Here is a 176,124-nt window from a genome sequence, read left to right on the forward strand (position 1 = left end):
ATCCCGGGCGGGACGATCGTCCGCCGGTGATCGCGCTCCACGGCCTCACCCGCAACGCTCGCGACGCCGCCCCGCTGGCGGCACGGCTGGCAGGTGACTGGCGCGTGATCGTCCCGGAAATGCGCGGGCGCGGCCAGTCGGATTATGCCAGCGACAGCGCCACCTATAACCCCGTGCAGTACGTCGCCGACCTCAAGGCCCTGCTGGAACAGGAAGGAATCGCCCGCTTCGTCGCCATCGGCACCTCCCTCGGCGGACTGATGACGATGATGCTGGCCCACGAACGTCCGGAGATGATCGCCGGCGCGGTGCTGGTCGATATCGGGCCGGAAGTCGATCCCGAAGGCCTCGCCCATATCCGCGAATACGTGGGGCACGGCGGCAGCTTCCCCACCTGGACTCACGCGGCGCGCGCGCTTGCCGACGTGCACGGCGCGGCACATCCACAGTTCGCGCTCGACGACTGGCTGGCGATGGCCAAGCGGGTAATGGTGCTGGGGGCCGGCGGACGGATCGTGTTCGATTACGACATGGGCATCGCGGAGCCATTTGCCGCTCCGGAAGGCGCCGTGCCCGTGGATCTGTGGCCCGCGTTCGAAGCGCTGGCAGGGCGCCCCGTGGCCCTGATCCGCGGCGCGCTCTCGACGATACTCTCGGCCGACACGGCGGCGACAATGGCAGCGCGGCTGCCGGGGCTCGATCTGGTCACGGTGCCCGGCATCGGTCATGCGCCCTTGCTGACGGAGCCGGAGGCTGCGGCCGCGATCGACCGTCTGCTCGCCAGCGTCGCATGAGCGGCCGCTCCGACGCAGGCGGCGGCCGGCCGGCGCCGCTGCGGGTGCTGCATCTCCATTCCACCTTCGGGCCAGGCGGCAAGGAACGCCGCGCCGTGCGCCTGATGAACGCCTTCGGACCGAAGCTGCACCATTCCATCGTCACGTCGGAGCCGGACGAGGCGGGGGCGGCCCGGGAATTGTCGCGCGCGCTCAAGGTCGCCTGGCCGGAGGACTTTCCATCGCTCAAGGGGCGGCCGACGCCGGGACGGCTGCAACGGCTGGCCCGCGCGATGCGGGGGTTCGATCTCGTCCTCACCTATAACTGGGGCGCGATGGACGCGGTGATGGCGCACACCCTGTTCGGGCAGGCGTTGCAGCTTCCTCCGTTGATCCACCACGAAGACGGCTTTAACGAAGACGAACGCGACCGCCGGAAGCCGGCGCGAAACTGGTACCGGCGGATCGCGCTGGGCCGCGCCAGCGGGTTGGTGGTCCCTTCCGAAACGCTGGAGGAAATCGCGCTCACCGAATGGACGCAGCCGATCGGGCGCGTTCGCCGCATCCCCAACGGGATCGACGTCGATGCGTTTGCCAAGGCGCCGCGGACCGACGCGCTCCCCGGCCTCGTGAAGCGCCAGGGGGAGTTCTGGGTCGGGACGGTGGCGGGCCTTCGCCCGGTCAAGAACCTCGCCGCCCTGGTCCGCGCCTTCGCGCCGCTGCCAGCACAGTGGCACCTGGTGATCGTTGGCGATGGACCGGACCGCGCGGCGATCCAGGCGGAGGTGGAGCGCCTCGGCATCGAACACAGGGTCCACCTGCCCGGGTTTGCGAGCGACCCTGCGCGTTACGTCGGCCTGTTTGACGTGTTCGCGCTGTCCTCCCTCAGCGAGCAGTTCCCGATCGCGCTTGTGGAAGCGATGGCCGCCGGCCTTCCGGTCGCCGCGCCGGCGGTGGGCGATGTCGCCGCGATGGTGGCGGGCGAGAACGCGCCCTTCGTGGCGCCGCCGGGGGATGAAGCCGCGCTCTACGGCGCGCTGGCCGGGCTGGCGAGCGATGCGGATTTGCGCCAGCGGGTCGGCGCCGCAAACAAGGCGAAGGCGCGCGCTGAGTTTGGCGAGAAGCGGATGATCGACGCCTACCGCCGCCTCTATGCCAGCGCCGCCGGGCGGAGCTCGCTGCCATAGGACTTCACGGCAGGTTCACCCGAGCCCGGCCAATCCGGTTTCACGATTGAATTGGCGCGCCCATCGGGTAAAGACGCGCCGTCCGCCGGCCCGCCGGTGATTGCAGGCACCATAACGAGAAGCACCCACCGATTGGCTCTCCGTCCCGACAATTCGCCCGTACCCGACGACAAGCGCGCACGCGCGAAGGCCGCGCAGGAAGACGTGTTGCTGCGCGAAGTCGACGATGCCGTGCGGCAGGATCAATATGCCGACGCTGCCCAGCGTTACGGCAAGCCGCTGGCGATCGCCGCGGCGGTCGGCCTGGCGCTGTTCGGCGGCTACCTATTGTGGGAAAACCGGCAGGAGAGCGCGCGCGAGGCGGATTCCGAAGTGCTGGTATCCGCGCTCGACCGGATCGAATCGGGCGATCTTGCCGGCGGCAATGCCGCGCTCGCGCCGCTGGTGGACAAGGGCAACGCCTCTGCCCAGATGCTCCGGGCCGGGATCGCGATGGAGCAGGCGAAGCCTGAGGACGCGGCGAAGATCTACGACGCCGTGGCCGCCGATGGCGATGCCCCCCAGGCGCTGCGCGACGTGGCGACCATCCGCGCGGTGGCCGCGCGTTACGACCGGATGCCGCCCGCCGATGTCATCGCGCGGCTCAAGCCCCTGGCCGTGCCCGGCAACGCGTGGTTCGGCCCGGCGGGGGAACTGGTCGCCATGGCCTACCTCGACCAGGGCAACCGGGCTGAAGCCGGCGCCCTGTTCGCCGCGATCGCCAAGGACCAAGGCACGCCCGAAAGCCTGAAATCGCGCGCCCGCCAGATGGCCGGGCTGCTCGGCGTGGACGCGATCGACGATGTCGACACCGTGATCCAGCGCGCCGCCCCCGATGGCGCGGCCGCCACCGAATGATCTTTCACAGGAACCGACCGCAGATGACGACCGCAAGTCCCCTCACCTCGATCGGCCGCGCCGCGCTGGTCGCGTCGCTCGCGCTGGGGCTATCCGCCTGCCAGGGTGGCCTGTTCGGCGGCGGCGGCGAAAAGGACGTGACTCCCACTGTCGGCAACCGCGTGCCGATCCTTTCGCGCATCGAAGGGGCGAAGGTCGATCCGGCACTCGCCGGGGTGCCGGTCGTGGTGCCGGCCGCGACGGTGAACGCCGAATGGGCGCAGTCGGGCGCCACGCCCGGCAAGTCTTACGGACACCTGGCGCTGCCCGCCAATCTCGGCAACGCCTGGACGCAGAAGATCGCGGGCGCCACCCCGCGTCGGCGGCTCGCTGCATCGCCCGTTGTCGGCGGCGGCATGCTGTTCGTTTCCGACAGCGAAGGCGTGATCCACGCGTTCGACGCCGCGACGGGTGCGCGGCGCTGGAGCCGAGCGGCGGAAGTCGCGGGCAGCCTGCAGCCCGCGAACTTCGGTGGCGGCGTCAGCTATGACCAGGGCCGCGTGTACGCCACCAATGGCGCGGGCGAAGTGATGGCGCTCGACGCCAGCAACGGCGCGCCGATCTGGAAAGTGAAGCCTGCCGGCCCGCTGCGCGGCGCGCCGACGATCGCGTTCGGCGCGGTCTATGTGATGACGCAGGACAACCAGATCGTCGCGCTCAACGCGTCGGACGGCAAGCTGCAGTGGAACGAGAGCGCGTCTTCCTCGCAGACCGGGGTGTTCGGCGTCGCCACCCCCGCAGCCGCTCAGGGCACGGTCATCGCCGGTTATTCGAGCGGAGAGCTCGTTGCCTACCGTTACGAAAACGGCCGTTCGCTGTGGGCCGACGCGCTGGCCCGGACTTCGATCTCGACCGAAGTGGGCGCGCTCACCGATATCGATGCCGATCCGATCATCGATTCGGGCCGCGTCTATGCGCTGGGCCAGGGCGGCCGCATGGCTGCCTACGAGCTCGTCACCGGGCAGCGTATCTGGGAACTGAACCTCGCCGGCATCTCCACCCCCGCGGTGGCGGGCGAGTGGATCTTCACCCTGACCGACGACGCACGCCTGCTGGCGATCGCGCGCGGCAGCGGGCGCATCCGCTGGATCACCGACCTAGGCCGGTGGCGCAATGCGGAAAAGAAGCAGGACCCGATCTTCTGGACCGGTCCGGTGCTGGCCGGGGACAACCTGTGGGTCGGCAATTCCGAAGGCCAGATCTACCGCGTCAGCCTGGGCGAAGGCGCCGCCAGCCTGTTCCAGACGCTGAAATCGCCGATCAGCCTGCCGCCGATCGTGGCCAACAACATGCTTTACGTGCTGGCCGACGACGGCACTATTCACGCCTATCGCTGAACGGGGTGCGGCAGCGCTTGCCGGGCTGTTAACCCTTCGGCGCTAGTGGCGGGATGCGATGAACGACCGCGCCCGCCCTGCCGGACCCCTGCCGCCGAGCGATGTCTCGCCGTGGGTCGGGCTGGCGGGCCTCGCCGGCCTGTTCGGCTGGATTGCGCTCTGCCGCCACTGGCCCCAACTGGTGCTCGGTTACGGCCTGCCAGGCCCAGCCGAGCGACTTGACGGCCCGCACGCCGCGCTCGCTGGGCTGCTCGCGGCACTGCTGCCGATGATCCTAGTGACCCTGCTGGTGGACCGGGCACATCGGCGACCCTCCACCGGGATCGACTGGGCCGTGCGCCGGCCGCTGGCGGAAACCTGGCGCGTCTCGATGGTAAAGATCGCCGGCCTGTGGTTCACCTGGGTCATCATCGCAGGCCTGTACTGCATGGGCCGCTGGTACTGGGCCGATCCATACCTGTTCGCTATGTCGGTGCTGGCATGGGCCGCCGCCCCCCTCGTAATCCTGTCCGTGCCCTATGTGCTGTGGCTCGACCGGCGCATGGTGGAGCCGCGCGACCACGCCTGGCATTTCGGAGCCATGGTCCTGGGCCATGCGGCCTACGATCCCGAAGCGGTGAAGAAACACTGGCGGGCATGGATCATCAAGGGGTTCTTCGGCGCCTTCATGATCTCCATCCTGCCGGCTGGCTTTGCTACTGTGGTCCAGGCCGATTACGCTGCAATGGTGCGCGATCCGGCCGCTCTGGGCATGGCGCTCATCACCGTCCTGTTCCTGGTAGACGTCCAGATCGGGACGGTCGGGTACCTGGTCACCTTTCGCCCGCTCGACGCGCATATCCGCAGCGGCAACCCGCATCTCGCCGGGTGGATCGCCGCACTCATGTGCTATCCGCCCTTCGTCTATACCTTCATGGGAGCGGGCATACTGGGGTACGAGGCGGGAACGCCCGGACGTGGCGACGCCAACTGGACGGTCTGGCTGGCCGGCCACTCCATCCTGCTAGCGATCTGGGCCGCCGTGCTGGTCGCGCTTACCGCGGTCTATGCATGGGCGACGTTCGCGTTCGGGCTGCGCTTTTCGAACCTCACTTATCGCGGTGTGCTGACCAACGGTCCGTACAGGTTCACCCGCCATCCGGCTTACCTTGCGAAAAACACGTTCTGGTGGCTGTCGGCGCTGCCGTTTCTGGTTACCAACGGATCGCTGACCGATACCGTGCGCAACGTCGCCGGTCTCGCCGCGGTCAACGCCATCTATTACTGGCGGGCGCGGACGGAGGAGCAGCACCTCTGGGCCGAGGACCCGAAGTATCGCGTCTACCACACGTGGATGAGCGCGCATGGCCCGATCACCGCGCCGCTGGTTCGGCTGAAACGGGCGCTGCGCTGGCGCCTGCGCGATCCGGCGGTGCGCGAGCTGGCGGGCTGACGGCGCAGCTCTAGAAGCTGTGTTCGTAAACCCGGCTGATGTCGCCGTTCCAGTCGCCGTGATAAAGGTCCAGCAGGCGCTGCGCAGGCACTTTGCCGCTGGCGACGATCTCGTCCAGCGGTTCGAGAAACCCCGATTCGTTGTCGCCGCTGGAATTGAGCCGCCCGCGCGCGCCAAGCCCGCTTCGCGCGATGCGCAGAACTTCGGGCGCGATATCGCGCAGGGTGCGGCCCCGCCCAACCGGCGCGTCGAGTCCCAGCCTGGGCACCGCGCGGCGCAGTTCCTCGCGTTCCTCCATCGTCCAGTCCTTGACCAGGTCCCACGCGGCGTCGAGCGCGGACTGGTCGTACAGCAGCCCGACCCATAGCGCGGGCAGGGCGCAGATGCGGTTCCACGGGCCCCCGTCCGCCCCCCGCATTTCCAGGAAGGATTTCAGGCGCACTTCGGGAAAGGCGGTGGAGAGGTGATCGACCCAGTCGCTCGCGCGCGGCAGCTCGCCGGGCAGCACCTCCAGCTCACCGCGCAGGAAATCGCGGAAGCTGTGCCCGGCCGCATCGATGTATTTCCCATCGCGGAAGACGAAGTACATCGGCACGTCGAGCATGTAATCGACGTAGCGATCGTAGCCGAAACCGTCCTCGAACACGAAGGGCAGCATGCCGGTGCGGTGCGGGTCCGTATCGGACCATATGTGGCTGCGGTAGCTGAGGTAGCCGTTGGGCCGCCCTTCGGTAAACGGCGAATTGGCGAACAGCGCCGTGGCCAGCGGTTGCAGCGCCAGGCTGACGCGGAACTTTTGCACCATGTCCGCCTCGCTGCCGTAGTCGAGGTTGGTCTGGATGGTGCAGGTGCGCAGCATCATGTCGAGGCCCAGGGTGCCGACGCGCGGCATGTGACGCAGCATGATCCCGTAGCGGCCCTTGGGCATGATCGGCAATTCGTCGCGCGTCTTGTCGGGCCACATGCCGAGGCCGAGGAATCCTACGTCGAGCCGTTCGCCGATCGATTTCACCTGGTCGAGGTGTCGGCCGGTCTCCGCGCACGTATCGTGCAGCGATTCAAGCGGCGCGCCCGATAGCTCCAGCTGACCGGCCGGTTCCAGGCTGACGGCGCCGTCGGGCCCCGTCAGCGCGATGACCTTGCCGCCTTCTTCCACCGGTTTCCAGCCGAAGGCCTGCATCTCGTGCAGGATCTCGCGGATTCCCCCTGGCCCGTCATAGGGCGGGGCAGCGTGATCGGCGCGGCGATAGACCAGCTTTTCGTGCTCCGTGCCGATGCGCCACTGCGCGCGCGGCTTCTCCCCGGCGGCCATGGGCGCCGCGAGCTGATCGCGGCTTTCGATGATGGGATCGTCCGTGCCGGATGCCTGCCGCGTGCTCATGCGCGTTGCACTAGAAAACGCAATTCGCCCGCGCCAGCGAATTAATGCTGCCAGTCCCCGGCAACGCCCATCCACAGCGCGGTGGCAGCGATCGCGGCGGTTTCCGCGCGCAGGATGCGGGGGCCGAGCGAGATCGGGACCGCGCGGGGGAGTGCGCGGATCGCAGCCCGCTCGCTGTCGTCGAAGCCGCCTTCGGGACCCACCAGGATAGCCGCCACCTCGCCGCCGCCTGCGCCGAAAGCGTCCACTGCCGCCGCTCCGCCAGCTTCGTCGGCAAAGAACAGCGTGCGGCCTTCCGGCCAGTCGGCCAGCATGGCATCGAGGGAAACGGGCGCCGCCACGACGGGCAGGGCGGTCCGGGCGCACTGCTCCGCCGCCTCAATCACTGCGGAGCGGGCGCGATCGGGATTGAGCCGATCGGCCACCGAACGACGGGCGATAAAGGGGCGGATTTCGGCGACGCCGAGCTCGGTCGCCTTTTCCAACACGACGTCGAAGCGGTCTTTCTTTATGAGCGCCGGGCACAACCACAAGTCGGGCACGGCTTCCCGCGGGCGCAGTCGCTCCACGGGTTCCATGATGACGGAGCGCTTGGCCGTCTCCACCACGCGCGCGGCCCATTCACCGGTCTGGTCGTCGCACAGGATCACGGTGTCGCCGGCCGCCACTCGCATGACGCGGGAGAGGTAGTGGGCCTGGTTGCCTTCGACCTCCACGTGCGCGCCTTCAGCCAGCGGCGGGGGGACGAACAGGCGCGGAGCGCTGCGGGGCGGCCAGGCGGGTGTTGCGGGCATGATCGCGCGTTGTCCTACAGCGGCGGACTGTGCCAAGGAAGGGCCCATGCCGCGCCGCCGCTACCCAGAGATGCACACCCATTCGCTCCGTGTTTGCCTCGCCGTGCTGCTTGTTCACGACAGTTGGCCAGGCCAGCGGCCCTTGCCCCGCCAGGGTTTGCCAGCGTGAGCAGTGGGCCGTCCTTTTCCGATAACGCCGTGGTCCCGGACAGTGAACATGGCGGCCTGGTCGCGCGCCTTCCGCAGCGTTTGCGGGATTTCGCCATGCTCGCGCGGTTCGACCGGCCGATCGGATGGTGGCTGCTGTTCTGGCCTTGCGCGTGGGGCATCTGGCTGGCCGGCGCCGGGTGGCAGTGGTCGCTCATCGGCTGGATGCTGCTCGGCAGCATCGCGATGCGCGGGGCAGGGTGCGTCTACAACGATATCGTTGACGCCGCTCTCGACCGGCAGGTGGCGCGCACGGCGCAGCGCCCGGTGGCAAGCGGCCGCGTGTCGGCCAGGGCCGCGTGGGTCTGGTTGTTCGCTCTCTGCGCCGCCGGCCTCTTGGTCCTGCTGCAACTGCGCTGGCAGGCGCAGCTCGTCGCGCTCGGCAGCGTGGCGCTGGTGGCGGCCTATCCTTTCATGAAGCGGATTACCTGGTGGCCCCAGGCCTGGCTGGGGCTCGTGTTCACCTGGGGCGCGCCGGTCGGCTGGATCGCACTGCGCGGCGATCATCTGGGCGTGCTCGCGGCGCTTTACGCCGGCGCGGTGTTCTGGTGCGTGGGCTACGACACGATCTACGCGCTGCAGGACCGGGAGGACGACGCGCTGGTCGGCATCCGTTCCAGTGCGCTGCGCCTGGGCGCGGGCGTGCAGGCGGGGGTGCTGGCGTTCTACACCGCCGCGATCGCGCTGTGGGCGCTGGCGTTCTGGCTGCTGCGGGGCGACTGGGTCGCGCTGCTGGCGCTCTTGCCGGCGGCGGCGCATCTCCTGTGGCAGGCACTAACGCTGGACCCGGCCGACCCGGACAATCCGCTCGCGCGGTTCCGCTCCAACCGCACGGCGGGGGCGCTGATGGCTGCGGCGTGCCTGGTCGTCGGGAACGCTTAGGAGAACCCGACGCTACGGCGACCGTAAGTCAAACACGGTCAGGCCTTTTCGAGTGTGCACTGAAGCGGGTGCTGGTTCTCGCGCGCGAAATCCATCACCTGGTGCACTTTGGTTTCCGCCACTTCGTAGGGGTAAACGCCGCACACCCCCACGCCGCGCTGGTGGACGTGCAGCATCACCCGCGTCGCCTGTTCCAGGTCCATGCGAAAAAACCGTTTCAGCACCATCACCACGAATTCCATCGGGGTGTAATCGTCGTTGAGCAGCAGCACCTTGTACTGGCTGGGCTTCTTGGGCTTTGCACGGGTCTTGGTGGCAATGCCAACCTGGTCGTCGGCGTCGCGATCGTGGTCGCTTCCCGCGGCGCGGACCGGCATGACGGATAAATGGCGGGGGTCGGTCATTGGCTGGGCAATATCGTATCGTGACGCCAGGCTGCAAGGTGTGCGGCGCGCCTTATTGGCACGCCAACGGCAATGGGCCGGACGGTTCGCACCATCCGGCCCATTCGTAGCCGCTCGCCGATGGCCGGGTGGGTGCCGGCAGGCGATGGGACTTGATTGCTCAGGCTGCTTTGGAGATCGCTTCGGCAGCGACGCTCATGCGGCTCGAGATCGGCGCGAAAGCCTCGTTGGCAAGCTTCATCGAGACTTCGGCATTCTTCGCGTAATGTGCGACCATCGCGTCGAAGTTGCGGCGGGCAATCTCGCCCTGCAGCTTGAACAGGTCGGTCGGTGTGCGCACCGCGGCCATCGCCTTGAGGTCGGCGGTCACGGTTTCGAACGCGTCCTTGGCAGCTTCCACTTCGCCGCGGGCCATGCTCTGCATGCCGGTGCCAAGGATCTTGCCGGATTCGACCAGGGCTTCGACGTTGCCCTTGGTGAATTCGGTCATTTCGCCGGCGGCGGCCTGCATCTTATCGTAAGCGGCCTTGGCGCGGGTCTGCGCTTCGGCAGTCACATTTTGCACGGTAGCGGTGAAATCGGTCGTCTTGGCAGTGGCCATGATCTTGTCCTTGAGTTGGGAAACGGTGGGGGTGCGGGGTGCCGCAGTTGTAGCTTTCGGGGCGGGCGGAGCCGCAACGCGGCGCTTTGCCGCCGCAGCAGTCTTCGCCTTCCGGGATTTGCGCGCTTCTGCCTTCGCCTTGGGCTTGAACGCGGCCGTGGCAGTCGGTGCATCGTCCGGACCGGCAGTTTCCATCTTCGCAGCAGGCGTGACGTCCTTCGCCTCGACGGGCGCAGGCGTATCGGCCTTGGCAGCAATCGGGGTGTCAGTAGTCTTGGTGGCGGGGTCAGCAGCCATCGCACGCTCCTATGTTGCAGTGCACAAATAGGAGATCGTCGCGGTGAGTCAACAATTTTTGTGCACTGCACCATCGGCGCCGTGCGATCCGCGCTGTCACCGCGTCCGGACGTAGCGTCCTGGCGCGTCCTCCAGAACCGTGTCGCCTTTGCCGCCAGGCGCCCTCTTGCCTTTTGCGGGCACTTTCTTGGCGTCCTTTGCGGTTAGCCATTCGAACCAGTGCGGCCACCAGCTTCCCTTGTGCTCGGTCGCGCCCGCGACGAAGTCATCCAGGCTGTCCGCGTCGCTATCGCCCGTCCAGTACTGGTACTTACCCGCGGCAGGGGGATTGACGACGCCGGCGATGTGACCCGATCCGGCAAGCACGAATGTCGTGTCCTTCCGCGCATGGCGGGTGAGGCGCCACACGCTGGCCGCCGGGGCGATATGGTCCTCACGCCCCGCCTGGATGAAAATCCGCGTGTCGATCCGGCTCAGGTCGATGGGGGTTCCATCCGCCTCCAGCGCGTCGGGCACGACCAGTCGATTGTCGCGGTAGAGATCGCGCAGGTAGGCGCCGTGCCATTTTGCCGGCAGGTTGGTCACGTCGCCGTTCCAGTGGAGCAGGTCGAACGCGGGATAATCCGCACCGAGAAGGTAGTTGTTGACCACATAGTTCCAGATGAGATCCCGCCCGCGCAGCAGATTGAACGTCGCGGCAAGATATCGGCCATCCAAATAGCCGTCGGGCGACAGCGTACCGAGCATTTCGAGCTGGTTTTCGTCGATGAAATTCTTGAGCTCGCCTGCCTCCTCGAAGTCCACTTGCGCGGTGAAGAACGTCGCGCTCGCAACTTTGCCCGCGTGGCCGCGCCGAGCGAGAATGGCCAGCGTGGCCGCCAACGTGGTCCCGGCCACGCAATATCCGATAGTGTGGACGGAAGGCACCTTGAGCCGGCTGCGCACCAGATCGACCGCGTCTATCTGCGCGCGGATGTAGTCATCCCAGATCACGTCCTTCATGCTGGCATCCGCCGATTTCCAACTCACGACGAAAACCGTCAGGCCCTGGTCGACCGCCCATTTGATGAAGCTCTTCTTCGGCGTGAGGTCGAGGATGTAGAACCGGTTGATCCATGGCGGAAAGATCAGCAATGGTGTCTCCAGCACCGTTTCCGTCGCCGGACTGTACTGGATGAGCTGGTAGAGCGGCGTCTCGTGGATCACTTTCCCGGGCGTGGTGGCGATCGTTTCGCCAAGGCGGAACGCTTCGGTATCGGTATGCGTCAGCTGCCCGCGCCGGAGATCGTCGATCAGGTGACGCATTCCCTTCACCAGGTTCGCGCCGCGTGTCGCCATGGTCCGTTCCAGCACCACCGGGTTGGTGGCGATGAAATTGTCCGGGCTCATCGCCTCCAGCATCGACCGCGTGGCGAACGCCAGCTGGTCGCGCTTCGCCGGGTCGAGACCCGTCGCGTCCTGGGCCATCCGATTGAGATGGTCGGCGACCATCAGGTATGCTTGATGGAGGAGCGCGTAAGCGGGATGGTTCCGCCAGGCCGGGTCGGAGAAGCGCTTGTCGTTGCGGGGCATCTCCGTTCCAGCATCGTTCGTGCCGGCCGCCTGGCCCACCACCCCCGACCACAGGGCCAGCGTCTCTTCTGCCAGCGCTCCCTGCGTTGAGAGGCCGTCCGCCATGGTCTTCTGCCAGGCATCGCTCCACCCCTTCGACAGGAGGAGGAAGCGCGCGGGATCGATACCTGCTCCGCCGGCCGGCGCGGCGCTGCCCGTTCCGCCCAGATACTCGAGCCACATGGACTGCAGCGCGCGGCCTGTTTCGGCCCAGGCGGCCATGTCGTCCCACCCCATCGTGGGGGGCTGGGTCGCGTCCGAGGCGGCGCCGGGCATCATCGCCCCCCACATCTCGCGCATCGCCTCCCCCTGCATGTCGAAGAGCGCGGCGAAGGGATTGGGCGGGGGGGTCGCGCTGGCCATCGATCGAATCCTCTCATGCGTCTGGATACGCAACAACTTGGCGTGCCTGCCGGTTTCGCGGCAAGGAATATTCGCCTACACGGGCAGGCCAACCTAGCCGAAGAGACCGATGAACGACGAATTCTACCGCATGAAGCGCCTGCCGCCCTATGTCATCGCCGAAGTAAACGGCATGCGGGCCGCCGCGCGCGCCGCGGGTCAGGACATCATCGATCTCGGCATGGGCAACCCCGACCTGCCGCCGCCGCCGCACGTCATCGAGAAACTGTGCGAAGTGGCGTCGAAGGCAGGCGCACACGGCTATTCGCAATCAAAGGGGATACCCGGCCTCCGCCGCGCGCAGGCGAACTATTACGGCCGCCGGTTCGGGGTGGAGCTCGATCCGGAGACCGAGGTCGTCGTGACGATGGGCTCGAAGGAAGGGCTCGCCAGCCTCGCCACGGCCATTACCGCGCCGGGCGACGTGGTTCTGGCGCCCAACCCCAGTTATCCGATCCACACCTTCGGCTTCATCATCGCCGGGGCCACGATCCGCAGCGTGCCGACCACGCCGGACGAGGAATATTTTCGCAGCCTGGAACGGGCGATGGCCTTCACCGTCCCGCGGCCGAGCATCCTGGTGGTAAACTACCCATCCAATCCCACTGCCGAGACGGTGGACCTCGCATTCTACGAACGGCTGGTCGCCTGGGCGCGCGAAAACCGGGTCTGGATCATTTCCGACCTCGCCTATTCGGAACTTTATTACGACGGCAAGCCAACTGTCTCGATCCTCCAGGTTCCGGGGGCGAAGGACGTGGCGGTAGAATTCACGTCGCTCAGCAAAACCTATTCGATGGCTGGCTGGCGCATCGGCTTCGCCGTCGGCAACCGCGATCTCATCGCGGCCATGACACGCGTGAAGAGCTATCTCGACTACGGCGCGTTCACCCCGATCCAGGCGGCGGCCTGCGCGGCCTTGAACGGGCCGCAAGACATCGTCGAGAGGAACCGCCAGCTTTACCACAAGCGGCGCGATGTGCTGGTGGAAGTGTTTGGCCGCGCCGGGTGGGACATTCCGCCGCCGCCCGCCAGCATGTTCGCCTGGGCCCCTCTGCCCAAGGCACTGGCGCACATGGGCAGCCTGGAATTCTCGAAGCAGATGCTCCTCCACGCCCAAGTCGCCGTGGCGCCGGGCGTCGGATATGGCGAAGACGGTGAAGGTTACGTGCGCATCGCGCTGGTCGAAAACGAACAACGTCTGCGCCAGGCGGCTCGCAACGTGAAGCGCTGGTTCCAGTCCATGGGACATAACAGCAACGCCGCCTGACACGGCAGCCGGGGCGCTTGCGAACTGTACCGGCATGCCCACCTTGGCGGGGTGGCAGACCAGCTCGCCCTTTTTCCCGACAGCCCGCCGGCCAGCGTGCCGGAAGGGCTCGTCTTCATTCCCGACGCGATCTGCGCCGCGACGGAACGCGCGCTGGAAAGGCGGATCGACGCGGCACCGCTCACGCCCTTCCAGTTCGGCCAGTGGGAAGCCAAGCGTCTCACCGCAAATTACGGTTCGGCATACGATTACCAGCGGGCGCGGCCGATCTCCGCGCCGACCATGCCGGATTGGTTGGTCGATCTGCGCAACGCACTGGCCCCGGCTTTCGGCCTTTCGCCGGAAGCGTTCGTGCAGGGTCTCGCGATCCGGTACGATCCGGGTGCGGGTATCGGCTGGCACCGCGACCGGCCGCAGTACGGACAGGTCATCGGGCTGTCGCTATCGACCCCCGCGACCATCCGGTTCCGCCGGAGGCGCGCGGACGGCGCTTTCGACCGGCGTCCGGTGCTCCTTCCGCCACGCTCCGCCTATCTGCTTGACGGGCCCGCAAGGACGGATTGGCAGCACTCGATCGCCCCGATGACGGCGACCCGGCGCAGCGTCACCTTCCGCACGCTGCGGAACGGCGCGCCGTTCTAGCGAGGGTTAATGGACGGGCGCGCCAAAAAGGTCGTGCGCGTCGGCATCTTCGACCAGCACATTCGCGAAGTCGCCCGGGCGCAAGTCTGCGGACACGTTGCGAAGGAATACCTGACCGTCGATCTCGGGGGCATCTGCCTGGCTGCGGGCGGTGGCGCCGATGTCGCCGTCAGCGTCGGGTTCGCCAACTTCGTCCACGATCACCGGCAGCACGCGGCCGACCTTCGCAGCCAGTTTCGCCGCGCTGATCCGTTCGGTTACTTCCATCAGGCGGGCGTAGCGTTCTTCCTTCACAGTCTCGGGCACGGGATCGGGCAGGGCGTTGGCCGCCGCGCCATCCACTGGCTCGAACCGGAAACCGCCCACGCGGTCGAGCTGCGCTTCTTCCAGCCAGTCGAGCAGGTACCGGAAATCGTCCTCGGTCTCGCCAGGAAAGCCGACCACGAAGCTGGAACGGATCGTGAGATCGGGCGCGATCGCTCGCCACGCGCGGATGCGTTCCAGCACCCGGGCCTCATTCGCCGGCCGCTTCATCGCGCGCAGCACCTTGGGGCTGGCGTGCTGGAACGGAATGTCGAGGTATGGGGTCAGCAGCCCTTCGGCCATCAGCGGGATCACCGCGTCGACATGGGGGTAGGGATAGACATAGTGCAGCCGCACCCACGGCGAAGCGCCCTCCGGCGTGCGAAGCTGGCCGAGTTCGCGCGCCAGATCCGTCATGTGCGCGCGCACCGGGTGCCCGTGCCACATCCGTTCCTCGTGCCGGATGTCCACGCCATAGGCGCTGGTATCCTGGCTGATGACGAGTAGCTCCCGGGTGCCGGCCGCCACCAGCTTCTCCGCTTCTCGCAGGACGGCGTCGATGCGGCGGCTGGCGAGCCGCCCGCGAAGCTGCGGGATGATGCAGAACGCGCAGGAGTGGTTGCAGCCTTCGGAAATCTTGAGATAGCTGTAATGCCGCGGCGTCAGCTTGATGCCGCCGTCGTCGGCATAGACCTGGGGCACTAGGTCAACGAACGGACCCTGGCTGGGCGGGGCGGCCGCGCGCACCGCGTCCACCACGGCTTCGTACTGCTGCGCGCCGGTCACGGCCAGCACCTGGGGGAAGCGCGCGCGGATGGCCTCGGCTTCTTCGCCCATGCAGCCGGTCACGATCACGCGGCCGTTTTCCGCGATCGCCTCGCCGATCGCCTCGAGGCTTTCTTCCTTCGCGCTGTCGAGGAAGCCGCAAGTGTTCACCAACACGACGTCGGCGCCGGCGTAATCGGCGCTCATCGAGTAGCCGTCCGCTCGCAGGGCCGTGAGGATGCGTTCCGAATCGACCAGCGCCTTGGGGCAGCCGAGGCTGACCATGCCGACTTTCTTCTGGTCTGGAATCGAGGTGGGGGAGTGGGTGCTCATCGCGGGCGGCCCCCTACACCCCGCGCGCCAATTAGGCTACACTATCGTGATAAGGGGGAGAACGGGCGCAAATGGGGCCGGTTAACTGGGTTGCAGTTGTCGTGGCAGCGCTCGGGGCGGGGTTGCTTGCCCTCGCCTGGTTCAGGCCGGCATTCGGCGCGGAAAAGGCGCGCAAGGTTGCCGGCGGGCGCTTCGTCGCGCGGCGGCATCCGCTGCGCTTTGCTGCGCTCGCGGGGCTGATGCTGCTCATCACCTCTGCCATGCTGGGCCATTTCTTCGCCCGCGTCGGCAGCGCCACGCTGGCGGAAAAGCCCTGGCTCTATTTCATGATGAGCGGCGGCCTGGCGCTCGCCTTCGTCATCCCGGCGCTGTGGACCAGTTTCGCCCATATTCGCGTGCCGACGCGCGTCGCGCTGATCGATGCGGGATACTGGCTGGCGGCTTATCTGGCGATGGGACTCGTCTTCTACCTGATGGGATAGCTGGCAGGCATCATCCGCCGCCGGTGGGTCTGATCTCCACGACCACATCGCCGGCGCGCAGCTTTTCCGTCTCCCAGAATCCGAACGCGCTGTCGCCCCGATAGACCCTGAGGCCCAGGCCGCCGCTCGCCAATTCGTTCACGGTGTGTCCGATTTCGTCTTCCATCACCGGTCGTTCGACCAGTTGGACACGCCCACCGACCGACGCGAGATCGACCATGTAATCGGCGACATGGCTTCCCTGCGCGCTGCCGGCGAGCAGCAGACCGGTGAAGCGCACCGGGTTGATCACGTTGTCTGCCCCCGCCTGGCGCGCAAGCAGCTCGTTGTCCGCCGCGCGCACCACTACGCTGATCGGCACCCTGGGCGCGAGATGGCGGACGGTGAGGACGATGAGGATCGAGGAATCGTCCCTTCCGGCAGAGACCAGCACCGTCTGCGCCTGTTCGATGCGCACCGCCATCAGGTTCTCATCCCGCGTGGCGTCGGCTTCCATTACGTTGCAACCCAGGGCCCCGGCCTCGGCCAGCCGCTCCGCGCTGTTGTCCATCACCACGATGCAGGACGGGTCGGTCCCGCGTGCGATCAATTCGTGGACCGCTTCGGATCCCGATATGCCGAAGCCCAGCACGACGATGTGATTGGTCAGGCGCTCCTGAATCCGCTTCATGCGCCATTTCTCCCAGCTTCTGCGAATGACGAAATCGTAGGCCGCGCCCACGAAGATGAACAGCACGGCGATCCGGATGGGCGTGACGATCACTGCCTCCACCAGCCGCGCCTGGGGCGAGACGGGGGTGATGTCTCCGAACCCCGTGGTGGTGACGGAGATCATCGTGAAATAGACGATGTCGAGGAAGGAGACATCCCCGTCGTAGTGGTCGACCAGCCCGCTGCGATCGAACCAGTGGATCGACACCACCACGAGGACCAGAACGAGTGCCAACCCCAGCCGAATGCCGAGATCGGCCCAGACAGGGACTTTTACCGCGCGCCGCAGCGGCTGGAACTTGACGTCCGGCCGTGGGCGGCCGTTCCCCTGTTCCTCTGCCATGACTCTACGCGAACCGTTCGCCGAGCTCGCCGAGCGAGGCGTGGTGGGTCAGGTCGAGATGCAGCGGGGTGACCGCGACGTAGCCGTCGGCGATGGCTTCAAGGTCGGTGCCGTGGTCAAGCGTGTGCTCGATCGCCTCCAGCCCGAACCAGTAGTACGGATACCCGCGCGGATCGCGGCCTTCGACGACCGTGCCGCGCGAATAATCGTGAAATCCCTGGCGGACGACGCGGATGCCCTTCACCTCGCCGGCGTGCAGGGGCGGGAAGTTGACGTTGACGAGCGTGCGGCGCGGCAGCGGCACGTCAAGCAGCGGGGCCAGCACCCTGGCGCCCCAGGCCGCGGCCGCATCGAACGGGACCGCGTCGCCCATGCCTTCGCCAGCATAGACCTGCGAGAGTGCGATGGCGCGGATTCCGGCGAGAGCGCCCTCGATGGCCGCCGAAACGGTGCCGGAATAGGTGATGTCGTCCGCGAGGTTGGCACCGCGATTGACGCCCGACAGGATCACGTCCGGCGGCCCGTCCATCACCTTGCGCAAACCCAGCGTCACCGCGTCAGTCGGAGTGCCACTGACCGAGAAGCGCCGCGGACCATGCTGCCGCAGCCGCACGGGCCGGGCCAGCGTCAGCGAATGGCCGGCGCCCGACTGTTCCTCGGACGGGGCGCATATCCACACGTCGTCGGAGATCGACCGTGCGATTTCCTCCAGCACGGCGAGGCCGGGGGCGTGGATGCCATCGTCGTTGGTAAGAAGGATGCGCATCAGCGGACAGGCTCCAGCAGGTGCAGCCCGCCGGTCCACGGCAGCAGCGCTTCCGGCACGATCACCGATCCATCGGCCTGCTGATAGTTCTCCAGCACGGCAACCAGCGTGCGGCCCACTGCGAGGCCGGAACCGTTGAGAGTGTGGACGAAAGCGGGCTTGCCGTTCTCGTCACGGTAACGGGCGTTCATCCGCCTCGCCTGGAAGTCGCCGCACCAGCTGATCGAGCTGATCTCCCGATATGCCGCCTGGCCGGGCAGCCACACCTCGAGGTCGAAGGTCTTGCGCGCACCGAAGCCCATGTCGCCGGCACACAGCAGCATCGTGCGATAGGGCAGGCCCAGTCGCTCGAGGATATTCTGCGCGCTGCGGACCATGTGCGCATGCTCTGCCGATGCGTCCTCTGGCCGGCAGATGGAGACAAGCTCCACCTTGTCGAACTGGTGCTGGCGGATATAGCCGCGGGTGTCGCGCCCCGCCGAGCCCGCTTCGGATCGGAAGCATGGAGTGAGCGCGGTGAGGCGCAGCGGCGCGGGCAAGTCGATGATCTGTTCGCGCACCGAATTGGTCAGGCTGACTTCGCTGGTCGGGATCAGCCAGCGCCCGTCGGTGGTCGCGAAGCTGTCCTCCGCGAACTTCGGTAGCTGTCCGGTGCCGAACATCGCATCTTCGCGCACCAGGAGCGGCACGGCACACTCCTGATAGCCATGTTCGCCTGTCTGCACGTCGAGCATGAACTGCGTCAGCGCCCGCTGCAGCCGGGCCATCTGTCCACGCAGAAAGGTGAAGCGCGCGCCCGCCAGTCTTGCGCCGGTTTCGAAATCCAGGCCCAGCGCGGGGCCAAAGTCCGCGTGTTCGGCGGGCTGGAAGGCGAACGCGGGAAGCTCGCCCCAACGCGCGGTCTCGACGTTGGATGCCTCGTCCTGCCCAAGTGGAACATCGGCGGCGGGCAGGTTCGGAAGCTGCGCCAGGAGATTGTCCTGCGCGGCCCCGGCGGCCCTCTCCTCTTCCTCGAGCGCGGGCAGCTCGGCCTTGATCGCCGCAACTTCCGCCTTGAGCGCACCGGCGGCATCCTGGTCGCCGCGCCCCATCGCGGCGCCTATCGCCTTCGACGCTTCGTTGCGGCGGGCCAGGCGATCCTGCGCCTTGGTCGCCGCCACCCGGCGCCTTTCGTCGAGCGCCAGGACCTCGGCAGCTGCCGCGGCGAATCCCCGCCTTGCAAGCGCCGCGTCGAAGGCAGCGGGATCGTCGCGGATCAGGCGGATATCGTGCATGGCCGCCGCCTATGCCCTGTCGGCTTTCGGGGAACAAGGCCGCCTGACGCGGGTAGAAAGGCCTATCACGGACCAGGCGAAGCGTGTGGGACGCCGGCAAAGGGCAGATAATTGAATAACATGATGGCTTTGCCCCCGCGGCGCACACCGTTCATCACGGTCCTTGACCGGACCTTGCGTGCAGGGCGTGCGCTCGGGCTGGTGTCACCGGCCGAACTGCGGATGGACGCCATGCTGGCGAGCGCGGCGGAGGACACCGGGCTGGATGATTTCGGCGATCCCTGGTTCAAGCGCCCGCTCGCCGTCCTGCTGGAGGCAATTCAGGGGGAGGCCCGGCTGAACGCGGCCGGTGAATGGGCCGCCCGGCAGCAATTCCACCACGTCCTGCGCGACCGTCTGTGGACGCAGATGTGGTTCGAACGACATCCCGAGATCCTGGCCCGCCCGATCCCGCACCCGGTTGTGATCGTCGGGCCCATGCGTTCGGGCACCACGCGGCTGCACCGCCTGCTCGCATCCGACCGGCGCTTTGCTCACTTGCGGAGCTTCGAAACGATCAGTCCGGTCCCCCGCCCGGGGTTCGAGGAGGTGATGGCCGGAGGCTCGAAGGATTTCCGTCCGAAGCTGGCAGCCCGGATCATGAAAGTCGCCCGGCTCGCCAACCCGCGCACCCTGTCGATCCATCCCACTGGTCCCTACGAACCGGAAGAGGAACTCGGCCTGCTCGTCGCCAGCATGTGGGGCATGAAACACGAAGCGCAGTGGACGGTGCCGACCTATGGCCGCTGGTGCGAAGGCGAGGATGCCGAACCTGCCTACCGCCACATGGCGAACCTCCTGCGCTTGATCGGATGGTCGCAGCAGGAAAGCTCGCTCCGGCCCTGGATACTCAAGACACCGCAGCATATGCTCGACCTGCCGGCGTTGCTGAAAGTGTTTCCCGACGCGCGCCTTATCTTCACTCATCGCGATCCGCGGCAGGTGGTCGGCAGCGCCGCTTCGCTCGCGTGGAACCAGACGATCATCTATTCGGATCATGCCGATGCACGGTCAGTCGGGCGGGAATGGCTTCGCAAGACCACCTTGCAGGTCGACCGCATGATGGAGGCCAGGAACAACATTCCTGCCGAGCTCATGATTGACGTGCAGTATGACGACATGGACAGCGACTGGCGCGGCACGATGGCGCGTGTGTACCGTTTCCTCGGCCTCGACATGGAACCGGCTGTGCGGGGCATGGAGCGCTATGTCGATCGCAGCCGAGCCCTGAAGCGTCGTCCCCATCGCTACAGCCTGGATCAGTTCGGGCTCGACGAAGGGCAGGTTCTCGATCGGCTGGCCCACTACATCCAGCGCTTCGATGTTCCGATGGAAGGGCAGGTCGCGCCCGCCAGGTTGAGCGTAGTACACGGTTGACGGCAGCCGATCGTAAACTTCACGGCCCGGAAAAAACCTTTTATTTCTGAGTGCAGTAGAGCGTTATCCGAAAATGTGCGGTTCTTCGCCTCGGGGTTAACCGAAAGCATTTGACTCTGGTTAACAGAGGCCTAACGTCCATCGGTCAGCGACTCGGTCATCCAGCGAGTCGTCCAAAACAATCGCAGTTGAATCGGGTCAGTCGGATCACGTGAAGATCGCCGAAGGCGGTCTGGCGTGGCTCCAGACGTGATGCCCGCGTGTCCTGCATCCCGCCCGGCTCCATGCCTATCGTGCCCGATCCGTATTCGGAACTGCGCATGCGCTAGGGAGAACGGCGATGGCTATCCGCGTTGATACCGATGGTAACGGAACCTGGGACAAGGAGCTGCAAGACCCCTCAGTCGACCTGATCGAAATCGTGGACGAGACGGGCGACGGCATCAAGGACGTCAACTTGACCCAGGCCGAATCGGCTGCGGTCATCAACGGCGCCATCTTCCAGGACGCGGCCAACGTCGGATCGGGCACCGGTGGGTACAACACCTTCCTTGCGCTCGACGATCGTACGGGCGGCGAAGTCCCGCAAAATTATTCCGAAGCCGGTTTCAATTCGGATGAAGGGAATCCGCTCAACGCCACCAACGCGGAAATCGACGTGTCGAAAACGAAGACGCTGCTTCTCGGGGCGATCCCGGTGAAGGTTATCGACGGGGTGGCGTACTACGAATTCCGGGTCGACCTGAACGAGTCCGATTCTGTGCCGGACACGAACATTTCTCTCGACCAGTTCAAGCTCTACACGTCGACCAACGGCAATATCCAGACCACGACGCAACTGTTCGACGGCACGTCCGCGACACTGCGGTATGACATGGACGCGACCGGTAACGTGTCCGTTCTTCTCAGCGAGGCGAACTCGTCGGGCAGCGGCAACGACGATTACTCTGTCCTGGTCCCCGTCTCGTACTTTGAAGGGGTCGATGTATCGAATAACTACCTGTATCTGTACGTGGAAATGGGGGCGGCCAGCGGGCCCGGCGCCACCGCCAACAGCGATTGGGTCGCGAACGGCGGGTTCGAGGAATGGAACGTCCAGAACGCGTTCATCCTGCGCGGCACGAAGTTCAACGACATCGACAGCGATGGCGTGCGGGATGCGGGCGAAGGCGGCGTGGCCGGCGTGACCGTGTTCATCGATGCCGACGGCGACGGTGTCCTGGACGGCGATACCAATGGCAACGGAGTGCAGGACGCGGGCGAGACGATCACCGAACGCTACACGATCACGGATGCCAACGGGAGTTACGCTTTCGGCGGCCTCACTGCCGGGACATATCGCATCGACGAGGTGACCCCTGCGGGCCAGGTGCAGACGACCGGCGATTACGAGACCGTCACGGTAACGACATTCACCCCCGGTCAGGTCTTCAACGTCGACCCTATCGGCAACCATGTCCTTACGCCCCACGTCACGATCGAGAAGACGTTCATCGACGTGACAGACGGGCCCGACGCCGGCAGTTCCACCGCCGTGCTCGACGGAAACGGGGATGTTGCCAATTACGAGATCACCGTTCTCAATGACGGCGAAACCGCGCTCGCCAATGTGATCGTCACCGACGCACTGGCCGATGCAGGGGCGATCGCCGTCATGGTGGCTGGCGCGATCAAGGGTGACACCGACAAGGACGGCGTGCTCGATATCGGCGAGAAATGGTATTACACCGCGACGCAGACGGCGTCGCAATCCGATATCGACGACAACGGCGGCGGCGACGGCGAAAGCGACAACTCCGCCACCGTGGTCGCCACCCAGCAAGGCACCAGCAACACCGTTACCGACACGGATGATGCGTCTGCGCCGATCCTGCGGGCCCCAGCAATCGCGATCACCAAGGTCTTTGAAGGCTGGTCCGGCGGGGACGGCGACGCGATCGGCGACTTTGCCGGCGACGTGGCAAATTACACGATCGTGGTCACCAATACGGGCAACGTCACACTCACCGATGTCGAGGTGACGGACCCGCTCACGGGCAATGTGTACGAAATCGGCACGCTCGCACCGGGGGCCTCCAGTGCGCCGCTCGTGGAGACATACACGCTGACCCAAGCCGATCTTGATTCGAACGGCACCCTCGAATTGGATGACCAGTTCGCCGGGTCGATCGACAACACGGCCCGCGCGACGTCCAGCCAGACAGGGCCGGCCGCGGCGAGTGCGGTGGCGCCGATCGTCTATGCCCCGGCGCTCGCGATCGACAAGGTGGTGGTGGACGTTGACGGCCGCGGGCCGGATGCGACCGCCGACGATGCGGGTGACCTCATCACCTACCGGGTGACGGTGACCAACACCGGCAACATCACGCTCACCGGGGTGACCGCGGTCGATCCGCTGACCGGGCTCGACGTTGCGGTGGGCACGCTGCTGCCGGGTGCGACCTGGACCTCGGAGGACCTCACGTACGAGGTGACCCAGGCCGACCTCGACACGCGAGGCGGGGGCGACAACGACATCGACAACACCGCCACGGCCGACTCGAACGAGACCGGCTCCTCGAGCGACAGCGAGGAGGTGCCGCTGGACTACTCGCCGGCGCTCGCGATCGACAAGGTGGTGGTGGACGTTGACGGCCGCGGGCCGGATGCGACCGCCGACGATGCGGGTGACCTCATCACCTACCGGGTGACGGTGACCAACACCGGCAACATCACGCTCACCGGGGTGACCGCGGTCGATCCGCTGACCGGGCTCGACGTTGCGGTGGGCACGCTGCTGCCGGGTGCGACCTGGACCTCGGAGGACCTCACGTACGAGGTGACCCAGGCCGACCTCGACACGCGAGGCGGGGGCGACAACGACATCGACAACACCGCCACGGCCGACTCGAACGAGACCGGCTCCTCGAGCGACAGCGAGGAGGTGCCGCTGGACTACTCGCCGCGCGGCGATGTCGAGAAGAACGTCTCGCTCGACGGCGTGACCTACACGGACGAGGATGATCCGACCGGCCCGATGGCGACCACCGCCAACAATCCGATCTACTTCCAGGTGGTCATCAGCAACGTCGGCAACATCACGCTGACCGGCATCACGCTGGACGATCAGCTGATGGATTACGGCACCGGGCTCAGCTCGAACATCAACTACACGACCGTCAACGCGTACGTCGATCTCGACAATGACGGCATGCGTGATGCGGGCGAGGATTGGGCGACGCTGGATGCCGACAATAACGGTACGCTGGATGACCTTACCCTGGCACCGGGCGCGTCGGTGAAGGTCTATTACGAGCTGCCCTTCGCCGCCGGCCAGCATACCAACACCGTCGAACTGTCGAGCGCGCAAGCCGGCGTGAGCGACTTCGACGCCGCCAATTACTTCGGCGTCGTCAACGACGGGCCGGGCGTGCGGACCCCGGGCTTCTGGCAGAATCCGAAGAACGGCGGGCTGTTCTGGGATGGCAACACGACGAACGACCCACAGAAGGGAGAGAACTTCCCAGGATACGATCCGGAAACCGGCATCAACACCGATATCCGGTACGCAGTCGACAGCAACAACGACGGCGTCATCAACGCGGTGGCCGGCGACGGGATCAATGACGCGGCTCCGCTCGACAGGGCGGGCCTGCTGATCGGCGATTACGACATGGACGGAATCCGCGACCCGGGCGAGGATGTCCTGTTCGTATCCTACCAGGATGCCCTGCGGCTTGTCGGTAACGAGGACAAGGGCGGCAACAATGTCGTCCATACCCTGGGACGCGACGTGGTGGCCACGTGGCTCAACTACCTGGCCGGGAACAACATCGACCCGACCGACATGAGCGATCCCGGCAACATCGCCAACGCGCCGCGCCACTACATCGACGACGCCGTGGCCTGGCTGCAAAAGTTCTCAAGCAGTTCCAGCCCGTCGGACGCCGACTTTGCCACCTTCATGTTCGGCACCACGATCAAGTCGAGCTCGGCAGCGTGGAAGAGCCCGGCATCCTATGGCGGCGACCATTCCGGAGCGCAGATCCACGCGGCGCTGGATTCCTACAACAACGACGGCGTGATCTTCGGCGAAACCTACGCCGGGGATGGCGACAGCAGCGCGTTCGCCTTCGCGCTCAACCAGGCGGTCAGCCTCGAACTGTTCAGCGGGCTCGACCAGTCTCACGATCAATCGCTGATACCGGTCTGAGCGGGCCGGGGCGCACATGTATCAGCAAAGGGAAGTTGAGGAGCCGAAGGGCCGGATAGCCGAGTGGCTGTCCGGTCCCCTCCGCAAGAACCGGTCGCTCTATGTCCGCGTCGGCATCGCAGCGGCCATGATCAACCTGTTCGCCCTCATCGTCGCGCTGTTCACGATGACGGTTTACGACCGGGTCGTTCCCAACAACGCGACGGAATCGCTTGTCGGCCTGACGATCGGCCTGGCGTTCGTCCTGCTGTTCGACTTCGTGCTGAAAATGCTCCGGTCCTATTTCGTCGATGTCGCCGGCGCGCGGGTCGATCGCGATATAGGGCGCACGATCTTTGCGCGCATTCTTGCCATGCGGCTCGATCTCGGGCGGCGTTCGACAGGGGGGCTTGCGGGTCTGGTCCGTGAGATCGAGACGCTGCGTGATTTCTTCACTTCGGCCACGCTGACCACCCTCGTGGACCTGCCGTTCATAATCATCACCCTCACGGCGATCGCGCTTATCGGCGGGTGGCTGGTCCTGGTGCCCTTGGTTCTCATCCCCCTGGTCGTGCTTGCAGCGCTGGCCACGCAGCCGGTGATGCGATCGCTCGCCTCGCGCACGTTGGGCGAGGCGCTGGGCAAGCAGGCGGTGCTGGTGGAAACCATCGGCAGCCTGGAAACCGTGAAGAGCGCCAACGCCGGCAAGCTGCTCGAACGGCGCTGGGACGCGGCGATGAAGGGTCATTCGCAGGCGGCGCTGCGCCAGCGGCTGACGTCGAACATGTCGATCAATGTCGCCGGCAGCGCCCAGACGATGGCCTATACCGGCATCGTCATCTTCGGCGTGTTCGCGATCGCGGACCAGCGGCTGACCATGGGCGGCCTGATTGCCTGTTCGATCCTCGCTGGCCGCGCGGTGGCGCCGCTGGGTGCGATCGCCAACCTGCTGACCCGGATCAACGCCGCCCGAACTGCCTATCGCCAGATCAACGAACTGATGGAACAGCCGCAGGAAGGGCCGGACACCGGTACCGGCCTGACACCGTCCACCATCGAGGGAGCAATCGAATTCCGCGACGTCGATTTTCGCTACCCCGGGGCGGCCGAACTGGCGCTCAGCAGCGTATCGTTCCGGATCAAGGCGGGCGAGCACGTGGCGCTGATCGGACCGGTGGGATCGGGCAAGTCGACCATCGCCAAGCTCCTGATCGGCCTCTACCCGCCCGGCAGCGGCCTGATCATGGTGGATGGGACCGATGTGCGTCAGCTCTCGCCCCAGGCGCTGCGGTCCAAGGTGGGTGCGCTGCTGCAGGACAACGTGCTGCTGACAGGCACCATCCGCGAGAACATTCTCCTCGGGCGCGAAGATCTCCCCGATGATGAGATGATCCGCGCGGCGAAGGCATCGCTGGCGCACAACTTCATCGCGACCATGCCAAACGGCTACGACGTGCGCCTGGCCGATCGCGGCGAAGGCCTTTCCGGCGGCCAGCGCCAGGCGATTGCGATGGCGCGGGCGCTTGTTGGCAGTCCGCCGATCCTGGTTTTCGACGAGCCCACGAGCGCCGTCGATACCGATACCGAGGCGCGCCTCATGGCCAACCTGCGCAATGAATTCGAAGGGCGGACCCTGATCGTCATCACGCATCGCCCCTCGCTGCTCAACCTGGTCGACCGCGTGATCCTGATGTCGCGCGGGCGGGTGGCGATGGACGGCACCCCCGAAAGCATCACGCGCGATGTCGCGCGAATCGGCGCGAGGTAACTGTCATGCTGCATATGGGCCGATCGATTTTCGCCGGTGAGGACATCGAGCTCGAGGACGAGGAGTTCCGCGCTCGCAAGTCCGCCAGCGTGGTGCTGTGGGTGCTGGCGGCATTCGTCGTGATCTTCATCGCCTGGGCGGCGCTGACGAGCATCGACCGGACGGTGCGCGGGATGGGCCGGGTGGTGCCGAGTTCCAAGCTACAGGTCGTCTCGAACCTCGAAGGCGGGATCGTGGAGCAAATCCTGGTGAAGCCGGGCGACACCGTGCGGCGAGGCCAGGTCCTGGTGCGGCTGAGTCCGACCATATCGGGCGCGGCCTACGACAGTTCCGAGGCGAACGTGAAGGCGCTCGAAGCCAAGATCGCGCGGCTCCAGGCCGAAGTGCGCGGCGGAAGCCCGTCCTACAGCAACGTGGCCGGATCGCAGGCAGCGGTAGAACAATCGCTGCACAACGCGCGCATGGCCGAGCTCGGCAGCCTGCAGGAAGCCGGTGTTTCCCGCGTTCGGCAAGCGGAACGCTCCGTGGCGGAGGCGCGCTCGCTCCTCGATTCCCGCCAGTCGAACCTCGTGACGGCGCGGCGGGAACTCGACATGATCCGGCCGCTGGCGGAACAGCTGATCGTGCCCAAGATCGATCTGATCAAGGCAGAGAATGCCGCGAACGTCGCCCAGAACGAGGTCGCGGCGGCCCAGGCTGCCGTGGCCCGTTCTCAATCCTCGGTGGCCGAAGCAAGGGCGGCGGCGGCGCAGCAGTTCAGCGACTGGAAGTCGCGCGCCGGGATGGAACTTTCCCAGGCGCAGGCCGAACTTACCATCCAGCGGCAAAACCTGCCCGCGCTTTCGGACCGGGTTGATCGCACGGTGATCCGTGCGCCGATGTCCGGCAAGGTGAATCGCGTGCTCGTAACCACAGTCGGCGGTTCCGTTAGCGCGGGCATGCCCGTGGTGGAGATCGTCCCGGTGGACGATGCCTTGTTCGTTGAAGTCATGGTCCGCCCCGCCGATATTGGAAACGTGGGGCTGGGCCAGAAGGCGCGGGTGGAGATCACCGCGTATAATTCATCGGTCTTCGGCATGATGGACGGCGTTGTCACCTCGATTTCGCCCGATGCCATCCAGAACGAAGACGGCGAGAACTTCTACACGGTGGAAGTGCAGACCAGCGACACGCTGAAAGGCACTGATGGCAGGCCGCTGCGCATCGGGCCCGGCATGATGGCGAACGTCAGCCTGCGGGGAGAGCAGCGTTCGATCCTGTCCTACCTGTTCACACCGATCACCCGGCTGTCCGAAAACGCATTCCGGGAGTGATGCGCCCGAGGCATTGCGCGGACGGCCACCGCGCGGCAGCGGGACAGGGCATTCGCCACCTGTCATGCCATCCGGGCCAAGGCCGAAGATGGTGGGCGCGACAGGGATTGAACCTGTGACCCCACCCGTGTGAAGGGTGTGCTCTACCGCTGAGCTACGCGCCCGCCCCGATGGCCGTGAGGCCGGGACAGGGGCGGGCCTTTGCCACCGGGTGGGCAGCTTGGCAACCCGCTATGCGAACAGGGCGAGCAGGCGCGCGATCCAGCCTTGGAGCGGCCGGGCTGGCGCGGCCTGGACCATGCCGCCGCACTCCAGGCACAGGGCCTGGATGCCCTGCGACCGGGTGAGGCGTTCGGCATCGCTGACAATCCGGCCGAGCATGGCCTGCTGGCGGCCCGCCAGCGCCGCGAACAGATCGCTCGTTGCGGCCCGTTCGCCATCGTCGATCAGCATCTGGCGCAGCAGTGTGTCGGCCGTGCCGGTTTCCTGGCCGAGGTATTCGGCATGCCACTCGCCATCGCCCAGCTTGGCCCGGCCGGCGACCCAGGCCAGCGCGTCCTGCAGGCCGCCGTACTGATCGACGAGGCCGATCTGCCGCGCGGTGCCGCCGTCCCACACGCGTCCCTGGCCGATCTCGTCGACCCGGGCCGGCGTCAGCTTGCGGGCCTGAGCCACGCGGCCGATGAAGTCGCGGTATCCGTCCTCGACATAGCCCTGAAGCAGGGCGTCCACCTGCGGGGGGAAGCCGCCGATCAGGTCGGGCTGGCCGGACAGCGGGGTCGTCGAGACACCGCTCGAGTTGACGCCCCACTCGGATGCCAGGTTCTCGAACGTGGGCACCACGGCGAAAATGCCGATCGATCCGGTGATCGTGTCGGGCTCTGCGAAGATGCGCTGGGCCGGGGTCGACACCCAGTAACCACCGCTGGCGGCGAGGTTGGCCATCGAGACGGCAATCGGAATGCCCTTCGCCTTGTGACGCAGGATCGCCCGCCGGATCTCCTCGCTGGCGAGGACCGAGCCGCCGGGCGAATCCACCCGCACGACCAGCCCCTTCAGATCATCGTCGAGCGCTTTGTCGAGCAGCTTTGCGATCCGTTCGCCGCCCGCCTGGCCGGGCCCGGCATCGCCGTCCACGATCTCGCCCGCGATGGTGATGACGCCGATGGCATCTCCCGTGTCGGGCATGGGCTTGTCCGCCATCCACGCATCGAGGTCGGTGCGGGCATAGGCGCCGGGCAGCTCGCTCCAGGTATCGGCGCCAGCGACCGCCGCGACGCGCTTTCCGAATTCGACCTTGTCTCCCAGGCGGTCGACCAGGCCGGCGTTCTTCGCCGCGGTGGCGGCGTCGCCTTGCGCGGCGGCGAACCATGCCGCCGGGTCGCGCGTGGCCTCCGCCAGGCGCACCTTGGGCCGTGCCCGCTGCACGTTGGCCTGCCATTCGCTCCACAAGGCGCCGTAAAGCTGGGTGTAGTTCTCCCGTGCCGGCTCCGACATTTCATTCAGGGTGTAGGGTTCGACCGCGCTCTTGTAGGTGCCGATCTTGTAAACCCGCGCATTGACGTCGAGGTTGCGGAGCAGTTCGCCGTAATAGAGGTTGTTGCCGCCCGGCCCGGTGACGATCGCCCCGCCCAGCGGATCGACCCACACCTCGCTGGCGTGGCTGGCGAGCAGCACCCCGTCGTCGGTGTAGGCCACCGCCCAGGCGAGCACCGGCTTTTTCGCCGCGCGCACGCGGTCCAGCGCGGCGCCCACTTCGTTGAGGTGCACCTGGCCCCCGCCGACGAAGCGGGACAGGTCGAGCACCACGGCTTTCACCCGATCATCGCTCGCCGCCTCGTCGATGGCGTGCACCAGTTCCTGCACGTCGTATTCGCCAGCCGGCGCCTCGCCCGCCAGCAACGCGCTGAACAGGTCGATCTCGCGCTTTTCTTCGACGATGGTGCCGTCAAGCTCCAGCACCAGCGCGCCTTCGCGCACTGCGGCGGGGCTGGGCCGCATCGTCAGGACGGCGTAGATCGCGAAGAAGAACAGCAGCAGGAACACCAGGCTGAGGCCGTCCTTGACGGCGACGATAAGGTGCCAGACTTTGCGCGCGAAAGACATGCGAAGAGAATTCCTTTTGCTTTGCCAGAGGCGTTAGAGGAGCCGGACGCCGCGCGCCACCCGAATGCGCTTGACCGGCATACCCCGCTCGACCAAGGGCATGGCTTCAATGACATCGGCGGAATCATCGCGCGGGGCGACCGGTCCCGTCGTCTCCCAATCAGCGGGACGTTTTCCGTCCGGCGCCGACGCCTTTCCGCACCGCGACCTGCTCGGCATCGGACTGCTTGCACGGCATGAAATCCTCTATCTCCTGGAGGAGGCGGAGCAGTGGGTGGCGCTGAACCGCGGTGCCGCCAAGCACACGGACCGTCTTGCCGGATTGACGGTAATCAACGCTTTCTTCGAGAACAGCACCCGCACGTTGCTGAGTTTCGAGATCGCCGGGAAGCGCCTTGGCGCCGATGTCGTGAACATGCACGCTGCGCAATCGAGCGTGAAAAAGGGCGAGACCCTGATCGATACGGCGATCACGCTTAACGCCATGCGCGCCGATGCGATCGTGATCCGCCATGGATCGAGCGGAGCGGTGGCGCTGATCGCCGACCAGGTCGATTGTCCGGTCCTGAATGCAGGTGACGGCAGCCACGAACATCCGACACAGGCGTTGCTCGACGCGCTCGCGCTGCGCCATGCCCTGGGCGATCGCGGGCAGGCAGGTGATGACTTCACGGGCCGGACCATCACGATCTGCGGGGACGTCCTCCACAGCCGTGTCGCCCGCTCCAACATCCTCTGCATGCAGGCGCTGGGGGCAACCGTCCGCGTTTGTGCACCGCCATCGCTGATGCCCGTCGGGATCGAGGGCATGGGCGTGGAGCCATTCCACGATTTCGATCGGGCGCTGGCGGGGACGGACGTCGTCATGATGCTGCGCCTGCAGACGGAGCGGATGAACGGCCAGTTCGTGCCGAGCGCGCGCGAGTACCACCATCTTTACGGCCTTACCGCACGGCGCCTTGCGCAGGCGGCGCCGGACGCGCTGGTCATGCATCCCGGGCCAATGAACCGCGGGGTGGAGATCGACAGCGACGTCGCCGACATGATCGACCGGTCGATCATCACCCGGCAGGTGGAGATGGGCGTGGCCATGCGAATGGCGTGTCTCGATGTGCTGACCCGCCGGCGCCGCCGGGTCGAGGGCTGGGCATGATCGCTCGTCGGGCAGGATTGGGGACGTGAAGCAGCAGCGGGCCATCGCCATTGTCGCCGGCAGGCTGGTCACGCCTGGCGGCATCCGCGAAGGGAGCATCCGGTTGGTGGATGGCCGCATCGCTGACTTCGCCGATGCTCGGGACGGGGACGAAATCGTCGATGCGGGCGGCCGGCTTGTTGCTCCGGGTCTTGTCGACCTGGGGGTCTTCGCGGTCGACAAGCCGGCGTTCCGCTTCGGCGGGATTACCCGGGCGGCGCTGATGCCCGACCAGAACCCGCCGCTCGACTATGCAGCGCGGGTCAATTTCATCGCCAAGAGCGGGAAGCCGGACCTGTGGGTTCATCCGCTGGCGGCTGCGACGGTGGGGCTGGCAGGTCGGGAACTGGCGGAAATCGCGCTCATGCGTGACGCCGGAGCGCGGGCGATCGCGACAGGGCGGCACTGGATCGCGGATTCGGGCGTCATGCTCCGCCTGCTGCAATACGCGGCGATGCTCGATCTCGTGGTCATATCCCACGCGGAAGATGGTGGCCTGGGGGGAGGGGCCGCCGCGACAGCAGGGGAGATCGCCACGCGCCTGGGGCTTCCGTCGGCGCCGGCGGAAGCGGAGGCGCTGGCGGCCGCGCGCGACATCGCGCTCGCCGAATTGGCCGGGGCACGGCTGCACCTTCGCCAGGTGACGACGCGCGGCGCGCTCGATCTTGTTCGCTCGGCGAAAGCGCGCGGGGTCGCGGTCACGGCGGGGGTGACCCCGGCGCACTTCATGTTGTCCGACCTCGCGACGATGGACTTCCGCACTTTCGCCCGGCTCTCGCCGCCGCTCCGCTGCGAGGACGATCGGCAGGCCGTGCGCGAGGCGATTGCCGACGGGACGATCGATGTCATCGCGAGCGGTCACGATCCCCACGGCCCGGAAGACAAGCGACTGCCCTTCGCGGACGCCGCACCCGGCATGGCCGGCGCGGAGACCTTGCTGCCGATGACGCTGACGCTCGTGCGCGATGGCGTGGTCGATCTGCCGCGTGCCTTCGACCTGATGGCCGGCGCCCCCGCGCGAATGCTGGGCGTCGAAGCTGGCCGGCTGGAGCCGGGCACGGAGGCCGACATCGTCCTGATCGATCCGGATCGCCCGTGGGTAATCGACTGCCGCAAGATGGCCGCCACCGCCGGAAACACGCCGTTCGACCGCCAGCCTGCGCAAGGCCGCGCCACCGCCGTGTGGAAGGGCGGCGTGCGCCTCTCCTGAACCGGACCGAACGAGAGCCCCTTTCCGCTATTCACGGAAAGAGGCTCTCCCCTCGATGGCCCGTAATTTTTTGTGGTCTAGCGTGCCGCCATGCGGGTGGTACGTGCGACGGCGCCAGGCATCGGACGGCCTTGCGACCATGCGAAGCAGGCCTGCCCGCGCGACTTGACCGACGAACAGATCGAACCGGCCTGGGCGCGCTGAAGGCCGCCGGCCGACACCCTGTAGTATGTCTTGCCCCGCACTACCGCCTTGGTGATGACCATGTCGAAGCCCGACAGCTGCGGAATCCGCGCCACATATATCCCCCAGGCGCGCCGCGCAGCGGCTTCGCTGGAAAACGATCCGAGCTGGACCAGATGATTCCCTGACGTCGCGGCCGGCTCGACAGCGCGGGCCGGGGCGCGTCGCACAGACGGCCTGGCTGCTGCGACGCGGGCAGGCGCCGGCTGGACCACTGGCTTGGTGACGGTCCGCGGCTCCGCAACTGCCGTCACCGAAGCGGCAGCTTCTGCCGTGAAAGCGCTGTCGAAAGATTGCGGGGAAGGCGCCGGGGCAGCCGCCGCAAGACGGACGCCCACGTCAGCGTAAGCAGCGCCGTCCGCAGGCGGCAGCTCAGCTTGCGCCAACACCGGGCCTTCGGCGGCCTGGGTGGGGGCGAGCGGTTCGGCAAATGCTTCGGCCTCGGCGGCGAGCTGCGGAATGGTGGGATGATTGGCCAACGCCAGATGCACAGGCTGGCCCGGATCGGTGGCAATTCGGGTGCCGAGCACGCTGGCGACCCGCACTCCGAACGATTCGGGCCGCGCAAGTTGCGCCCATTCCTGCAGGCGCGCATCCAGCTGGTCGGCCGGCACGTCTTCGGCAGCCATGATGCGCGCACCGGCCCATTCGCCATTGAGGGCGAGGGCGTAGGCGAGGTTCTGGCGGCTCTTCGGCGTGTTGTCGCCGCTGCGCACGGCGGTGGTGAGCACGTGGACCGCCTCGCGCGTCTCGCCTGCCAATGCGAGCGCGAGGCCGAGGTCGGACGCCGGGATCTCGTTCTGCCGGGCGCCGAGCACTTGCAGCGCGGCCGCGCGCTCTCCGGCGGCGATGGAGGCAAGGACATAACCCAGAGCGGTGCGCGCGCTGGCGTCTCCCAGTGTCATCGCGTCGTCGAAGCTGGTGCGCGCGGCGAGGAAGCGTCCGGCCTCCATGTAGGCCGCGCCCAACATCGTGCGGTAGGCGGCATTGCGCGGGTCTGCCAGGACAGCGGCCTCCGCATTGGCGACCGCGCTGCCGACGTTGCCTTTCTTCAGCGCCGCTTCCGCCTTGCCGGCCGAAAGGTCGGCACGCGGTGCGGCCTGCGTGGCGCAGCCGGTGAGGCTGGCGGAGGCGAGCGCGGTGCCGGCGAACAGTGCCAGCATGCGGCACATCTTTGCGGTGCGGGTCATGTCGTGTCCCCCTCAGGATCCCGTTATCAGCGCCGCTTCACCTGCGCGGCAAGCGTGTCGAGCTCGGGCATGTCGCCCAGAAGAATGTCCAGCGCTTCGGTCACCAGCGACTGGGCGCTGACGCCCCTGATCGTGGTGGCGAGGCGGAGCTTGAGATGGCGTTCGGGATCAAGGCGCAGCGTGAACGCCGCGCGCGATCCAGGCCTGGCACGGGTTGCGGCCGGCTTGCGCGGCGCGGGCGCGGGCGCGGCGATCCGATCGGCGAGCGATTCCTGCTGGTGCACGATCGCGGGGCGGGCGCTCTCGACCGTGGCGGCCTCGGCTTCGGCATGGCGCGGCATGGGCGTGAGCTGCACGATCTCGGCGGTCGGGGCGTCGCCATCGCCCATGTCGTTCCAACCAAGATCCTCGAGCTGTTCGGACAGGTCGTCGGCGTCGGGCGCCTGGGTCGGCATCGACGCCAGCGCGGCGTGCTGCGGGCGCATGGCCGGCTTCGCGCCGCCCTTGCGGGCCAGCAGCGAAGGGCTGAGCGAGGCGAACGATGTTTCGGCCACTGCGACAGGCCCTTTCTATTCGCTTACTGGGCGACTCGGCGGCCGAAGCCGCCCTGGGGGCGATAGGCGGCGCCCGGCGCCTGCGAGATCGCACCGGGCGCGGCGAACACCGTGCGGCGGAAATTCTTTTCGAGCCGGTCGGACACGTAGTTCCACAGCGCGGCCATCTCGGCGGCGGAGCGGCCTTCCGGGTCGACCTCCATGACGGTGCGGCCGTCGATCATCGAGGCGGCGAAATCGGTGCGGTGATGCAGGGTGATCGGGGCCACGGTGCCGTGCTGGCTAAGCGCGACTGCGGCTTCGCTGGTAATCTTCGCCTTGGGCGTTGCGGCGTTGACGACGAAGATCAACGGCTTGCCGGCACGCTCGCACAGATCGACCGTCGCGCCGACGGCGCGCAGATCGTGCGGGCTGGGCCGCGTCGGCACGACGATCAGCTCCGCAACGGAGATGACCGACTGGATCGCCATGGTGATCGCCGGCGGCGTGTCGATGACGGCCAGCTTGAAGCCCTGCTGGCGCAGGACTTGCAGATCGGCGGCGAGGCGAGCCACCGTCGTCTGCGCGAAGGCGGGATATTCGGCTTCGCGTTCGTTCCACCAGTCGGCCAGCGACCCCTGCGGATCGATGTCGATCAACACCACCGGCCCCGCGCCGGCGCGCTGCGCCTGCACTGCCAAGTGGCCGGACAGGGTCGTTTTGCCCGATCCGCCCTTTTGCGAAGCCAATGCCAGTACCCGCAAGGCTGGTCCCCCTGAAAAACCCTGTTTGCAGGAGCGCACCCATGCACTCCGCGGGACCGGAGATCGCAGCATACCCCTAATTTTGCGTTAATGACGCCGGTCACGCCGGGGCCTGCGCGATCTAGTCCGCCATGTCCTCGAGCGCGTGCATATCGTCGTCGCTCAAGCCGAAATGGTGGCCGATTTCATGGATCACCACGTGGGCGACCAGGTGTTCGAGATCCTCTCCCTCCGCGATCCATTCGTCGAGTATCGGCTGGCGGAACAGGCGTACCCGGTTGGGCATCTGGCCGCTCATCTCGATCGAATGCTCGGTCATGGCCACGCCTTCGAACAAACCGCTGAGCATGAACGGATCTTCGATACCCATGTCCGCCAGCGTCGCCTCGTCGGCGAATTCCTCGACGCTCATCACCACGTCGCCGATATGCGCCGCGAATTGCTCGGGCAGCCGGGCCAGCGCGGTGCGGGCGATCGCCTCGAACTCGTCCGGAGAGGGCGGGGTGCCGAATGTGCGGGTCATCACGGGTCCTGGCTGGCGCGGCCGCGAGCTGCGGGTAACAGCGGTCTGTGTAGTGCGCGCCGCCGCGCTTGTCAGCGCCCCCCGGGCCCGCTAGGGCGCGGCCCCTGCCCAGTGCATGCGGAGCGGTGGCCGAGTGGTCGAAGGCGCTCGCCTGGAAAGTGAGTATACGTCACAAGCGTATCGAGGGTTCGAATCCCTCCCGCTCCGCCATTCTGTCTATCTAAGGCTATGAAATTGCGAGGAAAAAGCCTCAACTAGATCTTACGTTCCCACTCCTGTTCCCACCGTGTGCGCCGGTTGCCGGCAATCATTGGCGGACATAGAGAGCGCGGTTGCGGGCTTGGGTGCTTCGGATATGCCTGTGATTAGCCTCTCCTAGTTAATCGATTACCGGAGGCTAATGGTCGCCGAGCGAGGACGGGCGAAAGAAATTGGCAGTTTTCCGCCACTTTCGGCATTCCGGTGTGCCTGCGCTGGACCTAATCTACCCCAATTTTCCGCCTCTCTCGCTCGCCAATTTCTCAGCGCGCCTGTTTGGCGTCCAGGATAGGCCGGGCCGCACTGCCAAAGCTGACAGAACTTTAATCCCCTTTCAGAAGGGACGCATCAGGGAGATCGGACTGGAGCTACCCCAAACGCCCTTTGATCAGGCGCGCCATCAGTGCTTTGCGCCCTTCATCGTTAGGCCGTCGGGTCCTTGTGTGGGAACTGAAGTGGGAACAGCCCATCCTCGGCCTCGTAGAACCGCTGATTTCTCCAGTTTCTGCAACTTGAAAGGCGGATTTGATCTCCGCGGAACGCGCTGGGCGAAGCGTCGTCGAGACCGTGAGAGTGGATGTCTCTAGTTGATAAGTTCGCGGAACTCGGTCGCCGCCACAGGGGGTACACGTGGTGCAGGACAGAGGGCGTTCTCGCTGAACGGTTCCATCCAGGTAATCTTGCGCTTGAAAACAAGAATTTCCGCGCAGGGGACGTAGTCCAGTGTCGCGCTAAACGGCGTGTCCGCTTCGCGCCCCAATCTCGGCCATTCGAGCCTACGCGGCGAGGGCCCGAAAGCGGTCATCACGATGAGGACAGAGCAATCGCCGATATATCCTTCTTAGGATCCATGACGCGACCCGCCTCCTTGCGCTCCGAATAGCGATCGACCAGTTGTTGGGCATACGGGCGTAGCAGCACAGTAAAGCGCACCAGTTCCTCCATGACGTCCACGATGCGGTCGTAAAGCGGGGAAGGCTTCATACGGCCGGCGTCGTCGAACTCCTCATATGCCTTGGGCACGCTGGATTGGTTGGGGATCGTGAACATCCGCATCCAGCGGCCAAGCAGCCGCAGCGTGTTGACCGTGTTGAAGGACTGCGATCCGGCCGACACCTGCATGACCGCCAGCGTCCGCCCCTGAGTAGGACGCATGCCACCGATGCTGAGCGGCAGGTGATCAATCTGTGTTTTCATGATGCCGGTGATCTGGCCGTGCCGTTCGGGGCTGCACCACACCATACCCTCAGACCAGAACGCGTGTTCGCGCAATTCGTGGACGGCGGGATGGTCATCCCCGCCGACCTGATCGGGCAGCGGCAGATCGGACGGATCGAAGATGCGCGTCTCCGCCCCGAACAGCTGGAGCAATCGGGCGGCTTCCTCGATCGCGAGCCGCGAATACGAGCGCTCGCGCAGGGAGCCGTAGAGTAGCAGGATGCGCGGCGGCGGCTGATCATCGCCAAGACCGACAGCTGGTCGAACATTAACGAAGTCACGATCCAGCGCAGGGAAGCTGTCGGGATCGGGGAGCGTGCGCAAACGGTACATGAGCAATCTCCGTGGATCAGGTCAACGTGAGGCGAAGGGCCAGCGCGGCCAGGGTCACCAGCAGGATCGGCGTGGTCAGGGTGATGCCGACGCGGAAGTAATAGCCCCAGCCGATCGTCACGCCCTTCTGACCCAGCACATGCAGCCACAGCAGCGTCGCGAGCGAACCGATCGGGGTGATCTTGGGCCCGAGATCGCAGCCAATGACGTTGGCGTAGATCATCGCGTCCCGAACAGGTCCGGTGGCGCCGCTTGCGTCGATCGACAATGCGCCGACGAGGACGGTGGGCATGTTGTTCATGCCCGAAGAAAGCACTGCCGACAGGATGCCTGTTCCGAAGGTGGCGCCCCACACACCGCCCTCTGCCGAGCGTTCGAGCAGTTCCGCTATGACAGCGGCGAGCCCGGCGTTGCTCATGCCGTATACGACCAGATACATGCCGAGCGAGAAGATCACGACCTGCCAGGGGGCCTCGCGGATCACGTGGCCGGTCGGAATGGCCTGTCCGCGCGCAGCGATGGAAATGAGCGCCAGCGCGCCGGCCGCCGCGACCGCGCTGATCGGCACGCCGAGCGGATCGAGGACGAAGAAACCGACCAGCAGCAATGCCAGAACCACCCATCCGGCGCGAAAAGTCGCGCTGTCTTGGATCGCCTCTTCCGGAGCGCGCAGCTGGGTGAGGTCGTAGGTGGCTGGAATGTCCTTGCGGAAGAACACCATCAGCGCTGTCAGCGTGGCCGCGATGGCGGCAAGATCGACCGGCACCATAACCAGCGCATATTCGCCGAACCCGATGTCGAAGAAATCGGCCGACACGATATTGACGAGGTTCGAGACGACCAGCGGCAGGCTGGCGGTATCGGCGATGAAACCTGCCGCCATGACAAAGGCCAGCGTCGCCTTGGCGTTGTAGCCCAGCGCGCGGAGCATCGCGATTACGATCGGGGTCAGGATCAGCGCGGCACCATCATTGGCGAAGACCGCCGCAACGCCTGCGCCGAGCAGCACCACGAGCACGAACAGCATACGCCCGTTCCCGCGGCCCCATCGCGCGACATGGAGCGCGGCCCACTCGAAGAACCCCGCGCGGTCGAGAATCAGACTGATGAGAATGATCGCGACGAAAGCGCCGGTCGCATTCCAGATGATGTTCCACACCACCGGAATGTCGGCGAGCGAGATCACGCCGGCGGCAAGCGCCACCAAGGCTCCCCCGATAGCACTCCATCCGATGCCAAGTCCACGCGGCTGCCAGATCACCAAGGTGATGGTGGCGAAGAAAATTCCGATGGCAAGCAGCATCAAGCGATACGCTGGCCGGTCTCGCCCACGATTTGCTCACCGTCCTCCTTGGCGAAGGCGCCGCGCTGGGGATTTGGCAGGATGTCGAGCACCGCCTCGGACGGGCGGCACAGGCGGACACCGAGCGGCGAGACGACGAGCGGGCGATTGATCAGGATCGGGTGGTCCATTATCGCATCGACCAGCGCCGCATCGCTCAAGCTCTCGTCGCCAAGCCCGAGTTCGGCATAAGGTGTGCCCTTTTCACGAAGCACCTCTCGGGGACTCAGTCCGGCGCGGTCGATCAGGCTTTCGAGCATGCTGCGCGATGGCGGGGTCTTGAGGTATTCCACGACGTGCGGTTCGATCCCGGCATTGCGGATCATTGCCAGAGTATTGCGCGACGTGCCGCATTCGGGATTGTGATAGATGACGATGTCGGTGGGCACAGAGATTTCCTTCACAAGAGGAGCGCCGAGCGCGGGTCGCTCAGCAAAATTCGGCAAGCTCTGCGGCGAGCGGTTCGCAAAGGTCCGCACGTCCGCCGCAGCAGTCCTTCGCCAGGAACAGCATCAGATCGCGCAGGGTCTCGATGTTCGCGCGCTGGATTATCTGTCTCCCCCGCTTTTCCGGAACGACAAGGTCGGCGGCGACGAGGATGGCGAGGTGGCTGGAAAACGTGCTCTGACTGAGCCCCGATGCGTCTACGAGTTGCCCGGTGGAAAGGCCCTCTGGTTCGTTACGCACCAGACGCCGGAAGGCGTCGAGGCGGGTTGGATGAGAGAGAGCAGCAAGGGACTCAAGGGCGCTGGAGGTTTGCATCCATCGGCATTTACCGATGGGACAAATTGACGTCAAATTCTATCGGAAATTATCGATGAATGAATAGCTGGCTTCAACCAGACCTCCAAGCAAGTCGCTAGCGCGAACGTCCGGTTGCATCGGAATAGGTGCCACAAGCGGTCCGTCAAGCCCAGTCAAGCACAGCGCCGACCCTCTGTTTTACCCGCTGGGCTGTCTCCGGCTTTGAGAGCCAGATTTTCGCCAGCAGGTCGCGAATCGCGGGACCGTCGACATCTGCCACCGGTAAATCGCCGATGAAGGGGTAAGCATAAGCTTCGAGTGAAGAAAGCCACTGCGCCCGATGCTTTGTGTTCCTCCAGCCGGCTTTACGCTCCTCGTGGAAGGCTTCCGCGGCTTCGCGAAAAGTCAGAGGCTGGGACTCTGCTTTCTGCTCTTCCTTCTCTCTGAGAGGATCCTTTCCAGATCGAGCGATGGCCCTCAGCTCGTCTGCCTTGCTACGAGCGTCGGCAAGAGTGACATCTTCGAAACTGCCCAACCCTATGTCGCGACGCTTGCCGTTGACGGTGAGGCGAAGAACCCAACTCTTGGAACCGGACTCTTTCACGTAGAGCATCAGGCCTCGACTATCTGTGTACCTCCCAGGCTCCTTCAGCGCCTTCGCCTTGATCGCAGTCAGACCCGACATTCCCATTCCTGTTCCCACCTAATGAGGTGATTCGACGCGGACTCCAGTGAACGGTAGCGGATAGAATTGCGAGCAAGACTATGATATTGCTGGCTTCATATGGTCAAAGGCGGACAATGCCGACCAAAGGTTATACGGACTCCCGCTCCGCCATTGCCCCAACAAATGAAATCATGCGGAAGGTCGCACGGTCCGCCAGTGGATTCGCGGTCGGAGCCAATCCGGGTGAGCATCGTTGATGTCACGCGATGTACGATGGTGGAGCGGAGAGCCGGCCCCGGCGTTTCGGCGCCATGGCGACTGCGCTGGCGGTTAACGCTATCATGGGGGCGGCGCTTGTCTGGGGCCTGGCGCAAAGCGGAGACGGGCCTGCTCTCGCGCCCCCGAACATCGCCACTTTCACCGTGCGGCCGCCTGACCCTCCCGAGCCGGAGCCTTCGCCGCGTCCGTCCGATCGATCGGAGAGCGAGGCATCGGCCGGCGGCGGAAGCCCCGCCATCGTGGCAGCGGCGATACCCGTCGCGCCCTCCAGCCCAGCGGTCGCCTCGACCCAGTCGCCGGCCGCCGCGAGTGGCAGCGGAACCGGAACGGGAACGGGCGCGGGCAGCGGGAGCGGCGCTGGTCCGGGTAGCGGGGTGGGCGGAGACGGAACGGGCGGCATCGCAATCCCGGCGCGCCGCCTGTCAGGCGCGCTCCAGGATCGGGATTACCCGCGCTCCCTTGCGGACCGGGGTGCCAGCGGCACCGTGCGGATCGGGTTTCGCGTACGCACCGATGGGCGAGTGGATCGGTGCACGATCGCGCAGTCGAGCGGTCACGTGGAACTCGACAGCCTGACCTGCGCGCTGTTCACTCAGCGGTTCCGCTTTGCGCCGGCCACGAATGCCGATGGCCAGCCGGTCGAATCGACATTGCAGACCAGTTTTACTTGGGGAACTCGCCGGCGCTGAACAGTCAGTCGTTCTGCGCGAACCGCATGCGCGCATCCCGTCCATAGACATCATCCCGGAACGCGATTCCTTTCGCGGTGGGGAACGCGGTGAGGTAGGTAATGTACACGGGGACAACCGTCGGCAGGTCCACGCGCTGTTCCGGCTTGGCGGTGGTCTTGAAACGCGACTGGCCGAGCAGCCACTTGCCGAACCGATCCGCATCTTCCAGGCGGACGCACCCGTTGCTGAACTGGCGATCCTCCTTCTTGAGAAGCGCCCGCTCAGGCGTGTCATGAAGGTAGATGCCCTGGGCATTCGGGAATTCGTACTTCACCTTGCCCATGAAGTTGCTGCCGCCGGGCTTCTGGCGGACGTGCGGCGGCGGCGCGCCGGCTGCAACCGACTTCCAGTCCACGGCTGCCGGATCGAGGATTTCGGCATCCGCATCGTACCCCGAGAGCACTTCATATCCGCCCTGGCGAAGGTAACGCGTCCCGCCCTTGATCACGCGCTGGGCAATCTTTCCCTGCACCATGTCGGGGGGAACGTTCCAATAGGGGTTGAAGATGGCGTAGCGGATGAACCCGGCCATCGGGGGAGTCGGCGTCTCCGGCGTTCCCACCACGACCTTCATCGTATCGACCGGCTTGCCGTTTTCGTACATCCACAGCCGCGCGCTTGCCGCATCGACGAGCACGTACCGCTCTGCCGGCGTGGCAGGGAGAGCACGAATGCGGTCGAGATTCGTCCAGATGATCCGGCGCTCGTCAGCCGAGAAGGTGGCCGCTTCCATCGCATCGCGGAGCGGCGCATAGAACGGGTGCATCCACCCCATGTCCTTGATGTAGGTCGCCAGCGAAGGGGCCTTGTCGGCAGCCGAAAGGGCCGACACCGGCGTGGGCACGACGGGTGCGAGAACCCTGCTTTCCAGGATCATGTCGCTGCGCGGCGCCGCGCGAACGGCGCGCACGTAGTTCGCGAACAGTTCCGAAAGCCGCACGTCCGCTTTCGCGATAGCCGAGGCACGGCCATCGGCCGCGCGATCGAGATCGCGGCGTATCGACCGAGTCTGGAATCGTTTGACGGTGCGTTCGTCCAGCCCATCGAACTGGGCGGTTTCCAGCCGGTGGAGTAGGGCGCGGGCCGCTTCGCCCGCGGTCCCGTCGTTCATCAGCCATAGCGGTTGGTATTCGCGGGCCCGGTAGAACCGATCGAGATCGCCTGCCTCGTTCGCGATCGCTGCCTGAACAGGCGAGCGCAAACCCTGCCGCGTCTCTGCCGCATGGGCGGCGATGGGTGCGGTCGTCATCACGACGACCGCGCCCATGCCTGCGACGAGCATCGCGCCTGCGGACAGCGCCCGGAAGGCGCGTGAAGTGCTCGTCATTCCTGTCTTACCCTCGTTCGCCGGTGTAAGTGACCGGTGCGGTCTGTTGCACGGTGGGCGCACCGGGATAGTACTGTCCTTCGCGGACATACCCGTCGACGCAGCCGTCGTTGTTGTTGTCGGCCCAGATCGCGCCGCCGAGACCGCCGACCGCGGCACCGATCGCCGCGCCTTCCAGCACGCCGAGACCGCCGATCAGGGCGCCCGCGCCGGCACCCACAGCGGCGCCGGCGACGCCGGTCTGAACCGCCGTACCGGCAACGCTACGGCAGTTGCGCGCCGCCTGGTAATTCGTGGGCGAACCTTCGTAGTACTGGCCCTGATAAACGTAGCCATCGGCGCGGCCGTCACGGTCGCGGTCGGCCCAGACGGCACCGGCAAGCCCGCCGACAGCGGCACCGATCGCGGCACCGGTGAGGAGATCGCCACCGGCAACGGCAGCAACGCCCGCGCCGCCCGCGGCACCGATTGCCGCACCGGTTCCGGCACTGGCGAGCGTGTCGTCATTGTTCCCGTAGGAGGTGCACGCGCCGAGCGGCAAGGCAGCGGCTGCGGCCAAAGTGAGAAGAGGATGCTTCATGGCTTTTTCCTTCGTTTGATCGAATTGTCCCCACGTTCGCCGAAACGAAATCCCTCCGCCCGCCCTTCAAACGCCATCCCATGTCAACCGTTCCGCTGCCGCTGATCCCAGGCAATTTGCCGTGGACGCGCCCGATGGCCCCGTTCGGTCGCGCAGGGCTGCGCGAACCGCCGCCTTGCGCAGGCGACGGGTGCGTTATCTCCGTGAAACTGACCCGGCGATGACCGGGGCGATGCCTGGCGTTCCCGATCGCGCTTGCCAGGAGGGCAAGGTGCGGCCACCCTGCCGGAAACGCGAAGGAGAATCCGGCCCATGACCTTCAAGACGCGCATCACCGAAATGTTCGGGATCGAAACCCCGATCGTGATGGGCGGCATGACCGGTGTGGGTTATGGCGAACTGGTCGCCGCGGTTGCGGAGGCAGGGGCGCTGGGCTTCATCACCGCGCACATGTTTCCGAGCGGGGAGGCGCTGCGGGCGGAAATCGACAAGGTGCGCCGGATCACCGACAAGCCTTTCGGCGTCAATCTCACCCTGCTGCCATCGATCAATCCGATCCCGTATGAGGAATATCGCGAGGCCATCATCGCGAGCGGCGTGCGCATCGTGGAAACTGCCGGCCGCGCGCCGACTGAGCACCTCCCCGCGTTCAAGGAGGCCGGCGTGCAAGTGATCCACAAGTGTACCAGCGTCCGCCATTCCGTAAGCGCGGTCCGCAAGGGCGTCGATGTCATCAGCATCGACGGATTCGAGTGCGCCGGCCATCCGGGCGAGGACGACGTGGGGCTGGTCGTCCTGCTCCCGGCGACGGTCGACGCCCTGCCGGGCGTGCCGATTATCGCCAGCGGCGGCATGGCCGACGGGCGTGGCCTCGTGGCGGCACTGGCGCTGGGCGCCGATGCCGTGAACATGGGGACGCGCTTCTGCGCCACGCAGGAAGCCGCGATCCACCCGGCGGTGAAGCGCAAGATCGTGGAAAACACCGAACGCGACACGGTGCTCGTGGGGCGCCCCTTGCGAAACACGGCACGCGTGGCGCGCAATGCTGTCTCGGAAGAAGTCGCGGCGATCCAGCGCAATCCCGATTCGACGTTCGACGATGTGAAGCACCTGATGGCAGGGGCCCGCGGGCGCGACCGGGTTTACGGTCAGGGCGATCTCGACGGCGGCATCTGGTCCAGCGGGCAGAGCCAGGCGCTGATCCACGACATTCCCACTTGCAGGGAACTCGTCGCAAACATCATGGCGCAGGCCGAAGCAGCCCGCGCCCGAATCGACCGCATCGCGCGCTAGCGCCTCTTTCCTTCCGGATCGCCCACGCTATAGGGACGCGTCGCTGCTGGGGCGTCGCCAAGTGGTAAGGCACCGGTTTTTGGTACCGGCATTCGCAGGTTCGAATCCTGCCGCCCCAGCCAGTTTTCTGAATCAGTTCAAGCGCTTGAAGAAACAGCGGTTTCTCAGCGAGTCAAAACCGCGTGGCACCTTGCCGTGGCACCCTCTCGTGGTCTCGATTCGGGCACCATGAATCGGCCGCATTATCGAGGCAAGGTCATCTTGCAATTTTGCTGTTCACAGCCCCACCCCGGGTCTGGGAACCCGTGCTGCCGCATCACCTGTCTGGCCTGCGCCACGGTCTGCTGTTGCGCTGGGGAAAGGACAGTCCGCGCCTCTCCCAGCATCTTCTCCAGCGCAACAGCCGCGGACTGCGCCTTCTGGCGCTCCTGGTCCGTTGCGAAGCGCTCCGCCACCACCATTCTTGCCCAATCCGGCGCGGGCAATTTGCTAAATGCGGCCATCGGCGGCGTCAGCTTCGCGACCACCGAAGGATTCGCCACGATGCGATCGCCCATGATCCTCGTGCCGTCGGGGAATGGGCTGAGCGCGTTCACCACCATCACCCAACGCTGATGGTCCGCCAAGGCTGAGCGGGCGGCAATCTCGACCGCTGCCGCTTCATCTGCCTTCCCGCGAGCCGCAGCCAGCGCATCCTTCGCGCGCTTCTCCCTCTCGGTAACGTCGACCTGTTGCTGATCCAACAGACGGAGCGCGGCACGGTGCCCCTCGACATCCCTCGCGTGGCGTTCGCGTTCATCGCGCAGTCGCGCGTCCCGAGCATCCGCGTCCCGCTTTTGCTTTTCGAGTTCCGTTTCCCGGGCAGCCAGTCGATCCTTCAACGCGCGAATACGCTCCAGCGCAATCGCGAGGGTTCGGGCGATGATATTGAGCCCTGCCGACCAAGGGCTACGGAAGGCGGCGCTTTCCTCGGGGGTCATGCGGTTCGAGTTGAGGGTGAAGGTCGTTGCGTTTGTCCGCAGGTCGAGTCCTGATTGGTCATCGGATGCGCGGGCAAGCAGGGCGAGCTGCGCCACGTGCACCGATCGCTCCTCATCAAGCCTGCGTTTATCCGCCATCACCGAGGCAAGGAGTGCATCGGCGGCCTTGCGCGAATCCTCAGCGTTACGGCGTGCGCGACTAGCCGCGAATTGATCCTCGCTTGCCTTGGTCCGGGCGGCAACAGCTTCGAGATCCGCCTTGATGCGGTCGGCTCTTGCCTTCAATGCCTCTGCCTGGGCTCGTTCGGCCTCCGCGCGCGCCTCATCGGCGCGGCGTCGCAGATCGCCGAGCCGAGCGGCCTGCTCTTCCTCTCGCCGTCGGGCGGCCTCGAGGCGGGCGGTCGCTTCTTGCGACTTCGAATCGGCGTCGATTCTTGCGGCTTCGGCACTTTCGCGCGCGGCGGCGGCAGCCGCGGCATCGCCCGCGGCTTTGTCTCGCGGACGGGTTGTCTCGGCCCGTTCTTCGTCCGCTGCTTCCCTGGCGGCCCGAGCGGCTGCTTCCATATTTTGTCACGGCGGCCTCACGAGCGACCAGTTCGCGGCTGCGCTCCTGGGCGGCGTGCTCCTTCTCCGTGAGCTCGGCGTCGCGAAGCTGTTCCGCCGACCTCCAGTCAGGGCCGGCGATCAGCTTCGGGGCACCGCGCTTTACGCCTTGCAGGCCCATCTCATCCCGGAAATATTCGAAAAGTGCGTCCTGAAGCGCAAGCGCGGAACCGCGAGGGGTTGGATCCTGGCCGTATCTCACGGCCAGGTCCTTCAAGTGGCGGCTCATCGTTACCGCCAGCTTTGCCTGATGTTTGGTCGTCTTGATGTATTTCGGCGCCACGAACGCGTCGACTACGTGTCGCCCCTCTCATCACGATCGACACGATCGGCGAAGATGGCGTCCGTCCCGAACACCCGCTCGCAAAAGCGGCGGGCATGGTGCAGCATGTACTCAGCGTTCTCGCCATCGACCAATTGCTTGGGGAACTGGATGATGACGTGCATTGCTTTGGCTTTCGCCTTCGGAACAAAGGCCCCCTTGATGTGGGCCCGGAACAGCGTCCGCAATTCAAGCCCCGAGGTGGTGACGGGCGGAGCATCGTAGATCGCTCGCGCCTTGGAAGTCTCGTCGAGGCGCTTTCCGTGGTTCTCCGCTTTGCGCAGGTCATTGTTGGTGAGCTGGTAGATGGGGACTGCGCCTGCCACGCCGGCGACGGCGCTTTTTTTCATGGCAGCCTCGCGCGCCGCTCAGCGGTCCGTTGAGAAAAAGAAGAACACGCTCTTCTTTTTTCCTGACTGGAAAAAGGCGTGTTGGGGGGAGCACCCCCCAAGCCCCCAACGGTCCTCGCTCGCCGCTGCGGACCGTGGCTTTCCCGGGCAGGGGAAAGCCCGTCTGAAGGGGTCGGTTCTCCACACCGCTGTCATCGAGACAGAGGTGTGGAGACGAAAACACAGCCGTGTTCGCCAGCGTCGGATCACGCCTCATCGGCTTTCTCCTTGCTGACGAGTGGCAACTCGCGCGGACCTGCTGGAGGCAGGTCGCTCTCGCTTGCCAACGGCTGTGTCTTCACACCCCCTTCAACATGCTCGCAAGCAGAGCGCTCGCCCGGGACGACCGGGCTCTCGGGCTCGCTTTCGCGGTCAGGGAAAGCCCGCAGCCGGAAAGAAGCGCATGAACGCTTCCGGCGCGGCCGCGTGCGCGGCGGTATTCGAGCTGGGAGGACTGCCATCCTGCGGGGCCTCCAGATCGTGTTCCTCGTGGTCTGGTTTTGGCGGAAGCTCAGTTGAATGCCGGGTGCTTCGATGGCCTTCATCAGACACCGTCCGCGCTCATCAATCCCATGGCCTGCTGTGACGATGCGCGACGGCCATCCAGCGTCCTGACGCTGCCCTTATCCTGGAGCTGCCCCGGCGAGCCACGCCTTCACGTGAAATTGCCAGCGCCGTAGAAAAGTCGCGCCCTACCGAGCTACAGTCGCTCCAGAATGGCTTTCATTTCCGCGATCTCGCGCTCCTGAGAAGCGATGATGCCGTCGGGCTTGAAGCAGAGGTCCCGGAGCTCCGCGTCCTGGAGCTGTGATTCCTTGCACATCAGGATTGCGCCCGAATGGTGCGGGATCATCGAACGCGCGAACTGCTTGTCCCCGACCAGCGCCTGCGTCCGCACTGCAGCGAACGCGAGAACGAATACGACAGCGAGGGCAATATAGAGAATGAGGTTGAGCCGCTTGTTCGCGTACATCGACCCCATCATCCACAGCATGAGCACGCCCATCGGCATCGCCATCGTCAGGGCCATGTAGAAGAAGTTGATGTTATGGACGAACTCGCCCCAGCCGCGGATCATCTCGAACATCACAAGATACATGATGATCGTGCTCAGTACCATGTTGAGCCCGAACAACATGTAGTGCTTGCGCATCATCTGCTGGCTCATACCGCCCCGACCTTCGTGTCCCTGTTGCATGCGTCTCTCCTCAGAACATTAGATGATCGATGTCGCGCGCGATCGACGTGACGGCGGCGACATTCGCCCTCCAAAGCCGTCTGCCGTCCTTGGTGCGGGCAGCCGATCGGAGAAATTGAAGCGCGCTACGATGGTACCTTGTTCCGGATGCGGCAATTCCATGTAGCCGATGTGCCAGCCATCGTCCGCCACGGCGGCATGGTCAGCGTCCAGGTGCAGCACTTCCGCTACAGTCGGTGCCGATCACGCGCAGCTACATGGCAGAGGAGCCAGAGCTTTTGCGTCAAGTCCAATAGGCTGCGGCCTGGGAGCCACTACCAAGTGTGGCGCCGACGCAGGTAAGCAGCTTTCGGCGATCCGGCCTGGATATCCTCAACAGGAAGTCTGGAATCCTGCAAATCAGTTCTGTCTGTCAGGTTGCCTGAGTCTCGCCAGCAACCGCGCCTCAGGCCTCCAGCTGGTCTTGAACAGCAGATAGAAGCCGGTGATCGCAAGCCAGCCGATGCCGAAGCCGACGGTGATGATCAGCGGGTGATTGAAGCTAGTCCGGTTCACATAGTCCATGTTATGGAGCATCCAGACGAAGTCCCAGATGCGCCAGGTGTCGTTTCGGCGCTCGATGAGCCTCCCCGTCGCCTGCGAGATGTAGAAGCTGCTGTTGCTTTCGTCAGCGAAATCCACGCGCCACGCTGGACCCTCATGCTCCCGGATCGCCAAGGTCGGCTCGGACAGAAGTTCAACATTCCTGATGGCTGCGCTGCCTGTGTAGCTCGCTTCGGCAAGGCGACGGGCTAAAGCGGCGTCCACCTGCACGGAAGTGCCGGTCCTGACGTCGAATAAGCGGGTGCCGGCAGGCGTGACTATTTCAAAGACATGATCGTTCAGCAGGGGCCGCACTGTCAGCGACGTGATTGACGCTGTGCCGAGCGTGCGCTGCACGACCGGCCAGCCACCGCTGCTGGCAGGCAGGCCGATGGCCTCAGTTCTTGGCGGTGGCGGACCGCCGGCGACGGCGTTCATGTCGAGCACGGCCATCACCGCGCCGCTGATCGTCCAGATCACGAACTGCAGGCCGAGGATGAGGCCGATCCACTTATGGACGCGCCTGAAGAAGAGCGGCGATAACCTCATGACCGAGCCTTCCGCCGCCGGCGCTTCGGCAGGTGGTAGTAAAGCAGCCACGCACCGGACAGCGCCATTGCCACCGCCGCCCAGGTGAAGGTGCGCAGCACCCAGTTGTTGACGTTCTCGCGCTCCTCATAATCCATGATGTGGAGCATCCAGACGAAGTCGAAGAGGCGCCACAGTTCGTGCCTGCGCGTGACGAGCTCCCCCGTTCCGGGCGAGAAGTACAGGGTCGGCTTGTTCCAGCCGTCGAACTCCGCCCGCCAGAGTGGCCCTCTGGCGCCCCGGACCTCGAACGGCAGGTCGTGGATCAGTGTAATGCTCGCAAGCTGCTCATCGCCTGTGAACCAGTGGTTTGCCAGTCGCTGTATCTGATCTCGGTCCGGGGGCGGCAAGGGCGATCCCGATCGTGCATCCAGCAAGACTTTCCGGCTACCAGCTGTCACGATGTAAGTGGGCCTGTCCTCTAGCCAGTGGAGCTTGACGGCCTCGGCTTCGGGGATCGACCGGGCAGCAGCCACCGGATCGGCGAGCAACGAAGCACCGACTGGGCGAGGCTCGCTCCTCCGGATAAAATGATCGCCGTGGATGATGTCGATGTGGATGGCGGTCATGTAAAGCCCGCTCAGGGTCCAGATGACCACCTGAAACCCGACGAACAGCGCCAGCCATTTATGGATGCGTCGGGCAAGCAGCGGTAGACGAATAGCCAGTTTCAGTGTCCCTTATCCGGGAAAGAAGCCAGATCGGCAGGTCACTTGGGGACGAGCGCAGACAGACCGGAAGCCGAGATCGGCCTCCGGTCTGACGCGATGCGCCTAGTGCGACATGTTGCTCATGTTGTTCATATCATGGCCGGCGTGGGGGTCGGCTGCCGGCTCCGCCGGAGCTTTCGCCGCGGCCTTCGGCGCTTCCGCCTTCGCCTTAGCGGCGGGCTCAGTCCGCTGAGGGACCGACGCCTGAGCGGCAGTGGCAGGCGTCGCCTTGGGGGCAGCGGGGGCGGCGGCGGCGGCGCCGACTTGCTCGCCCTGCAGCATCCGCTCCAGCTCGTCCGCTTCCTTCGCCTGATCGGCTGCGGTCATCCGTGCCTTTTCGAGAATGCGGGGGTCACCGCCGAGCTCGAGCAGCACATTCGACATGTCGACCCCGCCTCGGTGATGCGCGACCATCTTGCGCATCCAGGTCTCGGAGGGATTCGCGCCATTGGCCGCCATCATGCGCTGGTGCATCTGTTCGACGGCTTGGGCGTAGGGATTCTCGCCTCCTGATGCCGCGGCGGCGCCCGTGCCCAGGAGCCGCTCCAGTTCGGTGATCTCCTTGCGCTGCTTGTCCGCCGACATGCGAGCCTTTTCGAGCACCTGCGGATCGCCGCCCTCCGCTTCCAGAACTTCAGTCATGGCGATCGCGCCGCGATGATGCTCGATCATCTTGCGGAGCCATGTCTCGGAAGGGTTGGCGCCAAGAGCCGCCGCCATCCGCTCCTTCATCTGCATCTCAGCTTCGGCATATGGGTTGGCTGGGTCTGCCATCATTGCATTCGCATCTGCACTTTCCTGCTGGTTGGCGGGTGCTTCGGCCTCCTGGGAGCAGGCGGACGCCAGAACCACTGCCGCGCTTGCGGTCAGCACTTTATGCCATATTCTCATTTCAGGCTCTCCTGTTGGCGTTGCTTTTGGACGTCGTGATGGTCGAGGAAGGGGTAGTTCGCAGGGGACGTGCAGCTCCAGCCATCACTGGCTGGGGTCCAGCGACCACGCGCGCCCCGAAGGTGGATGTCAGGGTCAGTCACTCAACTTCGCTCGGCTCCGTATTGCAAGATGCATACGCAGGATATGCGCGACTCCTCACCATCGTGGCATCGCTGCTGAGATCATAACGCACCTGTACCTGAGCACGGGAATAAGGCCGCCCCTTGCACCGGCGACACAAGCAAGGCCAGCTCCCATGCTAGCGAGGCAGCTCCCGATCGACGTCGCGCAGTGCTGAAAGCCTGCGCCGTGCGCGATAGAGGCGCGTTTCCACCGCCTTGCCGCTGATCCGCAGGAGTGCAGCGACTTCCGCCTGCGAAAGGCCGTCGATGGTTCGCAGGATAAGTGGCTCCTTCAGAGCGCGCGGCAGGTCGGCTATGGCCTGCCAGAGCCGTTCCAGTTCCTGCCTGTCGCCGACGGTATCGTCGATGCCGGGCGCAGGATCCGGTACCTCTGCCGCCTGGGCGGGCGGAGCCGCTGTGAGAAGCAGCCTTCGCACTGCACGGCGTCGCGCCCAATCCCGGCACTTGTTGATGGCTATCCGCGCCATCCAGGCGCGGAACGGCCGCGTCTGATCGTAACGATCGAGTGCCTTGAATGCCGAGATAAAGGAATCCTGGACGAGATCGACCGCCTCCTCCGGATCGCCAATATGGCCGCGGATGAGCCGGTAGAGAGGCTCCTTGTGACGGCGCATGAGCTCTGCAAATGCATCCTGCCTTCCGGCCCGGGTGAGCGCCACGAGGTCTCCGTCGGTGCACTCTTCCGGGGAGCATTTCATTTCGCATCGGCGGTCAGGGCTCTCACCACCGCACGATCGAATTTCTCGGCCTGGTCGGGGCGCAGCACTGCGCGCATCGCGAAGATGTGCCTCAGCGTCTCCTTCTGCAGCTCCCCCATCGCGCGGTGCGAACGGTCGATTTCCGCCGTCACGCGCGGCCCATAGCCATGCTCCGCTTCTATCGCCGCCGCGAGCCTCGCATTGTCGGCTCTCAGCTCAAGCTCGAGCTCGCGCCGGCGGATGGCGAAATCTGTCTCGATCTGCTCGATCTGGTCGAGTTGCCGGCCATCAAGGCCGATCTCCTCGTGAAGCAGCTCATGAAGCGCGCTCGATTGCTCCGGACGTGGATCGGAAATGCTGCGGCCGATGAGAACGCCCGCCAATGCTGCCAGGAACGCCGTTACGGCAAGCAACCAGAGACGTCTGGAGCCGAGGGTCACCGCAGCGGCGCCAGCAAGGCGGAAGGTGCAAACTGCGTCGCACCGAAAGGCGAGAGGGGCCCCACGGCCTCCGCCCGCTCCGTCGGCACCATTCCGCCAACGACGCCGAGGACCAGCGCTGCGGCTATGGCGGCGACGCGAAATCTCATGGGAAGCTCATGGGCAGCGAAGTTATAGCCCGCCACGCGCTCAAGGACGCTATCCTCCAGCCCGGCAAGCCGGCCTGAAACCGGGGCGGCCGTTAATCGCTTGAGATTTTCATCTATATCGTTTGTCATTCTTACCTCCGGCCCTGCATCAAGCAATACGCACGCCAGCAATTCATCCCTCAGATCTGAGCGTTAAGGGCGCGTGAACGCAAGGGCGCCCCTGCCGGCCCTCGAAGCCGCGGAAGGCGAGTCTTGATCGGGAGCCAGTGAGGAGAAGATGCCGCGGCAGGAGCGAGCTCCGCCTGGCACTTTGGTATCGCGGCAGAAGAAGGGGGGGGCGGTGTCGCGAGGCGCGGCTACCGGTGAGAGGAGGCTGTTCCGACCCGTCGAGCGAAGCACCGGCAGCTTGGGTGGGGGCTCTGGTCGACGGCATGGCTTGTGAGGGATTTACCAGTCAGCCGCGTATGACTGAGCAGAAGGGATGATCCAGGTGAGATAAGCGGTGTCGCAGGACGATCTTGAATATCTGGAACGGCGCGCAGAGCAGGAGATCGGGCTGGCGCAGCAGGCGAGGCGACCAGAGGTTGTGGCCGTCCACTATGCGCTGTCGGAGCTGTATCTGGAGCGGCTGACGCAGAAACGCAGCGAGGCTGGGCCAGCAGATGCGATTGAGCAGGTCAGCGATGAGCGCGGCGCTGGGCCCATAGCGCACGAATAGCTTCAATCCCGCTCGCGAGACAGTGAACGAAAAAATTTGGAACCGATGCAGAGGCTGCCGCAAAACTGCGCCCGACGCAATGTTCCTGCCATATCCAGCTGGCCGTCCGTGCATCCCGCAAGATTCTGTTCCGATCCTGGGATGGAGTCCCTCCGAAGCGTGGCCCGGCAGGACTGCTCGCCATCGGGCGCAGATCGGACCTGCGCGGCCTTGTCGCGCAGAGGCAGTGCGGCGGGATCAAAGGTCAGCATTGCTGCTCACGATCCTGCCGCACCTAGGATGATCCGCTATGCTGTGCGCCTTCTCCCTTGCGGGTTGCGAGCCGGCATATGGCTACAGGAAGAAACCCGGATCGATATATTCTGAACCCTGCGTGCTGATGCCGGGCACGAATTGCGGACCCGTGTTGAACATGAAATCATCCTGGACGAGATCATCCTTGAACACGCCCTTCAGCAGGATTGAATCCTCGCCACCGTCCCAGGCGATCTTCACACCCGCGGCCGTATCGATGATGATGAGCTCGTCGGCACTGATGTCCAGAAATGCGACATGGTCGAACGACCCGGGGCCGGCCGTGAAGTCGAGCACGACGTCATTGCCGCTGGTCCGGTCGACGATGAAGGCATCCGCCCCCGCTCCGCCAATCAGCCTGTCACTGCCTTCGGCACCTTCAAGCATGTCGTGACCGGCGCCGGCGTCGAGATGGTCATTGCCCTTGCCGCCGTTCAGCATGTCCGCCATCAGACCGCCCATCAGTCGGTCGGCGCCATCCCCGCCATCGATCCAGTCCGAGCCGTCGCCGCCGGAAAGCAGATCGTCGCCTTTGTCGCCCTGGATCACATCATCGCCGGCACCGCCATCGAACCGGTCGCTCCCGCCGCGGCCGAAGAAATGGTCCCAGCGGTTTGTGCCCGCCGGTGCGTCGGCCCGGTCACTGCCGACGATCATATTGTATCTATCGAAGTCGAACGTGAGGCCGCCGTCGCGGAGAAGGCCGTCCGCCTGCGCGTCGAATGATCGGGCGGTGCCGCGATTGATCGTCTCCTCACCGATGGAAGGCGGCGTCTGGCTTGCGTTCCGCTCCGGCCGGGTGAAATCTCGACATCTCTGGGGCTCCTTGTCCTGCCGCCGGTGATGCGGCGACGTTCTCCAAGCCGCCCTCAGGCATTTACGCGCACCCAATTCGTTGCCCTTATGCCGCAAGGGCCGGTGCGGTAAACGGAGGGTTTGGGAGGATCATCCGTTCTCGCATTGCTGCCCCTATTGATGAGGGAGCGCCGCACGACGTGCGTATGGAAAGGAGGAAACCGGAGAAAATGAATGTATTGCTTTGTTCAGCGTGGCTTTCGAGCGGCCGTAATGGCGGTCGCGCTGCTCGGCCTTGTGGCAGGGGCGCCATTGTCGGCGCACGAAAATCATGATGAGCTTGGAGCGGGCCCCGGTCCCGCCGTCGAGGTGGCGAACGTTCCCCCTATAGAGAAGGCGTCGGAGGCGGACGCGCACACCAATATGGCAGTCGCTAATGGAGAGGCGATGGACCAACATGCCCAAGCGGCCGAGCGCAGCAAGACATTCGGCGAACGGCTGATGAGCTGGCTGGGCCGGCTCCATAGCCTGGTTGTGCACTTCCCGATCGCGATGTTTGTCGGTGCGCTTGGCGTCGAGCTGTTCGGGCTGTGGCGAGGCAAGCGGGATTATGGGCAAGCCACGCATGTCATGCTCATCGTCGGTGCGGTCGGCGCCGTGGCGGCAGCCCTGCTCGGGTGGTTCGCGGGCGGGTTCTACATGACCGACCGCAATTCGGTCCTGATGGTCCACCGGTGGCTCGGAACTGCGATTGCGGTCGCCGGGCTCCTACTGCTGTATCTGTCAGCAACGGCACGCCGAGCGCCAGAAAAGCCGCGCACCGTCTATTGGGCGCTGCTCGGCGGGATGACGGTGGCGATCGCGATTCAGGGTTATATCGGCGGCAGCTTCATGCACGGCGGCATGAGCCACATGGCATTCTAGAAGGTCGAAGAGGAACCTCTCATGTATATCGAACAAGCTCCCGGTCACATGACCTCCCGCCGCAGCCTGATTTTGGGTGGACTGGCGCTCAGTGGCCTCGTGGCTGCGGGATGTTCTCGCGCCGCCGACACGGTGGCGGAGACCGGCAATTTCTCCACAAGCGAGGCTTCGACCGGGGGACAGAAAGTAGCGATGACGGTGTATCGCGATCCGAGTTGCGGCTGTTGCGAAGCCTGGGCGCGGATCGCCGGGGAGTCGGGCTACAAGGTCACGCTGCTCGATGACACGAACATGCCGGCCGTCAAGCAGCGGCTCGGCGTTCCGGCACAGCTCGCCTCCTGTCACACTGTCCAAGTTGGCGGTTATGTGGTCGAGGGGCACGTACCGCTCGACCAGGTCGACCGGCTTCTCCGCGAACGGCCAGCGGGCGTGAAGGGCATTGCCGTGCCCGGAATGCCGGTCGGCTCGCCCGGCATGGAGGTGCCGGACGGGTCCGTCGAGCCGTTTCAGGTGATCGCCTTCGACAATGCTGGCGGGACCTCGATCTACAAGGGCTGAAGCAGCCGTCACGCCCAGATTGGAGAACCATCTATGAAGCCTTTGCACATCGCGCTCGCTGCCGTTCTCGTGAGCGCAGGGGCGGCGCACGCCCAGCCTATCAACCCCGCGCAGGATCGGCAGGCGGTCGAGACCGTGCTTGCGCGGTACAAGTCAGCGATCGAGAGACTCGACGCGGGCGGAACCGAAATGCTGTTCACTGCCGATTCAAGGATCTTCGAGACAGGAGGCGTAGAAGGCACTTACGCCAACTATCTCTCCCACCATCTCGGGCCTGAACTCGGCCATTTCAAATCGTTCAAATTCTACGACTATAAGGTGGACGTGCGGTTCGAGGGGCCAATTGCGCTGGCCACCGAGACCTACCGCTACAGGATCGAACCCAAGACCGGTGAGCCGGCGGAGCGACTTGGCGTTGCGACCAGCGTCCTCAAGAAGGTAGGCGGCAGCTGGAAGATCCTCAGCATGCACAATTCGGCGCGGCGCCCCAAAGGCTCGTAGGCATCTTACCGGCTCATGATGACGCGCGCTCCGCTGCTCCAGACTCAATCCCATCACGAGCCTTCGTGCGTATCGCTCGGCACTCAAGCATCGTTGGTCGCCGCGAACGGCGGGATTCTCCGCCTGCTTAGCTGCGCGACTGGCCCGGTCGCGCGATCGGCGACGCCGACAAGCACCATGTCAGATTGAAGCTCGACTGCACCCACGACACGGTGCCCGATCACGCCATGGCCGACTCTGCCCACTTGGATGGCCTTAGCTCGCGTGTCGTGACGTCTCTAAAGACGTGGAATCAGCGCTTCTGCTTCGACCGCACCGCCACCGCGACAAGGCTTGGGTCGAGGGTCGCCGGAGGAAGAGTCAGATCTTCTCCTGCCGATAATGCGCTGCGCGTTCGACGAGCGCCATCATGTTGCGGCCGGCCTCGATCGTGAGCCTGTGCGGCGTAGCTCCGGCTCTCGGAGAGATGTAGCGCGCCATTTCGAGGACCAGGTCGGACTGGCTCTGTGGAGCCTCCGCCAGGAGCGCAACGATAATATTCTCCAGCGCGATCAGGCGCACGCGGATGTTCCCATCTTCCGCATCGCCGATGGCGCCGACTACCGTCGTCGGCTCTTGTGGATGAACCCAGTCGTTCGAGGACCCGCCTTCACTCTCCCATCGACCGATGGCGCGGCGATGCGCCGCAGCCCGAACCGGATCGATGTCGGATTGATCGTCCATGCCTTATCTCCTTAGAGCCCTTAACTCAGGACCGATGCGCCTGCCGGACTCGACGCCGCGTGTCGAAAGTGACGGACCTTTCGAGAGCGATCATGTTGTTGCAGCCGAGGTTCACCCACATCGCTCATCGCCCCTAGAAAAGCCTCACGATGTAGTACGCGCGGCTCTCCCCCAAGACGGTCGCCGCGGCGCTAGCAGGGAGAATCGTGAAGCTTTCCTTGTTCGTCTCAAAACCAAGCTCGCACGCCAAAGACAAAGCTGAAATGAGAGACATCTCCGTTCTCGGCACGTTCGAATTTGGCCGTATCGCCGAACGTCTCATTATATTCGATGCCGATATAGGGCGCGAACTCCCGGACCAGCTCGTAGCGGAGACGAAGTCCTATTTCGGCCTTCGAGAGACCCGAGCCGACACCGATCTCCGGCACATCCTGCAGTGCGAAGTCGATTTCCGCGCGCGGCTGCAGGATCAGTCTTTGCGTGATCCGCTGGTCATATTCGGCCTCGAAGCGCGCGGTGACGTCACCCTTCTCTGACAGGAAAAACGCGCCATCCACTTCGAACCAATAAGGGGCGAGCCCTTGTATGCCCGCGACCAGGTGCGCACGGCTCGGACTCGGCTCGAAGTCGTAGCGGACGCCGGTCTGCAGATTGAACCACGGATCGAGCGCATGGCTCCAGAGCAGCTGGACCTCTGCCTGTTCGGGCTTCCTCCCGAAGTCGGACTCGATCTCCGTCTTGACCCATAACCGGTCAATGTCGCCGCCATACCAGCCTTGCGCGTTGATGAAGTAGCCGTCGCGGGCATTGGTCACCCGAGCTTCCAGTTGGTCGATCAGGACGTTGTAGGTGATGATGTCGCCATGTTCGCGTCGCGCAATCTCGCGCGCGTCGGCCATCGCCTCGGGCCCGTACACGGCATCGGCCGCGTTGCGGGGGCCGCTCAGCGCAGCGGCTGGCGGTGGTTCAACCGGCGGATCGGGAACGCCGGGCTCATGCCCCGGTGCTGCAGAGCCAGTATCTGCTTCGGATGAGGGCATGGCGTGGCCGGCATGCGGATCCGTTTGCGTCGGCATATCGGGCATGTCGTGGCCGGCATGCGGATCGGATGCAGGTTGCGAGCTTGGCTGAGTACCAGTCTGATGGCCGGCGTGCGGGTCGGCTATTGGGGATGCAGGCGGAGAGGCCTGCATATCGTGTCCCGCATGCGGATCGGCTTGCTCCGACATGGCAGGACCAGCAGGCGACTGAGCCGAAGATCCGGTTGCCCCTGCGGGCGCGCCGTGTGGAGCAGTGGGCACGCCAGGATCCGCCGGTTTTTCCTTCGTGGTTGCAGGTGTCGAAGGCGCATGGCCGCTGTGCTGCGCCAGTGCTGGTGCGGCGAATGCCGTTGCGGTGAGCAGAATCAATGTGCGGGTCATGCTGCCTCTCCCTGCAGCGGGCGGACGGTCACGACGCGGAACATGCCGGCATGCATGTGGAGCAGCAAATGGCAGTGGAATGCCCAGTCGCCGGGCGCGTCGGCCGTGAGGTCAAAGGTGAGCTTCGCACCTGGCAGCACGTTCACCGTATGCTTCAGCGGGTGGCTTCCGGTGTGGCCATTCACGACCTCAAAGAAGTGGCCGTGCAGGTGGATGGGGTGGGTCATCATGCTGTCGTTGATCAGGACCACCCGGACACGTTCGTTCAGCTCGAAGCGGATCGGCTCCACGCCTTCGCTGAATTTCTCGCCATCGAACGACCACATGAAGCGCTCCATGTTGCCCGTCAGGTGAACCTCGACGGTGCGCGTCGGCGGCCGCTTGTCAGGATTGGGCGTGAGCGACATGAGATCCCGATAGGTGAGAACCCTGTGGCCCACATCCTCAAGACCAAGCCCCGGATCACCGGTCCGATCGACAGGTGCCATTGCAATCGAGTCGACACCGACGCCTACCTTCACCGTCGGCGGCACCTTGGACTTGTCGCGCATGTTCATGCCGGCCATCGAACCGGAAGATCCATGATCCATGCCGCCCATGGACGCGGCAGCACCAGCTGCAGTGGCAGCGCTGTGAGCGCTGTGGTCCATTCCCGGCATCGAATTCTGGTCCATGCCCGGCATCGAGCCATGATCCATGCCGCCCATCCCCATGTCCTTCATGGTCAGAGTCGGGCGCGGCCGCAGCGGCGGCACCGCTGCGGTCATCCCCAAGCGCGGCGCAAGGGTCGCGCGCCCCATGCCGGAGCGGTCGATCGATTCCGCCACGAGGGTGAAGGCCCTATCCTCGGTCGGCTCGACGATGACGTCGTAGGTCTCGGCGTTGCCGATCTGGAATTCGTCGATGGTGACCGGCCGCACGTTCAGGCCGTCGGCGCTGACGACCGTCATCGGAAGACCCGGAATGCGGATGTTGAAGATCGTCATCGTGGCGGCGTTGATGAAACGCAGTCGCACACGCTCGCCTGGACGGAACAGGCCTGTCCAGTTCTCCTTCGGCCCATGCCCGTTGATCAGGTAGGTATAGGTGGAGGCCGTGACGTCGGCGATGTCGGTCGGGTCCATCCGCATCTTGCCCCACATCAGGCGATCGGCCAGCGACATGGCCTCCTCCGGATCGCCCTTGCGCAGCAGTCCGGCCAGCGTCTGCTTCTGCCGATTGAAATAGCCGCCCTCCTGCTTGAGCTTGACGACGAGCTGGTGGGGATGGAGGAAGGTCCAGTCGCTGAGCACGATGACATGCTCGCGATCATAAGCGACCGGATCGGCATCGGCCGGATCGATCACGATCGGACCATAATGTCCGAGCTGCTCCTGCAGACCTGAGTGGCTATGATACCAGTAGGTGCCCGACTGCCTGATCGGGAACTCATAGAGAAAGGTCGTCTTCGGCTTGATGCCGGGAAAGCTGACGCCGGGTACGCCGTCCATCTGGAACGGCACGATCAGGCCATGCCAATGGATCGATGTGTCCTCATCGAGTGTATTCTGGACGTGCAGCCGGACGTTCTGGCCTTCCTTGAGGCGGAGAAGCGGCGCTGGGAGAACGCCGTTCATGGTAATGGCGTGGGCGCTGCGGCCACCGACGGTGAAGTCGCTTTGCCCGATCGTCAGGCGGATATCGTCGCCCGACAGTGTCGGCATTGCAGGCGCGAGGCCCGCCGAGCCGCTCTGCGCCCAGGCCGGGAACAGGCCCGACAGGCCCAGGCCCGCAACCCCGATCGCTCCCCCGCGGAGAAGCGCGCGCCGTTCGATAAGATGGTGCATTTCTGAAATCCTGTCGGCTCCGACGGAGCTCGGATGGCGTGGAAGAAAAGGGGAGGCGGTGCAGGCACCGTCTCCCCGGAGCTCTTTACTTCGAGCTCATGTCATGTCCGGCATGCGGGTCGGTCTTTGCCTTCCCGTCCTGCATGCCTTGGCCGCCCTTCTTGCGACCGTCGGCTTTCATCTTGTCGCACTGGGCCTTCATGGCATCGGGGCTCATCTTCATCCCGCCCATCATGTGGCCATCCATCTTGTGTCCTTTGGCGCCCATCTTGTCACAATGGGCCTTCATGGCATCCGGGCTCATCTTCATTTCGCCCATCTTATTCATTTCGCCCATCTTATGCCCGGCATGCGGGTCGGTCGCCTGCGCGAGGGCGGAAGAGGCGATCGTCAGCGCGACCGCAGTCAGAAGAATTTTCATTTGTCAGTCTCCAGATAGATTGAGTTGCAGTTCAAATCTCTGGAGTCATACGCGGCGGAGGCGATTCACCCTCAGGCGCCACACCAATTAATATCTGGCTGGCAAGCACCGCTGGCTTGCCTTGCAGAATCGAGAGCGGTTCTCGCGTCACCGTCTCGGCTGCGGGGACGGCCGCGCAGATCATCGCGCAGCTGAACGCAGCATTCGAATGATCATTTTCGGAGGGAGCCGCTGGCCCGGCGCAGGGGTTATTGGCCGTCATCACCGCGGGCGTACCGTCCGACGCGGCGGCTGCTCCACCGGTTGACATCGCCAGCGGGGAGAAAAGCAGTGCCAGGGCCACCAGCAGGGACGAGACGAAGCGCATCATGCGGGTCGAATATAAGTCGTTCAAACGAGCCTTCAATGAATGCGCGAGTTTCAGCAGCCCCGAGCGGGAATCGGAGAAATCCTCCACGATTGGGCAGCCCGACACGCGATGGATGAAACTCGGAATCCGCTGCAGCGGGCGTCTATCGCGGCGATCTCTGCAAAGGCCGGGTACTACGTCGCAGGAGCTAGCCCGAGCAGGCCGCGCACGACGCCGCATCATTTTGTGCCGTCGCAGGTAGCTTAAGCACTGATGAGCTTCTCTGTGCCGGAAGCCATCGTCACGTCGATCGACTCGATGGCTTGGCGGCAGGCCTGTTCGCAGCGCCGGCAGTGCTCGGCGCAGAGCCGGCAATGTTCGTGCATGCTCGCGTGCCGCTCGCATTCCTCGGCGCAGCGACGGCAGGCGGCCTCGCAGGCTAAGAGGGTGGCGACGATCACCTGCTCATTGCTGCCAGTTCGCCGCGCGCCGAGCGTTCCGGCGGCGATGCAGATGTCGGCGCAGTCCAGGTTGAGGCGGATGCATTGGCGAAGCTTGTCGACCATATCTTCGGCGAGGCAGGCATCGGCACAGGAGGTGCAGCTCTGCGCGCAGGAATAGCATTCCTCGATGCATTGGATCAGCGCGTCATTCGTGTTCCCGCGTACGTCCGGATGGGCCGATATCATCGGATGCATATGGTGCATAGGTCTTCTCCACTAAAACGACGTCCCTCTGCTCGCACGATCCTATCTGAGTCGGATTGTTCCGGCACGCAGTGTGCGGGCGCCTTGCACGAGAGACGATCCGCTTAGCCGAAAGTTCCAGGAGGGGGGCGGAGAGCCTCCGGAAAATGGTCAATCGGAGACGACCGCGCGATAGCCTGCCTCATCGATTGCGCTGCGTATGCGATCGGCGGAGGCGTTGGAGCGGACCGCGACCGACTTGGCAGCAAGGTCCACTGCCACTTCGGCTTCTGGATCGATCGCTCGAATGGCATTGGTGACACCTCGGGCGCAGCCGCCGCAGGTCATCCCTTCAACACGGAACTTCATCATCATTCTTCTCCTTTATTCGATGACAGCGATGTGGGGTTTGACATCGTGTCAAGGTCAAGGGACCATGATAGCTTTTTCGCCTCTTGACCTTCACATCATGTCAAGGCGCATATGAGGGTCTGCTCGCAAGAGGAGGCAAGACATGGACGTTCAGACACTCGCACGCCCGGGGGCGAAAGGCGGCCAGGGCGGCAGCATCACGCTGCCGGTGGCCGGCATGACCTGCGCCTCCTGCGTGGGGCGCGTGGAGAAGGCGGTCGGGAAGGTGCCGGGCGTTCGTACTGTCAGCGTCAACCTCGCCACCGGCCGGGCCGAGATCGCGTTCGAGAACGCGGTCGATGTCGCCGGTGTCGTCGGAGCGATCGAACGGGTGGGCTATGAGGTTCCCGCGGAACAGGTCGAATTGGCCGTGGAGGGCATGACCTGCGGCTCGTGCGTGTCGCACGTCGAACGCGCTCTGTTGAAAGTGCCCGGAGTGACCACCGCGACCGTGAACCTGGCTACCGGCAGAGCGAGTGTCCTCTTCCGGGGCAGCATCGCCTCGATCGAAGACCTTGAGGCGGCAGTCCGGGGCGCAGGCTATGAGGCAAAGCGTATCATCGCCGATGATGGGGCAGTCGATCGCGACCGTGCTGCCCGAGACCAGGAGATCTCCAGCCTCCGCCGTTCGACCCTGATCGCGGCACTGCTCACTCTGCCGATCGTCATTCTCGAAATGGGCTCGCACTTCGTGCCCGCAATTCATCGGCTGGTGATGGGGACCATCGGCATCCAGGCGAGCTGGCTCGCTCAGTTCGCTTTGGCGTCGATCGTGCTGTTCGGACCGGGGCTTCGCTTCTTCCGAAAGGGCGTTCCGGCGCTGCTGCGCGGGACGCCAGACATGAATTCGCTGGTGACGATCGGCACAAGCGCAGCCTGGGCCTATTCTTTGGTGGCGACCTTCGCTCCGGGGCTGCTGCCCGCGGGCACTCATTATGTCTATTATGAAGCAGCCGCCGTCATCGTGACCCTGATCCTGCTGGGCCGCTATCTCGAAGCCAAGGCGAAGGGCCGCACCTCGGAAGCGATCAAGCGGCTCGTCGGCCTTCAGCCGAAGACCGCCCGCGTCGAGCGCGATGGTGCAGTGGTGGAGGTGCCGCTGGCGGACGTCCGCCGCGGCGATATCGTCCAGGTGCGTCCTGGCGAGAAGGTGCCGGTTGATGGAGAGGTGGTCGACGGCTCGTCTTATGTCGATGAGAGCATGATCACCGGCGAACCCGTGCCGGTAGCCAAGGCAGCGGGCACAGACGTGGTCGGAGGGACGATCAACAAGACGGGCGCGTTCAGCGTCCGCGCCACCAAGGTCGGGGCGGATACTCTGCTCGCCCAGATCATCCGCATGGTCGAGCAGGCACAGGGCTCCAAGCTGCCGATCCAGGCGCTCGTCGACAAGGTCACCGGCTGGTTCGTGCCAGCCGTCATGGCCGTGGCGGCGCTCACCTTCCTTGTCTGGCTCGTCCTCGGGCCGTCGCCGGCGCTCACCTTCGCGCTGGTGAACTCCGTGGCCGTGCTGATCATCGCCTGCCCGTGCGCGATGGGCCTCGCGACACCGACCTCGATCATGGTCGGAACCGGTCGCGCCGCGGAGCTCGGCATCCTGTTTCGCAAAGGAGAGGCGCTGCAGTCGCTCCGCGATGTCGAGGTGGTGGCGCTGGACAAGACCGGCACCCTCACCGCAGGACGGCCGGCGCTCACCGACCTTGCGCCGGCGCCGGGCTTTTCGCACGACGAGGTGCTTGCGCTGGTTGCTGCTGTGGAATCCCGATCCGAGCATCCGATCGCCGAGGCGATCCTTGAAGCGGCGCGTGAGCGCGGCCTTTCTGTGGCATCCCCGCGGTCGTTCGAGACGCTCCCGGGCTTTGGCGTTTCCGCGGACGTGGAGGGCAGGCTCGTCGAGGTCGGGGCCGACCGCTATATGGCGCGGCTCGGCCATGATGTGGGCCTGTTCGCCGCCGAGGCCGCCCGCCTCGCGGGCGAGGGCAAGACGCCGCTTTACGCTGCGGTGGAAGGGCGGATTGCGGCCGCCATTGCCGTGGCGGACCCGATCAGGGAAACGACTCCCGAAGCGATCGCGGCGCTGCATCGCCTCGGCCTCAAGGTCGCGATGATCACCGGCGACAATCGCGGCACGGCCGAAGCGGTCGCTCGCCGGCTCGGCATCGACCAGGTGGTGCCGGAGGTGCTCCCCGAAGGCAAGGTCGAGGCCATTCGCCAACTGCGCGAGGGAGGGCGCAGGCTCGCTTTTGTCGGCGACGGCATCAACGACGCGCCGGCGCTTGCGGAGGCGGATATCGGCGTCGCGATCGGGACGGGGACCGACATTGCCATCGAGTCGGCCGATGTCGTGCTGATGTCCGGCGACCTGCGCGGGGTGGTGAACGCGATCGCCATTTCCAAGGCGACGATCCGCAACATTCGGCAGAATCTGTTCTGGGCTTTCGCCTATAACATCGCGCTGATCCCGGTCGCAGCCGGCATCCTCTACCCCGCTTATGGCCTGCTTCTCTCGCCGGTCTTCGCCGCGGGCGCGATGGCTCTGTCCAGCGTGTTCGTGCTCGCCAATGCCCTTCGCCTGAAGCGTTTCCGCCCGGTAATCGGCCATGGCAAATATGGTCTCACCGCAGGAGCTACAGCATGAACATCGGCCAGGCTTCGAAGCAGTCGGGGGTCAGCCAGCGGATGATCCGTCATTACGAGGCGATCGGACTCATCCCCAAGGCGCCGCGACGGGAATCGGGCTATCGCGACTATGACGCGCGCGACCTTCATATGCTGCGGTTCATCCGCCGCGCTCGCGACCTCGGCTTCCCGATCGAGGAGATCAGGCAGCTGCTGGCGCTGTGGAAAGATCGCGGCCGTTCGAGCGCGGACGTCAAGTCGGTCGCGCTCGCACGGGCCGGGGAACTCAGAAACAGGGAGGCGGAGATTCGCTCGATGCGACGCTCGCTCGAGGATCTCGCACGCGCTTGTCATGGCGATGATCGGCCCGATTGTCCCATCCTCAGCGACCTCGCCGGCGACAGTGGCGACTACGTCGAACTTGGCGCCACCGTCCTCGATAAGTCCTAGGCTTCGGACCCATGAAGTGGTTCCCTAGCGGCTCGTATATGGTTTAGCTCTGCGAGAGACGAGCGTGGACTTGAGCGAGTTCCGGTTCGCGAGAGAAGTTTCAGCGGGTCCGGTTGTTGCTGCCGAACAGGGCCGCAGCGTTACGGGGGTCCGAGGGGTCCGGCAGGACGCCGAAAATTCGTGAGGTAAGAAAAGACGATGAGGCTGGTTGTGCTGGGACCGCCGGGAGCGGGAAAGGGAACGCAGGCGAGGCGCCTGGCCGAACGCTATTCCATTCCGTGGCTTTCCACAGGCGAGATGCTGCGTGCGGCGGTGACGGGCGGCACGGAACTCGGGCTGCCGGTCAAAGCGATCATGGATCGCGGTGAGCTCGTACCCGATGATGTCGTCGATCAGATGGTATCCGACCGGATCGATCGGGAGGATTGCCGCACCGGATTCATTCTGGACGGCTTTCCCCGGACCGTCGCGCAGGCGGAAGCCCTGACGGCGATGCTCGATCGAAAGGGCGTCAAGCTAAACGCTGCGATCGAACTGAAGGTCGATCCCGCCGTGCTGATCGAGCGAATGGCGAAGCGCGTCGCCGATACCCTGGCCGCCCACGACCCAGTGCGAAGCGACGATAATCCGGAAGTCTTTGCGAGGCGTCTCGACGAATATCGGGAAACGACAGGGCCGCTTCTGGGCTATTATCTCCGCAGAGGAGAACTCGTTCAGATCGACGGGATGCAGGGCATGGACGCCGTTACGCGTGATATCGCGAGCAGACTGACGAGAGGATATTCCGGTTCGTCACCATACCGATAAACGGGCTTCCGCTGGAAAGCATCGCCGCCTCCCCAGAATCGGCTTGAACCGATCTGCGCTCTCTCCACTGCTTCCAGGTCAGAGATATCCGTAATGTCAGGCGGTCAGTTTCGGTCAGCGTTATCAGATGCATGAACCCCTAGTCCTGGCAGAGCCAGACGCTTGAGTGCTGCATCATCTGATAGCGCCGCGCAGCTACGCGTCCTCACACTACGCTTGCCAAGCACTTAGCCGAGGCAAAACCAAGGATGTGTCCGCCTTATGAGGGTCATCAGGCGCCATGTGCGCCATGTGCGCCATGTGAGCCGATGGAAAGGTCCGCGACGTCGATTGCTGCTGCTCTGTCTTCGCCGGAGAGGCAGAGTTCCTCGATCTGGATGGTCGAAAAGTAGATGTTGAAACGGTCCCGGAGAAGGTTGCTTACTTCGGTGAGAATATGCTGCCCCGTGCTGGCATCCTGCACGCGCACATGGCTCGAAAAGATGTTGAGTCCCGACGTGAGGCTCCAGGCATGCACGTGATGGACGTCGATAACGCCGTCGAGACCCCCTATGGCTGAAATGGCGGCATCCAGATCTACATCTTCCGGCGTCCCCTGCAGCAGGATGTGCAGGGACTCCTTGAGGATGCCCCATGAGGCCCAAAGGAGCACGACTCCGAATGCCATTCCGAGAAGCGGGTCGATGGCCAGGAAGCCTGTGAAACGAATGACGAGGGCCGAGATGATGATGAGGAAGCTGCCGACGAAGGTCTGCATGACGTGCCAGAAGGCTCCCCTCATGTTGAGGTTGCCCTTCTGGCGTTGGTAGAGAAGCCGGAGCGCGACCAGCTCCGTGGCGATGCCGCCCGCTGCCGCCCAAAGCATGGGAGTCGTTGGCAGCTCGATCGGGTCCATCAGGCGCATTGCTCCCATCCCAAAGACGAACAGCGCCATCAGAACGAGGAAGAGGCCGTTGAAGAGAGCTCCCAGAATCTCTGCCCTGGTGTAGCCGAAGGTCCTCGCAGGCGTGGATTTGCGTTCCGCGAGCCGCATCGCCACCAGGGCGATGAGTACGCCACCGACAGCCGAAAAGGTGTGGAAGGCATCTGATGTCACCGCAACGGAGCCTGTCCACAGGCCGATCACCAGCTCGACCACGAAATAGCTGCCGGTGAGCCAGCCTGAGACCACCAGCGCGCGCCGATCCGTCGACGGGGGAACATGGCCTGAATGGCCTTTAGAAGTGGGTGCCATCGAGCGGCTCCTTTGGAGGAAATGAGGGCAGGGATGACATATGTACTTTCCGCTCAAGTCGCTTGGGATCCTTCAGATCGGCAGCTCGCGAACCGGCGGCTGCGAGGTCGTTCCGCCGAGCAAGAAGGCTGCCACGAGAAATACGCGCGAGAATGATATCTCCCTCATTTCAGTAGGGAGAGGGCGATGGATCTGCTCGTGGGGGAAAGCTTGGGCGCGCTCGTATTCGAGCGCTCGGTTAAGAACGTGAAAGTCTGCGCAAGCTTGCCGCTACAAGCAAAGTGGCCAGCCTGCCCGTCTGCCCAGCGGGGCTGCTGGTGTTCAGGCATCCGGCCAGGGCAAGCTTAGAATTGATCGAAATCAATGCCACGTCTCCATTGGCATTTAGAGTTACCGGCGTTCGTCGTCTGCCCATCGCGACCATCGGCCTGATGGTTTTCCTCGCGATCCTGGGCTTGTTTCTCATACTCGAACACCCAGACCACCTGCTCAACTGGCTTCCATTCCTGATCATCCTTCTATGTCCGCTGATGCACATGTTCATGCATCGCAGGCATGGCGGGCATGGCAGCTCTGCTGCGGGCAGCGAGCAGGCGCGGCGGTCCCGTCATTTCTGAGCGAGCCGACAGGAGGGTTCGTTTAAGCGCACCTGTCGCTAAATTATCTATATTGCTGATTTATATCGTATTTCCATCGAGTTCGCTTTCCTCGTCTCCCGGCTGTAACCTTCAGACTTGAGGGAGAAGTCAGGCGGCAGCGTAATATTGTTATTGGCGGCGTTCGACCGACGCTTCGCCGTGGGCAAAGCTCGTGGAAAGGACGAGGGAATGAATCAGCATGGCGCGCATCACGCGCACCACCATCATCAACATGAACCATCCGCAGGTGCTTCTGGCTCGGTCGTCGTCCAGGCGTCCGGTTCCAGTCATGCCGAGCATGCGGGCGGCCACGATCATGGAGCGATGATCGCGGATTTCCGGCGCCGCTTCTGGGTGACGATGGTGCTGATGCCGCCGGTGCTTCTCCTGTCGCCGATGATCCAGCATTGGCTGGGTCTGGCCGGGGCGATTTCGTTTCCGGGCGACGACCTTCTCCTCTTCGCCCTTTCCACCATCGTCTATGTCTATGGCGGCTGGCCATTCCTGATCGGCCTCGTCTCCGAGCTGCGCAAGAAGCAGCCTGGCATGATGACGTTGATCGCGCTGGCGATCTCGGCCGCCTATTTCTTCTCGGCGGCCGTCACTTTCGGTTTCCCCGGCGAGACATTCTACTGGGAGCTGGTGACGCTGATCGGCATCATGCTGCTCGGTCACTGGATCGAGATGCGCTCCGTCATGGGTGCGTCGAGAGCTCTCGAGGAGCTGGTTCGCCTGCTGCCGGATTCTGCAACCCGCATCGACGCCGACGGCTCGACCCATGAAGTTCCGATCGTGGCGCTTGCGCGCGGCGACCGCGTGCTGGTTCGTCCCGGCGCGAAGGTGCCGGTCGACGGTACGATCATCGACGGCAGTTCCGGCTTCAATGAAGCTATGCTGACCGGCGAGTCCAAGCCCGTGTCCAAGGGCGTCGGCGAAGCCGCGATCGGCGGCGCCATCAACGGCGCCGGGGCCGTGACGATCGAGGTGACCGCGACCGGCGACAAGACCTATCTCGCCCAGGTCATCGACCTGGTGAGGAAGGCGCAGGCGACGCGGTCGCGCACCCAGGATCTCGCCAACCGCGCCGCCGCTTGGCTGACCTATATCGCACTCATAGTCGGCTTCGGCACGCTGATCGTCTGGCTGCTGCTCGGCCAGTCGACCAGCTTCGCCATCGAGCGGATGGTGACGGTGATGGTGGTCGCTTGCCCGCACGCGCTGGGGCTCGCCGTGCCGCTGGTGGTTGCGGTCAGCACATCGCTAAGCGCCGGCAATGGCCTCCTCATCCGCGACCGCGCCGCGTTCGAGCGCGCGCGCAATCTCAACGCCGTCGTGTTCGACAAGACCGGCACTCTGACCGAAGGCCGGTTCGGGGTCAGCGACATCGTCCTGCTCGGCGACGGGGAAGAGAATGCGGAGCTCGCTTTCGCGGCGGCGGCTGAAAGCCAGTCCGAGCATCCGATCGCGCACGGCATCGTCGCGGAAGCCAAGGATCGCGGACTTAGCTGGCCCAAGGCGAGCGAGGTGCGCAACATCACCGGCGAGGGGATCGTGGCGAATGTCGATGGCGAGGATATCCGCATCGTCAGCCCCGGTCATCTCGCCCGCACCGGCGATGAGATTTCCGACCCGCGCCTGAGACAGCTCGAGAGCCAGGGTAAGACCGTAGTCGTCCTTGTGCGCGGCGGCGTGCCGCGTGCGTTGTTCGCACTCGCCGACATCGTCCGTCCGGAATCGAAGCGGGCGATCGCCGAACTCAAGGCGCTCGGCGTCGAGTCGATCATGCTCACGGGCGACGCCCACGGCGTCGCCCAGGCGGTCTCGGAGGAACTCGGGATCTCGGAATATTTCGCGGAAGTTCTGCCCAACGAGAAATCGGAGAAGATCGAGGAGCTGCAATCGCGCGGCTTGGCCGTTGCGATGGTGGGCGACGGCGTCAACGACGCTCCTGCCCTGGTCGTCGCCGATCTGGGCATCGCGATCGGCGCCGGCACCGACGTTGCGGTCGAATCCGCCGATATCGTTCTGGTGCGCAGTGATCCGAGCGACGTGGTGGCCATCCTCGGCCTGTCGCGAGCCACCTATCGCAAGATGGTGCAGAACCTTCTGTGGGCAACCGGCTACAATACTGTCGCGATCCCGATGGCGGCGGGAATCACGTTCGGCACCGGCCTCCTGATGACTCCGGCCGTCGCGGCCGCGCTCATGTCGGTCAGCACGGTCATCGTCGCCTTCAACGCGCAGCTGCTGCGCTTCTACAGGGGCCGGCGGCCGGCAGAGGCATGATCGGATGCGTGTGATCTTTCCCCTGCCGGGCAATGAAGCGTTTGCCCAAGCGCTGGCCGAGGCCGGCGGCTTCGAACTCGGGCACTTGGAGACGCGGCGCTTTCCCGACGGCGAGAGCTATGTGCGCTTCCTGACCGACGTTCGAGGCAAATGCGTGGACCTGGTCTGCAGCCTGGCTGACCCCGACCAAGGCTTCCTGGGTCTGGTCTTTGCCGCGGACGCCGCCCGCGACCTCGGCGCACGCGAGATAACGCTGGTGGCGCCCTACCTCGCTTATATGCGCCAGGACCGACGCTTCCGGCCCGGAGAGGCAATTTCCTCGAAGAGCTTCGCCCGGCTGGTTTCGGCCACGTTCGACCGGCTGGTGACGGTCGACCCGCATCTGCATCGCTACCCGGCGCTGTCGGCACTCTACACGATCCCCGACCTCACGCTGAATGCCGCACCGGCGCTCGCCGACTGGATCGGGAAGAATGTTGAGGCGCCTCTGCTGATCGGCCCGGACGAGGAAAGCGAGCAATGGGTGTCGGCGATCGCCGCGCGCGTCGGGGCGCCGTTCACCGTGCTGCGCAAGATCCGGCACGGCGACCGCAGCGTCGATGTCGAAGTTCCCGATCTCGACGGCTGGCGCGGACGTCAGCCGGTGCTCGCCGACGATATCGCCTCGTCCGGCCGCACGTTGATCGAAGCGGCGCGCAAGCTGGTGCTTCAGGGATTCGCCAAGCCGGTCTGCACGGTCATTCATGGTGTTTTCGCCGAGGATTCCTACGAGCGGCTCGCCGATCTTTCGAGCCGCATCGTCTCGACGGATGCTGTGCCCCATCCGTCCAACGCGATCGCGCTCGCCCCGCTCGTCGCGGAAGCGCTCACCAGGGCACATGCCGGCGCGCAGAACCTCGTCCGCCATCGCCGGCCGCCCGAGCCGCTCGACGACGTCGAGCTTGCGGGTTTCGACTCCTTTCCGGCCAGCGATCCACCGCCTTGGACCGGAGGCTGAAACCCGCTCCGCTTTACCGACCAACCACAACAAGCAGGCGAGAATGACACAGGCAGATTTGTTCGAGACGTGGCGGAAGGGATTTGGTCAGATCGTTCACTCGAATGAGACGATCGAGCGCGTCCGCGCGCTCGCCTCGGCCGCCGCATCCGGGGAGGAGGCGCTCTACCGCATCCTGATCGCCGCCGACCGGCTTGCCAGCGCTGCGATGTGGACGGTCGTTCACATGACTTATGCGCAGCGGGTCGATCTCTCGGGTGCGCCACTTCCCGCCGATGCGTTCAAGACCACGCCCGAGGGGCACACGGGCGGGTCGCTCAACATGGTTCCGGCCTTCGTCGGCTATCTCGCCGCGGCTGCGCTGAGCGCCAAGACTCGCGCCTGGCTGATGGGGCAGGGGCATAGCGTCGCTGCGATCGAGGCGGTGAACACGCTCACCGGCGACGTCTCGCCGGCGCAGCAGGGGCGCTATGACCGCAGTGAAGAGGGCCTCTCGCGTCTCGCGGCGGACTTCTATTCCTATGCCATCGCCGCCGACGGAGCGGCGGCCGTTCCCCTCGGAAGCCATGCCGGGCCCAATACCGCCGGCGCGATCTCCGAATGGGGCTATCTCGGTTTCGCCGAGGTGCAATATGCCCATATGCCGCTGCCAGGCGAAAGCCTCGTCGCCTTTCTGAGCGACGGCGCGTTCGAGGAGCAGCGCGGTTCGGACTGGACGCCTCGCTGGTGGCGCGCGGAAGACAGCGGCTTCGCCATTCCCGTCATGATCCTCAATGGCAGACGCATCGAGGAACGAGCGCAGATCGCCCAGCAGGGCGGCGCCGAATGGCTCGCCGATCATCTGCGCCTGAACGGCTTCGATCCGTTCGCCATCGACGGGCACGATCCGGCCGCCTTCGCCTGGGCCATATTGGAAGCCGAGCGGCGCCTCGAGCGCTTCATCGCCGATCCGGCACGCGGCTATCCTGCGCCCATCCCCTATGTGATAGCCGAATCCGTCAAGGGCTTCGGCTTTCCGGGCGCGGGCACCAACGCCGCCCATAATCTTCCGCTAGAAGGAAATCCGGCTTTTGACGATGCGGCGCGACGCGAGTTCAATGAAGGCGCGGCTGCGCTGTTCGTGCCGCCCGACGAGATCCGGCAGGCCGTTGAAACCCTCGCCGTCCATGACGCGCAGCGCCGCCCGTTGGAAAGCCACCACCTTTTGGCGTTGCGCCATCCTCAGGCCCCCACGCTCCCTGAGCCGCAATGGGACCGGCCAAGCGACCCGCCGGATTGCGCCATGCACGCGCTCGACCGCTGGTTCGTGCGCCTCGTCGACCGAAATACTGCGCTGCGCGTCCGGGTCGGCAACCCCGACGAGCTACGCTCGAACCATATGGGAGCTACGCTCGAGCGCTTGCGCCATCGCGTCAACGTCCCCGAGCCGGGCGTGGCAGACGCTGCCGACGGTGCGGTCATCACTGCGCTCAACGAGGAAGCCGTGGCCGGGGCCGCCCTCGGCAAAAAGGCCGGGCTCAATCTGATCGTGAGCTACGAAGCGTTCGCGATGAAGATGCTGAGCGGTCTACGCCAGGAGATCGTCTTCGCCCGCCGGCAACGCGAGATCGGGCACGAGCCGGGTTGGATCTCGGTGCCTTTGATAGTCACATCCCACACTTGGGAGAACAGCAAGAACGAGCAATCGCACCAGGATCCGACGGCCGGAGAAGCGCTGCTCGGCGAGATGAGCGACACCGCGCGCGTCCTCTTTCCCGTCGATGCGAACAGCGCCGTCGCCGCGCTGCAGTCGCTCTACGAAGGCCGGGGCCAGGTGGCCTGCCTCATCGTGTCGAAGCGCGACATGCCGCATCGGCTCGATGGGGAGGCGGCGCTAAGGGCGGTCGAGACGGGAGCAGCCCATATCGAAGGCACAGCCGCCGACGCGGACGTGCAGTTCGTCGCCATCGGGGCCTATCAGCTCGAAGAGGCGCTGAAGGCCGCAGGCCGTCTCGTCGACGCCGGGCTGCGTCCGCTCGTCACGATGTTGATCGAGCCCGGTCGCTTCCGATCGCCGCGCGATCCGATCGAGCAATCCTTCACCGCCGAGGACGCGGCACTCGCGGAGCTGTTTCCTTCGAACATGCCGCGTGTGATCGCTACCCATACTCGGCCCGAGCCGATGCTGGGGCTACTGCGGCGGCTCGATGGAGGCCCATCGGCGACGGTTGCACATGGCTATATCAGCCGGGGCGGCACCCTGGACGTGGCCGGCATGCTGTTCGCCAACCGCTCGACCTGGGCACATCTCGTCGAAAGTTCGACGAGATTGCTGAACCGGCCCCGGGATCAGTTCCTGTCCGCAGCCGAATGCGCCGCCATCGACGGCCGCGGCGATCCGCACGACCTGCTCAGCCCATCCGCAAAGAGAAAGACCGCTTGATGCTCACCCTGACTTCCCTTGGCGCCGCCGGGACCGTAACCGGTTCCAAGCATCTGCTCGAGCATGACGGCAAGCGCATTCTGATCGATTGCGGCCTGTTCCAGGGCATGAAGAATCTGCGCGAGCTCAATTGGGAACCACTGCCAGTCCCGCCCGCCAGCATCGATGCGGTCATTCTCTCCCACGCCCATCTCGATCATTCGGGCTATCTGCCGCGTCTCGTGCGCGACGGCTTTCGCGGTCTCATCTATGCGACGGCGGCGACCCGCGACGTGGCCACACTCATCCTCAAGGACAGCGGTCACATCAACGAGAAGGATGCGGATTTCCTCAACCGCATCGGCGCCACGCGGCACAAGCCAGCCTTGCCGCTCTATGGCGTACGCGACGCCGAACGTGCGCTCGAATCCTTCAGCTCGGTCCCCTTTTCCAAACCCACCGATCTCCCGGGCGGGGCGAGGGTCACCTTCCGCCATGCCGGCCACATCCTGGGCGCCGCGACGGCCGACGTCGAATGGGGCGGCCGGCGCATCGTCTTCTCCGGTGACCTCGGTCGTTATTCCGACCCCTTCATGCTGGATCCGGAACCGGTCGCGGAAGCCGACTTCGTCATGATCGAGTCGACCTATGGCAATCGCCTTCATGAGCCGACCGACCCCGGCGAAGCGCTGGGCGTGATCGTCGAGCGCACCGTCCGCCGCGGCGGGACGGTCATCATCCCGGCCTTCGCGGTCGGACGCGCGCAGGCGCTTCTCTATTATCTGTGGAAGCTGCGGGAGGCCGGCCGGCTGAAGGACGTGCCGATCTATCTGGACAGTCCGATGGCCATCAATGCGACCGACTTGCTGTGCGATCATTTCGCCGACCATCGGCTTACGCCTCAGGTCTGCCGCGACGCCTGCGACATTGCGATCTATACGCGCGAGGTCGAGCAATCGAAGGCGATCACCACGAGCCCCTATCCCAAGATCGTCATTTCGGCGAGCGGCATGGCGACCGGGGGACGCGTCCTTCATCACCTCAAGGCGTTCGCTCCCGACCGCAAGAACAGCATCGTCTTTTCCGGTTTTCAGGCTGCCGGCACGCGCGGTCGCGCGATGCTGGAAGGCGCGCGCGAGATAAAGATCCACGGTCAATGGATTCCGGTCGCGGCCGAAGTCGCTGATCTGCCGATGCTGTCGGCCCATGCTGACGCCAATGAGCTGATGCGCTGGCTGTCGGGATTTCAGCGCCCGCCGAAGCGCGTCTTCATCGTGCATGGCGAGGCGCAGGCCTCGGAGGCGCTCCGCTCGCGCATCGACCAGGAGCTTGGATGGGACGCCGTCATCCCCCGTCAGGCACAGATGTTCGAGCTATGACGACGCCCGACCAGGACGCCCTCGTTCAGCGGACATTGCGCGCACGGCGGCTCGGCCTCCACACCCAGCACCAGCCTATCGTGATCATGCGCACGGACTGCCATGTCTGCCGCGCCGAGGGATTGACCGGACGCTCCCAGGTGCTGCTTTCGGCCGCGGGGCGTGAGGTGCGGGCTGCGCTGTTTCAGGTCGAAGGCGAAGGCCTGCTGGCGCCCGATGAAGCCGCGCTCTCGGAAATCGCCTGGGAGATGCTCGGCGTCACCGAGGGCGCTCCCATCAGCGTCACCCATGTTCCGGCGCTCGAGTCGCTCGCCAGCGTGCGCCGCCGCATCTACGGGCATCGCCTCGATGCAGCTGCATTCGCCGACATCGTCGGCGATGTCGCGGCTGCACGCTATACCGACGTTCACCTCGCTGCCTTCCTGACGGCGGGCGCGGTGCTGCCGCTCGACGAGCAGGAGACCGTCGACCTCACCGCCGCCATGATCGCGGTCGGTGACCGCCTGTCATGGGACGCGCCGGTCGTGGTCGACAAGCATTGCGTCGGCGGCCTGCCGGGCAACCGCACTACGCCGCTGGTCGTGGCCATCGTCGCGGCGAACGGCCTCCTCATGCCGAAGACCTCCTCCCGCGCGATCACGTCTCCGGCCGGAACCGCCGACACGATGGAGACGCTTGCTCCGGTAGACCTGGACATTGCCGCGCTTAAGCGGGTGGTCGACCAGGAAGGCGGTTGCATCGCCTGGGGCGGAGCAATCCACCTCAGTCCGGCCGACGACAAGTTCGTGCGAATCGAGCGCGAGCTCGACGTCGACACCGAGGGCCAGCTCATCGCGTCGGTCTTGTCGAAGAAGATAGCGGCAGGCTCGACCCACGTGGTCATCGACATTCCGGTAGGTCCGACCGCTAAGGTGCGTAGCGAAGAGGATGCACGGCAACTTGCCGAACGCCTGCGTGCGGTGGCGGCGCGTTCCGGCCTGGAGGCCCGTTGCCTGCTCACGGATGGCACACAGCCCGTCGGGCGCGGCATCGGGCCTGCCTTGGAAGCGCACGACCTGCTCGCGGTGCTGCGCAATGCGCCCGGGGCGCCGGACGATCTTCGCCGCCGTGCCGCATCGCTCGCCGGCGTGGTGCTTGAGATTGGCGGCAAGTCCGAACCGGGCGAGGGCGCGGCCCTCGCGCTCGAGACGCTGGCAGAGGGCCGAGCCTGGACCAAGTTCCAAGCGATCTGCGAGGCCCAGGGCGGCATGCGCGTGCCCCCGGTGGCGGGACAAACCCACCCTCTTGCTGCCGCGCAGGACGGGCGGGTCGTCCATATCGACAACCGGAAGCTCGCGCGCCTTGCCAAGCTGGCCGGGGCTCCGGACGTCAAGGCCGCCGGCATCTTCATGGAGGTTCGTCTCGGCCAGGACGTGGCGCGGGGCCAGCCGCTTCTGCACGTCCATGCCGACACCGCCGGAGAGCTCGCTTATGCGCTCGATTATGCCGCGATCGCCGGCGACATCGTTCGGGTGGAGCCATGAGGCGCACTTCCTGCATTTCTTAAAAAGGCATGACGAAGATGACCCAGCATCCAATCCGCGTCGCGATCAACGGCTACGGCGTTATTGGCAAGCGGGTGGCGTCCGGCGTCCTGGCGCAGAGCGACATGAGGCTCGCCGGTGTCGCGGACATTGCAGCGGACTGGCGGCTGCGTCCGCTTGAAGGTCAAGGCATCGGTCTTTACGCGGCGACGCCCGACCATGTCGCGCCGATGCGCGAGGCAGGCTTGGCCATCGCCGGCACGCAGGATGAGCTTCTCGCCCAGGCTAATGTGGTCGTCGACTGCACGCCCAAGCGCATCGCCGCCCGCAACGCGGAGATTTATCGGGCGAGCGGGATCAAGTTTATCGTGCATGGCGGCGAGAAGCATGAGGTCACCGGCCATTCCTTCGTCGCCGAGGTCTCGTTCGACAGCGCGGTAGGACGAGCGGCGACGCGGGTGGTGTCCTGCAACACAACCTCGATCGTGCGCACCCTGACGGCGCTCAAGCGTGCAGGCCTTTTGAAACGCGCGCGGGGCACGCTGCTGCGGAGGGCAACCGATCCGTGGGAAAGTCACCTGGGCGGCATCATGAACACGCTCGTCCCCGAGCGGGACATCCCCAGCCACCAGGGTCCTGACGCCCTGAGCGTCGACCCGGAGCTCGACGTCGTGACAATGGCGGTCAAGGTACCGCAGACGCTGGCGCATCTTCACTATTGGTCGGTCCAGATGACGCGGAGCGCGAGCAAGGAGGAGGTGCTCGACGCCTTTCGGGCCTCCTCCCGGATCGCCCTGATCCAGGCAGGCGATGGACTTGCCGCGATCAACACCGTCAAGGAGCTGATGGCCGATCTCGGCCGACCGCACGACAATCTCTATGAGGTGGCTTTGTGGGAGGACATGCTCAAGGTTCAAGGCGACGAGCTCTTCTACGCCTATATGGTCGACAACCAGGCCATCGTCATTCCCGACACAATCGACGCCATCAGAGCCCTGGCAGGATTAGCGACAAACGCCTCAGAGTCGATGGCGCGAACCAATGACGCGCTCGGTATTCACGGCAGGCTCTACTGAGTATCACCGACACATCCACCCGAAACGGCGGCGACCGCGGCGAAGCCTCGCCGGACTTAACATAAGGCAGAAGGCCGTCGGCGCCGCTATCAGGCGCGGCGATCCCGATATTGCTCCGCCCGCACGACAATTGCGCGCATGCTCGCCAAGCACATCGACGACTTCGCCAACCGCGACATCACAATGGCGCTGACCCGGTAGGAACCGACCTTGGGAAGGGGATCGAGCTTGTGAATGACACAGGAAGAGTAGATGACAGCCGTTCCCCAGAGCAATGATACTGCCCCGCCGTTCGCGGTAACGGCGCCCCCACCGCCTCCTGCGCGGCTCCTGCGATTGCCAGAAGTCATCGCACGCGTCGGGCTGAAGCGCTCGGCGATCTACCAGCGGATGAGCGAGGGTCGGTTTCCGAAATCGCGCTCGCTCGGCCCAAAGTGCGCCGTCTGGATCGAGGCAGAGATCGACGCTTGGGTTCAATCCGTCGCGGCTGGCTCGGCTTCGTCTCCGCAGACCTGAGCACCGCGTGCCAAGCTATGGTTGCCTCGCCGAACGCCGGCGACACGGACCTCAGCGCCGCGTTCGGACGACGATGGCCGCGCCAGCGAGAGCTACACGCCAGGTGGATCTATCAGGAGCACAGGAGCAAAGCCGCCGCCGGGCGTTCGCATGTTGGTGGTTTGGCCTTGGTAAATGCGGCTCGCGACCAGGAGCGGCTCGCCCCGATACGAATAGAGTCGCACGTCGACTTTGCGCGAGACAGTTTCGCCATCGATGCGCATCATCCTGGTGCTCGGCGGCACGAAAGCCTGGGCTATGGAGCCGTCATCGTCCAGGATCTGAGCCCAAGTCGAGCGGGTCAGCTTGTCGCCGCGAAACGCCCCTTTCGCCCCGTACCCTTTCGCCGGCTTGAAGAAGAGGTCTTTGCGCCGGGCCCAGAGTTCATCTGCGTTGTCGCGCGTCACCATGACCGTCCTGGGAATCGCGGCAGACACCGCGTTGATCGTCGCCGCGTCGGCGCCGAGATGGCGCAACCGCTCAGGATCGGACAGCACAACGAGGTTCCGCTTGTCAGCATGCACCGCGTGATTGAACGGATTGGGTGTCAGCACCACGTCGCCGGCCGCGTAGGCATCTCGCAGCGCCTCATGCGCCGGCTGCTCAAGCGCGAAATCCGTCAGCCGGTTGTAGACGAGGTCGACGGGGAGGCCGTCAGCGAGCAAACGTCCGTCCGCGTGGCGAAAGTCCGCGCCATCGACGATCAGGGCCTCGAATCCGCAATCCCGGAGCATCTCCTGCGCGATCACGAACTCGGGATAGAGGTATTGCTCCTGCGGTCGGTCGTCGGTGATCGCGATCCGGCGGAGCGGCTGCGACACGCGTTGGCTTCGCCACTCGCGTCCGAACATATCCGCAAGGGCTGCGGCGAACCCGTGCGGCGGTGAAATTCTTGCGTCCTGCGCTCCGCAACACCGCCGCTGCACCTTTGCCAGCACGGCGTTGAGAAAGGCACCGCCGGCGTTGGTGTTGATCTCGATGAGCCGCGGCCCCGACGCATCAAGGTGGAAGTCATAACCCATGAACACGCCGCTGGGCCCGTGGTTCTTCCCGGCGATTTCGGGAGCGTATGCGAGCACTGCCTCGATATAGGCCGGCATCGCTGCAACCCGCTCGATGGCCTGCACGACTGACCGCATCCGGTCCAGGAGTGAAGCCGAGAGGAAGGTCGCTACCCCCGAGAACAGATGGGGATGCGTAGTGGCGAATTCGGTTGCCGGAGAGACATCGCCCGAAGCCGCGGCGAGCGCGTCATTCAGGTCATCACGATCCACGCTTACGCAGAAACAGCGCGCGTTAAGAGACTCCGGCAGCATTGTTTGGTGTCGACCTTTCTCGTCCTGATCGTGAACCCCCACGAGCGGGTGGAAGGCTCCACTATTCAAACCATGATGACGTTGAGCCGGGACCGGCAGTGCCCTCACAAGGTCGGCCAGGCGTAGTATTCATAGAAGCTCGAGGGCTTCGCGCGGGTCGTCTACGGACGCAGCCTGCCCGACGGTGCCCCGAGCGTTTTTCTTAACCAGCTGGCAGTAGTGTTGAAGTCCGACCCTTCGCCAACAGCACTCGGACATTTGCGGATGGTTCGCACCGGTTGCCGCCCAATATGCTGTCTGAGGTACGTTGGTCCCCCTGATCGACGTGGTGGTCACTGATGGCTTTTTGAGGATTGAATGGTGAGTACATACGGAGATCTGCGTCGGTTGGTCGAAAGCACCGCCGTTGGTAGGCGGGTGACCAGACCAGCCATCTTGCGCACTGTGGTCATTACCGTCGTGCTGTTGGCGATCGTATACCTGCTGACCCGCCATGCGGATCATGCGCTGCAATACTTGCCTGTCCTGGTGATCCTGGCTTGTCCATTGATGCACATCTTCATGCATCGTGGACACCGGCACTGACGTCATCAGCTTGCGATCCGTGCGCGGGCCGTTCCCTACGTCCGGAACAGAAACATGATGAACCGGCCTCTTTCGGCGCTTCGGATGTGAAGGCGGTTTTTGAGATGTGCACATTCGCCACGCGATCGTTGTCTCTCATCCCTCTCGAGGACAGGTTGCCCTTGTCGGTGGCTCCCCGCGACTGCCGAAACTGTCGAAGCCCACGTCAGCGGGCAAGTGTCCCGATCGACTGGCCCAGCGTGCCTGACATCACCGCAAAACTAGCTTGGACCCGGTGAAGGATTGCCCGTGCGCTGGCGCCACTGCGTTTCTGATCCAAGGCCAGCGGCGAACGCGATCCGCAGGGCATCGGCGAAGTTGCTCACGCCGAGCTTTGTCATGGCATTGGCACGATAGACCTCGACCGTGCGTGAGCTGATGCCCAGATCATACGCGATTGTCTTGTTCGGGTACCCACAGGCGAGCCCGTCGAGCACCTCCCGCTCTCGCTCCGTGAGTGCCGCAATCTGAGCTCTTGCCCATTGTTCATGGGCGCGCTGCCCTTCGCGGTCCGCCAGGCGACGGAGCGCCGCCTGAAGAGCGTCCAGAAGCCTTTCGCGGTTGAACGGCTTCTCGAGGAAGTCCACCGCGCCCGCGCGCATCGCCCGCACCGCCGTGCCGATGTCGCCGTGCCCGGTGAGGACGATCACCGGCAGGTTGAGCCCTTGCTCGCTCATCAGCGACTGGACCTGCAAACCGTCAATGCCGGGCATCCTCACATCGAGCAGTACACAGGCCGGTTGGGTTCGGTCCACTCCCTTGAGAAAGCTCTCCCCGTCGGGCCACTTGTCAACGCTGAAGCCGGCCGTGCGGAGGAGGAAATCAAGGGAACGCCGCACCGATTCCTCGTCATCGACGATGTGCACCAGACTGCTATCCGCCATTCGGCCTTCCCCCTTGAGGCTGCCAGATCGTGAAAGACGTACGTCAGCAGCCGTGCGTTCGCCCTTGCCGTCGCTTAGACATTCCTTACGCAGTGGAGAGCGAGTTCCCTTATGATGCCCGAGAGCGAGCACGCAAAAACGGACCGGCCCGAGAGCGAACCCCTCCTGCGATCGATCCTCGACGCGGTCCAGGATGCAATGGTCGTCATCGATGACCAGGGGCGCATCCTGTGGTTCAGTGCGGCGGCCCAGAAGATGTTCGGCTACGCTGAAGACGAGGTGTTCGGCGAAAACGTAAGTACGCTCATGCCATCGCCGGATCGCGAGCGCCACGATGGCTATCTCCGCCATTACCGCGAGACCGGTGAGAGGAAGATCATCGGGATCGGCCGCATCACCACGGCCCGACGCCGCGACGGCAGCACATTCCCGATCGAGCTCACCATCGGGGAAGCCACGAGCAACGGCATACGTGTGTTCACCGGCTTCATCCGGGATCTTACCGAGCGGCAGCGAACTGAGAAACGGCTGCACAATTTGCAGGACGAACTCGCCCATGTTTCCAGGGTGACGGCCATGGGCACGCTGGCAACCGCGATCGCTCACGAGCTCAACCAGCCGCTCACAGCAATCGCCAACTACGTGGAGGCTTCCAAGCATCTGCTGAGTGAGGCCTCGCCGGAGCACGTGTCGGCAGTCCTGGAAGCGCTTGAGGAATGCGCCGGGGAGGCGGTGCGTGCCGGGCAGATCGTGCGGCGATTGCGCGATTTCATCAAGCGTGGTGACACCGATCGGCAGGCGGTTCCTCTTAGCCGCCTGGTAAACGAAGCAAGTGCGCTTGCGTTCATGAGCACCGGGAGCCGCGCGCTCGAGTTCGACGTATCGGTAGGGGCAGGAGAGCACGTACTCGCTGATAAGATTCAGATACAGCAGGTCCTGCTCAACCTGATCCGCAATGCCATCGAGGCGATGGAAGAGACCCCCTTGAAGCAGCTCAAGATCAGCAGCCGCAAGGCTCCCGGCGGCATGATCGAGGTCCAGGTGGCGGACAGCGGCCCCGGCTTGCCGGCCGCTGTGGCCCGAGACCTCTTTCAGCCCTTTCAGAGCACCAAGGCTGCCGGAATGGGCGTGGGCCTCTCCATAAGCCGCACAATCATAGAGGCTCACGAAGGTCGCATCTGGGTGTCCAGCTCGCCGCTAGGCGGCGCGGCGTTTCATTTTACCTTGCCAGACGCAACTGCGGGCGAACTGCTGGACTAACCGCCGCGGAGGCCTTCGGCATCAGCTCGAACAACGCGGAAGGGGAAGCTGCTTCCATCGGGCTCGACCAATGTCACGCACGCGCCGACGGTGAGGCAGTCGCACTCAAGGTGACAGATTGATTCGCAGTTCTGCGGGCCGAGCCCCTCTGAGAAGGCCCAGCCGCAACTGGTGCGCTCGAGCCGTCCTTGGCGATCCGGCTCGTTGGGCCAGAATCGGCGGACAGTGGCCAGTGCCGGCCTGCTGGCCAGCGCAACCTCGTCGATGCCGCCCTCGTCGTCCAGGGGCAGACGGAGCATGTAGGCCCTGCTTGCCGAACCACGCGGAAACTCGGGAGTGCGAGCGAGCTCGAGGCGAAGCAGCTTCCACTCGGACATATCAATGCGACCTTTTCGGATTGCCAGCGCTTCGTTCGAGGCCAAGAAAGCGGCGTCCAAGTGTCGGCGGACCATGTCTGCTGTACCAGCTGTCTGTGCTTTGCTGAGTATCGCCGAGCGACGTCGCGGGCGATTCCCGGGGGGTCATGCGGAATCGCCTGCCGCCCCTGTCTGAAGCACCCGCACGGATCACGGCACCCGCAATTGTACGGAGGCTTGAGGCGCGCTCATAAAAGCGCTGACCCGAGGTCCGGAAAGACCGGGCCGGCGAATGCTTACCGCAGCCCTCAGAGCACGACCCGTTCGGCCCTTGCGAGATTCCGCCGACAGCCACTCAACACACGGCTGCTCCGGAGAATTACCAATCGCGGCTGAAATCGGCCGCTGTCAGGTGCGGTCAGTCTCAATCATCAGACAGATCCACTGTTCCGCTCAGAAGGGAAATTTCCATGTCCAAACTAGCGTTGATTCTCCTTGCCGCTCTGCCGCTCGCCGGCTGCGTGACCACCACTGAACCGGGTTCGCAGGAGCGTGCCTACTGCGAGCGGATGGAGCGGGAGATGGGCACCGATCACCGCCACGACCACGCGGAGGCCAAAGGCATGGGCATGAACCCGATGAATGTGACTCATGCTCGCTGCCGCCAGATGCTCGGAATAAGCTAGTTCTGACGGGCAGCAGATGCCGCATCCCGCGAGATGCACGTGCGGCCGTTTCGATCGGCCCTGCTGCCCGTCACGACTGCGGGGGCGATTTGCGACGCCTCTGATATCCGAGGAAGCAACGGCTCCAGCCGCTGTCGTGTTGCGCGAGCAGCGCGGCCGGCCGCGTGGCCGACACAACCTGGTCGCCAGGAAGTCCACTTCCGTTGCACGCGGGGGAGCACCATCATGAGGCGGGCGCGGGCAAAGTCGGAGCGCGAGGTCTCCCCCCTCGTCGTTGAAGGTCGCGCCGACGCTCGCTTGGCCGCCAGGCGGGTCAATCGTGCCAGCGCTTGAAGCAGGGTTCCTAGGGCTGATCGGAGGCTCCGCGCTCCTGATCGGCGCGGCTACAGGCTACTGGCTGCATCTTCCACAGCGTGTGCTCTCAGCTGTCATGGCGCTGGGTGCCGGTGTCCTGGTCTCGGTCATCGCCTTCGATCTCGTCGATCGGGCCTACGAGCGGAGCGGGCTGGCATTGACGGGCGGCGGGCTCCTGGCCGGCGCAATAATTTTCGCACTTTGCAACGCGCTCATCAGCGCCGCGGGGGGCGATCACCGCAAGCGGTCCGGCTGTAATCCCTGTGCGCAGCAGGACCCGTCCGCCGGCCTAGCGATCGCCGCGGGCACGCTCCTCGACGGGGTCCCGGAATCCTTCATCATCGGCGTCGGCTCCCTTGATGGCACGCATGAGAACGCCGTCACAGTGGCAGCCTTCTTCGTCGCGAATATACCCGAAGCGCTCTCGAGCGCCGCCGGGATGAAACGATCGGGCCGCGGCCCGCTCTATGTGTTCGCGGTCTGGACGACGATTGCGCTCGCTTCCGGCGTCGCTGCGCTGGCCGGCCATTTCACGTTCTCGCAGGCTTCGCCAGCGCTGGTCGCGACAGCGTTGAGTGTCGCCGCCGGCGCGATCCTCGCGATGCTTGTCGATACGATGATCCCCGAGGCGGCCGAACAGGCTTCCCGTTGCAACGGTGTGCTGGCGGCGTTTGGTTTCCTGCTCGCCTTCGCCCTGGCCAAGCTACTCGGTTGATGCAGGCACCCGACGGGCGCCGCTCGGTGCCCCGGTCTAGATGTCCTGTTTGAGCCAGTCGTGCGTGAGAAGCTTGAGCTGCGCGAGGATCGACACCAGGAACGCGGTTGACCAGCCGATCATCATCAACCCGGTCGCACCTTCGATGGCGCCGAAAATCCGCCAAGTCTGCGCCAGCACGATATCGCCGTAGCCAAGCGTGGTGTAGGTCACCGTAGAGAAGTACAAGGCCTCCTCGAAGTTCGCTGCGGCCCCGACGAGCAGATATGCTGCGGCATGGAGCCAGATCTCGAGGGTATGTAGCGCAAACAGTCCGACAGAAGCGGCGAGCAGCAAGGTGAGCGGACTTGCGGACGCGGCGGACCAGTCCGTGGCCGGCTCGCAGCAAGCGAACGAGGGCGGCCAATCCAAGCAGATGCACCGTAACGGTCATCACGACCATCACGATCGCTAGAAGCAACTGGATCAGCATTACCCTCTCAACTCCCAAAGCCGCGTGAACTTGGCAAATGCCGAGCACATGCCGACCACAGCCGACGCTCCGCACAATTACGAATGCTGGCTATTCGCCGACTCTGCCAAGTGTCGCCTTCTTCGCCTCGGTGTAATCCTGCCCGGGTAGGACAAGGAATGGCAAAATGCGCCTCGCTATCATCGGGCTCGGGAGGATGGGCGGCAATATCGCTCGTCGCCTGCTCTCGGGTGGGCACGAGGTTGTCGCGTACGACAGGGACCCCGAGGCGCGGAGCAACCTCGCCGCGGCTGGCGCGGAGGTGGCCGGCTCACTGGAAGAAACCGCAATTATGCTCGCGCCGCCAAGGGTGTTCTGGGTCATGTTGCCCGCCGGAGCCGCCACGGAAAACACCATTTCAGGGTTGCTCGAACTCGCCTCCCCAGGCGACGCCATCATCGACGGAGGAAACACGTTCTTCAAGGACGATATTCGGCGGGCGAGGGTCTGCGGGCTCAAGGACGTAAACTACCTCGACGTCGGCACATCCGGCGGCGTCTGGGGATTGCAGAGAGGGTATTGCCTGATGATCGGCGGTGAGACGCCAGCGGTCGCAGCGCTAAAGCCGATTTGGGAAACCTTGGCACCGGGGCTGGGAACCGTGCCGAGAACCCCCGATCGCGGAGAGGCCGACGAGGATCCACGCGCCGAGCTCGGCTACATTCATGCGGGACCCGCCGGGGCAGGCCATTTCGTGAAGATGGTCCACAACGGGATCGAGTACGGCCTCATGCAAGCTTACGCCGAGGGTTTCGACATTCTGAAAGGCCGGGCTTCCGAGCGGCTGCCCGAAGACGAACGGTTCTCTCTCAATCTTACCGACATCGCCGAGGTGTGGCGGCGCGGAAGCGTCATCTCGTCATGGCTGCTCGACCTCTCGGCCGCTGCCTTGGCGAAGGACAACATGCTAGAGCCATTCACGGGGCGTGTTTCCGACTCGGGTGAGGGACGGTGGACCGTCGAAGCGGCGCTCGAGGAGGCGGTGCCCGCGCATGTTCTTTCGGCCGCGGTGCTGGCGCGCTACCGCAGCCGCGTCGACACCACCTTCGCCGACAAGCTTCTTTCGGCGATGCGCTATGGGTTCGGCGGACACGTCGAGATACCGCAGTGACTCATGGGTGCGATGCATTCGGCCCCGCGGTGATGACACCGCATTCCGCAACCGTGGCCGAACCTGGATTCGTCACCCGGTTGAGCGCGGTGGTGCGGCCTGACCCTGGGCGAGTGGTGATCCGGCCCTTCAATCCGGCAGACGACCCGCCCGGCTACGGAATATCGGATCGCCCGAGGGCGCAACGGATCGCCGATCGCGTGCTTGCACTCGGCGATGCGGACGTTGCCGCGGAGCTCGAGCGCCTGCTGGTAGGTCTTGCGGGCCGACATCGCGATCTGGACGCGGTCTTTTTGCGCCGGTTCGACGCCGTTAACGGGTTGCTGATCTGTCGATGCGACGTCAGCCGTGATCGCGCGATCCTTATCGGGGCGTACTTCTGCACCGAATATTCGTACGAGGCCGCGGCGCTGTTCAATCCAAGCATCGTCTCTCATCCCGACCAGTCAGGTGTCGAGGACGGCGCGGTTCGCTTCATCCTTTCGCTCAGGGCGGTGGGGGAAGGACACATTTCCTCCATCGCCTTCCGCACCGGCACGTGCACTGCGGGTGGGTCGCTGACACTTGATTCTCCGAAGCCCCAGCCAACCCTGCTGCAGACCACCTATCCGGTCGAATTGCCGGCCGGAGAGGCAGGAGTGCGCATCGTGTGCGATGGAACGCACGACCTCTCGGAGGTGGTCATCTCGCCTGTTACCGAGAGCCAAAGCCACGGCATCGAGGACCTGCGGCTTGTCCGGTTCACCGACGAGGACGGCTCGGTAAGCTATTACGGCACCTACACCGCCTTCAGCGGTCGGGAAATCCGGCAGGAGCTGCTGCGGACGATCGATTTTCGGACCTTCGACATGACACCACTTGGAGGTCCGGCGACGAGCAGCAAGGGCATGGCCCTGTTTCCGCGCCGCGTTGCGGGCAGGTACGCGATGATCGGTCGCCAGGACAACGAGAACATCCTGTTCTTGAGCTCGCCCGACCTGAACCACTGGAGTGGCGGAGCGCGGGCGGTCGCACCGCGCTGGCCATGGGAGTTCGTCCAGATCGGAAACTGCGGTTCGCCGATCGAGATCGACGAGGGCTGGCTGGTGATCACCCATGGGGTTGGCTCGGTCCGCAATTACTGCATCGGGGCGTGCCTTCTCGACCGCGAGGACCCGACCAAGCTGCTGGCGCGAACGACCGAGCCGCTCCTGCGACCGGGCGCGACGGAGCGATCCGGTTACGTGCCCAACGTGACGTACAGCTGCGGCGCGCTGGTCCATGGTCGCACGCTGGTCCTGCCTTTCGCCATTGCCGACAGCTTCACCACGTTCGCAACGATGTCCCTGAACGAGCTGGTGAGCTCGATGGCATGACACTGGGTCGCCAACCTAGACAACAAAGCGTGTTCCACAGAGCCAAGAAAGGAAACTAGCATGATAAACCGCACTCGCCTCAATCGCCTCCTGGTCCTTCCGACCATCTCTGCGCTTGCCGCATTGGGTCTTTCGGCGTGTCAGGCCGAGGAGGAAACGACGCCCGACCCTGCGGCCACCCAGGCCGTTGCCACGCCAACCGCCACTGCTGCGGGCGACGATGGCGGTCACGGAGCCGCCCAGATGCACGACGCAATGTCGGACGACGACCACCGCATGGGTGCCGACGGCCAGATGGACCGAATGCCGCATGACAACATGCCCATGGGACCCGGCGGCGCCAACCCGCAGGCGGCTCCCAGCCCGCCGCCGAGCAACTCGACGAGCATGGGCGAGGATGACATGTAAGTCGCAGCGGTTACTGTTGCTCGCATGACTTCAATTCGCTTTTTGCGCCGGCAAGCGAGCGCGACCCTCGTCGCGCTCGTTTTCTGGTGTGCCGGGGCGGCGTACGCCCAAGCCGCGGTGGATCCTGGGCCCGCGGGAGACCAGCATTCCGGGCATCACCCCGAGGGGAGTCCGGCGGTCCCGGTGACCGCCGCGCCGGCGACCGCCGCCTCCGCCACGCCCGATGCCCAGGGGATGGCGGGCATGGGCGAGATGATGGGCGACATGATGGGCGGGGAAATGGAAGCCGAGCATGGGCGTCCGACGGCACCCTTCTTCAGCCGGCTGATCGCCATGCCCGACCTCAATGAGGAGCAGAAACACCAGCTCGCTCGAGAAGCCCAGGACCGCATCCATCGCGGACTGCAGCTCATGGAGCAAGGCTCGAAGGCGGCAAACGATGCTACCAGCGCCGCTCAGTCGGCGGAGGCCGCGCGCGCCATCAGCGAGGGCCTCGCCCTTTTTCAGAGCGGCACTGCAGCGCAAAATGCACTGGACGGCAACGCCGCTCCGCAAGCCGTGGCGCTCGACTGGTTTCGCGCGCAGACCAACCTTGCGCCGTTGACGGATCACGAGACCGGCCAGGAGACGCTGTTTGGATTAAGCGCAGGCCACCTGCTGCTGATGAGCGTGCTGACGCTGGTCTCGCTGGCGCTGCTGGCGCTGCAATATCTTCGCTGGCGGCGGGTGCGGGAGCTCGCTGCGGGTGGCGCAAGCGCAACCGCCGCTCCCCTTCCGGTCGCTCCCAGAGCGTCGGAGAAAACCGCTCGCGTTAATCCGCTGTCAGTGCCTCAGAACCCAGCGGTCGGACTCCCCGCGAGCGCGGAAGGCCGTCTAGAGACGAGCAATTCGTCGCCCGCGGGCGGGGCGGCGCTGCGACGTCCGAGGCCTTGGTCGGGTGAACTGCGGGTCGCACAGATCTTTCGCGAGACGCCGACCGTCGCCACGTTCCGCCTGGTCGAGCCCGCGTCCGGCCGCCTCCCGTTCGACTTTCTTCCGGGTCAGTTCCTGCAGGTCGAGATCGAGCTCGACGACGGCGCACGCTCGCGTCGCTCTTATACGATCGCCTCTTCCCCCACGCAGCGAGGGTACGTGGAACTGACCGTCAAGCGGGAGGAGCTTGGGGCGGTTTCTCGCTATCTGCACGATCAGGTGAGCGTCGGAGAGCAGCTGAAGGTCATGGGACCCTATGGCTCCTTCACCTTTACCGGCTCGGATGCCGACAGCATCGTGCTGATTGCCGGGGGCGTCGGGATCACGCCGATGATGTCGGTGCTGCGATATCTGACCGACACGGCCTGGCAGGGCGAGATCTTCTTTGTCTATGGAGCCCGCTCGACCGAAGAGTTCATTTTCCGCGAGGAACTCGAGCAGCTCGAGAGACGGCACGCGAAGCTGCACGTTTTTGCGTCCATGCAGCGAACCCCCGGTACGGTCTGGCTGGGGCCGCAAGGGCCGATAACCGGCGATCTCCTCCAAGCAGCCGTGCCAGACATCGCCAGCCGCCGCGTTCATCTGTGTGGTCCTCCGGCCATGATGGTGGCGATGAAACGGATTCTTGGTGAGCTCGGCGTCCCGGACGCCCAGATCCACAGTGAGGCATTCGGGCCGGCATCGCTTCCGAGTGATCACGCCCCGGGTGCGTTGAGCACGCTCGATCCTGCCGCGCCGCTTCCGCCGGAAGCGTCGGGCCTTGCGGCGCCCCAGACGGCGAGCGCCAGCGACGTCGCACCGGCGACGGTGACCTTCTCGGTGTCCGGGGTGTCCGCAGCCCTGCCGGCCGACCAGACGGTGCTCGAAGCCGCCGAGGGTGCCGGTGTTGAGATTCCCTACTCGTGCCGTATCGGTGAATGCGGTGTGTGCGTGACGCGGCTTCTCGAAGGGCAGGTGACAATGGCCGTCGAAAGCGGGCTTGATCCGTCTGACAAGGCCGAGGGTTACATCCTGGCGTGCCAGGCGAAAGGTACCGGGGTGCCGCTGGTGGTGGAAGCCTGATGCAGCCACGCAATGGAACGATCGTCGGCGCCCTCGTCGTGCTTCTGCTCGTGTTTCCGCTGGGCTTCCTCGTCCACGTGTCCCCCCGCTTTCCCGGCAGCCTTGTGGGCAGCCTCATCGGGATCACGGCCGCAGTGCTGATGCTCGTCGCGATGGGCTACTCTGTCGTGAAGCGCGTCCCCGCGGTGCGTGACCGCGTCTCCCGGCGGGTCTCCGCCGGCACCCTGTTGTGGATCCACGTCGTCGCGGGGATTGGGGGCGCAATCCTGGCCGTCGTGCACGCCGCTCACAAGTTCAACAGCCCGTTAGGTATCTCGCTCACCGGCACGCTGTTGCTCGTGGTGCTGAGTGGGTACGTCGGCCGTTACATCCTCGGGCAGATTGGACGCGCCGTCCGGGGCCGTAGATCGGAACTCGCTGCGCTTCGGAGCGCCATCGAAGAGCGACGGACTGCCGAGCCTCATTCGCAGGACTCGGTCTCTCCCCCTGTCGAACGGCCTCACGCGTGGCTGTTCGCACTGCTGGGCGACGAACGCGTATCACCGCCGGAAGGGGCAGACGACTTGACCGATCTCGCCGGCGCCATAGCTGATACCGAGTACGCCATACGATCCGAAGAATTGGCGGGAAGCCTGCTTCGCCGGTGGCTCATTCTGCACACAGTTCTTGCGATCGTCCTCGTCGTGCTTGTGGTGCTGCACGTGTGGGCAGGCCTTTACTACGGGCTCCGTTGGCTTTGAAGATCGCCAACGGCCTCTACCTCGCGTTTATTGCGATCGGCCTGCTGATTGCCGCGGGCGTACCCTTACTGGTCCACGAAACGGACAGCGCGGTCTCGGGATGGCAAGGACTGGTCCAGCCCGGGCCGATCTCAACGTCCCACGCGGCCTTTGCCGACCAGTGCACCGCCTGCCACAAGCCTCACGAAGGCGTCGAGCCGACCAAATGCATTGCCTGTCACGCCGCGACCGACTTCGGCAACAAGCAGTCGACGCAATTCCATGCCCAGGCCAAGGAATGCACCAGCTGTCACGTCGAGCACGAGGGCGATGCCGGCATAGTGCGCATGGACCATGCGGCGCTCGTCCTGGGCGACCTGTGGGCGCGACGGCCGGAGCGGGTTTCCACCCCAAGCAGGTCTCCTGAGCCCAACGGCGATCCGCTAAGCTCTCTCAACTGTGCGAGTTGTCACTCGAACCGCGATCCCCACGCCAGGCTGTTCGGGCAGACGTGCAGCAGCTGTCACGGCACGGACAAATGGCAGATCGAAGGGTTCCGGCACCCGTCCGTCAACTCAACCGAATGCTCACAATGCCACCAGGCCCCGCCGAGCCACTACATGATGCACTTCACCATGGTTTCGCAGCGGGTAGCGGGGGAGAAGGCTTCGGTGGAGCAATGTTATGCGTGCCACACCACCGATGCCTGGAACAATATCCGCCGCGTCGGGTGGTACGACCACCACTGATCGGCAGAGTCCGGTAGGCCGCGCGTCGGCTCAGCCTTCCAGGCCACCCGTTGCTGCGAAGCTCGAAGCTGACGCTGTCAGCAGCCGCGCCTGTCGCTTCTCTGCGCCATGGAGGCAATAGCCGTGGCGGCGGTCCGCGACGACGCCGATCGCGTGCTGGAACATGCCGGTGTGGTCGCTCATCGCGAACACGTCGGCGAGGCCCGGCGTGGCGGTGATCGGAGCGATGTGGCCGGCCGGGGCGACCGCGGTTTCGATCAGCGCGGCGGCGCCGTCGGCGAAACGCGGCCAGATCGTCTGGCGGCCCATGGCATAAGCGCGCCGCTGCAAGGCGAGCAGCTCGCTCCGGTCGTCGAGCAGCGCGGTGACCGCCCCGGCGATCGCAGGCGCGCTGTCGGGATCGATCAGCACGCCGGCATCGCCCGCGAGCAGCTCCTTGGCATGGAGGTACGGCGTCGAGACGACAGCCTTGCCGAGCGCGACCGCGTAGCTGAGCGTGCCCGAGGTCGACTGCTGAAGGTTGAAATAAGGCGTGACGTAGATGTCGCAGGCCTCGAGCTGGTCAAGCAGCTCGTCGGTCTCGACAAAGCGGTTCACCCATTCGATGTGATCGGCCACGCCGAGGCGCTCGGCGCAGTCCTGCAGCTCCTCGCGGTAAGCTTCGCCGTCGCGCGCGACCAGGGTCGGGTGCGTCGCGCCGACGATGCGATAGACCGTGTCGGAATGCTTGGCGACGATCGCCGGCAGCGCCTCGATCACGCGCTCGAGGCCCTTGCCGGGGCCGAGCAGGCCGAACGTCATCAGCACGTTCTTGCCGGCGAGGCCCATGCGCTCCTTGAACGCCTCGGAACGGCCGAACGGCCGGTCGGGCGCGCCGTGCGGGATAAGCTGGAGGATCTCGTGCGGGGCGTGGTACTTCTCGGCGAGCAGATCGCGCGAGAAGCGGCTCATCGTCATGATCCGGCTCGAGCGGCGGACCAGGTGATCGAGGATGCCATACCGCACCTCGCTCGGATCGGTCAGCACGGTGTGGGGCGTGAGGATCAGCGGCGCGGCCAGGCGGTCAACGAAGTCGCACACCATCTCGCCCTCGGGCCCGCCGAAGATGCCGTATTCGTGCTGCAGCCAGACAGCATCGACGCCGCTCTCGTTGATCTGACGGGCGGCGCGCGCATAAGCGGCGGGGTCGTCGTAGGCGATCGTGCCGGCGATCCCCTGGTAATCGAGCGGCGCCTTCGGATCGTCGAGCGCATAGATGTCCACGCGGATGTTCGGATGGAACTCGGCGAGCTTCTCGAACACGTCGGTGCCGAAGGTGGCGATGCCGCACTTGCGCGGGGCGTAAGTGCCGATCAGCGCGATGTGACGCGTCTCCCCTGCCGCGGGCTTGAGCTGCGAGAAGATCGAGCGGATCTGGGCACCCGAAGCGGGGGCCGAGCGGCGGTCTAGAACCGGGTGGTCGAAATTCATCGGCGTTCCTGAGTCTGTCGCCGTGCGCCTCGTCCCCGAGACCGCGGCGAAACGGTCATTGTACAGCCCGAGCTCCTGCCTACTCGGGGCCGCCGCGGGACCGCGCTGGGCATTTCTTGAGCCAGCGGGGCCCGTGCAGCAGCCACCGCGGCGACAGCGGCGCCGCTACCGCCGTGTCGCCTTCGCTCCGCCGTGTCAGTTCATCTGCCCATGCCGGTACGGTCGCGGCGGCGGGCGAGGTAGATAAGGGCAGGATCCTGCCGATTACATGTGCCCCATGGGCATCGGCGCCGGAGCTGGATCACCGGCCTTGCAGCCACTCCCGCTGCACGGATCACCCATCTTCATGGGCGCGCCGGCCTGGGCGCCGGATGCCGGCATGCCGCTCATTTGCTGGGGCATCTGGCGATCACGCATCTCGTCGTGCATCTGCCGCGCACCGTGCTCCATGCCCATCTCGTGGGCGCGGCTGCTCATCATTTCCTCGTGCATCTTTTCGCCATTGTCGGCGACGGCAGAATGCCCTGCCGAGCTGTCCGGCTGCGGCGCATCCGAGGCCTTCTGGCGCTGCGCTGCGGCGGGCGCCGGGTCGGTGGATGTGTGGGCCGTAACCGTCGGCTCCGGCGTCGGCGCTTCGTCCGCCCATGCCACCACGCCGCCCACCGCCACCAAGCCCAGCGCCGCAAGGCCAATTACGATCTTCCGCTCCATTGTCTTCACTCCCACCAAATCGAGTAACGATGTCCGTGCAGAGGCCCGGACTTCTGGATGTGAGAATGCTCCTCCGAACCGATGTCCGGGATACGTAATGTTCACAGGGGCCTTGCATGGTCACTTCAGTGACTTGGCGGCTCCCGCTTCGTACGAGATCCCTCGGTAACTGCACCCGACAACCTGGCCTCCTGCCAGGGCCAGTGCCCATTGATCTCGACGCCGAGCGATATGCTGAGAAACGTCCGGATGAAGATGAGACCCGCCAGAACCAGCAGGTCCTGCAGGGTCGGGTTCATCACCAGCGACTTCACGATATCGCCGGCGACAAGAAACTCGAGGCCCACGAGGATGCTTCGGCCCAGCGACGAACGGAACGATCTGAACGCGTCATCGGCAGTCGGACGCAGCGTGGCCCGCGCGAACATGACCGTGGCGTACGCGGCGCCGATCAGGATCGTGAGCGTTCCGGCGAGCTCGAGCAAAATCACCGACCATCTCAGGAAAGGGCCCAGCCACGCTGCTGCGATGTTGGGATCGATCATGCGCCGTCCTCGATGTTTGCCTCTGGAACAACGATATCTGTGACACTGTCGCGCCAGATCGGCCAGCTTTGATGACGTCTAGGACACGGTGGTCGCACCGATCAGTTCGGGCGGGCGCGTTCGCGCGTGGCTTTTGGGTTACAACAGATTGGCCGGCGGGGACGCTGTTCGTTGTCACGTTTGGCGGCGACCTGTGCTCCGCTTACCGTGATCGCGCTAAACGAGGGTCAACAGGCCCCGCCGCAGGATAATTTACAAAGCTGCGAACGCAGGAGGAACAAACCACCTAGATCAGGCGGCTCGTACAACAAGGGGGGATGCCGAGGCGCTTATCTTCGGAAGGAAAAGACCATGAAAGCATTTGTTCCCGTTGCAGCGTTTGCCGTCCTTTTGTCTGGCTGTGTGACCACGCCAGCTACTCAGGCAGAGATCGAAAGCTGCCAAGAGATGGAGCGTGACATGGGGCTCAACCAGCGTCACGACCACAACGAGTTGAAGAACCAGGGCCGCAATCCGATGAACCTTTCGCACGGTCGGTGCGTCGAAATTCTCGGCAAGAGCTAACCGGCGGACGGCAGGCGGTGCAAACGCAATTTGCCCGCCTGCCGGTCCTCACGGCGCCTTTGACTATCCAGATGGTGGCGCGAAGTATCGCCGCGGCCGCCTCACAGGGTTTCGACTTCGCGCTTGACCGTCAAAGGCGAGCAGTCCGAAGCCGCAGTGAATTCCCGATCACGGCGACCGAACTGAACGCCATGGCCGCGCCCGCAATGACCGGGCTCAACAGTATCCCGAACCACGGATAGAGTACGCCGGCGGCTATCGGCACACCGGCAGCGTTGAAGACAAACGAGAAGAACAGATTCTCGCGGATGTTACGCATGGTCGCCTTGCTCAGCCTGCGCGCCCGAACGATGCCGCCGAGGTCACCCTTCACCAAGGTCACAGCGGCGCTCTCCATTGCCACGTCGGTACCCGTACCCATCGCGATACCGACATCCGCGGCAGCGAGAGCCGGGGCGTCGTTGATGCCATCGCCTGCCATGGCGACGCGGCGGCCCTGTCTGCGCAGTTCTTCGACCTTGGCCTGCTTCTGGCTGGGCAGCACGTCGGCGATCACCTCTTCGATGCCGACACGACGGGCGACGGCTTCGGCGGTCCGCCGATTGTCGCCGGTCATCATCACGACATGAACATGCTGCCGCTTTAGCGCCGCGACCGCTTCGACCGCGCTTTCCTTGATCGGATCGGCCACGACCACCAGGCCCGCGAGCCGCCCGTCCACGGCAACGAACATCACTCCTTCGCCCTCGGCGCGATGCTGGTCCGCCTTGGGCTCCAGAGCGCTGCTGTCGACGTCGCGATCCCGCAGCAGGGCCTGGTTGCCGAGCGCGACCTCGCGGCCACCCACTACCCCCGAAACGCCCTTGCCGGTGTGGGAAGCGAAGTCGGTGGTACCGGGAAGCGCAAGGTTGCGCTCCTCGGCGCCCTCGACGATCGCTGCAGCCAAGGGATGCTCACTGCCGCGCTCTAGAGCCGCGGCAAGCGCGAGCACCTCGTCGGGCTGGAAGTCATTGACCGGCTCGACGGCCACGAGCTTCGGCTTGCCCAAGGTGAGCGTGCCGGTCTTGTCCACCACCAAGGTGTCGATGCGCTCCATCAGCTCGAGCGCCTCGGCGTTCTTGACCAGCACGCCGGCGGTGGCGCCTCGTCCAGTGCCCACCATGATCGACATCGGTGTGGCGAGGCCGAGGGCGCAGGGGCAGGCTATGATCAGGACCGCCACTGCGTTCACCAAGGCGTGGGCCAGGCGCGGTTCGGGGCCGATAAGCGACCAGACGGCGAAGGCGGTGAGGGCGACGAGAACGACTGCCGGCACGAACCACGCACTCACTTTGTCCGCCAGTGCCTGGATTGGCGCGCGCGAGCGTTGTGCGTCGGCAACCATCCGCACTATCTGCGATAGCATCGTGTCGCGTCCGACGCGCTCCGCCCGCATGAGAAGCGAGCCAGTGCCGTTGATCGTGGCGCCGGTCACCTTCCCGCCTGGGACCTTCTCTACCGGAACCGGTTCCCCTGTGAGCATGGACTCGTCCACCGAGCTCCGACCTTCGGTGACGGTGCCGTCAACCGGGACCTTCTCGCCGGGACGGATTCTCAGAAGATCGCCAACGTGCACGGCTTCAAGGGCGATGTCCTCTTCGCTGCCGTCTTCGCCCACGCGCCGCGCCGTCTTCGGTGCGAGCCCGAGGAGCGCCTTGATTGCCCGCCCGGTCGCTGATCGGGCCCTGAGCTCAAGCACCTGCCCGAGGAGGACCAGGGTCGTGATTACGGCCGCTGCCTCGAAATAGACCGGGACGAGGCCACCCATTGTCCGCAGAGACGCCGGGAACAGATCCGGTGCGAGCGCCGCCACGACACTGTAGCCATAGGCGACGCCGACGCCGAGGCCGATCAGGGTGAACATGTTGAGGTGCCTGTTCCTCAGCGAGGCCCAGAAGCGCTCAAAGAACGGCCATCCACCCCAGAGGACGACGGGCGTGGAAAGCGCCAACTGTACCCACATCGAGGTGTTCATGGGCAGGAGCTCGAGACCGAACAGCTCGCCGCCCATCACAAGGATGAGAAGCGGAATAGTAAACACCGCGCTGACCCACAGACGGCGGGTCATATCGACCAACTCGGGGTTCGGTCCTTCCTCGAGCGTCGGCTCCATAGGCTCGAGCGCCATACCGCAAATCGGGCAGCTTCCCGGGCCGTTGCGCCTGATCTGCGGATGCATCGGGCAAGTCCAGACCGAGCCCTCAGCCGCCTCGGGCAGGGACCCCATCGCGGGGTTGGTCACCGCCGGATCGGTCCCGGGCGGATTGAGGTAGCGGTCGGGATCGGCCTTGAACTTGTCGAGGCAGCGGGCGCTACAGAAATAGTATGTGGTTTCGCCAAGCCGATGGCGATCTTGAGCGGTTTGCGGATCGACCTGCATTCCGCAAACGGGATCGCGCACCCGTTGCCCGTGTGCCGTCGGGCCGGCACCGGCGCTGGCTGCTCCGTCCTGGCCGTGGTGATGGTGATTGTCTGACACGCCGTTCCTCCGGGCTTCGCGACCCGCCCATAGTGGAGTTTGTCACCATGTCAGGGTCAAGTTTCAATTCTTGGCCGCACTCCCGCCTTACCGGATTTACCCGGAACAGCCTCGATCCAGACGGCGTTTACTGAATTCGCTCCTTGGGCGGCAAGACCGCAGGGATAGAAGGGCGAGCCACCTACCATGGAGGGATGCACCTGTGGACGCACTACTAGTCACGACCGGTGCAGCTGCCGTGCTTGTCGCGTTGGCCGACGTTTTCCTAACTGTGTTCTACGCCCGAATCGGAGTGAGCCTCATCACCTCGCGGATGTATCGCCTAACCTGGTCTGCTTTTAGAACCGTCACGCCCTTGGCAGGCAAGCACAAGGACCTGTTTCTTTCGTTCGTTGGGCCTATGATGATGGCCCAAACGGTTGCACTCTGGTTCCTGCTGCTCCTCTTCGGCTTTGCTCTAATTTGCTGGCCGGCCATGGGCACCGAAGTTCAGGCAAGCAGCGGGAGGACGCCGACGGATTTCTGGGCGTCAGTGTACTACTCCGGCTATTCGCTCACGACGCTAGGGACTGGTGATCTGGTGCCAAGGACAACGGCGTACCGCGTGTTGATGATCGTGCAGGCGGGGATTGGCTTCTCGGTTCTTACCCTGACGCTGACCTACTTCATGTCGGTCTACGCCGCACTCGTGCGGCGAAACACACTCGCTCAGATGCTGCATCATCTTTCCGCAGGGCGCGGCGACGCCGCGACGCTGGTCACCGGCCTTTGTTCAGGAGACGCCAGCGGCGGGCGCATTCAGTTGACCGAGATCGGGGCGAGGGTGCTCGATCTGCTGGAATCGCACCATTCGTACCCTGTGCTCCACTACTTCCGGATGCGGGATCCACGCTACGCGATGGCAAAAGTTGCGTACCTCACGCTCGAAACCGCGACGCTGATCAGGACCGTGCTGGGTCAGCCTTTCGAGGGCCTGAAGAGGTCAGCAGCAGTAAACCTGCTTTGGGGGAGCGGCATGGACCTACTGCAGCAGACCAAGGGCTCCCTTTTGAAAAACTGGGAACACCGCGATGATTGCCAGCCGGACGACAATGAACGGTTTGAATGGTCTGCCACCACCCTCGGTGAGGCTGGCTTGGGGTCATGCGACGGCCCGCAGGCCCGGCGCGCCTATATCGCTGCCCGCCGGGAATGGGTCGGCCTGGCTCGGTCGTTTGCTGAACACATGAGCTACGACTGGACGGCAATAGAGCCGAGCAGTGCACCGCGGCATCACTGAACTGCCTGGCGGATCTCCGGCACCATCTCAGGCGTGACGACTGCGGGGGCGGCAGGCAGAACTTCCGAGCCGCGCCTACCGTTGCGCTCGAGGTCCTCGAGGAGCAGCTTCATTTCAGCTATCTCACGCACCTGCGACTTGATTATCTGGTCGGCAAGCTCGCGAACTCGGGGGTCTGTTATCTGAGATTTGCGCGCATTGTTAATTGCAATCGAGTGGTGAGGGATCATGGACTTCATGAAGCGGGCGTCGTTGTTAAGCTGCTGAGACCGGTTCAACGCAAGTAAGCCTCCGGCGACCAAGAGGGCTCCAGTGACGACAGCAATCTTAAGACCCACGCCTTCGTACATCCGCCACATGTAGGCGAGCATGATAACCGTCATTACGCCTCCCATGATCAGCGATGAGAGGAGCCTGTTCGTACTGAACATTGCATGATCCAGGTCGTAGACAAGCTGGTACATCAGGAGGAACATGACGACAACGGAAGTGGCGACCATCGCTGCCAACCTGCCCCAACCCATCTTCATCATCTGATGCGTATTCTCAGCCATGCCCATTCTCTCCATTAAGCAGCGTAAGCCGAAGCACAGTACAGGGCTTCGAGTGATCTTGCCTCAGTTCCGCGGCCGTCGTTGCGCCTTTCACAGCAGGCCCCCCGACACTACTGTCCTCCCGTCATGTCGTGCCCCGCGTGGGGATCAGCCTCGGGCGCGGCAGGGACCGGCTCAGGCGTTGCCGATGACCTGGCGGGGGTTGGTGCGGTTGGGGCCGCAGCCGAGGAGGTCGATCTACCAGGCGGGGCTGCTTGCGACGTCGGCCGCGCTGAGGCAGCGGGCCGAGAGGCCGGGGTCGATGAACTGCTCATCGGCCTTCCGGCAAGCATGTCCTCCACCATCTTGGCGTCTTCTTGCTGGTTTGCGCGCGTCTGCTGGGCCTGCTGACGCACACGAGCATTTTGCCCCTGATCCAGCACCACGTCGGAGAGCGCTACGCCGCCCTGATGATGCGCCAGCATCTTGCGCATGAAGGTCTCGGCCGGATCACCGCCGACGGCGGCCCTCATCTCGGCTCGCATCCGTTCATGAATAGGCCGGTAGGGCTCAAGACTCCTGGGATCGGCGGGTGCGCCGCTCACCAGCGCCCTCAGCTTCTCGATTTCAGCGGTTTGTTTCCGAATAGTGTCCTCGGCGATGTGGCGAGCATGCTCGGACGGGTTTTGGGCGAGCATGATCTCTGACATCTCAATGGCGCCCCGGTGATGTTCGATGATCTGCTTGACCCAGGTGTCGGATACATCCGCGCCCACCGCCTCCATCATGCGTTGGTTCATCTCGGCCTCGGCCTGAGCAAAGGGGTCGTTGGGATCGGACTCGCCACCGGTGATCGCGCTCGCCTCCGTATCGTCGGCGGACTCGGTACTCTCGCCGCAAGCGGAGAGGGCCGCCGCCGTGGCCAGCGCTAGGAAGATCTTTGAACGCATACCGCTTCTCCTCGGAACTGACTGCAACTGCCGAGCCCGCGCACCGAACAGGATGCGGCTCACCGAGGTAATGCGGGGCGCATCCGAACGCTCCTGGCATTTCGCCGCTGTTCGGACGAGCCCCGCTTGCCCTGGGCTTAGGCAGCCATCGCTGCCATCTGGTCGCAGCTTTCCGCGCAACGCAGGCAAGCCTCCACGCAGTCCTCCATATCGCCGACCTGCTCGCAGCTCGCGGCACAGGCCCGGCAGATCTCCGCGCAGGCTCGGCAGGTTATGGCGTGATGAGCCGAATTACGCGCCATGAAGTTCATGGCCGTCTGGCAGATCTCCGCGCAGTCTAGCATCAGCCGCATATGAGCCGGCTCGGTGTGCTTGCCGCCCATTTCCAAGCAGTGTGTGGCGGCCATCTGGAGGCATATCATGTGGCATTGGTGGCAGTCCTCCATGCACTTCTGCATCTCCGCGGACATCGAGTGGCCCTTACCGAACATTGCATTCTCCTGTTTCGAGGTCCCCGCCCGGCTAACTCTACGGCTGCAGGCTGTGCCCCCCTCTTTCCTCCAGGAGATTGATCGGCAGCCCGTTGCTGACGAGCGACGAGCTGCGCGGGAAGGCGAGCGGTGAGGGCTCTCGCCAGCTGGAACGTATTAATCCGCGTGTGGAGTGGACAGTAGGGCAACGCCCCAATGCAACTGGTGCGACTTCTGAGCCTTGCTGCTGCCTTCGTGCTCATGCTGGCGGGAGGCGCGGCGTTTGCGCACGAGGATCACGAGGACCTCGGGGCAGGCCCGGGCCCAAGCGAGGAGCAGGTCGAAGCACAAGGTGGATCGAGAAAGGCCGCCGTTTCCGCGCACGAAGGCATGGCCGAAGCGCATGAAATGGCAACGGAGGAGCACGAACAAGCCGCCGACGAGAACAAGACGTTCTCCGAGCGCCTCGTCAGTTGGCTCGGCCGGCTACATACCCTTGCGATACACTTCCCGATCGCGATGTTCGTCGGTGCCCTCGGGGTGGAACTGGTCGGCCTGTGGCGCCGTGACCCGTCTCTGAGAACCGCGGTCCATGTGACGCTGGCCGTCGGGGCGATCGGAGCTGTCGGCGCCGCCGCTCTTGGATGGTTCGCGGGCGGCTTCTATCCGCGTCCGCCGCATCCTGTTCTGCCGTACGGGGTGCGGGCACCGGGGGGTTCGACCGGATCAAACGATGCAGGCGGCGCAGACAGGATCGTGGCGAAACCGCTCGTCCCGACTCCCGCGCGAAACGGTAAGCCATCGGACAATGGCGGCGATGCAGCATCTTGCGAAGCGCAACCGGCAAGGCTGGCGGCCAGCAAGCTGGACAACGCGGCGGAGAAGATCTTTCGCTCAGTCATCCTTCCAGAACTTCCATGTTTCGCAGCCGCATGATGTCGTCTTTCGGGCAGGCCGCAGGGATCGTAACTCCATAGAAACGCTCGACATTCGAAATCGGCCATCCCTTTGCATTCTCGCGCAAAAAGCCCCCTCCGCCGCTAATGCGTTGGCCGAAAGGAATGTCGTTGCCGGAATGTGGATCGTGGAGCCCTTCAACAGATGGCAGCAAGGTGCCGCCCGGATCGAACAGGTCCGTCGAATTGCGGCGGGGACCTTTCATCACGACGCAGCCGCGCACCACCGCCAGTTCGCCCCGGATCAGCGCCTCTCCCGCACGTGCAGGCTTCGCGATGGTAATCAGGTGCGGCGATGATGGCGCGCCTTGGCAAGCGGTCAGCGGTATGACCAGGGCGAGCGCCGCAATCCTCACCAGTCTTCGGGCTAGCTGCATGCGAATATCTCCGGGCCGGAATGGAGGTAGATCGAGCCGTCGCGATTGGGGAAGATCCACAGATCCTTCATCCCTTCGCGCGCCGCGACGATGCGCTTGCCGGGGATCACCATGCCTTCCTCGATGAAGCCGTTGGGGTGATCCCACAGCGCCGCGCCTTCATCGGCCTAGAAGATCATATTGGAATCGCGGTTGGTCGCGATCAGTTCTCCGGGTCGTTCGGCAGGGTTGCGTTCCTCGAACCGGCACACGCCGTTACGGGCCGGCACCAGCTTCTTGGGAGGCGATGGAGGGAAAAGCGGTTCGGTGGCGGATTGCGTCTGCATTCCGGGCAGCAGGGGCGGCGGCGACGGCGGAGGCGGGTTTACGGGGTTACCCCAGATGCCGAACAGTTTGGCGCATTGTGTCGGATGTTCGCGCCCGCCACGTAGGCGATTGTCCGCCATGGTCTGCTCCTGCGCCAGCAGGCATTCGTTCGCACGGCGCATGGCCTCAGCGCTGCTGATCCCTTCGCGGTCGCGATATTCGCGCACGGCGAACCAGTCATTGCCATACCCCGCCGCCTGATCGAGCGAAGTCACGGCAGCAACGCGATGGTTGCCGCAGGCCGAAATCAGCTCTGCCGGCGGATCGCTGATTTCACCTCTGCTGCCCAATTGCAGGCGCGTCCCGACACGCCCGAACCGGCGGGTATCGGTTGCAACGCGGGGGCGAAAGGCGACGTGCCCCTGCTCATCACGCCAGACACCAGCCTCGAACGGAAACAGGACAAGCGGATCGTCATCCCCATATTCATCTATAAAGAAGCAACCATCGCGCAGGACGATGGCATCGAAGCTCGCCAAATCCGGGGCGGAATAGAAGATAACTCTGTCTGCGCAAAATAGCGAATCTGCCCTGCTACATCGGATGCGATCGGCGGTAAATCGGGATTTGCCCGTGGTTCGAAACGCAGCGGCAGGTTGGCCGGAATTTTCCAGCCCTTCTTCTTTCGCAGCGCGTCGAATTCAGTACGCGGCATGACGATGGAAAGCCACGGCACACTCATGTTCCCGAAACCGGGTTAGGCCCGCTCGGGACCGATGCGTTCCGCCCATTCGCGAACGATCCGGTCCTGATCCGAACGCGAAAAACCAGCTTGTTCGGCGCGGAAAGCGGATCTGATGTGTAACGCGCCAGTGAGGCCGCCGGCTCGCGCAGGAACCAGGCAATGCCTTGCACGGTCCCGAGGCCATCGTTTTCCGGTCCATCGCTCCAGCGCCACTCGATCCCACCGAAATTGCCGATTTCGCCCTTCTTGAGGCGGCGCAGCATCGGCAGATGTTGCCGCTCCAGCTGGTCGGCAAAGCGCATTCGCCGGTCTTCCACGGTCGAATTTCCGGATCCGGGATAATCCGTTGGGTGTAGCCTCCTTGGACTGCTATGTTTTCGATCATGAAGAGCTCCCGCTTCATCTGGCTGGTTACAACTATCGCCGCAATCGTAATTGTGGCCGGGGGAAGCTGGTATGCTTTTTCGCCCAGGCTGGCGATTGCAGCACTCAGCGATTGGGAAACTGCGCCCGAAGAGTTGCTCGCTCTATTCGACCGGGCGCGCGTGCGAGCAGCCTTCGAGAATCAGATGTCGCCTCAGGTCGATACCTATGAGCCGCCCTACACTCAGGACGTCATTCTGGATGCGATGTCGGACCCGCGTGCAGTGCGGATGTTCGTCAACGAACCTTATGGCGAATGGCAGTTCGCAGCCGCCGCCGGACTGCCCGCAGATTTTCCCGAGGAAGAGCCCGCCGGCCCCATGCCCCGCATAATGGAAACCACCGATAGCTGGTTGTTCGACTGGTCCGGGCTGAATACAATCGTGGCGACGCCTTCGGGCCGCAGCGAAGCAAGGGGCAACAGCTATCGTTTCGAGCGGGATGGGCTCAGCTGGCACCTCGTAGCAATCGAACTCACAACAGACATTAGGTGATCCGCTCACCTGTAAGTGCTTCCCATTGACCTCCCCGAAAACCAGAAGCGCCGAAGAGCTGCGCTTCCAGGGTGTGGTTTCGGATTAGAGTTACGACGGCATCTACATCGGTAGTTGGGATCGCTTCCAGAATGACGGCTTTCTGCAATTTGGGAATTTAAAGCCGACAGTCCCCTCACGGCCCAGTAGCCGCCCATCAGATCGGCGCCCGGGTCTGCGCGGGTTCGGCCTTCCAGTGCAAATCAGCGAGCCGCGACTGATAAAAAAAACCTTCCCCCGTTGCCAAAAGAGTGCCCTGTGCTTGATCAATTGAAGACGCGATTTGTAGGTTAGGCACTAAAGAATCTATAAGCTAAGGCTTTTGTAATTTTACCTGAGCCCGACGCGCCGGTACGCGCGAAAGGAAGTAGAAGATGAGGTTCAGAAAAGGAACTGCCGGCTTCGCTATTCAGCGTTGCTTAAAAAGCATCGAGAGCGACCTGCAATCAGGCAAGTCGAGAAACCAAATCCGACTGGAGCTGATTAAGCAAGAGAAGATACCTGCAATCTCGCGAGCCTATTTCAACGAAGTGTTGGGTGAGGGCATGCAATCGCGAGAAGAGTCCGTCCAACCTGCTGGGCCTATCGATGTCGATCAAGAGATGACGCCCTCAGGCCCAGTAACCGTTCTCAGCTCCGATGTAGCTCACGATCTTAGTGAGGCGACCACGCCTCGGCCTGGCCTTGGCGCCGTCGCCGATGACCGCTTTGCCACAGATTTTTGAGGAGGGTGCAATGACAGATGCTACAGCATTGCGCCTGTTCCTGCTGGTTATCACCAACGCAGGCGGAGAAGGCAAGACATGGATCACCATGTTGCTGCTGACGATTTTTCGGTTACTCGATCAGGATATCCTTACACTCGATGGCGACCCGGGTAATCGTGCATCCAGCGCTGCCGATATTGGCGCGAAAGCAATGGACGTGTTCGAAGACCCGCAGAAACTTACTGACCGCATTTCAAATTCACTCGCGGGGACGAAGTCACTTCTCGTAGACGCAGGAGCGAACATCCTCGCGGCATCTGTGAGTTTTGGCGACACGATGAGAGACGTCGGCTTCAAGCTGGAAGATGACGGTTATCGCGTGAAGGGTCTGTGGGTGGTTTCCACCAACAAGATCGGCGCTGCGGAAAGTGCTACCGCAGCCGCCAGGCGGTTCGGGCAGCCATTCGAGCCGCTATGGCTGTTCAATGACCGCGATGGGTCGGGAATGGTGCCCGCAGGCTTAGAACCCGACATAACAGTTGCGCATTTAGCGCCCGGCTACGTCGTCTTGGTCAACGAAGCGGGAGGCTTCGAGCCGATCGTTAGAGAGGGCATTCCCGGTTATCAAATGAGCGCCGATATAATCGCCAAGTACGTCTGGCGGTTCGCCGATCAGCATGGTGTGCGCGCGCTGTTCGGGGATGTCGCGATTGATAGCTTGCGCTCTATTTTGGACCGCGACGTTATGGACCTACACCCAGTCCAATTCACCAGCAAAAAAAGCGATGATGAGATAATCGAATGGTCCGCTCACCTTGAAATACTGCGGATAGTAACCGCGTACCGGGGTGATATCGATGCGATGATACGCGCGCTTACGAACATTAAGAGCCGCGGCTGCTAAGGCCGGCCTTATCAAGGAACAAGGGGGGCGCCTTAGCCCCCTTTTTTGTATGCGTTGAAGAGAAATTCCGGAGGCAGTTGCATAAATATTTATTCAACAGCAGCAACAACAGCAGCAACAGCAACAGCAACAGCAACAGCAACAGCAACAGCAACAGCAACAGCAACAGCAACAGCAACAGCAACAGCAGCAGCAGCAGCAGCAGCAGCAGCATTTTTTAGGCGCAATACCGCAAGTTTGTATGCACTGGCGTGCACAACCAACTTGCTATGCGCCTTCCACTGCGTTCCAGGGGAGCCGGCCCAAAGCCGGAGCACTCACTGCGTTCGTGGATCGGGCCTGCGGCCCTCTGGCGGAACCCATGGTTCCTTGTGACAACCGCCAAGCGGTAGCTGAAACCGGCGGCGGTTCCAGTGCCGGCGCTTGGTAGCGAAGCTGGGCACTCCGGACAATTAGCCAGCTGCTGCTCCGGTAGCCGCAATGCGCATTGTTTAGGCAACGTGCGGCCGGATACAGCTTCAGCACACAGACGGCGGTCGCTTTAGAAACTCCGCTCAGTCGCACCGGCTTGAACGAAGCGAAGGAAAAGCGCGCGATAGCGCAAAGAGGAAGGAGGGCCGCGTGAGCGGCGCTAGCGAGCCCAAGGGTGGGAATGGAAAATAAAAAGAAATCCAATCTCGCCCTGCAGGGCTCGCGTGGTGTCAACCGGCATCACGCAGGCGGCCTAAAAACGGCTAAATGCAAGGAAGTAAGATGACGTTCAACACCGCGAAGAAGACCATGAACCTGGCCGAATCGGCAATCCCGCCGTTTCGATGCTCGCCGATCATGCCGCCCAATGGGGCTGACCCCACGCGGGAGCTGCTGCGCAAGACTCATCGCACGGCGGTCGCGTCCGCGCTCTACATAACACGCACGGAGGGGGAGGACACGTTCGGGCCGCTGCCCAACGGATACATGTCGAAGGCTTCCGATCTCGTTGCCAGCGGGCGCCGTCATCCCGTCCAACACTTTCCGGCGAAATACCGGGACGGACTGCTGATTTGGCAGGAAGCCGACGCCGCGGCGGCGCTGGATCCCACCGATGCTGCCGGGGTCCACATCGTGGCATCCTTGCCAGGAATGGCACCAGAAGAATGGCCACGGTTGATCGAGCGCTTCATCGACGAAACCTTGGTTGCACGAGGCATGGTGGTTGATTGGGCATGCCACGCCCAACGCGATGACAATGACAACTGGGTGGTCCATCCTCATGTCCACATGATCGTCACCGCGCGGCGATATCGACAGGACATACGCAAGGGCCAGCGCCAGAAAACCTGGCTATATTCCGCACGCCAGATCGACGACGTCGAGGATGCCTGGCTGCGCTGCACTGGATTGCAGCGCGTGCCTTACGCCGCCTGAATTTCCCCGCACCGACCCATCGAACGGCCGTGCCTGTCCTCAGGCGCGGCCGTTCGCGCATAAGGACCACATTCATGACCTACTACTCAATTTATCGCTCCCAGTCCGAGCAGCTTGCCGAGCAGCTCGAGACCGACGGCGATTATCGTGTTCTTCGTCGGCTTCCTCGACGTGAGGAGATCTGGCTCCGCAGCATGCCTATCTCTGCACCTGAAGCGTCGACGGTTATCGGCGTGATCGATACCGAAACCACCGGACTGGACTGCGAGCGAAACCAGATGGTCGAGCTGGCACTGGTGAAGCTTACGATCTGCAACAATACGGGCGACTTGCTGGACATCTCCCCGCCGCACTCGTGGCTTGAGGATCCCGGCGAACCGCTCACCCCTGAGATCGAAGCTTTAACGGGGTTGACGGACGCTGACCTGCAAGGACAAAAATTCGCCGATCAGCAAATCCGCAAAGCCATTTCCGACGTGGATGTAATCGTGGCCCACAATGCGAGTTTCGATCTGGGCTTTCTCAACGCCCGTTTTCCTGGCCTCAGTAAACCCTTTGCCTGTTCGCTCAACGAGATCGACTGGCAGGCTCACGGGCTGGGCAGCGGAAGGTCGATCGGTGGATTGCTGACCGAGGCAGGCCACTTTCCAGAACAGGCACATCGGGCAGGACCTGACGCCTGGGCCCTATCCTGCCTGCTGATTAGGCCGGGGGCGGAGAGGCGAACGATCGCCTGGCACCTGCTGAATCGCGCACGGCGGCCAACAGCTCGCGTGTACGCCGCAAAGGCACCGTATGCACTGAAGGACACGCTAAAGGCCACCGGCTATCGTTGGTCTGCCCGGCATGGCGCGTGGGCAATGGAAGGCGAGCCGGAGCGCATCGCCAACGAAGTCGCATGGCTGACCGGTCTGCACCCGGCTGTGCAGCCGCGCGTCGTCTCAATCGATTGGCATAATCGGCACGTTGCCTGATCCGGGGGGGGCGGCGGCTAAGTCGCCGCCCTCGTTCTGCAGTCTCCGGCGGGCCCCCTTTCCCAACGTCGGCGCCGACGGGCCTCCGTGAGAGTGGCCGGGAGCGGCGTGCATGGGCGGCCGCATCGATCCTAGCCGGAAAAGCCGAACTCAACTGATGACGGCGGGTGCCGCTTGTGGAGGCGTGAGGCGTCGCAAGCAGGGAGGGTTCAACAGGAAAGGAGGTGCGTGGCTGATCCCAATGAGGGGAAAAAAGCCGCAAGGAGAAGACAATGAAGAATGCACTGATTCAGATGGGAGCCGTGAGTGCAGCCCTGCGAATGCTTCTGGCAAACCACCAGCTCGCCAAGCCCAACGATCTGCTAATTGCCGCTGCCGACGGCGTGACCGAGACCATTATCGAGATGATGATGTCGCATGCTTTTGCAGGACGTTCGACCTTCCTAGCCGTATTTCGGACCGAAGATGACATTGCTCTCCTGGATAGGATCATGGTCGTCGATGGCACTTCCAAGAAGGGCCAGATTGACGTTTGCATCGGCAAATTCGTTCGGAAAGCGGACGGTACGTTTGCCCTCCGGTCGGCCAACCGCGAGAAGCCGTATGAGTACGTTTTCGATCGGGGCGGCCGCCGCCTGAAACGCTGGGCGGTAAAAGATGACCGCGATCGCGCCATGATGGAAATCCGGGGCCTCCAGGCGCTCATGGAAAAGGCGGCGACAGCGGCTTGTCTGGAGGAAGGGCGATCGGCGTTTATGACGGACTCCTGATCGGGTCGGCGTCGAACGCGCCGATTACCTCATCGGGGCGTTGCCGACCGGCGCAATGGCAGCTTTTGTTGCCGCAGCGCTGGTCGGCAGCGACGCATTTGCAAAGCTAACATGGGCAGATTTCGGGAGATTTATTGATCGGCTGCTAGTGGGCCGGCAGCGGAAAGTCCGGTCTCAGGCTGAAGCTACACTTTCCTGCCGTTCGTACCAGCCGCGCGACCGCTTCACGATCGCCACTACGGACAGCATGACGGGTACCTCCACGAGCACCCCGACCACGGTCGCTAGGGCAGCGCCCGAATTGATGCCGAACAGCGAAATGGCAGCGGCGACGGCGAGCTCGAAGAAGTTCGATGCCCCGATCAGCGCGGCCGGTGCCGCGACGCACCAGGCCACGCCGAACTTGCGGCTGAGCCAGTAGGCCAAGCCTGCGTTCAAGTAGACCTGAATGAGGATCGGCACCGCCAGCAGGACGATGACCATGGGCCGGGCCAGGATTTGCTCGCCCTGGAAGCCGAAGAGCAGGACCAAGGTGGTCAGCAGCGAGACCAGGGATATCGGACCCAGCACGCCGAGCAGCCGATCCAAGGCGGCCTGTCCGCCGCCGGCGAGCACGCGCCTGCGCACCAACTGCGCGATGACGACCGGGATGACGATATAGAGCACCACCGACAGCAGGAGCGTGTCCCAAGGCACGGTGATCGAGGCGACGCCCAGCAGTAGCCCGACAATGGGCGCGAAGGCGAACACCATGATGAGGTCGTTCAGTGCGACCTGGCTGAGCGTGTAATTAGGCTCGCCGTCGCACAGGTTCGACCAGACGAAGACCATCGCCGTGCAGGGCGCGGCGGCAAGGATGATGAGCCCCGCAATGTAGGACGATATCTCGCTCGTCGGCAGCAAGGGCGCGAACAGCCAGCCGATGAAGAAGGTGCCCAGAGCCGCCATCGAGAAAGGCTTCACCGCCCAGTTGATGAACAGGGTGACGCCGACTCCCTTCCAATGCTGCCGCACCGACCCGAGCGCTCCGAAATCGATCTTGAGCAACATCGGGATGATCATCAGCCAGATCAGCACCGCGACGGGCAGGTTGACCCGGGCGATCTCGGCAGAGGCGATCGCCGCGAAGGCACCCGGTGCTGCCGCCCCGAAGGCGATGCCCGCCACTATGCAGAGCGCCACCCAGACGGACAGGTAGCGCTCGAACCTCGACATTGCCGGCCGTGCCGCCGACCCAGCATCAGCCATTGGCCGGCACCACCTCGCCGTCTTCCTTCACGAAGTCGGCCCGGAGCGGCCGGTCAAGGAGCGACAGCACTTCTTCGGACGGGCGGCACAGCTTCACGCCTCTGGGGCCGACGACGATCGGGCGGTTGATCAGGATCGGGTGTTCCATCATCGCGTCGATGATCTGATCGTCCGTGAGCGAGAGGTCCCCGAGGTTCAACTCCGCATACGGCGTGCCCTTTTCCCGCAGCAGGTCACGCGGGCCCGTGCCCATTCGCCGGATGAGCGAGACCAGCTCCTCGCGGCTCGGCGGCGTCTCAAGATAGTGGATTACTGCCGGCTCCACGCCTGTGGCGCAGATCAGCGCCATGGTGTTACGGGACGTGCCGCACGCGGGGTTGTGGTAGATGGTGACACTCATCCGCAGCAGCTCTCGGCTTGCGCCGGCATAGCCGGCGCGCAGCAGGCTGCCTCCGCCGCATTTTCGGAGATGGCCGACAGGTCGACATTGTCGCCATAGACGATCGCCTCACCGTTGGTGAAGAACGCCTCCCACACGACGCCTTGCGGGTCGGCGATCCAGCTCTTCTCGGATTTGGCATAGCAGCAGGTGGTGGCGCCCTCTTCGAGCACCGGGCGGTCGGCGGCCTTGAGCCGGCCATAGACGGCCTTCAGCTCATCCTGGCTCTCCACCTGGATGCCGAGGTGCTCGATCCCCTTGTGCGCATTGCCCGAGGAGATGGCGAAGTTGACCCTCGGATCCTCCAGCATCCATTTGGCATAGTCCGGCTTCACCACGGTCGGCTCGGCGCCGAACAGGGTCGAATAGAAGCCGATGGACTGATCGAGATCGTTGACCCCGACATGGACGTGCAGACGCTTCATGCTGATTTCCTTTCCTGGATGCGCGCGGCCTCGGAGCCGCAGGCGGCGTCCGGGGCACAGGCGGCACCGGCGCAGCAGTTCTCGGTGAGATAGCCGAGCAGCGCGTTCATAGCGGCATAGTCGGCGGTGTAGATGAGCGACCGGCTCTGCCGTTCCTGTTTGATCAGCCCCGCCCGATTGAGCTGGGCAAGGTGGAACGACAGCGACGAGTTGGGGACGCCCAAAGCCTCCGCGATCGCGCCCGCCGGCATACCCTCGTCCCCGGTCTGCACCAGGAGGCGGAACACCGCCAGCCGATGCTCCTGCGCGAGCGCGCCCAAGGCGGTTACGACGGCGGCCGCGTCCATCAGCGGAGCCTCGCCCAACGAGGATCATCGCGCCGGAGCATCTCCAGCGGAAGGTTACCCACCTCGCGATGACAGCACAGTGCGAGCTGCTGCGAAGTGACCGTCAACACACGCTCGACAAACTCCCTGAAGCCCTTGGCCATCATTCACCTCATCGTTTCGATGAACGTGGAAATAACTGAGTCGCCTTTGGTCGTCAATCCATATTTCTACAAACATAGAAATATCCGAGTTTGGGGGGTGTGCCCTCGGTTGAGGCGAGAGCGTCCTCGACCTATCGCACTGTCGTCTCGATTTACGTGTGGTCGAGCAATTCCGCTTTCTACCCGTCAGTCCTGATATGGGGTCGTTCGTTGACGCTCTTGGGCGGGCCGATCAATGTTCGCCTTCGCACATCCCATGGTCGCCGAGCGCCTGCATGATGCGGCAGTCGGCGATCTGGCCGCCGCGACATTGTGCGATCATCCGCCCAAGCTCGCTTCGTAGCTGCTCTAGCTGAACGATCTTCCGCTCGACCGCAGCGAGGTGGCCGCTCGCGATGCGATCGGCCTCCCCGCAATCCTGGTCCGGCTCCTCCCCCAGGTTCAGGAGCGAACGAATGTCAGCGATGTCGAAGCCGAGACCGCGCGCGTGGCGGATGAAGCTCAGGCGCTCGACATGGGCAGGGACATAGTCGCGATAGTTCCCACCGGTCCTCTCCGGCTCCGGCAGGAGCCCAATCCGTTCGTAATAGCGGATCGTCTCCACGTTGGTGCCCGTCGCCCGCGACAGCTCGCCGATCTTCATTTCCGTCAAACCTGCCCTTGACCCTGTAGTCGCTACAGGGACCATATAGGCGGTCACTCCGAGTCGGTCGAGGTGACGAATGGCCTGCAGCAGCTGCGTATCTGACACTCCGAAGAACGCCATCGGCGGCGGCTGGCGACGGGCGCTCTGGATTGCGCTGATCGTCAACGCCCTGATGTTCGCGGTGGAGCTCTATGCCGGCGCGGCGGCGGACAGCCACGCGCTGAAAGCCGACGCGCTCGACTTCTTCGGCGACGCGGCGAACTACGCCATCTCGCTGCTGGTGGCGGGTCTGGCGCTCGCGTGGCGTGCTCGCGCCGCGCTCCTCAAGGGCGGGACGCTCGTGGCGCTCGGCGCCTATGTCCTCGGCAGCGCGATTTGGGCCGCGCTTCACGGCTCTTCTCCCGAGCCGCAGACGATGGGCATCATCGGCACGCTCGCGCTCTTGGCCAATTTCGCCGTCGCGGTCCTCCTGTTTCGCTTCCGGAGCGGCGATGCGAACATGCGCTCGGTCTGGATCTGCTCGCGCAACGACGCCATCGGCAACGTCGCGGTGGTCGCGGCGGCGGCCGGCGTGTTCGGCACCGGCACGGCTTATCCCGACCTGATCGTAGCCGCGATCCTGGCGACCCTGGGTATTACCGGCGGATGGCAGATCATCAGGCAGGCGCGGGTGGAGCTCGCCGAGGTTCGTCATTGCCAGCTGCAGGCGGCGGAGTGACCGCGATGGCGCTGGAGCTGCTCCTGTTCTTCTCGATCTTCTTCGCTGCGGCCTTCTTCTGGCCGACCTACCGGCTGTGGCGGCGCGAGCGGATCAATGCGCTGGTGCTGCCCTATGATGACAGCGCACATGGCATGGTCGGCAGGTGGTTTCGCGTCACGCTGATCGGGATGTCCCTTTTCCTCGCGGCCCTGGCGCTGGGTCTGCCGCCGGCGGCGGCAGGGCCGCTGCCCTGGCTGGAACAGCCCGTCGTGCGGAACATCGGCTGGGGCCTCCTGGCGCTGTCGCTGGTCTGGGTGGTCGCGGCGCAGGCGCAGATGGGCGCGTCGTGGCGGATCGGGATCGATGCCGGAACGCGGCTGCCGCTGGTGACGACCGGCATCTTCGCCCTCAGCCGTAACCCGATCTTCCTCGGAATGCGCGGGAGCCTGCTCGGCCTGTTCCTGGTGCTGCCCAACGCCTTCACGCTCGCGATCCTGCTCGTCGGCGAGGTACTGATCCAGGTGCAGGTGCGGTTGGAGGAGGCTCATCTGCTGGCGAGCCATGGCCCTCAATATGAGGCTTATCGCCAATCCGTGCGGCGGTGGATCTAATGACACCCTCGCACCATCGCAGATTCTCGCGTAGGGACGCGGGCATGTTCTTCTCGAGGGCTTGGAACGCGATCGTTCGCGCCACGGCGGCCTTGCTGCTCGCCATGGCCTTCGTGACGCCCGCCCTCGCCGAGATCGGCTGCGTCGAGGAGAGCATCGTCCATATCCAGGATGGCTACGGTTCGGGAGTCGGCGAGCAAGCCGCGTCCGATCCGGCAGAACCTGACGATGAAAGTAGTACGGGGCAGCCCGACCACTGCGCCTTCAATCATGGTCATTGCTCCGGCCTCCTTACGGCAAGTGCTCGAAGCGAACAGTCGCTCTCCGACTCCGATCGATACTTGAGGCTGGCGGTGAGGCCCCTGACCGCCAACGCCCTCGACGCTCCGGAGCGCCCTCCGTCCGCCTGAGATCCAGCCCTCCCGTCGTCGGGATTGCATCAGCTTGGATTTCAGGATGAGTCATGACACTCAAATTCACGTGGGTCCGCGCCATCGCCGGCGCGATCGCTCTTGCGCTAGCGGCCGTGGCGAGCGTGCCCGCCGCCGCTCGAACCATCACGCTCCCTGAGGCTCTAGCCCGAGCCCAGGAGAATTCGCCGCGTCTGACGGCCTCGGAAGCCGCCGTCGCGGCGGCGGAGGCGAGAGCGCGGCAGGCCGGCGCGCGCCGAGGCCTCGCTGGCGGAGGCGCGCGCCGCCGGACAGCGCTCTCTAGCTGAGACGCAGCAGGCGGCGCGGGCTCTCGCGACCTTGATCGGTCTGCCCGAGGAAGAGCTCGATGCGGCCGGTGCCATTCCCGAGGCCTCCGCCAGCGCTCCTTCTGTCGATGGCGTGCCTCTGGCCGTGCGGGTTGCCGAAGCCGAGCGGCGCGTCGCGGAGGCTCGGATCGATGTCGAGCGCAGTGCGGGGATTTCCGACATTACGGCAAGGGCCGGTGTTCGCGGCTTTGCGGAAAGCGACGATGTCGCGCTGGTCGCCGGCATCTCGGTCCCTCTCGCCATCCGGGACCGCAACCGTGGCGGAATCGAAGCCGCCCGCGCCGAGCTTCTGGCTGCCGAGGCTCGCGTGGCGCAGGCCCGGCTCGATGCGAACCGTGAGCTTCGCGACGCCCAGTCACTGCTTAGCGCGGCGGATGCCCGTCTGGCCGCGCTGGAAGGCGCGGGGATCGAGCAGGCCCGCGAAGCAGTGCGCGTGGCGCGGCTCGGCTATGCCGCCGGCCGCTTCTCGCTCCTGGAAGTCCTGGACGCGGAAGCAGCGCTCAACACCACTCTCACCTCAATCATCGAGGCGCGGCGCGATCGCGCCCGCGCCCTCGCCGCGCTCGAGCGCGCGCAGGCGCAGTAAGGATTCGACCTATGGACAGGAAGACCCTGATCTCGCTCACCACCGTCGGGATCGCCGCCGCCGTCGCAGGCCTGGGCGCCGGCTCGCTGATCTGGCGCGATGCCCCAGCAGCCGAGGAGCATGCGGAGGGCGAACACGCCGAGGGCGAGCATGAGGAAAGCACCGAGGGAGGGGCCGCCGAGGAAGGCTTCGTCGCCTTGCCGCCGCAGACCGCCTCCACCGCCGGAGTCGAGGTCACGACCGTGGGACGCGGCGGCGGAGCCGAGCTGCTGATACCCGGCCGGGCGACTTTTGCTCCCAATGCGGAGGCGTCCGTCGGCGCGCCGCTGGCGGGCGTCGTCGAAGCGGTGCACGTCGCCGCCGGCTCCAATGTCGGAGCGGGTGCGCCGCTGGTCACGATCCGAAGCGCCGAGGGCGCATCGTTCCGGGCTTCGGCTGACGCGGCGCGAGCCGAGGTCGAAGCCGCACGGGCCGCCTACCGGCGCGAGACCAGGCTTTATGAAGAGCGTGTGACGGCCCGTCAGGACTGGGAAGCGGCACGCGCGGCGGCGCTCAAGGCGGAAGCCAATCTGCGCGCAGCCCAGGCACAGGTGGCTGCGGTGGGATCGCCCGGCTCGGCAGGCCGTACCGTCGTCAGATCCCCCATGGCCGGGACGATCACGGCGGTCGACGCCGCGCCGGGCGCGGTGCTGGCGCAAGGCGCCACAGTCGCCCAGGTTGCCGACCAAAGGCGCGTCGAGCTCATCTTCGAGGCTCCGGCCGCCGTTTCCCGCTCGATACGGGTCGGGAGCCCGATCTATGCTACCATGGCCGGCGGCGAGGAGGTCCGCGCGATTGTCACCGCCATCTCGCCGCACGCAACCGATGCTGGCGCGCAGGTTCGCGCGCGCCCGGTAGGCTTCGTGCCCCCTGCCGGAACACCCGTTTCCGGACGCGTGCTCACCGGCGCCGCCAACACGCTGGTGGTGCCTTCGGACGCCGTGCAGACGGTGGACGGACGACCGGTCGTGTTCGTGGTAGATGGACAAGGCTTCCGGGCCACGCCCGTGGTGCCCGGCCGCGTCGCAGCGGGCCGCACCGAAATTCTGCGCGGGCTCAGCGGCGACGAGCGCATCGCCGGGCGCGGCGCCTTCCTTCTCAAGGCCGAGCTCTCGCGGGGCGAAGCGGAGCACGAGCACTAAGATGCTGCAGAAGCTAATCGACGCATCCGTCCGCTATCGCTGGTTCGTGGCCGCGCTCACGCTGGTGCTCGTCATCGTCGGAGCACGAGAGCTCCTTCGGCTGCCGATTGACGCCGTGCCCGACATCACCAATCGCCAGGTCGTCGTCACCAGCGTAGCGCCGGCGCTGGGGCCGGAAGAGGTCGAGTCCCAGGTGACATTTCCGCTGGAGACGGCGCTCGCGGGCATCCCCGGACTTGTCGAGACGCGATCGATCTCCCGGCATGGCCTGTCGCAGATCACCGCGATCTTCACCGACTCCACCGACATTTACTTCGCCCGGAACCAGGTGAACGAGCGGTTGCAGACCGCGCGGGAAGCGCTCCCCGCGGATGTGGACTCGAACCTGGGCCCGATTGCGACCGGCCTTGGCGAGGTCTTCATTTGGACGGTCGAGTTCACCGGCCGGGCCGCGCGCGGAGTCTACGTCACCCCCGAGGGGCGGCGGCTCACGACCGAGGAGGACCGCGCAACCTATCTTCGCACGGTCCAGGACTGGATCATCGCGCCCCAGCTCCGCAACGTCGAGGGCGTCGCCGCCATCGACGTCCTCGGCGGCTATGTGAAGGAATATCTCGTCCACCCCGACCCGGCGCGGCTCGCAGCCTATGGCATCGGGCTCAGGCAGCTCGTCGATGCGCTGGAGCATGCGAACCGGGTGGCGGGCGCCGGCTACATCACGCGAGCGGGCGAGGCCTATATCGTGCGGGCCGACGCGCGGGTGCGGACGCTCGAGGAGTTGGCGCAGACGCCGGTTGGTCGCCAAGGCGGCCTGGTCATCCGGGTGTCCGACATCGCGACGGTGGAGGAGGGTCACGGGCCGCGCCTCGGCTCCGCCAGCGAAAACGGCCGCGAGGTCGTCATCGGCACCGCGATGATGCTTGCGGGCGAGAACAGCCGAACGGTCGCGGCCCGCGTCGGCGAGAAGCTCGAGGAGATCAACCGGAGCCTTCCGCCCGGCGTCATCGCCAATCCCGTGCTCGACCGCACCAAGCTGGTCGACTCCACGATCCGCACGGTCGAGCACAATCTCGCCTTCGGCGCGCTGCTCGTGATCGCTGTGTTGTTCTTCATGCTCGGCAACGTCCGCGCGGCGCTGATCACCGCTGCCGTGATCCCGCTTTCATTCCTGGTCGCGGCGATCGGCATGAACCGCTTCGGCATCAGCGGAAACCTGATGAGCCTCGGCGCGCTCGACTTCGGATTGATCGTCGACGGCGCCGTGGTCGTCATCGAGAACACGCTGCAGCGGATGGGGCTTCGACGGAGCGAGCTCGGCCGCGACCTCGAGGTTCGCGAGCGGCTCGCGGTAGCCGGCGGAGCCGCCAAGGAAATGGTGCGCCCGGCGGCGTTCGGCCAGGCGATCGTGCTGCTCGTTTTCGCGCCGCTTCTCACCTTCGAGGGGGTCGAGGGGAAGATGTTCACGCCGATGGCGGCGACCTTCATGTTCGCGCTCGCGGGTGCGTTCGTTCTGTCCTTCACCTTCGTTCCCGCCATGGCAGCACTCTTCCTCAAGGCGCCGAAGCAGGGACATGAGGACACGAAGGTCACCCGGGTCGCGCGCGGGCGATACGAGCCGTGGCTCCGGTCGGCTGTCGTTCGCCCGGGCCGTGTGGCAATCGCCGCTCTGGTGTCGGTCGCAATCGGCATCGCGGCATTCATGAGCCTCGGCCGGGAGTTCATCCCGCAGCTCGACGAGCACGACATGCTGGTCCAGGCGGTGCGCGTCCCCTCCATCTCGCTCGAGCAGGCGCAGGAGATGCAGTTCAGGGTCGAGCGAGCCCTCATGGCCATGCCTGAAGTCGAGCGCGTCTTTACGCGCACTGGCACGGCCGAGCTCGCATCGGACCCGATGCCGCCGAACGTCTCCGACACCTTCGTGATGCTGAAGCCGAGGGAGCAATGGCCCGACCGTCGGCTTCCGAAGGAGGAGCTTGTCGAGCGGATGGAAACCGAGCTCGGGAAGCTCCTCGGCAACAATTACGAGTTCACCCAGCCGATCCAGATGCGCTTCAACGAGCTGATCGCCGGCGTTCGCTCGGACGTCGCGGTGCAGATCTTCGGCGACGATTTCGATGTCCTCACCGAGCAGGCCGAGCGGATCGCCGCCATCCTCCGGGATATCGAAGGATCGGCGGACGTTCGCGTAGAGCAGGTCAGCGGCCAGCCGACCATCACTGCGTCAGTCGACCGGACCGCTGCGGCGGCGCTCGGTGTTCATGCCAGCGATGCGGCCGAGGCGCTGTCGATCGCCTTCGGCGGCAAGGAAGCGGGCCAGGTGCTTGAAGGCGACCGCCGTTTCGACGTCGTTGTCCGTCTGGACGAGCAGGCGCGGCAGGATCCGGCCGTGATGGGCCAGCTTCCGGTGATCCCCGAGGAAGCCGAAGCAGGCTTCGCGGCACCGGTCCCGCTCTCATCGGTCGCGCGCTTCGACACGATGGAGGGGCCGAACCAGATCAGCCGCGAGAACGGTAAGCGGCGCATCACCGTCCAGGCGAATGTTCGCGGCCGTGACCTCGGTTCGTTCGTCGCCGAGGCCCAGGAACGCGTGACCGAGGAGGTTCAGGTGCCTGCGGGCTATTGGCTCGACTGGGGCGGCCAGTTCGAGAACCTGCAGCGGGCGAGCGCTCGGCTGATGGTGATCGTCCCGATCGTCTTCCTGCTCATCGGCGTGCTGCTGTTTCTGGCGCTCGGGTCCGTGGGAGAAGCCGCCCTTGTCTTCGCCGGGGTGCCGCTGGCGCTGGTCGGCGGTGCGCTCGCGCTTCTCCTCAGGGGTATGCCATTCTCGATATCGGCGGCGGTTGGCTTCATCGCCGTCTCAGGCGTCGCCACTCTCAACGGGCTCGTCCTGATGCAGAGCATCAACGGCCGTCTGGCGGCCGGCGCCAAGCCGGCGGACGCCGCCGTCGAAGGGGCGAGCAGCCGCCTTCGGGCTGTTCTCACCACCGCCCTGGTCGCGATCCTCGGCTTCGTACCGATGGCAGTGGCGACGGGCGCCGGGGCGGAGGTCCAGAAGCCGCTCGCCACGGTGGTGATCGGCGGCCTCACCAGCTCGACCATCCTCACGCTTCTCGTGCTGCCCACGCTCGCCGCTTGGGCCGCCGCGCGGCCGGGTCTGCTGGAGAGCTGGTTCAAGCGCGGGCGCTTGGGAGACTTCCCGGGCTGGAAGAGGTTCACATCATCGAGAGCGGCCGAGACGCAGACGAGCGATAGCTGATGGAAAGACGGTGCGGAGAGATTCAGCGATGAGTGCGGGCCACGACCATGGCGCCGAGGGGATGAGCGACGCCCGCCTCGTCTGGGCCGTCATCGTCAATGTGGGGCTCACGGTCGCGCAGATCGTCGGCGGCATCGTCTCCGGCTCGCTCGCCCTCATCGCCGACGCGCTCCATAACTTCAGCGATGCCGCTTCCCTCGGTCTGGCGCTGTTCGCCCGCAAGATCGGGCGGCGGCCCGCCGACAAGCTGATGACCTTCGGCTACGGCCGCGCCGAGGTGGTGGCGGCGCTCATCAACCTCACCACCCTGGTCATCGTCGGCTTCTACCTGCTGATCGAAGCGGCGACGCGTTATCTCGACCCGCAGCCGATCGAGGGCTGGACGATCGTCATCGTCGCAGGGATCGCGCTGATCGTCGACGTCGCCACGGCAGCCATGGTCCACAAGGGCTCGAAAGACAGCCTCAACATCAAGGCGGCTTTCCTGCACAACGTCTCGGACGCGCTCGCCTCCGTGGGCGTGATTGTGGCGGGCACCCTGATCCTGCTCTACCACCTCTACGTCGCGGACCTCATCATGACGGTCCTCATTGCGGCCTACGTCCTCTACCAGGGCTTCTCGCTGCTCCCGAAGACGATCAAGCTCCTGATGGGGGCGGTCCCGGACGACGTGGAGTTCGACGCCATCGTCCGGGCGCTCGGCGATATCGAAGGCGTCGCAAGCCTGCACCACGTTCATATCTGGAGCATCGACGAGCACCATAGGTCACTCGAGGCGCATCTGGTCCCCTCCGAGCGATCTCTCGAAGCGTTCGAGGCCGTAAAAGCGGACGCGCGGCGAATGCTGGAACAGCGCTTCTCCATCGGGCACGCCACCTTGGAGGCATGCCTCGATGTCGAAGGAGCAGACCATGAGCCGAGGCTGCCCGCTCATCCTTCGAAATAGGAGGCGACTGCCGCGAACAGGCCGAACCCGCCGATCAAGGCGAAGCTCGACAGCTTCGATGGCGGATAGACCTCATGCGCCTCCTTCATGATTTCCTCGGCCGCCGCCACCAGCAGCATGCCGGCGATGAAGGCGAGCGCCGTCAGTTGATATGCCTCGGGCTGATCCCTCAGGAAGAAATAGGAGAGGAAAGCGCCCGCGAGCACAGGCACGACGAATGATGCCGACAGCAGGATGCGCTTCGTCCTCGCCACGCCGGCGTCGCGGAATGTAGCGATCGTGGCGAAGCCTTCGGGTATGTCCGCCGTCACCTGTCCGAGCGCCAGGACCAGGGCGAGCTCGAACGACAACGACGAGCCGGCGCCGATCAGGAGCCCGTCGGCGAACAAATCCACGGCCACGGCAGCGTAGATGGCCCATGCGCCGCCGGTGCCTCCCTGGCCGGAACCTTCGACATCATCTTCGGGCGACGACTGGAAGCGCTCGATCAGGGCATCCAGACCGATGAAAGCCGCACCCCCTGCAATGAACCCCATCACCGCGAGACAGGGATCCAAGCCCTCGAGCGTTCGCGGCGCCAGTTCCACCGCGATGACGCCGAAGATAATCCCAGCGGCGAGGTGCAACGCAATCGACAGGCTTCGGCGTGACGTCCGGATTGCCTCGGCAAGCATGCCCCCGGCGAAATTGCCCACTGCCGGGAATAGCGCCAGCAGGAGGACTCGCACTATGTCCGGCATGATGTCGCGTTCGTTCGATCCACCATAGCGAGTGAACCGGGCAGTTGGCCGCTCGTTCCGTGACATGTGGAACGGCAGCGAGGCTCAATGCCCGCCGCGCCGGTAACGAGCCGCGACTTAATCTCCTAGGTGAGGCCCTTATGGCAGAGTGTGGATGCGAACCGGCGCCGGCAGATACCAAGGCTCAGCAAAGAACGCTGTGGATCGCCCTTGCCCTCAACGCGACCATGTTTGTCGCAGAGACGACAGCCGGCGTCATCGCCGATTCTACCGGCCTCATTGCGGATGGCCTCGACATGCTGGCGGACGCCGCAGCCTATGGAATCGCACTCGCCGCAGTCGGGCGAAGCGGCAGGTTCAAGGCCAATGCCGCGATGGGCAGCGGTCTGTTGCTGCTGCTTCTCGGGATAGGCGTTGTCGTTGATGTCGTGCGGAGGCTGATCTCGGGCGCGTCGCCCGAAGGAGCGTGGATGATTGCCGTCGCGGCGGTCGCGCTCACCGTGAATGCGATCGTCCTTCGGCTCCTGAGCAAGCAGCGGCAGAAGGAGGTCCATATCCGCGCGACTTGGATTTTCACGCGCGCTGACGTGGTGGCCAACACCGCAGTCATCCTTTCCGGTATTGCGGTGCTCGCCACCGGCATCCGCTACTTCGATCTGGTCGTTGGCGCCGCGATCGGCATTTACGTTGTCAAGGAAGCCTTGGAGATACTGTCTGAAGCACGTGAGGCGAGGTCGGCGACACGTCGCTCGGCATCGTAGTGCCTAGCCCCTACGGGACTGCGGAAGCGTACTGCATGCGGCTATGCCGCTCTTGGACCCCAGAGTATGACGGACGCTCCCGGGCCCAGAAGGCGAAGCAGCCGGCAATCCCTGCCAAGGCTGCGCCGATGTAGACGAAGACGGTGGTGAGGAGCGTCCTGCCAGCCAGACATGAAGCTCACAACAGAATGTCTGCTGACCGGAGCCTCAGTTAGCGCCTTGAAGGTCCGCTATGGGCGCAAAGCGGACCTACCGAATCCGGCTGCCCTTAAATCCTGTGGCGGATGACGATCGCATCTTGGCCGGCAATAAGCGCAGCTGCGCACTTGCAAGCGAAGCCGTGACATTGGGTATGGCCGATACCGCTTCACGCAGCAGATCGAGGTGGGCCTTGGAATAACGGCCCTCGGTTTCCGAAGACAGCGCGTGTCCCGCAAAGTCGGCACGTATCTCGGGTGCTATGCCGGCGCCCTTCATGGTGTCGATGGCGGTATGCCGAAACGAATGGATGGACTGTTTGTGCGTTAGATCGGGCACCGCCGCTGCAATCTTCACCCACATGCGCTTATAGAACACGTCGCCCATGCTGGCCTTGCCAGCGATCGACACAAGTTCAGGAAACAGCTGGGTCTCACCCTCGGCTTTCAGCGCTGCGACATAATCGGCCAGACCGAGGCGGATCAATTCGTCGGCGATCGGCACCATGCGGTCAGAACTCGTGTTCTTGAGACCGCGCGTCTCGTTCGGTCTCACCCGAAATTGCCAGTGCCCGTCCACCTTTTCGATGTCGCTCAACTCCATTCCGCAGATCTCGTCTCTCCGCATACCGGAGTACCACGCGATCATGGGCACGAAGTAGAAGGCATCATGGACGATCAAATCCCCGGCGGTCATTCGGCGCGCCAAGGATTTCGCGCCGGTCCAGGGCGGCAGATGGAAAATCGCTAAACCCTGCTCGACGGTAAATCGCTCACGCATGTCACGGGCATTACGTTTATCGGCGGCGATAAAGGCGTTGTAATCAAGTCGTGCGAGCGGATGGTGGTCGTGAAACCAGCGAGTAAGTTGGCGCAAAAAGCTCCAATGCCGGTTGGTGGTCGCGACGCTGAGGCCGACCGAGTCGCGCGTGATCGCGGTGTTTGCTTTTTCGGTGGGCAGGGCCTTTGCCTTGCGCTTCTTCTCCTCCGCCTTCTCGGCTTTATCGACCAGCTTTCTTGTCTCATCCGCAATCTCGACAATCGTCTTATGTCGATCGCGCTCGGACTTGCGGAACGACTTGGCGTGGATCCAGCCGAAGCAGCCATCCAACGTTACCAGGTCATCGTGTGTAACCGCGGCGAGAGGCCGGCCCTCCATGACTTCTTCGAGGAACTGTGCCGCGAGCATGAACTGTTCACGCGTCTTCGGGGTCCATCCCTTCCGGCCCCGCTTGATGCTCTTGCCGTCTAATCCGCCAGTTCTCGGATTGTGCTCGAAGAACTTTGCCGCAGCCTGCGTAGGGGTTAGGGTACCCCACGGCCCGTGCCCGCTTACGGCGGGTGAGGTCTCGGCGCCCATTGAGGGGAGAGGGACCGCAACCATGTTGAAAGCGTCCAAGGGTACAGGCGCATAGGATGCTGACGGATCGGACAGCGCCCGGCGAAACTCTTCAAGCGCGGACAATCGCGCCTGATTCACCACCTTACGAGCCATAACCTCGCGAAGTTGCGTCGGCTCAATTCCCAAGTCTACAAGGCGGGATGAGGCTTGCGCCTCAGCACCTTCGTCGGCCATGGTTTCCGCCAAATCCGACCACAGCATGGCTTCGATCGGCATGCTGGGATCGTCGCTGATTGGGGAAGTCGCGACGAGGAAGTCCTCTACTACGCCTTTCGCTATTCCGTCAGCGGCCGCCATTCCGCTTATTCCAAGCCGCAGCTCCAAAGCTTCTTCGGCATCGGGGTAATCACACCGCGCTACGACGTAGAGGCTTGCGTGCATCGCTTCGAGCCGATCACGCTCGATCAGCATCTGCCGGCGGAATATCTCGGCGCGTTGTTGGGCGGTGAGGCCATCAAGCGTAAGCTTCGCCGTCATCGTCACCATCAGCCTTTCCGCAATCAGGGTCATCGCCGGGGCAAGCAATCGAGCCCGCCGCCAGCAAGTTGTGCGAAGTGACAGGCGTAGCCGAAAGGGCTGGTCGGTGCCTAGTCGAATGAGGCGGCGGTAATAGTAGGTGCCGTGGGCACGGGTGACGTTCTGGAGCTTGCACATTGGGCGTGGTACCTCGTCGTGGCACCTAGCCGTGGTCATCCACGGGCAGGCTGGATCGAGAAACCATTCGTTTCAGGCGCTTAGTTCATTTGTGGCTGGGGATCCTGCCGCCCCAGCCAGATTTTTCTCGAAGTCGTTGAAACCAAGCTTTCCTGCTCGCCCCCCAGTCCTTCGCTTGCGTCCTCGCGCCGGGGTACCCCGGCCCCTCCCACCGCTTTTGCTACGGCGCGCTTTTCCATTCGATCGGGCCGAGCACTGCTGGGTCGAGCGTGTCGAAATCCGCGGCCGCGTGACGCTCGCGCATCTTCTCGGTGTTGACGATCCGGCCTCGACGGGCGGCGGGGCGTGCGTCGATGGTGCGGACCCAGCGGGCAAGATGCGTGTATTCGTGCACTGACAGGAACGTGGCGGCGTCGCCATAGGCATCGCCGCGCACGATGGCGCCCAGCCATCCCCAGGCGGCGACGTCGGCGATCGAGTAATCGTCGCCCGCCAGGTACTCGGTCTTCGCCAGCTGGTTGTCCGCCACCGAGAAGATGCGCTTGGCTTCCATGGCATAGCGGTTGATCGGGTATTCGAACTTTTCCGGCGCATAGGCGTAGAAGTGACCAAAGCCGCCGCCGAGAAACGGTGCCGTGCCCATCTGCCACATCAGCCAGCTGAGTACTTCGGCCCGTGCGGGGTTGTCGCGCGGGAGGAGGTAATCGAACTTTTCCGCCAGGTGGATCAGGATCGCGCCGCTTTCGAACACCCGGAACGGGGCTGGGCCGCTGCGGTCCTCCAGCGCGGGAATCTTGCCGTTGGGGTTGAGCGCGGTGAAGCCGCTGCCAAACTGGTCGCCTTCGCGGATGTCGATCAGCCAGGCGTCGTATTCGGCCGGATGGCCCGCCTCGATAAGCTCTTCCAGCATCACCGCCGCTTTCTGTCCGTTCGGGGTGCCGAGCGAATAGAGCTGAAACGGATGCTCCCCCACCGGCAGCTCTTTTTCGTGCCGGGCGCCGGCCGTCGGGCGGTTTATGCCGGCGAAGGCGCCGCCATTCTCCGTGTCGTTGACCCAGACCTTTGGCGGGACGTAGGCGGCAGTGGACATCGGCAACTCCGGGCAAGGAACGGGTATTCGAAGATGGGCCGCAGGCGGAGGAACCGCAAGCCGGACCGCTGGTTGGCGAAACATGGCTGCATCTTCAAAGCTCATCTACGTGGATGACGACATGCCCGGCATCACGCGCAAGCGCAGCGGCAAGGGCTGGACATATTACGATCCCAAGGGCGCGCGGATCACCGACCCTGACGAACGCGACCGGCTGAATTCGGTGGCATTGCCGCCGGCGTACACAGATGCCTGGTTCTGCCCGGCGGCCAACGGCCACATCCTGGCCACCGGCATCGACGCCAAGGGCCGCAAGCAATACCGCTACCACCCCGAATTTCGCACCGCGCGCGAGAGCGAGAAGTTCGATGGTTGCGTCACTTTCGGCAGTCTGCTGCCGCTGGTCCGCAAGCGCGTGGAAAGCGACCTCCAGGCCCGCACGCTGACCCGCGAACGCGCGATCGCCAGCGTGGTCCGCCTGCTCGACCTGGGCGCGATCCGGATCGGCAACGATGCGTATGCGAAAGAGAACAAGAGCTTCGGGGCCACTACCCTGCGCCAGAAGCACGCGAACGTGAAGGGGCAGACCCTGCGCCTGAAATTCAAGGGGAAGCACGGCATCGAACGCGAGATGGTGCTGAGCGACCGCAGCCTGTCGCGCGTGGTTCGCGCCATGCAGGACCTGCCGGGGCAGCGCCTGTTTCAATACGTCGATGAAGGCGGCGCCGCCCATGCGGTCGGCTCCGCGGACGTCAACGAATACTTGTGCGAGACGATGGGGGAGCGGTTCACGGCCAAGAACTTCCGCACCTGGCATGGGAGCGTGCTGGCATTGAAGGTGCTGGCAGAAGGTGAAGGGCAGATGTCGTTGAAGGTTCTCTTGCAGGAAGTGGCCAACAGCCTGGGCAATACCCCGGCCGTCACGCGCCGAAGTTACGTGCACCCCGCCGTGCTTGCCCTGGTGGACAGCCAGGCGAAATGGCGGGAGGGGCTGAAACTGCCGCGCGAAACGCGGTGGTTGAGCCGGGAGGAACGGGCCCTCATCCAGCTTCTGGAAAGCGGGCCCAGCGCGGCGCGGTTCCTGGCGGCATGAGCGATCGGCAAGGCAAGTCCGGCGAGCCCCAGGCCGAGGCGCTGCACGAAGCGCTACCCAATGCGCTCGAGGATCGCGCCTGCGCCGTCCTCGACGCCGCGCACGACCGCGAGCTCACGATCGCGACCGCCGAAAGCTGCACCGGCGGTTTGCTCGCCGCGCTGCTCACCGACGTTCGGGGCAGGGGGCACGTATTCGATCGCGGGTTCGTGACGTATTGCGACGCTGCCAAGGCCAGCATGCTGGGGATCGATCCCGACCTGATCGAAGACAAGGGCGCGGTGAGCCGCGAGGTGGCGCTGGAGATGGCGAAAGGCGCGCTCGCGCACTCGGACGCCCATATCAGCCTGTCGATCACCGGGTTCGCCGGGCCTGGCGGGCCGGACGACGAGGAGGGCCTGGTCCACTTCGCCTGCGCCGTGCGGGACGACGGGGAGCCGGCGCACCGCGAAGAGCACTTCGGCGCGATCGGCCGCGGCGGGGTTCGAATCGCCGCGCTTGAAGTCGCGCTGGCTATGGTCGAAGACGCTCTGCGCACATGACCGACGACCGTACCCATCCGTTCTACTCGCTCCACGCCCAAGGCATGGTGCGGGTCGCCGCCAGCACGCCGCACGTTCGCACAGCCGACGTCACGTTCAACCGGGATGCGATCATTGCGGAGGCGCGGCGGGCGCACGACGCGGGGGTCGACCTGGTCGTTTATCCGGAGCTGTGCCTGTCATCCTACGCGCTCGACGATCTGCACATGCAGCTTGCCCTGCTCGACGCGGTGGAGCGCGAGGTGGGCGCCATAGCGCAAGCCAGCGGCGAACTCGTGCCCCTGCTGCTGATCGGCGCGCCGCTGCGGCACAACGGGCGCATCTACAACTGCGCGATCGCGATCCATCGGGGCCGTGTGCTGGGCGTGCTGCCCAAGAGCTTCCTGCCCAACTACCGCGAATTCTACGAGAAGCGGTGGTTCGCCAACGGCCGGCGTATCCAGGGTATGGACATTGCCGTGGGCGGGGAAACGGTTCCCTTCGGCACGGACCTGATCTTCGCCGCAGCCGAGCTGCCGGGGTTCCGGGTGGGGGTGGAGATCTGCGAGGATTTCTGGGCCCCGATCCCGCCATCGACATATGCCGCGATGGCCGGCGCGACGATCATCGCGAACCTTTCGGCATCGAACATCACCATCGGCAAGTCCGACGAACGGCACATGCTCTGTCAGTCGCATTCGAGCCGCTCCGTCACCGCCTACGTCTATTCGGCCTCGGGGCACGGGGAAAGCACCACGGATCTGGCGTGGGACGGGCAGGGGATGATCTACGAACTGGGCGATCTCCTGGCCGAAAGCGAACGGTTCGCGCGCGAGCCAGAGCTGTGCGTGGCCGATGTCGACTGCGACCGCGTCCTGTCCGATCGGATGCGGATGCAGACGTTCAACGACGCGGTGGAGGAAGCCGGCCGCCCGGAAGACGAATTCCGCCTGATTACGTTCGAACATCGCCCCGCGGCGGGCGATCTCGGCCTGATCCGGCCGGTTCGCCGGTTCCCGTTCGTGCCCAACCGGCGCGACAAGCTCGATGCCGACTGCTTCGAAGCGTTCAATATCCAGGTCGACGGCCTCATGCGGCGGTTCGAGGCGACCAGCGGCAATTCGATGGTGATCGGCGTTTCGGGCGGGCTCGATTCCACCCATGCACTGATCGTCGCCGCCAAGGTGTGCGACCGCCTGGGCCTGCCCCGCACGACCATCCGCGGCTACACGATGCCCGGGTTCGGCACGTCGGAAGGCACGCGTTCCAATGCCTGGAAGCTGATGGAAGCGCTTGGCATCGTTGCCGAGGAGATCGATATCAAGCCCGCCGCCACGCGGATGCTCCAGGATATCGGCCATGCCTTCGCCGGCGGAGAACCTGTTTACGACACCGTGTTCGAAAACGTGCAGGCGGGCCTTCGCACGGACTATCTGTTCCGGCTGGCGGGCCAGCACCGCGGGTTCGTGATCGGCACGGGCGACATGAGCGAGCTTGCGCTCGGCTGGTGCACCTATGGCGTGGGCGATCACATGAGCCACTACGGGGTGAACGCGGGCGTGCCCAAGACGCTGATGCAGTACCTGATCGGCTGGGCGACGCGCACGGACCAGTTCGATCCCGCGACCGACGCGGTACTCGAGGCTATCCTGGCGCAGGAGATCAGCCCCGAACTGGTCCCGGCGGGCGAGGACGGCGCGGTGCAGAGCACCGAGGCGACGGTCGGCCCTTACGAACTCAACGACTTCTTCATGCATCACGTGATCCGCTGGGGCCAGCGCCCGGGCAAGGTGGCCTTCCTGGCCTGGCACGCCTGGCGCGACCGGGAGCAGGGCGCATGGCCCGCGGGCATGGCCCCTGAAGCGCGCAACGAATACGATCTGGCGACGATCGCCGCGTGGCTGGAAAAGTTCTTCGGCCGTTTCTTCGCCGCGCAGTACAAGCGCAGCGCCTTGCCCAACGGCCCCAAGGTCAGCGCGGGCGGTTCGGTCAGCCCGCGGGGCGATTGGCGCATGCCGTCGGACGCGGTGGCCGACGTCTGGCTCGACCAGTTGCGCGCCGCGTTGCCCGACCTCAGATGACGCGGGCCGCGGATCGGCATCCGGCGATGGAGCGCGGCTGACATGGCCGTCATCACAGCGATAGCCACCGCGGTCCCCGATCTCGATTTCGAAAAGGACTATCGCCGCTGGGCGATCGGCCGCCTGGGCGAGAGCCGGGAGGCGAAGCTGTACGAACGCATGGCCCAGCGTTCCGGCATCGAGCACCGCTGGTCCGTCCTCGGCGAAGAGGATGCGCGGCTCGACGAAGGGCTCGGCTTCTACGGCAATGGCGCACCGTCCACCTCGGCGCGGATGGCGATTTATGCGCGCGCGGCGCCGGACCTGGCATTGCGGGCCATCGCCAGCCTGCCGGAGCTGGGCCGGCCCACGCATATCGTCGTGGCAAGCTGCACCGGCTTCGTCGCGCCGGGGATCGACCAGATCATCGCCCTGCGCCTCGGCCTCGGCAGCGATGTGGAGCGGGTGCTGATTGGGTTCATGGGCTGCTACGCCGCCGTCACCGCGCTCAGGACGGCGCGGCATATCGTTCGATCGCAGCCTGGCGCCCGCGTGCTGGTGGTGACGGTCGAGCTGTCGAGCCTGCATCACCAGGAGGAAATGGACCTTGAGCCATTGCTGATGGGCGCGCAGTTCGGCGACGGGGCGGCAGCGGCCATCGTTACCCATAATGCGCCCGGCCTTGTCCTTGGCGAAGGCATCTCCGCCGCGCTGGAAGACAGCGAGGGCCTGATCACCTGGCGCATCGGAGACACCGGCTTCCACATGAAACTATCGGGCGAAGTGCCCGGCCGTATCGCGGCCGCGCTTGCCGACCCGGCGGTGCGCGCGCGGATCACCGGAGGGGTGCCGCCGGAGGAAATCGCGGCGTGGGCGGTCCACGCCGGCGGCCGATCGATCCTCGACGCGGTGGAGAAAGGGCTGCACCTCCCCCCGGCGGCGCTCGACGCATCGCGCGAGGTGCTGCGAATGTGCGGCAACATGAGTTCGTCTACCCTGATGTTCGCGCTCAATCGCATCATGCGGGGCCGGCCGGCGAGCGGGGTGGCACTGGCCTTCGGGCCCGGGCTGGCGATGGAGGGCTTCCGGTTCGGCTGGCAGGATGCCGATAAGCGCGATGCTGCGTGACCGGGCCACTGATGACGAGCTGATGGACGACCCCGCGCTTGGCGCGGACACCTACACCGCCGTGCTTCACGACCTGGCGCAAGTGAACACGGTCACGCTCGCCCGGCGGCCGACCTTGCGGTTCCTGGAACGCGCCATCGGCACGCGGGCGAGTTTCACCCTGCTCGACGTGGGGTTCGGCGATGGCGACATGCTGCGGGCAATCGCGCGGTGGGCAGGGCGGCGCGGGATCGCGGCGCGACTGGTCGGCATCGATCTCAATCCCCGAAGCGTCGATGCAGCGCGTCAGGCCACGCCCGGCGGTCTGGGCATCGACTACCGTACGGGCGATTATGCCGGCTTGGCGGGCGAGGGCTGGGACTTCGTGGTGTCCAGCCTGGTGGCCCATCACATGAGCCATGACCAGCTCGTCGCCTTCCTGCGGTTCATGGAGCGGGAGGCTGTGGTGGGATGGCTGGTCAACGATCTCCATCGGCACGGGTTTCCCTATGCCGGCTGGCCTCTGCTGGCGGGGCTGATGCGCTGGCACCCGGTGGTGCGGCGCGATGGGCACCTGTCGATCGCGCGATCGTATCGACCCCGCGAATGGCCGCCGATCCTGGCGGAAGCAGGGGTGCGAAGGGCGCGGGTCGTCCGCCGCTTCCCCTTCCGGCTGTGCGTCGAATCCATTCAGTGAAGGCCCCGCTAATCCTTGGGGCGGGGCCCGCGGGATCGATGGCGGCAATCCACCTGGCGCGTGCGGGGACGGCGCCGGTCCTGGTCGATCGCGACCCCCGGGTGGGCGACGCGCTGTGCGGCGGGTTCCTGTCGTGGCGCACTGCGGAGCGGTTGCGCGCGGTCGGGCTCGACCCGGTGCGTCTGGGGACGCACACGGTCAGCGAACTGGCGCTCTACGGCGGCAGCAGGGTCGCGACGGCAGGGCTTCCGCAGGCGGGCTACGGCGTGTCGCGGCGCGCGCTCGACGGTGCGCTGCGGGACCTTGCAGTCGAAGCGGGCGCGCAGCTTGCGATCGAGCGGATTCGCGCGGTCGCGCCGAGGATTGTCGAAGGCGAAAACGGCACCTGGCACCCCGAAGCCGTGTTCCTCGCCAGCGGGAAGCACGACGTGCGGGGCGCCGGGCGACCGCGCGTGGCGGACGATCCGGCGCTGGGGCTGCGCGTCCGCCTGCCGCCTGCGCCCGCGCTCCATGCCCTGCTGCGGGGCCGGATCGAGCTGCACCTGTTTCGCGGTGGCTATGCGGGAATCGTATTGCAGGAAGACGGCAGCGCCAATGTCTGCCTCGCGGTGCGAAAGTCGCTGCTTGCCCGGTTTGGCGGCAATCCGCAGCGATTGCTGGACAGCCTTGCCGATGAATATCCTCCATTCGCGGAGCGCATGGCGCACGCGCCCCCCGGCCTGCCGGTCGATACGGTGGGCGCAGTCCCTTATGGCTACATCGCGCGGGCGACGACACCCGGCGTCTATCGCCTGGGGGACCAGGCCGCCGTGATCCCATCGATGGCGGGGGAAGGCATGGGCATCGCGGTGGCGAGCGGAGCGCTGGCGGCACGGGCCTGGTTGGGCAAGCAGGGCGCGCCCGAATACCAGCGCGCCTTCGCCGGCCAGGTCCGGCGGCCGGTCCGCGCGGCGCAGGCGATCTGGGCCCTTTCGGAAACGCCAGCAGGGGCCGCGCTGATGGCCCGTGCAACGCGCATCGCGCCCGCGCTGGCGCGCGGTGTGATGGCGCTGACCCGGCTCTAGAGCCGCACGACCCACCCGTGCGGATCGGGCTGCGTGCCTTTCTGGATGCCGACAAGCCGATCCCGCAGCTTGCCGGCGAGTTGACCCGGCCCGCCCGAACCGATCGTGAAGCCGCCGTCCGGGCCCGCGACCTTGCCGACGGGGGTGACGACCGCCGCGGTGCCGCAGGCCAGCGTCTCCACCAGCCGGCCCGATTCCGCATCGGCGCGCCACTGGTCGATGGCATAGCGTTCTTCCCGCACGGTCAGGCCTTCGTCGCGCAGCAGGGCGATCAGGCTATCGCGGGTGATGCCGGGCAGGATCGTTCCGCCCAGCGGCGGCGTGATTACGCTGCCATCGGCGAACGCGAAGAACAGGTTCATGCCGCCCAGCTCCTCGATCCAGCGACGCTCGACCGCGTCGAGGAACACGACCTGGTCGTGCCCCTTGGCGATCGCCTCTGCCTGGGGGACGAGGCTGGCGGCGTAATTTCCCCCGGTCTTGGCCGCGCCGGTGCCGCCCGGCGCGGCGCGGACGTAGTCCTGGCTCACCCAGATGCTCACCGCCGGAACGCCCGACTTGAAGTAATTGCCCACCGGGCTCGCTATCACGATGAACTTGTATTCGCGGGCGGGCCGCACGCCCAGGAACGCCTCGGACGCGAACATGAAGGGGCGCAGATAGAGCGAACCGCCCTCGATATCGGGAAACCAGTCGCGATCCTTCAGCACCAGTTGCCGGCACGCTTCGACGAACAGGTCCTCGGGCAAGGTGGGCATTGCCAGCCGCTCGGCCGACTGGTTGAGGCGGCGGGCGTTCTCGTACGGGCGGAACAGCGCGAAGCTGCCGTCCGGGTGGCGGTATGCCTTCAGCCCTTCGAATATCTCCTGGGCATAGTGGAGGACCGCGCAGGCAGGATCGAGCGACAACGCCTCGCGCGGGCCGATCCGGGCATCGTGCCAGCCACCAAGGTCGCCGGAATGGTCGGCATGGTAGTCGATCGTGACCATGTGGTCGGTGAAGACCGATCCGAAGCCGGGGTCTGCGATCGCCTGCGCGCGGCTTTCGCCAGGCACGGGCGCGGGGTGGGGCAGTTGCGCGAAATCCATGGCGCGGGCGTTAAGGCGGGCCACCGGCAGTGGCAAGGGCCGGGGGGGTTCGCATCGTCGGCTATTGGGCGGCGGAAGCACTCGCGGTTGCCGCCCGGATATGAGAAGGGCGGCCCCTGCGTTGCAAGGAACCGCCCTCCACATGGTCAGCGGCCAGTGCGGCCGCCCACGAAGCCTCTATCGGCAAAAGAAAGCTCTACCGATAATGCTCCGCGAGGGTCGACACCGACCTCCCTGCTGAACCATGAGACATCGGATCACCTCCTTTCGCGCTGGATAGCCAGACCCGCCATTTCACCGGGGGCCGAGAGCCGCGTGGGTCGCTGGCCTCAAGCCGGAATGTGAGTCGTTTGCGCGCGCAACGCAAGACTTGCATTTAAGTTTTTCCCCGTCAGGATCGGCCCTTCGCGCGGACGTGCCGGGGCCCGTCGCCACGGCGTCAGCGGCAGTCCTCGATCACGCGCGTGACCTCGGGCCAGCTCGGCAGGTAGAGCGGCGTCATGCCCTGCACCTCGATGCCGAAGCGCCCCTTGGAAAAGGCCATCGCGTCGAGCAGAGGGTCGTTCGCCTGCAGGGTCGCGGCCACCGCCGGAATAGCGCCGGGCACCGGATTGGCGGTGAGCGTGCGGCCGGTGAATTCCGTGCGCACCTGCATCGGCACGGGGCCGGTGGCGGCACCCGCGCGGTAGATCGTGATCGTGCGCCGCGCCGGATCGCACGTGAGCGTGAGGCGCGATTCCTGGTTCGCCTCCCCAAACAGCGCGCGCGTGGTGCCGCCGCCGGTGCGGTAGTACCAGTCGCCGGGCGTCGCGGGGGCGTCCATCCAGTTGGACGGCGGCGGCGCGGGCAGCGGGGATGGCGTCGGCGTGGGCGCGGTGCTGGTCGGCGGGGCCGGGGTGGGAGCGGGCTTGGGCGCGGTGCAGCACGCCGCCGCGAGGCTGGCCGTCACCACGAATGGGACACGAAAACGCATGAATTCTCCCGGTTTCACCTTTGGCCAACGCACGCTAGGCGATGACGGGTCCATGGGAAAGAAGCGCCTCGACCAGTTGCTCGTTGAACGCGGCCTCGCCGAAAGCCGCACGCGCGCGCAGGCGCTGGTCATGGCGGGGCTGGTTTTCGCAGGGGAAACCAGGCTTTCCAAGAGCGGCCAATCGCTTGCCGAGGACACGCCGCTGGAGGTGCGCGGGCGCGACCATCCGTGGGTTTCGCGCGGCGGGATCAAGCTCGCCCATGCGCTCGATGCGTTCATGATCGATCCCGCCGGCGCGACGGCCATGGATATCGGCAGCTCCACCGGCGGTTTCACCGACGTGCTGCTGCAGCGCGGCGCCACGCGCGTTTTCGCGGTGGATTCGGGGACGAACCAGCTGGCCTGGTCGCTGCGGCAGGATCCGCGGGTCACCGTGCTGGAGCAAACCAGCGCCCGGGTCCTCACCGCGCAGCAGATCGACGCCCCCTGCAGCTGGGTGGTGTGCGATGCGTCCTTCATCGCCCTTTCCAAGGTGCTGGAGCGCCCGCTTGCGCTCGCCGCGCCCGATTGCCGCCTCGTCGCGCTCATCAAGCCGCAGTTCGAGGTGGGGCGTGACGAGGTGGGCAAGGGCGGGGTGGTGCGCGATCCGACGCTCCACGCACGGGTCTGCGCGGAGGTGGAGGCGTGGCTGACGGCCGGGGGCTGGACGGTCGACGGGATCGTCCCGAGTCCGATCACCGGGCCGGAAGGCAACGTGGAGTTCCTCATTGCCGCGCGCCGGGGTGCGATTGCGCCCGCCGCGCGGCTCCGCCAAGAGTAGCCGCGGTCGATTCGAACCAGGAGCGTCAATGACCCGACTTGCATCGCGCGGACAATTGCGGACCAGTCTCCTGCGCTGGGCCCTGTTTACCGTTCCCCTGGTCCTGCTGCTGGGCTTCATATCCGGCCAGGTCGGCGGCGATGCGCGCAGCATGTGGTTCCAGTCGCTGGAAAAGCCGGCGATCTTCCCGCCGCCGATGTGGTTCGGGATCGTGTGGTCGATCCTCTACGCGATGATGGGCCTGGCACTCGCCATCGTCTGCGCGGCGTGGGGCGCGCGCGGGCGGGTCGCGGCAATAGCGGCGTTCTGCGTGCAGCTTGCCGTGAACCTTGCGTGGTCGCCGGTCTTCTTCGGCCTGCACGATATCCGATCTGCGCTGGCCGTGATCGTGGTGCTGGACGTGCTGGTGCTGATCACGATCGTGCTGTTCTGGCGCGTACGCCGCTGGGCAGCCCTGTTGCTGCTGCCCTATCTTGCCTGGATCGGCTTTGCGACCGTGCTCAATTACGAATTCCTGCGGCTGAACCCGCATGGCGGGATCGAGGCGCCGGTGAACGGCGCGGTGCAGCGTTACGAATTCTGACTTGCCGGGCGCCTCCCCGGTGGCCACATGAGCGACATGCAAAGCGAAAACCCCCTGATCGCCGATTTCGTGAAGCTCGCCAACGCGGCGGCGGGCACGTTCGCGGGCATGACCCGCGAAGCGCGGGAAGGCGCGCGCGAGCGGATCAAGGCGACTGTCGGCGGGCTGGACTTCGTGAGCCGCGAGGAATTCGACGCGGTCAAGGACATGGCCTCGCGTGCGCGAGAAGACAGCGAGCGCTTGGCGGCCCGGGTCGCCGCTCTGGAGGCGAAGCTCGCGTCAGGGGGCAACCCCGCCGTCTGATTGCCTTTTGGCAAGCGTGGAACGACCCGTCCCATCTGCCGGTTGATTCGGCAGGAGGCCCGTTTCATTTTTACCCAGCTTAACCCGCCGATCCCGCTTCATGTCCTCGACAAGGGCGACGGCCTGGCAATCGGGCTGATCGATTACGGCCCCGAGCACAACCTGATCTGGATCACCGCGATCGACGCGACGGGCGAGATCTGGTGCGCGCCCAATCCCAAGGTGCGAATGCAGGCGAACTGGAGCATGGGCCGTGGCAAGAGCGAAGCCGTCGAGGCTTCGCGCCGCCGCATGGCGTCAACGAAAACGGGGCTGGGGGTGGATCCGGCGAGCGAACCGTGCACCGGCTGCGCCGAGGGTTTGACGGTCCGCGGCTAAGCCCGGCGGGCAGCGCCCGCTTCCAGTTCCCAGACCGCGGCGGAATCCGCGACAGGCGCGAACGGCGCGCGTTCCGTGCCGGTAAGCCAGACCTGGGTTCCGCCCGCGGCCAACCTTTCGAACAGCGCCGCCCGGCGAACCGGATCGAGATGGGCGGCGACTTCGTCCAGCAGCAGCACGCCGGTCCGGCCATGCGCGGCGAGCTCTGCGTGGGCCAGCGTGATCGCGATCAGCAGCGCCTTCTGCTCGCCGGTGGAGCACCGCCCTGCCGCTTGCGCCGTGCCGGCCATCGTCACGACGAGATCGGCCCGGTGCGGCCCTTCCAGCGTCCGCCCGGCCCCCCTATCGCGGGCGCGGTTCGCTCGCCACGCGCCCGCATCGGCTGCGCCGCCGCTCTCCAGCGCCAGCAGCGGCCGGGCGAAAGGCTGGTCGGGCAGGGCGGCCAGCCGGTCGTTCAGCGCGTCGACGAGATCACCGCGCCCCCCGGCCAGCGCGGCGCCGGCTTCGGCCATCTGCGCCTCCACCCCGTCGAGCCAAAGGGGATCGGGAGAGGTCTCGCCCGCCAGCAGCCGGTTGCGTTCGCGCAAGGCCGCTTCGTAGCGCGCGGCGTGGCGGGCGTGGCCTGCGTCCCGCGCCACCGCCATGCGGTCGATCCACCGCCGCCGTGCCCCGGCGCTGCCGGTGAACAGCCCGTCCATGGCGGGCGTCAGCCAGGATATCGCCAGCCATTCGCCCAGTCCGATGGCGCTGGCCTCCGCGCCATTGATCCGCACCGTCCGCCGGGTGGGCCGTGCGGGATCGACCTGGGTGCCGATGCGCACCGCCTCGTCCGCGCCGGTCAGCGACGCGCCGACCGCGAAGCCGCCGTCCCCGGCCTGCGCGGCGATCTCGGGCAGGGCCGCGCGGCGCAGCCCCCGCCCGGGCGCGAGCAGGGACAACGCCTCCAATACGTTGGTCTTGCCCGCGCCGTTGTGGCCCACCAGCAGGTTGAACTGCCCGGTCCCTTCGAGAACCGTCGCCATATGGTTGCGGAAGCGGGAAAGGGAGATGCGGTCGAGCGCCATGCGGAATGCGGATTAGCGCCGGCCGGGCGGGGTGGCCAGCGCGCAGTTCCGCAGGCCGGAAACGCGATCCCAAATAGTGGCGAAATTTCCCGAAGCTGAGCAATCGGTTAATCTCGCATCCACGTTGGGCTTTCCGAAAATGGCTGAATTCCGCGGTTTTCGCGAATTGGCACGGCCATTGCAAACATGTCTGCATCCGCCGGATGGTCCGCCGGACAATAGCTTGGACAAGGAGTTTTCATGATGCAGGCCCTCCACAATAAGATCGCCGCCGCGGTCTTCTCGCTCGCCTTCAGCCTGGTGATGTTCGCCACCGCGATCGCCCCCGCCAACCAGGGCGTCCTGCTTCCCGGCGTCGTCGCATGAGCGCGCTGGAACGCGAACGCCCCCCGGTCAGCCCGGTCGAGCAGGGATTTCGGCTCGACCGGCAGAACGCGAAGATCTCGGGCGTCTGCGCCGGGATTGCACGCTGGGCCGGCATCGACCCGATGATCGTGCGGGTCGCCTTTGTCGCCGGCACGCTGCTCGGCCTGGGATCGCTGATCCTGGTTTACCTGGCGATCGCCCTGATCGCCGACTGAGAGGGCGCGGGGGAGACCTTGCGCCCTTTCCCCTTCACATCGCGCTGATGCCGCCGTCCAGCTTCAGCTCGGCGCCGGTCATGAAGCTGCTCTCGTCACTGGCGAGGAACAGCACGCCATCGGCGATCTCGCGCGGTTCGCCCACGCGCTTCAGCGGGATCTGCCGCGCCAGTTTATCCATGATCACGCTCTTCTCGCGCCCGCTGCCCGCCGCGATGCCATCGAGGATCGGGGTATCGACAAAAGTCGGATGAACAGAGTTGCAGCGGATGTTCCAGCCCATCTTGGCGCAATGCAGTGCGATCGATTTCGACAGCATCCACACCGCCGCCTTGCTGGCGTTGTAACCCGGCATCGTGTCGCTGGCGATCAGGCCGGCGATGGAGCTGATGTTGACGATGGAGCCGGGCTGGTGATCCTTCATCAGCGGCAGTGCCTTCTGGCAACCGAGGAATACGGAATCCACGTTGATCGCGAACCCCCGGCGCCATTCTTCCAGCGTGCACGTCTCAATGTTCCCGCGCACGCCGACGCCGGCGTTGTTGACCAGCACCGACAGGCCGCCCAGCACGTCGCCGGCAAGGGCGATCGCCGCGTCCCAGTCTTCCGCGCTGGTGACATCGTGCCGCATGGAGAAAGCGGTGCCGGCCCCCCGCTCCGCGTTGATCGCCGCCGCCGTCGCCTCGGCCCCCTCGCCGTTGATATCGGTGCACAGGACCCGCGCGCCTTCCCGCGCCAGGACTTCGCAATGCGCGGCGCCAAGGCCCTGGGCCGCGCCGGTCACCAGCGCCAGCTTGCCCGCAACCCGTCCCGCCATCGCAATTCTCCCGTCAGGCCAGGGCTGTCAGCAGCAGCCCCATTATGCGCACGTCGATCCCGACGCCGGCCTTGCGGCGGTCTTCAACGAAATCCGCAAGCTCGGCAAGGGGGACGCGGTGCACGGTGATGTCCTCGCCCTCCGTGCCGCCGCCGGGGCCGGTGCGGGTGAGTTCGCTCGCGCAGACGAGGGTGAAATGTTCGCTGACCATGCCGGGCGAGCTGTAATATTCGCCCGCGATGGAAAGCGATGCGGCGCGCCAGCCGGTCTCCTCCTCCAGTTCGCGCGCCGCGGCCGCCAGCACGTCTTCACCGGCGGTGTCGTCGAGATCGCCGACCAGCCCGGCGGGAAGCTCCAGGCAGGGCTTGCCGAGCGGGACGCGGTACTGCTCGACCAGCAGGATATGGCCATCGTCTATCGCCAGGATCGCGGCCGCGCGGATGCCGCGGGCGCGCCCGACGTATTCCCACCGGCCTTTCTGCTTCACGGTGATGAAGCGGCCCTGCCAGACGATATGTTCCGGCGCGTCCTGGTCCATGGGGGCTTTTCCTTTGAGCGGTGACGGCGCCGCGCCATCGCCGACGATCAGACTTCTATCAGACGGTCGGGCAGTTCGTTCACGTCATCGTCGCTGCGGGGGAAGTGTTCGGCCAGCACGTGGCCGACGTCGCTGGCCCCGGCGATCAGCCCTTCGGCGATGCGGCCTTCGCGGATGTGGGACAGCATGTCGGCCATTGCCCCGCCCCATACCTCGGCAGGTACTTTCGAAGCGATCGCTTCGTCCGCGACGATCTCCGCGCGGTGTTCGCGCATGGAAAGATACAGCAGCACGCCGGTGCGCCCGTGAGTCCGGCGCTCCGCCCCCACCTTGAACTTGCGCACCGCGGCCTCGCGCACCCGGGCCTTCTTCACCGGGCCGGGGATCAGCGCGAAGCGGAGCGGCTGCCAGAACTGGATCGCCCATACCGCCAGGAATTTCAGGATCACTATCGCCAGCGCCAGCGACAGCACCGCCTGCGGATGCCACTGGTGGTTCCACCCGCCCAGCACGCGGTCCACGATACCCAGGAAGAAATCGGGAAACAGCGTCAGGACCGCGAGCGCCGTGGTCGCCGCTGCGATCGCCCAGCCAAGCTGGATATCGCTGTATCCGTCCGACCGGTCGGCCAGGACGGTCACGATCTCGCCCGCGGTATGTTCTTCGGCCGCGGCGACCGCCGCGGAAATCCGCGCGTGCTGAGCCTCGTTCAGATATGCCATCAGGCGCCCCTGCCTACCATCCGCCGGATGCGCCGCCGCCGCCGAAGCTGCCGCCGCCGCCGGAGAACCCGCCGCCGCCGAAACCGCCGCCTCCGCCAAAGCCGCCGCCCCAGCCGCTGTTGCCCGATGCGCCGCGCGCGATCGCCTTGCCCGCTTCCCACAGGATGATGTCGCCGACCACGTTGCCGGTGACGGTGCCGTTGTACCGCTTGCCCCGGCGGGCCCCGCGAAACAGCGGCAGGATGAAGAACAGGAACAGGAAGCCGATCCAGATCAGGCCGCCGATGGGAAAGCCGCCATCGCGCTCGCTCGCCCGGGCTTCGGCCCGCTGCGCGACTTGCGCGGCTTCCTCTGCAGGCAATTCGAGCTGTTTTATTATCGCATCGGCCCCGTCAAGAATTCCTTTTGACATGTTTCCGTCACGGAAGCGGGGCAGGATCGTGTTCTGGACGATCAGCGTGGAATAGCCATCGGTCAGCACCGGCTCCAACCCGTAACCGACCTCGATCCGCACCTTGCGATCGTTGGGCGCGACCAGGAGGATCACGCCGTCGTTGCGCTGTTCGTCGCCGATCCCCCACTCGCGCCCCAGGCGGTAACCATAGTCGGCGATGTCGTAACCTTCGAGGCTGGGCACCGTCGCGACCACGAACTGCCGGTCGGTGCGCGCTTCGAATTGCGCGAGCTTGGCGTCGAGCGCGGCCTCCTCCGCGGGCGGCAGGATGTTCGCGGCGTCGGTCACCCGCCCGGCCAGCGCCGGGAACGTCTGCGCCGTGGCTGGCGACGCCATCAGCATCGCCAGCCACGCGAAACAGAGCGCAAGCGCGCGCACGCTTCGGCTCAATTATTGACGGCGGTGGCCGTCGGCGCAGGCGCCGTATTGTCATTGGCACCGGCGGCCGGACGAGTAGCCGATCCGTTCGGCGTCATGTCGAGCGTGGGGGCGACTTCCGCACCGGGAGTCGTCGCCTGGTAGGGCACGATCGGTTTCGCACCATAGATCACGTTCGCGCCGATCGCGCTCGGGAACGTGCGGATCTCGGTGTTATAGTCGCGCACCGCCTCGTTATAGTCGCGGATCGCGATGCGGACCTTGTTCTCGGTCCCTTCCAGCTGGCCCTGGAGCATCTGGTAATTGGTGATCGACTTCAGTTCGGGATAGGCTTCGAAGTTGGCGAGCAGGCGACCGAGGCCGCTGCTGAGCTGCGCCTGCGCCTGCTGGAATTCGGCCATCTTGGCAGGATCGGTCAGATCGTCGCCGCTTATCTGGACGCTGGTGGCGCGGGCACGCGCCTCGATCACGTCGGTCAGGATGCCGCGCTCCTGCTCGGCCGCGCCGCGCGCGACTTCGGCGAGGTTGGGGACGAGGTTGGCGCGTTCCTGGAAGGCGGCCTCCACGTCGGCCCAGCGAGCCTTGGCGGTTTCTTCCTTGGTCGGGATCGAGTTGATCCCGCACGATGCGAGGCCGGCGGCGGCGAGCACGACGATCGCGGCGCGGCGGATGGCGTTGAAGGTCATCTTTTTCCGGTAACCCTTTGTGCAAGTCGCCGGAAGACCCGGCCTGTGTTGCCGGTCTAGCACACCCTAGCCGGGGTTCAAGGCGAATGGACGATTGACGCGCGCATCTTCCGGAAAGAAAACATGAGCCGGGTCGCTGAACATGAAGGGCAGTCTATGCTTGCAGAATTCAGGGAATTCATCGCGCGGGGCAACGTGCTCGATCTCGCCGTTGCGGTGGTCATCGGCGCCGCGTTCGGCAGCATCGTCACTTCGCTGACAGAAGACGTCATCATGCCCGTTATCGGCGCGGTGTTCGGTGGGCTCGACTTTGCGAACTACTTCATCCGGCTGGGCCCGATTCCGGCGGACTTCTCCGGAGACCCGACAAGCTATGCCGCGCTGAAGGCGGCGGGCGTGGCCATGATCGGATACGGCCAGTTCGTGACTGCCGCGGTCAACTTCCTGATCATCGCCTTCATCATCTTCCTGATCGTGAAGGCCGCCAACAAGGCGATGCGCAGGCAGCCCGATGCGCCCGCGGGACCGACCGAAGTCGAGCTCCTGGCCGAAATCCGCGACGAGCTTCGCCGTCGCACCTGAAGGGGGTGGCCCCGGCCGTTGCCGAAGTCACTTCACATTCATGCGGCAATGCCTATATCGGGCGTTGCCGGCTTTCGGGCCGGCTATGGCGATAAAGTGCAGTGTGCAATAGGCGCAGCGGACCCGGGGGCAGTACCCGGCGGCTCCACCACTTTCCCCGGGCCAGGCCCGGGGGACATGACGGGGCCGAACCAGGATCGACGTGTGTTGAAAAGCATTGTTTTCGCCCGGGCTGAGTAACCCGTTCAAGGCTCAAAACTCACAAGTGCCAACGACAACGAAGCACTTGCTCTCGCTGCGTAATCTGACGGCCTAACGGCCTGATCTTACAAGGACTTGAGCACGGTTCGGACCGAACCGGGTAACAGAATCGGAAACCGGGGGCCCGGGGGAGCCTAGCAACAGAATCCCCCACCCTCGTGCACTGCCGGTCAGCACCCCTCAGCCGGGCTGCGGGCTCTCCGCGTCCCGGCGCTGGTTCTCGTAGCGGATGCAATCGAAGATCTTGGCCCCGGCCAGGAACACCGATCCCGTCGCCGCCAGAAACAGCAGCTTGCCGCCGAAACCGGGTATCTGTTCGAGATACGCCGAGCCGCGCTCCACCGCGCCGAGAGCCAGCGCGAAGATGATCAGGCACGCTTCGAAGCGCGTCTTGATGACGAACAGGCGGCCGATTTTCTTCAGCATAAGCTCTCACAATCCTTAACGTCATGAAGAGCAACAACCGTGCCAGTTGCACGGTTCCGCGTCTTACGAAGGTTAACGATGGTGAGAGTGTAAAACGCTCCGTCAGCGGGTCAAACGCGTTAACCGAGCTCGCTTAATCCGAGTGTTTCGAGAAGGGACAACCGCGCCGCCGTGACGCTGGCGGCGAGGGCCTCGCTGCCGATGTCGGAGGGGTCAATCTGTTCGGGCCATTCGCGCGCGATGACTGCCTCGATACGGTCCGCGCCGGCCGACTCGAGGAGAAACCGAGGGTCAATCGTTGCCGGGTCCGCCACGACGCGCAGGCGCAGGCAGGCAGGGCCGCCCCCGTTTGCCATCGATTGCCGGACGTCCACCGGCCGGACCTGCCGGATCGGCCCGTTGCCGGCGAGCATTGCCGAGAGCCACTGCGAGACCGCGGGGCTTTCTACGCATTCCGTCGGCACGATCAGCGCCATCTCGCCTGCCGGCAGAGTGACGAGCTGCGCATTGAACAGGTAGGTGCGGATCGCCTCGGTCAGGGAGACGGCCGATGAGGGCACCTCCACGATCTCCAAGGCGGGAAATGCCGCGCGCATCGCTTCGTAGGCGGCCTCCTGGTTCGCGAAGGCTTCGGCATGCGTGAACAGGACCGGCCCGTTGGCGACGGCCACCACGTCGTTGTGGAACGCGCCGGCGGCGATGGCCGCAGGGTTCTGTTCGATGAAGACCGAGCGATCCGGGTCAAGCCCGTGGAGGCGGGCGACCGCACGGCTCGCCTGCTCGTGCTGGCGCGCAGGGAAGGCGCCACCGCTGCGGCCATAAACGAACACTTCCACCCCTGGCGCGTCGTGCCGCTCGGCCAGGCGCATGTGGTTGGCAGCGCCCTCGTCGCCGTAGCTCGGGGGCACCGGGTCGTGGAGTGCAAAGTGGGCCGTGTCCGCAAAAGCCACGGCGAGTTGGCGCGCAGTATCGGGCCACTCCTGAGCCCGGTGCGGCATGGTGACGAGGTTGGCAGGGGTGAGGTGGCAACGTCCGTCGGCGGTATCGGCTGAGGGGCTGACCGTGGCCGCGTTGGCCGTCCACATCGATGACGCCGACCACGCCGCGGCGGTGAGCGCCGGCTCCGCTCCCGCGTCTGCCCCAAGCCGCCGCAAGTATAAAGGGTTGGGCCGGGGCAATGGCACGAAAAATCCCTGCGCCAAACCCAGCGCCAGGTTGTGGCGCATCTTGGCAATCCCCTGCAACGCCGCCGCGCGCGGATAGCTGACGTCGCCGGCATGCCGGGTGGCGGCAAGGTTCCCGGTGCTCAGGCCCGCATAGTTGTGACTTGGTCCGACGATCCCGTCGAAATTGATCTCCTGCACGGTCAACGCGGGACGCTCCACACCATGTCGCCTTCGCCCACTTCCAACACGCCGGCGGAAATCCGGTCGATCTCCACCGTCCCGTCGGGCTGGATATCGCGCATGCCGAATGCGGCGCGAAACGTGCCCAACGCGCCTGTTGCGATGATCGCGCGTTCGCCGATGTCGAGGTTCGCGTGGGAAATCCGCGTGGGCCGGGCCTCGCGCACGGATTTCACGTCGCTGGTGCGGGCGGTCATCGTCGGGCCTCCATCGAAAATATCGACGTAGCCGTCGTGCCGGAATCCTTCTTCCTCCAGCATGCGCATCGCCGCACGGCCCGTGGGGTGCGGCATGCCAATCGCGGTGCGGGCCGATTCTTCCAACATCGCAATGTAAACCGGGTGCTTGGGCATAAGGTCCGCGATGAACTGGTTGCCGTTGATCGCGTTGAAATAGTCCGCTTCCTGAAAGGTCATGCCGAAGAAACGGCCGGCGACCCCGTCCCAGAATGGCGAACCGCCGCGTTCGTCGATGATGCCGCGCAGTTCCGCCAGAATGCGGTCGGCAAAGCGCGAACGGTGCATCGCTATGAACAGATAGCGGCTACGCGCGAGCAACAGGCCGAGCCCGCCGGCGCGTTCGCTGGGGTGGAGGAACAGGCCTCCGACTTCGCTTGAGCCTTCGAGATCGGTGACCAGGCTCAACAGGTCGGCACGGACCGTGCGCTGCAATTCCTGCGATTGCTGGGTGAGCGTGGTGATGCGGTAGGAATAGAACGGCCAACGCTGGCCCACCTGGGTCATGACCTGGCAGGTGCCCCGCACTTCGCCGGTCGCGGTGTTCTCCAGCACCAGCACGAACTGTTCGTCGGCCACCCCCTCCTCGTCGCGCCGGAATGCGTCCTCCGCGCGCTCGAGCTTGGCGGCCAGGGAATTGCGGTCGGCCGGCAGATTGGTGAAGCCGCCGCCGGTCAGCTTGGCCATTTCGTAAAGCGGCTCGAGGTCGTCGGGGTGTGCGGCGCGCAGGCGAAACGTCAAGCAAGGTCTCCGGAAGCGAGGCGGGTGAGGACGAGCGCCGAAAGCGCCGCGCGCTCGGCGAGGCTGGGTACGATCAGGAATTCATCGGGCGAATGGATCGCGCCGCCGCGTACGCCCATCGTGTCGACCACCGGCACGCCGCAGGCGGCGATGTTGTTGCCGTCGCACACCCCGCCCGACGGCTGCCAGCCAATCTCCTGGCCCAGCTCCGCGCCACAATCGCGCACCAGGTCGAACAGCTTCTGCGCGCGGGCGTCGACGGGCTTCGGCGGGCGGGTGATGCCGCCATGGCTGCGCACCGACACTTCGTGCGCGGTTTCAATGTCGTGCAGCAGTGCACTGAAATCGCGCTGGAATTTCTCGGCTGCCTCGACAGACTTTGGCCGGATATTGAATCGCAACACGGCATGATCGGGCACCACGTTGTTGGCGGCCCCGCCTTCGATCCTGGCCGGGTTCACCGACAGGCCGGCGTGTCCCAGTGCCTTCAGCCGCACGGCGAGGTCGGCGGCGGCGACCAGCGCATTGCGCCCTTCGTCAGGGTTGCGCCCCGCGTGCGCCGAGCGACCGGTCACGACCACGCTGAAGTTGCCTGAACCACCACGCGCATGGGCCAGCGTGCCGTCGGGAAGGGCGCTGGGCTCATAGGTCAGCGCGGCGTGCTTGCCCCGGGCGAGATCGGCGATAAGCGCCGCGGAGGAAAGCGATCCGGTCTCCTCGTCAGAATTGATCATCACGTCGTAACCGAGACGCGCTGCATCCTCCGTCTGCTCGAAGGCGAGGAGGGCATGCAGGATCGCCGCGATCCCGCCCTTCATGTCTGCCAGGCCGGGGCCGTTGAGCGTCTCGGCGTCGATCCAGCGCTGTTCCTGGAAGGGATGGTCCGCAGGAAATACGGTATCCATGTGCCCGGTCAGAAGCACGCGGCGCGCAGCATCGGGCCGGACGCGGAGGACCATGTGCGATCCGTGCGCGATCTCTCGCATGCTGCCGTCGGGGGCGATCGCCGTGACGGGCCGAGGGCGCACGTCGGCCAACGTGCCGGGCAAGTCGCTGAACGCGTCGGCCAGCATGTCCCATTGGCGCGACAACCCTTCGAGGTTGGCGGTTCCTGTATTGATCGCGCTCCACGACCGGGTCTGCGCCAGCATGGCGTCGGCGTCGATTCCGTAGGCAATCCTGGCGGGAACACGTTTCATCTGCAACCGCCTCCTAGCCGCGCGAGAGCCGGCCTCCAACCCCTGCCGGCTGCTGTTGCATCACGCGCGCGAGTTGGCCATAGGCGCAGCTCGCTTCCTCCCCGGACGATAGGCTAAACCACCGACGCGCGCCCGATCGTTGCGCGCCGGCCAGCAAGTGCGAGGGACTGACGTGAGCGATACCGTTTCCAAAGCCGGACTGACTGTCGATGCCGCTCTGGCGGAATTCATCGACCGCGATGTCCTTGCGCCTCTCGGCCGGGATGCGGCGCGGTTCTGGGAGGGATTTGCGGCGCTGTTGGACGAATACGCGCCGCGGAACCGCGCGCTGCTGGCCACGCGGGAAGAGCTCCAGGTGCGGATCGATGAGTGGCACCGGGGGGGGCGCGGGCAGCCGCACGATGCGCAGGCCTATCGCACCTTTCTGGAAGAGATCGGTTACCTCGTGCCGGAGCCCGAACCGTTCACCATCGGCACGCGCAACGTCGATCCCGAGATCGCGACGATGGCCGGGCCGCAGCTCGTGGTGCCGGTCCTCAATGCGCGGTTTCTGCTTAATGCCGCCAACGCGCGCTGGGGCAGCCTGTATGACGCCTATTACGGTACCGATGCCCTCGAAGCGCCGCCCGCGCGGCCCGGCGGTTATGATGCGGAGCGCGGCGCGGCGGTTATCGCTGCGGCGCGCGGCTTCCTCGACGGGGCGCTGCCGCTGGCAGATGGGAAAAGCTGGTCGGCGCTTGCGGGCCCGGACGATATCGACCTCGCCGACCCGGCGCAGTTTGTGGGCGCGACGGACAAGGGGCACATGTTCGCCAACAACGGCCTGCATATCCACGTGGTGTTCGACAGCGACACCCCGGTGGGGAGTGGCGATGCGGCGGGAATCTCCGACGTGATCCTGGAAAGTGCGCTCACGACGATCGTCGACCTCGAGGATTCCGTCGCGGCGGTGGACGCGGCGGACAAGCTGGCGGCTTATCGCAACTGGCTCGGGGTCATCCGCGGCGACCTCGCGGAAACGTTCGAGAAAGGCGGAGAGCAACTGACTCGTCGGCTGGCCGGCGATGTCGCGGCCGGCGATGCCACGTTGCCCGGACGCAGCTTGCTGTTTGTGCGGAACGTGGGACACCTGATGACCAATCCCGCCATCCGACTGCCCGATGGGTCTGAGGTGCCCGAAGGCATCATGGACGCGGTCTTCACCAGCGCCATCGGCGCGCACGACGTGGCAAGGTTGGGCAAATGGCCCAACAGCCGCACCGGCAGCATCTACATCGTGAAGCCCAAGCAGCACGGACCCGAAGAATGCGCGTTTACCAACGACTTGTTCGACGCGGTTGAGGATCTGCTCGAACTGCCGCGTCACACCATCAAGGTCGGCGTCATGGACGAGGAGCGCCGCACCAGCGCCAACCTCGCCGCGTGCATCCATGCAGTAAAAGACCGCATCGTCTTCATCAACACCGGCTTCCTCGACCGCACCGGTGACGAGATTCACACGTCGATGCAGGCCGGACCGATGATCCGCAAGGCGGAGATGAAGACATCGCGGTGGCTGCGATCCTACGAGGCGCGCAACGTCGCCATCGGCCTGCGGCACGGCCTGTCGGGCAGGGCGCAGATCGGCAAGGGAATGTGGGCCGCGCCCGACATGATGCGCGACATGATGGTGCAGAAGATCGGCCACCTGGAGGCCGGTGCGAACACCGCCTGGGTCCCTTCGCCGACGGCGGCCACGCTCCATGCCACGCATTATCACACGATGGACGTGTTCGAACGGCAGAAGGAACTGGGGGAGGCGCCCGGGCTCGACGGATTGCTTGATATACCCGTGGCGCAGGGCGCCAACTGGTCGGCGGAAGATATCCGCGAAGAACTGGACAACAACGCCCAGGGGCTGCTCGGCTACGTCGTGCGGTGGGTTGACCAGGGGGTCGGGTGCTCCAAGGTGCCCGACCTCCACGATGTCGGCCTGATGGAAGACCGCGCGACCTTGCGGATATCCAGTCAGCATATGTCCAACTGGTTGCTCCACGGCGTCTGCACACGCGAACAGGTCATGGACAGCCTGCGACGGATGGCGGCGAAAGTGGACGCGCAGAACGCCGGGGACGCCGGCTACCTGCCGCTCGCCGCCAATGAGGACGGGCCGGCTTTTCGCGCAGCGTGCGACCTCGTGTTCAAAGGCGTGGAGCAGCCAAGCGGGTATACCGAACCGCTGCTTCACGCTTGGCGCATGCGCGCCAAGGCCGGCTGAAACCTGTCTTTCCGGGTTTGCCGCGTCCGGCGCTCTGCCGTAAGGGCGCGCCTCAATCGGGAGGAATGAAAGCAACGTGCGCACGCTGGGCCTGATCGGAGGGATGAGCTGGGTTTCGACCCGTGATTATTACGAGCATCTCAACCGCGGCGTCCGCCGCCGGACCACGGCCATGGCGAGCGCGCCGCTGCTTATCGAAAGCCTCGACTTCTCACGCCTGTGGGGCCTCGTCGATCAGGCGGACTGGGATCGCGCCGCGGGCACACTCGGTGACAGCGCCCGGCGGCTGGAGGCGGCCGGCGCGCAGGGCCTGCTGATCTGCGCGAACTCGATGCACAAGGTGCACGACCGGGTGGCCGCCGCGGTGAACGTCCCTGTGTTCCATATCGCTGATTGCGTCGGCGCGGCGATGCAAGCCGCCGGGGCAACCAACGCCGCGCTCATCGGCACGCGCAACGTGATGACGGAGCGGTTCTACCGCGAGCGGCTGGTCGCGCATGATATCGACCTGATGCCGCCCGACCTTGCGATGGCGGACGAGATCGACCGCATCATCTATGAAGAGCTGATGCGCGGCAAGGTCACGCGCGAGGCGGAACGGACGCTGAAGACCTGGATCACGCGCAAGCAGCAGGACGGTGCCGGGGCCATCGTGCTCGCCTGCACCGAACTGGCGATGATCGTGGATATCGATGCCAACGTGCTGCCGGTGTTCGATTCCACCCGTATCCACGCTGCCGCGGCGGTGGAATGGATGCTGGCGGAGGACTGAACCGCCTTTTCTCCGGGCGCGCGCCCCGTCTGTGGATACCGCCGATTCCCGCTTTTCTTTCCCGAAACATCCGGCATCTTCCGGACACTTTTTGAGGGAGGATCCACACATGAAGAACTGGGTTGCAGGCCGCCTTGCGGTCGTGAGTGCGGGCGCCATCGCCATGGCCATGATCGCCTCGCCGGCGCACGCCGAGAAGATTGCCGGATCGTATATCTGCGTGTTCAAGAAAGACCGCGTGTCCAAGGACGACGCCCCCGGCCGCGCAGCCGCAGCGGTGCGGGCACACGGCGGCAACGTGAAGTTCGTGTACCGCAACACGATCCGCGGATTCGCCGCGAACATGTCGGAAAATGCGGTCACCGCGATGCGCCGGTCGAACCCTGCGATCGCTTTTTGCGAACAGGACCAGGTCGCCAGCCTCGGCCCGATCGTCATCAACGCCAAGCCGGGCACCGGAACACCTGCTGGCCAGAGCACGCCGTGGGGCATCACCCGGGTGGGCGGATCGGCTTCGGGCGTCGGCAAGACCGCATGGGTGATCGACAGCGGCATCGACGGCAGTCATCCCGATCTCACTGTCGACCAGGCGCGCAGCCGCGACTTCACCGGGTCGCGCAACGGCTGGAAAGACGAAAATGGACACGGCACGCACGTTGCCGGCACGATCGCCGCGAAGGATAACTCGATCGGTGTGATCGGAATTGCCGCGGGGGCGACCGTGGTTGCCGTGCGCGTGCTCGACCGGCGCGGGTCGGGCGCCTATTCCGGCGTGATCGCGGGCGTCGATTACGTCGCGGCACAGGGCAAGGCGGGCGATGTCGCCAATATGAGCCTGGGTGGGCCGGTGTCCGCCGCGCTCGACGAGGCGGTTATCGCTGCCGCCGGCACGGTGAAGTTCGCGCTCGCCGCGGGCAACGAAAGCGACGACGCAGACAACCACTCGCCCGCGCGGGTAGGCGGCGTTTCGGCGGCAGACAATATTTTCACCATCTCTGCTTTCGCCAAGGGTGATACGTTCGCAAGCTTCTCCAATTACGGCGCCGACGTGGCATGGGCGGAGCCTGGCGTGTCCATTCCATCCACCTACAAGGACGGCGGGTATGCCACGATCAGCGGCACCTCGATGGCATCGCCGCACTTCGCCGGCCTGATGCTCCTCGGCACGGTGAGGAGCGGCGGGACGGTCACCAACGATCCCGACGGCAGGGCAGACCCGATCGGCGTTCGCTGAACGCGGTCTTCCGTGGACTGCACCTGATTAGAACACGGGAAGGGCCGTGCAGGGAATGCGCGGCCCTTTTCGCGTTCCCGGACTGTTCCCGTTGTGGGGCCCGACGCGCCGCCCTATCGCCCTCGCTGGACATGACACGCGCCCCTTACGCCGCCGATCCCGCCGCCGGGCGTGGACGCGAATTTGCAGAAGACCGGGCAGGCGCCCGCGGGCCGCGGAGCGAATTCCAGCGCGACCGTGACCGGATCATCCATTCCATCGCGTTCCGCCGGTTGCGGTCGAAGACCCAGGTCTTCATCGCGCCGGACGGGGATCATTATCGCACCCGCCTGACACACAGCCTGGAGGTTGCCCAGATCGGCCGGGTCATCGCCCGCGCGCTCGGCCTCGACGAGGACCTCACGGAAGCGCTCTGCCTCGCGCATGACATAGGCCATCCACCTTTCGGCCATGCGGGGGAGGCAGCGCTGCAGGCCGCTATGGGCGAGCGCGGCGGCTTCGACCACAACGCCCACACCCTGCGGGTGCTGATGCGGCTGGAAAGCCCCTACTGCGGCCACCCGGGCCTCAATCTTTCGTGGGACGTGCTGGAGGGGCTGGCGAAGCATAACGGACCGCTCGCCGCGCCGAACTGGGCGATGCACGAGCTCGACCAGGCGTTCCCCCTGGACCTGGGCGCCTGGCCCAGCCTGGAGGCCCAGGTGGCCGCCCTGGCCGATGACATCGCCTATGACAACCACGACATCGACGATGGGCTGCGCGCCGGTTTCCTGACGCTCGATGACCTGATGGAGCTGCCTTTGCTGGCCGACCGCTACCGCGAGGTGGAGCGTCGCTTCCCGGCAGCGCCCGTGGACCGCCGACTGCGCGAACTTGTCCGCAGCCAGATCGGGGCGATGGTGAATGATGTGCTGGAAACGACCCGCGGTGCCATCGCAGGCGTGGCCAGCGTGGCGGAGGTCCGCGCGCATCCCGGCCCTCTGGTGTCGTTCTCCCCCGGCATGGCCCAGGCCGAACGGACCCTGAAGCAGTTCATGTACGCGCGCCTTTATCTGCACCCGGAACAGGTCGGTGCGGCAGAAGCTGCGAGCGACGTGGTATCGCGCCTGTTCGCGGCCTTCGATCAGGATCCCGGATCGCTGCCCGCTACCTGGGGCGCGCGCTTGCCGGCGACGGAGCCGGAACGGAGCCGCCATCTGGCGGACTACATCGCCGGCATGACCGACCGTTACGCGATCGACAACTGCGTGCGCATCTTCGGCCAGGCGCCGGCGGGGCTGCGCAATGTCTGATCCGTTGCGCATCGCGCTGGTCGGCGCAACGGGCCTTGTCGGCAGTGAGGTGGTGAAGCTCGCGGTGGGGCGGGGCGACGTGCGCCTCGTCGCAGTCGCGCGCCGCGAATCGCCGCTGCCGCAGGGGGCGCGCATGGAGATGTTCGTCGCGGAGCCCGACAAATGGGGCGAGGTGTTCGACGCGGTGCGGCCGACGGGGCTGATCTGTGCGCTTGGCACCACATGGCGCAAGTCGGGCAAGGACGAGGCCGCGTTCCGCGCGGTGGACCAGGACCTGGTGCTTGCGACCGCCCGCGCGGCGAAAGCCGCCGGCGTCGAACGCCTCGTCGCCGTGAGCTCGGTAGGGGCCGATGCGCGGTCGAAGAACTTCTACCTGCGCGTGAAGGGCGAGGTCGAGCGGGAGCTTCAGGCCATGCGCTTCAAGCGGCTCGATATCCTGAGGCCAGGCTTGCTCAAGGGTGCACGCAGCCATGATCTGCGGCTGGGCGAGCGACTGGCGACCATCATCTCGCCGCTTGCCGACCTGGCAATGCAGGGCCGCTTTTCAGCCTATCGCTCCGTTCGCGCGGAGTTGGTGGCGAAAGCCGCCCTGACGCTAGCGATGCGCAAGGCTGCCGGGCGGTTCGTGCACGATAATGACGCGATTTTACGTGCGGCCGCTGGATTGCCGATCCCGTTGCGGGCGGGGGATTAGCCCAGACGGCCGCCGGTCAGCGCATCGATCGCGGCCTGCAGGATCACGGCGGCGGCGTGGGCGTCGATCCGGTCCTTGCGCTTGGCGCGGCTGAGATCGAGTTCGATGAGCGCGCGTTCGGCGCTGCTGGTAGACCAGCGTTCGTCCCACATCAGGATCGGCAGCAAGAGCGCTTCGGCCAGATTGTGGGCATAGGCGCGGCTCGCCTGCGCGCGCGGTCCTTCCGTGCCGTCCATGTTGCGCGGCAAGCCGATGACGATTCCACCCACCGCCCGCTCCGCGACGATCGATGCCAGGGCATCGCGGTCACGGCCGAACTTGCCTCGCGGAAGAGTCTTGCCCGGTGTTGCGAAACGCCACCCGGCATCGCACAGGGCGGTGCCGATGGTCTTTGTGCCGATATCGAGTGCCAGCAGCACGCCGCCGTCAGGCAAGCGGTCCGCGAAATCGAATGCGCTGTCGGTAATCAGCGCGCGGGTGCCCATGCCGCCAGCCGTCGTTCGACATCCGCCTTCAGGTTCGCCCAGAACAGCGGGATGTCATAGACATGGTAATTGTTCCCCGGAAGGACGCCCGGGCCGAGATCCACCGGCTCCGGGATCAAAAGCAGGCCGGTTTCGGGATCGCACCGCGCGCCGACCATGCCGGTGACGAGCTCTCCATCCGAAAAGTCGGCGGTCGGCTTCAGCGTGCCCAGATTGGCGTCGGCCGGGGCGGTGCCGTTGGCAGTGCCCGTGAGCGGGTTGACGCACAGGATCGGCCCGTCGCCGCGCGGCTGCCCGTCAAAGCCGGGCGTGGATGTGAAGCGTTCGAACACCTGGCTGGCATCGGCCGGTTCGGCGAAGGTCGACCAGGTGACGATGCAGCGCGACTGTTCGGGCGTCGCGCACGCAGGCAGCTTCAGCGCGGGAAGGTCGTGCGCGACCGACACCGGCCAGCCGATCGGATAGACCATCGCCACCCGCGCTTCGAGCGGAGTGCCGATGATTTTTTCCCGCAGCAAGCGCAGCGTGTGGAGCGCGCCCTGGCTGTGGCCGGCGAGCACGATGGGTTCATCGGGATCGACGGTTGCGATGAAGAAATCGAACGCTTGCGCCACGTCTCGGTAGGCAAGATCGAGGGCCTTCGCGGCCTCCGGCCGGTCGGTCAGGAACGCGCCAAACACGGCCTGGCGGTACTTCGGTGCCCAGATCTCGTCCGCTCCGGCAAACGGGCTCGCCATGCCGCGCAGGAACAGCCGCGCGCGGGTCGACGATTCGGGGTCGTCAACCGGTCCGTTCCATGGCGCATCGGCACCGATCGCGGGCTGAATGAAGCTCGTCGGGTGGACGAAGAATACCGCGAAGCCTCGGCGCGAGCCGGCGGGAACGGGGGTCAGGACCGGAGAAGGCGAAGCGGCGGGCGCTTGGCCCTCGACCGCCGCGCGCGGCGGGGTCGGAAGGCCCTCGGCAGCGGCGGGCGCGAAACGGGCCGGGTCCTGCGCGCCCATGCCGGGCCGCGAATGCCACATCGCCGGGTCCGCATAGGCATTGCTGTCGAGCGCAGGCTGGGCCACGAATTCCCCGCGCGGCACGAAGGCAAGCTCGGTCGCTTCCTTCGACCATATCGTGAGGGCGATGGCCCCCGCGATCACGAGGAAAATGATGATCGCAACAGCGTAGAGGAACTTGCGGGCCATCAGCTGTGCGCTTCCTCACCCATGGGCGGGTCGCCATCCAGCCTGCGGGCGCGGCGCTCGAGCGCGACCTTGATCATCGCCAGCATGGGATCGGCGAAAGTCAGGCCCATTACGCCGAACAGAACACCCATGATGAGCTGGAAGCCGAGGACGAGCGCGGGCGCAAGGTCCACCGTCTTCTTCGCGATCATCGGCACGATCACGTAACCGTCAAAATTCTGGATCGCGATGTAGATGCCGATCGTCCAGAGACCCATCTCCGTGCCGCCGGAAAAGCCCACCAGCACCATCAACACGCCCGAGATGAATGCGCCGATGTTCGGAACGAATGCGAACAGTGCGGTGATCAGCGCCAGCAGCGCCGCCATCGGCACGCCTACCAGGGTCAGCGCGATATAAGTGAAGACGCCTTCCACCGCCATGCCGAGCAGACGTCCGGCGAGCAGGCGGCGCATCGTAAAGGCCATGTGACCCAGCGTGTCGGACACCTTGGCGCGGTGCTCTTCCGCGATCATCCACGAAAGTCCGCGCTCGTACGGCCGGGGATCGATGGCAAGATAGATGCCGATGATGACGATCAGCAGGATCGTCGTCACCGCGCCGAACGCACCGCCGATTGCGCGCGTCACGGTGCCGACCCCGCTAAGCAGGCTGCTGGCGACGTTCTGGATATCGCCTTCGCCGATCTCCAGCCCCTGGGTGCGCAGAAACGCGACAAGCCGGCCGAGCTGGTCAGTGATGAGCGCTGGGAATTCCGCGGCCTGCGTCGCGATCTGTGATCCGGCGAAGCGGAACAGCCAGACCGTGAACGCAAGGGCGAGCAGCATGACGATGAACACGCGCCACGATCTGCCGATGGGCAATACGCGGCCGAGCAGGCGTGCTCCGCCATCGAGCATCGATGCGAACACCAGCGCGCCGAAGATTACCAGCAGCGTCTGGGCGAGATAGACGGCAAGCACAGCAAGTCCGACGACCGCCACCCAGACGAGCGCCCGGTTCGCTTCGTAGCGAAGTTTGGGATTGCTGATCTGCGTGGGACTGACGCCGACGGCTTCGGCCGGCTGTTCGACGTGCTCCGGTTCCGTCATTCCGCTTTGCCCCCAGTCCTCACGTCCGGCCCGTTGGCCACGGCGGGCCTCAGCGTGGTCCAGGCGCGGCCTTCGCGCAAGGAACTCCACCACGTCGCCGGATTGAAGGTCGTCGTCCCATCGAGCGAGAAGGTGATGAATTCGGCGCGCCCGCCGACATTGGCCAGCGGCACCGGTCCCCCCAGCCCGCGTTCCCAGGTTTCCGCGCGGCTGTCGGCTGAATGGTCGCGGTTGTCGCCCATCAGGAACACGTGGCCTTCCGGAATCACGGTTTCCGGATGGTTGTCCAGCATCTGGTCGACGTGATCGACCACCAGGTAAGTGGCGCCGTTAGGCAGCGTTTCGCGCAGGGCCGGCACTTCGTAATAATCCCGGCCGTCCGCGCCCCGGACCCGGAAATTGTCCCAATAGCCGAGGCATGGGCGCCCTTCGCAAAGCTGAGCGTCGACCGGGATGCGGATGTCGGGCTCCACCTTCTGCGGGACGGGCCGGCCATTGAGTACGATCTGGCCGTTCACCACCGCGATCCGGTCTCCCGGCAAGCCGACCACGCGCTTGATGTAATCCTCGTCGCGGTCCGGTGGCACGGCAATCACGATGTCGCCGTACTGCGGCGTTGCCGGCAACAGCCGCCAGTCGCCGCGGGGCAGGAGATGGAAGCTCGCCGAAACCCAGCTCCACCCATAAGGGTATTTCGACACGACCAGGCGGTCGCCCACCATCAGGTTCGGCACCATCGACGTCGACGGGATGTAGAACGGCTTCGCGAGCAGGCTGTGGAATGCCAGCACCGCAAGCAGCATCAGCCCCAAGCCGCGCGCCTCCGCGAACCAGTCGATCTTCTCGCGCTTTTTCGGGGACTTGGTCACGGGTTGCGTGTCGCTCAGGGAGTTCACAGGGGCAGGGCCTCGATGACGATGAAGGCCTGCGCCCATGGGTTGTCGTCGGTTAGGGTGAGATGAATGCGCGGCTCATGGCCCGGCGGTATCATTTCGGCAAGTCGCAACGCCGCCCCCCCCGTGAGCGCCAGCGTCGGCGCGCCGCTGGGCGCGTTCACCACGCCGATGTCCTTGTGGAACACCCCGCGGCGAAAGCCCGTGCCGACGGCCTTGGCGAAGGCTTCCTTGGCCGCCCACCGCTTCGCGAATGTCCCGACCCGGGTATAGGGGCGCCGGGCCGCCTTGGCCCGCTCGACGTCGGTGAAGCAGCGCGCCTCGAACTTCTCGCCCCAGCGTTCGAGCGAATTGGCGATGCGATCCATGTTTGTGAGGTCGGAGCCGAGGCCGATGATCACTGCGGCACTCTCATCTTGCGTGATCCATCAGCTCGCGCATCCTCCGCACGGCCGCCTCCAGGCCCACGAACACCGCCTCGCCCACCAGGTAGTGACCAATATTGAGCTCCGCGAGCTGGGGTATCGCAGCGATCGGCTGCACATTGGTGTAGGTCAGGCCGTGCCCTGCGTGAGCCTCGATCCCGTTTTTCGCCGCGAGGGCGGCCATGTCGGCAATGCGCTTCAGTTCCACCGATACCTGTTCACCGCGCGCGTGAGCATATTCGCCCGTGTGGAACTCGACCACCGGCGCGCCGAGGCGGAGCGCGGCTTCCAGTTGTCGCTCGCTCGCCTCGATGAACAGGCTCACCCGTATGCCGGCATCGGTGAGCCGCGCGACGACGGGGGCGAGGTGGTTGTGCTGTCCCGCTGCATCCAGCCCGCCTTCGGTGGTGCGTTCCTCGCGCTTTTCGGGGACGATGCAGGCCGCATGGGGCCTGTGGCGCAGCGCGATGGCGAGCATCTCGTCCGTCGCCGCCATTTCCAGGTTGAGCGGCAGATCCGTCGCCGCCTGGATGCGGGCGAGGTCCTCGTCGCGGATATGGCGCCGGTCCTCGCGCAAGTGCGCGGTGATGCCATCGCTTCCGCAGGCTGCGACGATCTCTGCCGCGCGCACGGGGTCAGGATGATCGCCGCCGCGGGCGTTGCGGATCGTGGCAACGTGATCGATGTTGACGCCGAGACGCAAGCGGGCCGTGGCGCCCGGGATCTGGCCGGCACTCAAATCGTGCGGCTCCCCGGCCTGGTCACCGGCCGGGCGGCAAGGGCTGAGGGGATTTCGTCTTCGGCATAAGTGGGAAAATTGATGTCGATGAGGGGATAGAACGGCACGCCCAGGTCGGCGGTGCCTTCGGAGCGGTCGACCAGCGCGGCTTCCGCGATCACCTTGCCGCCCTCGCGCGCCACGGCGGCGATCGCCTCGCGGCTCGAAAGGCCGGTGGTGACGACATCTTCCACCATCAGGACTTTCGCCCCGGCTTCAAAGCGGAAGCCGCGGCGCAGCTCGAACGTGCCGGTCGGGCGCTCCAGGAAAAGTGCGTCCTTCCCCAGCGCGCGGCCCATCTCGTGCCCGATGATGATGCCGCCCATCGCCGGGCTGACGACCACGTCGATCGCGGCGCGAACTTCCCGCGGCAGCTTCTGCGCCAGCGCGCGGGCGAGCCTGTCGGCCCGGTCCGGGTTCATCAAAACCCGGGCGCATTGCAGGTAGTGCGCGCTGTGGCGTCCGCTCGACAGAACGAAATGCCCTTCCAGCAAGGCGTCGCAGCTGCGGAATTCGTGGAGGACTTCTTCGTCGGTCATCGGGCGGGGCGGGCCACTTCGAACGGGGCGGGTGAGGCCGGGGAAAAATCCTCCTAGAAGCGCTTGAGGCACGGGGCAAGCGCGCGTATAGGCCCGCCAAACCCGCGCCCGGCGGGGCGTTTGCGGTCACCTCCATACAATGAGGGTGGGGGCGCAATTTCCGCGGGGCAGAACAAGACAAAGACGGAAAGCTTCGCAGCGATGATCTTCGGCAAATCGACCGCCCGCTACTTCGCTCCTGTGTGGGCCGCGCTGCTCATCGCGCTGGTGCCGCAGGCTTCGCTTGCGCAGGAAACGCCGGTCTCGGCCGCCAGCCAGCCGGCCGCCGCCACCGAAGCAGCGCCCGCCGCTGCCGAAGTCGGCGCGCCTGCCGCAGGTGCGGTGGACGACAAGGCCGATGCCTCGACCGAGAACGTCGCCGCCGGTTCGTCGGCCTACACCCCGCTTGGCCCGGAATGGATCAAGGGCCAGCCGAAGCCGGGCGGGCTGGATGTCCAGCCGCAATATTCCCCCACCGGCGAACAGGCGTACAAGCTGCACGTCGGCCTTGTGTGGGTGATGGCAATCATCTGCCTCTTCGTGCTGGGCCTGATGATCTACGTCATGGTGAAGTTCCGGCGGAAGGCGAACCCAACGCCGTCGCGCACCACGCACAACACGATGATCGAAGTCGTGTGGACCCTGCTTCCGGTGCTGATTCTCGTCGGCATCGCGGTGCCCTCGATCAGCCTGCTTTCGGCGCAATACCAGTCCGCGCCCAAAGATGCGCTGACAATTAAGGTGACCGGGTACCAGTGGTACTGGGGCTACACTTATCCCGACAATGGCGGCTTCGAGGTGATCTCGAACATGATGCCCGAGGACGAAGCGAAGGCGAAGGGTTTCCCCACGCACCTTGAAGTGGACAATCGCATGGTCGTGCCGGCCGGCGAATGGATCCGCATCCAGACCACGGCTGCCGACGTCATCCACTCGTTCGCGGTGCCCAGCCTGTGGTTCAAGCTCGACGCCGTACCCGGACGCCTGAATGAAAAGCGCATGATGGTGAAGGAGCCGGGCATCTATTACGGCCAGTGTTCCGAACTGTGCGGCGCGAAGCACGGTTACATGCCGATCGCGGTGGAAGCGCTGCCTCGTCCGCAGTTCGAGGCTTGGGTCCGCTCGCAGGGCGGCACCGTCGGCGCGCCGGAACCGGCCGCTGCCCCCGCGGCCGCGCCGCTCCAGCAGCCCGAATCCGGGGCGCAGCAGCCCGCTGCCGACGCGACCACCCCTGCCGCCGCCACCACGCCTGCCGCGACCGCGTCGCCGGCCGCCTGAACACGATACGATAAAGCGCAGAGACCCGATCATGGCCACCACCGCCGACACCTTCCAGGCTCACCACGATGATCACGCGCATCACGATGCGGATCACAAGCCGGGCTTCTTCGCCCGCTGGTTCATGTCCACGAACCACAAGGACATCGGCACGCTGTACCTGATCTTCGCGATCATGGCGGGCGTCATCGGCGGCGCCATTTCGGGCGTGATGCGCGCCGAGCTGTCCGAGCCGGGCATTCAGGTGCTGGGCCAGTGGGTGGCGTTCATGGGGGGGGAAGCCGGCTTCGAGGCCAACCTTCACGCGTGGAACGTGCTGATCACGGCGCACGGTCTCATCATGGTGTTCTTCATGGTCATGCCGGCCATGATCGGCGGATTCGGCAACTGGTTCGTGCCGCTGATGATCGGCGCGCCCGACATGGCGTTCCCGCGCATGAACAACATCTCGTTCTGGCTGACCGTGGCGGGTTTCATATCGCTGTGCATCAGCATGTTCGTGCCGGGCGATGCCACCGGCATGGGTTCCGGCACCGGCTGGACGGTTTACGCGCCGCTCTCGACGAGCGGTTCGCCCGGCCCGGCGACGGACTTCGCGATCTTCGCGCTGCACCTTGCCGGGGCGGCTTCGATCATGGGCGCGATCAACTTCATCACGACCATCTTCAACATGCGCGCACCGGGCATGACCCTGCACAAGATGCCGCTGTTCGTGTGGTCGGTGCTGGTCACCGCTTTCCTGCTGCTGCTGGCGCTCCCGGTCCTGGCCGCGGCGATCACCATGCTGATCACGGACCGCAACTTCGGAACGACGTTCTTCTCGGCTGACGGTGGCGGCGATCCGATTCTTTACCAGCACCTGTTCTGGTTCTTCGGCCACCCCGAAGTGTACATCATGATCCTGCCGGGCTTCGGCATGATCAGCCAGATCGTGGCGACCTTCAGCCGCAAGCCGGTGTTCGGCTACCTCGGCATGGCATACGCGATGGTCGCGATCGGCGTGGTCGGCTTCGTCGTGTGGGCGCACCACATGTACACCGTCGGCCTCGATGTGAACACGAAGATGTACTTCACGGCCGCCACCATGGTCATCGCGGTGCCCACGGGCGTGAAGATCTTCAGCTGGATCGCCACGATGTGGGGCGGATCGATCGAGTTCAAGAGCCCGATGGTCTGGGCGCTGGGCATGATCTTCCTGTTCACGATCGGCGGCGTCACCGGCGTCTATCTCGCCAACGGCGGCGTGGACGATGTGGTGCACGACACCTACTTCGTGGTCGCGCACTTCCACTACGTGTTGTCGATGGGTGCCGTGTTCAGCCTGTTTGCAGGCTTCTACTACTGGTTCCCGAAGATGAGCGGCCGGATGCACTCCGAACTGCTGGCGCACCTCCACTTCTGGGTGTTCTTCATCGGCGTGAACGTGATCTTCTTCCCCCAGCACTTCCTGGGCTGGCAGGGCATGCCGCGCCGTTATCCGGACTATGCGGCCGCCTATGCCGAATGGAACCACGTCAGCACGATCGGCTACATGATCATGGCCGGTTCGATGATCTTCTTCTTCGCCAACCTGATCTACGCCTTCACGGCAGGCAAAAAGGCACCGGCAAACTACTGGGGCGAAGGTGCGACGACGCTGGAATGGACGCTCACCAGCCCGCCGCCCTATCACCAGTTCGAAACGCTGCCGGTGATCGAGGACGACCACGATTACCACAACCACCTGCCGAAGGGCGGCGCGCCGGCCACGGCCTGAGCCTCTCCCTCGACATGATCTCCATGCGGCCGGTCCCCAACAGGACCGGCCGTTTGTTTTTGGGCGCCGCGGGACCAGCAGGGCAGGCGTGCTATCCGCACCGGTGAATCGCGTGGCGCTGAAGCAGGGTGAAAACGGCCGCCCCCGAAGGAAGGCAGCAAGCAGGAGGACCTAACTAATGCCGGAAATGCGCCTGATCGACACCGGCGAGGCCACGCTGCGCCGCGCCATCGAAGTGCCACAGTCAGGCAGCGGGCCGCTGGTGATCTTCGTCCACGGCTTCCCGGAAAGCTGGTATTCGTGGCGCCATCAGCTCGCGCCGGTGGCGGATGCCGGGTTCATTGCCTGTGCCATCGACGTGCGCGGCTATGGCGGATCGGACAAGCCGCCCCGTATCGAGGATTACGCGATGGAGGCGATTGTCGGCGATCTCGTCGGCCTTGCGCGTGCCCTTCAGCCCGGTGCACCGGCGATCCTGGTGGGACACGACTGGGGCGCGCCGATCGTCTGGAATTCCGCGCTGACGCATCCGGAGCAGTTCTCCGCAGTGGCCGGCTTGTCGGTCCCGTTCGCGGGGGTGCCTGCCCGTCCCTTCACGGACGTTTTTCGCGAGCATTTCACCGCCAAGGGCCGGTTCTTCTATCAAGAATACTTCCAGGAACCGGGCGTCGCGGAGGCCGAGGCGGAGGCCGATCCCGCCGACTTCGTGCACCGCATGATGTATGCCATCAGCGGCGATGTCCCGCCAGGCGACTATTTCGACAAGCCGCTTGGTGCGACTTTCCTGGAGGGCCTGCCCGATCCCCGGCCAGTCGCCTGGCTGACGGAAGATGACGTGGCATTCTATGGCAGGGAATTCGCCGCCAGCGGATTTCGCGGTCCGCTCAACCGCTATCGCAATCACGAACGCGACTTCGAATGGCTGCAGGGCTGGGCCGGCCAGCGGATCGAGCAGCCCTGCCTGTTCATCGGCGGCGCGCGCGATCCGGCGACGACGCTGTTCGGCGCCGTGACGGATCCGGTGGCGATGATGCGGATGTTCGCGCCGAGGGTAGAAGGCCATGTGCTTCCCGGTGTCGGGCATTGGACCCAGCAGGAATCTCCCGGCGAGGTAAACACGCTACTGCTGGACTGGCTCGCCCGCCTGCCCGGCTGACGAGGGTTTCCCAAGGACCCCTGCGCGTGCGACGGTCTGCGCGTATTTGTCTCGTCCTTCCCTCAACGTTGGTCGCCTGAATCGCCGCGTATCTGACAAGGAGCGTTCTTCCGTCAGGGCCGTGTAGCAGCCCTCGCTGCGACTCTGTCCCCAATCCGCTTCCCACGGGGAGCGGGCGGGCCTATAGCGCGGCGCACCCCTCATGACCGAATCCGCCACCATCCGCATGCCGACCGACTGGCGCGATTTCTTCGCGCTGACGAAGCCGCGCGTGATGAGCCTTGTCATCTTCACCGGCCTGTGCGGCCTGCTCGCCGCGCCGGGGGACATCCACCCCCTGATCGGGTTCGTCGCCGTCCTGTGCATTGCCATCGGCGCGGGCGGCGCGGCGGCGCTCAACCAGTGGTGGGAAGCGGACATTGACGCAGGGATGAAGCGGACCGCCGCGCGGCCGATCCCGGGCGGCCGGATGCATCGAACCGATGCACGCGATTTCGGGGTGGTACTCTCGGCCGGTTCCGTGATCCTGATGGGGATCGCGGTGAACTGGCTGGCAGCGGCCATCCTGGCAGTTTCGATCGTGTACTACGCGGTGGTTTACACAATCTGGCTCAAGCCGCGCACGCCGCAGAACATCGTCATCGGCGGCGGCGCGGGCGCATTCCCGCCGATGATCGGGTGGATCGCGGTGACGGGCGACATCACGCTGATGCCGGTGCTGCTGTTTGCCATCATCTTCTTCTGGACCCCACCGCATTTCTGGGCCCTCGCGCTGTTCGTGCAGACCGATTATGCCCGGGTCGGCATCCCCATGATGCCGGTGGTGAAGGGCGAAGCGAGCACGCGGCGGCAAATCCTGGCCTATTCCGTGCTTCTCTTGCCGGTCGCCGCCGCGCCATGGCTGATCGGGGGCACCGGCGCCATTTATGGCGGGTTGGCGATCGCGCTGACGCTGGTGTTTATCGCGCTCGCCGCGCCCGTTGCGTTGCGGCGGGCGGGTCCGGAAGATCCGATGAAGCCTGAAAAACGCCTGTTCGGATACAGCGTGCTCTATCTTTTCGCGCTGTTCGCCGCACTGGTTGCGGATCGGGTGATTTACGGGCAGGGGCTGCTCGCATGACGCCCGAAGAGGAAACCGAATTCAAGCGCCGCCGGAAAAGCCGCAACGCCGCCCTTGCGCTGGTGCTGGTGTTCTTCGTGGTGCTTTTCTACGCCCTCACGATCGTACGGATGGACTGATGACCGCCGCCGCAAACCTGCAGAAGAACAACGCCCGCGTGGGGCTTTATGCCCTGTTGCTGGCGCTGGGCATGCTGGGCCTGGGATATGCGGCTGTGCCCCTTTACCAGATGTTCTGCCAGGTGACCGGTTTCGGCGGGACCACGCAGCGCGCGACAGAGGACGAGGCATCGCTCGCCGCCGCGCGCGCGCAGCAGCTTGCCGGCGCAACCGTATCCGTACGGTTCGATGCGAACGTCGATTCCGACCTGCCGTGGACGTTCCGCCCCGAACAGGTCACGCAGACGGTCAGGCTGGGGCAACGGCAGATGGCGTTCTATTACGCCAGGAACAATTCCGACCAGCCGATAACCGGTACGGCCAGCTTCAACGTTTCGCCTGCCCAGACGGGCGGATACTTCAACAAGGTGCAGTGCTTCTGCTTCACGGAGCAGACCCTCCAGCCCGGGCAGGAGGTGGTGATGCCGGTCCTGTTCTTCGTCGATCCTTCCATCCGCAGCGATCGCAACGCCGCGCGCGTGGAACAGATCACTCTCAGCTATACGTTCCACCGGACCGAAGATCCGGCGTAACACCCACTGGACCACGCCCCCGGCGCGCATTAAGGGCCGAGGCGATAACACTGCTCGAACAGGGACCAGATTCCTCATGGCCGGCGCCAAGAACCACCAGTATCACATTCTCCCGCCCGACATCTGGCCGCTGATCGCGTCGATCTCGGCGCTGGCGTTCACCAGCGGCCTCGCGATGTACATGCACGACATGTCGAACGGCCGGCTCGTGTTCGCCCTTGGCATCCTGGGCCTGGCGGCGACGTTCTTCAGCTGGTTCTACAACATCGTGAAGGAAGCGCAGGCAGGCGATCATACCCCGGTCGTCCAGCTTCATCTGCGCTACGGCATGATCCTGTTCATCGCGTCGGAAGTGATGTTCTTCGTTGGCTGGTTCTGGGCCTTCTTCGACTTCGCGCTGTTCCCCAGCACCCTGGCGGAGGCGGTCGGCGGCCAGTTCCCGCCCGTCTCGATCGAGGCGGTGATGGACCCGTTCGACCTGCCGCTGCTGAACACGCTGATCCTGCTGTGTTCGGGCACCACCGTAACCTGGGCGCACCATTCGCTGATTCACGGCGATCGTGACGGGCTGAAGAAGGGTCTCTGGCTGACGATCTTGCTCGGTATCCTGTTCTCGGCCATCCAGGCCTACGAATACGCCCATGCTCCGTTCGCCTTCGGTGGGAACACTTACAGTTCGGCGTTCTACATGGCGACGGGCTTTCACGGGTTTCACGTGATCATCGGCACGATCTTCCTGATCGTCTGCCTGGTGCGCGCCTACAAGGGGCACTTCACCCCGCAGCAACACTTCGGCTTCGAAGCCGCCGCGTGGTACTGGCACTTCGTCGACGTGGTGTGGTTGTTCCTTTACGTCTCCATTTACGTCTGGGGCAGCTGGGGTGCGCCGCTCCACTGATGACGGCGCTCCAGCCGGGAACATCGAAAGGGCAGCCCGGCATCGTCCAGGCTGCCCTTTCCGATTTGCGCTGTTTGCTGGGCACGAATGAAGTCGTGAAAACGGGCAAGTGACGGACCGAAACCGCCTGCCGGTGATCGCCACCCTCATCGTCGCGATCGCGGTGGTCATCATGATCGCGTTGGGCGTCTGGCAACTGCAGCGCATGCAGGAGAAGGAGGCGCTGCTCGCCCGGTACGCCGCTATCCCGGCCGATGCCCCGGCCGTCGCGTGGCCGCAGGTCCCGGCCGATTACGAAGACGCGCTTTACCGCCGCGCGCAGGTCGATTGCGCCCGGGTTTCCAGAATCGAGGAACGTGCGGGACGCTCGGAAAATGGCGCAATCGGTTGGGGCCACTATGCCCGGTGCGTGCTTGCCGGCGGCGGCACGGCGGACGTCGCGCTGGGCTGGTCGGTCGATCCGGTGCGCGTGCGCTGGAACGGCGGAGTGGTCGCAGGGACGATAGGCCCGGCCGGCAACGGGGTGAAACTCGTCGCGGAGCCGGCGCAGGCGGGCCTCGATCAGCTCGCCACGCCTGACCCGCGCGACCTGCCGAACAACCATCTGTCCTACGCGGTCCAGTGGTTCCTGTTCGCGGCGACCGCAGTGGTGGTGTTCTGGCTGGCCGTCCGAGCCCGTTGGCGCGCTAGCGCACGGTAAAGGCGGGCTTGCTTGCCGCTAACCCGGCACTTGGCTAGGCGCAGGGCACCCATGGACTACATCTCCACCCGCGGCATCGCGCCCTCCCTGGATTTCGAAGGCGTGACGCTGGCCGGCCTCGCGCGCGATGGGGGACTGTATCTGCCGCGCGTATGGCCGCGCTTCACCGCGGACGAGATCGCCGCAATGCGGGGACTTCCTTACCCCGCGCTCGCCGCCCGCGTCATGCAGCCCTTCGTAGGCGACAGCCTGACGCCCGAACGCCTCCAGGCTCTGTGTGAACAGGCCTATGGCCGTTTCGCCCATGCTGCCGTCACGCCGCTCATCCAGTTGGACGAACGGCATTGGCTGCTGGAGCTGTTCCACGGCCCCACGCTGGCCTTCAAGGACGTAGCGCTCCAGCTGCTGGGCCTGTTGTTCGAGGAGTTTCTCGGCCGCGTACAGGGGCACCTCACCATCGTGGGCGCAACCAGCGGCGATACGGGCAGCGCCGCGATCGGCGCGGTGGCCGGGCGCGATGGCGTGGAGATATTCATGATCCACCCCGCAGGCCGGGTCAGCGAGGTTCAGCGCCGGCAGATGACCAGCGTGCGCGCACCAAACGTCCACAACATCGCGATCGACGGTTCGTTCGACGATGCGCAGGCGATGGTGAAGCGGATGTTCGGCGACCAGGAGATGACCGACCGTTTCCGCATCAGCGCGGTCAACTCGATCAACTGGGCGCGGCTGATGGCCCAGGTGGTCTATTATTTCGCGGCTGCATTGCAGCTCGGTGCGCCGGATCGACGGGTGGCCTTCAGCGTGCCGACGGGCAATTTCGGCGATGTCTTCGCAGGGTACGTCGCGGCCCAGATGGGGCTGCCGGTCGAACGACTGATCGTGGCGACCAACGTCAACGACATCCTCCATCGTGCGGTTGCCGAAGGGGACTATTCTGCCGGCACTGTCACCGCCACCGCCGCGCCGAGCATGGACATCCAGGTCAGCTCAAACTTCGAACGCCTGCTGTTCGATGCCGGCGGCCGGGACGGGGCGGCGCTTGCCGAACAGATGCGCGGTTTCGAATCGACCGGCGCGATGCGGCTGACCGAAGCGCAGCGCAGCGCGATCGCAACGCTGTTCGGCAGTGCACGCGCAGAGCCTGCCGACATGACCGCCGCGATGCGCTGGGCGCGCGAGGCGGCCGGCCAGGCCATCGATCCGCATACCGCGATCGGCCTGCACGCGGCGCGCGCGGCGGACATCGCCCCACACGTGCCCGTCGTCACGCTCGCCACCGCGCATCCCGCAAAGTTTCCCGACGCGGTGGAGCGCGCCATAGGCGTGCGCCCACCGCTTCCCACGCGGATCGGCGATCTGTTCGCGCGCGAGGAACACTATGTCGAGCTCCCGGGCGACTATGCCGCCGTCAGCGCCTGGATCGCCGAGCGGGCAACTCCGAGCGCGTGATGGCGGGGCTTGTCGAACAACCTGTGATCCTCGCGGGGGAGGACTGGGCGCACTACGGGCTGGTCGACAGCGGCAACGGGCGCAAGCTGGAGCGGTATGGCCCTTATCGCTTCATTCGGCCGGAGCTGCAGGCCATGTGGCGGCCCCGCCTCGCGGACTGGGATGCCGACGGCGAGTTCGTGCCCGGGAGCGACGAGGACGGCGGCGGGCGATGGCAATTCGCCCGTCCGGTCCCCTCGGACGGTTGGCCATTGGCATGGCCCAATGGCAGCGAAACGGTTCAGTTCACCGCGCAATGCACGCCATTTCGCCACCTGGGGTTCTTTCCGGACATGGCGCCGGTCTGGCAATGGATGCGCGGCCAGCTTGCAGGCAAGGCCGATGCGGCCACGCTGAACCTGTTCGGCTACACGGGCGTCGGCACCCTGGCACTGAGCGCATCGGGCCCGGTCACTCATGTCGATGCCAGCAAGAAGTCGGTCGCCCAGGCACGCGAGAATGCCGCGCTGTCGGGCATGGCGGATCGCCCGGTGCGCTGGCTGATCGATGACGCCGCGAAGTTTGCCGCGCGCGAGGTGCGCCGCGGGAAGCGATACGACGGCATCATCCTGGACCCGCCGAAGTTCGGTCGCGGGCCGAATGGGGAGACGTGGCGGATCGAAGAGGATCTCGCGCCGCTGGTGGCCGATTGCCGCCGACTGCTGGATGCCCAAAGCCGGTTCCTGTTCCTGACCGTTTACGCCGTGCGGATGAGCAGCCTCGCGCTCGCGGGCCTGGTCGCGGAGCTGTTTGCCGACTTGCCGGGCCGCGTCGAGCACGGCGACCTTGCTGTGCGCGAAGAGGGCGCCGGCGGACGCCTTCTGCCGACCGCGATCTTCGCACGATGGACGAATCCCGGCTAAGGCGCCGCACCATGGCCGATTCGCTGATTCTCGAAGTTGCCGACCTCGAGGTCGATGTCCTCACCGGCATCTATTCGGAGGAGACAGGCAAGCCGCAACCCCTGCGCATTTCGATCACCGCGCACATGAAGCCGGCGCCCCGTTACGAGCCCGAGACGCCGCTTTCCGCCAGCAAGAACTACATGGATCTGAAGTTCGCGGCGACCGAGGCGCTGACGCCGGGCCTGCACTTCAAGTTGATTGAATCGGTGGCGGATCACATTTGCGACACGCTCTTTCTGTCCGACCCGCGGGTGGACGCGGTCTCCGTGAAAATCGTGAAACTTGCCATCGCCGAAGGGGCGGAGAAAATCGGCATGACGCTGACGCGGGACCGGCTCGGGTGATGCAGGCCGAACTTCGGGTCGACATGCTCCCCGGCCCGGCGATCGAAGCGGCCGCGGCATTTCACGGCGAATGGGCAGGCAAGGCCTTGGCGATGCTTTCCGGGAAGTGCGCCGCGCTGGCGATCGTGCTGCCGCCGGCGGCCGGCGACCACGGGGACTGGCGCCTCGCCGCTGCGCGCGATCTTGCCCGGCGTGCCGCGCCGTGCAGAGTCAACCTGGTTGCGGGGGATGATGCTGCGTCGATCGCCGCGGTACTGGACTACCTGGCCTGTGCGCCCGGGGTCACGGGCCAGTATTTGCGGGTTGCGCAGACTTAGCCGATGCGACCACGCAGGCGGGCCAGAGTTTCGTCCTCACGCGTGATCAGGGCGATCACTGCATCGCGCGTGGCACCCACGGCATCGCGCGGCCCCCCTTCGAGCGTGGCATCGGCCCACAGGATGTCGAGCTCTGCCAGCGCGACGGCCGCGCGGCTGCGCAGCGAATCGAGATCGGCCAGCGCGACCTGGGCGGCGGCCCAGCTGTCGCTTCCGGTCGATCCGGCGCCGCGCGCGAGACGCTCCGCCGCCGGCGCAGATCGGATGAATTCGGCGTGGATGGACTGTGCGTCCCGCATCAATGTGTCGAGCCGGGCAACGAGGTCGGCGCTGGGAGCAGGCTCCGCTACGGGAGGCGCAGGATCGGCCGGTGGGCCGAATGTGCCGGATGCGCGTTCCGCCGGGCGCTGCGCAAGCGAGGGATAGTCACCCGAACTGGCGCAGGCGCCCAGCATGAGCGACGGGACGATCAGAGCAAGGCGTTGGATGTTCTTCACGCCAACCCCCTTAGCATGGCGGCTGGCGGAGCAAAGGGCGGGTTGAGCGGGCCATGGCCGTTGACTTCATGCGGCCCATCGCTTAACGGCCCTCGTCTTTCCGGGGCCTTCGGGCGTTCCGGTCCTGCCGCCTTGCATGGGGTGGCTACATACATAAGCGGAAAGTGAATTACCCATGTTCGCAGTAGTGCGTACTGGCGGCAAGCAATACCGGGTTGCCGCCGGCGACAAGATCGCAGTCGAGAAGCTGGCAGGCGATGCCGGCGATACCGTGACGCTGGGCGATGTCCTGCTCGCGGGTGAGGGCGATTCGCTCGCCGACGCTGCAAAGACGGTCGTTTCGGCGGAGATCATCGCCCAGGCGAAGAGCGAAAAGGTCGTCGTTTTCAAGAAGCGCCGCCGCCATAACTATCGTCGCAAGGCGGGCCACCGCCAGCAGATGACCCTGCTCCGCATCGTTTCGGTCGGCGATTCTAAGGCCGAAAAGGCTGCGCCCAAGGCCGCCGCCGCCCCGAAGGCCGATGCCGCCGCGCAGGCGAGCGAACCGGCAAAGGGCGTCGACACCGCCAAGGCGACCAAGGCGAAGGCCGCCGCGCCGGTGAAGGATACGGGCATCGCCGGCGAAGGCACTGTGGACGCTGCTCCCGCCAAGACGAAGCCGGCTGCCAAGAAGGCCGCCGCTCCGAAGACCGACAGCGAATAAGGTAGGACGAGACAATGGCACATAAAAAAGCAGGCGGTTCGTCCCGCAACGGCCGCGACAGCGCGGGGCGCCGCCTCGGCGTCAAGAAGTTCGGCAGCCAGGAAGTGATCCCGGGCAACATCATCGTGCGCCAGCGCGGTACCAAGTTCTATCCCGGCACCGGTGTCGGCATGGGCAAGGACCACACGCTGTTCGCGCTGACCGAAGGCCGCGTCCGATTCCATTCGGGCAAGCTCGGCCGTAAATACGTATCGGTCGACATGATGGCCCAGGCCGCAGAGTAACCGGACGGACCGATAACGGGGCCGTCCACGGGATGGCCCCCCGCCGGGATTCGCGATTCCGGCAGATAGAGGGAGAAGGGGCCAGCCCGAGCAATCGGGAGGCTCCATCTCCCTCTTGTCGCTTTCTCCCTCGATCGCTGGCGTCCTTCGCAAGGGGACGTCGCCACGAGAATGTCACGCGCCCCCACTAACGGGCGGGCGCGGACGAGGAGGAGAAGGCAAGGTGTTCCATCGCACGACAAGGCTGTTCCTCAGGCCTGCGTGGCCGGAGGATTGGGAAGCGGTCCTTGGGGGCATCGCGGATGAAGGGGTCGTTCGAAACCTCGCCCGCGCGCCGTGGCCCTATGGCCCTGACGATGCCGCGTCGTTCGTATCGCGCGCGCAGGAGCCGATGGCGCCGGACTTCCTGGTGATTCACGCCGCCAGCGGCACGGCCATCGGATGCGCCGGGCTGGGTGCCGTTGGGGCCGAGGTGGAACTGGGCTACTGGATCGCCCGCCAGCACTGGGGCAGGGGCTATGCCACCGAAGCCGGGGCAGGTGTGATCGAAGTCGCCCGCGCGCTCGGGCACCGCCGGGTGACGGCTGGGCACTTCACCGACAATCCCGCTTCGGGACGCGTGCTCCGCAAACTGGGCTTCCGATCGACCGGCCAGATCCGCCCCCGGATGAGCTGCGCGCGCGGGCACGCTGTGCCGTCCGTCGAGTACGTGCGCGATCTGGCGAACGACGACACCGCGCCGCGAATGCGCGCCGCGTAGATACGAAAAGACGCCGCCCTGGCGCTGGCCGGGGCGGCGTCCTGTCCGTAATGGCCGCGCTCAGGCGCTGGGGAGAAGGGCGTCGGCGAAGTCGCCTTCATATTTCGCGATGAGGTGGCGGTCGTCTTCGTTCCACGGATGGAAGCCGGGCAGGAAGTACGCCAGCCATGGCAGGGCAATCCGGCGGAGGAAACCGGGGCGCCCAAGAAGATAGGCCCAGATCTTGGCCTTCCACTTCCAGCCGGTCAGGCCGTCCTGTGCCAGCAGGTCCTGCATGTCCCTGACCCGGTGGAAGACGAAACGCCGCGAAACGATCAGCATCAGCAGGCTTTTCACCTTCCACCTGCGCCAGCGGCTCCAGTCGCGGGTGGCGTGCAGCCAGGTATCGTAGGCGACGCCCTTGTGTTCGATCTCCTCGACCGAATGCCAGCGCCAGATTTCGCCGAGATCGCCTTCCGCCCCGTGAAGGTGAACCGGGTTGTCGAGCAGTTCCTTGCCGAACATCGCCGTGAAGTGTTCCAGCGCCATCGTGGCGGCAAGGTTCACTTCCGCGGGGCGGCCCTTGGTGAGGGCCAGCAGTTCTTCCACCCGGCGGTCTATGAATGCGACGTCATAGCCGCTCGCTTCGGCGAGCCTGTTCAGCACGATGTGTTCGCGCGTGTGATTGATTTCCTGGCGCACGAAGGCGCGGATTTCCGCCGCCAGGCGTGGGCTGGCGCCATCGCGGCAGGCCTTCACCGAGTCGACGAAGAACGCCTCGCCACGTGGAAACGTGGCCGACAGCGCGTTGAACCAGGCGGTCGCGACCGGATCGCCGTTAAGCCACCAGCGCCTGGGGGCCGCCCCGCGCAGGAAGCGCCGGTCGCGGACGACAATATCGAGATCGTCGGGCGTCGCCGTTCCCTCCAGATCGAACTTGGCAGGCGCGTTCATCGCGGCATCTCCATTTAACTGACAACAATGTAAGTAGTGGGCACGCGATGCGGTGTCAATCAGGCGAGTTGCCGCCTCGCAACCAGCGTTCTACGCACGGGTCCATGACTGCCCGCAAACGGCTGAGACCCGAAGAATCCCGTACCGCCGCGCTGGAAGCCGCGCGGGTGCTGTTGATCGAAACCGGCCCGCAATCGGTGACGCTGAAGGCGGTTGCCGCGCGAATCGGACGAACGCACGCCAATCTCCTGCACCATTTCGGCTCCGCGTCCGGGCTGCAGAAGGCGCTGGCGCAGCACCTCGCCGAAACGGTGTGCGACACGATCGGGGATGCCGTGCGCGCCAGCCGCGCCGGGCTCGGCTCTCCGCGGGAAGTGGTGGACCTGACTTTCGACGCGTTCGACCGGGAAGGGGCGGGCGCGCTCGCCAGCTGGATGCTCCTCAGCGGCAACGAAGATGCGCTGAACCCGATCGTCGAGACAATTCACCAGCTTGTCGATGAAATCGCGCCGGAGGAAGCTGCGGGCCATGCCACGCCGCTTCGCCTGCACGAAGACACGCTGACCCTGGTCCTGCTCGCGCTCGGCGACGCGTTGATGGGCCGAGCACTCGCGCGGTCGCTCGGCCTGCCGGAAAGCGCGGCGCGCGACCGTGCGGAGCAGCTCCTGACCGCCTCGCTCGAACGAGGCGCGCTGCCCGCCTAGAACAGGCCGGGCGATTCGTGCTGCGCGGCGGTCGGCTGGGCCGGGCGAATCAGCTCACGCGTCGGCGCAACCGACAGGGCGCGCTGGCCCTGGGCCGACGTGATCGCGGTGCACGCGCGCCCGCCAAGGAAATCGAGCGCCACCTTGATCGCGGTTTCGTTCGGATCGCCCAGTGGAACCGTGATGTTGTCATTCGCCACGCACGTGTTGGGGAACACGCTGGCAAGTCCGGTATAATATTCGCCCCGACGGTCGGCATTCTCCGTCTTGAATGCGACGACGCGCATGCGATCGTCGCATTCGGTCTTGTCGAGCGGGATCTGGCCCACCGGCTTGCCGTAGGTGTTGGAACCGATCAACGCGACGTTCGGGCCGAGGTGCGGAATGAACGCGTTGGCGACCAGCTCGCTTGCCGATGCAGTGCCGGAATAGCCGATGAACGCAATCTTCGTGGCGGCAATGGCCTGCGGTTGGGCCATGAAATAGCGGGTGGAATTGTTCGCCGCCTTGCTGTCGCGGAACGTGGTGTAACTGAACACCTGGCCCACTCGGTTGGCCGCCATGAGGTCGCCGAACAGGTCGGCAATGCGCACCAGGCCCCCGCCGTTGTAGCGCACGTCGACGATCACTTCGGTCACGCCCTGGGCACGGAAATCGGCGAATGCCGCGCGCAAGTCGCTTTCGGCAGTGCCGATGAAGGTGCGCAGGTTGATGTATCCCACCTTCTTGGCGCCATCCATGATGATCTTCGCGCCATAGCGGTTGGATACCGGATCAAGCTCGTATGCCGTCTTGGCCAGCGTGATGTCGCGCACCGTTCCGCCGATATTGACCCGCAGGACGCGGGTCACCCCGGCGTCCGACGGGCCCAGTGCATCGACCACGCCCTGCGGACCATGGGCCGCCATCAGGGTGGCGACGTTCTGCAACGCCCCGGCGCTGGTCCCGATCGCCACGATCTCCGCCCCGCGGTCAATCCCCTCGGCGAGCGCTGGCGCGCCTTCGTATGCTTCGAGGACGAACACGCGGTTCTGCGAGGTATCGTACGCCAGCCGCACGCCGAACCCCGCACTGCTGCCGGAGTTGATGAACGCGTTCTCTTCGGCAATCGAGGTGATGTAGGTGAAATACCGGTCCCGCGACTGGGCGCGTGCAGGCGCCACCAGCGCGTCAATATATCCCTGGACGGTGGAATAGGCGGCCTTGTTCACCGTGTTGTCGACCAGCGAGGGGAACAGGTACCACTCGTCGATCACGGCCTTCGCGAAATCCTGCCGCGCGGACAGCGAACATGCTGCGGTTTGCGGAGGTGTCGTCGAAGTCGGCGTGGGAGTCGGAATGACGCCGGTGTTGCCACCCGAACCGCCCGAACCGCCTCCACCGCAAGCGACAACCAGACCAGCCAGCGCCACCGCCAGCGAATTGCGACCCACACCCATGCTCCACGCTCCCCGAAACCGGGCCTTCGGCCGCGCTTGCTGGCGCGCCATGGACCGGGACTCATGATGAAACCGATTCCAGCTTAACTGTTCGTGAGCGCGTTTGCAGCGACTTGCGGCGGAGAATTTGCATTTTTCCCGCCGAAACCCGCGCTTTGCCTGTCGAAAACTTGCCTTCGGCGCAATCTTCCCCTCGCAGTGTGCGCGGCGACCGCCTAGTATTCGCTGTGGAAGAGGGCGCCCGACACACCCTGTCGCCTTTCGCGGGCGGGGGTGGACCGGTTCAACCCTGTTCGACTAGCTTATCCGCATAGCCAAGCAGGAAAGGATCAATACCATGGCTGGCAAGAACAATGCCCTGCAGAAGCCCGTCAACCTGACCCCCGATCTCGAAGCGGTCTGCGGCAAGGGGCCGATGACGCGCGCACAGGTCACGTCGAAGGTCTGGGACTACATCAAGAAGAACGATCTTCAGGACGCCAAGGATCGCCGGATGATCAATCCCGACGCGGCGCTGGGCAAGGTTACCGGCAAGGACCAGATCTCGATGTTCAAGATGACCGGTGCTGTTTCCAAGCACATGAGCTGATTGCATCCGCGGGCGGGGCAGGCGTCAGGTCTGCTCCGCCCGTTCCCTTTCCGGCGTGGCCGCGCGGCAGGTGCGGGACGCGCCGATTGCGCCCCCGGTCCACAGGGCAAGCCAGATCAGCGCCGGCTGCGCGACGAGCCGCGGAACGTGGTATCCAAGGCCGAGGCCGCCTGATCCCCCACCTTCACGCAGCGCAAGATCGTTCAGCATGTGCTGGACGTTGGCCGGCCACACCGACAGTGCGTAAGCGCCAGTCCGACGCCTGCCGCATATCGCAAGCGCCGCGACCATGGTTGCAGCAGGCCCGCCGCACCCGCCAGTTCCGCAACGCCGGTCGCCATGACGACCGTGGGCGGGGCCGGGACCCAGCGCGGCATGATCGCCAGAAAAGGGTCCGGCGCGACGAGGTGAAGGATCCCCGCCGCCCCGTAGAATAGTGCGAGTAAGGTGCGCAGAAGGCCGCGGATCAAGGGCCTTCGGTCCACACTTTGCGATCAGGCAGGCTGACTTCGCCTTCATCTTCGCCATCCCAGTAATGGATCCGGCCGGCGGTTACTTGCAGCATCACCATGCCCGGCGTGTCCACGCCTTGCGGGAACCAGCGGTCGAGAGAAGTCGTCCAATGTTCCGCGAACCGGGCCTTGTCCCGGATCACCTGCGCCTTGCCTTCGACATGGATATACTGGCCCGGCGCGCCCAGCACGCCCTTCAATCCCGCACTGCCGAGGTACGTCAGGCCGACGTTCGCATCGCGTTCGATGTCCGCCACCATCTGCCGGTCTTCATAGGTGAAGAACCAGGAATCGCCGTCGAAATCCACCTCGCTGTTGTTGCTCATCGGGCGCGCGCCGATCGTGCCGCCGGGCGCGTGCGTAACCAGCGTGCAGAAATCGATCTGCTTCATGTCCTTCGATATATCGGCGAGCGACTTGGCCATGCATTGTCTCCTTTGGTTTCGTCTTTCAGCAAGCATCCAGCGCGGCGGCGGTTCCGCCGGATGTCGCAGGCACGCCGGGCGCCGACCAAACTTTTGTTGGGGTTTCGGGGCGTTACGCGCCGGCGCATAAGACAGCCGCGACCCGAAGGGCATTGGCCCTGAACCTTCCGGCCCCGGCGTGATTGCCGGGGCCTTTTTTTGGCGTCGGTCCGCCCGAACTTGCAATCCCCGGGCTATCCCGCCGATAACCCGGCCACGCGCCGCTAGGGGGCGGAAGGGGAGATTGCGAATGTTGCGTCGTGCGCCGATCATTCTGGCCGGGATCATGTTGTTGCCCGGGGCGGCCCTGGCGGCGCCCTCTCCGGAACAAGTGGCCCAGGCCGCGCTATCGTCGGCACCGGTCTGGGATGGCCACAACGATGTGCCGGAGCAATTCCGCGACCGCTATCGCAACGTGATCGCCGGGGTCGATTTCGCCGACACGCGCGATACCGCCGATCCCGCCCGGGGGAAGGGGCCGATGCACACCGACCTCGCGCGGCTCGCGCAAGGGCGGGTGGGGGCACAGTTCTGGTCGGTCTATGTTGACGCCGGGCTGAGCGAGCAGCAGGCGGTCCAGGCCACGCTGGAACAGATCGACGTCATGAAGCGCGTGCTGGCCCGTCATCCGGACCGGCTGGAGTTCGTGACCACCGCCGACGGCGCGGCACGCGCGATGCGGGCCGGGCGAATCGCTTCGCTGATCGGGATGGAAGGGGGCCACTCGATCGGATCGAGCCTGGCGGTGCTGCGCCAGATGCACGCGCTCGGCGCGCGCTACCTGACGCTGACCCATTCGCGCAACACGCCGTGGGCCGACAGTTCGACCGACACCCCCACTCACAACGGACTCACCGATTTCGGGCGCGACGTGGTCCGCGAGATGAACCGGCTCGGGATGCTGGTCGATCTCAGCCACGTGAGCGAGAAGACGATGTCGGACGTGCTCGACATCACGGGCGCGCCGGTCATGTTCAGCCATTCCGGCGCGCGCGCGGTCAACGGCCACGCGCGCAACGTGCCGGACGCCATCCTGGCACGAATGAAAGCCAACGGCGGCATCGTGATGGCTGTTGGCTACCCCGATTTCCTTAGCGAGAAGCGCCGCCAGTGGAGCGCGATCCTCGCCGGGGAAGAAGCGCGGCTGAAGGCGCTGTGGCGCGGCGATCCTGCCGCGGTCTCGGCGGGCCTGGCGGCATGGCGCGCGAACAATCCGGAGGTCAAGGCCACCGTCTCCGACTGGGCGGATCACATCGACCACATACGGAAAGTCGCCGGTATCGACCATATCGGGATCGGCGGCGACTATGACGGAATGGAAACCGGCCCTGTCGGCGCGGAAGATGCCGCCGGTTATCCCGCCCTGTTCACCGAGCTTGCGCGGCGCGGCTACTCGCGCGCGGACCTCGAGAAGATCGCCAGCCGCAACATGGACCGGGTGCTGCGGGGGGCCGAAGCGTACGCCGTATCACGCCGCGGCGACCCACCGTTCGAGAATCCGGCCGTCTTCTAGAGGCGCCGAAGAGTCTCCGGATCGCGTTGCCCGCCATAAAAGGCGGTTAGCGCGGCGCCGAACGGCGCTCGGCCGGCACTCACCGTGTCGAACAAGGTCATCGAGCTGCGGAACTTGATGGCGTCGATCGCGCCGAGAATCGTTTCGGCCGATCGCCGCCCGGCCCACGTCAACATGGCATCCGTGCAGGTCAGCAGCCGCGCGCCCAGCACCGGATGGTCGAGGTAGTCACGTGCTTCGGACGGGCTTTCGATTGTGTAGAAACGGGCCAGATCGCTGCGGCCCAGCCCTGCGATCTGCGGAAACACGAACCACATCCAGTGGCTGCGCTTCTCGCCGGCGCGAAGCTCTGCCAGCGCCATTTCGAACACACCGTTGTCCTGCGCAGCCAGAAACCGGGCAAGACCGGATGCGGCCACGCTATCGCCGGGTGCTGCGCGGGTGAAACCTGTGTCCCACCGGCAGCGCTTCCGATGGTGGAGGTCCTCCCCGACAGCGATTTGCAGGCACTGGCCGATCACCCGCGGTTGCGGGGATCGGTGACGGAGGAATCCCGAAACCGCCGCGAAATGTATCGCGCCGCCTC

Annotated in this window: 185 protein-coding genes, 3 tRNA genes and 1 other RNA gene (1 of these 189 only partly in view); 98 read left to right on the forward strand and 91 right to left on the reverse strand. The window is 65.3% G+C overall.

What is annotated here, in order from left to right:
* From GRI40_RS12695 to GRI40_RS12715, 5 genes are all read left to right on the forward strand, one after another.
* A protein-coding gene (locus tag GRI40_RS12695) for an alpha/beta fold hydrolase (protein WP_160611903.1) crosses the window boundary here: on the forward strand, window positions 1-794 show its 3' portion. The gene continues 139 nt to the left of window position 1, outside the view; the window shows 794 of its 933 coding nt (coding positions 140-933); its start codon lies beyond the left edge, outside the window; the stop codon is at window positions 792-794.
* Entirely contained in the window at window positions 791-1,960 is a 1,170-nt protein-coding gene (locus GRI40_RS12700) for a glycosyltransferase (protein ID WP_160611904.1), read from the forward strand. Before GRI40_RS12695 ends, GRI40_RS12700 begins: the two co-directional genes overlap by 4 nt.
* Window positions 1,961-2,092: 132 nt before the next feature.
* Window positions 2,093-2,857, forward strand: a complete 765-nt coding sequence (locus GRI40_RS12705) for a tetratricopeptide repeat protein (RefSeq protein ID WP_160611905.1) — start codon at window positions 2,093-2,095, stop codon at window positions 2,855-2,857.
* A 23-nt stretch (window positions 2,858-2,880) separates the two neighbouring features.
* Window positions 2,881-4,233 carry an outer membrane protein assembly factor BamB family protein gene (locus GRI40_RS12710; protein ID WP_160611906.1) on the forward strand — a complete coding sequence of 451 codons (1,353 nt, stop codon included), beginning with the start codon at window positions 2,881-2,883 and terminating at the stop codon, window positions 4,231-4,233.
* A gap of 58 nt (window positions 4,234-4,291) precedes the next feature.
* On the forward strand, window positions 4,292-5,665 hold the full coding sequence (locus tag GRI40_RS12715; RefSeq protein WP_160611907.1) for a methyltransferase family protein: 1,374 nt from the start codon (window positions 4,292-4,294) through the stop codon (window positions 5,663-5,665).
* Between the two features lie 10 nt (window positions 5,666-5,675).
* Here the strand turns inward: GRI40_RS12715 and GRI40_RS12720 are convergent, their stop codons facing one another.
* Both GRI40_RS12720 and GRI40_RS12725 read right to left on the reverse strand, forming a co-directional pair.
* Window positions 5,676-7,046 (reverse strand): glutamate--cysteine ligase, encoded by a 1,371-nt coding sequence (locus GRI40_RS12720; RefSeq protein WP_160611908.1) that lies wholly within the window; start codon window positions 7,044-7,046, stop codon window positions 5,676-5,678.
* A 41-nt stretch (window positions 7,047-7,087) separates the two neighbouring features.
* Window positions 7,088-7,840: a 16S rRNA (uracil(1498)-N(3))-methyltransferase gene (locus GRI40_RS12725; RefSeq protein ID WP_160611909.1), complete on the reverse strand. Its 753-nt coding sequence runs from the start codon at window positions 7,838-7,840 to the stop codon at window positions 7,088-7,090.
* A 165-nt stretch (window positions 7,841-8,005) separates the two neighbouring features.
* On the opposite strand from GRI40_RS12725, the gene ubiA reads away from it, so the two are divergent.
* A complete protein-coding gene (gene ubiA / locus GRI40_RS12730; RefSeq protein ID WP_160611910.1) occupies window positions 8,006-8,929 on the forward strand; it encodes a 4-hydroxybenzoate octaprenyltransferase in 924 nt (307 codons plus the stop codon).
* 38 nt (window positions 8,930-8,967) lie between these two features.
* Here the strand turns inward: ubiA and clpS are convergent, their stop codons facing one another.
* The 3 genes from clpS to GRI40_RS12745 all read right to left on the reverse strand — a co-directional run bounded on the left by clpS (window position 8,968) and on the right by GRI40_RS12745 (window position 12,205).
* Entirely contained in the window at window positions 8,968-9,306 is a 339-nt protein-coding gene (gene clpS, locus GRI40_RS12735) for an ATP-dependent Clp protease adapter ClpS (protein ID WP_160612096.1), read from the reverse strand.
* A 187-nt stretch (window positions 9,307-9,493) separates the two neighbouring features.
* Window positions 9,494-10,231, reverse strand: a complete 738-nt coding sequence (locus GRI40_RS12740; RefSeq protein ID WP_160611911.1) for a phasin family protein — start codon at window positions 10,229-10,231, stop codon at window positions 9,494-9,496.
* A gap of 96 nt (window positions 10,232-10,327) precedes the next feature.
* Window positions 10,328-12,205 carry a PHA/PHB synthase family protein gene (locus tag GRI40_RS12745; protein ID WP_160611912.1) on the reverse strand — a complete coding sequence of 626 codons (1,878 nt, stop codon included), beginning with the start codon at window positions 12,203-12,205 and terminating at the stop codon, window positions 10,328-10,330.
* Between the two features lie 109 nt (window positions 12,206-12,314).
* On the opposite strand from GRI40_RS12745, the gene GRI40_RS12750 reads away from it, so the two are divergent.
* Window positions 12,315-13,514: an LL-diaminopimelate aminotransferase gene (locus GRI40_RS12750; RefSeq protein WP_160611913.1), complete on the forward strand. Its 1,200-nt coding sequence runs from the start codon at window positions 12,315-12,317 to the stop codon at window positions 13,512-13,514.
* Window positions 13,515-13,565: 51 nt separating this feature from the next.
* Window positions 13,566-14,156: an alpha-ketoglutarate-dependent dioxygenase AlkB gene (locus GRI40_RS13955; protein ID WP_160611914.1), complete on the forward strand. Its 591-nt coding sequence runs from the start codon at window positions 13,566-13,568 to the stop codon at window positions 14,154-14,156.
* 6 nt (window positions 14,157-14,162) lie between these two features.
* Here the strand turns inward: GRI40_RS13955 and rimO are convergent, their stop codons facing one another.
* Window positions 14,163-15,557, reverse strand: coding sequence for a 30S ribosomal protein S12 methylthiotransferase RimO (gene rimO / locus GRI40_RS12760; protein WP_160611915.1), 1,395 nt, complete (start codon window positions 15,555-15,557; stop codon window positions 14,163-14,165).
* A gap of 71 nt (window positions 15,558-15,628) precedes the next feature.
* Here rimO and GRI40_RS12765 point away from each other — a divergent pair, with 71 nt between their 5' ends.
* Window positions 15,629-16,039, forward strand: coding sequence for a DUF1761 domain-containing protein (locus tag GRI40_RS12765; protein WP_160611916.1), 411 nt, complete (start codon window positions 15,629-15,631; stop codon window positions 16,037-16,039).
* A 10-nt stretch (window positions 16,040-16,049) separates the two neighbouring features.
* On the opposite strand, the gene GRI40_RS12770 is transcribed toward GRI40_RS12765, so the two are convergent.
* The 3 genes from GRI40_RS12770 to serS are packed head-to-tail and all read right to left on the reverse strand — an operon-like array spanning window position 16,050 to window position 19,133.
* Window positions 16,050-17,093: a potassium channel family protein gene (locus GRI40_RS12770; protein ID WP_160611917.1), complete on the reverse strand. Its 1,044-nt coding sequence runs from the start codon at window positions 17,091-17,093 to the stop codon at window positions 16,050-16,052.
* A gap of 4 nt (window positions 17,094-17,097) precedes the next feature.
* A complete protein-coding gene (surE, locus tag GRI40_RS12775; RefSeq protein WP_160611918.1) occupies window positions 17,098-17,859 on the reverse strand; it encodes a 5'/3'-nucleotidase SurE in 762 nt (253 codons plus the stop codon).
* The gene (serS, locus tag GRI40_RS12780; protein ID WP_160611919.1) at window positions 17,859-19,133 is read right to left on the reverse strand and encodes a serine--tRNA ligase; all 1,275 of its coding nucleotides are present in this window, start codon (window positions 19,131-19,133) and stop codon (window positions 17,859-17,861) included. Before serS ends, surE begins: the two co-directional genes overlap by 1 nt.
* A gap of 120 nt (window positions 19,134-19,253) precedes the next feature.
* Between serS and GRI40_RS12785 the strand changes: the two genes are divergently transcribed.
* The 4 genes from GRI40_RS12785 to GRI40_RS12800 all read left to right on the forward strand — a co-directional run bounded on the left by GRI40_RS12785 (window position 19,254) and on the right by GRI40_RS12800 (window position 27,801).
* Entirely contained in the window at window positions 19,254-20,549 is a 1,296-nt protein-coding gene (locus tag GRI40_RS12785; protein WP_237489172.1) for a sulfotransferase family protein, read from the forward strand.
* Window positions 20,550-20,889: 340 nt separating this feature from the next.
* Entirely contained in the window at window positions 20,890-24,741 is a 3,852-nt protein-coding gene (locus GRI40_RS12790) for a beta strand repeat-containing protein (protein WP_160611920.1), read from the forward strand.
* Between the two features lie 16 nt (window positions 24,742-24,757).
* Complete coding sequence (locus GRI40_RS12795) at window positions 24,758-26,488, forward strand: type I secretion system permease/ATPase (protein WP_160611921.1); 1,731 nt, start codon at window positions 24,758-24,760, stop codon at window positions 26,486-26,488.
* A gap of 5 nt (window positions 26,489-26,493) precedes the next feature.
* Window positions 26,494-27,801 (forward strand): HlyD family type I secretion periplasmic adaptor subunit, encoded by a 1,308-nt coding sequence (locus GRI40_RS12800; RefSeq protein ID WP_237489173.1) that lies wholly within the window; start codon window positions 26,494-26,496, stop codon window positions 27,799-27,801.
* A gap of 89 nt (window positions 27,802-27,890) precedes the next feature.
* Here GRI40_RS12800 and GRI40_RS12805 read toward each other — a convergent pair.
* Both GRI40_RS12805 and sppA read right to left on the reverse strand, forming a co-directional pair.
* Window positions 27,891-27,965: transfer RNA gene (locus tag GRI40_RS12805), tRNA-Val, on the reverse strand.
* 67 nt (window positions 27,966-28,032) lie between these two features.
* Entirely contained in the window at window positions 28,033-29,907 is a 1,875-nt protein-coding gene (sppA, locus tag GRI40_RS12810; RefSeq protein WP_160611922.1) for a signal peptide peptidase SppA, read from the reverse strand.
* Between the two features lie 109 nt (window positions 29,908-30,016).
* Here sppA and GRI40_RS12815 point away from each other — a divergent pair, with 109 nt between their 5' ends.
* Window positions 30,017-31,060: an aspartate carbamoyltransferase catalytic subunit gene (locus tag GRI40_RS12815; protein ID WP_160612099.1), complete on the forward strand. Its 1,044-nt coding sequence runs from the start codon at window positions 30,017-30,019 to the stop codon at window positions 31,058-31,060.
* Window positions 31,061-31,085: 25 nt separating this feature from the next.
* Window positions 31,086-32,309 (forward strand): amidohydrolase family protein, encoded by a 1,224-nt coding sequence (locus GRI40_RS12820; protein ID WP_160611923.1) that lies wholly within the window; start codon window positions 31,086-31,088, stop codon window positions 32,307-32,309.
* A gap of 77 nt (window positions 32,310-32,386) precedes the next feature.
* On the opposite strand, the gene GRI40_RS12825 is transcribed toward GRI40_RS12820, so the two are convergent.
* The 4 genes from GRI40_RS12825 to GRI40_RS12840 form a co-directional block, all read right to left on the reverse strand.
* On the reverse strand, window positions 32,387-33,742 hold the full coding sequence (locus GRI40_RS12825; RefSeq protein WP_160611924.1) for an SPOR domain-containing protein: 1,356 nt from the start codon (window positions 33,740-33,742) through the stop codon (window positions 32,387-32,389).
* Between the two features lie 26 nt (window positions 33,743-33,768).
* On the reverse strand, window positions 33,769-34,296 hold the full coding sequence (locus GRI40_RS12830; protein WP_160611925.1) for a hypothetical protein: 528 nt from the start codon (window positions 34,294-34,296) through the stop codon (window positions 33,769-33,771).
* A 23-nt stretch (window positions 34,297-34,319) separates the two neighbouring features.
* The gene (locus GRI40_RS12835; protein ID WP_160611926.1) at window positions 34,320-35,039 is read right to left on the reverse strand and encodes a ParA family protein; all 720 of its coding nucleotides are present in this window, start codon (window positions 35,037-35,039) and stop codon (window positions 34,320-34,322) included.
* A 121-nt stretch (window positions 35,040-35,160) separates the two neighbouring features.
* Window positions 35,161-35,562 carry a metallopeptidase family protein gene (locus GRI40_RS12840; protein ID WP_160611927.1) on the reverse strand — a complete coding sequence of 134 codons (402 nt, stop codon included), beginning with the start codon at window positions 35,560-35,562 and terminating at the stop codon, window positions 35,161-35,163.
* A gap of 119 nt (window positions 35,563-35,681) precedes the next feature.
* On the opposite strand from GRI40_RS12840, the gene GRI40_RS12845 reads away from it, so the two are divergent.
* Window positions 35,682-35,772, forward strand: a tRNA-Ser gene (locus tag GRI40_RS12845).
* Between the two features lie 852 nt (window positions 35,773-36,624).
* On the opposite strand, the gene arsH is transcribed toward GRI40_RS12845, so the two are convergent.
* The 5 genes from arsH to GRI40_RS12870 all read right to left on the reverse strand — a co-directional run bounded on the left by arsH (window position 36,625) and on the right by GRI40_RS12870 (window position 40,142).
* On the reverse strand, window positions 36,625-37,371 hold the full coding sequence (gene arsH, locus GRI40_RS12850) for an arsenical resistance protein ArsH (RefSeq protein WP_160611928.1): 747 nt from the start codon (window positions 37,369-37,371) through the stop codon (window positions 36,625-36,627).
* Between the two features lie 16 nt (window positions 37,372-37,387).
* The gene (locus GRI40_RS12855; RefSeq protein ID WP_160612100.1) at window positions 37,388-38,674 is read right to left on the reverse strand and encodes an arsenic transporter; all 1,287 of its coding nucleotides are present in this window, start codon (window positions 38,672-38,674) and stop codon (window positions 37,388-37,390) included.
* The gene (arsC, locus tag GRI40_RS12860) at window positions 38,674-39,102 is read right to left on the reverse strand and encodes an arsenate reductase (glutaredoxin) (protein WP_160611929.1); all 429 of its coding nucleotides are present in this window, start codon (window positions 39,100-39,102) and stop codon (window positions 38,674-38,676) included. The genes GRI40_RS12855 and arsC (GRI40_RS12860) overlap by 1 nt, the downstream gene beginning before the upstream one ends.
* Before the next feature lie 40 nt (window positions 39,103-39,142).
* Entirely contained in the window at window positions 39,143-39,475 is a 333-nt protein-coding gene (locus GRI40_RS12865; protein ID WP_160611930.1) for an ArsR/SmtB family transcription factor, read from the reverse strand.
* Between the two features lie 145 nt (window positions 39,476-39,620).
* Window positions 39,621-40,142 (reverse strand): tyrosine-type recombinase/integrase, encoded by a 522-nt coding sequence (locus tag GRI40_RS12870; RefSeq protein ID WP_160611931.1) that lies wholly within the window; start codon window positions 40,140-40,142, stop codon window positions 39,621-39,623.
* Between the two features lie 323 nt (window positions 40,143-40,465).
* On the opposite strand from GRI40_RS12870, the gene GRI40_RS12875 reads away from it, so the two are divergent.
* Window positions 40,466-41,092, forward strand: coding sequence for an energy transducer TonB (locus GRI40_RS12875; RefSeq protein ID WP_160611932.1), 627 nt, complete (start codon window positions 40,466-40,468; stop codon window positions 41,090-41,092).
* Window positions 41,093-41,096: 4 nt separating this feature from the next.
* Here GRI40_RS12875 and GRI40_RS12880 read toward each other — a convergent pair whose 3' ends face one another.
* Entirely contained in the window at window positions 41,097-42,461 is a 1,365-nt protein-coding gene (locus GRI40_RS12880; RefSeq protein ID WP_160611933.1) for a L,D-transpeptidase family protein, read from the reverse strand.
* Between the two features lie 7 nt (window positions 42,462-42,468).
* Entirely contained in the window at window positions 42,469-43,041 is a 573-nt protein-coding gene (locus tag GRI40_RS13750) for a hypothetical protein (protein ID WP_202390351.1), read from the reverse strand.
* A gap of 312 nt (window positions 43,042-43,353) precedes the next feature.
* On the opposite strand from GRI40_RS13750, the gene GRI40_RS12890 reads away from it, so the two are divergent.
* Together GRI40_RS12890 and GRI40_RS12895 are read left to right on the forward strand one after the other, a co-directional pair.
* On the forward strand, window positions 43,354-44,334 hold the full coding sequence (locus GRI40_RS12890; RefSeq protein ID WP_160611934.1) for an NAD(P)H-dependent flavin oxidoreductase: 981 nt from the start codon (window positions 43,354-43,356) through the stop codon (window positions 44,332-44,334).
* A gap of 47 nt (window positions 44,335-44,381) precedes the next feature.
* A tRNA-Gln gene (locus tag GRI40_RS12895) sits at window positions 44,382-44,456 on the forward strand.
* Window positions 44,457-44,576: 120 nt separating this feature from the next.
* Here the strand turns inward: GRI40_RS12895 and GRI40_RS12900 are convergent.
* The 9 genes from GRI40_RS12900 to GRI40_RS12940 all read right to left on the reverse strand — a co-directional run bounded on the left by GRI40_RS12900 (window position 44,577) and on the right by GRI40_RS12940 (window position 52,069).
* Entirely contained in the window at window positions 44,577-45,878 is a 1,302-nt protein-coding gene (locus GRI40_RS12900) for a coiled-coil domain-containing protein (RefSeq protein ID WP_160611935.1), read from the reverse strand.
* 333 nt (window positions 45,879-46,211) lie between these two features.
* Window positions 46,212-46,589, reverse strand: a complete 378-nt coding sequence (locus tag GRI40_RS12905; RefSeq protein WP_160611936.1) for a hypothetical protein — start codon at window positions 46,587-46,589, stop codon at window positions 46,212-46,214.
* Between the two features lie 739 nt (window positions 46,590-47,328).
* Window positions 47,329-47,826: a DUF305 domain-containing protein gene (locus tag GRI40_RS12910; RefSeq protein WP_237489174.1), complete on the reverse strand. Its 498-nt coding sequence runs from the start codon at window positions 47,824-47,826 to the stop codon at window positions 47,329-47,331.
* Between the two features lie 399 nt (window positions 47,827-48,225).
* Window positions 48,226-48,957 (reverse strand): PepSY domain-containing protein, encoded by a 732-nt coding sequence (locus tag GRI40_RS12915; protein WP_160612102.1) that lies wholly within the window; start codon window positions 48,955-48,957, stop codon window positions 48,226-48,228.
* Entirely contained in the window at window positions 48,954-49,565 is a 612-nt protein-coding gene (locus tag GRI40_RS12920) for a hypothetical protein (RefSeq protein ID WP_202390352.1), read from the reverse strand. The genes GRI40_RS12915 and GRI40_RS12920 overlap by 4 nt, the downstream gene beginning before the upstream one ends.
* Before the next feature lie 204 nt (window positions 49,566-49,769).
* Window positions 49,770-50,597 (reverse strand): DUF305 domain-containing protein, encoded by an 828-nt coding sequence (locus GRI40_RS12925; protein ID WP_237489175.1) that lies wholly within the window; start codon window positions 50,595-50,597, stop codon window positions 49,770-49,772.
* Between the two features lie 301 nt (window positions 50,598-50,898).
* Entirely contained in the window at window positions 50,899-51,480 is a 582-nt protein-coding gene (locus GRI40_RS12930) for an RNA polymerase sigma factor (RefSeq protein WP_160611937.1), read from the reverse strand.
* Window positions 51,477-51,920 carry a periplasmic heavy metal sensor gene (locus GRI40_RS12935; protein ID WP_160611938.1) on the reverse strand — a complete coding sequence of 148 codons (444 nt, stop codon included), beginning with the start codon at window positions 51,918-51,920 and terminating at the stop codon, window positions 51,477-51,479. Before GRI40_RS12935 ends, GRI40_RS12930 begins: the two co-directional genes overlap by 4 nt.
* Entirely contained in the window at window positions 51,917-52,069 is a 153-nt protein-coding gene (locus tag GRI40_RS12940; protein WP_160611939.1) for a hypothetical protein, read from the reverse strand. Before GRI40_RS12940 ends, GRI40_RS12935 begins: the two co-directional genes overlap by 4 nt.
* A 502-nt stretch (window positions 52,070-52,571) precedes the next feature.
* On the opposite strand from GRI40_RS12940, the gene GRI40_RS12945 reads away from it, so the two are divergent.
* On the forward strand, window positions 52,572-52,787 hold the full coding sequence (locus tag GRI40_RS12945) for a hypothetical protein (protein WP_160611940.1): 216 nt from the start codon (window positions 52,572-52,574) through the stop codon (window positions 52,785-52,787).
* A 333-nt stretch (window positions 52,788-53,120) separates the two neighbouring features.
* Here GRI40_RS12945 and GRI40_RS12950 read toward each other — a convergent pair whose 3' ends face one another.
* A complete protein-coding gene (locus GRI40_RS12950; protein WP_160611941.1) occupies window positions 53,121-53,738 on the reverse strand; it encodes a calcium-binding protein in 618 nt (205 codons plus the stop codon).
* Window positions 53,739-54,149: 411 nt separating this feature from the next.
* Here GRI40_RS12950 and GRI40_RS12955 point away from each other — a divergent pair, with 411 nt between their 5' ends.
* The 3 genes from GRI40_RS12955 to GRI40_RS12965 are packed head-to-tail and all read left to right on the forward strand — an operon-like array spanning window position 54,150 to window position 55,859.
* On the forward strand, window positions 54,150-54,800 hold the full coding sequence (locus GRI40_RS12955) for a DUF2231 domain-containing protein (RefSeq protein WP_237489176.1): 651 nt from the start codon (window positions 54,150-54,152) through the stop codon (window positions 54,798-54,800).
* A gap of 21 nt (window positions 54,801-54,821) precedes the next feature.
* A complete protein-coding gene (locus GRI40_RS12960; protein ID WP_160611942.1) occupies window positions 54,822-55,358 on the forward strand; it encodes a DUF411 domain-containing protein in 537 nt (178 codons plus the stop codon).
* A gap of 33 nt (window positions 55,359-55,391) precedes the next feature.
* Window positions 55,392-55,859, forward strand: coding sequence for a YybH family protein (locus GRI40_RS12965; protein ID WP_160611943.1), 468 nt, complete (start codon window positions 55,392-55,394; stop codon window positions 55,857-55,859).
* 360 nt (window positions 55,860-56,219) lie between these two features.
* On the opposite strand, the gene GRI40_RS12970 is transcribed toward GRI40_RS12965, so the two are convergent.
* From GRI40_RS12970 to GRI40_RS13000, 7 genes are all read right to left on the reverse strand, one after another.
* Window positions 56,220-56,582, reverse strand: a complete 363-nt coding sequence (locus tag GRI40_RS12970; RefSeq protein WP_160611944.1) for a hypothetical protein — start codon at window positions 56,580-56,582, stop codon at window positions 56,220-56,222.
* A 227-nt stretch (window positions 56,583-56,809) separates the two neighbouring features.
* Window positions 56,810-58,003 carry a copper resistance protein B gene (locus GRI40_RS12975; RefSeq protein ID WP_237489177.1) on the reverse strand — a complete coding sequence of 398 codons (1,194 nt, stop codon included), beginning with the start codon at window positions 58,001-58,003 and terminating at the stop codon, window positions 56,810-56,812.
* Entirely contained in the window at window positions 58,000-59,829 is a 1,830-nt protein-coding gene (locus GRI40_RS12980; RefSeq protein WP_160611945.1) for a copper resistance system multicopper oxidase, read from the reverse strand. The genes GRI40_RS12975 and GRI40_RS12980 overlap by 4 nt, the downstream gene beginning before the upstream one ends.
* 85 nt (window positions 59,830-59,914) lie before the next feature.
* The gene (locus GRI40_RS12985; RefSeq protein WP_202390353.1) at window positions 59,915-60,250 is read right to left on the reverse strand and encodes a hypothetical protein; all 336 of its coding nucleotides are present in this window, start codon (window positions 60,248-60,250) and stop codon (window positions 59,915-59,917) included.
* Between the two features lie 31 nt (window positions 60,251-60,281).
* On the reverse strand, window positions 60,282-60,707 hold the full coding sequence (locus GRI40_RS12990; protein ID WP_160611946.1) for a hypothetical protein: 426 nt from the start codon (window positions 60,705-60,707) through the stop codon (window positions 60,282-60,284).
* A 155-nt stretch (window positions 60,708-60,862) separates the two neighbouring features.
* Window positions 60,863-61,288, reverse strand: coding sequence for a four-helix bundle copper-binding protein (locus GRI40_RS12995; RefSeq protein ID WP_237489178.1), 426 nt, complete (start codon window positions 61,286-61,288; stop codon window positions 60,863-60,865).
* A 168-nt stretch (window positions 61,289-61,456) separates the two neighbouring features.
* On the reverse strand, window positions 61,457-61,660 hold the full coding sequence (locus GRI40_RS13000; protein WP_237489179.1) for a heavy-metal-associated domain-containing protein: 204 nt from the start codon (window positions 61,658-61,660) through the stop codon (window positions 61,457-61,459).
* Between the two features lie 139 nt (window positions 61,661-61,799).
* Here GRI40_RS13000 and GRI40_RS13005 point away from each other — a divergent pair, with 139 nt between their 5' ends.
* The 3 genes from GRI40_RS13005 (at window position 61,800) to GRI40_RS13015 (ending at window position 65,572) form a co-directional block, all read left to right on the forward strand.
* Complete coding sequence (locus GRI40_RS13005) at window positions 61,800-64,334, forward strand: heavy metal translocating P-type ATPase (RefSeq protein ID WP_160611948.1); 2,535 nt, start codon at window positions 61,800-61,802, stop codon at window positions 64,332-64,334.
* A complete protein-coding gene (gene cueR / locus GRI40_RS13010; protein ID WP_082837498.1) occupies window positions 64,331-64,765 on the forward strand; it encodes a Cu(I)-responsive transcriptional regulator in 435 nt (144 codons plus the stop codon). The genes GRI40_RS13005 and cueR overlap by 4 nt, the downstream gene beginning before the upstream one ends.
* A gap of 210 nt (window positions 64,766-64,975) precedes the next feature.
* Complete coding sequence (locus tag GRI40_RS13015) at window positions 64,976-65,572, forward strand: adenylate kinase (RefSeq protein WP_337190573.1); 597 nt, start codon at window positions 64,976-64,978, stop codon at window positions 65,570-65,572.
* A 271-nt stretch (window positions 65,573-65,843) separates the two neighbouring features.
* Here the strand turns inward: GRI40_RS13015 and GRI40_RS13020 are convergent, their stop codons facing one another.
* Window positions 65,844-66,806 (reverse strand): cation diffusion facilitator family transporter, encoded by a 963-nt coding sequence (locus GRI40_RS13020; protein WP_067503931.1) that lies wholly within the window; start codon window positions 66,804-66,806, stop codon window positions 65,844-65,846.
* Between the two features lie 281 nt (window positions 66,807-67,087).
* On the opposite strand from GRI40_RS13020, the gene GRI40_RS13960 reads away from it, so the two are divergent.
* Window positions 67,088-67,423 carry a DUF2933 domain-containing protein gene (locus GRI40_RS13960; protein ID WP_337190574.1) on the forward strand — a complete coding sequence of 112 codons (336 nt, stop codon included), beginning with the start codon at window positions 67,088-67,090 and terminating at the stop codon, window positions 67,421-67,423.
* Between the two features lie 150 nt (window positions 67,424-67,573).
* Here GRI40_RS13960 and GRI40_RS13965 read toward each other — a convergent pair whose 3' ends face one another.
* Window positions 67,574-67,762: a hypothetical protein gene (locus GRI40_RS13965; RefSeq protein WP_237489180.1), complete on the reverse strand. Its 189-nt coding sequence runs from the start codon at window positions 67,760-67,762 to the stop codon at window positions 67,574-67,576.
* 6 nt (window positions 67,763-67,768) lie between these two features.
* Between GRI40_RS13965 and GRI40_RS13030 the strand changes: the two genes are divergently transcribed.
* From GRI40_RS13030 to GRI40_RS13060, 7 genes are all read left to right on the forward strand, one after another.
* Window positions 67,769-69,730: a heavy metal translocating P-type ATPase gene (locus GRI40_RS13030; protein ID WP_237489181.1), complete on the forward strand. Its 1,962-nt coding sequence runs from the start codon at window positions 67,769-67,771 to the stop codon at window positions 69,728-69,730.
* A 4-nt stretch (window positions 69,731-69,734) separates the two neighbouring features.
* Window positions 69,735-70,727: a ribose-phosphate pyrophosphokinase gene (locus GRI40_RS13035; protein ID WP_160611950.1), complete on the forward strand. Its 993-nt coding sequence runs from the start codon at window positions 69,735-69,737 to the stop codon at window positions 70,725-70,727.
* Between the two features lie 58 nt (window positions 70,728-70,785).
* The gene (locus GRI40_RS13040) at window positions 70,786-73,149 is read left to right on the forward strand and encodes a phosphoketolase family protein (RefSeq protein WP_237489182.1); all 2,364 of its coding nucleotides are present in this window, start codon (window positions 70,786-70,788) and stop codon (window positions 73,147-73,149) included.
* Window positions 73,149-74,507, forward strand: coding sequence for an MBL fold metallo-hydrolase RNA specificity domain-containing protein (locus tag GRI40_RS13045; RefSeq protein WP_160611951.1), 1,359 nt, complete (start codon window positions 73,149-73,151; stop codon window positions 74,505-74,507). The genes GRI40_RS13040 and GRI40_RS13045 overlap by 1 nt, the downstream gene beginning before the upstream one ends.
* Window positions 74,504-76,030, forward strand: coding sequence for a thymidine phosphorylase family protein (locus GRI40_RS13050; RefSeq protein ID WP_160611952.1), 1,527 nt, complete (start codon window positions 74,504-74,506; stop codon window positions 76,028-76,030). Before GRI40_RS13045 ends, GRI40_RS13050 begins: the two co-directional genes overlap by 4 nt.
* Before the next feature lie 29 nt (window positions 76,031-76,059).
* Window positions 76,060-77,106 (forward strand): type II glyceraldehyde-3-phosphate dehydrogenase, encoded by a 1,047-nt coding sequence (locus GRI40_RS13055; RefSeq protein WP_160611953.1) that lies wholly within the window; start codon window positions 76,060-76,062, stop codon window positions 77,104-77,106.
* Window positions 77,107-77,358: 252 nt separating this feature from the next.
* Window positions 77,359-77,622, forward strand: a complete 264-nt coding sequence (locus tag GRI40_RS13060) for a helix-turn-helix transcriptional regulator (protein ID WP_160611954.1) — start codon at window positions 77,359-77,361, stop codon at window positions 77,620-77,622.
* Between the two features lie 92 nt (window positions 77,623-77,714).
* On the opposite strand, the gene GRI40_RS13065 is transcribed toward GRI40_RS13060, so the two are convergent.
* Window positions 77,715-78,935 (reverse strand): hypothetical protein, encoded by a 1,221-nt coding sequence (locus tag GRI40_RS13065; RefSeq protein WP_337190575.1) that lies wholly within the window; start codon window positions 78,933-78,935, stop codon window positions 77,715-77,717.
* A 459-nt stretch (window positions 78,936-79,394) separates the two neighbouring features.
* Here GRI40_RS13065 and GRI40_RS13070 point away from each other — a divergent pair, with 459 nt between their 5' ends.
* Window positions 79,395-79,562, forward strand: coding sequence for a DUF2933 domain-containing protein (locus GRI40_RS13070; protein ID WP_337190576.1), 168 nt, complete (start codon window positions 79,395-79,397; stop codon window positions 79,560-79,562).
* 260 nt (window positions 79,563-79,822) lie between these two features.
* Here GRI40_RS13070 and GRI40_RS13075 read toward each other — a convergent pair whose 3' ends face one another.
* A complete protein-coding gene (locus tag GRI40_RS13075; RefSeq protein ID WP_160611957.1) occupies window positions 79,823-80,485 on the reverse strand; it encodes a response regulator transcription factor in 663 nt (220 codons plus the stop codon).
* Window positions 80,486-80,596: 111 nt separating this feature from the next.
* Here GRI40_RS13075 and GRI40_RS13080 point away from each other — a divergent pair, with 111 nt between their 5' ends.
* On the forward strand, window positions 80,597-81,745 hold the full coding sequence (locus GRI40_RS13080) for a two-component system sensor histidine kinase NtrB (protein WP_160611958.1): 1,149 nt from the start codon (window positions 80,597-80,599) through the stop codon (window positions 81,743-81,745).
* Here the strand turns inward: GRI40_RS13080 and GRI40_RS13085 are convergent.
* Complete coding sequence (locus tag GRI40_RS13085) at window positions 81,742-82,044, reverse strand: hypothetical protein (RefSeq protein WP_237489183.1); 303 nt, start codon at window positions 82,042-82,044, stop codon at window positions 81,742-81,744. The two genes, GRI40_RS13080 and GRI40_RS13085, sit on opposite strands and share 4 nt — an antisense overlap.
* 527 nt (window positions 82,045-82,571) lie before the next feature.
* Between GRI40_RS13085 and GRI40_RS13090 the strand changes: the two genes are divergently transcribed.
* Together GRI40_RS13090 and GRI40_RS13095 are read left to right on the forward strand one after the other, a co-directional pair.
* Complete coding sequence (locus GRI40_RS13090; protein WP_160611959.1) at window positions 82,572-82,787, forward strand: hypothetical protein; 216 nt, start codon at window positions 82,572-82,574, stop codon at window positions 82,785-82,787.
* A 319-nt stretch (window positions 82,788-83,106) separates the two neighbouring features.
* Complete coding sequence (locus GRI40_RS13095) at window positions 83,107-83,856, forward strand: ZIP family metal transporter (protein WP_160611960.1); 750 nt, start codon at window positions 83,107-83,109, stop codon at window positions 83,854-83,856.
* A gap of 36 nt (window positions 83,857-83,892) precedes the next feature.
* Here the strand turns inward: GRI40_RS13095 and GRI40_RS13100 are convergent, their stop codons facing one another.
* Window positions 83,893-84,192, reverse strand: coding sequence for a potassium channel family protein (locus tag GRI40_RS13100; protein WP_337190577.1), 300 nt, complete (start codon window positions 84,190-84,192; stop codon window positions 83,893-83,895).
* 302 nt (window positions 84,193-84,494) lie between these two features.
* Here GRI40_RS13100 and gnd point away from each other — a divergent pair, with 302 nt between their 5' ends.
* The 6 genes from gnd to GRI40_RS13130 are packed head-to-tail and all read left to right on the forward strand — an operon-like array spanning window position 84,495 to window position 90,743.
* Complete coding sequence (gene gnd, locus GRI40_RS13105) at window positions 84,495-85,478, forward strand: phosphogluconate dehydrogenase (NAD(+)-dependent, decarboxylating) (protein ID WP_160611961.1); 984 nt, start codon at window positions 84,495-84,497, stop codon at window positions 85,476-85,478.
* Between the two features lie 32 nt (window positions 85,479-85,510).
* Window positions 85,511-86,833 carry a glycoside hydrolase family 130 protein gene (locus GRI40_RS13110; protein WP_160611962.1) on the forward strand — a complete coding sequence of 441 codons (1,323 nt, stop codon included), beginning with the start codon at window positions 85,511-85,513 and terminating at the stop codon, window positions 86,831-86,833.
* Between the two features lie 60 nt (window positions 86,834-86,893).
* Window positions 86,894-87,241 carry a hypothetical protein gene (locus GRI40_RS13115; protein WP_160611963.1) on the forward strand — a complete coding sequence of 116 codons (348 nt, stop codon included), beginning with the start codon at window positions 86,894-86,896 and terminating at the stop codon, window positions 87,239-87,241.
* Between the two features lie 24 nt (window positions 87,242-87,265).
* Window positions 87,266-89,275, forward strand: a complete 2,010-nt coding sequence (locus GRI40_RS13120; protein WP_160611964.1) for a 2Fe-2S iron-sulfur cluster-binding protein — start codon at window positions 87,266-87,268, stop codon at window positions 89,273-89,275.
* Window positions 89,275-90,015 carry a hypothetical protein gene (locus GRI40_RS13125; protein ID WP_160611965.1) on the forward strand — a complete coding sequence of 247 codons (741 nt, stop codon included), beginning with the start codon at window positions 89,275-89,277 and terminating at the stop codon, window positions 90,013-90,015. The genes GRI40_RS13120 and GRI40_RS13125 overlap by 1 nt, the downstream gene beginning before the upstream one ends.
* Window positions 90,006-90,743 (forward strand): cytochrome c3 family protein, encoded by a 738-nt coding sequence (locus GRI40_RS13130; RefSeq protein ID WP_237489184.1) that lies wholly within the window; start codon window positions 90,006-90,008, stop codon window positions 90,741-90,743. The genes GRI40_RS13125 and GRI40_RS13130 overlap by 10 nt, the downstream gene beginning before the upstream one ends.
* A gap of 30 nt (window positions 90,744-90,773) precedes the next feature.
* On the opposite strand, the gene GRI40_RS13135 is transcribed toward GRI40_RS13130, so the two are convergent.
* The 3 genes from GRI40_RS13135 to GRI40_RS13145 form a co-directional block, all read right to left on the reverse strand.
* Window positions 90,774-92,213: a glycosyltransferase family 4 protein gene (locus GRI40_RS13135; protein WP_160611966.1), complete on the reverse strand. Its 1,440-nt coding sequence runs from the start codon at window positions 92,211-92,213 to the stop codon at window positions 90,774-90,776.
* Between the two features lie 264 nt (window positions 92,214-92,477).
* Window positions 92,478-92,924 (reverse strand): hypothetical protein, encoded by a 447-nt coding sequence (locus GRI40_RS13140; RefSeq protein WP_160611967.1) that lies wholly within the window; start codon window positions 92,922-92,924, stop codon window positions 92,478-92,480.
* Between the two features lie 125 nt (window positions 92,925-93,049).
* The gene (locus GRI40_RS13145) at window positions 93,050-93,469 is read right to left on the reverse strand and encodes a DUF1622 domain-containing protein (protein WP_160611968.1); all 420 of its coding nucleotides are present in this window, start codon (window positions 93,467-93,469) and stop codon (window positions 93,050-93,052) included.
* Between the two features lie 351 nt (window positions 93,470-93,820).
* On the opposite strand from GRI40_RS13145, the gene GRI40_RS13150 reads away from it, so the two are divergent.
* Entirely contained in the window at window positions 93,821-94,033 is a 213-nt protein-coding gene (locus tag GRI40_RS13150; protein WP_160611969.1) for a hypothetical protein, read from the forward strand.
* A 130-nt stretch (window positions 94,034-94,163) separates the two neighbouring features.
* Here GRI40_RS13150 and GRI40_RS13155 read toward each other — a convergent pair whose 3' ends face one another.
* Complete coding sequence (locus tag GRI40_RS13155; RefSeq protein WP_202390403.1) at window positions 94,164-96,452, reverse strand: heavy metal translocating P-type ATPase; 2,289 nt, start codon at window positions 96,450-96,452, stop codon at window positions 94,164-94,166.
* 301 nt (window positions 96,453-96,753) lie between these two features.
* Here GRI40_RS13155 and GRI40_RS13160 point away from each other — a divergent pair, with 301 nt between their 5' ends.
* A complete protein-coding gene (locus GRI40_RS13160) occupies window positions 96,754-97,830 on the forward strand; it encodes an ion channel (protein ID WP_160611971.1) in 1,077 nt (358 codons plus the stop codon).
* Here the strand turns inward: GRI40_RS13160 and GRI40_RS13165 are convergent.
* From GRI40_RS13165 to GRI40_RS13175, 3 genes are all read right to left on the reverse strand, one after another.
* A complete protein-coding gene (locus GRI40_RS13165) occupies window positions 97,824-98,384 on the reverse strand; it encodes a DUF305 domain-containing protein (protein WP_160611972.1) in 561 nt (186 codons plus the stop codon). The genes GRI40_RS13160 and GRI40_RS13165 overlap by 7 nt on opposite strands.
* A gap of 110 nt (window positions 98,385-98,494) precedes the next feature.
* Window positions 98,495-99,313: a DUF305 domain-containing protein gene (locus GRI40_RS13170; protein ID WP_160611973.1), complete on the reverse strand. Its 819-nt coding sequence runs from the start codon at window positions 99,311-99,313 to the stop codon at window positions 98,495-98,497.
* A gap of 137 nt (window positions 99,314-99,450) precedes the next feature.
* Window positions 99,451-99,804 carry a four-helix bundle copper-binding protein gene (locus tag GRI40_RS13175; RefSeq protein ID WP_237489185.1) on the reverse strand — a complete coding sequence of 118 codons (354 nt, stop codon included), beginning with the start codon at window positions 99,802-99,804 and terminating at the stop codon, window positions 99,451-99,453.
* Between the two features lie 195 nt (window positions 99,805-99,999).
* Between GRI40_RS13175 and GRI40_RS13180 the strand changes: the two genes are divergently transcribed.
* Window positions 100,000-100,719 (forward strand): DUF2231 domain-containing protein, encoded by a 720-nt coding sequence (locus tag GRI40_RS13180; protein WP_160611974.1) that lies wholly within the window; start codon window positions 100,000-100,002, stop codon window positions 100,717-100,719.
* Here GRI40_RS13180 and GRI40_RS13185 read toward each other — a convergent pair.
* The 4 genes from GRI40_RS13185 to GRI40_RS13200 all read right to left on the reverse strand — a co-directional run bounded on the left by GRI40_RS13185 (window position 100,682) and on the right by GRI40_RS13200 (window position 102,469).
* The gene (locus GRI40_RS13185) at window positions 100,682-101,176 is read right to left on the reverse strand and encodes a hypothetical protein (protein ID WP_160611975.1); all 495 of its coding nucleotides are present in this window, start codon (window positions 101,174-101,176) and stop codon (window positions 100,682-100,684) included. The genes GRI40_RS13180 and GRI40_RS13185 overlap by 38 nt on opposite strands.
* A 107-nt stretch (window positions 101,177-101,283) precedes the next feature.
* Window positions 101,284-101,961, reverse strand: coding sequence for a hypothetical protein (locus GRI40_RS13190; RefSeq protein ID WP_160611976.1), 678 nt, complete (start codon window positions 101,959-101,961; stop codon window positions 101,284-101,286).
* Window positions 101,913-102,164: a hypothetical protein gene (locus GRI40_RS13195; protein WP_160611977.1), complete on the reverse strand. Its 252-nt coding sequence runs from the start codon at window positions 102,162-102,164 to the stop codon at window positions 101,913-101,915. Before GRI40_RS13195 ends, GRI40_RS13190 begins: the two co-directional genes overlap by 49 nt.
* Window positions 102,161-102,469 carry a hypothetical protein gene (locus GRI40_RS13200; protein ID WP_160611978.1) on the reverse strand — a complete coding sequence of 103 codons (309 nt, stop codon included), beginning with the start codon at window positions 102,467-102,469 and terminating at the stop codon, window positions 102,161-102,163. Before GRI40_RS13200 ends, GRI40_RS13195 begins: the two co-directional genes overlap by 4 nt.
* Before the next feature lie 81 nt (window positions 102,470-102,550).
* Between GRI40_RS13200 and GRI40_RS13205 the strand changes: the two genes are divergently transcribed.
* The 3 genes from GRI40_RS13205 to GRI40_RS13215 all read left to right on the forward strand — a co-directional run bounded on the left by GRI40_RS13205 (window position 102,551) and on the right by GRI40_RS13215 (window position 104,734).
* Window positions 102,551-103,084: a hypothetical protein gene (locus tag GRI40_RS13205; protein WP_160611979.1), complete on the forward strand. Its 534-nt coding sequence runs from the start codon at window positions 102,551-102,553 to the stop codon at window positions 103,082-103,084.
* Window positions 103,085-103,497: 413 nt separating this feature from the next.
* On the forward strand, window positions 103,498-103,848 hold the full coding sequence (locus GRI40_RS13210; protein WP_160611980.1) for a hypothetical protein: 351 nt from the start codon (window positions 103,498-103,500) through the stop codon (window positions 103,846-103,848).
* The gene (locus GRI40_RS13215; protein ID WP_160611981.1) at window positions 103,823-104,734 is read left to right on the forward strand and encodes a hypothetical protein; all 912 of its coding nucleotides are present in this window, start codon (window positions 103,823-103,825) and stop codon (window positions 104,732-104,734) included. The genes GRI40_RS13210 and GRI40_RS13215 overlap by 26 nt, the downstream gene beginning before the upstream one ends.
* On the opposite strand, the gene GRI40_RS13760 is transcribed toward GRI40_RS13215, so the two are convergent.
* Window positions 104,715-104,948 carry a hypothetical protein gene (locus GRI40_RS13760; RefSeq protein WP_202390355.1) on the reverse strand — a complete coding sequence of 78 codons (234 nt, stop codon included), beginning with the start codon at window positions 104,946-104,948 and terminating at the stop codon, window positions 104,715-104,717. The two genes, GRI40_RS13215 and GRI40_RS13760, sit on opposite strands and share 20 nt — an antisense overlap.
* A gap of 539 nt (window positions 104,949-105,487) precedes the next feature.
* On the opposite strand from GRI40_RS13760, the gene GRI40_RS13220 reads away from it, so the two are divergent.
* From GRI40_RS13220 to GRI40_RS13230, 3 genes are all read left to right on the forward strand, one after another.
* Window positions 105,488-106,141 (forward strand): MobA/MobL family protein, encoded by a 654-nt coding sequence (locus GRI40_RS13220; RefSeq protein WP_160611982.1) that lies wholly within the window; start codon window positions 105,488-105,490, stop codon window positions 106,139-106,141.
* Between the two features lie 74 nt (window positions 106,142-106,215).
* Window positions 106,216-107,115, forward strand: coding sequence for a 3'-5' exonuclease (locus GRI40_RS13225; RefSeq protein WP_160611983.1), 900 nt, complete (start codon window positions 106,216-106,218; stop codon window positions 107,113-107,115).
* Between the two features lie 272 nt (window positions 107,116-107,387).
* Window positions 107,388-107,885, forward strand: coding sequence for a hypothetical protein (locus GRI40_RS13230; RefSeq protein WP_160611984.1), 498 nt, complete (start codon window positions 107,388-107,390; stop codon window positions 107,883-107,885).
* 174 nt (window positions 107,886-108,059) lie between these two features.
* Here the strand turns inward: GRI40_RS13230 and arsB are convergent, their stop codons facing one another.
* The 5 genes from arsB to GRI40_RS13255 all read right to left on the reverse strand — a co-directional run bounded on the left by arsB (window position 108,060) and on the right by GRI40_RS13255 (window position 111,130).
* On the reverse strand, window positions 108,060-109,133 hold the full coding sequence (gene arsB / locus GRI40_RS13235; RefSeq protein ID WP_160611985.1) for an ACR3 family arsenite efflux transporter: 1,074 nt from the start codon (window positions 109,131-109,133) through the stop codon (window positions 108,060-108,062).
* The gene (arsC, locus tag GRI40_RS13240; protein WP_160611986.1) at window positions 109,126-109,533 is read right to left on the reverse strand and encodes an arsenate reductase (glutaredoxin); all 408 of its coding nucleotides are present in this window, start codon (window positions 109,531-109,533) and stop codon (window positions 109,126-109,128) included. The genes arsB and arsC (GRI40_RS13240) overlap by 8 nt, the downstream gene beginning before the upstream one ends.
* Entirely contained in the window at window positions 109,530-109,997 is a 468-nt protein-coding gene (locus tag GRI40_RS13245; protein ID WP_160611987.1) for an ArsI/CadI family heavy metal resistance metalloenzyme, read from the reverse strand. Before GRI40_RS13245 ends, arsC (GRI40_RS13240) begins: the two co-directional genes overlap by 4 nt.
* Window positions 109,994-110,344, reverse strand: coding sequence for an ArsR/SmtB family transcription factor (locus GRI40_RS13250; RefSeq protein ID WP_160611988.1), 351 nt, complete (start codon window positions 110,342-110,344; stop codon window positions 109,994-109,996). The genes GRI40_RS13245 and GRI40_RS13250 overlap by 4 nt, the downstream gene beginning before the upstream one ends.
* Before the next feature lie 375 nt (window positions 110,345-110,719).
* The gene (locus GRI40_RS13255) at window positions 110,720-111,130 is read right to left on the reverse strand and encodes a MerR family transcriptional regulator (RefSeq protein WP_160611989.1); all 411 of its coding nucleotides are present in this window, start codon (window positions 111,128-111,130) and stop codon (window positions 110,720-110,722) included.
* Between the two features lie 79 nt (window positions 111,131-111,209).
* Here GRI40_RS13255 and GRI40_RS13260 point away from each other — a divergent pair, with 79 nt between their 5' ends.
* From GRI40_RS13260 to GRI40_RS13290, 7 genes are all read left to right on the forward strand, one after another.
* Window positions 111,210-111,851, forward strand: coding sequence for a cation efflux transmembrane domain-containing protein (locus tag GRI40_RS13260; RefSeq protein WP_160611990.1), 642 nt, complete (start codon window positions 111,210-111,212; stop codon window positions 111,849-111,851).
* A gap of 5 nt (window positions 111,852-111,856) precedes the next feature.
* The gene (locus GRI40_RS13265) at window positions 111,857-112,444 is read left to right on the forward strand and encodes a methyltransferase family protein (RefSeq protein ID WP_237489227.1); all 588 of its coding nucleotides are present in this window, start codon (window positions 111,857-111,859) and stop codon (window positions 112,442-112,444) included.
* A gap of 44 nt (window positions 112,445-112,488) precedes the next feature.
* The gene (locus tag GRI40_RS13270) at window positions 112,489-112,854 is read left to right on the forward strand and encodes a hypothetical protein (RefSeq protein ID WP_160611992.1); all 366 of its coding nucleotides are present in this window, start codon (window positions 112,489-112,491) and stop codon (window positions 112,852-112,854) included.
* 339 nt (window positions 112,855-113,193) lie between these two features.
* A complete protein-coding gene (locus GRI40_RS13275) occupies window positions 113,194-113,787 on the forward strand; it encodes a TolC family protein (protein WP_160611993.1) in 594 nt (197 codons plus the stop codon).
* Window positions 113,788-113,798: 11 nt separating this feature from the next.
* Window positions 113,799-114,968: an efflux RND transporter periplasmic adaptor subunit gene (locus tag GRI40_RS13280; protein WP_160611994.1), complete on the forward strand. Its 1,170-nt coding sequence runs from the start codon at window positions 113,799-113,801 to the stop codon at window positions 114,966-114,968.
* Window position 114,969: 1 nt separating this feature from the next.
* A complete protein-coding gene (locus GRI40_RS13285) occupies window positions 114,970-118,224 on the forward strand; it encodes an efflux RND transporter permease subunit (RefSeq protein ID WP_160612113.1) in 3,255 nt (1,084 codons plus the stop codon).
* 28 nt (window positions 118,225-118,252) lie between these two features.
* Window positions 118,253-119,170: a cation diffusion facilitator family transporter gene (locus GRI40_RS13290; RefSeq protein WP_160611995.1), complete on the forward strand. Its 918-nt coding sequence runs from the start codon at window positions 118,253-118,255 to the stop codon at window positions 119,168-119,170.
* Here the strand turns inward: GRI40_RS13290 and GRI40_RS13295 are convergent.
* Complete coding sequence (locus GRI40_RS13295) at window positions 119,155-119,865, reverse strand: ZIP family metal transporter (protein WP_202390356.1); 711 nt, start codon at window positions 119,863-119,865, stop codon at window positions 119,155-119,157. The two genes, GRI40_RS13290 and GRI40_RS13295, sit on opposite strands and share 16 nt — an antisense overlap.
* Before the next feature lie 185 nt (window positions 119,866-120,050).
* On the opposite strand from GRI40_RS13295, the gene GRI40_RS13300 reads away from it, so the two are divergent.
* On the forward strand, window positions 120,051-120,671 hold the full coding sequence (locus GRI40_RS13300) for a cation diffusion facilitator family transporter (RefSeq protein WP_160611996.1): 621 nt from the start codon (window positions 120,051-120,053) through the stop codon (window positions 120,669-120,671).
* 249 nt (window positions 120,672-120,920) lie between these two features.
* On the opposite strand, the gene GRI40_RS13305 is transcribed toward GRI40_RS13300, so the two are convergent.
* Both GRI40_RS13305 and yghU read right to left on the reverse strand, forming a co-directional pair.
* Entirely contained in the window at window positions 120,921-122,780 is a 1,860-nt protein-coding gene (locus tag GRI40_RS13305; RefSeq protein WP_237489187.1) for a site-specific integrase, read from the reverse strand.
* A 364-nt stretch (window positions 122,781-123,144) separates the two neighbouring features.
* Window positions 123,145-124,014 (reverse strand): glutathione-dependent disulfide-bond oxidoreductase, encoded by an 870-nt coding sequence (yghU, locus tag GRI40_RS13310; RefSeq protein ID WP_160611998.1) that lies wholly within the window; start codon window positions 124,012-124,014, stop codon window positions 123,145-123,147.
* 82 nt (window positions 124,015-124,096) lie between these two features.
* On the opposite strand from yghU, the gene GRI40_RS13315 reads away from it, so the two are divergent.
* Genes GRI40_RS13315 through GRI40_RS13340 form a run of 6 tightly spaced genes read left to right on the forward strand, consistent with a single transcriptional unit; the run spans window position 124,097 to window position 130,556 of the window.
* On the forward strand, window positions 124,097-125,107 hold the full coding sequence (locus GRI40_RS13315) for a DNA topoisomerase IB (protein WP_160611999.1): 1,011 nt from the start codon (window positions 124,097-124,099) through the stop codon (window positions 125,105-125,107).
* Window positions 125,104-125,649 (forward strand): CinA family protein, encoded by a 546-nt coding sequence (locus GRI40_RS13320; protein WP_160612000.1) that lies wholly within the window; start codon window positions 125,104-125,106, stop codon window positions 125,647-125,649. The genes GRI40_RS13315 and GRI40_RS13320 overlap by 4 nt, the downstream gene beginning before the upstream one ends.
* Window positions 125,646-127,709 (forward strand): NAD(+) synthase, encoded by a 2,064-nt coding sequence (locus tag GRI40_RS13325; protein ID WP_160612001.1) that lies wholly within the window; start codon window positions 125,646-125,648, stop codon window positions 127,707-127,709. Before GRI40_RS13320 ends, GRI40_RS13325 begins: the two co-directional genes overlap by 4 nt.
* Window positions 127,710-127,751: 42 nt before the next feature.
* Window positions 127,752-128,816: a type III polyketide synthase gene (locus tag GRI40_RS13330; protein ID WP_160612002.1), complete on the forward strand. Its 1,065-nt coding sequence runs from the start codon at window positions 127,752-127,754 to the stop codon at window positions 128,814-128,816.
* Window positions 128,806-129,492, forward strand: coding sequence for a methyltransferase domain-containing protein (locus GRI40_RS13335; protein WP_160612003.1), 687 nt, complete (start codon window positions 128,806-128,808; stop codon window positions 129,490-129,492). The genes GRI40_RS13330 and GRI40_RS13335 overlap by 11 nt, the downstream gene beginning before the upstream one ends.
* Window positions 129,489-130,556, forward strand: coding sequence for an NAD(P)/FAD-dependent oxidoreductase (locus GRI40_RS13340; RefSeq protein ID WP_420006881.1), 1,068 nt, complete (start codon window positions 129,489-129,491; stop codon window positions 130,554-130,556). The genes GRI40_RS13335 and GRI40_RS13340 overlap by 4 nt, the downstream gene beginning before the upstream one ends.
* On the opposite strand, the gene GRI40_RS13345 is transcribed toward GRI40_RS13340, so the two are convergent.
* Entirely contained in the window at window positions 130,553-131,644 is a 1,092-nt protein-coding gene (locus GRI40_RS13345; RefSeq protein ID WP_160612005.1) for a branched-chain amino acid aminotransferase, read from the reverse strand. The two genes, GRI40_RS13340 and GRI40_RS13345, sit on opposite strands and share 4 nt — an antisense overlap.
* 439 nt (window positions 131,645-132,083) lie before the next feature.
* Window positions 132,084-132,617, reverse strand: a complete 534-nt coding sequence (locus GRI40_RS13350) for a hypothetical protein (RefSeq protein WP_160612006.1) — start codon at window positions 132,615-132,617, stop codon at window positions 132,084-132,086.
* Between the two features lie 52 nt (window positions 132,618-132,669).
* On the opposite strand from GRI40_RS13350, the gene GRI40_RS13355 reads away from it, so the two are divergent.
* The 4 genes from GRI40_RS13355 (at window position 132,670) to GRI40_RS13970 (ending at window position 134,701) form a co-directional block, all read left to right on the forward strand.
* The gene (locus tag GRI40_RS13355) at window positions 132,670-133,437 is read left to right on the forward strand and encodes a TlyA family RNA methyltransferase (RefSeq protein ID WP_160612007.1); all 768 of its coding nucleotides are present in this window, start codon (window positions 132,670-132,672) and stop codon (window positions 133,435-133,437) included.
* A 28-nt stretch (window positions 133,438-133,465) separates the two neighbouring features.
* Window positions 133,466-134,020, forward strand: coding sequence for a TspO/MBR family protein (locus tag GRI40_RS13360; RefSeq protein WP_160612008.1), 555 nt, complete (start codon window positions 133,466-133,468; stop codon window positions 134,018-134,020).
* A 36-nt stretch (window positions 134,021-134,056) separates the two neighbouring features.
* A complete protein-coding gene (locus GRI40_RS13365) occupies window positions 134,057-134,323 on the forward strand; it encodes an accessory factor UbiK family protein (RefSeq protein WP_160612115.1) in 267 nt (88 codons plus the stop codon).
* A gap of 66 nt (window positions 134,324-134,389) precedes the next feature.
* Entirely contained in the window at window positions 134,390-134,701 is a 312-nt protein-coding gene (locus GRI40_RS13970) for a hypothetical protein (RefSeq protein ID WP_337190585.1), read from the forward strand.
* On the opposite strand, the gene recF is transcribed toward GRI40_RS13970, so the two are convergent.
* Entirely contained in the window at window positions 134,698-135,765 is a 1,068-nt protein-coding gene (gene recF, locus GRI40_RS13375; protein WP_160612009.1) for a DNA replication/repair protein RecF, read from the reverse strand. The two genes, GRI40_RS13970 and recF, sit on opposite strands and share 4 nt — an antisense overlap.
* Before the next feature lie 240 nt (window positions 135,766-136,005).
* Between recF and GRI40_RS14065 the strand changes: the two genes are divergently transcribed.
* Together GRI40_RS14065 and GRI40_RS13380 are read left to right on the forward strand one after the other, a co-directional pair.
* A complete protein-coding gene (locus GRI40_RS14065; RefSeq protein WP_272916575.1) occupies window positions 136,006-136,131 on the forward strand; it encodes a hypothetical protein in 126 nt (41 codons plus the stop codon).
* Entirely contained in the window at window positions 136,128-136,346 is a 219-nt protein-coding gene (locus GRI40_RS13380) for a PspC domain-containing protein (RefSeq protein ID WP_160612010.1), read from the forward strand. Before GRI40_RS14065 ends, GRI40_RS13380 begins: the two co-directional genes overlap by 4 nt.
* 34 nt (window positions 136,347-136,380) lie before the next feature.
* Here GRI40_RS13380 and GRI40_RS13385 read toward each other — a convergent pair whose 3' ends face one another.
* The 5 genes from GRI40_RS13385 to GRI40_RS13405 are packed head-to-tail and all read right to left on the reverse strand — an operon-like array spanning window position 136,381 to window position 139,941.
* Window positions 136,381-137,163: an SDR family oxidoreductase gene (locus GRI40_RS13385; protein WP_160612011.1), complete on the reverse strand. Its 783-nt coding sequence runs from the start codon at window positions 137,161-137,163 to the stop codon at window positions 136,381-136,383.
* Window positions 137,164-137,176: 13 nt separating this feature from the next.
* Window positions 137,177-137,701 (reverse strand): NUDIX hydrolase, encoded by a 525-nt coding sequence (locus GRI40_RS13390; RefSeq protein ID WP_160612012.1) that lies wholly within the window; start codon window positions 137,699-137,701, stop codon window positions 137,177-137,179.
* Between the two features lie 47 nt (window positions 137,702-137,748).
* Window positions 137,749-138,423, reverse strand: coding sequence for a TPM domain-containing protein (locus tag GRI40_RS13395; protein WP_160612013.1), 675 nt, complete (start codon window positions 138,421-138,423; stop codon window positions 137,749-137,751).
* 13 nt (window positions 138,424-138,436) lie between these two features.
* Window positions 138,437-139,213, reverse strand: a complete 777-nt coding sequence (locus tag GRI40_RS13400) for a TPM domain-containing protein (protein WP_160612014.1) — start codon at window positions 139,211-139,213, stop codon at window positions 138,437-138,439.
* A 50-nt stretch (window positions 139,214-139,263) separates the two neighbouring features.
* Window positions 139,264-139,941, reverse strand: coding sequence for a LemA family protein (locus GRI40_RS13405; RefSeq protein WP_160612015.1), 678 nt, complete (start codon window positions 139,939-139,941; stop codon window positions 139,264-139,266).
* Window positions 139,942-140,097: 156 nt separating this feature from the next.
* Here GRI40_RS13405 and mscL point away from each other — a divergent pair, with 156 nt between their 5' ends.
* Both mscL and ssrA read left to right on the forward strand, forming a co-directional pair.
* Entirely contained in the window at window positions 140,098-140,523 is a 426-nt protein-coding gene (gene mscL, locus GRI40_RS13410; RefSeq protein WP_160612116.1) for a large conductance mechanosensitive channel protein MscL, read from the forward strand.
* A 27-nt stretch (window positions 140,524-140,550) separates the two neighbouring features.
* Window positions 140,551-140,902, forward strand: a transfer-messenger RNA (tmRNA) gene (gene ssrA, locus GRI40_RS13415).
* A 62-nt stretch (window positions 140,903-140,964) separates the two neighbouring features.
* Here ssrA and GRI40_RS13420 read toward each other — a convergent pair.
* From GRI40_RS13420 to GRI40_RS13435, 4 genes are all read right to left on the reverse strand, one after another.
* A complete protein-coding gene (locus tag GRI40_RS13420) occupies window positions 140,965-141,210 on the reverse strand; it encodes a hypothetical protein (RefSeq protein ID WP_160612016.1) in 246 nt (81 codons plus the stop codon).
* Between the two features lie 119 nt (window positions 141,211-141,329).
* Window positions 141,330-142,580, reverse strand: coding sequence for an N-succinylarginine dihydrolase (locus GRI40_RS13425; RefSeq protein WP_160612117.1), 1,251 nt, complete (start codon window positions 142,578-142,580; stop codon window positions 141,330-141,332).
* Window positions 142,577-143,593, reverse strand: coding sequence for an arginine N-succinyltransferase (locus tag GRI40_RS13430; RefSeq protein WP_160612017.1), 1,017 nt, complete (start codon window positions 143,591-143,593; stop codon window positions 142,577-142,579). Before GRI40_RS13430 ends, GRI40_RS13425 begins: the two co-directional genes overlap by 4 nt.
* Window positions 143,590-144,792: a hydrolase gene (locus GRI40_RS13435; RefSeq protein WP_237489189.1), complete on the reverse strand. Its 1,203-nt coding sequence runs from the start codon at window positions 144,790-144,792 to the stop codon at window positions 143,590-143,592. The genes GRI40_RS13430 and GRI40_RS13435 overlap by 4 nt, the downstream gene beginning before the upstream one ends.
* Before the next feature lie 172 nt (window positions 144,793-144,964).
* Between GRI40_RS13435 and GRI40_RS13440 the strand changes: the two genes are divergently transcribed.
* From GRI40_RS13440 to GRI40_RS13460, 5 genes are all read left to right on the forward strand, one after another.
* Window positions 144,965-147,049 (forward strand): malate synthase G, encoded by a 2,085-nt coding sequence (locus GRI40_RS13440; protein ID WP_160612018.1) that lies wholly within the window; start codon window positions 144,965-144,967, stop codon window positions 147,047-147,049.
* Between the two features lie 76 nt (window positions 147,050-147,125).
* Window positions 147,126-147,821, forward strand: a complete 696-nt coding sequence (locus GRI40_RS13445; protein WP_160612019.1) for an amino acid racemase — start codon at window positions 147,126-147,128, stop codon at window positions 147,819-147,821.
* 109 nt (window positions 147,822-147,930) lie between these two features.
* Complete coding sequence (locus GRI40_RS13450; RefSeq protein ID WP_160612020.1) at window positions 147,931-149,055, forward strand: S8 family serine peptidase; 1,125 nt, start codon at window positions 147,931-147,933, stop codon at window positions 149,053-149,055.
* 131 nt (window positions 149,056-149,186) lie between these two features.
* Window positions 149,187-150,347 carry a deoxyguanosinetriphosphate triphosphohydrolase gene (locus GRI40_RS13455; RefSeq protein WP_160612021.1) on the forward strand — a complete coding sequence of 387 codons (1,161 nt, stop codon included), beginning with the start codon at window positions 149,187-149,189 and terminating at the stop codon, window positions 150,345-150,347.
* Entirely contained in the window at window positions 150,340-151,041 is a 702-nt protein-coding gene (locus tag GRI40_RS13460; RefSeq protein ID WP_160612022.1) for an NAD(P)H-binding protein, read from the forward strand. Before GRI40_RS13455 ends, GRI40_RS13460 begins: the two co-directional genes overlap by 8 nt.
* On the opposite strand, the gene ruvX is transcribed toward GRI40_RS13460, so the two are convergent.
* The 7 genes from ruvX to pyrE are packed head-to-tail and all read right to left on the reverse strand — an operon-like array spanning window position 151,038 to window position 156,445.
* Entirely contained in the window at window positions 151,038-151,526 is a 489-nt protein-coding gene (gene ruvX, locus GRI40_RS13465; RefSeq protein WP_160612023.1) for a Holliday junction resolvase RuvX, read from the reverse strand. The genes GRI40_RS13460 and ruvX overlap by 4 nt on opposite strands.
* The gene (locus GRI40_RS13470; protein WP_160612024.1) at window positions 151,508-152,719 is read right to left on the reverse strand and encodes a DUF3089 domain-containing protein; all 1,212 of its coding nucleotides are present in this window, start codon (window positions 152,717-152,719) and stop codon (window positions 151,508-151,510) included. The genes ruvX and GRI40_RS13470 overlap by 19 nt, the downstream gene beginning before the upstream one ends.
* A complete protein-coding gene (locus tag GRI40_RS13475; RefSeq protein ID WP_160612025.1) occupies window positions 152,719-153,810 on the reverse strand; it encodes an AI-2E family transporter in 1,092 nt (363 codons plus the stop codon). The genes GRI40_RS13470 and GRI40_RS13475 overlap by 1 nt, the downstream gene beginning before the upstream one ends.
* A complete protein-coding gene (lepB, locus tag GRI40_RS13480; RefSeq protein ID WP_160612026.1) occupies window positions 153,807-154,745 on the reverse strand; it encodes a signal peptidase I in 939 nt (312 codons plus the stop codon). The genes GRI40_RS13475 and lepB overlap by 4 nt, the downstream gene beginning before the upstream one ends.
* Entirely contained in the window at window positions 154,703-155,104 is a 402-nt protein-coding gene (gene acpS, locus GRI40_RS13485; RefSeq protein WP_160612027.1) for a holo-ACP synthase, read from the reverse strand. Before acpS ends, lepB begins: the two co-directional genes overlap by 43 nt.
* A 10-nt stretch (window positions 155,105-155,114) precedes the next feature.
* Window positions 155,115-155,867 carry a pyridoxine 5'-phosphate synthase gene (locus tag GRI40_RS13490; RefSeq protein WP_202390359.1) on the reverse strand — a complete coding sequence of 251 codons (753 nt, stop codon included), beginning with the start codon at window positions 155,865-155,867 and terminating at the stop codon, window positions 155,115-155,117.
* A complete protein-coding gene (gene pyrE, locus GRI40_RS13495; protein WP_160612028.1) occupies window positions 155,864-156,445 on the reverse strand; it encodes an orotate phosphoribosyltransferase in 582 nt (193 codons plus the stop codon). The genes GRI40_RS13490 and pyrE overlap by 4 nt, the downstream gene beginning before the upstream one ends.
* A 201-nt stretch (window positions 156,446-156,646) precedes the next feature.
* On the opposite strand from pyrE, the gene coxB reads away from it, so the two are divergent.
* From coxB to GRI40_RS13550, 12 genes are all read left to right on the forward strand, one after another.
* Window positions 156,647-157,762: a cytochrome c oxidase subunit II gene (gene coxB, locus GRI40_RS13500; RefSeq protein ID WP_160612029.1), complete on the forward strand. Its 1,116-nt coding sequence runs from the start codon at window positions 156,647-156,649 to the stop codon at window positions 157,760-157,762.
* A 31-nt stretch (window positions 157,763-157,793) separates the two neighbouring features.
* Window positions 157,794-159,518 (forward strand): cytochrome c oxidase subunit I, encoded by a 1,725-nt coding sequence (gene ctaD / locus GRI40_RS13505; protein ID WP_160612030.1) that lies wholly within the window; start codon window positions 157,794-157,796, stop codon window positions 159,516-159,518.
* A 178-nt stretch (window positions 159,519-159,696) separates the two neighbouring features.
* Window positions 159,697-160,674 carry an alpha/beta fold hydrolase gene (locus GRI40_RS13510; protein WP_237489190.1) on the forward strand — a complete coding sequence of 326 codons (978 nt, stop codon included), beginning with the start codon at window positions 159,697-159,699 and terminating at the stop codon, window positions 160,672-160,674.
* 202 nt (window positions 160,675-160,876) lie between these two features.
* Window positions 160,877-161,794 (forward strand): heme o synthase, encoded by a 918-nt coding sequence (locus tag GRI40_RS13515; protein ID WP_160612031.1) that lies wholly within the window; start codon window positions 160,877-160,879, stop codon window positions 161,792-161,794.
* Window positions 161,791-161,913 carry a hypothetical protein gene (locus GRI40_RS14070; protein ID WP_272916576.1) on the forward strand — a complete coding sequence of 41 codons (123 nt, stop codon included), beginning with the start codon at window positions 161,791-161,793 and terminating at the stop codon, window positions 161,911-161,913. The genes GRI40_RS13515 and GRI40_RS14070 overlap by 4 nt, the downstream gene beginning before the upstream one ends.
* Window positions 161,913-162,485 carry a cytochrome c oxidase assembly protein gene (locus GRI40_RS13520; RefSeq protein WP_160612032.1) on the forward strand — a complete coding sequence of 191 codons (573 nt, stop codon included), beginning with the start codon at window positions 161,913-161,915 and terminating at the stop codon, window positions 162,483-162,485. Before GRI40_RS14070 ends, GRI40_RS13520 begins: the two co-directional genes overlap by 1 nt.
* A 76-nt stretch (window positions 162,486-162,561) precedes the next feature.
* Window positions 162,562-163,383: a cytochrome c oxidase subunit 3 gene (locus GRI40_RS13525; protein WP_160612033.1), complete on the forward strand. Its 822-nt coding sequence runs from the start codon at window positions 162,562-162,564 to the stop codon at window positions 163,381-163,383.
* A 109-nt stretch (window positions 163,384-163,492) separates the two neighbouring features.
* Window positions 163,493-164,083 carry an SURF1 family protein gene (locus tag GRI40_RS13530; protein WP_337190579.1) on the forward strand — a complete coding sequence of 197 codons (591 nt, stop codon included), beginning with the start codon at window positions 163,493-163,495 and terminating at the stop codon, window positions 164,081-164,083.
* A 51-nt stretch (window positions 164,084-164,134) separates the two neighbouring features.
* On the forward strand, window positions 164,135-165,535 hold the full coding sequence (gene thrC / locus GRI40_RS13535; RefSeq protein ID WP_160612034.1) for a threonine synthase: 1,401 nt from the start codon (window positions 164,135-164,137) through the stop codon (window positions 165,533-165,535).
* Window positions 165,535-166,437: a class I SAM-dependent methyltransferase gene (locus GRI40_RS13540; RefSeq protein WP_160612035.1), complete on the forward strand. Its 903-nt coding sequence runs from the start codon at window positions 165,535-165,537 to the stop codon at window positions 166,435-166,437. Before thrC ends, GRI40_RS13540 begins: the two co-directional genes overlap by 1 nt.
* 11 nt (window positions 166,438-166,448) lie before the next feature.
* The gene (locus GRI40_RS13545; protein WP_160612036.1) at window positions 166,449-166,823 is read left to right on the forward strand and encodes a dihydroneopterin aldolase; all 375 of its coding nucleotides are present in this window, start codon (window positions 166,449-166,451) and stop codon (window positions 166,821-166,823) included.
* The gene (locus GRI40_RS13550; RefSeq protein WP_160612037.1) at window positions 166,823-167,140 is read left to right on the forward strand and encodes a Rossmann fold domain-containing protein; all 318 of its coding nucleotides are present in this window, start codon (window positions 166,823-166,825) and stop codon (window positions 167,138-167,140) included. Before GRI40_RS13545 ends, GRI40_RS13550 begins: the two co-directional genes overlap by 1 nt.
* Here GRI40_RS13550 and GRI40_RS13555 read toward each other — a convergent pair.
* Window positions 167,137-167,637, reverse strand: coding sequence for a hypothetical protein (locus tag GRI40_RS13555; protein ID WP_337190580.1), 501 nt, complete (start codon window positions 167,635-167,637; stop codon window positions 167,137-167,139). The two genes, GRI40_RS13550 and GRI40_RS13555, sit on opposite strands and share 4 nt — an antisense overlap.
* A 175-nt stretch (window positions 167,638-167,812) precedes the next feature.
* Between GRI40_RS13555 and rplU the strand changes: the two genes are divergently transcribed.
* The 3 genes from rplU to GRI40_RS13570 all read left to right on the forward strand — a co-directional run bounded on the left by rplU (window position 167,813) and on the right by GRI40_RS13570 (window position 169,384).
* Window positions 167,813-168,340 carry a 50S ribosomal protein L21 gene (gene rplU, locus GRI40_RS13560; protein ID WP_160612038.1) on the forward strand — a complete coding sequence of 176 codons (528 nt, stop codon included), beginning with the start codon at window positions 167,813-167,815 and terminating at the stop codon, window positions 168,338-168,340.
* 14 nt (window positions 168,341-168,354) lie between these two features.
* A complete protein-coding gene (gene rpmA / locus GRI40_RS13565; protein ID WP_143252034.1) occupies window positions 168,355-168,624 on the forward strand; it encodes a 50S ribosomal protein L27 in 270 nt (89 codons plus the stop codon).
* A gap of 223 nt (window positions 168,625-168,847) precedes the next feature.
* The gene (locus GRI40_RS13570) at window positions 168,848-169,384 is read left to right on the forward strand and encodes a GNAT family N-acetyltransferase (protein ID WP_160612039.1); all 537 of its coding nucleotides are present in this window, start codon (window positions 168,848-168,850) and stop codon (window positions 169,382-169,384) included.
* Window positions 169,385-169,444: 60 nt separating this feature from the next.
* Here the strand turns inward: GRI40_RS13570 and GRI40_RS13575 are convergent, their stop codons facing one another.
* The gene (locus GRI40_RS13575; protein ID WP_160612040.1) at window positions 169,445-170,317 is read right to left on the reverse strand and encodes a metal-dependent hydrolase; all 873 of its coding nucleotides are present in this window, start codon (window positions 170,315-170,317) and stop codon (window positions 169,445-169,447) included.
* Window positions 170,318-170,421: 104 nt separating this feature from the next.
* Between GRI40_RS13575 and GRI40_RS13580 the strand changes: the two genes are divergently transcribed.
* Complete coding sequence (locus tag GRI40_RS13580) at window positions 170,422-171,021, forward strand: TetR/AcrR family transcriptional regulator (protein ID WP_160612041.1); 600 nt, start codon at window positions 170,422-170,424, stop codon at window positions 171,019-171,021.
* On the opposite strand, the gene GRI40_RS13585 is transcribed toward GRI40_RS13580, so the two are convergent.
* Complete coding sequence (locus GRI40_RS13585) at window positions 171,018-172,460, reverse strand: S41 family peptidase (protein ID WP_160612042.1); 1,443 nt, start codon at window positions 172,458-172,460, stop codon at window positions 171,018-171,020. The two genes, GRI40_RS13580 and GRI40_RS13585, sit on opposite strands and share 4 nt — an antisense overlap.
* A 337-nt stretch (window positions 172,461-172,797) precedes the next feature.
* Here GRI40_RS13585 and GRI40_RS13590 point away from each other — a divergent pair, with 337 nt between their 5' ends.
* On the forward strand, window positions 172,798-173,049 hold the full coding sequence (locus tag GRI40_RS13590; protein ID WP_160612043.1) for an SWIB/MDM2 domain-containing protein: 252 nt from the start codon (window positions 172,798-172,800) through the stop codon (window positions 173,047-173,049).
* A gap of 24 nt (window positions 173,050-173,073) precedes the next feature.
* Here the strand turns inward: GRI40_RS13590 and GRI40_RS14185 are convergent, their stop codons facing one another.
* Genes GRI40_RS14185 through GRI40_RS13600 form a run of 3 tightly spaced genes read right to left on the reverse strand, consistent with a single transcriptional unit; the run spans window position 173,074 to window position 173,986 of the window.
* Window positions 173,074-173,283, reverse strand: a complete 210-nt coding sequence (locus GRI40_RS14185; RefSeq protein WP_420006885.1) for a DoxX family protein — start codon at window positions 173,281-173,283, stop codon at window positions 173,074-173,076.
* Window positions 173,253-173,534 (reverse strand): DoxX family protein, encoded by a 282-nt coding sequence (locus tag GRI40_RS14190; RefSeq protein WP_420006882.1) that lies wholly within the window; start codon window positions 173,532-173,534, stop codon window positions 173,253-173,255. Before GRI40_RS14190 ends, GRI40_RS14185 begins: the two co-directional genes overlap by 31 nt.
* Window positions 173,516-173,986, reverse strand: coding sequence for a pyridoxamine 5'-phosphate oxidase family protein (locus GRI40_RS13600; protein WP_160612044.1), 471 nt, complete (start codon window positions 173,984-173,986; stop codon window positions 173,516-173,518). Before GRI40_RS13600 ends, GRI40_RS14190 begins: the two co-directional genes overlap by 19 nt.
* Before the next feature lie 289 nt (window positions 173,987-174,275).
* Between GRI40_RS13600 and GRI40_RS13605 the strand changes: the two genes are divergently transcribed.
* Complete coding sequence (locus GRI40_RS13605) at window positions 174,276-175,538, forward strand: dipeptidase (RefSeq protein ID WP_160612045.1); 1,263 nt, start codon at window positions 174,276-174,278, stop codon at window positions 175,536-175,538.
* Here GRI40_RS13605 and GRI40_RS13610 read toward each other — a convergent pair.
* The gene (locus GRI40_RS13610) at window positions 175,535-175,957 is read right to left on the reverse strand and encodes a DUF1810 domain-containing protein (RefSeq protein ID WP_337190581.1); all 423 of its coding nucleotides are present in this window, start codon (window positions 175,955-175,957) and stop codon (window positions 175,535-175,537) included. The two genes, GRI40_RS13605 and GRI40_RS13610, sit on opposite strands and share 4 nt — an antisense overlap.
* Window positions 175,958-176,124 lie beyond the last annotated feature (167 nt).

The sequence above is a fragment of the Tsuneonella aeria genome (assembly GCF_009827495.1).
Taxonomy (GTDB): domain Bacteria; phylum Pseudomonadota; class Alphaproteobacteria; order Sphingomonadales; family Sphingomonadaceae; genus Tsuneonella; species Tsuneonella aeria.

Coding starts and splice junctions, on each gene's coding strand:
- arsH (WP_160611928.1), bottom strand. CDS start 37,371: ATGTACCGTTTGCGCACGCTCCCCGATCCCGACAGCTTCCCTGCGCTG.
- GRI40_RS13145 (WP_160611968.1), bottom strand. CDS start 93,469: ATGATCGATCCCAACATCGCAGCAGCGTGGCTGGGCCCTTTCCTGAGA.
- GRI40_RS12870 (WP_160611931.1), bottom strand. CDS start 40,142: ATGTCGGGTCTGACTGCGATCAAGGCGAAGGCGCTGAAGGAGCCTGGG.
- GRI40_RS12795 (WP_160611921.1), top strand. CDS start 24,758: ATGTATCAGCAAAGGGAAGTTGAGGAGCCGAAGGGCCGGATAGCCGAG.
- GRI40_RS13360 (WP_160612008.1), top strand. CDS start 133,466: ATGACCCGACTTGCATCGCGCGGACAATTGCGGACCAGTCTCCTGCGC.
- GRI40_RS12710 (WP_160611906.1), top strand. CDS start 2,881: ATGACGACCGCAAGTCCCCTCACCTCGATCGGCCGCGCCGCGCTGGTC.
- GRI40_RS13330 (WP_160612002.1), top strand. CDS start 127,752: ATGGCCGTCATCACAGCGATAGCCACCGCGGTCCCCGATCTCGATTTC.
- GRI40_RS13225 (WP_160611983.1), top strand. CDS start 106,216: ATGACCTACTACTCAATTTATCGCTCCCAGTCCGAGCAGCTTGCCGAG.
- GRI40_RS13115 (WP_160611963.1), top strand. CDS start 86,894: ATGATAAACCGCACTCGCCTCAATCGCCTCCTGGTCCTTCCGACCATC.
- GRI40_RS13580 (WP_160612041.1), top strand. CDS start 170,422: ATGACTGCCCGCAAACGGCTGAGACCCGAAGAATCCCGTACCGCCGCG.
- GRI40_RS12975 (WP_237489177.1), bottom strand. CDS start 58,003: ATGACCCGCACATTGATTCTGCTCACCGCAACGGCATTCGCCGCACCA.
- GRI40_RS13230 (WP_160611984.1), top strand. CDS start 107,388: ATGAAGAATGCACTGATTCAGATGGGAGCCGTGAGTGCAGCCCTGCGA.
- GRI40_RS13550 (WP_160612037.1), top strand. CDS start 166,823: ATGCAGGCCGAACTTCGGGTCGACATGCTCCCCGGCCCGGCGATCGAA.
- surE (WP_160611918.1), bottom strand. CDS start 17,859: ATGCGCATCCTTCTTACCAACGACGATGGCATCCACGCCCCCGGCCTC.
- cueR (WP_082837498.1), top strand. CDS start 64,331: ATGAACATCGGCCAGGCTTCGAAGCAGTCGGGGGTCAGCCAGCGGATG.
- GRI40_RS13750 (WP_202390351.1), bottom strand. CDS start 43,041: ATGAAGCATCCTCTTCTCACTTTGGCCGCAGCCGCTGCCTTGCCGCTC.
- GRI40_RS14070 (WP_272916576.1), top strand. CDS start 161,791: ATGACGCCCGAAGAGGAAACCGAATTCAAGCGCCGCCGGAAAAGCCGC.
- arsC (WP_160611986.1), bottom strand. CDS start 109,533: ATGAGTGTCACCATCTACCACAACCCCGCGTGCGGCACGTCCCGTAAC.
- GRI40_RS12970 (WP_160611944.1), bottom strand. CDS start 56,582: ATGGACGATCAATCCGACATCGATCCGGTTCGGGCTGCGGCGCATCGC.
- GRI40_RS13170 (WP_160611973.1), bottom strand. CDS start 99,313: ATGCGTTCAAAGATCTTCCTAGCGCTGGCCACGGCGGCGGCCCTCTCC.
- GRI40_RS13325 (WP_160612001.1), top strand. CDS start 125,646: ATGACCGACGACCGTACCCATCCGTTCTACTCGCTCCACGCCCAAGGC.
- GRI40_RS12720 (WP_160611908.1), bottom strand. CDS start 7,046: ATGAGCACGCGGCAGGCATCCGGCACGGACGATCCCATCATCGAAAGC.
- GRI40_RS12700 (WP_160611904.1), top strand. CDS start 791: ATGAGCGGCCGCTCCGACGCAGGCGGCGGCCGGCCGGCGCCGCTGCGG.
- GRI40_RS13265 (WP_237489227.1), top strand. CDS start 111,857: ATGGCGCTGGAGCTGCTCCTGTTCTTCTCGATCTTCTTCGCTGCGGCC.
- GRI40_RS13135 (WP_160611966.1), bottom strand. CDS start 92,213: ATGAATTTCGACCACCCGGTTCTAGACCGCCGCTCGGCCCCCGCTTCG.
- GRI40_RS12955 (WP_237489176.1), top strand. CDS start 54,150: ATGGCGGTCGCGCTGCTCGGCCTTGTGGCAGGGGCGCCATTGTCGGCG.
- GRI40_RS13150 (WP_160611969.1), top strand. CDS start 93,821: ATGAAAGCATTTGTTCCCGTTGCAGCGTTTGCCGTCCTTTTGTCTGGC.
- GRI40_RS13540 (WP_160612035.1), top strand. CDS start 165,535: ATGGCGGGGCTTGTCGAACAACCTGTGATCCTCGCGGGGGAGGACTGG.
- GRI40_RS13030 (WP_237489181.1), top strand. CDS start 67,769: ATGATCGCGGATTTCCGGCGCCGCTTCTGGGTGACGATGGTGCTGATG.
- GRI40_RS12825 (WP_160611924.1), bottom strand. CDS start 33,742: ATGACCCGCACCGCAAAGATGTGCCGCATGCTGGCACTGTTCGCCGGC.
- GRI40_RS12900 (WP_160611935.1), bottom strand. CDS start 45,878: ATGGAAGCAGCCGCTCGGGCCGCCAGGGAAGCAGCGGACGAAGAACGG.
- GRI40_RS13545 (WP_160612036.1), top strand. CDS start 166,449: ATGGCCGATTCGCTGATTCTCGAAGTTGCCGACCTCGAGGTCGATGTC.
- GRI40_RS13165 (WP_160611972.1), bottom strand. CDS start 98,384: ATGGCTGAGAATACGCATCAGATGATGAAGATGGGTTGGGGCAGGTTG.
- GRI40_RS13060 (WP_160611954.1), top strand. CDS start 77,359: ATGACAGCCGTTCCCCAGAGCAATGATACTGCCCCGCCGTTCGCGGTA.
- GRI40_RS13080 (WP_160611958.1), top strand. CDS start 80,597: ATGATGCCCGAGAGCGAGCACGCAAAAACGGACCGGCCCGAGAGCGAA.
- GRI40_RS13585 (WP_160612042.1), bottom strand. CDS start 172,460: ATGGGTGTGGGTCGCAATTCGCTGGCGGTGGCGCTGGCTGGTCTGGTT.
- GRI40_RS13475 (WP_160612025.1), bottom strand. CDS start 153,810: ATGACGGAACCGGAGCACGTCGAACAGCCGGCCGAAGCCGTCGGCGTC.
- GRI40_RS12715 (WP_160611907.1), top strand. CDS start 4,292: ATGAACGACCGCGCCCGCCCTGCCGGACCCCTGCCGCCGAGCGATGTC.
- GRI40_RS12910 (WP_237489174.1), bottom strand. CDS start 47,826: ATGCAACAGGGACACGAAGGTCGGGGCGGTATGAGCCAGCAGATGATG.
- GRI40_RS12740 (WP_160611911.1), bottom strand. CDS start 10,231: ATGGCTGCTGACCCCGCCACCAAGACTACTGACACCCCGATTGCTGCC.
- GRI40_RS13420 (WP_160612016.1), bottom strand. CDS start 141,210: ATGCTGAAGAAAATCGGCCGCCTGTTCGTCATCAAGACGCGCTTCGAA.
- GRI40_RS13220 (WP_160611982.1), top strand. CDS start 105,488: ATGACGTTCAACACCGCGAAGAAGACCATGAACCTGGCCGAATCGGCA.
- GRI40_RS13760 (WP_202390355.1), bottom strand. CDS start 104,948: ATGCTGCTGCTGCTGCTGCTGCTGCTGCTGTTGCTGTTGCTGTTGCTG.
- recF (WP_160612009.1), bottom strand. CDS start 135,765: ATGGCGCTCGACCGCATCTCCCTTTCCCGCTTCCGCAACCATATGGCG.
- GRI40_RS14065 (WP_272916575.1), top strand. CDS start 136,006: ATGATGCAGGCCCTCCACAATAAGATCGCCGCCGCGGTCTTCTCGCTC.
- GRI40_RS13470 (WP_160612024.1), bottom strand. CDS start 152,719: ATGGCCCGCAAGTTCCTCTACGCTGTTGCGATCATCATTTTCCTCGTG.
- pyrE (WP_160612028.1), bottom strand. CDS start 156,445: ATGACCGACGAAGAAGTCCTCCACGAATTCCGCAGCTGCGACGCCTTG.
- GRI40_RS13270 (WP_160611992.1), top strand. CDS start 112,489: ATGTTCTTCTCGAGGGCTTGGAACGCGATCGTTCGCGCCACGGCGGCC.
- rimO (WP_160611915.1), bottom strand. CDS start 15,557: ATGAGCACCCACTCCCCCACCTCGATTCCAGACCAGAAGAAAGTCGGC.
- GRI40_RS13255 (WP_160611989.1), bottom strand. CDS start 111,130: ATGAAGATCGGCGAGCTGTCGCGGGCGACGGGCACCAACGTGGAGACG.
- GRI40_RS13175 (WP_237489185.1), bottom strand. CDS start 99,804: ATGTTCGGTAAGGGCCACTCGATGTCCGCGGAGATGCAGAAGTGCATG.
- GRI40_RS13525 (WP_160612033.1), top strand. CDS start 162,562: ATGGCCGGCGCCAAGAACCACCAGTATCACATTCTCCCGCCCGACATC.
- GRI40_RS13395 (WP_160612013.1), bottom strand. CDS start 138,423: ATGGCATATCTGAACGAGGCTCAGCACGCGCGGATTTCCGCGGCGGTC.
- thrC (WP_160612034.1), top strand. CDS start 164,135: ATGGACTACATCTCCACCCGCGGCATCGCGCCCTCCCTGGATTTCGAA.
- rpmA (WP_143252034.1), top strand. CDS start 168,355: ATGGCACATAAAAAAGCAGGCGGTTCGTCCCGCAACGGCCGCGACAGC.
- GRI40_RS13450 (WP_160612020.1), top strand. CDS start 147,931: ATGAAGAACTGGGTTGCAGGCCGCCTTGCGGTCGTGAGTGCGGGCGCC.
- GRI40_RS13110 (WP_160611962.1), top strand. CDS start 85,511: ATGACACCGCATTCCGCAACCGTGGCCGAACCTGGATTCGTCACCCGG.
- GRI40_RS13590 (WP_160612043.1), top strand. CDS start 172,798: ATGGCTGGCAAGAACAATGCCCTGCAGAAGCCCGTCAACCTGACCCCC.
- GRI40_RS13400 (WP_160612014.1), bottom strand. CDS start 139,213: ATGGCGTCGCCAGCCACGGCGCAGACGTTCCCGGCGCTGGCCGGGCGG.
- GRI40_RS12965 (WP_160611943.1), top strand. CDS start 55,392: ATGAAGCCTTTGCACATCGCGCTCGCTGCCGTTCTCGTGAGCGCAGGG.
- GRI40_RS13075 (WP_160611957.1), bottom strand. CDS start 80,485: ATGGCGGATAGCAGTCTGGTGCACATCGTCGATGACGAGGAATCGGTG.
- GRI40_RS12890 (WP_160611934.1), top strand. CDS start 43,354: ATGACCTTCAAGACGCGCATCACCGAAATGTTCGGGATCGAAACCCCG.
- GRI40_RS13180 (WP_160611974.1), top strand. CDS start 100,000: ATGCAACTGGTGCGACTTCTGAGCCTTGCTGCTGCCTTCGTGCTCATG.
- GRI40_RS13290 (WP_160611995.1), top strand. CDS start 118,253: ATGAGTGCGGGCCACGACCATGGCGCCGAGGGGATGAGCGACGCCCGC.
- GRI40_RS12905 (WP_160611936.1), bottom strand. CDS start 46,589: ATGAAAAAAAGCGCCGTCGCCGGCGTGGCAGGCGCAGTCCCCATCTAC.
- GRI40_RS12915 (WP_160612102.1), bottom strand. CDS start 48,957: ATGAGGTTATCGCCGCTCTTCTTCAGGCGCGTCCATAAGTGGATCGGC.
- GRI40_RS12855 (WP_160612100.1), bottom strand. CDS start 38,674: ATGCTGCTTGCCATCGGAATTTTCTTCGCCACCATCACCTTGGTGATC.
- GRI40_RS13605 (WP_160612045.1), top strand. CDS start 174,276: ATGTTGCGTCGTGCGCCGATCATTCTGGCCGGGATCATGTTGTTGCCC.
- GRI40_RS12725 (WP_160611909.1), bottom strand. CDS start 7,840: ATGCCCGCAACACCCGCCTGGCCGCCCCGCAGCGCTCCGCGCCTGTTC.
- GRI40_RS13355 (WP_160612007.1), top strand. CDS start 132,670: ATGGGAAAGAAGCGCCTCGACCAGTTGCTCGTTGAACGCGGCCTCGCC.
- GRI40_RS13085 (WP_237489183.1), bottom strand. CDS start 82,044: ATGCTCCGTCTGCCCCTGGACGACGAGGGCGGCATCGACGAGGTTGCG.
- GRI40_RS12880 (WP_160611933.1), bottom strand. CDS start 42,461: ATGACGAGCACTTCACGCGCCTTCCGGGCGCTGTCCGCAGGCGCGATG.
- GRI40_RS13120 (WP_160611964.1), top strand. CDS start 87,266: ATGACTTCAATTCGCTTTTTGCGCCGGCAAGCGAGCGCGACCCTCGTC.
- GRI40_RS13200 (WP_160611978.1), bottom strand. CDS start 102,469: ATGCGCTTTGCCGACCAGCTGGAGCGGCAACATCTGCCGATGCTGCGC.
- GRI40_RS13320 (WP_160612000.1), top strand. CDS start 125,104: ATGAGCGATCGGCAAGGCAAGTCCGGCGAGCCCCAGGCCGAGGCGCTG.
- GRI40_RS12960 (WP_160611942.1), top strand. CDS start 54,822: ATGTATATCGAACAAGCTCCCGGTCACATGACCTCCCGCCGCAGCCTG.
- GRI40_RS12875 (WP_160611932.1), top strand. CDS start 40,466: ATGGGGGCGGCGCTTGTCTGGGGCCTGGCGCAAAGCGGAGACGGGCCT.
- GRI40_RS13285 (WP_160612113.1), top strand. CDS start 114,970: ATGCTGCAGAAGCTAATCGACGCATCCGTCCGCTATCGCTGGTTCGTG.
- GRI40_RS13575 (WP_160612040.1), bottom strand. CDS start 170,317: ATGAACGCGCCTGCCAAGTTCGATCTGGAGGGAACGGCGACGCCCGAC.
- GRI40_RS13435 (WP_237489189.1), bottom strand. CDS start 144,792: ATGAAACGTGTTCCCGCCAGGATTGCCTACGGAATCGACGCCGACGCC.
- GRI40_RS13250 (WP_160611988.1), bottom strand. CDS start 110,344: ATGGACGCGGCCGCCGTCGTAACCGCCTTGGGCGCGCTCGCGCAGGAG.
- arsB (WP_160611985.1), bottom strand. CDS start 109,133: ATGGCTGATGCTGGGTCGGCGGCACGGCCGGCAATGTCGAGGTTCGAG.
- GRI40_RS13140 (WP_160611967.1), bottom strand. CDS start 92,924: ATGGAGCGGAAGATCGTAATTGGCCTTGCGGCGCTGGGCTTGGTGGCG.
- GRI40_RS13380 (WP_160612010.1), top strand. CDS start 136,128: ATGAGCGCGCTGGAACGCGAACGCCCCCCGGTCAGCCCGGTCGAGCAG.
- rplU (WP_160612038.1), top strand. CDS start 167,813: ATGTTCGCAGTAGTGCGTACTGGCGGCAAGCAATACCGGGTTGCCGCC.
- GRI40_RS12815 (WP_160612099.1), top strand. CDS start 30,017: ATGACATCGGCGGAATCATCGCGCGGGGCGACCGGTCCCGTCGTCTCC.
- GRI40_RS13260 (WP_160611990.1), top strand. CDS start 111,210: ATGGCCTGCAGCAGCTGCGTATCTGACACTCCGAAGAACGCCATCGGC.
- clpS (WP_160612096.1), bottom strand. CDS start 9,306: ATGCCGGTCCGCGCCGCGGGAAGCGACCACGATCGCGACGCCGACGAC.
- GRI40_RS13385 (WP_160612011.1), bottom strand. CDS start 137,163: ATGGCGGGACGGGTTGCGGGCAAGCTGGCGCTGGTGACCGGCGCGGCC.
- GRI40_RS12840 (WP_160611927.1), bottom strand. CDS start 35,562: ATGACCCGCACATTCGGCACCCCGCCCTCTCCGGACGAGTTCGAGGCG.
- GRI40_RS13005 (WP_160611948.1), top strand. CDS start 61,800: ATGGACGTTCAGACACTCGCACGCCCGGGGGCGAAAGGCGGCCAGGGC.
- lepB (WP_160612026.1), bottom strand. CDS start 154,745: ATGGGCGCAGGCCTTCATCGTCATCGAGGCCCTGCCCCTGTGAACTCC.
- GRI40_RS13405 (WP_160612015.1), bottom strand. CDS start 139,941: ATGACCTTCAACGCCATCCGCCGCGCCGCGATCGTCGTGCTCGCCGCC.
- coxB (WP_160612029.1), top strand. CDS start 156,647: ATGATCTTCGGCAAATCGACCGCCCGCTACTTCGCTCCTGTGTGGGCC.
- mscL (WP_160612116.1), top strand. CDS start 140,098: ATGCTTGCAGAATTCAGGGAATTCATCGCGCGGGGCAACGTGCTCGAT.
- GRI40_RS12980 (WP_160611945.1), bottom strand. CDS start 59,829: ATGCACCATCTTATCGAACGGCGCGCGCTTCTCCGCGGGGGAGCGATC.
- GRI40_RS13315 (WP_160611999.1), top strand. CDS start 124,097: ATGGCTGCATCTTCAAAGCTCATCTACGTGGATGACGACATGCCCGGC.
- GRI40_RS13210 (WP_160611980.1), top strand. CDS start 103,498: ATGAGGTTCAGAAAAGGAACTGCCGGCTTCGCTATTCAGCGTTGCTTA.
- GRI40_RS13520 (WP_160612032.1), top strand. CDS start 161,913: ATGACCGCCGCCGCAAACCTGCAGAAGAACAACGCCCGCGTGGGGCTT.
- GRI40_RS13300 (WP_160611996.1), top strand. CDS start 120,051: ATGGCAGAGTGTGGATGCGAACCGGCGCCGGCAGATACCAAGGCTCAG.
- ruvX (WP_160612023.1), bottom strand. CDS start 151,526: ATGGGCACCCGCGCGCTGATTACCGACAGCGCATTCGATTTCGCGGAC.
- GRI40_RS12940 (WP_160611939.1), bottom strand. CDS start 52,069: ATGAGATTTCGCGTCGCCGCCATAGCCGCAGCGCTGGTCCTCGGCGTC.
- GRI40_RS12785 (WP_237489172.1), top strand. CDS start 19,254: ATGATGGCTTTGCCCCCGCGGCGCACACCGTTCATCACGGTCCTTGAC.
- GRI40_RS13090 (WP_160611959.1), top strand. CDS start 82,572: ATGTCCAAACTAGCGTTGATTCTCCTTGCCGCTCTGCCGCTCGCCGGC.
- GRI40_RS13125 (WP_160611965.1), top strand. CDS start 89,275: ATGCAGCCACGCAATGGAACGATCGTCGGCGCCCTCGTCGTGCTTCTG.
- GRI40_RS13000 (WP_237489179.1), bottom strand. CDS start 61,660: ATGATGATGAAGTTCCGTGTTGAAGGGATGACCTGCGGCGGCTGCGCC.
- GRI40_RS13280 (WP_160611994.1), top strand. CDS start 113,799: ATGGACAGGAAGACCCTGATCTCGCTCACCACCGTCGGGATCGCCGCC.
- GRI40_RS13350 (WP_160612006.1), bottom strand. CDS start 132,617: ATGCGTTTTCGTGTCCCATTCGTGGTGACGGCCAGCCTCGCGGCGGCG.
- GRI40_RS12745 (WP_160611912.1), bottom strand. CDS start 12,205: ATGGCCAGCGCGACCCCCCCGCCCAATCCCTTCGCCGCGCTCTTCGAC.
- GRI40_RS12750 (WP_160611913.1), top strand. CDS start 12,315: ATGAACGACGAATTCTACCGCATGAAGCGCCTGCCGCCCTATGTCATC.
- GRI40_RS12865 (WP_160611930.1), bottom strand. CDS start 39,475: ATGCAAACCTCCAGCGCCCTTGAGTCCCTTGCTGCTCTCTCTCATCCA.
- GRI40_RS12925 (WP_237489175.1), bottom strand. CDS start 50,597: ATGAGAATATGGCATAAAGTGCTGACCGCAAGCGCGGCAGTGGTTCTG.
- GRI40_RS13460 (WP_160612022.1), top strand. CDS start 150,340: ATGTCTGATCCGTTGCGCATCGCGCTGGTCGGCGCAACGGGCCTTGTC.
- GRI40_RS13965 (WP_237489180.1), bottom strand. CDS start 67,762: ATGATCGTGGCCGCCCGCATGCTCGGCATGACTGGAACCGGACGCCTG.
- GRI40_RS13055 (WP_160611953.1), top strand. CDS start 76,060: ATGACGAAGATGACCCAGCATCCAATCCGCGTCGCGATCAACGGCTAC.
- GRI40_RS13245 (WP_160611987.1), bottom strand. CDS start 109,997: ATGAAGCGTCTGCACGTCCATGTCGGGGTCAACGATCTCGATCAGTCC.
- GRI40_RS13455 (WP_160612021.1), top strand. CDS start 149,187: ATGACACGCGCCCCTTACGCCGCCGATCCCGCCGCCGGGCGTGGACGC.
- GRI40_RS12950 (WP_160611941.1), bottom strand. CDS start 53,738: ATGATCGTCGGCAGTGACCGGGCCGACGCACCGGCGGGCACAAACCGC.
- GRI40_RS13600 (WP_160612044.1), bottom strand. CDS start 173,986: ATGGCCAAGTCGCTCGCCGATATATCGAAGGACATGAAGCAGATCGAT.
- GRI40_RS13035 (WP_160611950.1), top strand. CDS start 69,735: ATGCGTGTGATCTTTCCCCTGCCGGGCAATGAAGCGTTTGCCCAAGCG.
- GRI40_RS12920 (WP_202390352.1), bottom strand. CDS start 49,565: ATGACCGCCATCCACATCGACATCATCCACGGCGATCATTTTATCCGG.
- GRI40_RS13515 (WP_160612031.1), top strand. CDS start 160,877: ATGACCGAATCCGCCACCATCCGCATGCCGACCGACTGGCGCGATTTC.
- GRI40_RS12765 (WP_160611916.1), top strand. CDS start 15,629: ATGGGGCCGGTTAACTGGGTTGCAGTTGTCGTGGCAGCGCTCGGGGCG.
- GRI40_RS13345 (WP_160612005.1), bottom strand. CDS start 131,644: ATGGATTTCGCGCAACTGCCCCACCCCGCGCCCGTGCCTGGCGAAAGC.
- GRI40_RS12995 (WP_237489178.1), bottom strand. CDS start 61,288: ATGATATCGGCCCATCCGGACGTACGCGGGAACACGAATGACGCGCTG.
- GRI40_RS13390 (WP_160612012.1), bottom strand. CDS start 137,701: ATGGACCAGGACGCGCCGGAACATATCGTCTGGCAGGGCCGCTTCATC.
- GRI40_RS13045 (WP_160611951.1), top strand. CDS start 73,149: ATGCTCACCCTGACTTCCCTTGGCGCCGCCGGGACCGTAACCGGTTCC.
- ctaD (WP_160612030.1), top strand. CDS start 157,794: ATGGCCACCACCGCCGACACCTTCCAGGCTCACCACGATGATCACGCG.
- GRI40_RS13335 (WP_160612003.1), top strand. CDS start 128,806: ATGCTGCGTGACCGGGCCACTGATGACGAGCTGATGGACGACCCCGCG.
- GRI40_RS13510 (WP_237489190.1), top strand. CDS start 159,697: ATGCCGGAAATGCGCCTGATCGACACCGGCGAGGCCACGCTGCGCCGC.
- GRI40_RS12930 (WP_160611937.1), bottom strand. CDS start 51,480: ATGAAATGCTCCCCGGAAGAGTGCACCGACGGAGACCTCGTGGCGCTC.
- GRI40_RS13305 (WP_237489187.1), bottom strand. CDS start 122,780: ATGACCCTGATTGCGGAAAGGCTGATGGTGACGATGACGGCGAAGCTT.
- gnd (WP_160611961.1), top strand. CDS start 84,495: ATGCGCCTCGCTATCATCGGGCTCGGGAGGATGGGCGGCAATATCGCT.
- GRI40_RS13205 (WP_160611979.1), top strand. CDS start 102,551: ATGAAGAGCTCCCGCTTCATCTGGCTGGTTACAACTATCGCCGCAATC.
- yghU (WP_160611998.1), bottom strand. CDS start 124,014: ATGTCCACTGCCGCCTACGTCCCGCCAAAGGTCTGGGTCAACGACACG.
- GRI40_RS12985 (WP_202390353.1), bottom strand. CDS start 60,250: ATGAAAATTCTTCTGACTGCGGTCGCGCTGACGATCGCCTCTTCCGCC.
- GRI40_RS13215 (WP_160611981.1), top strand. CDS start 103,823: ATGACCGCTTTGCCACAGATTTTTGAGGAGGGTGCAATGACAGATGCT.
- GRI40_RS13020 (WP_067503931.1), bottom strand. CDS start 66,806: ATGGCACCCACTTCTAAAGGCCATTCAGGCCATGTTCCCCCGTCGACG.
- GRI40_RS13365 (WP_160612115.1), top strand. CDS start 134,057: ATGCAAAGCGAAAACCCCCTGATCGCCGATTTCGTGAAGCTCGCCAAC.
- serS (WP_160611919.1), bottom strand. CDS start 19,133: ATGCACGATATCCGCCTGATCCGCGACGATCCCGCTGCCTTCGACGCG.
- GRI40_RS13050 (WP_160611952.1), top strand. CDS start 74,504: ATGACGACGCCCGACCAGGACGCCCTCGTTCAGCGGACATTGCGCGCA.
- GRI40_RS12790 (WP_160611920.1), top strand. CDS start 20,890: ATGGCTATCCGCGTTGATACCGATGGTAACGGAACCTGGGACAAGGAG.
- sppA (WP_160611922.1), bottom strand. CDS start 29,907: ATGTCTTTCGCGCGCAAAGTCTGGCACCTTATCGTCGCCGTCAAGGAC.
- GRI40_RS12770 (WP_160611917.1), bottom strand. CDS start 17,093: ATGGCAGAGGAACAGGGGAACGGCCGCCCACGGCCGGACGTCAAGTTC.
- GRI40_RS12800 (WP_237489173.1), top strand. CDS start 26,494: ATGCTGCATATGGGCCGATCGATTTTCGCCGGTGAGGACATCGAGCTC.
- GRI40_RS13155 (WP_202390403.1), bottom strand. CDS start 96,452: ATGCAGGTCGATCCGCAAACCGCTCAAGATCGCCATCGGCTTGGCGAA.
- GRI40_RS13195 (WP_160611977.1), bottom strand. CDS start 102,164: ATGAGTGTGCCGTGGCTTTCCATCGTCATGCCGCGTACTGAATTCGAC.